Origin of the sequence: Streptomyces sp. NPDC007991, from assembly GCF_042958445.1 — a bacterium.
GTDB lineage: Bacteria > Actinomycetota > Actinomycetes > Streptomycetales > Streptomycetaceae > Streptomyces.
Genome location: NZ_JBIBJD010000004.1, coordinates 419648 through 648170 on the forward strand (window position 1 = coordinate 419648; position 228523 = coordinate 648170).

187 protein-coding genes, 1 tRNA gene and 12 pseudogenes (2 of these 200 cut by a window edge) are annotated in these 228523 nt (G+C 71.2%); 101 read left to right on the top strand and 99 right to left on the bottom strand.

Annotation, left to right across the window (positions count from 1 at the left end; translation table 11 throughout):
* Positions 1-225, bottom strand: partial view of a M14 family zinc carboxypeptidase gene (locus ACFZDA_RS13510; RefSeq protein WP_391079501.1) — the 5' portion only. Its footprint begins 1062 nt before the window's first position; only the first 225 of its 1287 coding nucleotides appear in the window; its start codon is at positions 223-225; its stop codon lies off the left edge, out of view.
* Complete coding sequence (locus tag ACFZDA_RS13515) at positions 222-2177, bottom strand: Xaa-Pro dipeptidyl-peptidase (RefSeq protein WP_391079504.1); 1956 nt, start codon at positions 2175-2177, stop codon at positions 222-224. The genes ACFZDA_RS13510 and ACFZDA_RS13515 overlap by 4 nt, the downstream gene beginning before the upstream one ends.
* 200 nt (positions 2178-2377) lie before the next feature.
* Between ACFZDA_RS13515 and ACFZDA_RS13520 the strand changes: the two genes are divergently transcribed.
* Positions 2378-3871 carry a M1 family aminopeptidase gene (locus ACFZDA_RS13520; protein WP_391079507.1) on the top strand — a complete coding sequence of 498 codons (1494 nt, stop codon included), beginning with the start codon at positions 2378-2380 and terminating at the stop codon, positions 3869-3871.
* A gap of 183 nt (positions 3872-4054) precedes the next feature.
* On the opposite strand, the gene ACFZDA_RS13525 is transcribed toward ACFZDA_RS13520, so the two are convergent.
* Together ACFZDA_RS13525 and ACFZDA_RS13530 are read right to left on the bottom strand one after the other, a co-directional pair.
* On the bottom strand, positions 4055-4534 hold the full coding sequence (locus ACFZDA_RS13525; protein ID WP_391079509.1) for an Appr-1-p processing protein: 480 nt from the start codon (positions 4532-4534) through the stop codon (positions 4055-4057).
* A gap of 42 nt (positions 4535-4576) precedes the next feature.
* Positions 4577-6043, bottom strand: a complete 1467-nt coding sequence (locus tag ACFZDA_RS13530; protein ID WP_391079512.1) for an amino acid permease — start codon at positions 6041-6043, stop codon at positions 4577-4579.
* 220 nt (positions 6044-6263) lie between these two features.
* On the opposite strand from ACFZDA_RS13530, the gene ACFZDA_RS13535 reads away from it, so the two are divergent.
* On the top strand, positions 6264-6974 hold the full coding sequence (locus ACFZDA_RS13535; protein ID WP_391079515.1) for a MerR family transcriptional regulator: 711 nt from the start codon (positions 6264-6266) through the stop codon (positions 6972-6974).
* Here the strand turns inward: ACFZDA_RS13535 and ACFZDA_RS13540 are convergent.
* The 3 genes from ACFZDA_RS13540 to ACFZDA_RS13550 are packed head-to-tail and all read right to left on the bottom strand — an operon-like array spanning position 6966 to position 11551.
* On the bottom strand, positions 6966-9146 hold the full coding sequence (locus tag ACFZDA_RS13540) for a 3-hydroxyacyl-CoA dehydrogenase NAD-binding domain-containing protein (protein ID WP_391079517.1): 2181 nt from the start codon (positions 9144-9146) through the stop codon (positions 6966-6968). The two genes, ACFZDA_RS13535 and ACFZDA_RS13540, sit on opposite strands and share 9 nt — an antisense overlap.
* 33 nt (positions 9147-9179) lie before the next feature.
* Positions 9180-10394, bottom strand: coding sequence for an acetyl-CoA C-acetyltransferase (locus ACFZDA_RS13545; RefSeq protein ID WP_391079519.1), 1215 nt, complete (start codon positions 10392-10394; stop codon positions 9180-9182).
* Entirely contained in the window at positions 10391-11551 is a 1161-nt protein-coding gene (locus ACFZDA_RS13550) for a CoA transferase (RefSeq protein ID WP_391079521.1), read from the bottom strand. The genes ACFZDA_RS13545 and ACFZDA_RS13550 overlap by 4 nt, the downstream gene beginning before the upstream one ends.
* 218 nt (positions 11552-11769) lie before the next feature.
* On the opposite strand from ACFZDA_RS13550, the gene ACFZDA_RS13555 reads away from it, so the two are divergent.
* Positions 11770-12948, top strand: coding sequence for a saccharopine dehydrogenase NADP-binding domain-containing protein (locus ACFZDA_RS13555; protein ID WP_391079524.1), 1179 nt, complete (start codon positions 11770-11772; stop codon positions 12946-12948).
* Between the two features lie 100 nt (positions 12949-13048).
* Here ACFZDA_RS13555 and ACFZDA_RS13560 read toward each other — a convergent pair whose 3' ends face one another.
* Complete coding sequence (locus ACFZDA_RS13560; RefSeq protein WP_391079526.1) at positions 13049-13306, bottom strand: hypothetical protein; 258 nt, start codon at positions 13304-13306, stop codon at positions 13049-13051.
* Positions 13307-13364: 58 nt separating this feature from the next.
* Positions 13365-13511: a morphogenic membrane protein MmpA gene (gene mmpA, locus ACFZDA_RS13565; protein ID WP_010042861.1), complete on the bottom strand. Its 147-nt coding sequence runs from the start codon at positions 13509-13511 to the stop codon at positions 13365-13367.
* A 181-nt stretch (positions 13512-13692) separates the two neighbouring features.
* Between mmpA and ACFZDA_RS13570 the strand changes: the two genes are divergently transcribed.
* Entirely contained in the window at positions 13693-13887 is a 195-nt protein-coding gene (locus ACFZDA_RS13570; RefSeq protein WP_391079529.1) for a hypothetical protein, read from the top strand.
* Here the strand turns inward: ACFZDA_RS13570 and ACFZDA_RS13575 are convergent.
* The 3 genes from ACFZDA_RS13575 to ACFZDA_RS13585 form a co-directional block, all read right to left on the bottom strand.
* The gene (locus tag ACFZDA_RS13575) at positions 13884-14570 is read right to left on the bottom strand and encodes an endonuclease V (protein ID WP_391079531.1); all 687 of its coding nucleotides are present in this window, start codon (positions 14568-14570) and stop codon (positions 13884-13886) included. The two genes, ACFZDA_RS13570 and ACFZDA_RS13575, sit on opposite strands and share 4 nt — an antisense overlap.
* A gap of 107 nt (positions 14571-14677) precedes the next feature.
* On the bottom strand, positions 14678-15001 hold the full coding sequence (locus ACFZDA_RS13580; protein WP_391079533.1) for a plasmid stabilization protein: 324 nt from the start codon (positions 14999-15001) through the stop codon (positions 14678-14680).
* Between the two features lie 70 nt (positions 15002-15071).
* Positions 15072-16184, bottom strand: a complete 1113-nt coding sequence (locus ACFZDA_RS13585; protein ID WP_391079536.1) for a WD40/YVTN/BNR-like repeat-containing protein — start codon at positions 16182-16184, stop codon at positions 15072-15074.
* Positions 16185-16432: 248 nt separating this feature from the next.
* Between ACFZDA_RS13585 and ACFZDA_RS13590 the strand changes: the two genes are divergently transcribed.
* Positions 16433-16849, top strand: a complete 417-nt coding sequence (locus ACFZDA_RS13590; protein WP_391079538.1) for an SsgA family sporulation/cell division regulator — start codon at positions 16433-16435, stop codon at positions 16847-16849.
* A gap of 64 nt (positions 16850-16913) precedes the next feature.
* Here the strand turns inward: ACFZDA_RS13590 and ACFZDA_RS13595 are convergent, their stop codons facing one another.
* Entirely contained in the window at positions 16914-17561 is a 648-nt protein-coding gene (locus ACFZDA_RS13595; RefSeq protein WP_391079542.1) for a GPP34 family phosphoprotein, read from the bottom strand.
* 296 nt (positions 17562-17857) lie between these two features.
* Between ACFZDA_RS13595 and ACFZDA_RS13600 the strand changes: the two genes are divergently transcribed.
* The 5 genes from ACFZDA_RS13600 to ACFZDA_RS13620 all read left to right on the top strand — a co-directional run bounded on the left by ACFZDA_RS13600 (position 17858) and on the right by ACFZDA_RS13620 (position 27407).
* The gene (locus ACFZDA_RS13600; protein ID WP_391079544.1) at positions 17858-19483 is read left to right on the top strand and encodes an ATP-binding cassette domain-containing protein; all 1626 of its coding nucleotides are present in this window, start codon (positions 17858-17860) and stop codon (positions 19481-19483) included.
* Between the two features lie 10 nt (positions 19484-19493).
* Entirely contained in the window at positions 19494-21785 is a 2292-nt protein-coding gene (locus ACFZDA_RS13605; protein ID WP_391079546.1) for an ATP-binding cassette domain-containing protein, read from the top strand.
* 156 nt (positions 21786-21941) lie between these two features.
* Positions 21942-24326: an Orn/Lys/Arg decarboxylase N-terminal domain-containing protein gene (locus ACFZDA_RS13610; protein WP_391079549.1), complete on the top strand. Its 2385-nt coding sequence runs from the start codon at positions 21942-21944 to the stop codon at positions 24324-24326.
* Positions 24327-25453: 1127 nt separating this feature from the next.
* On the top strand, positions 25454-26230 hold the full coding sequence (ddaH, locus tag ACFZDA_RS13615; RefSeq protein ID WP_391079551.1) for a dimethylargininase: 777 nt from the start codon (positions 25454-25456) through the stop codon (positions 26228-26230).
* 190 nt (positions 26231-26420) lie between these two features.
* A complete protein-coding gene (locus tag ACFZDA_RS13620) occupies positions 26421-27407 on the top strand; it encodes an acyl-ACP desaturase (RefSeq protein WP_391079554.1) in 987 nt (328 codons plus the stop codon).
* A 129-nt stretch (positions 27408-27536) separates the two neighbouring features.
* On the opposite strand, the gene ACFZDA_RS13625 is transcribed toward ACFZDA_RS13620, so the two are convergent.
* Entirely contained in the window at positions 27537-27782 is a 246-nt protein-coding gene (locus ACFZDA_RS13625) for a WhiB family transcriptional regulator (RefSeq protein ID WP_391079557.1), read from the bottom strand.
* A gap of 232 nt (positions 27783-28014) precedes the next feature.
* Here ACFZDA_RS13625 and ACFZDA_RS13630 point away from each other — a divergent pair, with 232 nt between their 5' ends.
* On the top strand, positions 28015-28797 hold the full coding sequence (locus ACFZDA_RS13630) for a VOC family protein (protein ID WP_391079560.1): 783 nt from the start codon (positions 28015-28017) through the stop codon (positions 28795-28797).
* A gap of 15 nt (positions 28798-28812) precedes the next feature.
* On the opposite strand, the gene ACFZDA_RS13635 is transcribed toward ACFZDA_RS13630, so the two are convergent.
* Positions 28813-29850, bottom strand: coding sequence for a substrate-binding domain-containing protein (locus ACFZDA_RS13635; protein WP_391079563.1), 1038 nt, complete (start codon positions 29848-29850; stop codon positions 28813-28815).
* Positions 29851-29933: 83 nt separating this feature from the next.
* The gene (locus ACFZDA_RS13640; protein WP_391079566.1) at positions 29934-30923 is read right to left on the bottom strand and encodes a multicopper oxidase domain-containing protein; all 990 of its coding nucleotides are present in this window, start codon (positions 30921-30923) and stop codon (positions 29934-29936) included.
* A gap of 190 nt (positions 30924-31113) precedes the next feature.
* On the opposite strand from ACFZDA_RS13640, the gene ACFZDA_RS13645 reads away from it, so the two are divergent.
* A complete protein-coding gene (locus ACFZDA_RS13645; protein WP_391079569.1) occupies positions 31114-33588 on the top strand; it encodes a ThuA domain-containing protein in 2475 nt (824 codons plus the stop codon).
* A 47-nt stretch (positions 33589-33635) separates the two neighbouring features.
* Positions 33636-35777, top strand: a complete 2142-nt coding sequence (locus tag ACFZDA_RS13650; RefSeq protein ID WP_391080143.1) for an OmpL47-type beta-barrel domain-containing protein — start codon at positions 33636-33638, stop codon at positions 35775-35777.
* Here the strand turns inward: ACFZDA_RS13650 and ligD are convergent.
* Positions 35764-36795 carry a non-homologous end-joining DNA ligase gene (gene ligD / locus ACFZDA_RS13655; protein ID WP_391079573.1) on the bottom strand — a complete coding sequence of 344 codons (1032 nt, stop codon included), beginning with the start codon at positions 36793-36795 and terminating at the stop codon, positions 35764-35766. The two genes, ACFZDA_RS13650 and ligD, sit on opposite strands and share 14 nt — an antisense overlap.
* Before the next feature lie 74 nt (positions 36796-36869).
* Here ligD and ACFZDA_RS13660 point away from each other — a divergent pair, with 74 nt between their 5' ends.
* Entirely contained in the window at positions 36870-37934 is a 1065-nt protein-coding gene (locus tag ACFZDA_RS13660) for an ATP-dependent DNA ligase (protein WP_391079576.1), read from the top strand.
* A gap of 16 nt (positions 37935-37950) precedes the next feature.
* Here ACFZDA_RS13660 and ACFZDA_RS13665 read toward each other — a convergent pair whose 3' ends face one another.
* Positions 37951-39141 (bottom strand): alcohol dehydrogenase catalytic domain-containing protein, encoded by a 1191-nt coding sequence (locus ACFZDA_RS13665; RefSeq protein WP_391079579.1) that lies wholly within the window; start codon positions 39139-39141, stop codon positions 37951-37953.
* Between the two features lie 187 nt (positions 39142-39328).
* Between ACFZDA_RS13665 and ACFZDA_RS13670 the strand changes: the two genes are divergently transcribed.
* Positions 39329-40333 carry a DUF3048 domain-containing protein gene (locus tag ACFZDA_RS13670; protein ID WP_391080146.1) on the top strand — a complete coding sequence of 335 codons (1005 nt, stop codon included), beginning with the start codon at positions 39329-39331 and terminating at the stop codon, positions 40331-40333.
* A 20-nt stretch (positions 40334-40353) separates the two neighbouring features.
* Here the strand turns inward: ACFZDA_RS13670 and ACFZDA_RS13675 are convergent, their stop codons facing one another.
* Positions 40354-40818: a MarR family transcriptional regulator gene (locus tag ACFZDA_RS13675; RefSeq protein WP_391079582.1), complete on the bottom strand. Its 465-nt coding sequence runs from the start codon at positions 40816-40818 to the stop codon at positions 40354-40356.
* A 222-nt stretch (positions 40819-41040) separates the two neighbouring features.
* On the opposite strand from ACFZDA_RS13675, the gene ACFZDA_RS13680 reads away from it, so the two are divergent.
* The 8 genes from ACFZDA_RS13680 to ACFZDA_RS13715 all read left to right on the top strand — a co-directional run bounded on the left by ACFZDA_RS13680 (position 41041) and on the right by ACFZDA_RS13715 (position 48315).
* On the top strand, positions 41041-41796 hold the full coding sequence (locus ACFZDA_RS13680) for a 3-oxoacid CoA-transferase subunit A (RefSeq protein ID WP_391079585.1): 756 nt from the start codon (positions 41041-41043) through the stop codon (positions 41794-41796).
* Positions 41796-42440: a 3-oxoacid CoA-transferase subunit B gene (locus ACFZDA_RS13685; RefSeq protein WP_391079587.1), complete on the top strand. Its 645-nt coding sequence runs from the start codon at positions 41796-41798 to the stop codon at positions 42438-42440. Before ACFZDA_RS13680 ends, ACFZDA_RS13685 begins: the two co-directional genes overlap by 1 nt.
* A complete protein-coding gene (locus tag ACFZDA_RS13690; RefSeq protein WP_391079590.1) occupies positions 42437-43639 on the top strand; it encodes an acetyl-CoA C-acyltransferase in 1203 nt (400 codons plus the stop codon). Before ACFZDA_RS13685 ends, ACFZDA_RS13690 begins: the two co-directional genes overlap by 4 nt.
* Positions 43640-43656: 17 nt before the next feature.
* Positions 43657-44430, top strand: coding sequence for a protocatechuate 3,4-dioxygenase subunit beta (gene pcaH, locus ACFZDA_RS13695; RefSeq protein WP_391079593.1), 774 nt, complete (start codon positions 43657-43659; stop codon positions 44428-44430).
* A gap of 6 nt (positions 44431-44436) precedes the next feature.
* The gene (gene pcaG / locus ACFZDA_RS13700; protein WP_391079596.1) at positions 44437-45042 is read left to right on the top strand and encodes a protocatechuate 3,4-dioxygenase subunit alpha; all 606 of its coding nucleotides are present in this window, start codon (positions 44437-44439) and stop codon (positions 45040-45042) included.
* Positions 45039-46331 carry a 3-carboxy-cis,cis-muconate cycloisomerase gene (pcaB, locus tag ACFZDA_RS13705; protein WP_391079598.1) on the top strand — a complete coding sequence of 431 codons (1293 nt, stop codon included), beginning with the start codon at positions 45039-45041 and terminating at the stop codon, positions 46329-46331. The genes pcaG and pcaB overlap by 4 nt, the downstream gene beginning before the upstream one ends.
* Positions 46328-47449, top strand: a complete 1122-nt coding sequence (pcaD, locus tag ACFZDA_RS13710; RefSeq protein ID WP_391079601.1) for a 3-oxoadipate enol-lactonase — start codon at positions 46328-46330, stop codon at positions 47447-47449. The genes pcaB and pcaD overlap by 4 nt, the downstream gene beginning before the upstream one ends.
* A 74-nt stretch (positions 47450-47523) precedes the next feature.
* A complete protein-coding gene (locus tag ACFZDA_RS13715) occupies positions 47524-48315 on the top strand; it encodes an SDR family NAD(P)-dependent oxidoreductase (RefSeq protein ID WP_391079604.1) in 792 nt (263 codons plus the stop codon).
* Between the two features lie 89 nt (positions 48316-48404).
* On the opposite strand, the gene ACFZDA_RS13720 is transcribed toward ACFZDA_RS13715, so the two are convergent.
* The gene (locus ACFZDA_RS13720) at positions 48405-51089 is read right to left on the bottom strand and encodes an AAA family ATPase (RefSeq protein WP_391079607.1); all 2685 of its coding nucleotides are present in this window, start codon (positions 51087-51089) and stop codon (positions 48405-48407) included.
* A gap of 180 nt (positions 51090-51269) precedes the next feature.
* Between ACFZDA_RS13720 and ACFZDA_RS13725 the strand changes: the two are divergent.
* The 4 genes and pseudogenes from ACFZDA_RS13725 to ACFZDA_RS13740 all read left to right on the top strand — a co-directional run bounded on the left by ACFZDA_RS13725 (position 51270) and on the right by ACFZDA_RS13740 (position 55211).
* Positions 51270-52571 (top strand): annotated as a pseudogene (locus tag ACFZDA_RS13725) (MFS transporter).
* Between the two features lie 18 nt (positions 52572-52589).
* Positions 52590-53744, top strand: a complete 1155-nt coding sequence (locus tag ACFZDA_RS13730) for an anhydro-N-acetylmuramic acid kinase (protein ID WP_391079610.1) — start codon at positions 52590-52592, stop codon at positions 53742-53744.
* 57 nt (positions 53745-53801) lie between these two features.
* Positions 53802-53921: pseudogene (locus ACFZDA_RS13735) on the top strand (DUF2510 domain-containing protein); the annotation flags it as partial.
* A gap of 78 nt (positions 53922-53999) precedes the next feature.
* A complete protein-coding gene (locus tag ACFZDA_RS13740) occupies positions 54000-55211 on the top strand; it encodes a hypothetical protein (RefSeq protein WP_391080149.1) in 1212 nt (403 codons plus the stop codon).
* A gap of 165 nt (positions 55212-55376) precedes the next feature.
* On the opposite strand, the gene ACFZDA_RS13745 is transcribed toward ACFZDA_RS13740, so the two are convergent.
* The gene (locus ACFZDA_RS13745; RefSeq protein ID WP_391079613.1) at positions 55377-55991 is read right to left on the bottom strand and encodes a TetR/AcrR family transcriptional regulator C-terminal ligand-binding domain-containing protein; all 615 of its coding nucleotides are present in this window, start codon (positions 55989-55991) and stop codon (positions 55377-55379) included.
* A 167-nt stretch (positions 55992-56158) separates the two neighbouring features.
* On the opposite strand from ACFZDA_RS13745, the gene ACFZDA_RS13750 reads away from it, so the two are divergent.
* Together ACFZDA_RS13750 and ACFZDA_RS13755 are read left to right on the top strand one after the other, a co-directional pair.
* Positions 56159-56986, top strand: a complete 828-nt coding sequence (locus ACFZDA_RS13750) for a phosphatase PAP2 family protein (RefSeq protein WP_391079616.1) — start codon at positions 56159-56161, stop codon at positions 56984-56986.
* Positions 56983-57930, top strand: coding sequence for a hypothetical protein (locus ACFZDA_RS13755; protein WP_391079619.1), 948 nt, complete (start codon positions 56983-56985; stop codon positions 57928-57930). Before ACFZDA_RS13750 ends, ACFZDA_RS13755 begins: the two co-directional genes overlap by 4 nt.
* On the opposite strand, the gene ACFZDA_RS13760 is transcribed toward ACFZDA_RS13755, so the two are convergent.
* Entirely contained in the window at positions 57920-59971 is a 2052-nt protein-coding gene (locus ACFZDA_RS13760) for a phosphocholine-specific phospholipase C (protein ID WP_391079622.1), read from the bottom strand. The genes ACFZDA_RS13755 and ACFZDA_RS13760 overlap by 11 nt on opposite strands.
* Positions 59972-60134: 163 nt before the next feature.
* Here ACFZDA_RS13760 and ACFZDA_RS13765 point away from each other — a divergent pair, with 163 nt between their 5' ends.
* Positions 60135-61424, top strand: coding sequence for an MFS transporter (locus ACFZDA_RS13765; protein ID WP_391079625.1), 1290 nt, complete (start codon positions 60135-60137; stop codon positions 61422-61424).
* A 24-nt stretch (positions 61425-61448) separates the two neighbouring features.
* Here ACFZDA_RS13765 and ACFZDA_RS13770 read toward each other — a convergent pair whose 3' ends face one another.
* The 7 genes and pseudogenes from ACFZDA_RS13770 to ACFZDA_RS13800 all read right to left on the bottom strand — a co-directional run bounded on the left by ACFZDA_RS13770 (position 61449) and on the right by ACFZDA_RS13800 (position 70003).
* Positions 61449-62501 (bottom strand): hypothetical protein, encoded by a 1053-nt coding sequence (locus tag ACFZDA_RS13770; protein ID WP_391079628.1) that lies wholly within the window; start codon positions 62499-62501, stop codon positions 61449-61451.
* 149 nt (positions 62502-62650) lie between these two features.
* On the bottom strand, positions 62651-63079 hold the full coding sequence (locus ACFZDA_RS13775) for a peptidoglycan-binding protein (RefSeq protein WP_391079630.1): 429 nt from the start codon (positions 63077-63079) through the stop codon (positions 62651-62653).
* A 95-nt stretch (positions 63080-63174) separates the two neighbouring features.
* Entirely contained in the window at positions 63175-64413 is a 1239-nt protein-coding gene (locus ACFZDA_RS13780; RefSeq protein WP_391079634.1) for a SpoIIE family protein phosphatase, read from the bottom strand.
* Positions 64414-64990: 577 nt separating this feature from the next.
* Positions 64991-66790 (bottom strand): annotated as a pseudogene (locus tag ACFZDA_RS13785) (RICIN domain-containing protein); the annotation flags it as partial.
* A 41-nt stretch (positions 66791-66831) separates the two neighbouring features.
* Positions 66832-67755 carry an ABC transporter permease subunit gene (locus ACFZDA_RS13790; protein ID WP_391079637.1) on the bottom strand — a complete coding sequence of 308 codons (924 nt, stop codon included), beginning with the start codon at positions 67753-67755 and terminating at the stop codon, positions 66832-66834.
* Complete coding sequence (locus tag ACFZDA_RS13795) at positions 67752-68615, bottom strand: ABC transporter permease subunit (RefSeq protein WP_391079640.1); 864 nt, start codon at positions 68613-68615, stop codon at positions 67752-67754. The genes ACFZDA_RS13790 and ACFZDA_RS13795 overlap by 4 nt, the downstream gene beginning before the upstream one ends.
* Positions 68616-68617: 2 nt before the next feature.
* Entirely contained in the window at positions 68618-70003 is a 1386-nt protein-coding gene (locus ACFZDA_RS13800) for an extracellular solute-binding protein (protein ID WP_391079643.1), read from the bottom strand.
* A 696-nt stretch (positions 70004-70699) separates the two neighbouring features.
* On the opposite strand from ACFZDA_RS13800, the gene ACFZDA_RS13805 reads away from it, so the two are divergent.
* From ACFZDA_RS13805 to ACFZDA_RS13815, 3 genes and pseudogenes are all read left to right on the top strand, one after another.
* Positions 70700-71743, top strand: a complete 1044-nt coding sequence (locus ACFZDA_RS13805; protein WP_391079646.1) for a substrate-binding domain-containing protein — start codon at positions 70700-70702, stop codon at positions 71741-71743.
* A 236-nt stretch (positions 71744-71979) separates the two neighbouring features.
* Complete coding sequence (locus ACFZDA_RS13810) at positions 71980-72981, top strand: family 43 glycosylhydrolase (protein WP_391080152.1); 1002 nt, start codon at positions 71980-71982, stop codon at positions 72979-72981.
* Between the two features lies 1 nt (position 72982).
* A pseudogene (locus tag ACFZDA_RS13815) lies at positions 72983-74461 on the top strand (sugar-binding domain-containing protein).
* Here the strand turns inward: ACFZDA_RS13815 and ACFZDA_RS13820 are convergent.
* The 4 genes from ACFZDA_RS13820 to ACFZDA_RS13835 all read right to left on the bottom strand — a co-directional run bounded on the left by ACFZDA_RS13820 (position 74445) and on the right by ACFZDA_RS13835 (position 80771).
* The gene (locus ACFZDA_RS13820) at positions 74445-77399 is read right to left on the bottom strand and encodes a glycoside hydrolase family 2 TIM barrel-domain containing protein (RefSeq protein ID WP_391080155.1); all 2955 of its coding nucleotides are present in this window, start codon (positions 77397-77399) and stop codon (positions 74445-74447) included. The pseudogene ACFZDA_RS13815 and the gene ACFZDA_RS13820 overlap by 17 nt on opposite strands.
* A 188-nt stretch (positions 77400-77587) precedes the next feature.
* A complete protein-coding gene (locus tag ACFZDA_RS13825) occupies positions 77588-78472 on the bottom strand; it encodes an ABC transporter permease subunit (RefSeq protein ID WP_391079649.1) in 885 nt (294 codons plus the stop codon).
* Positions 78469-79491 (bottom strand): ABC transporter permease subunit, encoded by a 1023-nt coding sequence (locus ACFZDA_RS13830; protein WP_391079651.1) that lies wholly within the window; start codon positions 79489-79491, stop codon positions 78469-78471. Before ACFZDA_RS13830 ends, ACFZDA_RS13825 begins: the two co-directional genes overlap by 4 nt.
* Positions 79488-80771: an extracellular solute-binding protein gene (locus tag ACFZDA_RS13835; protein WP_391079654.1), complete on the bottom strand. Its 1284-nt coding sequence runs from the start codon at positions 80769-80771 to the stop codon at positions 79488-79490. Before ACFZDA_RS13835 ends, ACFZDA_RS13830 begins: the two co-directional genes overlap by 4 nt.
* Positions 80772-81292: 521 nt before the next feature.
* On the opposite strand from ACFZDA_RS13835, the gene ACFZDA_RS13840 reads away from it, so the two are divergent.
* The 3 genes from ACFZDA_RS13840 (at position 81293) to ACFZDA_RS13850 (ending at position 85982) form a co-directional block, all read left to right on the top strand.
* Complete coding sequence (locus ACFZDA_RS13840) at positions 81293-82357, top strand: substrate-binding domain-containing protein (protein WP_391079657.1); 1065 nt, start codon at positions 81293-81295, stop codon at positions 82355-82357.
* 225 nt (positions 82358-82582) lie between these two features.
* Entirely contained in the window at positions 82583-84640 is a 2058-nt protein-coding gene (locus ACFZDA_RS13845) for an RICIN domain-containing protein (RefSeq protein WP_391079660.1), read from the top strand.
* 112 nt (positions 84641-84752) lie between these two features.
* Positions 84753-85982: a histidine kinase gene (locus ACFZDA_RS13850; RefSeq protein WP_391079663.1), complete on the top strand. Its 1230-nt coding sequence runs from the start codon at positions 84753-84755 to the stop codon at positions 85980-85982.
* A 77-nt stretch (positions 85983-86059) separates the two neighbouring features.
* Here ACFZDA_RS13850 and ACFZDA_RS13855 read toward each other — a convergent pair whose 3' ends face one another.
* Both ACFZDA_RS13855 and ACFZDA_RS13860 read right to left on the bottom strand, forming a co-directional pair.
* Positions 86060-88573: an FtsX-like permease family protein gene (locus ACFZDA_RS13855; protein WP_391079666.1), complete on the bottom strand. Its 2514-nt coding sequence runs from the start codon at positions 88571-88573 to the stop codon at positions 86060-86062.
* A gap of 92 nt (positions 88574-88665) precedes the next feature.
* Positions 88666-89470, bottom strand: a pseudogene (locus tag ACFZDA_RS13860) (ABC transporter ATP-binding protein).
* Positions 89471-89906: 436 nt separating this feature from the next.
* On the opposite strand from ACFZDA_RS13860, the pseudogene ACFZDA_RS13865 reads away from it, so the two are divergent.
* Positions 89907-90032: pseudogene (locus tag ACFZDA_RS13865) on the top strand (electron transfer flavoprotein subunit alpha/FixB family protein); the annotation flags it as partial.
* A 121-nt stretch (positions 90033-90153) separates the two neighbouring features.
* Here ACFZDA_RS13865 and ACFZDA_RS13870 read toward each other — a convergent pair.
* Positions 90154-90627 (bottom strand): winged helix-turn-helix transcriptional regulator, encoded by a 474-nt coding sequence (locus ACFZDA_RS13870; protein ID WP_391080158.1) that lies wholly within the window; start codon positions 90625-90627, stop codon positions 90154-90156.
* A gap of 148 nt (positions 90628-90775) precedes the next feature.
* Between ACFZDA_RS13870 and ACFZDA_RS13875 the strand changes: the two genes are divergently transcribed.
* Both ACFZDA_RS13875 and ACFZDA_RS13880 read left to right on the top strand, forming a co-directional pair.
* Positions 90776-91789, top strand: a complete 1014-nt coding sequence (locus tag ACFZDA_RS13875; RefSeq protein ID WP_391079669.1) for a zinc-binding dehydrogenase — start codon at positions 90776-90778, stop codon at positions 91787-91789.
* A gap of 134 nt (positions 91790-91923) precedes the next feature.
* Positions 91924-92835, top strand: coding sequence for an alpha/beta hydrolase fold domain-containing protein (locus ACFZDA_RS13880; protein WP_391079671.1), 912 nt, complete (start codon positions 91924-91926; stop codon positions 92833-92835).
* 193 nt (positions 92836-93028) lie between these two features.
* Here ACFZDA_RS13880 and ACFZDA_RS13885 read toward each other — a convergent pair whose 3' ends face one another.
* Complete coding sequence (locus ACFZDA_RS13885; RefSeq protein ID WP_391079674.1) at positions 93029-93496, bottom strand: winged helix-turn-helix transcriptional regulator; 468 nt, start codon at positions 93494-93496, stop codon at positions 93029-93031.
* A 93-nt stretch (positions 93497-93589) separates the two neighbouring features.
* On the opposite strand from ACFZDA_RS13885, the gene ACFZDA_RS13890 reads away from it, so the two are divergent.
* On the top strand, positions 93590-94090 hold the full coding sequence (locus ACFZDA_RS13890) for a hotdog fold thioesterase (RefSeq protein WP_391079677.1): 501 nt from the start codon (positions 93590-93592) through the stop codon (positions 94088-94090).
* Between the two features lie 592 nt (positions 94091-94682).
* Positions 94683-95453: a transposase family protein gene (locus ACFZDA_RS13895; protein ID WP_391079679.1), complete on the top strand. Its 771-nt coding sequence runs from the start codon at positions 94683-94685 to the stop codon at positions 95451-95453.
* Between the two features lie 339 nt (positions 95454-95792).
* Here ACFZDA_RS13895 and ACFZDA_RS13900 read toward each other — a convergent pair whose 3' ends face one another.
* The 3 genes from ACFZDA_RS13900 to ACFZDA_RS13910 form a co-directional block, all read right to left on the bottom strand.
* Positions 95793-96935: a pyridoxal-phosphate dependent enzyme gene (locus ACFZDA_RS13900; RefSeq protein WP_391079682.1), complete on the bottom strand. Its 1143-nt coding sequence runs from the start codon at positions 96933-96935 to the stop codon at positions 95793-95795.
* Positions 96936-97004: 69 nt separating this feature from the next.
* Positions 97005-98018, bottom strand: a complete 1014-nt coding sequence (locus ACFZDA_RS13905) for an asparaginase domain-containing protein (RefSeq protein ID WP_391079685.1) — start codon at positions 98016-98018, stop codon at positions 97005-97007.
* A gap of 50 nt (positions 98019-98068) precedes the next feature.
* On the bottom strand, positions 98069-99349 hold the full coding sequence (locus tag ACFZDA_RS13910) for an amino acid permease (RefSeq protein WP_391079687.1): 1281 nt from the start codon (positions 99347-99349) through the stop codon (positions 98069-98071).
* Positions 99350-99700: 351 nt separating this feature from the next.
* Here ACFZDA_RS13910 and ACFZDA_RS13915 point away from each other — a divergent pair, with 351 nt between their 5' ends.
* From ACFZDA_RS13915 to ACFZDA_RS13930, 4 genes are read left to right on the top strand one after another with little or no spacing between them, the layout of a single operon-like run.
* Positions 99701-100393: a PAS domain-containing protein gene (locus tag ACFZDA_RS13915; protein ID WP_391079689.1), complete on the top strand. Its 693-nt coding sequence runs from the start codon at positions 99701-99703 to the stop codon at positions 100391-100393.
* Positions 100394-100398: 5 nt separating this feature from the next.
* A complete protein-coding gene (locus tag ACFZDA_RS13920) occupies positions 100399-100836 on the top strand; it encodes a Rid family hydrolase (RefSeq protein WP_391079692.1) in 438 nt (145 codons plus the stop codon).
* The gene (locus tag ACFZDA_RS13925) at positions 100820-101797 is read left to right on the top strand and encodes an ornithine cyclodeaminase family protein (protein WP_391079695.1); all 978 of its coding nucleotides are present in this window, start codon (positions 100820-100822) and stop codon (positions 101795-101797) included. Before ACFZDA_RS13920 ends, ACFZDA_RS13925 begins: the two co-directional genes overlap by 17 nt.
* Complete coding sequence (locus ACFZDA_RS13930) at positions 101794-102987, top strand: alanine racemase (protein ID WP_391079697.1); 1194 nt, start codon at positions 101794-101796, stop codon at positions 102985-102987. The genes ACFZDA_RS13925 and ACFZDA_RS13930 overlap by 4 nt, the downstream gene beginning before the upstream one ends.
* A gap of 587 nt (positions 102988-103574) precedes the next feature.
* Here the strand turns inward: ACFZDA_RS13930 and ACFZDA_RS13935 are convergent.
* From ACFZDA_RS13935 to ACFZDA_RS13945, 3 genes and pseudogenes are all read right to left on the bottom strand, one after another.
* The gene (locus ACFZDA_RS13935) at positions 103575-104486 is read right to left on the bottom strand and encodes a MerR family transcriptional regulator (RefSeq protein WP_391079700.1); all 912 of its coding nucleotides are present in this window, start codon (positions 104484-104486) and stop codon (positions 103575-103577) included.
* Between the two features lie 125 nt (positions 104487-104611).
* Positions 104612-105390, bottom strand: a pseudogene (locus tag ACFZDA_RS13940) (IS5 family transposase); the annotation flags it as partial.
* Positions 105387-105902 carry a winged helix-turn-helix transcriptional regulator gene (locus tag ACFZDA_RS13945; protein ID WP_391079702.1) on the bottom strand — a complete coding sequence of 172 codons (516 nt, stop codon included), beginning with the start codon at positions 105900-105902 and terminating at the stop codon, positions 105387-105389. The pseudogene ACFZDA_RS13940 and the gene ACFZDA_RS13945, both read right to left, overlap by 4 nt.
* Before the next feature lie 85 nt (positions 105903-105987).
* Between ACFZDA_RS13945 and ACFZDA_RS13950 the strand changes: the two genes are divergently transcribed.
* The 3 genes from ACFZDA_RS13950 (at position 105988) to ACFZDA_RS13960 (ending at position 108947) form a co-directional block, all read left to right on the top strand.
* The gene (locus ACFZDA_RS13950; protein ID WP_391079704.1) at positions 105988-107583 is read left to right on the top strand and encodes an FAD-dependent oxidoreductase; all 1596 of its coding nucleotides are present in this window, start codon (positions 105988-105990) and stop codon (positions 107581-107583) included.
* Entirely contained in the window at positions 107580-108182 is a 603-nt protein-coding gene (locus ACFZDA_RS13955) for a MaoC/PaaZ C-terminal domain-containing protein (RefSeq protein WP_391079707.1), read from the top strand. Before ACFZDA_RS13950 ends, ACFZDA_RS13955 begins: the two co-directional genes overlap by 4 nt.
* 483 nt (positions 108183-108665) lie before the next feature.
* Positions 108666-108947, top strand: coding sequence for a metal-sensitive transcriptional regulator (locus ACFZDA_RS13960; RefSeq protein WP_319345906.1), 282 nt, complete (start codon positions 108666-108668; stop codon positions 108945-108947).
* Between the two features lie 99 nt (positions 108948-109046).
* Here the strand turns inward: ACFZDA_RS13960 and ACFZDA_RS13965 are convergent, their stop codons facing one another.
* The 4 genes from ACFZDA_RS13965 to ACFZDA_RS13980 form a co-directional block, all read right to left on the bottom strand.
* Positions 109047-109622 carry a rhodanese-like domain-containing protein gene (locus tag ACFZDA_RS13965; protein WP_391079711.1) on the bottom strand — a complete coding sequence of 192 codons (576 nt, stop codon included), beginning with the start codon at positions 109620-109622 and terminating at the stop codon, positions 109047-109049.
* Between the two features lie 136 nt (positions 109623-109758).
* On the bottom strand, positions 109759-110502 hold the full coding sequence (locus tag ACFZDA_RS13970; RefSeq protein ID WP_391079713.1) for a TSUP family transporter: 744 nt from the start codon (positions 110500-110502) through the stop codon (positions 109759-109761).
* A complete protein-coding gene (locus ACFZDA_RS13975) occupies positions 110499-110864 on the bottom strand; it encodes a rhodanese-like domain-containing protein (protein WP_391079716.1) in 366 nt (121 codons plus the stop codon). Before ACFZDA_RS13975 ends, ACFZDA_RS13970 begins: the two co-directional genes overlap by 4 nt.
* A 35-nt stretch (positions 110865-110899) precedes the next feature.
* Positions 110900-112264: a rhodanese-like domain-containing protein gene (locus ACFZDA_RS13980; RefSeq protein WP_391079719.1), complete on the bottom strand. Its 1365-nt coding sequence runs from the start codon at positions 112262-112264 to the stop codon at positions 110900-110902.
* A gap of 104 nt (positions 112265-112368) precedes the next feature.
* On the opposite strand from ACFZDA_RS13980, the pseudogene ACFZDA_RS13985 reads away from it, so the two are divergent.
* Both ACFZDA_RS13985 and ACFZDA_RS13990 read left to right on the top strand, forming a co-directional pair.
* Positions 112369-113110, top strand: a pseudogene (locus tag ACFZDA_RS13985) (IS5 family transposase); the annotation flags it as partial.
* Positions 113111-113460: 350 nt separating this feature from the next.
* The gene (locus ACFZDA_RS13990; RefSeq protein ID WP_391079722.1) at positions 113461-113715 is read left to right on the top strand and encodes a hypothetical protein; all 255 of its coding nucleotides are present in this window, start codon (positions 113461-113463) and stop codon (positions 113713-113715) included.
* Between the two features lie 124 nt (positions 113716-113839).
* Here ACFZDA_RS13990 and ACFZDA_RS13995 read toward each other — a convergent pair whose 3' ends face one another.
* Together ACFZDA_RS13995 and ACFZDA_RS14000 are read right to left on the bottom strand one after the other, a co-directional pair.
* A complete protein-coding gene (locus ACFZDA_RS13995) occupies positions 113840-114727 on the bottom strand; it encodes an oxidoreductase (protein ID WP_391079725.1) in 888 nt (295 codons plus the stop codon).
* Between the two features lie 151 nt (positions 114728-114878).
* Positions 114879-115487, bottom strand: coding sequence for a TetR family transcriptional regulator (locus tag ACFZDA_RS14000; protein ID WP_391079728.1), 609 nt, complete (start codon positions 115485-115487; stop codon positions 114879-114881).
* 154 nt (positions 115488-115641) lie between these two features.
* Here ACFZDA_RS14000 and ACFZDA_RS14005 point away from each other — a divergent pair, with 154 nt between their 5' ends.
* The 4 genes from ACFZDA_RS14005 (at position 115642) to ACFZDA_RS14020 (ending at position 119803) form a co-directional block, all read left to right on the top strand.
* The gene (locus tag ACFZDA_RS14005; protein ID WP_391079731.1) at positions 115642-116778 is read left to right on the top strand and encodes a serine hydrolase; all 1137 of its coding nucleotides are present in this window, start codon (positions 115642-115644) and stop codon (positions 116776-116778) included.
* Positions 116779-116845: 67 nt separating this feature from the next.
* Positions 116846-118276 (top strand): MFS transporter, encoded by a 1431-nt coding sequence (locus ACFZDA_RS14010; protein ID WP_391080161.1) that lies wholly within the window; start codon positions 116846-116848, stop codon positions 118274-118276.
* Positions 118277-118418: 142 nt separating this feature from the next.
* A complete protein-coding gene (locus tag ACFZDA_RS14015) occupies positions 118419-118793 on the top strand; it encodes a DoxX family protein (RefSeq protein ID WP_391079735.1) in 375 nt (124 codons plus the stop codon).
* Between the two features lie 365 nt (positions 118794-119158).
* Positions 119159-119803, top strand: coding sequence for an NAD(P)H-dependent oxidoreductase (locus tag ACFZDA_RS14020; RefSeq protein ID WP_391079738.1), 645 nt, complete (start codon positions 119159-119161; stop codon positions 119801-119803).
* On the opposite strand, the pseudogene ACFZDA_RS14025 reads toward ACFZDA_RS14020, so the two are convergent.
* Both ACFZDA_RS14025 and ACFZDA_RS14030 read right to left on the bottom strand, forming a co-directional pair.
* A pseudogene (locus ACFZDA_RS14025) lies at positions 119763-120424 on the bottom strand (TetR/AcrR family transcriptional regulator). The gene ACFZDA_RS14020 and the pseudogene ACFZDA_RS14025 overlap by 41 nt on opposite strands.
* 174 nt (positions 120425-120598) lie before the next feature.
* Positions 120599-121645: an AraC family transcriptional regulator ligand-binding domain-containing protein gene (locus ACFZDA_RS14030; protein ID WP_391079741.1), complete on the bottom strand. Its 1047-nt coding sequence runs from the start codon at positions 121643-121645 to the stop codon at positions 120599-120601.
* A gap of 187 nt (positions 121646-121832) precedes the next feature.
* Between ACFZDA_RS14030 and ACFZDA_RS14035 the strand changes: the two genes are divergently transcribed.
* A complete protein-coding gene (locus ACFZDA_RS14035; protein WP_391079744.1) occupies positions 121833-122273 on the top strand; it encodes a tautomerase family protein in 441 nt (146 codons plus the stop codon).
* Positions 122274-122574: 301 nt separating this feature from the next.
* A complete protein-coding gene (locus ACFZDA_RS14040; protein WP_391079746.1) occupies positions 122575-123456 on the top strand; it encodes an MBL fold metallo-hydrolase in 882 nt (293 codons plus the stop codon).
* 156 nt (positions 123457-123612) lie between these two features.
* Here the strand turns inward: ACFZDA_RS14040 and ACFZDA_RS14045 are convergent.
* Positions 123613-123774: pseudogene (locus tag ACFZDA_RS14045) on the bottom strand (transposase); the annotation flags it as partial.
* 95 nt (positions 123775-123869) lie between these two features.
* Positions 123870-124520, bottom strand: coding sequence for a helix-turn-helix domain-containing protein (locus ACFZDA_RS14050; RefSeq protein ID WP_391079749.1), 651 nt, complete (start codon positions 124518-124520; stop codon positions 123870-123872).
* Between the two features lie 777 nt (positions 124521-125297).
* On the opposite strand from ACFZDA_RS14050, the gene ACFZDA_RS14055 reads away from it, so the two are divergent.
* Genes ACFZDA_RS14055 through ACFZDA_RS14065 form a run of 3 tightly spaced genes read left to right on the top strand, consistent with a single transcriptional unit; the run spans position 125298 to position 127476 of the window.
* The gene (locus ACFZDA_RS14055; RefSeq protein ID WP_391079752.1) at positions 125298-126368 is read left to right on the top strand and encodes a Rieske 2Fe-2S domain-containing protein; all 1071 of its coding nucleotides are present in this window, start codon (positions 125298-125300) and stop codon (positions 126366-126368) included.
* Positions 126365-126544, top strand: coding sequence for a hypothetical protein (locus ACFZDA_RS14060; protein WP_306961337.1), 180 nt, complete (start codon positions 126365-126367; stop codon positions 126542-126544). Before ACFZDA_RS14055 ends, ACFZDA_RS14060 begins: the two co-directional genes overlap by 4 nt.
* Complete coding sequence (locus ACFZDA_RS14065; RefSeq protein ID WP_391079756.1) at positions 126541-127476, top strand: 2Fe-2S iron-sulfur cluster-binding protein; 936 nt, start codon at positions 126541-126543, stop codon at positions 127474-127476. The genes ACFZDA_RS14060 and ACFZDA_RS14065 overlap by 4 nt, the downstream gene beginning before the upstream one ends.
* A gap of 64 nt (positions 127477-127540) precedes the next feature.
* Here ACFZDA_RS14065 and ACFZDA_RS14070 read toward each other — a convergent pair whose 3' ends face one another.
* From ACFZDA_RS14070 to ACFZDA_RS14100, 7 genes are all read right to left on the bottom strand, one after another.
* Entirely contained in the window at positions 127541-128215 is a 675-nt protein-coding gene (locus ACFZDA_RS14070) for an FCD domain-containing protein (protein WP_391079759.1), read from the bottom strand.
* Positions 128212-129213 carry a proline racemase family protein gene (locus ACFZDA_RS14075; protein ID WP_391079761.1) on the bottom strand — a complete coding sequence of 334 codons (1002 nt, stop codon included), beginning with the start codon at positions 129211-129213 and terminating at the stop codon, positions 128212-128214. Before ACFZDA_RS14075 ends, ACFZDA_RS14070 begins: the two co-directional genes overlap by 4 nt.
* A gap of 13 nt (positions 129214-129226) precedes the next feature.
* Complete coding sequence (locus ACFZDA_RS14080; RefSeq protein ID WP_391079764.1) at positions 129227-130117, bottom strand: dihydrodipicolinate synthase family protein; 891 nt, start codon at positions 130115-130117, stop codon at positions 129227-129229.
* Entirely contained in the window at positions 130114-131478 is a 1365-nt protein-coding gene (locus ACFZDA_RS14085; RefSeq protein ID WP_391079767.1) for an FAD-dependent oxidoreductase, read from the bottom strand. The genes ACFZDA_RS14080 and ACFZDA_RS14085 overlap by 4 nt, the downstream gene beginning before the upstream one ends.
* Positions 131468-131812: a 2Fe-2S iron-sulfur cluster-binding protein gene (locus ACFZDA_RS14090; protein ID WP_391079770.1), complete on the bottom strand. Its 345-nt coding sequence runs from the start codon at positions 131810-131812 to the stop codon at positions 131468-131470. Before ACFZDA_RS14090 ends, ACFZDA_RS14085 begins: the two co-directional genes overlap by 11 nt.
* Positions 131809-132963 carry an FAD-dependent oxidoreductase gene (locus ACFZDA_RS14095; RefSeq protein WP_391079773.1) on the bottom strand — a complete coding sequence of 385 codons (1155 nt, stop codon included), beginning with the start codon at positions 132961-132963 and terminating at the stop codon, positions 131809-131811. Before ACFZDA_RS14095 ends, ACFZDA_RS14090 begins: the two co-directional genes overlap by 4 nt.
* Before the next feature lie 119 nt (positions 132964-133082).
* On the bottom strand, positions 133083-133742 hold the full coding sequence (locus tag ACFZDA_RS14100) for a hypothetical protein (protein ID WP_391079776.1): 660 nt from the start codon (positions 133740-133742) through the stop codon (positions 133083-133085).
* A gap of 238 nt (positions 133743-133980) precedes the next feature.
* On the opposite strand from ACFZDA_RS14100, the gene ACFZDA_RS14105 reads away from it, so the two are divergent.
* The 3 genes from ACFZDA_RS14105 (at position 133981) to ACFZDA_RS14115 (ending at position 135581) form a co-directional block, all read left to right on the top strand.
* Positions 133981-134640, top strand: a complete 660-nt coding sequence (locus ACFZDA_RS14105) for a helix-turn-helix domain-containing protein (RefSeq protein WP_391079779.1) — start codon at positions 133981-133983, stop codon at positions 134638-134640.
* 32 nt (positions 134641-134672) lie between these two features.
* The gene (locus ACFZDA_RS14110; RefSeq protein WP_306970486.1) at positions 134673-135203 is read left to right on the top strand and encodes a toxin-antitoxin system, toxin component; all 531 of its coding nucleotides are present in this window, start codon (positions 134673-134675) and stop codon (positions 135201-135203) included.
* 135 nt (positions 135204-135338) lie between these two features.
* Positions 135339-135581 (top strand): hypothetical protein, encoded by a 243-nt coding sequence (locus ACFZDA_RS14115; RefSeq protein ID WP_391079782.1) that lies wholly within the window; start codon positions 135339-135341, stop codon positions 135579-135581.
* 420 nt (positions 135582-136001) lie between these two features.
* On the opposite strand, the gene ACFZDA_RS14120 is transcribed toward ACFZDA_RS14115, so the two are convergent.
* Together ACFZDA_RS14120 and ACFZDA_RS14125 are read right to left on the bottom strand one after the other, a co-directional pair.
* Positions 136002-136679: a 4'-phosphopantetheinyl transferase superfamily protein gene (locus tag ACFZDA_RS14120; RefSeq protein WP_391079785.1), complete on the bottom strand. Its 678-nt coding sequence runs from the start codon at positions 136677-136679 to the stop codon at positions 136002-136004.
* Positions 136676-137536 carry a metallophosphoesterase gene (locus ACFZDA_RS14125; RefSeq protein WP_391079788.1) on the bottom strand — a complete coding sequence of 287 codons (861 nt, stop codon included), beginning with the start codon at positions 137534-137536 and terminating at the stop codon, positions 136676-136678. Before ACFZDA_RS14125 ends, ACFZDA_RS14120 begins: the two co-directional genes overlap by 4 nt.
* A gap of 261 nt (positions 137537-137797) precedes the next feature.
* On the opposite strand from ACFZDA_RS14125, the gene ACFZDA_RS14130 reads away from it, so the two are divergent.
* On the top strand, positions 137798-138967 hold the full coding sequence (locus ACFZDA_RS14130) for an ATP-grasp domain-containing protein (RefSeq protein ID WP_391079791.1): 1170 nt from the start codon (positions 137798-137800) through the stop codon (positions 138965-138967).
* Between the two features lie 34 nt (positions 138968-139001).
* Here ACFZDA_RS14130 and ACFZDA_RS14135 read toward each other — a convergent pair whose 3' ends face one another.
* The 4 genes from ACFZDA_RS14135 to ACFZDA_RS14150 all read right to left on the bottom strand — a co-directional run bounded on the left by ACFZDA_RS14135 (position 139002) and on the right by ACFZDA_RS14150 (position 145470).
* On the bottom strand, positions 139002-140252 hold the full coding sequence (locus ACFZDA_RS14135) for an alpha-L-fucosidase (protein ID WP_391079794.1): 1251 nt from the start codon (positions 140250-140252) through the stop codon (positions 139002-139004).
* Between the two features lie 3 nt (positions 140253-140255).
* Positions 140256-143300, bottom strand: a complete 3045-nt coding sequence (locus tag ACFZDA_RS14140; RefSeq protein ID WP_391079797.1) for a glycoside hydrolase family 38 C-terminal domain-containing protein — start codon at positions 143298-143300, stop codon at positions 140256-140258.
* Between the two features lie 71 nt (positions 143301-143371).
* Positions 143372-144709 (bottom strand): 6-phospho-beta-glucosidase, encoded by a 1338-nt coding sequence (locus ACFZDA_RS14145; RefSeq protein WP_391079800.1) that lies wholly within the window; start codon positions 144707-144709, stop codon positions 143372-143374.
* Positions 144706-145470 (bottom strand): DeoR family transcriptional regulator, encoded by a 765-nt coding sequence (locus ACFZDA_RS14150; protein ID WP_391080165.1) that lies wholly within the window; start codon positions 145468-145470, stop codon positions 144706-144708. The genes ACFZDA_RS14145 and ACFZDA_RS14150 overlap by 4 nt, the downstream gene beginning before the upstream one ends.
* A 164-nt stretch (positions 145471-145634) precedes the next feature.
* Between ACFZDA_RS14150 and ACFZDA_RS14155 the strand changes: the two genes are divergently transcribed.
* The 10 genes from ACFZDA_RS14155 to ACFZDA_RS14200 all read left to right on the top strand — a co-directional run bounded on the left by ACFZDA_RS14155 (position 145635) and on the right by ACFZDA_RS14200 (position 159136).
* On the top strand, positions 145635-146654 hold the full coding sequence (locus tag ACFZDA_RS14155; RefSeq protein ID WP_391079803.1) for a PfkB family carbohydrate kinase: 1020 nt from the start codon (positions 145635-145637) through the stop codon (positions 146652-146654).
* A gap of 48 nt (positions 146655-146702) precedes the next feature.
* On the top strand, positions 146703-147980 hold the full coding sequence (locus tag ACFZDA_RS14160; protein WP_391079806.1) for an extracellular solute-binding protein: 1278 nt from the start codon (positions 146703-146705) through the stop codon (positions 147978-147980).
* Positions 147981-148104: 124 nt separating this feature from the next.
* Complete coding sequence (locus ACFZDA_RS14165) at positions 148105-148989, top strand: ABC transporter permease subunit (protein ID WP_391080168.1); 885 nt, start codon at positions 148105-148107, stop codon at positions 148987-148989.
* Positions 148986-149855: an ABC transporter permease subunit gene (locus ACFZDA_RS14170; RefSeq protein ID WP_391079809.1), complete on the top strand. Its 870-nt coding sequence runs from the start codon at positions 148986-148988 to the stop codon at positions 149853-149855. Before ACFZDA_RS14165 ends, ACFZDA_RS14170 begins: the two co-directional genes overlap by 4 nt.
* A gap of 149 nt (positions 149856-150004) precedes the next feature.
* A complete protein-coding gene (locus ACFZDA_RS14175; RefSeq protein ID WP_391079812.1) occupies positions 150005-150928 on the top strand; it encodes an alkaline phosphatase family protein in 924 nt (307 codons plus the stop codon).
* Positions 150925-153858 (top strand): glycoside hydrolase family 2 TIM barrel-domain containing protein, encoded by a 2934-nt coding sequence (locus ACFZDA_RS14180; protein ID WP_391079815.1) that lies wholly within the window; start codon positions 150925-150927, stop codon positions 153856-153858. The genes ACFZDA_RS14175 and ACFZDA_RS14180 overlap by 4 nt, the downstream gene beginning before the upstream one ends.
* 35 nt (positions 153859-153893) lie before the next feature.
* Positions 153894-155729, top strand: coding sequence for a LamG-like jellyroll fold domain-containing protein (locus tag ACFZDA_RS14185; protein WP_391079818.1), 1836 nt, complete (start codon positions 153894-153896; stop codon positions 155727-155729).
* Positions 155730-155745: 16 nt separating this feature from the next.
* Complete coding sequence (locus ACFZDA_RS14190) at positions 155746-157431, top strand: PHP domain-containing protein (RefSeq protein WP_391079822.1); 1686 nt, start codon at positions 155746-155748, stop codon at positions 157429-157431.
* 4 nt (positions 157432-157435) lie between these two features.
* Entirely contained in the window at positions 157436-158284 is an 849-nt protein-coding gene (locus ACFZDA_RS14195; protein WP_391079825.1) for a hypothetical protein, read from the top strand.
* A 24-nt stretch (positions 158285-158308) separates the two neighbouring features.
* Positions 158309-159136 (top strand): PaaX family transcriptional regulator C-terminal domain-containing protein, encoded by an 828-nt coding sequence (locus ACFZDA_RS14200; RefSeq protein WP_391079828.1) that lies wholly within the window; start codon positions 158309-158311, stop codon positions 159134-159136.
* 12 nt (positions 159137-159148) lie between these two features.
* Here the strand turns inward: ACFZDA_RS14200 and ACFZDA_RS14205 are convergent, their stop codons facing one another.
* From ACFZDA_RS14205 to ACFZDA_RS14220, 4 genes are read right to left on the bottom strand one after another with little or no spacing between them, the layout of a single operon-like run.
* Entirely contained in the window at positions 159149-159604 is a 456-nt protein-coding gene (locus ACFZDA_RS14205; protein ID WP_391079831.1) for a MaoC/PaaZ C-terminal domain-containing protein, read from the bottom strand.
* Positions 159605-159615: 11 nt separating this feature from the next.
* On the bottom strand, positions 159616-161124 hold the full coding sequence (locus ACFZDA_RS14210; protein WP_391079834.1) for a long-chain-fatty-acid--CoA ligase: 1509 nt from the start codon (positions 161122-161124) through the stop codon (positions 159616-159618).
* A 10-nt stretch (positions 161125-161134) separates the two neighbouring features.
* Positions 161135-162010, bottom strand: a complete 876-nt coding sequence (locus tag ACFZDA_RS14215; RefSeq protein WP_391079837.1) for an amidohydrolase family protein — start codon at positions 162008-162010, stop codon at positions 161135-161137.
* Entirely contained in the window at positions 162010-162927 is a 918-nt protein-coding gene (locus ACFZDA_RS14220) for an SDR family oxidoreductase (protein WP_391079840.1), read from the bottom strand. Before ACFZDA_RS14220 ends, ACFZDA_RS14215 begins: the two co-directional genes overlap by 1 nt.
* A gap of 207 nt (positions 162928-163134) precedes the next feature.
* Between ACFZDA_RS14220 and ACFZDA_RS14225 the strand changes: the two genes are divergently transcribed.
* From ACFZDA_RS14225 to ACFZDA_RS14240, 4 genes are all read left to right on the top strand, one after another.
* Positions 163135-163560: a MarR family transcriptional regulator gene (locus ACFZDA_RS14225; protein ID WP_391080171.1), complete on the top strand. Its 426-nt coding sequence runs from the start codon at positions 163135-163137 to the stop codon at positions 163558-163560.
* Between the two features lie 79 nt (positions 163561-163639).
* Positions 163640-164989 (top strand): MFS transporter, encoded by a 1350-nt coding sequence (locus ACFZDA_RS14230; protein WP_391079844.1) that lies wholly within the window; start codon positions 163640-163642, stop codon positions 164987-164989.
* Positions 164986-166353 carry a DUF6351 family protein gene (locus ACFZDA_RS14235; protein ID WP_391079847.1) on the top strand — a complete coding sequence of 456 codons (1368 nt, stop codon included), beginning with the start codon at positions 164986-164988 and terminating at the stop codon, positions 166351-166353. Before ACFZDA_RS14230 ends, ACFZDA_RS14235 begins: the two co-directional genes overlap by 4 nt.
* Complete coding sequence (locus ACFZDA_RS14240) at positions 166350-167141, top strand: IclR family transcriptional regulator C-terminal domain-containing protein (protein ID WP_391079850.1); 792 nt, start codon at positions 166350-166352, stop codon at positions 167139-167141. Before ACFZDA_RS14235 ends, ACFZDA_RS14240 begins: the two co-directional genes overlap by 4 nt.
* A 167-nt stretch (positions 167142-167308) precedes the next feature.
* Here ACFZDA_RS14240 and ACFZDA_RS14245 read toward each other — a convergent pair whose 3' ends face one another.
* Positions 167309-167764, bottom strand: a complete 456-nt coding sequence (locus ACFZDA_RS14245) for a VOC family protein (RefSeq protein WP_391079853.1) — start codon at positions 167762-167764, stop codon at positions 167309-167311.
* A 234-nt stretch (positions 167765-167998) separates the two neighbouring features.
* Here ACFZDA_RS14245 and ACFZDA_RS14250 point away from each other — a divergent pair, with 234 nt between their 5' ends.
* The gene (locus tag ACFZDA_RS14250; protein WP_391079856.1) at positions 167999-169393 is read left to right on the top strand and encodes a carbohydrate-binding protein; all 1395 of its coding nucleotides are present in this window, start codon (positions 167999-168001) and stop codon (positions 169391-169393) included.
* A gap of 65 nt (positions 169394-169458) precedes the next feature.
* On the opposite strand, the gene ACFZDA_RS14255 is transcribed toward ACFZDA_RS14250, so the two are convergent.
* Entirely contained in the window at positions 169459-170346 is an 888-nt protein-coding gene (locus ACFZDA_RS14255) for a helix-turn-helix domain-containing protein (RefSeq protein ID WP_391079858.1), read from the bottom strand.
* Between the two features lie 175 nt (positions 170347-170521).
* Here ACFZDA_RS14255 and tkt point away from each other — a divergent pair, with 175 nt between their 5' ends.
* Genes tkt through ACFZDA_RS14290 form a run of 7 tightly spaced genes read left to right on the top strand, consistent with a single transcriptional unit; the run spans position 170522 to position 179494 of the window.
* Positions 170522-172597 carry a transketolase gene (gene tkt, locus ACFZDA_RS14260; protein ID WP_391079861.1) on the top strand — a complete coding sequence of 692 codons (2076 nt, stop codon included), beginning with the start codon at positions 170522-170524 and terminating at the stop codon, positions 172595-172597.
* A gap of 19 nt (positions 172598-172616) precedes the next feature.
* Positions 172617-173762 (top strand): transaldolase, encoded by a 1146-nt coding sequence (gene tal, locus ACFZDA_RS14265; RefSeq protein WP_391079864.1) that lies wholly within the window; start codon positions 172617-172619, stop codon positions 173760-173762.
* Positions 173759-175426 (top strand): glucose-6-phosphate dehydrogenase, encoded by a 1668-nt coding sequence (zwf, locus tag ACFZDA_RS14270; protein WP_391079868.1) that lies wholly within the window; start codon positions 173759-173761, stop codon positions 175424-175426. The genes tal and zwf overlap by 4 nt, the downstream gene beginning before the upstream one ends.
* Entirely contained in the window at positions 175423-176358 is a 936-nt protein-coding gene (gene opcA / locus ACFZDA_RS14275) for a glucose-6-phosphate dehydrogenase assembly protein OpcA (protein WP_391079871.1), read from the top strand. Before zwf ends, opcA begins: the two co-directional genes overlap by 4 nt.
* Positions 176351-178015, top strand: a complete 1665-nt coding sequence (gene pgi, locus ACFZDA_RS14280; protein WP_391079874.1) for a glucose-6-phosphate isomerase — start codon at positions 176351-176353, stop codon at positions 178013-178015. The genes opcA and pgi overlap by 8 nt, the downstream gene beginning before the upstream one ends.
* A gap of 1 nt (position 178016) precedes the next feature.
* On the top strand, positions 178017-178901 hold the full coding sequence (gene gnd, locus ACFZDA_RS14285; RefSeq protein ID WP_391079876.1) for a phosphogluconate dehydrogenase (NAD(+)-dependent, decarboxylating): 885 nt from the start codon (positions 178017-178019) through the stop codon (positions 178899-178901).
* A 5-nt stretch (positions 178902-178906) separates the two neighbouring features.
* Entirely contained in the window at positions 178907-179494 is a 588-nt protein-coding gene (locus ACFZDA_RS14290) for a histidine phosphatase family protein (protein WP_391079879.1), read from the top strand.
* A gap of 366 nt (positions 179495-179860) precedes the next feature.
* On the opposite strand, the gene ACFZDA_RS14295 is transcribed toward ACFZDA_RS14290, so the two are convergent.
* Both ACFZDA_RS14295 and ACFZDA_RS14300 read right to left on the bottom strand, forming a co-directional pair.
* Entirely contained in the window at positions 179861-181666 is a 1806-nt protein-coding gene (locus ACFZDA_RS14295; RefSeq protein WP_391079882.1) for a TIM barrel protein, read from the bottom strand.
* Positions 181667-181680: 14 nt separating this feature from the next.
* The gene (locus tag ACFZDA_RS14300; protein WP_391079885.1) at positions 181681-182556 is read right to left on the bottom strand and encodes a shikimate dehydrogenase; all 876 of its coding nucleotides are present in this window, start codon (positions 182554-182556) and stop codon (positions 181681-181683) included.
* A gap of 140 nt (positions 182557-182696) precedes the next feature.
* Between ACFZDA_RS14300 and ACFZDA_RS14305 the strand changes: the two genes are divergently transcribed.
* Together ACFZDA_RS14305 and ACFZDA_RS14310 are read left to right on the top strand one after the other, a co-directional pair.
* Positions 182697-183368 carry a TetR family transcriptional regulator gene (locus ACFZDA_RS14305; RefSeq protein WP_391079888.1) on the top strand — a complete coding sequence of 224 codons (672 nt, stop codon included), beginning with the start codon at positions 182697-182699 and terminating at the stop codon, positions 183366-183368.
* Positions 183369-183514: 146 nt separating this feature from the next.
* Positions 183515-184873 (top strand): MFS transporter, encoded by a 1359-nt coding sequence (locus ACFZDA_RS14310; protein ID WP_391079892.1) that lies wholly within the window; start codon positions 183515-183517, stop codon positions 184871-184873.
* A gap of 48 nt (positions 184874-184921) precedes the next feature.
* On the opposite strand, the gene ACFZDA_RS14315 is transcribed toward ACFZDA_RS14310, so the two are convergent.
* A complete protein-coding gene (locus ACFZDA_RS14315; protein WP_391079895.1) occupies positions 184922-185332 on the bottom strand; it encodes a VOC family protein in 411 nt (136 codons plus the stop codon).
* A gap of 244 nt (positions 185333-185576) precedes the next feature.
* On the opposite strand from ACFZDA_RS14315, the gene ACFZDA_RS14320 reads away from it, so the two are divergent.
* Positions 185577-186842, top strand: coding sequence for a serine hydrolase (locus tag ACFZDA_RS14320; RefSeq protein ID WP_391079898.1), 1266 nt, complete (start codon positions 185577-185579; stop codon positions 186840-186842).
* Here the strand turns inward: ACFZDA_RS14320 and ACFZDA_RS14325 are convergent.
* The 3 genes from ACFZDA_RS14325 to ribA all read right to left on the bottom strand — a co-directional run bounded on the left by ACFZDA_RS14325 (position 186820) and on the right by ribA (position 189836).
* A complete protein-coding gene (locus ACFZDA_RS14325) occupies positions 186820-187977 on the bottom strand; it encodes a saccharopine dehydrogenase C-terminal domain-containing protein (protein WP_391079901.1) in 1158 nt (385 codons plus the stop codon). The genes ACFZDA_RS14320 and ACFZDA_RS14325 overlap by 23 nt on opposite strands.
* The gene (locus tag ACFZDA_RS14330) at positions 187967-189028 is read right to left on the bottom strand and encodes a saccharopine dehydrogenase (RefSeq protein WP_391079904.1); all 1062 of its coding nucleotides are present in this window, start codon (positions 189026-189028) and stop codon (positions 187967-187969) included. Before ACFZDA_RS14330 ends, ACFZDA_RS14325 begins: the two co-directional genes overlap by 11 nt.
* 148 nt (positions 189029-189176) lie before the next feature.
* On the bottom strand, positions 189177-189836 hold the full coding sequence (gene ribA, locus ACFZDA_RS14335) for a GTP cyclohydrolase II (RefSeq protein WP_391079907.1): 660 nt from the start codon (positions 189834-189836) through the stop codon (positions 189177-189179).
* A 41-nt stretch (positions 189837-189877) separates the two neighbouring features.
* Here ribA and ACFZDA_RS14340 point away from each other — a divergent pair, with 41 nt between their 5' ends.
* Positions 189878-190606 carry a creatininase family protein gene (locus ACFZDA_RS14340; RefSeq protein ID WP_391079910.1) on the top strand — a complete coding sequence of 243 codons (729 nt, stop codon included), beginning with the start codon at positions 189878-189880 and terminating at the stop codon, positions 190604-190606.
* 164 nt (positions 190607-190770) lie between these two features.
* Here the strand turns inward: ACFZDA_RS14340 and ACFZDA_RS14345 are convergent.
* From ACFZDA_RS14345 to ACFZDA_RS14365, 5 genes and pseudogenes are all read right to left on the bottom strand, one after another.
* A pseudogene (locus ACFZDA_RS14345) lies at positions 190771-191802 on the bottom strand (lysylphosphatidylglycerol synthase transmembrane domain-containing protein); the annotation flags it as partial.
* Positions 191799-192746: a class I SAM-dependent methyltransferase gene (locus ACFZDA_RS14350; RefSeq protein ID WP_391080174.1), complete on the bottom strand. Its 948-nt coding sequence runs from the start codon at positions 192744-192746 to the stop codon at positions 191799-191801. The pseudogene ACFZDA_RS14345 and the gene ACFZDA_RS14350, both read right to left, overlap by 4 nt.
* A 452-nt stretch (positions 192747-193198) precedes the next feature.
* On the bottom strand, positions 193199-194404 hold the full coding sequence (locus tag ACFZDA_RS14355) for a glycosyltransferase (protein WP_391079913.1): 1206 nt from the start codon (positions 194402-194404) through the stop codon (positions 193199-193201).
* Complete coding sequence (locus tag ACFZDA_RS14360; RefSeq protein ID WP_030843501.1) at positions 194401-194799, bottom strand: 6-carboxytetrahydropterin synthase; 399 nt, start codon at positions 194797-194799, stop codon at positions 194401-194403. The genes ACFZDA_RS14355 and ACFZDA_RS14360 overlap by 4 nt, the downstream gene beginning before the upstream one ends.
* A gap of 113 nt (positions 194800-194912) precedes the next feature.
* Positions 194913-195893 (bottom strand): zinc-binding alcohol dehydrogenase, encoded by a 981-nt coding sequence (locus ACFZDA_RS14365; RefSeq protein ID WP_391079916.1) that lies wholly within the window; start codon positions 195891-195893, stop codon positions 194913-194915.
* Between the two features lie 108 nt (positions 195894-196001).
* On the opposite strand from ACFZDA_RS14365, the gene ACFZDA_RS14370 reads away from it, so the two are divergent.
* Positions 196002-196763, top strand: a complete 762-nt coding sequence (locus ACFZDA_RS14370) for a CDP-alcohol phosphatidyltransferase family protein (protein WP_391079919.1) — start codon at positions 196002-196004, stop codon at positions 196761-196763.
* Between the two features lie 12 nt (positions 196764-196775).
* Here ACFZDA_RS14370 and ACFZDA_RS14375 read toward each other — a convergent pair whose 3' ends face one another.
* The gene (locus ACFZDA_RS14375) at positions 196776-197159 is read right to left on the bottom strand and encodes a winged helix-turn-helix transcriptional regulator (RefSeq protein ID WP_391079922.1); all 384 of its coding nucleotides are present in this window, start codon (positions 197157-197159) and stop codon (positions 196776-196778) included.
* Between the two features lie 122 nt (positions 197160-197281).
* On the opposite strand from ACFZDA_RS14375, the gene ACFZDA_RS14380 reads away from it, so the two are divergent.
* Positions 197282-197683 (top strand): Rid family hydrolase, encoded by a 402-nt coding sequence (locus ACFZDA_RS14380; RefSeq protein ID WP_391079926.1) that lies wholly within the window; start codon positions 197282-197284, stop codon positions 197681-197683.
* 42 nt (positions 197684-197725) lie between these two features.
* Here the strand turns inward: ACFZDA_RS14380 and ACFZDA_RS14385 are convergent, their stop codons facing one another.
* Both ACFZDA_RS14385 and ACFZDA_RS14390 read right to left on the bottom strand, forming a co-directional pair.
* Positions 197726-198181 carry an SRPBCC domain-containing protein gene (locus ACFZDA_RS14385; protein ID WP_391079929.1) on the bottom strand — a complete coding sequence of 152 codons (456 nt, stop codon included), beginning with the start codon at positions 198179-198181 and terminating at the stop codon, positions 197726-197728.
* Between the two features lie 77 nt (positions 198182-198258).
* Positions 198259-199791, bottom strand: coding sequence for an ABC transporter substrate-binding protein (locus ACFZDA_RS14390; protein ID WP_391079932.1), 1533 nt, complete (start codon positions 199789-199791; stop codon positions 198259-198261).
* A gap of 163 nt (positions 199792-199954) precedes the next feature.
* Between ACFZDA_RS14390 and ACFZDA_RS14395 the strand changes: the two genes are divergently transcribed.
* Complete coding sequence (locus tag ACFZDA_RS14395) at positions 199955-200914, top strand: AAA family ATPase (RefSeq protein WP_391079935.1); 960 nt, start codon at positions 199955-199957, stop codon at positions 200912-200914.
* Positions 200915-200935: 21 nt separating this feature from the next.
* Positions 200936-201328 (top strand): SCO5389 family protein, encoded by a 393-nt coding sequence (locus ACFZDA_RS14400; RefSeq protein WP_391079938.1) that lies wholly within the window; start codon positions 200936-200938, stop codon positions 201326-201328.
* On the opposite strand, the gene ACFZDA_RS14405 is transcribed toward ACFZDA_RS14400, so the two are convergent.
* From ACFZDA_RS14405 to ACFZDA_RS14435, 7 genes are all read right to left on the bottom strand, one after another.
* Positions 201315-202178 (bottom strand): alpha/beta fold hydrolase, encoded by an 864-nt coding sequence (locus tag ACFZDA_RS14405; RefSeq protein ID WP_391079941.1) that lies wholly within the window; start codon positions 202176-202178, stop codon positions 201315-201317. The genes ACFZDA_RS14400 and ACFZDA_RS14405 overlap by 14 nt on opposite strands.
* A gap of 128 nt (positions 202179-202306) precedes the next feature.
* On the bottom strand, positions 202307-204349 hold the full coding sequence (gene fusA / locus ACFZDA_RS14410) for an elongation factor G (protein WP_391079944.1): 2043 nt from the start codon (positions 204347-204349) through the stop codon (positions 202307-202309).
* A gap of 342 nt (positions 204350-204691) precedes the next feature.
* Positions 204692-205606: a YceI family protein gene (locus ACFZDA_RS14415; RefSeq protein WP_391079947.1), complete on the bottom strand. Its 915-nt coding sequence runs from the start codon at positions 205604-205606 to the stop codon at positions 204692-204694.
* A 168-nt stretch (positions 205607-205774) separates the two neighbouring features.
* Positions 205775-206611, bottom strand: a complete 837-nt coding sequence (locus ACFZDA_RS14420; RefSeq protein ID WP_391079950.1) for an NAD(P)H-binding protein — start codon at positions 206609-206611, stop codon at positions 205775-205777.
* A gap of 25 nt (positions 206612-206636) precedes the next feature.
* On the bottom strand, positions 206637-207773 hold the full coding sequence (locus tag ACFZDA_RS14425; RefSeq protein WP_391079953.1) for an iron-containing alcohol dehydrogenase: 1137 nt from the start codon (positions 207771-207773) through the stop codon (positions 206637-206639).
* A complete protein-coding gene (locus tag ACFZDA_RS14430; protein ID WP_391079957.1) occupies positions 207770-208639 on the bottom strand; it encodes a dioxygenase in 870 nt (289 codons plus the stop codon). The genes ACFZDA_RS14425 and ACFZDA_RS14430 overlap by 4 nt, the downstream gene beginning before the upstream one ends.
* 54 nt (positions 208640-208693) lie before the next feature.
* A complete protein-coding gene (locus ACFZDA_RS14435) occupies positions 208694-210433 on the bottom strand; it encodes an FAD-dependent monooxygenase (protein ID WP_391079960.1) in 1740 nt (579 codons plus the stop codon).
* Positions 210434-210607: 174 nt separating this feature from the next.
* Between ACFZDA_RS14435 and ACFZDA_RS14440 the strand changes: the two genes are divergently transcribed.
* Together ACFZDA_RS14440 and ACFZDA_RS14445 are read left to right on the top strand one after the other, a co-directional pair.
* On the top strand, positions 210608-212353 hold the full coding sequence (locus tag ACFZDA_RS14440) for a helix-turn-helix domain-containing protein (protein WP_391079963.1): 1746 nt from the start codon (positions 210608-210610) through the stop codon (positions 212351-212353).
* Between the two features lie 27 nt (positions 212354-212380).
* A pseudogene (locus tag ACFZDA_RS14445) lies at positions 212381-212844 on the top strand (ATP-binding cassette domain-containing protein).
* Here the strand turns inward: ACFZDA_RS14445 and ACFZDA_RS14450 are convergent.
* Positions 212826-212910, bottom strand: a tRNA-Leu gene (locus tag ACFZDA_RS14450). The pseudogene ACFZDA_RS14445 and the gene ACFZDA_RS14450 sit on opposite strands and share 19 nt — an antisense overlap.
* A gap of 142 nt (positions 212911-213052) precedes the next feature.
* Between ACFZDA_RS14450 and ACFZDA_RS14455 the strand changes: the two genes are divergently transcribed.
* Positions 213053-214393: a DUF2254 family protein gene (locus ACFZDA_RS14455; protein ID WP_391079966.1), complete on the top strand. Its 1341-nt coding sequence runs from the start codon at positions 213053-213055 to the stop codon at positions 214391-214393.
* Between the two features lie 146 nt (positions 214394-214539).
* Here ACFZDA_RS14455 and ACFZDA_RS14460 read toward each other — a convergent pair whose 3' ends face one another.
* From ACFZDA_RS14460 to sucC, 3 genes are read right to left on the bottom strand one after another with little or no spacing between them, the layout of a single operon-like run.
* Positions 214540-216081, bottom strand: coding sequence for an aldehyde dehydrogenase family protein (locus ACFZDA_RS14460; protein ID WP_391079969.1), 1542 nt, complete (start codon positions 216079-216081; stop codon positions 214540-214542).
* Positions 216082-216125: 44 nt separating this feature from the next.
* A complete protein-coding gene (sucD, locus tag ACFZDA_RS14465; protein WP_391079972.1) occupies positions 216126-217025 on the bottom strand; it encodes a succinate--CoA ligase subunit alpha in 900 nt (299 codons plus the stop codon).
* 9 nt (positions 217026-217034) lie between these two features.
* Positions 217035-218165, bottom strand: a complete 1131-nt coding sequence (sucC, locus tag ACFZDA_RS14470) for an ADP-forming succinate--CoA ligase subunit beta (RefSeq protein WP_391079975.1) — start codon at positions 218163-218165, stop codon at positions 217035-217037.
* A 144-nt stretch (positions 218166-218309) separates the two neighbouring features.
* Between sucC and ACFZDA_RS14475 the strand changes: the two genes are divergently transcribed.
* From ACFZDA_RS14475 to ACFZDA_RS14495, 5 genes are all read left to right on the top strand, one after another.
* Positions 218310-219992, top strand: coding sequence for a thiamine pyrophosphate-binding protein (locus tag ACFZDA_RS14475; protein ID WP_391079978.1), 1683 nt, complete (start codon positions 218310-218312; stop codon positions 219990-219992).
* 10 nt (positions 219993-220002) lie between these two features.
* On the top strand, positions 220003-221244 hold the full coding sequence (gene frc, locus ACFZDA_RS14480) for a formyl-CoA transferase (protein ID WP_391079981.1): 1242 nt from the start codon (positions 220003-220005) through the stop codon (positions 221242-221244).
* 4 nt (positions 221245-221248) lie between these two features.
* Entirely contained in the window at positions 221249-223393 is a 2145-nt protein-coding gene (locus tag ACFZDA_RS14485) for an acetate--CoA ligase family protein (protein WP_391079983.1), read from the top strand.
* 122 nt (positions 223394-223515) lie between these two features.
* Positions 223516-224904, top strand: a complete 1389-nt coding sequence (locus ACFZDA_RS14490; RefSeq protein WP_391079986.1) for an MFS transporter — start codon at positions 223516-223518, stop codon at positions 224902-224904.
* Between the two features lies 1 nt (position 224905).
* Entirely contained in the window at positions 224906-226312 is a 1407-nt protein-coding gene (locus tag ACFZDA_RS14495) for an MFS transporter (RefSeq protein WP_391079989.1), read from the top strand.
* A gap of 64 nt (positions 226313-226376) precedes the next feature.
* Here ACFZDA_RS14495 and ACFZDA_RS14500 read toward each other — a convergent pair whose 3' ends face one another.
* Together ACFZDA_RS14500 and ACFZDA_RS14505 are read right to left on the bottom strand one after the other, a co-directional pair.
* Positions 226377-227435: a TIM barrel protein gene (locus ACFZDA_RS14500; protein WP_391079992.1), complete on the bottom strand. Its 1059-nt coding sequence runs from the start codon at positions 227433-227435 to the stop codon at positions 226377-226379.
* Positions 227436-227516: 81 nt separating this feature from the next.
* A protein-coding gene (locus ACFZDA_RS14505) for an alkaline phosphatase family protein (RefSeq protein ID WP_391079995.1) crosses the window boundary here: on the bottom strand, positions 227517-228523 show its 3' portion. 412 nt of this gene lie beyond the right edge of the window; the window shows 1007 of its 1419 coding nt (coding positions 413-1419); its start codon lies beyond the right edge, outside the window — the gene reads right to left on this strand; the stop codon is at positions 227517-227519.

Below are 228523 nucleotides of genomic sequence, written 5' to 3' on the forward strand. Positions count from 1 at the left end.
CGTCGTGCCGAAGCGGGTCAGGGAGACCCGGCCGCTCGACCGGTCGACGGCTGTGAGGAAGCCCTGTTCCTCGGGCTGGGTGGTCCAGCGGGCGCCGTTGGTCTGCTCGAAGCCGGTGCGGGGCGGGGAGTCGCCGGCGGCCCGGGCCGGGACGGCGACCAGGGACGCGGCGACGGCCGCGGCGGTCAGGATCAGGGCACGGATTCGGGTCGTGTCACGGGTCACTGGCTTGCCTCCGGGACGCGGTGGGCGGAGCGCGGATCCCGTACGCCGTCCAGGAGCGGGGCGTCGGGCGTGGCGGACGCGGCTCCCGTGGTGGCGCGGGCGAAGGCGGTGGCTCCGCCGGCGAACGGGACGCGGGCCGAGGTGCGGGACAGGTCGACAGTGAGCTTGGGCGTGTCCGCGGGAGGGTCGATGAGGTCCTTGTCGGTGCCCGCGACGATCAGCGCCAGGCGGTGGCCCTTCGGCACGACGTGGTCGGTGGCCGCCAGGTCGAGGGTGATGGTGTACCGCTTGCCCGGGGTGAGCGGGGCGCCCTTGAGGCCGGAGGCGTGGTTGCCGAGGTCGGCCCAGCCTCGGCTGACGATCGTGTAGTCCACGTCGGCGGTCTTGGCCTTCGTCTCCTTGAAGCAGGAGCTGTCGCCGGCGGTGCTCGCGCCCCAGCAGGTGCGGTCGGTGAGGGTGGTGATGCCCTCGCCCCCGTCGGCGTAGTCGCGGATGGTGGCGGGGCCGATGTCCACGAGGACGGCGGAGAGGTGGGCCGTCGGGGTCGAGGGCGTCGCGGTGACGGTGACCTCGGAGGAGCCGGCCAGGCGCAGGTCGCGGGTGAGCGGCCGGGTGACGAAACCGGCCTTCTCCGGTGTCGGCTTGTCGATCCGCCCGGCCCAGTCGGTCTCGCTCAGCTTCGGGTCGTCCGTGAAGGTCTCGGTGCCGTGGCCGCGGTGCAGACCGAGGGTGCCGACGCCGGCCTGGGTGCCCCCGCCGGGGCGCAGGGTGGCGGTGCGGGTACCGCTCGGCGGCCAGGTCCTGGAGGTGGTCCACTGGTCGGGCGCGCGTTCGATGTCGGCCATGGGCTCGCGGTCGATGCCGTTGTCGTAGCCCATGAGTTCGTGGTCGAACCAGCGGTGCAGGGTGTCGACCCAGGCTCCGCGCCGGAAGTCGAAGGGGTCGACGTGGCCGGTCTGGGAGAGCCAGATCTTGCGCTCCACGCCGTTCTTCGCGAGGGCGTCCCACCACTGGCCGACGTGCTTCATCCGCACGTTGAGGTCCTGCATGCCGTGCACGAGGAAGACGCTGGCCTTGACCTTCCGCGCGGCCCTGACGTAGTCGCGCTCGGTCCACAGCGGGGTCCAGTCGCCGGTGCGCGGCGCTCCGTCGACGAGCTTGCGCTGCACGGCGGCGCACTTGGCGCGGGCGTCGGGGCTGTCGACGTAGTCGGACAGCCACTCGGGGCCGGAGTCGTAGAGCGGGGCGCCCTGCTGGAAGTAGTAGTCGTACCAGGAGGAGATGGCGCTGATGGGGACGATGGTCTTCAGTCCCTCGACGCCGGTCGCGGCCACGCCGTTGGCGATGGTGCCGTCCCAGCTCTTGCCGATCATGCCGGTGCGGCCGTTGGCCCAGCCGGCCGTGGCGCGGGTCGTGCCCGTGCGGGTGGTGTAGGCCTTGGCGCGGCCGCCCAGCCAGTCGACGACGGCCTTGGCGGACTGGATGTCGGAGCGGCCGCCGACGTCGACGCAGCCGTCGGAGCGATTGGTTCCGGCCAGGTCGACGCCCACGACGGCGTAGCCGCGCGGCACGAAGTAGTTGTCGTAGAACAGCGGCATCTGGATGACGTCGCCGTTCGCGTCGTAGGTCTTCTTCTGGCTCTCGTTGCCGCGCCCGCAGCAGGAGTAGTACGGGCTGGCGTCCATGATGACGGGGACCTTGCGGCCCTGCCGGGCGGGTTCGCGGGGGCGGACGATGTCCACGGCGACCCGGTCGGCCTTTCCGTCTCGGTCGCCGTCCAGTCCGGTGTCCACCCAGACGGCCTCGCGGATGGCGTTCTCGTACGAGTGGACGGGACGGCTCTCGCGCGGGGCGGCGTCCGCCGCGGCCGGGGTGAGCAGGGTGGCCATCAGGGCGGCCGTGGCCGCCGTCGCGAGCGGTCTCCAGGTCGTGAAGCGCGTGCGTTTCGGCATGCGGCGGACGCTACATCGGTGAACTCCCGTTCAGAAGAGGGCAGCTGACGGACCGGCGTGTCCCGGACGGCCTCCTGGGACCGGTGTCCCATGTCGGCCGAATGGCGATCGTGTGACAGCAGGGGCCATGGACATGATCAGAGCACAGGGAGCCTCTGGGCTCCGGACAGACTTCGGGACCCTACGACTTGGAGTTTCGCGTGCACCGCAGAATCATCGCGCCGGGAGCCCTCGCCGCGGCCGTTCTCCTGCTGGCGACACCGGCTTCGGCCGCACCCCACTCCCCCGGCGCACCGGGTATCGGTGACCCCTACTACCCGGACTACGGCAACGGCGGATACGACGTCTCCCACTACGACCTCAGACTGAAGTACCAGCCGGCGACGGACGAACTGGAGGGCACGGCGACGCTCCTGGCCCGCACCACGCAGGACCTGTCGAGCTTCAACCTGGACTTCCTGCTGGACGTCGGCGAGGTGCGGGTCAACGGCGTGAAGGCGTCGTTCCGGACCTCGGGCGAGCAGGAGCTGGAGATCACGCCGAGGACACCGCTGGCCAAGGGCACACCCGTCACGGTCGTCGTGCGCTACCGCGGCGTGCCGTCGTCGAAGAAGGCGTACGGCTTCACCAGCTGGCACCGCACACCGGACGGGGGCGTCGCGGCGAACGAGCCCGAGGCGGCGGCGTGGTGGTTCCCCAGCAACGACCACCCGCTCGACAAGGCCACCTACGACGTGTCCGTGCAGGTCCCGGACGGCACGCAGGCCATCTCCAACGGCAGGCTCCAGTCGACGAGTTCACGCCTGGGCTGGACCCGCTGGAACTGGCGCTCCGACCGGCCGCAGACCACGTACCTCGCCACGCTCGCGGTCGGGAAGTTCGACATCACGACCGGCACGACAGAGGGCGGCATTCCGGTCCTCAACGCCTACAGCGAGGACCTGGGCGAACACGCCGGCGCTGCGCGGGCCAGCATCGAACGGTCCGGGGAGGTCGCCGACTGGCTGTCCGGCTACTTCGGGCCGTACCCCTACGACGCGCTCGGCGGATACGTGCCGAACACCACCACCGGGTACGCGCTGGAGACCCAGACCCGGCCGTACTACAGCCCGCGGCAGTTCGCGAACGGGTCGAACGTCTCCCTCGTCGTCCACGAGCTGGCGCACCAGTGGTACGGGGACGACGTGTCGCTCAAGGGCTGGAAGGACATCTGGATCAACGAGGGCTTCGCGCGGTACGCGCAGTGGCTGTGGTCCGAGCACGAGGGCGAGGGCACGACGCGGGAACTCGCCGACTACGTGTACGCCTCGCACCCCGCCGACGACCCGTTCTGGACGGTGAAGCCCGGGGATCCGGGGCCGGAGAACCAGTTCGACATCGCGGTGTACGACCGGGGCGCGCTGGCGGTCCAGGCGCTGCGCGACGAGATCGGCGACGAGGCGTTCTTCGCGATCCTCAAGGGCTGGCCGCGGACGTACGCCCACGGCAACGCGTCGGTCGCCGACTTCCAGCGGTATGCCGAGGAGGTGTCGGGCAAGCCGCTGTCCGCCCTGTTCGACACGTGGCTGTACCAGCCGTCGAAGCCGGGGGTGCCGGCGGGCCGGACCGCGGCGGTGGCGAAGGGGGCGGGGGCTGTGCCGCAGCCGAGGTCGTGGAAGAAGATCGCGGCGACCAACGGGGTGCACCGGGCATAGCTGCGGGCAGTCGAGCCGGCTGGGGGCCGTCCTGCGCAGGGCCCTGTCCGGCGGCGCTGTCCTCGGCCTCGCCGTCGCGATCTTCAACCCCCGGCTGGATCCCGGCGGGGCGATCGCGCGGCGCCTCGGGGACGGTCCGGTGCGGGCGTTCGACAGGGACGGCCCGGACTGAGACGGGGCCGGTCAGTCCCCGTGGTCGTACACCGTCACCGGTATCCCGCGCCGTATCAGCCGCTCCTCGATCAGCGGCTCGATCCGGGACCACTTGCCGCCGGCGAGGCCGCAGCCGATGCGGGGCATGTGGACGGTCGCGCCCAGTTCACCGGCCCTCGCGGCCAGGGCCGCCAGCGCCGTGTCGATCGCCTCGTAGCGGACGGGGACGCCCTTGCTGCCGGTCTTGGTGCCGCGCTGGCCGATCATGTTGGCCACCCACACATGCCGCTCGACCTGCATGAACTGCACCGCGCCCAGCCCGAAGTCGTTCCCCGCCCGGTCTCGGTGCCACGCCCGGTACGCCGCCTCCGGCTCGGGCCAGCGGCGCGACAGCGCCAGGACGAAGCCCTTGCCCCAGCCCCCGATGTCGTTGCAGACATGGGCGATGACCTTGACGCCCTTCACCGAAGGAACGGTGGCGTCACCCCGGACGTATGTGATCCCCGACATGACGCCACCGTAGGCGCTGCCACTGACAGTGGCCCTGGCCTGCTACTTCGTGAACCGCGACAGCTCCTGGTCGGCCGTTCGCGACACCCGGCGGCGGATGCCGAACCAGCCCGCGACCAGCATGGCCGCGATCACCGGGATGAGCAGCAGCGTCTTGCGGCCGACCTCCGGGTCGTTCCACATCATGCCGAGGCAGGCCAGCAGGAAGGCGATGGTGGTGATCTCCGTGACCGGGCTGCCGGGGAGCCGGAAGGAGGGCCGCTCCACCAGGCCCGCCCTGGCGCGGCGGACGAAGACCAGGTGGCAGATCATGATGATCACCCAGGTGCTGATGATGCCGAGCGAGGCGACGTTCAGCACGATCTCGAAGGCCTGGGCCGGGACCAGGAAGTTCAGGCCGACGCCGAGGACGCACACCGCGCAGGTCAGCAGGATGCCACCGTAGGGAACCTGACTGCGGTTCATACGGGCGGTGAACTTCGGCGCGGAGCCGGCCGTCGCCATCGAGCGCAGGATGCGGCCCGTGGAGTACAGGCCCGAGTTCAGCGAGGACATCGCCGCCGTCAGGACCACCAGGTTCATCACGTCGCCCGCCGCCGGGACGCCGATCTTCGACAGGACCGTGACGAAGGGGCTCTGGTCGGCCGAGTAGACCGAGCCGGGGAGCAGCAGAGCCAGCAGGACGACCGAGCCGACGTAGAAGAGGCCGACCCGCCACATGATCGAGTTCACCGCGCGCGGGACGACCTTCTCCGGCTCGGCGGTCTCGCCCGCGGCGACACCGACCAGTTCCAGCGCGGCGTACGCGAAGATCACGCCCTGCATGACCAGGACGACGGGCATCATGCCGTGCGGGAAGACGCCGCCGTTGTCGGTGATGACGCTCAGGCCCGGGCTCCGGCCGCCCACCTCGTGCCGGGTGGCGAGCAGGAAGATGCCGATGAGCATGAAGCCGACCAGCGTCGCGACCTTGATGATCGCGAACCAGAACTCCATCTCGCCGAAGATCTTCACCGAGATCAGGTTCACCGCCAGCACGACCGCGAGGGCGGCCAGCGCGAGCACCCACTGCGGGATGTCGGTGAACAGGCTCCAGTAGTGCGTGTAGAGGGCGATCGCGGTGATGTCGGCGATGCCGGTGGTCGACCAGTTCAGGAAGTACATCCAGCCGGCGACATAGGCGCCCTTCTCGCCGAGGAACTCGCGCGCGTACGACACGAAGGAGCCCGAGGAGGGGCGGTAGAGGACGAGCTCGCCGAGCGCCCTGACCACGAAGAAGGCGAAGATGCCGCAGACCAGGTAGGCGAACGCCAGCGCCGGGCCCGCGTCGTGGAGGCGGCCGCCGGCGCCGAGGAAGAGGCCGGTGCCGATGGCGCCGCCGATGGCGATCATGTTGACGTGGCGGGCCTTGAGGTCCTTGCTGTAGCCGGCGTCGCCCGCGTCCGCGGGCGCCTGCGCCGCGTCGCTGGGGGATGCGGCCGCTGCCGTGTTCACGGCGTCCTTGCTCACGGGTGGATCCACTCTCTGGTGCGCCCGAGCGGGTCGCGCTCGGCTGTCCGGACGTACATGAGGTCCGCGCCCTCGGTAAGGGCACAGACCAAGGGCCCGCCTTCCCCCGCCGTACGCGGGTCACGCGGTGGCGTACGTCACAGAGCGCAACTTCCCACACCACCGTCGGCCTTGGTCCCGGAGGTTTCACAGCACTGGTGAGACAGCGATACTGCTGCGCATGACGACCGACGCCGAGGAACCGGCCCTCACGATCGACGAACTGGCGGCCCGGGCCGGTGTCACGGTGCGCACGGTCCGTTTCTACGGCACGAAGGGGCTGCTGCCGCCGCCGGTGCTCGGCCCCCGGCGCGTGGGGCACTACGGGCGGGAGCATCTGGCCCGGCTGGCGCTGATCGAGGAGTTGCAGCAGCAGGGCATGACGCTGGCGGGCATCGAGCGCTATCTACGCCGGCTGCCGCCGGACCTGAGCGCGCACGACCTCGCCGTGCACCGGGCGGTGGTGGCCTCCTGGGCGCCGGACACCGTGGAGACGGTCACAAGGGAGGAGCTTCGGCGGCGGGCCGGGCGGCCGCTCGGCGCCGAGGACGTCGAGCGGCTGGTCGCGATGGGCGTGCTCCGGCCCGCCGACGGCGGGTACGAGGCCGATCTCGGTCTGCTGAGGCTGGGTGTCGGGCTGCTGGACGTGCCGCTGTCCCCGGAGGCGATCTTCGCGGCGCGCACGGTGCTCGTGGAGCACGCGCGCGGCGCGGCCCGTGAACTCTCCCGGCTCTTCCGCGGTGAGGTCGCCGAGCGTGACGCCCGGGACGTGCGGTCGCTGTCGGCGCACATGCACCCCTTGGTGGTGCAGGCGCTTCTCACCGCCTTTCAGCGGTCGCTGAGGGAAGAGCTGGGCGAGTGGCTCACCGAGCCCCCGGAAGAGTCACGCTGAGTCGCTGAACCGCTCCCCCTTCTGCGCCTTCTCCACCAGCAGCGCGGGCGGCGTGAACCGGTCGCCGTAGCGCTCGGCGAGTTCACGCGCGCGTGCCACGAATCCGGGCAGGCCGCCCTCGTAGCCGTTGATGTACTGGAGCACGCCACCCGTCCAGCCCGGGAAGCCGATGCCGAAGATGGAGCCGATGTTGGCGTCGGCGACGGAGGTCAGCACGCCTTCCTCCAGCAGCCGGACGGTGTCAAGCGCCTCGGAGAACAGCATGCGCTCCCGCATGTCCTCGAACGGGATCTGGTACCCGGGCTTGGTGAAGTGCTCGCGCAGGCCCGGCCAGAGCACGGTGCGCTTGCCGTCGTCCCCGTAGTCGTAGAAGCCGGCGCCGCCGCTGCGGCCCGTGCGGCCGAACTCGTCGACCATGCGGTCGATGACGGCCTCGGCGGGGTGGGCCGTCCAGGTGCCGCCCGCCTCCTCCACGGCCCGCCTGGTCTCGGCCCGGATCTTGCGCGGCAGCGTCAGCGTCAGTTCGTCCATCAGGGACAGCACCTTGGCCGGGTAGCCCGCCTGGGCGGCGGCCTGCTCGACGGAGGCGGGTTCGATGCCCTCGCCGACCATGGCGACGCCCTCGTTGATGAAGTGCCCGATGACGCGGGAGGTGAAGAAGCCGCGCGAGTCGTTGACGACGATCGGGGTCTTGTTGATCTGCCGGACCAGGTCGAAGGCGCGGGCCAGGGCCTCCTGCCCCGTGCGCTCGCCCTTGATGATCTCGACGAGCGGCATCTTGTCGACCGGCGAGAAGAAGTGCAGTCCGATGAAGTCGGCCTGGCGCTCGACGCCCTCGGCGAGCGCGGTGATGGGCAGGGTGGAGGTGTTGGAGCACAGCAGCGCGTCGGGCTCGACGACGTCCTGGATCTCCTGGAACACCTTGTGCTTGAGGGACGTGTCCTCGAAGACGGCCTCGATGACGGCGTCGCACCCGGCCAGGTCCCGCACCTCGGCGGTGGGGGTGATGCGGGCGAGCAGCGCGTCCGCCTTGTCCTGTGTCGTACGGCCCTTGGCGACGGCCTTGGCACACAGCTTCTCGGAGTAGCCCTTGCCCTTGAGGGCCGCCTCCGGGGAGACGTCCTTCAGGACGACGTCGATGCCGGCGCGGGCGCAGGAGTAGGCGATGCCGGCGCCCATCATCCCGGCGCCGAGGACGGCGACCTTGCGGACCTGGCGGGGCTCGATGCCCTTGGGCCGGTTGGCGCCGGAGTTGACGGCCTGGAGGTCGAAGAAGAAGGCCTGGATCATGTTCTTCGACGTCTGCCCGGCCGCGAGTTCCACGAAGTAGCGGGCCTCGATGACCTGGGCGGTCTCGAAGTCGACCTGGGAGCCCTCGACGGCGGCGGCGAGGATGTTGCGAGGGGCCGGGTAGGGGGCGCCGTTCGTCTGCTTGCGCAAGGTGGCCGGGAAGGCGGGCAGGTTCGCCGCGAACTTCGGGTTGGCCGGGGTGCCGCCCGGGATCCTGTACCCCGGCTTGTCCCAGGGCTGCTGTGACTCGGGGTGGGCGTCGATGAAGGCGCGGGCCTTGTCGAGGAGTTCCTCCCGCGTGGCGGCCACGTCGTCGACGAGGCCGTTCTCCAGGGCGCGGCGCGGGCTGTACTGGGTGCCTTGGAGGAGGACCTTCAGCAGGGCGTCGGCGATGCCGAGCAGGCGGACGGTGCGGACGACGCCGCCGCCTCCGGGCAGCAGGCCGAGGGTGACCTCGGGGCAGCCGATCTTGGAGCCGGGCGCGTCGAGGGCGATGCGGTGGTGACAGGCCAGGGCGATCTCGTAACCGCCGCCGAGGGCCGCGCCGTTGAGGGCGGCGACGACGGGCTTGCCGAGGGTCTCGATGCGGCGCAGGTTCCGCTTGATGGCCATGCCGCCGTCGAACAGCTCCTGGGCCGTCTCGGGTGTGACGCGGATGAGGTCGCGCAGGTCGCCGCCGGCGAAGAAGGTCTTCTTCGCGGAGGTGATGATGACGCCTCTGATGGTGTCCTTCTCGGCCTCCAGACGGTCGGTGACGGCGGCGAGCGAGTCGCGGAACGCCTGGTTCATGGTATTCGCGGACTGGGTCGGGTCGTCGATGACCAGGGTGACGAGGCCGGTGCGGTCCTGTTCCCAGCGGATGGTGGTGGATTCAGTGCTCATGTGGAGGTGCTCCGTGTGATCCGTGGGGAGGGGTCAGATGCGCTCGACGATCGTGGCGACGCCCATGCCGCCGCCGACGCACAGCGTGGCGAGGCCGTAGCGCTTGTCCTGGCGCTCCAGTTCGTCGACGAGGGTGCCGAGGATCATCGCGCCGGTGGCGCCGAGGGGGTGGCCGAGCGCGATCGCGCCGCCGTTGACGTTGACCTTGTCCAGGGACAGGCCCATGTCCCGCGCGAAGCGCAGCACGACCGCCGCGAACGCCTCGTTGATCTCGACGAGGTCGATGTCGTCGATGGTCAGCCCGGCCTTGGCGAGGGCCTTGCGGGTGGCGGGGGCGGGGCCGGTGAGCATGATGGTGGGCTCGGAGCCGGAGACGGCGGCGGAGACGATCCGCGCGCGGGGCGTGAGGCCGTAGCGCTCGCCGACCTCCTTCGAGCCGATCGCGACGAGCGCGGCGCCGTCGACGATGCCGGAGGAGTTGCCCGCGTGGTGGACGTGGTCGATCTTCTCCACCCAGTGGTACTGCTGGAGCGCGACCGCGTCGAAGCCGCCGAGCTCGCCGATGTCGGCGAAGGACGGCTTCAGCCCAGCGAGGGAGTCGGCGGTGGTGCCGGGGCGCGGGTGCTCGTCGTGGTCGAGGACGACGAGGCCGCTGCGGTCCTTGACCGGGACGACGGACTTGTCGAAGCGGCCCTCCTTCCAGGCGGTGGCCGCGCGCTCCTGGGAGAGGGCCGCGTACTCGTCGACGTCGCGCCGGGAGAAGCCCTCGATGGTGGCGATGAGGTCGGCGCCGATGCCCTGGGGCACGAAGTTGACCTGGAGATTGGTCATCGGGTCGTTGAACCAGGCGCCGCCGTCGGAGGCCATCGGCACCCGGGACATCGACTCGACGCCGCCCGCGAGGACCAGGTCCTCCCAGCCGGAACGGACCTTGGCGGCGGCCAGGTTGACGGCCTCGAGGCCCGAGGCACAGAAGCGGTTCTCCTGCACGCCGGCGACCGTGTCGGGCAGTCCCGCGGCGATGGCGGCGATCCGGGCGATGTCGGAGCCCTGGTCGCCGACCGGGCCGACGACGCCGAGCACGATGTCGTCGACGGCGGCCGGGTCGAGGTCCGGAAAGCGGGCGCGGATCTCGTGGATGAGTCCGACGACCAGGTCGATGGGCTTGGTGCCGTGCAGGGCGCCGCCTGCCTTGCCGCGCCCGCGCGGGGTGCGGATCGCGTCGTACACATACGCTTCGGTGCTCACGAGGGGGCCTTTCGCTCAAGGGTGCGGGACGACGGGAGGAGCCCGGGGACGTCCCAGTCCCGGGCGACGTCCGCCGTGTCGGCGCCCGGCCGGGCCGGGCCGGTGCGGACGGAGGTCGGGGTCGCGGAGAAGCGGGGGGCCGGGGCGGGCTGGGTGATGCCGCCGTGGTCGGTGAAGGTGCCGCGGGCGGCCAGGTGCGGGTGGTGCGGGGCCTCGCGCAGCGACAGCACGGGCGCCACGCACGCGTCGGTCCCGTCGAAGACGGCCGTCCACTCGTCCCTGGTCCGGGTCTTGAACCGGGCGGCCACCTGTTCGCGCAGTTCACTCCACCGGGTGACGTCCTTACGGGCGGCGGCCTGGTCCTCGATGCCGAGGAGGGCGAGGAACTCCGCGTAGAACCGCGGCTCCAGGGCGCCGACGGCCATGTACCGGCCGTCGGCCGTCTCGTACGTCCCGTAGTACGGGCAGCCGCCGTCCAGGAGGTTGGCGCCGCGACGGTCCTGCCAGCCGCCGGCGGCGAGCATGCCGTGGATCATCGTGGCGAGGTGGGAGGCGCCGTCGACGATGGCGGCGTCGACGACCTGGCCGGTGCCGGTCGCGCGCGCGTGGTGCAGGGCGGCGAGGACGCCCACGACGAGGTAGAGGGAGCCGCCCGCGTAGTCGCCGAGCAGGTTGGCCGGGGCCGGTGGCGGTTCGTCCGGGCGGCCGATCATGCCGAGCGTGCCGGTGGGGGCGAGGTAGGCGATGTCGTGCCCGGCGCGGTCGGCGAGCGGGCCGTCCTGGCCCCAGCCGGTCATCCGGCCGTAGACGAGGGCCGGGTTGCGGGCGTGGCAGGGCTCGGGGCCGACGCCGAGACGCTCGGCGACACCGGGGCGGTAGCCCTCGACCAGGACGTCGGCGCGAGCGGCCAGGCCGAGCACCTGCTCCGGCCCGTCCGGGGACTTCAGGTCGACGAGCACCGAGCGCTTGTTGCGGTTGGTGACGTCGTACGCCGGGTCGATCGCGAGGCCGGGGCCGCCGGGGCGGTCCACGCGCACGACGTCGGCGCCGAGGTCGGCCAGGAGCATGGCGGCGAACGGGCCGGGCCCGATGCCGGCCAGCTCGACCACGCGCACGCCGGTGAGCGGGCCCTGTCCTGGCGTCCTTGCCGTGGCCATGCAGCCCCCAGTGCTGTGACACAACTGATGTAACACCAGTGATGCTAAGAACGCGTTCCACTCTTCACAAGAGCTGAACGAGCAAGCGCTTAGCAATGTGCCCGACGGGTCGGCTCCCGTCCAGTTCCGCCGTCAGCCGGGCCCGTCGTCGCGCTCCGCACCCCTCACGCTAGCCTCGGCCACCGACAGCGGCACGGGCTGCACGACCGAGGGGTGTCATGAGCAGGCTGAAAAGGACGGACCGTCCGTACGACATCGTGCTCTTCGGAGCCACGAGTTTCGCCGGAGCGCTCACCGCCGAGTACCTCGCGGCCCACGCGCCCGAGGGACTGCGGTGGGCGATCGCGGGCCGCAGCGCGGACAGGCTGGAGCGGCTGCGTGAGCGGCTGCCCGGTGGCGCGGAGCCCGGGGTGCTGCGGGCGGACGTCTCCGACCCGGCCTCGGTGCGCGCCCTCGCCGAGCACGCGCGCGTGGTGGCCACCACGGTCGGCCCGTACGTGACGTACGGCGAGGAACTCGTCGCCGCCTGCGCGGACACCGGGACCGACTACCTCGACCTGTGCGGCGAGCCCGAGTTCGTGGATCTGATGTACGTGAAGCACGACGCACGCGCGCGGGAGACCGGGGCACGGCTGGTGCACGCCGCCGGCTTCGACTCGATCCCGCACGACCTGGGCGTGTACTTCACCGTGGGGCAGCTCCCGGAGGACGTTCCGCTGACCGTGGAGGGCTTCGTGACCGCCGACGCGGCGTTCTCGGGCGGGACCTTCGCCTCGGCCCTCAACCAGTTCGCGCGGCAGCGGGAGATGGCGGCGGCCGCGCGGGACCGGCGACGGCACGAGCCGCGACTGGTGGGGCGGCGGGCGTCGGCGCCGGCGGGTGCGCCGCGGTTCGCCAAGGAGGTGGGCGCGTGGGTGCTGCCGATGCCGACGATCGACCCGCAGATCGTGCGGCGGTCCGCGTCGGCCCTCGACCGGTACGGCCCCGACTTCCGCTACCGGCAGTACGCGGCCGTCCGGCGTCTGCCCGTCGCGGTGGGCGGTGTCGCGGCCGTCGGCGCGCTGGTGGCGGCGGCCCAGGTGCCGCCGGCGCGACGCTGGTTGTCGGGCCGGCTCAAGCCCGGGGACGGGCCGAGCCCCGAGAAGCGGGCGAAGAGCTGGTTCTCCCTGCGCTTCGTGGGCGAGGGCGGCGGCCGGCGGGTGTTCACGGAGGTCTCGGGCGGCGATCCCGGCTACGACGAGACGGCGAAGATGCTCGCCGAGTCGGCACTGTGCCTGGCCTTCGACGACCTTCCGGAGACCGCTGGGCAGGTCACCACGGCGGTGGCGATGGGCGACGCGCTGATCGGCCGGCTGCGCGCGGCGGGCATCCGCTTCCGCGTCGCGTCGGTCCGCTGAAGGTCCGCCGGCGGTTCTCGGCAGGACACCTTCGTGGGTGAGCCGCCCGGCGGCGCCACTGCCTCGGCAGCCCGGAGCACCGGGGACCGCACCCGGCGGCTCAGGCCGCGTTCCGGCCGGTGAAGAACGCGCGGAACGGGTCCATGCTCGGTTCGAGACCCGCGTCGATGGGGCCCTTGCGCAGGGCGTTCATCCGGGCGTCGTGGATGCGCTGGAGCCAGTCCTGGAACTTCCATGCCCGGCGGTTGATGAACGCGCCGCCGTGCAGGGCCGGGGCGAGGCCCCCCTTGATCTTGCGGGCCGGGTGGAGCTGCCAGTAGATGTCGGCGACGTCGTCGTACTTGCCCTCCGGCAGCATGGCCCACGCCGTCGGCCTCCTCCCCGGCTCGGGGCAGTGGCGTAGCGCGGGCCCGGTCCTACAGCGGCCACTCGGCGATGGTGTAGATCATCCCGGCGATCCAGCCGAGCCCCGCCAGCACGGCGAGGATCAGTCCTATCGTGACGGCCCGCTCGACGGTCTGGGTCGGGCCGGCAACAGGCTTCGGGGCGCGGTGCGTTGTCATGCGCCCCAGCCTGCCGACGGGGGTGAGGGCCGGGCATCCGTACAGGTACTCAGAGCCGGTACTCAGATCCGAGCCCCGCCCCGCACAGGCCCCTCCCCGCCGGTTTGAGACTCTCCGCCTTCCGCTCCTGGGGACAGCTCGAAAAAGTGCCAAGAAGGAGTTCAATGAAACCATTGAAGGCATGAAGTTCCTTCTCGAAGTCACCATGGACAACGCGGCGTTGGCCGAGGACCCGGCGGCCGAACTGGGCCGGATCCTCAGGTACTGGGGCGGCAATCTGCGCCACTACGCGCTCCGGCCCGGGGACGGGTCGGTCATCTACGACTCGGAGTACCGCGAGGTGGGCCGCTGGAGCGTGGCCGATCAGGCGGACTAGGTTTCCCGCAGCGCCCTCCGGCACAGCGCGTCCGCCCTGCGCGTGGTCTCCGGGAGGCGGTACCCGGGGGTGAGCGCGAGGGTGTGGGCGCAGGCGTTGGCCAGGGTCACGCGGTGGCCGACCGAGACGAAGACCGGCTTCACACCGTCGCGGGTGCGCAGGGCGCGGCCGACCTCCTCGGAGCCGGCGAGCAGCGCGGACGCGGCGCCGCGCCGGGTGTCCGGGGCGTCGTAGGTGAAGGTGAACGGGTTCTTGGCGACGCCGATCGTGGGCAGGCCGGTCAGGACGCCGAGATGGCTGGCGAGGCCGAAGCGACGGGGGTGGGCGAGGCCGTAGCCGTCGCAGACGACCAGGCCGGGCGGGCACGGCAGGGCGTCGAGGGCGGCGAGGACCGTGGGGATCTCGCGGAAGGCGAGCAGTCCGGGCACGTAGGGGAAGGAGACCCGGCCCACCGCCGTGGCCTCGGCGACGACGTCGAGACTGGAGGCGTCCAGGACGACCGCTGCGGCCGCGACGACATCGCGCTCGTCGTCGTAGGCGACGTCGACCCCCGTCACACGGCCCGTTCCGGGCGGCGGCCCGGCCTCGTCGAGGATCACTCGCTCGCGCAGGCCGTCCTGGACGGCGCGGGCCTGTTCCTCGGTGACGGGCCAGTCCTCGGGGATGCGTACGGTCGTCGTCATGATGCCCTGAGCCTATGGGCTGCTGATCCTTTCGGCTGCCGGGCCTGTGCGCAGCGCGAAGGCCGGCGGGACCCGGGAGTCCCGCCGGCCTCGCTGGGCGCTGCGGACTACTTGCCCAGCGCGCGCTGGAGCTGGCTTTTGTTCATGTTGGAACGGCCCTCGACGCCACGGCGCTTGGCCTCCTGGTACAGCTGGTCGTAGGTGGGGCCCTGGGAGCCCTGGCCCGACCGCTGGCCGCCGCGCCTGCCGGACGACATGTCCTTCGTCGAGGTGCGGCTGGCCGTCTTCGACTCGCCGGAGCGGGCGCGTTCCTTGTTGACCGTCCGCGAGGCGATCTCCTTGGCGCGGCCGGTGCTCTCGCCCCGGTCCTGCGCGCTCTTCTTGATGTGCTCGTACTGGCGCTCCCGCTTGGAGCTCGAACCGCGTGGCATGACCGCTCCCTTCCTGTCGCCTTCAGTGAACGAGTACCCACACTGCCAACAATCAGGGCATACCGCGCGTTCAATGCTCCAGGCGGGCAACCCGCCCCTTCTCGCCGGCGGCCCAGCACCCTTGGCCAGGGGTGCAGTCGACGGTGTCGTAGGAGCCGGTGTCGACCGTGCGCCAGGTGCGGCCGGCGTCCGTGGTGAGGTCGGTGCCGGTGGGGCCGACGGCCAGGGCGGCGGTGCGGCTGTGCGGGAGCCAGGCGACGCCGGAGCGGTAGGCCGGCGGGGGCGTGGCGGCAGGGCGCCAGGTGCGGCCGCCGTCGCCGGTGTGCGCGGCGGCGTCCGGTGAGGGCCGGCCGGGGGTGAAGTCGCCGCCGACGGCGAGGCCGTGGGTTCGGTCTCGGAAGGCCAGCGCGAAGACGCCGCGGGCCGGGTCGCCCGCCGGGAGGGGCGCGGTGGTGGCCGTCCAGGTGCGTCCCCGGTCGGCGGAGTGCAGCACGCGCGCGTGCGCGGCCCCGCCGGTGGCGAGCCAGACGTCCTTCGGGCCGGAGCGGACCAGACACTGGCCGCTCGCGGCGAATCCGGCCTCGCCCTCCTGCGCGGCCGGCATGCCCTCGCTCGGCAGCACCTTCCACGACCGGCCGCCGTCGTGGGTCGACAGGATGCGGAACTTCCCGTCCACCGGGTCGCTCATCGCGAGGCCGTGGCGGCGGTCGAAGAAGGTGAGGCAGTCGTAGAAGGCCTTCGGGTCGGTGTTGCGGAAGGACTCCGTCCAGGTCGCCCCGCCGTCATCGGTGCGGTACACACGGGACGCCTCGCCCTCGCCGATGGCCAGGACCACGGCCCGGCGCGCGTCGAACGCCTCGACGTCCCGGAACTGCAACTCCGCCGCGCCCGGGGGCGAGACGTTCCGCCAGGTGGTGCCGCCGTCGGTGGTGCTCAGGACGGTACCGCCGGTGCCCGCGAGCCAGGCGGTGTGCCGGCTGACGGCGGCCAGACCGCGAAACCGTACGTCCGGGGGGCCGGTGTCCTTGAGTTCCCAGCGCACCGCCCCGCGCTCCGGCTCGTGCGCCTGCGCCGGTACGGCGGTCAGGGCCGCGAGCGCGAGCAGCGACGCCGCGCCCGCCACCACCCCGGTCGCCCCGCTCCATGTGTGTCCCGTCCGTCGCGTGCTCCCCAAGCGCCTCATGGCCGGCGAAGCTAGCCCACCCCCAGGGCACCGTCCAGATGGCCTCGCCGCGCTCCGGATGCGCCGATGGGCGCCACAAGTGCCCTGCGCGGCACGCGAGGAGAGCCACGTCACTCCCGTGCATGAACGCGGTGACAGAGGTCACTCGCACTTCGTGTGCACGGATTGGCTGATTCCGTCGTCTCTTCCCATGCCCGGCCTCATCCGCCCGGAAGTGTCCCGTCCAGCCGTCACAAGGGAGCAAGGCGTTGTCCATCGTCATCGAGCAGCCCGTGGAGGCCCGCCTCGTCGCCGCCGCGCCGCGTATGCCGAGCATTCCCGCGACGCTCCACTACGACCGACGTGATCCGTTCGCCGTCCGCATGACCTTCCCGGCCCCGGCCACCCTGGAGGGCGTCGAGGTCTGCTGGACCTTCTCCCGCGAGCTGCTCGCCGCGGGCCTGAGGAACGCCGAGGGCTACGGCGACGTGCGGGTGCGGCCGTACGGGTACGACCGCACGGTGCTGGAGTTCCACGCCCCCGAGGGCACGGCCGTCGTGCACGTCCGTTCCGGGGAGGTGCGCCGCTTCCTGGAGGCCACGAGCGAGCTGGTGCCGGTCGGCCTGGAGCACCTCCAGCTGGATCTGGACCACGACCTGGCGGAGCTGATGCGGGACGCGTGCTGAGCTGACGCGCGCCGAGTGATCCCGGGGTCGACGGCCCCGGGGAGGAATCCGGCGTGGACGTGGCTCAGGGCAGAGCCGTCGCCGTCGTGGCCAGGGCCGTGCGGATCTCGTCGACGATCTCCCCGAGCCCGGGCGCCGACGCCACCGCACGCTCCGCCAGCTCCCGCACGCGCTCCTCGTGGGCGCCGGCGTCCTCTCCGGGGAGGAGTTCCGCCGAGGCGGCCAGCATCGCGACCGCCGCGTCCCGCTCGCAGACCCCGGCGACCGGCCGCGGCCCCCGCAGGATCTGACGCGTCTCCTCCCGCAGTGCCTCCACGGCGGCGACGCGCTCCAGCGCGTACTCCGCGGACGGGAACACCCCGAGGACCCGCTTCTTCTCCACGCGCAGATACCCCTCGGCCAGCAGCTGCTCCCGCACCGCGTCGAGGGTCACCCGCGAGTACAGCGTCACCCAGGTGCGCCAGCGGTGCGGGCACGACTCGCGGACGAGTTCCAGCAGCCCGTCGAGGACCGCGTCACCCGTGCGGGAGTCCAGGTCGACCGGCGTGGCGATGCCGTCCTGGTCGACGAGCAGGCCGTGCCGGGCCAGTTCGGTGAGGGCACCGGCCCGTACCGGGCCGGACAGGTGGGCGGTGGCGGTGCCCGCCGGCGGCGCGGGGGCCCAGGCCAGCAGGCAGAGCCGGGCCGGCAGCGAGAGCGGGCCGTCGGGCACGGGGCCTCCTCGGGGCGGGAGATCGGGTCTCACGTTAATTCGTTGACAGGTCCGACGCCCCCTCGTACGTTGTTCAGCGTCCTGTTGCCGCCGATTGGAGAAGGACGTTGCTCGTCTGAGGTCCTGAGACACCGCGTCACCCACCCCTGGTGTGTGCGCTGCGTGCGACCTCGGCGTTCGAGCCGTCCTCCGGTGCAGGGCTTTTTCTCTGCCCCCTGGAGCCCTCCTCCCTGGTCGCAGGTGTCTCGATACGCGTTTGCCCCTGACCGCATCAAGCAACCGCGAAAGAGGCCCGCATGCCTACTTCCATCACCGTCACGTCCCTCGCCTTCGCCTGGCCCGACGGCACCCCCGTCTTCGAGGGCCTCGACGTGGCCTTCGGGCCGGGCCGGACCGGCCTGGTCGGCGTCAACGGATCGGGGAAGTCCACCCTGTTGAAACTGATCGCCGGTGAACTCGCCCCGGCCGACGGCACCGTCCGCGTGGCCGGCGAGGTCGGGTACCTCCCGCAGAACGTCACGCTCGACACCACCCTGCGCGTCGACGAGGCGCTCGGCATCGCCGGCAAACGGGCCGCCCTGCACGCCATCGAGGCGGGCGACGTCTCCGAGGCGCACTTCGAGACCGTCGGCGACGACTGGGACGTGGAGGAACGCGCCCTGGCCACCCTCGGCGAACTCGGCCTCGGCCGCATCGAGCTGGACCGCACGATCGGCGAGGTGTCGGGCGGCGAGTCGGTGCTGCTGCGGCTGGCCTCGCTCCTGCTGCGCCGGCCCGACGTGCTGCTGCTGGACGAGCCGACCAACAACCTCGACCTGTACGCCCGCCGGCGGCTGTACGCGGCCGTCGAGTCCTGGCCGGGCGTGATGGTCGTCGTCAGCCACGACCGGGAACTGCTGGACCTCGTCGACCAGATCGCCGATCTGCGCTCCGGCGAGGTCACCTGGTACGGCGGCAACTACTCCGCCTACGAGGAGGCCCTCGCGATCGAACAGGAGGCCGCCGAGCGCATGGTGCGCGTCGCCGAGTCCGACTTCCGCAAGCAGAAACGCGAACTGGCCGACGCCCAGATGAAGCTGGCCCGCCGCAAGCGGTACGGGCAGAAGATGTGGGACCAGAAGCGCGAGCCGAAGATCGTCATGGGGGCGCGCAAGCGCGCGGCGCAGGAGTCCGCGGGCAAGCACCGGATCATGCACGAGGAGAAGCTCGCCGAGGCCAGGGAGCGGCTGGACGAGGCGGTGGACGCCGTACGGGACGACGACGAGATCCGTGTCGACCTGCCGTACACGGCCGTGCCGCCGGGCCGTAACGTCCTGACCCTGCTGGATCTGCGACTCCGGTACGGCGCCCGTGTGGACGGCGGTCTCGACCTGCGCGGACCCGAGCGGGTCGCGCTGATCGGGCGCAACGGCACGGGCAAGACGACGCTGCTGCGCACGATCAGCGGGGAGCTCGCCCCGGAGTCGGGCGAGGTGACGGCACATGTCCCGCTGCGGTTCCTGCCCCAGCGGCTCGACGTCCTCGACGGGGAGCTGACCGTCGCCGAGAACGTGGCCCGGTTCGCGCCGGGCGCCACCAACAACCGGGTCCGGGCGCGGCTGGCCCGCTTCCTGTTCCGGGGCGCGCGGGCCGACCAGAAGGCGGCGACGCTGTCCGGCGGCGAGCGCTTCCGGGCGGCGCTGGCCGCGCTGATGCTGGCCGAGCCCGCGCCGCAGCTGCTCATGCTGGACGAGCCGACCAACAACCTCGACATGGCGAGCGTGCGGCAGCTGACCACGGCCCTGGAGTCGTACGAGGGGGCGCTGATCGTGGCCAGTCACGACCTGCCGTTCCTGGAGTCGATCGGCATCACGCGCTGGCTGCTGCTGGAGGACGGGGAACTGAAGGAAATCACGCCAGAAGCTGTCGGGTTTCCCGCCTAGCGTCGGCGGCATGACCGACTTCACGCACGACGTCATCACCCTGACCGGAGCCCGCGAGAACAACCTCAAGGACGTCACCCTCCGCATCCCGAAAGGCCGGCTGACCGTGTTCACCGGCGTTTCGGGGTCGGGGAAGTCGTCCGTCGTCTTCGACACGATCGCGGTGGAGTCGCAGCGCCAGCTGAACGAGACGTACCCGTGGTTCGTCCGCAACCGGCTGCCCAAGTACGAGCGGCCGCACGCGGACGCGCTGGAGGACCTCTCCCCCGCGATCGTCGTCGACCAGCGGCCGGTCGGCGGCCACTCCCGGTCGACCGTCGGCACCATGACGGACATCTACTCGGTGATCCGGGTGATGTTCTCCCGGCACGGCACCCCGAGCGCCGGGCCGGCGACCGCGTACTCGTTCAACGACCCGTCGGGCATGTGCCCCGAGTGCGACGGCCTCGGCCGCACGGTACGGCCCGACTGGGACCGCATCCTGGACCCGGAGCGTTCCCTCGCGGACGGGGCGGTCCGCTTCCCGCCGTTCGCCGCGGGCACCTGGCAGGGCCAGGCGTACACGAACAGCCCCGATCTGGACCCGGACAAGCCGGTGGGGCGGTTCACCGCCGCCGAGCGCGCGTTCCTGATGCGCGGACGGCCGGGCAGCAAGGTCGCCGTCAACGGCAGCGGCGGCACCTGGACCACCGACTACGAGGGGCTGGCCGACCGTTTCGAGCGTCTGTACCTGAAGCGGGACCTGTCGGCCATGAGCCAGAAGACCCGCGACCTGGTCCGGGAGTTCCTGGTGGAGGGCACCTGCCCGGTGTGTCACGGAGCGCGGCTCAACGCGGCGGCGCTCGCCACCCGGATCGGCGGCCGGACCATCGCCGACTGCGCACGGATGCAGATCACGGATCTGATCGCCGCGCTGAAGGAGATCGACGATCCGGTGGCCGGGCCGATCGCGGGGGCGGCGGTGGCCGCGCTGGAGCGCGTCGAGGCGATCGGCCTCGGCTATCTCAGCCTCGACCGGGAGACGTCGACCCTCAGCGGCGGGGAGGGGCAGCGGCTGAAGACGGTGCGGCACCTCGGCTCCAGCCTGACCGGGATGACGTACATCTTCGACGAGCCGAGTGTCGGGCTGCACCCGCGCGACGTGGGCCGCCTGGGCGAGCTGCTGCTGCGGCTGCGCGACAAGGGCAACACCGTGCTGGTCGTCGAACACGACCCGGACGTCATCGCGCTGGCCGACCACGTCGTCGACATGGGGCCGGGCGCCGGCGCCGAGGGGGGCCGCGTGGTCTTCGAGGGCACACCGGCCGAACTGGCCGTCTCCGACACCCTCACCGGGCGCTGTCTGCGCCGCCGTACGACGGTCAGGGAACAGGTGCGGCAGGCCGACGGGGAGCTGTGGGTCAAGGGCGCCGGCCGTCACAACCTGCGCGACGTGACCGTACGGTTCCCGGCCGGTGTGCTCACGGCCGTGACCGGGGTGGCGGGGTCGGGGAAGAGCACCCTGGCCGGGGAGTTCACCGCCGCGCACCCTGACGCCGTGGTCGTGGACCAGTCGTCGATCGGGATCTCGGGCCGGTCCACTCCGGCGACCTACCTGGGGATCATGGACACCGTACGGAAGATCTTCGCCCGCGAGACGGGGGCCGAGGCGGGCCTGTTCAGCTTCAACTCCGGCGGCGCCTGCGGCACCTGCGAGGGCCGGGGCATCATCTACACGGACCTCGCCTTCATGGACCCGGTGACGACGACCTGCCACGACTGCGAGGGGCGGCGCTTCAAGGAGGAGGTGCTGGGGCTGACCGTGCGGGGCAGGTCCATCGCCGACGTCCTGGAGATGACGGCCGAACAGGCCCTCGCCTTCTTCGACGACGCGGGCGCAGGGCGCAGGCTGCGCGCCCTGCGGGACGTCGGACTGACGTATCTGACGCTCGGCCAGCCCCTGTCCACGCTCTCCGGCGGTGAGCGGCAGCGCATCAAGCTGGCCACGCGGCTGCACCGGACGGGGGCGGTCTACGTCCTCGACGAGCCGACGACCGGGCTGCACATGGCGGACGTGGAGGGACTCGTCGCCCTGCTGGACCGGCTGGTCGACACGGGCAACACGGTCGTCGTCGTGGAGCACAACCTGGACGTGGTCGCCCGGGCCGACTGGGTGATCGACCTCGGCCCGGACGGCGGCCGGGACGGCGGCGAGGTCGTCTTCGAGGGGACGCCGCGACAGCTCCTTCGGGCGCGAGGTTCGTTCACCGGGGAGCACCTGCGGCGGGCCGTCGCGGCAGCGGCCGTCACCGGGCCGATGTGAGCGACGGGATGCCGGGGGTGCGGGCGTCGACACGTCAAGGTGCGGCCCGCGGACGTGGACCGATGGGGTGGTTTGGCGCTCTGTCGGCCGATCACGCGTGCGGGCCCGCGAACACTGGGACGCGGGGGTGGCGCGGGGCCGCCCGGAGGGGGCGGCATGACCGACAGCACGGTTCTGGTGGCGGTGGCGGAGCGTCCCAAGGACGGGGGCGCGGCCGCCGGGCAGCTGGCGAGGATCGCCGAGGCGATCCGGGGGCGCGGCTTACAGGTCCGGTGGGTGGTGACCGTCGCGGACGCCGAGGCGGTGCTCAGAACCGAGGCCTCGCTCGCCGCCGCCGTGGTCGCCTGGGATCTGCCGCCCGGGCCGGGGGCCGACGGTGAACCGGGCGGGGCGGCGGTGCTGCGCCGGATCGGGCGCCGCTTCCAGGACCTGCCGGTGTTCCTCGTTATGGCGGACGAGGGGCTGCGCGATCTGCCGCTGTGGGTGTCGCAGTCGGTGGTGGGCTACGTGTGGCCGCTGGAGGACACGCCGGCGTTCATCGCGGGGCGGATCAGCACCGCCGCGCGCGGCTACCAGGAGGCCCTGCTGCCGCCGTTCTTCAAGGCGCTGCGCCGCTTCGACGACGCGCACGAGTACTCGTGGCACACCCCCGCGCACTCGGGCGGCGTCGCCTTCCTGAAGTCGCCCGTGGGCCGGGCGTTCCACGACTACTTCGGTGAGCGGCTGCTGCGCAGCGACCTGTCGATCTCCGTCGGGGAGCTCGGCTCGCTGTTCGAGCACACCGGGCCGATCGGGGAGTCCGAGCGCAACGCCGCGCGGGTCTTCGGCTCGGAGCACACATACTTCGTGCTGCACGGCGACTCCACCTGCAACCGGGTGGTCGGCCACTTCGGCGTGACCCGCGACGAGATCGCCCTGGTGGACCGCAACTGCCACAAGTCGGTCCTGCACGGCCTGGTCGTCTCCGGCGCCCGGCCGGTGTACCTGGTCCCCACCCGCAACGGCTACGGCCTTGCGGGACCGCTGCCGCCGGCCGAGATCGCGGCGGACTCGGTGGCGGCGCGGATCGCCGCGAGCCCGCTGACGGGGGACGCCGTGTCATCGCGGGCACAGTACGCCGTGTTCACCAACTCCACGTACGACGGGCTGTGTTACGACGCGGTGGCGGCGGCCCGGGCCTTGGCCGCCGGCACGCCCCGGCTGCACTTCGACGAGGCGTGGTTCGCCTACGCCCGCTTCCACCCGCTGTACGCCGGGCGTTACGGCATGTCGGTGGACGAGGAGAGCTTCCCCGGGCCCGACCGGCCGACGGTCTTCGCGACGCAGTCCACGCACAAGCTGCTGGCGGCGCTGTCGCAGAGCGCCATGGTCCACGTCAGGCCCGCGCCCCGGGCGCCGGTGGAGCACGAGCGGTTCAACGAGGCGCTGATGATGCACGGCACCACGTCGCCGCTGTACCCGATGATCGCCTCGCTGGACGTGGCCACGGCGATGATGGACGGTCCGCAGGGGCGGTGGCTGGTCGACGAGGCGGTGACCGAGGCGGTGCGGTTCCGCCAGGAGATGGTGCGCATCGGGCGGCGGATCGAGGCCGCAGGGGACCGGCCGCCCTGGTTCTTCGGCGTGTGGCAGCCGGCCGAGGTGGCCGACCCGGCCGGCGGGAAGCCCCTGCCCTTCGACGAGGCTCCGGCGGAACTGCTGCGGACGGAGCCCTCCTGCTGGCACCTCGAACCCGGAGCGGACTGGCACGGCTTCCCGGGGCTGACGGACGGTTACTGCATGCTCGACCCGATCAAGGTCACCCTGACCTGCCCGGGGATCAGCGCCACGGGTGAGGTGTCCGACTGGGGCGTTCCCGCGCGGGTGCTCACCGCGTATCTGGGGACGCGGGGCATCGTCGTGGAGAAGACCGACAGCTACACCGCGCTCGTGCTGTTCTCCATGGGCATCACCAAGGGCAAGTGGGGCACGCTGCTGGACGCCCTGATGGACTTCAAGGACCTCTACGACGGTGACGCGCCGCTCGACCGCGTCCTGCCGGCGCTGGTCGCCGAGCACCCGCGGCGCTACTGCGGGCTGACGCTGCGCGGCCTGTGCCAGGAGATGCACGACCAGCTGCGCGAGCTGCGCCTGGTCGAACTCCTCGACACCGCCTTCCGGGAGCTGCCGGAGCCGGTCGTCCCGCCCCAGCTGTGCTACCAGCGCCTGATCCGCGGCGGCACGCAGCGGATCCGCCTGGCCGACGCGCCCGGCAGGATCGCCGCGGCCATGGTCACGGTCACGCCGCCCGGCATCCCCGTCCTCATGCCGGGCGAAAGCGTCGGCACCGCGGACGCCCCGCTCCTGCGGTATCTGACCGCCCTGGAGTCCTTCGACCGCCGCTTCCCCGGCTTCGGCAGCGAGACCCACGGAGTGGTCCGCGACCCCGACACCGGCGACTACCGGATCGAATGCCTCCGCCCCGACACACCCGACCACGCAGACACCACAACGACACCGGCCCAGCGAAGCGCCCCGGAGGGGGCCGAGCCGGTGGGGTGAGCTCGAGGCAGGGGTGAGTTGACGCGTTTATGCCCGGGCTTCCGGGCCGGGGGTCCGGGCCCGGGGGCCGGGGGTCCGGGCCCGGGGGCCGAGGGCTGGGAATCCGGCCGTGGGCCTGGGTCCGAAACTGTCGGCGTGCGGAGACTCCCACCGAGCGGCATCAGCGGAGCGGTCGGGCGCAGGCCCGAACCGGGCGCGGATCCGAGCCGGATGCGGAGGGCAGCGGCGGCTCGGAGGCCGGGCCGATGGCCGGGCCCCCGGGCTCCCGGCCCGGGGGGAGGGCTCCCGGCCCGGAGACTCCCACCGGGCCAAACCTGGAGCAGGAGCGGAGCGGCCGGGCGCAGGCCCGGGTCGGGCACAGGCCTCAACGGGGCGCGGGTCCGAGCCAGATGCGGAGGGCAGCGGCGGCTCGGAGGCCAGGGCCGAGGGCCCGGCCGTGGGCCGAGGGCCGAGAGCCCGGCCTGTCGACGTGCGGAGACTCCCACCGGGCCGCACGCGGCACCGGGCCCGGGTCAGGCGCAGACCCCAGCCGGGCGCAGACCCGGGTCGGGCACAGGCCCGGGTCAAGCGCAGACCCCAGCCGGGCGCAGACCCCAGCCGGGCGCAGGCCCGGGTCGGGCGCAGGCCCGGGTCAGGCACAGGCCCCAGCCGGGCACAGGCCCCAGCCGGGCGCAGGCCCGAGCCCGAGGCGGAGGGCGGGGGCAAGCCGGGACTGAGATCGGCGGTCGTCCGGTTGCCTCGCTGAGGCGTCGAGCGGTGGTCGACCCCCCTCCACGGCCTCAGATCGACGCTCGCCCGGACGCCCCGCTCAGGCTCAGGAGGAAAGCCGGCCCGGCCCACGGCCACCCGGCCAGACGGCCGATGCCCCACTCAGGCTCGAGAGGGGAGGCCCGGCCCGCTGCCGCCGGGGCCCCTGATCCGCTGCGGCGCCACGGCAGGAGCCGGCCGCCGGGTCCGGAGGCGGGCACCCACCCCTGCTGCCTGCCAAGGTGCCGGGCCTCCCCCGGGGGTGTCCTCTTCCGGGCTCGCCCTGCATGATGGTCGGCCGACGCCCGATGGTTCCGGCCGGTCCCGGAGGCTCCGTCGGCGCCGGCCAGACACGTCCCATCCGATACGGAGTCACGCTCGTGCCCAGCAAGAAGGCCCTCGTCCGCCGCCCCAGCCCGCGTCTTGCCGAGGGGCTGGTGACGCACATCGAGCGGGAGAGGGTCGACGCCGACCTGGCGGTCGAGCAGTGGGAGGCGTACGTGACGGCCCTGCGCGCGCACGGCTGGGAGACCGTCGAGGTGGATCCGGCCGACGACTGCCCGGACTCGGTGTTCGTCGAGGACACGGTCGTGATGTACAAGAACGTGGCACTGATCGCCCGCCCGGGCGCCGAGTCCCGGCGTGACGAGACCGCCGGGGTCGAGGAGGCCGTGGCCGGTCTGGGCTGCTCGGTGAACTGGATCTGGGAGCCGGGCACGCTGGAGGGCGGTGACGTACTGAAGATCGGCGACACCGTGTACGTGGGCCGGGGCGGGCGCACCAACGCCGCCGGCGTCCAGCAGCTGCGGGCCGCGTTCGAACCGCTGGGCGCGCGGGTCGTCGCCGTACCGGTCACCAAGGTGCTGCACCTGAAGTCGGCGGTCACGGCGCTGCCGGACGGGACGGTCATCGGGCACATCCCGAAGATGGACGCGCCGTCGCTGTTCGCGCGCTTCCTGCCGGTGCCGGAGGAGGCCGGTTCGCACGTCGTGCTGCTTGGCGGTGACAAACTACTGATGGCGGCCAGCGCGCCGAAGACCGCGGAGCTGTTCGCGGACCTGGGGTACGAACCGGTCATCGTGGACATCAGCGAGTTCGAGAAGCTCGAGGGATGTGTGACGTGTCTCTCGGTGCGACTGCGGGGGCTGTACGCCTGAGGAGGCGACACACCCCCGGCCCAGCCTCTCGACCTGCGACTCCGGGGCGATGGGCGCGAGGTCGGGCGACACCGCTGATCAGCGGCCTTTACAGCGCCCTTAACCTACGGCATCGTAACCTACGGGAACGTAGCCTACGATGCCGTAGGTTACCGATTACCGCTCGTACGCATGTCCCCCTGGAGAGTCCATGACGATCACCACTCCCCACCTCGGCAGCCCCGCCGGCGCCTGGACCGACGCTCAGCTGCTGTACGCACTGGAGGAAGTGGTCGAGAAGGAACTCAACCGGCATCTGCAGGTCGCCAAGGACTGGATGCCGCACGAGTACGTGCCCTGGAGCGACGCGCGCAACTTCCCCGGCCTCTTCGAGGACGGCGAGGCCTGGGACAAGGAGCAGTCGAAGGTCACCGAGATCGGCCGCATCGCGCTCATCGTGAACCTGCTGACCGAGGACAACCTGCCCAGCTACCACCACGAGATCGCCTCGCTCTTCGGCCGCGACGGCGCCTGGGGCACCTGGGTGCACCGCTGGACGGCCGAGGAGGGCCGGCACGGCATCGTGATGCGGGACTACCTGCTCGCCTCGCGCGCGGTGGACCCGGACAAGCTGGAGCAGTTCCGCATGTCCCACATGAGTGAGGGCTTCGAGTCGGACAACAGGCACTCGATGCTGCACTCGATCGCCTACGTCGCCTTCCAGGAACTGGCCACCCGCATCTCGCACCGCAACACCGGCCACCAGTCCGGCGACCCGGTCTGCGACCGCATGCTGGCCCGCATCGCGACCGACGAGAACCTGCACATGGTCTTCTACCGCAACCTCCTCAAGTCGGCGTTCGAGCTCGCCCCCGACCTGACCATGCAGGCCGTGCGGGACGTGGTCGTGAACTTCCGGATGCCCGGCCACGGCATCCCCGGCTTCGAGCGCGCCGCCGCGCAGATGGCGATCGGCGAGGTCTACAACCTGCGCATCCACCACGACGACGTGCTCCAGCCCGTGCTGCGCTTCCTGAAGATCATGGAGATCGACGGGCTGGGCCCCGAGGGCCGCAAGGCGCAGGAGGAACTCGGCCTGTACATGGGCGGCCTGGACAGCGAGGCGGCGAAGTTCGACGAGAAGCTGGCCGCGCGCAAGGCCCGCATGGCGGCCCGGGCCGGCGCCACCGGCGCCTGACGGCCGGCCCGGCCCACCCGGACCCACGACTGCGAGGCCCCGACCGCCACGAGCGGCCGGGGTCTCGGCGTTGCGTACCCCCGAAAGCAGGCGTCCTGGCCCGTCTCCCCGGCGGGGACGCGCACGCGGCTAGCGCGACGAACGCCGCAGCTCCAGCCGCTCCTTCTCCGACAGACCGCCCCAGACACCGAACCGTTCGTCGTTGTCCATCGCGTACTCCAGGCAGGCGTCACGGATCGGGCACAGGCCGCAGATCCGCTTCGCCTCCCGTACCGAACTGCCGGGCTCGGGGAAGAAGAAGTCCGCCCCGGTCTGCGCGCACAACGCTTCCCGCTGCCAGGCGAGTTCGGGCGAGATCATGGTGTCGATGTGCATGCCCAGCAGCGTTCCCGAGGGCGAAAAACGTTCGATCAACGCGGGATCAACACCGCCTGGGCGGGCCTGAGGACACCTCGATGGTGGCCCGCCGGACCCGCCGACGCACGGCGGCGCGCGGCAGCGCGCGGAAACCCGGCGTCACGCCCCGGCGGCGCTCCGGCGGCGCGTGTCGGTGGCCGGTGCGAGACTCGGCAGAGCGGACGACGGAACCTGTGCGAGGAGACCGACGATGCTCACCACCCGTTATGTGACCGGCGCTCCGAACTGGATCGATCTCGGCACCCCCGACATCGACGGCGCCGCCGCCTTCTACGGCGGCCTGTTCGGCTGGCGGTTCCAGCCGGGCGGGCCCGAGGTCGGCGGGTACGGCCTCTTCCAGCTCGACGGCAGGACGACGGCCGGTGGCATGCGGACCACCCCGGAACAGGGCCCGTCCTCCTGGACCGTGTACTTCCAGGCCGCGGACGCGGACGCCACGGCGCGGGCGGCCGGCGAGGCGCGCGGTTCGGTGGTCATGCAGCCCATGGACGTGCAGGACCTGGGCCGCATGGCGATCCTCGCCGACCAGGCCGGGGTGTCCTTCGGCCTGTGGCAGCCGGGCCGCAACAGGGGCCTGGACGTCGTCCGGGAGCCCGGCTCGCTGTGCTGGCTGGAGCTGTACACGGCGGACGTCCCGGCCGCTGCCGCCTTCTACCACTCCGTGCTCGGCCTGGAGACCGTCGGCGTGGACTTCGCCGGCGGCACCTACACCACCCTCACCCCGCCCGGGCAGAGCGAGGACGCCATGTTCGGCGGCCTCGTCCCGCTGGCCGACGCGGGCGAGGAGGAGGCCCACTGGCTGCCGTACTTCGAGGTCACCGACCCGGACGGCACGGTCGCCCGGGCCCGGGACCTGGGCGGCACGGTCCGCATGCCCGCCACGGACCTGCCGGACGTGGGCCGACTCGCCAAGCTCACGGACCCGTACGGGGCGCGTTTCGCGGTGGTCCGCAGCGAGCCGCAGGCGGCCTGAGGCACCCGACCGGGACTACGCGGACGCCCGCCGTACCAGCGTCGTCGGCAGGACGACACCGGAGGGCGTGTCGCCGACGCCGTCCCGGGGGGTGCCGCGGTCGAGTCCCCGCAGCAGCAGGCGGGCCATCAGGCGGCCCATCTCCTCGATGTCCTGTCGGACCGTCGTCAGGGGCGGATCGGTCTGTTCCGCGACGGGCAGCATGTCGTCGAAGCCGATCACGGCGACGTCGTCGGGGACGCGGCGGCCCGCCTCGCGCAGGACGCGCAGCGCCCCGGATGCGGTGAGGTCGTTGGCGGCGAAGACGGCGTCCAGGTCCGGGCAGCGGGCGAGGAGCTCGCGCATCGCCCGCTCGCCCCCGGCGGGGGTGAAGTCGGCCTCGGCGATCAGCCGCGGGTCGGCGTCCGCCATGACGTCCCGGTAGCCGTCGAGCCGGTCCACGGCGGACGTCTGGTCGAGGGCCCCGGTGATGTGCGCGATCCGGCTGCGGCCGAGGCCGGCCAGGTGGCGGACGGCGTCGCGGGCGCCGCCGCGGTTGTCGCTGTCGACGTACACCACACCGCGCCGGTCTCCGCTCCAGCCGGGCCGCCCGCCGAAGACGGTCGGGACGCCGGCCCGCTGGATCAGTTCCGGCAGCGGGTCGTCGAGGTGCAGGGAGAAGACGAGCGCCCCGTCGACATGCCCGCCGGCGAGGTACCGGCCGACCCGGGCGTGGTCGTCCCGGCCCTCCGTGAGCAGCAGGACGAGCTGGTTGTCGTGGGCCGTGAGTTCCTTGCTGATGCCGCGCAGTTGGAGTGCGAAGAACGGGTCGGCGAACACGCGGGTCTCCGGTTCGGCGACGACGACCGCAATCGCGTCGTGCCGCCGGGTCACCAGGGAGCGGGCCGCCTGGTTGGGCACGTACCCGAGCTCCTCGACCGCCTTGCGGACCCGCTCGACGAGGATGTCCCTGACCCCGTCCCCGCCGTTGACCACGCGGGAGACGGTGGCCCGCGAGACACCGGCCCGGGCGGCCACGGCCTCCAGGGTGGGACGCGGCGCTGTGTCGGTCACTTCGGGGCTCCTCACCTGCGGCTGCGGATCAGGATAGCCCCGGTCGCACAGGTGGTGAGAGCGCTCTCGCACCCGTGCGAGCGTCAGTGTTCGTGCTCCCCCTGCGGGTCGTGCCCGGAGTGATCACCCCCGTGCTCGTGCGGGTCGTAGCCGGGAATCGTCCCGTCCGGCTTCTTCACCAGGAACAGTCCCACCATCCCCATGTCGGAGTGGCTCTGCACATGGCAGTGGTACATCCAGGCGCCGGCTCCGACCCCCTCCCCCGCGATCACCTGGAAACCGAACGAGTCGGCCGGGCCCGTGATCTTGTTGTCGATGACCTGGCTGGGGTCGTCGGGGCCGGTCAGCATGCCGGTGCGGTTGTCCGCCCAGCGATGACCGTGCATGTGGAACGTGTGGTAGAACTCGCCGTGCGTGATCACGATGAACTCGACGCGATCACCCACCGTGGCCTCGAAGTCGGGCCCGGAGTGCGGCGGCCTGTTGTTGATGAGCATGTCGTTGAAGACGACCGTGTGCGTGCGGTCCGGCAGGACATCGCCCTTGCGGCGGACGATGACCGGGCCGAACAGGCCCTTCTGGAGCCCCTGTGTGCCGTGGTCGGTGCCGACGACGTGGTCGTGGTAGTGCCAGTACCCCGCGCTGCCCGCCCGCCAGGTGCCGTCCTTGCGGCGGCCGGGGGCGTGGGTGCGCCAGGTGTAGGTGCGGGTGCCGCCGGGCTCGACGTGACTCCGGTTCAGTTTCGTGCCGTCGCTGGTGATCTCGTAGTCCAGGCCGTGGACGTGCAGGCTCACCGCCACGTCCAGGGTGTTCTCGAACTCGATGTGCAGCGTGTCGCCCTCGTTGAGCTCGATGAGCGGGCCGGGGACGGTCGCCTTGCCCTTCTCCAGGCCGTAGCCCAGCTGTCCGTCGGCGAGTTTCTCGGCGTACAGCTTGATGCGCTTCACCTCGCCCCCGGCCGGTGCCGTCCTGGCCGGTCCGTCCGCGCTGACGGCCTCCGGCGCCACGGACAACGAGGTCGCGACGGCCGCGCTCCCCAGCAGGACCCGCCGGTTGAAGCTGCGTCTGTCCATGCGGAACTCCCCACCCTGGTAAGGCTTTTACGACAGACGTACCTGGGATGAACCCGTGAGACGGTACCGGTCGCTCTCCCGTTTATCCACACTCAAGACAAAGTTGGTGCCATCGCGGTCATAGGTATTGGCGGGACGTGCAAAGGGGTTTAGCTTCCTTGGCGGTGTCGCTGTGACCGTGGAGGTGCCCATGCACTTACGAGGGTTGAGCAAGGGAAGACATGTCTGGGCGGCCTCCGTGGCCGCCGGAGTCGTGACCGCCGGACTGCTGTCGGGACCCGCCCACGCGGGCCCGTACCCGGAACCCCCGCTGACAACGATGTCGATCAAGTCGCCGCCGGGCGGCGCGAACGTACGGGTGCTGATCTTCCACGGTTCCGCGGCGGCCGGTGAGGAGTCGCCGGTGGTGAACGCCGGGATCGAAGCCATCGAGGACATCGGGCTGTCGGGACCGGCGAACCGCCGTTTCAAGGTGCAGGCCACCGACGACGCCTCGGTGTTCACTGACGAGACGAAACTCGGCCGCTTCAACGCGATCGTGTTCCTGACCGGCGGGGGCGATGTCCTCGACGCCGAGCAGGAGGCGGGCCTGGAGGCCTACATGGAGGCCGGCGGCGGGTTCGTCGGCATTCACGACGCCGCGCGCGCGGAGCCGTACTCGGACTGGTTCACCGGACTGGTCGGGGCCCGCCCGGCCGCGTCGAGCCCGGCGGCCGTCCAGCGGGCGACCGTCGAGGTCGGCGACCGCCGGCACCCGGCCACCAAGGACCTGCCGGTGCAGTGGAAGCGCCCCGACCAGTGGCTGAACTGGGTGAAGAACCCGTCGGGCGACGTCCACACGGTGGCGCGGGTCCGGGAGTCGACCTATCAGCCGGGGGCCGGCGCCAACGGCTGGGATCATCCGGTGAGTTGGTGCCGTGACTACGACGGCGGACGCTCCTTCTACACCGGCATGGGCGGCACGGTGTCGTCGTACGACGAGACCGACTTCCGGGCCCATCTGCGCGGCGCGCTGATGTGGACCACCCGGCTGGAGCAGGCCGACTGCAAGGCGACCATCAACGCCAACTACGCGGCCGAGCGGCTGACCAAGCCCAACCAGCCGGGGCAGAACGACCAGATCGGCGAGCCGCACGGGCTGGTCACCGCGCCCGACGGCCGGGTGTTCTACATCGGCCGGGGCGGCGCCGACTCCTCGCAGCCCGTGGTCACCGACTGGAACGACCCCGACATCGGCAAGGGCAAGGGCGAGATCCACGTCTACGACCCGAAGACCAAGCAGGTCACGCTCGCCGGTGCGCTCACCGTCTTCGGCAACAAGGGCGGCGGCGACGAGCTGGTCAAGGTCGAGGAGGGGCTGCTCGGGATCGAGCTGGACCCGAAGTTCGAGCAGAACGGGTGGGTGTACCTGCACTACACGCCCCACAGCCGGATCAACCGGGACACGCGGATGGCCGAGCGGCGGGTCTCCCGCTTCACGCTGGACCAGGCCACGAACAAGCTCGACCTGGGCAGCGAGAAGGTGCTGCTGAAGTGGCCGGTGCAGATCCACAGTTGCTGCCACGCGGGCGGCGGGATGGCCTGGGACTCCCAGGGCAACCTGTACATCGCCACCGGTGACAACAACTCCAGCGGGTTCAGCGGCGGTTACTCGGGCAACAACCCGCAGCCCAACTACAAGGGCGTCTCCTTCGCGGACGCGCGCCGCACGGCCGGCAACACCAACAACCTCAACGGCAAGATCCTGCGTATCCACCCGGAGCCGGACGGGACGTACACGCTTCCCCCGGGCAACCTCTTCACCGGGAAGGAGACCGACGAGGGCGGCGGCAAGACACGCGGCGAGATCTATGTGATGGGCGTCAGGAACCCCGCCCGTATCTTCGTCGACAAGTCGACCGACGTGCTCTACGCGGGCTGGGTCGGCCCGGACGCGAGCGCGCCCTCGACGACCTGGGGGCCGGCCAAGTACGACACGTTCGCCGCCATCACCAAGGCGAGCAACCGGGGCTGGCCGTACTGCATGGGCAACAAGCAGCCCTACCGGGACCGCAATCTGCCCGACCCGTCCCAGCCGCTCGGCTGGTACGACTGCGACCACCCGAAGAACGAGTCGCCGAACAACGACGGTCTGGTCAATCTGCCGCCGGTGACCGGCAACAACATCTGGTACTCGCCGCAGGGCGGCGCGCCGGACTACCCGCGGGACGCGAACGGTGTCCCGTCGTACAAGGCGGAGGAGGCCACGTACCGGCTGCCCTGGCTGAAGGGCGGCGGACAGGCCGCGATGAACGGGCCGGTCTACCGCTACGACGGTGACAGCACGAGCACGGCCAAGTGGCCCGCCTACTGGGACGGCAAATGGTTCGTCGGTGACTTCTACGACGCCGACCAGCCGCGCAACGCGGTGCTCATGGACCCGAAGACGCAGGGCGACGGCGGTCTGCCGGTGCACTCGGAGTCGCTGAAGAAGATCGTGCCGGTCGGCAACGACGGCATCAGGAACCTCATGGACTGGAAGTTCGGTCCGGACGGCGCGCTGTACGTCCTCGACTACGGGCGCGGCTTCTTCACCTCGGACTCCAAGTCGGCCCTGTGGCGGGTCACCTACAAGGGCGGCGGGCCGACCCCGGCCGCCGGTCGGCTGGCGAGGGGGACCGAGTGATCCGGCAGCGAAGAATCTGGGCCGCCCTGCTGGCCGCCCTGCTCGTGATGCTCGGCGTGCAGGCGATGCCCGCCGCCGGGCAGACGCAGGCGCCGGCCGCCGAACAGGTCCTCACCTGGACGGCCGGCAACGACATCGACAAGTACCTCTCGGCGCCGCAGACGGCGGTCGCCGGCACCGCCACGATCGTGTTCGAGAACAGCGTGGCCACCGGCAACACCACGGGTATGCCGCACACGCTGACGTTCGTGACCAGCGATCCCGAGTTCAACAACGACGTGCAGCTCAACATCCTGGCCAATCCGAACGACGCCCAGGGCGGCAAGCACACCGCCCAGGTCACGCTCACCCCCGGCCGGTACTTCTACCACTGCACGATCCCCGGCCACGGCCAGATGCAGGGCATCCTGGTGGTCACCGAGGGCACCGGCGAGGACACGACCGCGCCCGAGGCGTCGGCGCAGGTGAGCGGGACGCAGAACACGCAGGGCGAGTACGTCGGTTCGGCGAGCGTGGCGCTGCGCGCCACCGACGAGGGCGGCTCCGGCGTCGACAGGATCGAGTACGCGATCGGCGACGCGGGCGCCTGGCAGCCGTACACCGCGCCGGTCGTCATCGACCAGGTCGGCACCCACAAGGTCCGCTACCGCGCCTTCGACAAGGCGGGCAACGTCTCCGCCGAGAAGAGCACCGCGTTCACGGTGGTGGCGCCGCAGTCGGACGACACGACCGCGCCGGAGACCTCGGCGACGGTGAGCGGCGAGCGCGACCCGGACGGGGCGTACATCGACATGGCGACGGTCACCGTCTCCGCGTCCGACACGGGCTCCGGGGTGAACACGATCGAGTACGCGGTCGGCTCCGGTGCCTGGCAGCCGTACACCGCGCCGGTGATGGTGCACGAGGTGGGCGCGCACACCGTCCGCTACCGCGCCACGGACAAGGCGGGCAACGTGGCGGCCGAGAAGAGCGTGCGGTTCACGGTCGTCGCGGCGCCGCCGCAGGACACCACCCCGCCGGTGACGGGCGTGACCGTGGAGGGCACGAAGAACTCCGACGGGGCGTACGTCAACAGCGCCCGGGTGACCGTCACGGCGACCGACGAGCACGGTTCGGGCGTCGAGAAGATTGAGTACTCGCTGGACGGCGGGCCGTACCTGGCCTACACGGCGCCGGTGGTGGTCGACCGGGCGGGCGCGCACACCGTGGCGTACCGCGCGACCGACAAGGCGGGCAACACCTCGGCGGCGCGTACGGTGACCTTCACGGTCGTCTCGGGACAGGTACCGGCGCCGAACTGCCCGGAGTACGACGAGCGGCTCACGGTGATCGTCGGCGAGGTCGACTCCGGGGTGCGCAACCGGGTCACCGACAACCGCTGCCGGATCGGCGAGCTGATCGAGGACGAAAAGGAGTGGACGTCCCACGCGCTGTTCCTCAAGCATGTGACGTCCGTCCTCGACGCGCTGCTGAAGGAGGGCGTGATCGACCAGCGCGAGTACACAGCCATCCGCAAGGCCGCCCGTCAGTCCGGCATCGGCAAGCCGGGGCAGACCGAGGGCTACCGGGCGCTCTTCGACGGCAGCGCCGAGTTGCTGGCCAAGTGGCAGCAGGTGGGCGGTGGTTCGTTCGCGCTGAACCCCGACGGGACGATCACCTCCAGCACGACGACGCCGGGCATGGGCATGCTGTGGTTCCCGCAGCGCAAGTACGGCGACTTCTCGCTGAAGCTCCAGTGGCGTGACGACGCTCCCGGCGCGGGCAACGCCAACTCGGGTGTCTTCGTGCGCTTCCCGTGGGTCCTCGACCACCCGGAGGAGTCCCGGCCGGAGTGGGTCGCCATCAAGTACGGGCACGAGGTGCAGGTGCTCGACCGGCCCGACGGCGACATGTACAAGACCGGCTCGGTCTACGGGTTCGACCGGGTGGGCCTCGCCGGCGCCGGTGTGACGCAGAAGGGCACCTGGAACGACTACGAGATCCGTGTGGTCGGCCAGCACTACTCGGTGTTCCGTAACGGTGTCCTGATCAACGAGTTCGACAACACCGGAGGCCAGGAGTTCACCCCGCCCCGCTCGGACGACCCGGGCACGGACGGGCGGCGGTTCGCCTCCGGCTACATCGGGCTCCAGGTGCACAGCACGACGGACGTGGTCTCGTACCGCGACATCCGGATCAAGGAGTTGTAGGCCCGCCGCGCGTCTTCCTGGCCCTGCTCGGCTGTACCCGCCTCGGTTCCCCCGGCATCTTCGGATACTCGGGCGGGTACGGCAAGTCTCCCAGACCGTGGTCGTGCTCGTCGCGGCGGGCGAGGTCGAGCAGGGCCTCCAGGGAGTAGCGGTGGTCGTCCATGTCCGCGTGCACGTCGCCGAGTTCGGCGAAGCGCGCGGGCATCGTCGCGAGGTCGAAGTCCTGGGGGTGCGCGACCCCCACCTCGTCCCAGCGCAGGGGCGCGGAGACGGGGGCGTGCGGGCGGGGGCGTACCGAGTAGGCGGAGGCGATGGTGCGGTCGCGGGCCGTCTGGTTGTAGTCGATGAAGATGCGCTTGCCCCGCTCCTCCTTCCACCACTTGATGGTGACCTGCTCGGGCATCCGCCGCTCCATCTCCCGGCCGATGGCGATGGCGGCGCGCCGGACCTGGGTGAAGGTCCAGCGGGGTTCGATGGGCACGAAGACGTGCAGGCCCCGGCCGCCGGAGGTCTTGGGGAAGCCGCGCAGTCCGCCGAACTCGTCGAGGACGGCCCGCAGTTCGTGGGCGGCGCGGACGGCGTCCTCGTAGTCGGTGCCGGGCTGCGGGTCGAGGTCGATGCGGAGTTCGTCCGGGCGGTCGACGTCGTCGCGGCGGACCGGCCAGGGGTGGAAGGTGAGGGTGCCGAACTGGGCGGCCCACACCACGGCGCCGACCTCGGTGGGGCACATCTCGTCGGCGCTGCGGCCGCTGGGGAAGGTGATGTGCGCGGTCGGGATCCAGTCGGGCATGTTCTTGGGCGCCCGCTTCTGGAAGAAGTTCTCGCCGTTCACGCCCTCGGGGTAGCGCTCCAGGGTCGTGGGGCGGTCGCGCAGAGCGCGCAGGATGCCGGGGCCGACGGCCAGGTAGTAGCGGGCGAGATCCAGCTTGGTGAAGCCCCGCTCCGGGAAGAAGACCTTGTCCGGGCTGGACAGCCGTACGGTCCGGCCGCCCGCCTCCAGCTCCACCGCGTCACCCATGCGAGCCACGGTAGGCGTACCCCGCATACCTCGCACATCGGGCGCAGTTCGGCACAGGGGCGCAGAATCGGACCATGGATCTGCCGGTGATGCCCCCTGTCCTGCCGATGCTCGCCAAGTCCGTGGCGACGATCCCGCCGGGCATGCAGTACGAGGCGAAGTGGGACGGGTTCCGGGCGATCGTCTTTCGCGACGGGGACGAGGTCGAGCTCGGCAGCCGTACCGGCAAGCCTCTGACCAGGTATTTTCCGGAGCTGGTGACGGCCGTGCGGGAGTGGTTGCCTGGGCGCTCGGTGGTGGACGGGGAGATCGTGATCGCCCGGGAGGGGCATCTGGACTTCGACGCGCTGACGGAGCGGATCCACCCGGCGGACTCGCGGGTGCGGATGCTGGCCGAGCGGACGCCGGCCTCGTTCGTCGCCTTCGATCTGCTGGCACTGGGGGACGAGTCGCTGATGGACGCCCCGCTGACCGGCCGGCGGGAGCTGCTGGACCGGGAGCTCTCGGGGGTGAGCGCGCCGGTGCACCTGGCTCCGGCGACCACCGACATCGAGGTGGCGCGCAGCTGGTTCGAGCAGTACGAGGGGGCGGGGCTGGACGGGGTGATCGCCAAGCCGCTGACCGTGCGCTACCGGCCGGACGAGCGCGCCATGTTCAAGATCAAGCACGAGCGGACGGCGGACGTGGTCGTCGCCGGGTACCGCCTGCACAAGAGCGGCCCCGTGGTGGGCTCGCTGCTGCTCGGGCTGTACGACGACCGGGGCACCCTCCAGCACGTGGGTGTGTCCGCCGCGTTCCCGATGAAGCGGCGCGCCGAGCTGATGGAGGAGCTGGAGCCGCTGCGCATGGACGATGTCCGGGGGCATCCGTGGGCGGCCTGGTCCGAGGAGGCCGCGCACGAGAAGGCCCGGCTGCCCGGGGCGCCGAGCCGCTGGTCGGGCCGCAAGGACCTGTCGTGGGTGCCGCTCAGGCCCGAGCGGGTGGCCGAGGTGGCGTACGACCACATGGAGAACGGGCAGCGCTTCCGGCACACCGCCCGGTTCCGCCGCTGGCGCCCGGACCGCACTCCGGAGAGCTGCACGTACGCGCAGCTCCAGGAGCCGGTCCGCTACGACCTGGCTCAGATCCTGGGCGCGTAGGGCGCGCACGGACCCGTCAGGGCTGCATCAGCACCTTGACCGCGCCGTCCTGCTTGCGCTGGAACATCTCGTACGCGTGCGGGGCCTCGGACAGCGGCACCCGGTGGGTGGCGAACTCCTCGACGCCGAGCGGGTCCTCGTCGGTCAGGTACGGGATGATGTCGTCGCTCCAGCGGCGGACGTTGGCCTGGCCCATCCGTATCTGGATCTGCTTGTCGAACAGGGTGAGCATCGGCATCGGGTCGGCCATGCCGCCGTACACGCCGGACAGCGAGATGGTGCCGCCGCGGCGGACCAGGTCGATGGCGGTGTAGAGGGCGGCGAGGCGGTCGATGCTGAAGCGTTCGGCGAGCGGGCCGCCCAGCTTGCGCGGCAGCATCGCGGAGGTCTGCTGGACCAGCTTGGCCGCCGCGCTGCCGTGGGCCTCGGTGCCGACCGCGTCGATCACGGCGTCCGGGCCGCGGCCGTCGGTCTCGTCGCGGATCGCCTCGATGAGGTCCTTATCGTCGTCGAAGGACCTGAGGTCGTACGTCTCCACACCGCGCGAGCGCGCCCGGCGCAGCCGCTCCGGGACCAGGTCCACGCCGAACACCCGCCCCGCGCCCCTGGCCTGGGCGACCCGGCAGGCCATGTCGCCGATGGGGCCGAGGCCGAGCACGGCGATGCTGCCGCCCTGCGGGACATCGGCGTAGGCGACCGCCTGCCAGGCGGTGGGCAGGACGTCGGAGAGGTAGACGAAACGGTCGTCGGGCGGGCCTTCCGGCACCTTGATCGGACCGTACTGCGCCTGCGGGACGCGCAGGTACTCGGCCTGGGCGCCCGGTACCGAGCCGTACAGGCGGGTGTAGCCGAACAGGGCGGCGCCCATGCCCTCGCCGTGTACCTGGGTGGTCTCGCACTGGGTGGGCAGGCCGGTCAGGCACATCCAGCAGTTGCCGCAGGCGATCTGGAACGGCACCACGACCCGGTCCCCGGCCTGGAGGTCCGGGACGCCGGCGCCGACCTCCTCGACGATGCCGATGGGTTCGTGGCCGAGGATGTCGCCGGGGGTCATGAACGGCGTGAGCACCTCGTACAGGTGCAGGTCGGAACCGCACAGCCCGGTGGAGGTGACGCGGATGACCGCGTCCGTCGGCTCCTGGATCTCCGGATCGGGCACGTTCTCCACCCGGACGTCCCGCTTGCCCTGCCAGGTCACAGCCCTCATCGCCTCGCGCTCCCTCCGTCAGCTGCGCGTCGGCCGGCCGGTCGGTCAGTCGGCCAGGCCCGAGTACCCGGGCGTTGCGCGCTGAATCTTGAGCCGGTGGGCGGACGAAGCGGGAACCCTTTGTCAAAATCGATCAGGTATGGCCATTGGTGGGCATATAAGTACACAATCTAGACACGTCGAGGACATGGGGCCGGTGGCGACGGTGGGCAGAGAACGAGGGGCGCGCGGACGGCGCGCCGCGACGACAGCGGCGCTGCTGGCCGCCACGGTGACGGCCGCCCTGGCGGCGGGCTGCACCAGCGGGGGCGGTCCCGGCGACGACGGACGGGGCACCTCCAGACAGCCGGAGCAGAGCACATCGCCGTCGGCGACCGGCTCCTCCGTGCTCGCCGTCAAGCTCGACAACGCCGCCGCGGCCCGGCCGCACACCGGTGTCGACGCGGCGGACGTGGTCTACGCGGAGCAGGTCGAGGGCGGGCTGAGCCGGCTGATGGCGGTGTACGCGACGCGGTTGCCGAAGGCGGTCGGCCCGGTGCGCAGCGCCCGCGAGTCCGATCTGGAGCTGCTGCGCCAGTTCGACCGGCCCATCCTCGCGTTCTCCGGGGCGCAGAAGAAGCTGCTGCCGCTGATCGACAAGGCACCGCTGCAGGCAAAGACCCCGGGCGACGCCCCCGACGCCTACTTCCGCGGCTCCGGCAAGCCCGCCCCGCACAACCTCTATCTGCGGCCCGAGCGGCTCCTGCCCAAGGCTCCCGGTCCGGCCGCCCTGACCACCGGTTTCCGCTACGGCGCCGCCCCGGCCGGCGGCACGGCGACGACCTCGCAGACGGTGCGCTACCCGGCGGCCCGCTTCACCTTCACCTGGTCGGACTCCCGGGACCGCTGGCTGGTCGGCATGGACGGCGCGCCCGCCACGACGGCCGACGGGAAGCGGATGGCGGCCGCGACGGTCGTCGTGCAGTACGTGAAGGTGCGCGCGTCCGACTTCCGCGACTTCCTCGGCAACAACACGCCGTACACCGAGACCGTGGGCTCCGGAAAGGCCAGGGTGCTGCGCGACGGACGGGCCTACGACGTGCACTGGAAGCGCGAGCACGCCACGGACGGCACGGCGTTCACCACCGGCGACGGCACACCGGTGAACTTCGCGAAGGGCCAGGTGTGGGTGGTGTACGCCAAGGCGTCCTGACCCGCGGGAACCCGCGCCCGTCAGCCGGGCGCGACCAGGGACTCCCCCGGGTTGCGCAGCCCCTCGGCCGCGTCCGCGACACGCCGGATGAGGTCGAAGAACACCGTCCGCTCCTCGGCGGACAGCGGGGCGAGGAACACCTGGTTCATCCGGGCGGTGCGCAGGGTCAGCTTCCGATGGGTGCGCTCGCCCTCGTCCGTGAGACGCAGCAGGGAACGGCGGCCGTCCTCGGGGTCGCGGACCTTGTCCAGGAGTCCGCGCCTGCTGAGCCGGCTGATCACCTCGGCGACGGTCGACCGGTCCAGGCCCACCCGCTCCCCCACCGTGCGCTGGTCCAGCCCGGGCTCGTCGACGAGGGTGTTGAGGACCGCGTACTGGGGCGAGGTGATCTCCTCGGAGACCATCGTGTTCCACAGCAGGTAGTGCGCCTGCTGGAGCCGCCGGGCCAGGTGCCCGGGGTGGGTGGTGAGGTCCGCCGCCGCCATGTGCACCCCTCGCTCGGATTCATCCCGCTCGTATTCGTCGGTGCACTGAACAATACCCGGCAGCTCCGGCACTGTCTGCCGTCCGCTCAAGGGACCAGCGCCGGATACTCCGAGGTCTTGACGCCCTTCCGTCCCGATGGCAGCGTGAGAGAAGCTTCGCGGAAATACTCAGTGCCCTGACTAAATGGGGTCGGGTCGCTCGGAAGAGATGGGGCTTCTCGGATGGACAAGGTGGTCGCCACAGCCCTGGAGGCGGTGGCCGACGTCCCGGACGGCGCGTCGCTCGCGGTGGGCGGTTTCGGGCTGAGCGGTGTGCCGAACGTGCTGATCGGCGCGCTGTACGAGCGCGGGGTGACCGGGCTGTCGGTGGTCTCCAACAACTGCGGGGCGATGGAGACGGGCCTGGCGGTCCTGCTGGCGGCCGGCCGGATCGCGCGGGTGACGGGGTCCTACATCGGCGCCAACAAGGAGTTCGCCCGGCAGTACCTGGCCGGTGAGCTGGAGGTCGAGCTGATCCCGCAGGGCACGCTCGCCGAGCGGCTGCGGGCCGGCGGCGCCGGGATCCCCGCCTTCTACACCCCGGCCGGGGTGGGCACACAGGTCGCCGAGGGCGGGCTGCCGTGGCGCTACGACGGGCAGGGCGGGGTCGCGATCGCCTCCCCGGCGAAGGAGGTCCGGGAGTTCGACGGCACGCAGTACGTGCTGGAGCGGGGCATCCGCACGGACTTCGCCCTGGTCCGGGCCGCGAAGGGCGACCGGCACGGCAACCTGGTCTTCAGCAAGTCCGCCCGGAACTTCAACCCGCTGGCCGCGATGGCCGGCCGGGTCACGATCGCCGAGGTGGAGGAACTGGTGGAGCCCGGCGAGATCGACCCGGACGCGGTGCATCTGCCCGGCATCTTCGTGCGGCGGGTGCTCGCGCTCACCCCTGAGCAGGCGGCGGACAAGAAGATCGAGCAGCGGACGGTGAGGTCCTGATGGCCTGGAGTCGCGAGCAGATGGCCGCGCGGGCGGCACGGGAGCTGAGGGACGGCCAGTACGTCAACCTCGGAATCGGCCTGCCCACCCTCATCCCCAACTACCTCCCCGAGGGCGTCGAGGTCGTCCTCGAATCCGAGAACGGCATCCTGGGCACGGGCCCCTACCCCACGGAGGAACAGGTCGACCCGGACCTGATCAACGCGGGGAAGGAGACGGTGACGGTCCTGCCGGGCGCGTCGTTCTTCGACTCGGCGCTGTCGTTCTCGATGATCCGGGGCGGGCACATCGACGTGGCGGTGCTCGGTGCCATGCAGGTGTCCGAGCGGGGCGACCTGGCCAACTGGGCGATCCCCGGCAAGCTGATCACCGGGATCGGCGGGGCGATGGACCTGGTGCACGGCGCCCGTACGGTCGTCGTCGTCATGACGCACACCGCCAAGGACGGCTCGCCGAAGATCCTCACCGAGTGCACCCTGCCGCTGACCGGCAAGGGATGCGTGAACCGGATCATCACCGACCTCGGCGTCCTCGACGTCACCGACGACGGACTCGCCCTGGTCGAGACGGCGCCGGGTGTGACCGCCGCCGAGATCGCCGACCGGACCGACGCCGACCTGACCGTGCCGGAGGGCGTGAAATGAAGGACGTCTACATCGTCGACGCGGTCCGCACACCGATCGGCCGCTACAACGGCGCACTGGCCGGTGTGCGCCCGGACGACCTGGCCGCGCACGCCATCCGCGAACTCCTCGTCCGCGTGCCCCGGTTGGACCCGGCGCGGATCGAGGACGTGTACGTCGGCAACGCCAACGGCGCCGGTGAGGAGAACCGCAACGTCGGCCGGATGGCCGCCCTGCTCGCGGGCCTGCCCACCTCCGTGCCGGGCGTGACCGTCAACCGGCTGTGCGCGTCCGGCCTGGAGGCCGTGATCCAGGCGGCCCGGGCGATCGCCGTCGGGGACGCCTCGATCGCGCTGGCCGGCGGGGTCGAGTCGATGACCCGGGCCCCCTACGTCCTGCCGAAGAGCGACAGGCCCTTCCCGGCCGGGCACACCGAGCTGTACTCGACGACCCTCGGCTGGCGCATGGTCAACCCGCGCATGGAGCCGAAGTGGACGATTCCGCTGGGCGAGTCGGCCGAACTCATCGCCGACAAGCACGAGATCGGCCGGGAGCAGCAGGACGAGTTCGCGCTGCGCAGTCACGCGAAGGCCGCACAGGCTCAGCGGGCCGGGTTGTTCGACGCCGAGTTGGCGCCGGTGGAGATTCCGCAGCGCAAGGGCGACCCGGTTGTCTTCGCCGCCGACGAGTGTGTCCGTCCGGATGCCTCCCTGGCGGCGATGGGCAAGCTGAAGCCGTCGTTCAGGGCGGAGGGCGGCACGGTGACGGCGGGTAATGCGTCGCCGCTCAACGACGGTGCGGCGGCTCTGCTGCTGGTCGACGAGGAGGGGTTGAGGGCGACGGGGCGTGAGCCGCTGGCCCGCGTGTCCGCCACCGGTGTCTCCGCGATCGACCCGCACTACTTCGGGCTGGCGCCCGTGGAGGCGGTCGACCGGGCGTTGGCCAAGGCGGGCAGGGGGTTTGGCGACCTGTCCGTGCTGGAGCTGAACGAGGCGTTCGCCGCGCAGGTGCTGGGATGTGTGGCCGAGTGGCCCGAGTTCGATCCCGCGATCCTCAATCCGCAGGGTGGTGCGATCGCGCTCGGGCATCCACTGGGGGCGTCCGGGGCGCGGCTCGCCGGCACGGTCGCGCATCAGCTGGCGCGGCGGGGCAGCGGTGTGGGTGTCGCCACGCTTTGTATCGGGGTGGGCCAAGGCCTCGCCCTCGTCCTCGAACGTTGACGAAACGCGGGATCACGATGACTCTCACTCAACACGACATCGACCAGGAGATCGCGGCCGAACGTGCCGCGTACGAGAAGCGGCTCGCCGACGGTGGTCCCGTCGAGCATCAGCCGCGGCGTGACTACGCGCCGTACCGGTCCTCGGTGCTCCGGCATCCCAAGCAGCCGCCGGTCACGATCGACGTCAGCAAGGATCCGGAGCTGGTGGAGCTGGCCTCCCCGGCCTTCGGGGAGCGGGACATCACCGAGATCGACAACGACCTCACCCGGCAGCACGACGGCGCGCCGATCGGTGAGCGCATCACCGTCTCCGGGCGGCTGCTGGACCGCGACGGCCGTCCGGTGCGCGGCCAGCTCGTGGAGATCTGGCAGGCCAACTCGGCCGGCCGGTACGCCCATCAGCGCGAGCAGCACGACGCCCCGCTGGACCCCAACTTCACCGGTGTGGGCCGCACCCTCACCGACGACGAGGGCCGCTACCACTTCACCACCATCCAGCCGGGCCCGTACCCGTGGCGCCAGCACCTCAACGCCTGGCGGCCCGCGCACATCCACTTCTCGCTCTTCGGCACGGCGTTCACCCAGCGGCTCGTGACACAGATGTACTTCCCGAGCGACCCGCTGTTCCCCTACGACCCGATCATCCAGTCCGTGACGGACGACGCGGCCCGGCAGCGGCTGGTCGCGACGTACGACCACGGCCTGTCGGTGCCGGAGTTCTCGATGGGCTACCACTGGGACATCGTGCTCGACGGACCGCACGCCACCTGGATCGAAGAAGGGCGCTGACCTGCCATGACGAAGATCGACACCAGCCGGCCGGAGAGCGTGCTGCCCACCCCGTCGCACACCGTCGGCCCGTTCTACGGCCACGCCCTGCCCTTCCGCGGCGGCGAGGACATCGCGCCCCTGGGGCATCCGGACACCGTCACCCTGCACGGGTACGTCACCGACGGCGCGGGCAGTCCGCTGCCGGACGCCCTGGTGGAGCTGTGGGGCGCGGACCCGGACGGCAACGTGCCGACGGCGGACGGGTCGATGCGCCGCGATCCGGCGTCGGGCGGCTTCCTGGGCCGTAACGGCGTGGAGTTCACGGGCTGGGGACGTGTCCAGACCGATGCGAACGGCCACTGGTACGCGCGCACCCTACGGCCCGGCGCGCGCGGGCGGAGCGCCCCGTACATCAGTGTGTGCCTCTTCGCGCGGGGGCTGCTCGTGCACCTTTACACCCGTATCTACCTGCCGGGCGACGATGCCGCGCTCGCCGCCGATCCGCTGCTGTCCGGGCTGGAGGACGGACGCCGCGACACGCTGATCGCCGTGGCGGAGACGGCCGGCACGTACCGTTTCGACATCCGCCTTCAGGGCGAAGGCGAGACGGTCTTCCTGGAGTTCCAGTGACAGCTGCCCACGGTGACACCGGCCTGCTCGCCCCCGGGTGGGCCGACTCGGCGGCCGCGTCCGCCACGAGCGACCAGGCGTATCTGCGGGCGCTGCTCGACGCGGAGGCCGCGCTGACCCGGGCGCAGACGGCGCTGGGGCTGGCCCCCGCGGGGGCGGCGACGGCGGTGACCGAGGCGGCCGGCGGCGCCTTCGACGTACGGGCCCTCGCCGAGCGGGCCCGCGCGGGCGGCAACCCCGTCATTCCCCTGGTCGCGGAGCTGACGAAGGCCGTCGGCGAGGAGTACGGCCCCTATGTCCACCGGGGCGCGACCAGCCAGGACATCATGGACACCGCGACGATGCTGGTCGCCGTGCGCACGCTGGACCTCATCCTCGCCGACCTCGGCCGCACGCAGCGGGCGCTGGCGCGGCTGGCCGCCGAGCACCGTGACACCGCGATGCCGGGGCGGACGCTCACCCAGCACGCCGTACCGACGACCTTCGGGCTGAAGGCGGCCGGATGGCGGGCGCTCGTCCTCGACGCACGGGACCGGCTCACGGCCGTACGAGACTCGCTGCCCGCCCAACTCGGCGGCGCCGCAGGAACGTTGGCGGCATTCGGAGCGTACGGCGCGGACGATCCGGCCGCGCTGCCGGCGGCCTACGCCCGTGAACTCGGCCTGCGCGCCCCCGATCTGCCCTGGCACACCCTGCGGACACCCGTCGCCGATCTGGCCGGCTGTCTCGCCTTCACGGCGGGCGCGCTCGGGAAGCTCGCCGTGGACGTGCTGACCCTCTCGCGCACCGAGATCGCCGAGGTCGCGGAGAGCAGCGGCGGCGGCTCGTCGGCCATGCCGCACAAGTCCAATCCCGTACGGTCCACCCTCATCGCCTCCGCCGCGCGGCGGGCACCGCAGCTCGCGGCCACGCTGTACGGGTCGCTGGCGGCGGAGGACGAGCGTCCGGCCGGGGCCTGGCACGCGGAGTGGGAGCCGCTGCGGGACCTGCTGCGGCTGGCCGGCGGGGCCGCCCGGGACGCCGCCGAGCTGGCGGAGGGGCTGCGGGTCAGGCCCGAGGCCATGCGCGAACACCTGGATCTCACCGGCGGGTTGATCGTCTCCGAGCGGCTGTCCGCCGAACTGGCCCCGGTGCTGGGCCGCGCCGACGCCAAGGAACTCCTCACCCGGCTGGCCGCCGAGGGACGCCCGCCGGCCCAGGCGCCGGAGCTCGCGGACGCCGACCTCGATCCCACCCACTACACCGGCTCCGCCGGAGCCCTCACCGACCGTGCTCTGGAGCGACGTTGACACTCCTCGCCCACCGTGCCGAAGGGTCCCCTTCCGCACCCCCACTGCTGCTCGGCCCCTCCCTCGGCACGTCGAACGCCCTGTGGGACAAGGTGGCGCCCGAGCTGTCGATCACCCACCGGGTGGTCCGCTGGGATCTGCCGGGACACGGCGGCTCGGCGGCCGGTCTCATCGAGGCGGGCGCGACGGTCGGTGACCTCGCCGACCTGGTGCTGGCGCTCGCCGACTCGCTCGGCATCGAACGGTTCGCGTACGCGGGCGTGTCCCTGGGCGGCGCCGTGGGGCTGCACCTGGCCGTACACCGTCCGCAGCGGCTGTCGTCCCTCGCCGTGATCTGTTCCTCCGCGCACTTCAACGGGGCGAAGCCCTGGCAGGAGCGGGCCGCGCTGGTGCGGCGGGAAGGACTGGCCGGGCTGGCGGAGAGCGCGGACGCGCGCTGGTTCACGTCCGGGTTCACCGTGCCGGAGCTGGTGGAGGATCACCGTCGCGCCGACCCGGACGCGTACGCCGCCTGCTGTGACGCGCTCGCCTCGTTCGACCTGCGGGACCGGCTGCCGGAGATCGCCGTGCCGACGCTGCTCGTCGCCGGACGACACGATCCGGCGACGCCGCCCGCACATCTGCGGGAGATCGCGGACGCTGTGCAGGGCGCGACACTCGTGGAACTCCCGGGCGCCTCGCACCTGGCGCCCGCGCAGTGCCCGGAGGCGGTGCTGACCGCGCTGCGGGCACACCTCGGCGGGCCCGCCGGACGCGGGATGGAGGTGCGGCGCGAGGTGCTCGGCGACGCGCACGTCGACCGGGCGCAGGCCCGGCAGACCCCCTTCACGGCGCGCTTCCAGGACTTCATCTCCCGCTACGCCTGGGGCGAGATCTGGACCGATCCGACGCTGTCGCGCCGCGAGCGCAGCATGATCACCCTCACCGCGCTGGTCGCGCACGGCCACTACGACGAACTGGCCATGCACGTCCGGGCGGCCCGCCGGGGCGGGCTCACGCCGGAGGAGATCGGCGCGATACTGCTGCAGAGCGCGGTGTACTGCGGGGTGCCGGCGGCGAACTCCGCGTTCGCGACGGCCCAGCGGGTGCTGGCGGAGGAGGACGGCACGGCAGGGTGATCCTGCTGGTCGTAGGCTCGGCCGTGCCGGCGGCTGCCGTGCGGATGCCCCAGCCTCGTGCCTACGGTGGGGGCATGTCCACCATCCTGATCACCGGCGCCACCTCGGGGCTCGGCCGGTACGTCGCCTTCGAGCTGGTCCGTGCCGGGCACGTCGTCCTCGTCCACGGCCGCGACGAGGACCGTATAGGGCGACTCGTCGAGGAACTGCGGGCCGAAGGTGACGCCGAGGCGTTCGTCGCCGACCTGGCCTCACTGGCGCAGGTGCGCGAGCTGGCCGGGCACGTCGCCGACGCGCATCCCGAGCTCGACGTGCTGATCAACAACGCGGGCGTGGGGTCCGGGACGCCCGGCGCGGGCCGTGAGCTGAGCACCGACGGGCACGAGCTGCGGCTGGCGGTGAACTATCTCGCGCCGGTGGTCCTGACCCGGGCCCTGCTGCCGGTGCTGCGGGCGAACGCGCCGGCGCGGATCGTCAACGTCGGTTCGGCCGGTCAGGAACCCCTCGTCGTCGAGGACCCCGAGTTCACCCGCGGCTACGACGGCGTGTCGGCGTACTGCCGCAGCAAGTTCGCGCTCGTCGCGCACACCTTCGCGCTCGCCGGGGAACTGGACGGCACCGGCGTCTCGGTGAACGTGCTGCACCCGGCGACCTACATGGACACCGCGATGGTCCGCGAGGCGGGCATCACGCCCTGGAACACGGTCGCCGACGGGGCGGCCGGTGTGCTGGCCCTGGCCACGCGCGACCTGGGCAGCGGCCGGTACTACGACGGGACGAGCCCGGCACGGGCCCATGAGGCGGCGTACGACCCGGCAGCGCGGGCGCGGCTGGCGGCGATGACGGACCAGCTGGTGCGAGCCTGACGGCATCAGGCTCGCCGGCCTGGGCGTGCGTGTCCGGCCGACCGCGGTGACCGATCAGCCGGTGCCGGCGAGTCACCGGGGCTCCGCGCTCACCGCTGCCCGGCCCCTGTCTCCAACTCCGCACGCGCCCGCGCCGCCAGCCCGTCCGCACCGCACGAAACAGCCAGGTCCAGACCGCGGTTGAGGTCGCTCACCGAGCGGGCGAGGACGCCGTACTCGATGCGGGCCGCCGCGTGTTCGTACTGGCAGGGCGAGGACTCCAGGTAGGCGACGGCCTGTGCGGCGAGGCGTACCGCGCGCTGGCCTGTCTCCAGGGCGGCGGCGCACCGCAGGGCCTCGCCGATGGCGGTGTCCGTGCCGAAGCGCTCGGCCTGCCGTCGGACGTCTACGGCGAGCCGGGCTGCGCGGGCCGGGTCCTCGGCGGCGAGGGCACGGGCGAGGTCCACCGCCCAGGGGACGAGTACCGGGTTGTGGTGGCCGCGCACGGCCGCCGCCTTCTCGGCGGCCTCCAGTTCGTTGATGCCGTCCTTGGTGCGGCCGACGGCGAGCAGCAGCCGACCGCGCACCGCCCGCGGATCCGGAAGCACTATGGTCGACGGGTAGGGCGGGGCGAAGCCGTACCGTTCGGCGGCGTCCCAGGCCTCGTCGACTTGGCCGCGGGCGAGCAGCGTGTCGACGAGATTGCAGATGACGGTCCAGTACAGGGGCAGTCCGCGGCCGACGCGCTCGGCGAGGGGCAGCGCCTCGCGCAGGGATTTTTCCGCGTCCCCGAGGCGGCCTCGCCTGCGGTGTGCGACGCCGACATAGGCGTGTGCGAGGGCGAGGTGCCCGCCGGTCCAGCCGGCGATCTCGTAGGCGCGCACGGCGTCGTTGAAGAGGTTTTCGGCGCGGTCGAGGCGGTCGGTGTAGGCATACGCGTTGGCCAGCATCAGCAGCAGTTCGATGCCCCACTCGGTGCCGGTCCACCCGAGCCCGGCAGCGAGGCGGCCGTTGACGAGGGTACGGTCGCACAGCTCCACGACCTCCTCGGCGTTCTCACCCTGCATCAAGGCGTCGAAGCCGCGCAGGATGAGCAGCGCGCGTTCGGAGTTGTCGCGGCCGGTGCAGGTCCGCGCGAGCGCGGCCAGGCGCTCGGAGCGGCCCGGTGAGGCGACCTCGCCGGCGTGGATCCCCTCCCACATGAGGCGCACGGCCTCCAGCCGTATCCGGGCGGGCCCGGGTGCGAGCCGGGCCGCCTCCGCCTCGACGGTGCGGACGGCCTCCTCGAGTTCGTCGTGGTGAACCAGCGCCTGCGAGAGACGGACGACGGCGTCCACCCGGTCGTCGCCATCGAGGCCGGGCATGCCGAGCGCCGTCCGCAGGTGGCCGATCGTCCTGCCGGGCGCCGTCAGGAGGGTGGCGAAGCCCAGTTCGCACAGGACGTGCGCCTGGATGTCGGGCCGGGGCGGTTCTTCCAGGGCGCGCTCCAGGCAGCGGCGGGCGGCGTCGGGCGCGCCCACGGCGAGGTGCTCGCGGGCGGCCTCGCGCAGTTGCCCGACGAGTTCCTCGTCGTCGTCCGGGTGGACTTCGAGGAGGTGGCGGGCGGCGGCAGCGGCGCCGTGTCCTTCGTCGGTGACGATACGGGCGGCGATGCCGTGCATGGCGGTGCGCAGGGCGTCCGGGATCGAGTTGTAGACGGCGGTGGCGATCAGCGGGTGGACGAACTCCAGGTCCCCTTCGGCGGTGCGGCCGGTGGCGGGGTCGGGCGGGGTGAGGATGCGGGCGGTGCGCAGCAGTTCGGCGCAGCGGCGGGCTTCCTCGGGCTTGAGGGTGGCGAGCTTGGCGACCAGGTCGACGGAGATGCCGGTGCCGAGGATGGCGGCGGCCCAGGCGAACCTGGTGGCGTCGATGCCGAGTTCCTCCAGGCGGGCGACGATGCCGCCGCCGCGGGCCGAGCGGTTCAGTGCGCGCAGTTCCCCGGCCCGGGCCTCGACCGGTTCGAGTTCGCTGTCCTGGACCTTGGCGAGGAGTTCGACGGTGTCGTAGGGGTTGCCCGCGGTGACGGCCCAGACCTCGCGGCAGAACGCGGCGTCGGCGTGCGCGCCCAGGGTGGCGCGGGTGAGTCCGGCCGTGGCGTCCGGGGTGAGGGCGCTCAGGGTCGTGCCGGGGCCGTCCGCGGCGGCGGCGACGGTGTCGAGGAGCCGGGCGCTCGTGCCGGAGACCTCGCCCGGGCGGCGGGTGACGACGACCAGGACGGACATCTCGTCGCGGCGTTCGGCCAGCGCGGCGAGCCAGTGCAGGGTTTCCTGGTCGGCCCAGTGGGCGTCGTCGACGAGCAGCACCAGCGGCCAGTCCCTGCGGGAGAGCCGGCGCGCGGCGGCGACCAGGCCGTCGCACACGCCCTGCGGGTCGGCCTGCCGGTCGCCGGGGTCCGCGATGCCGAGGGCGGGCCCGGCGATGTCGTACCAGTCGCCGAGGTACACGCGGGCTTCCTCCGGCAGCATCGACATCAGCGCGGGTTGCAGTAGCTGCCGTACGACGTTGAAGGGGACCGACCTGAGGGTCTCGCCGCCACGGGCCGACCACACCTGGCAGCCGCGTGCCTCCGCGATGCGGCGGGTTTCGGCCAGCAGCGTGGTCTTGCCGAGTCCGGCCTCGCCGCAGAAGAGCAGCAGCCCGCCGGACGAGGAGCGGTCCGCGCACAGGCTGTCGACCGCCCGCGCGACGGCGGCGACCTCCTCGTCGCGCTCCCACAGGGGAGCCGAGGCGGCGGCCGTAGGCCGTACCTCCGTCATCCCGCTACCTCCCCAAGTCGCCCGAATGACGTACAGACGTCGAGCGTAGCCGTCCGATTGCCTGAGTGGAGGATGGTCGGGGCACCTGTTGCCGTGACGGGTGACACCGGGTGGGGTCGGGCGCCGCATCCGGGCCGTCACCAGCCGTCTTCGCGTCAACGGCGTGCAATTGCGAGGGAGGTGACGTTCATTCACCACACTGGGCGGACACGGCGGGGCCGACGGGCGCTGGTCGCCGGGTCGGTGGGCAATCTCATCGAGTGGTACGAGTTCGGCGTCTACGGCTACTTCGCGACGATCATCGCGGCGCGGTTCTTCACGCCGGAGGGCGGCAGCGAGATCGAGGGGCTGGTGAAGACGTACGCCTCGTTCGCGCTGGCGTTCTTCTTCCGTCCCGTCGGCGCGGCACTTTTCGGCCGTCTGGGCGACCGTATCGGCCGTCGTCCGGTGCTGGTCCTGGTGATCACGCTGATGACGGTCGCGACGACGCTCATCGGCGCGCTGCCGACGTACGCGCAGGCGGGCGCCCTGGCGCCCTGGCTGCTGACGTTCCTGCGGGTGCTCCAAGGGTTGTCGGCCGGTGGAGAGTTCGGCGGGGCCGTGTCGATGATGACGTAGTTCGCGCCGCCGGGCCGGCGGGGACTGTACGGGTCGTGGCAGTCGTTCACGGTGGCGCTGGGGCTGCTGGCCGGTGCGGGCGCGGCGGCGGCGTTGGCCACGGTGCTGACGGAGGAGCAGCTGGGATCGTGGGGGTGGCGACTGCCGTTCCTGCTGACGCTGCCGCTGGGCCTGGGGGTGTTGTGGCTGCGGCTTCGGCTGGACGAGACGCCGGCGTTCGTGGCGGAGGCGGCGCAGGAGACGCCTCCTGCGCGCGAGGTCGCCAAGGCCGTCGTACTGGGCGCGGGGCGGATCATGGGATGGGCCGCGGCCGGTTACACGTTCCTCGTCGTGCTGCCGTCGTATCTCCAGAGTTCGCTGGGCGCGACGTTCCAGCAGGCGCTGGTCGCCACCGTGCTGGCCAACCTGGGCTTCGCGGTGACGATCGTGCCGGCGGGGCTCCTCAGCGACCTGCTCGGGCGGCGGGCGGTGATGCTGACCGGGGCCGTGCTGGTGGTGGTCCTCGCGGTGCCGCTGCTCAACCTTCTTCAGGAGCCGGGCGTTTCGAACACCGTGAAGGGTGCGGCGGTGTTCGGCGCGGGCGCGGTGGTGGGGCTGCTGGCGGGTCCGGGGCCGGCGATGCTGTCCGAGATGTTCCCGACCCGGGTGCGCTGCACCGGCCTCGGACTCGCCTACGCGCTGTCCAACGCGGTGTTCTCGGGGTGCGCCGGGCTCATCATCACGGAGACGATCGAACGGACGGGGAGCGTCGACATCCCCGCGTACTACGCGGCGGCGGCGTGCGCGGTGAGCGTGCCGGCGCTGGTCACGCTGTCCCGACCGCGGGCGGGTGTGGTCGAGGTGGCGGAAGAGAAGGCGGGTTGAGCGGATGCGGGTGAACGGATGCGGGTGATCGGGCTCATGTCCGGGACGTCGTACGACGCCATCGACGCGGCGGCGGCCGAGCTGGACCTCGTCGGCGCCGGCCTGGTGCTGAAGCCGCTCGGCATGGTCAGCGAGCCGTACGACGGTGAACTGCGCGAGTCCCTGGCCGCCGCCCTGCCGCCGGGCACCACCACGCTCGGCGAGGTGTGCCGGCTGGACACCCTCATCGGGCAGGCCTTCGCGGCCGCCGCGCTCCGGGCCGACCGGGAACTGTGCGAGGGACGGGCCGAGTTGGTGGCCTCGCACGGGCAGACCGTCTACCACTGGGTCGCCGGGAAGGAGGTGCACGGCACACTCCAGCTCGGGCAGCCGGCGTGGATCGCCGAGGCGACCGGGCTGCCCGTGGTCGCCGATTTCCGGCCGCGGGACATCGCCGCCGGCGGGCAGGGCGCCCCACTGGTCAGCCTGTTCGACGTGCTGTGGCTGCGGGGCCGGCCGGGCAGGCCCGTCGCGCTGAACATCGGCGGTATCGCCAACCTCACCGCGCCCGACGGGACCGCCTTCGACACGGGGCCGGGCTGTGCGCTGATCGACGCGGCGGCCCGGGGGTTCAGCGGCGGCGCTCTGGCCTACGACACGGACGGGGCCCTGGCCGGGCGCGGGCGGGTGCACGGGCCACTGCTGGACCGGCTGCTGGAGGAGCCGTACTACGCGCTGCCCGCGCCCAAGACGACGGGCAAGGAGCTGTTCCACCTCGGTCATCTGCGGGACGCGCTGACCGGGTTCGGGACGCTGCCGGCCGAGGACGTCGTCGCCACCCTGACGATGCTCACGGCCCGGACGGTGGCGGACGCCGTGCGGTCGGTGGGCGCGACGGAGGTCGTCGCCTCGGGCGGCGGGACCCGCAACCCGGTGCTGACAGGGATGCTCGGGGAGCTGCTGCCGGGGGTGGCGGTGCGCACCTCGGACGAACTGGGGCTGCCGTCCGGCGCGAAGGAGGCGTACGCCTTCGCGGTCCTGGGGTTCCTGACCCTGCACGGCCTGCCCGGCACCGAGCCGGCGAGCACGGGTGCGCGGCATCCGAGCGTGCTCGGTTCAGTGACCCCGGGCCGGGACGGGCTGCGGCTGCCCCCGCCGGCCGGCCGTCGGCCGACGCGCCTGGTGCTGGACTGACGCGATCCGTTCGCCTCCTCTCATCCCACTTTCACCGACGCCTCATACGGTGGGGGCATGACGCAGGAGACTCCTCCCGGGTGGTACCCCGACCCCGGACAGAAAAGTGACGGGCCCGCCACCGTGCGCTGGTGGGACGGCAAGACCTGGTCGGACCGCATCCGCCCGGCACAGCCGACCGCGGCCTGGGGTCCCCCTCCGCAGGATCCGGCCCCTGACGAGGCTTCGTCGGGAGAACCGGCCCCGTCGGGTGATATGCCGGCCGCAGGGCAGCAGAGCGCCACCGGGCAGCCGGAGGAGGGGACTTCGGCTGGTGCCGGGGCACGAGGAGCCCCCGGGGTTCCCGGCGGTGCCGCGCACCCGGCCGGCGCCGGACAGTCGGACACGGGGCAGCCCTCCGATGCCGGGACGCCAGGAGCCTCCGGAATACCGGGAGACTCCGGGTATCCGGGTGGTGCCGCAGCCCCGGGGACCGCCGGGAATCCGGCCGGTGCGGGAACCCCGGGAGCCCCCGCTCATCCGGCTGGTGCCGGACATCCGACCGTCGCGGCCTATCCGGGCGGACCTGGATATCCGGCCGGCGCCGGGTATCCCGCAGCCCCCGGGTATCCCGCCTACCCCGCCGCGCCTCCGGCCGCCGGCCGAGGGCGAGGGCTGCGGATCGGGATAGCCGTGGCGGCAGCCGTCGCCGTCCTCGCCAGCATCGGTGTCGGCGTGTACGCGCTGACCGACGACGGCGGCTCGGGCGGCGGTACCGCCACCTCGCAGGGACCGGGCGGCCCGGGCGGTCCCGGGCTCCAGGGCGGGCCGTTCGGCGGACCGGGCGGATCCGGAGGTTCCGGCGGGGACGGCGGGAGCGGCGGGAGCGGCGGGGACGGCGGGGACGGCAGCTCCGGGGGGCAGAGTCCCTCGCCCGAGCAGTCCGAGCCGCCGAAGATCAGGAGCGGGTCGGTGACCGACGCGGTCAGCGGGATCAGCCTGCCGATCCCCAAGGGCTGGTACGGCCAGGAGGTCAGGGCCGGCGCGCAGGTGACCTCGGACGACTCCTACAAGTGCCCGGGCGACACCTCCGCGACCTGCACGAAGGGCGGTGCCTACTCGGCCCCGGCCCTGGCCCTCGGCACCAAGGGCAGCACACCCGAGGAGATCGCCAAGGCGGACATCACGGCGAACGCCGAGGAGTCCTACGGCGGCAAGTCCTACGGCGGGATCACCTCCCACGAGGTGCTGGACTCCAGGGCCGTGACCGTGGCCGGGCAGAAGGGCTATCTGGTCCGCTGGAAGGCCGTCACCAGCAAGGGCGCCGACGGCATCGTGGAGTCGCTCGCGTTCCCCTCGCCCGCGAACGCCAAGCAGATGGTCGTCGTGCGCTTCGGCGTCGACGCCGACCAGAAGGAAGCCGTCCTGGACGAGATCACCAAGGGCATCGAGGTGTCGACGGGCGGCGGCAACGGCCAGACCGTCTGACGGGCCCCGGAGAACCGGCCGGGCCGGGACACCATCGGCCGGGTGGGGCGCCCCCGCCGCTCACAGGGGCACCCCACCCGGCCGGGGGGTGCGCGCCGCCCCCGTCCCCACGGGTCGGCGCGGTCGGGTCACCGTCCGGTCATCCCGTGGACGGCGGCCCGGGTCTCAGGTGAGGCCCAGTGCCGGCAGCACGGCCGCCTCCACGAACCGGACCAGATAGTCCGGGTCCGGCTCCGCGTCCTCGCCCTCCAGCAGGGGACGGATGCGCATCACGCCGAACATCTGGGCCGGGATGTACTCCAGCGCCGGGTGATCGGCGGGCACCTCGCCCCGTTCGACCCCGCGGCGGATGATCTCCTTGAGCGCGGCGATCTCCGGTTCCACCAGCGCCTCGCGCAACGCGCCCTTCAGCTCGGGGTCCTGGGGCGCGGCGTGGGCGAGCGCCTGGAGGAGCTTGGTGTCCCGGCCCGACAGCTCGCCCGCCGCCCGGGCGGCCTCGCGCAGATCGTCCGCGAGCGAGCCGGTGTCGATACAGCGCGTCCGCCGGTGCGAGCGCAGCGCCGCCGCCACGAACTGGGGCTTGGTCTTCCACTGCCGGTAGAGCGTGGACTTGCTGCACCGGGTGCTGGCCGCGATCCCCTCCATGGTGACGGAGTCGTACCCGCACTCGCGGAGCTGCTCCAGCACGGCGTCGTAGAACTCCTGCTCACGCTCCGGCGTGATCTTGGAGCGGCGCGAGGCACCGACCGCCTCGGGTCGGTCCGCAGCCTGCGACGTCATGGGCTGTGCTCCTGGCGTCCTCGGGCGGCCGGAAAATTCCCGGCCGGCGATGTGTCGTTCGTCTATCGATACACCAGTGTACCGGTACGCGGCCGTATCGGTACACTGGCGTATCGGTACGCACTCGTACCGATAACAGCACCACCGTCACCGAAGGGGCCGGGGGAATGAATGCCCGCACCGAGCCTGCGCCGACGGGGGCCGACGCGATAGCGCGACCGCCGCTCGTCCGGGAGCTCCTGCTCGTCGCAGGGCTCTTCCTCGTCTACAAGTTCGGCCGGCAGCTGGCCACGGGCCACACCGGCGAGGCCTTCCGCAACGCGCACCGCGTGTGGGACCTCGAACGAGCGGTCCGGCTGCCCGGCGAGGGGGCGATGCAGTCCCTGCTGCTGCACGGCGACGGCCTGGTGCACCTCGCGAACACCTACTACGCGGCCGTCCACTTCCCGGCCACCGCCGCGTTCCTGATCTGGCTCTACCTGCGCCGCCCGGCCCACTACGTGTGGACCCGCCGGGTGCTGGCCGCCGTCACCGCCGCCGCCCTGGTGCTGCACCTGCTGTTCCCGCTCGCCCCGCCGCGCATGCTGGCGGCGACCGGCCTGGTGGACACGGCGCGGGTGTACGGCCCTTCGGTGTACGGCAGTCCCGCGACGGACTCCCTGTCGAACCAGTTCGCGGCGATGCCGTCGCTGCACTTCGGCTGGGCGCTGATGGTGGCGGTCGGCCTGATCGTGGCGACCCGCTCGCGGTGGCGCTGGCTGTGGCTGCTGCATCCCCTGCTGACCCTGCTGGTGATCGTCGGCACCGCGAACCACTACTGGCTCGACGCGATCGTGGCGAGCGCCCTGCTGGGTCTGGCCCTCGCGGCCATCCACCTGCCGCACCGCACGGCGACGACGGCGGGCCGCGCGCAGGGCGGGCTCGTACCGGCCCAGGCGTCGGCACAGCCCCAGGCCCGGGCCGAGGAGCAGGTCCTGGCGGGGGCGGGCCGATGAGCGCCGTCCTCGTCGCCGTGGTCCTGTCCCTCGTCTCCGCCGTCGCCTACGCGGCCGCGGCGGTCGCCCAGGAGCGGCTCGCCTCCCGCTCACCCGGCTCGGGCACGCTGCGGATGCTCGGCAGCGCTGCCTGGTGGTGGTCGGTCGGGCTGAACGCGGCTGCCGCGCTGCTGCACGTCGTGGCGCTGAAGTACGGTCCGCTGACCGTGGTCCAGCCGCTCGGCGCGCTCACCCTGGTCGCGGCGGTGCCGATGGGGGCGCGGCTTTCGGGGCGGCGGGTGAGCGCCGTCGAGTGGCGGGGCACCGCGCTGACGCTGCTCGGCCTGGCCGCGATCCTGGTCACGGCGTCCGGGCCGGCGCCCGACGGCGTGCTGAGCGTGCCCGAGGCGCTGACGGTCGCGGGCGCGACCGCGGCCCTCATCGGGGTGCTGTCCCGGCCGGGCGCCCGCCCCGGGCTGCGGCACGCCGGCGCGTCCGGCGTGGCCTCCGGGGTCGCCTCGGCCCTCACGCAGACCGTGACGGTGGCCGCGACGGACCGGTCCGGTCCCCTGCTGAGCGTCCAGGTGGTCGGGGTGGCGCTGCTCGTGGCGGCGTTCGCGGCCGGCGGGCTGCTGCTGTCGCAGACGGCCTACCGGGGCGGTCTCGGCGGCCCGCTCGCCATGGTGACCCTGGCCAACCCGCTGGCCGCCGCGGTGATCGGCCTGGCGCTGCTGGGCGAGCGCCTCCAGGGCGGCCCGGCGGGCATACTGCTCGCGCTCGCCGGGGCCGGCCTGGCGTCGTGGGGCGTGGTGCTGCTGAGCCGGACGACGCCGGCGGCCCTCCCGGCGGACGGCGACCATCCGGTGGCCGCCGTCCTGGCTCTGGAGCCCGGTTCGGCCGCGGCGGAACCGGCGCTGGTGCCCCGGCCGCACGATCCGGGGCAGCTCACCGCGGCTACGCGGTGACGATCGCCGGGTCGCTCACGCCCGGCTGCCCGTTATCCACGTGTCCCGCGAACCGCCGCAGGAACGCCGGGTCGCCCTCGGCGGTGACGGTCAGGTCGTACCAGCGGCGGCCGGCGGCGAGGTCCACGGTCCGGCACACCCTCGCGCCCGGGCGGACGGTGACCGTCGAGCGCCGGCCGGCGTAGCCGTCGGAGAGCTTCAACCGTGCCGTGCCGGAGCCCTTGTTGGTGAAGGTCAGCTCGATGTCGTCACCGGTGTGGCGTGCGGTGACCTCGCAGCCGGGCGTGGTGTCCGATCCCTTGAAGACGCGCACGAAGCCGTTCGGGCCGTGCACGGTCAGGTCGTACGACCCCGCCGAAAGGGCCGAGTTCCAGGTGTCGGAGAGCGTCTTGCCGGCCTCGGTGGTGTACATCCAGGGGCCGTCGGTGCGGTTGCCCGAGGTGACGTGGAAGGCGGCGCCGGCCTTGGGCCCGGAGGCGAAGGCGAGGGTGAGCTTCCCGGCCGCCGCGTCGACCGAGGCGTCCACGTGCGGGGCGTACGTCAGCGGCCGGGTGCGGCGCAGGCCGCGTTCCTGCCGGGGCATGCGCGGGTCGGCGGGCGGGGTGGGCTTGTAGTCGGGGTGGCGTTCGCGGTCCTGCGGCTCGTACGCGTCCGTGCCGGGCAGCGGGACGGGGCGCGCGTCCTTGCGGGAGAAGTCGAACGCGGAGGTCAGGTCACCGCAGATCGCCCGGCGCCACGGCGAGATGTTGGTCTCGCGCACGCCGAAGCGGCGTTCCATGAACCGCAGGATCGAGGTGTGGTCGAACGTCTCGGAGCAGACGTATCCGCCCTTGCTCCACGGCGAGACGACCAGCATGGGCACTCGCGGGCCGAGGCCGTAGGGGCCGGCCGTGTTCTTGCCGTCGCCCGGGAAGAGGTCGAGGGCGACGTCGACGGTGGACTTGCCGCGGGAGGCGTCCTTCGGCGGCAGGGGCGGTACGACGTGGTCGAAGAAGCCGTCGTTCTCGTCGTAGGTGATGAACAGGGCCGTCTTCGACCAGACCTCCGGGTCGGCGGTGAGGGCGTCCAGGACCTGGGCGATGTACCAAGCGCCGTAGTTCGACGGCCAGTTGGAGTGCTCGGAGAAGGCCTCGGGGGCGGCGATCCAGGAGATCTGCGGCAGCCTGCCGGCCTTCACGTCGGCCTTCAGCTGGTCGAAGTAGCCGTCGCCGGCCTTGGCGTTCGTGCCGGTGCGGGCCTTGTCGTACCAGGGTTCGCCCGGCTTGGCGTCCCGGTACTTGTCGAAGTACAGCAGGGAGTTGTCGCCGTAGTTGCCCCGGTAGGCGTCCTCGATCCAGCCCCAGGAGCCCTTCGCGTCGAGGCCGTCGCCGATGTCCTGGTAGATCTTCCAGGAGACTCCGGCCTGCTCCAGGCGCTCGGGGTAGGTCGTCCAGCCGTAGCCGAGTTCGTCGTTGCCGAGGACCGGGCCGCCGCCGGTGCCGTCGTTGCCCGTGTACCCGGACCACATGTAGTAGCGGTTGGGGTCGGTGGAGCCGATGAACGAGCAGTGGTAGGCGTCGCAGACGGTGAAGGCGTCGGCGAGGGCGTAGTGGAAGGGGATGTCCTCGCGGGTCAGGTACGCCATGGTCGTGGTGCCCTTGGCGGGCACCCACCGGTCGTACCTGCCGCCGTCGTAGGCCTGGTGGCCGTCGGGCCAGGAGTGCGGCAGGCCCTCCAGGAACTGCATGCCGAGGTCGTCGGCGTCCGGGCGGAACGGCAAGATCTCCTTGCCGTCCTTCTCCTGGTGCCAGACCGGTTTGCCGTTGCCGAGGGCGACCGGACGCGGGTCGCCGAAGCCGCGGACGCCTCTCAGGGTGCCGAAGTAATGGTCGAAGGAACGGTTCTCCTGCATCAGGACGACGATGTGCTCGACGTCCTCGATCGAACCGGTGCGGTGGTTGGCCGGGAGCGCGGCGGCGCGCTGGATGCTGGCGGACAGCGCGCTGAAGGCCGTGGTGGCACCCGCGAGTTGGAGAAAGCGGCGCCGGTTGACTTCGGACATGAAGGACAGACCTCTCATCCTGAGGTGCGGGATGGCCGGAACGTGACGGAATCTGCGCGGAAGGAGTGTTTCAGCGTCACCGAACGTCAAGGAAGGGGCCGGTGACACTCGTGTGAAAGTCGCCGGTACGCGAGGTGTGCCGGGGCATCGCCAGGGGAGGGTCATGAACGTGACAGAGACGCAGACGGCCTCCCCGCCGACGAAACGGCCCGTTCGCCAGCTCCTCGCCGCCTCCGTGGGCAACGCGGTGGAGTGGTACGACTGGTACGCCTACACGTTTCTGGCCACCTACATCGCCGCCCAGGTCTTCCCCAAGAGCGCGGACAACTCGCTGGTGCCGCTGCTGTCCACGTTCGCGGTGTTCGCGGTGGGCTTCTTCATGCGGCCGGTCGGCGGGCTGCTGATGGGCGCGGTCGCGGACCGGCACGGGCGCCGGGCCGCGCTGACGGTCACCATCCTGCTGATGGGCGGCAGCAGCCTGCTGGTCGGGCTGACCCCGACGTACGCGGCGGTGGGTGTGCTGGCGCCGGTGGTCCTCGTCCTCGCGCGGCTGCTGCAAGGACTGTCCGTGGGCGGCGAGTTCGCGGCCTCGACGACCTTCCTGGTCGAGTCGGCGGCCCCGGGCCGGCGCGGGCTGTTCTCCAGCTTCCAGTACGTGTCGACGACCGTGGGCCAGCTCGTCGCCTCCGGCATCGCCACGCTGCTCGTGGACACGCTGAACGACGGGCAGATGAACGGCTGGGGCTGGCGGGTGCCGTTCGTCCTCGGGGCCGTCCTCAGCCTGGTCGGCTTCTGGATCCGGCAGGGTGCGCAGGAGACCCGCAGCGCCGAGCAGCAACAGGCCCCGCGCCCCGGCCTGTTCGAGGCGCTGCGCCGGCACCCGCGCGAGTCGCTCCTCATCGGCGGCATCACGGCGGGCGGCACCATCGCCTACTACACGTGGACGTCGTACCTGCCGACGTACGCCGAACTCAACGCGGGGCTGGACAAGTCGGACGCACTGCTCGCGGGCACGATCTCACTGGCCTTCTTCGCCCTGCTGCAGCCGCTCGGCGGCCTGCTGTCGGACCGCTTCGGGCGCCGCCCGCTGCTCCTCTTCTTCGGCCTGGGCTTCGCCCTGCTCACGGTGCCCCTGCTGCACGCCCTGCGCGACTCGTTCGCGGTACTGCTGCTCGTGCAGTGCGCCGGGATGGTGCTGCTGACGGGGTTCACCTCGATCAGCGCGGCCGTGAACGCGGAGATCTTCCCGCCCCGGGTCCGCGCGGCCGGTATCGGCTTCCCCTACTCGCTGACGGTGGCCCTCTTCGGCGGCACGGCTCCGTACGTGGGCACGCTGTTCAAGGAGGTGGGCCACGCCGGGCTGTTCCCCTGGTACGTCGCGGTGCTGTGCCTGCTGTCGTCTCTGGTGTACCTGCGGCTGCCCGAGACGGCTCACACACCTCTGCGCCGGTGAGCGGGCGCCCGGGATACGGGCCGGTCAGGGCCCGGCTCCTGGACGGGCCCCCTCCGCTCCCTCCTCCGCGGGCGCTCTCGCGCGCGACTCCTCCGATGTGCCCTCATGCGGTCCCGCGCCGTCCTGGAAGGCGGCCGGCGGTGCCGCCCCGGTCTCTGCCTGCACGTCGCTCTCCTTGACGGCGGCTCTCTCGGGGTCGACCACGGCTTCGGTCGTCCTGCCCACCTCCGACAGCGTCATCTGGGCGCGGTCGTCGACCAGCCGGGTCACCAGGTGCTGGGCGGCTCCGAAGGCCGCGGCCCAGCCGAGGACCTGTGCCCTGCTGTCGAGATCGCTGAGCCCGGGGACGAAGGCGCCCCGGATCAGCAGCAGCCCGAGGAAGGCGGACAGGGCGCCGGTGGGGAACTTCAGCACCGCCGACGCCAGGGGCAGCATGTAGGGGGAGTCGGTGCCGCGGATGCGGCGCAGTGAGGCGATGACGGTGAGTGCCGCGCCGGCGAGCCCGGCGATCTCGACGGTGAGGATGTCCCTCGACTCGGCCAGGCTGCCGGCGGGGGTGCCCACCGCCTCGTCGGGATGCTCCGCCGTGGGGCACACGACATCCACCCCGCCCGCGTTCCCGGGGTCGACCTTGGGGGTGAAGCACATGCTCAGCGACTCGGGATACAAGCCGCCGTAGACGGCGAGGCCCGCGACACCGAGCAGGACGAGGAGCGTCGCGGTCCACAGGATGTTGCGCAGGCTGCGCACCCGGGCCAGTTCGTCGTCCAGCGCGTTGTACGCGGCGTCGAGCGCCCGGACCATGAGGTCACGGTCGCTCGGTGAGATCTCGCCGGAGATGATGGAACGGAGCCGCCGGGTCAGGCGGACACGTCGCGGGTCGTCCGCTTCCAGATGATCCTTGACCAGGGCCATGACCTCGCTGGCACGGCCGGCGGCTTCCTCGTCGGAGACCAGTTGCAGGAGCATCACCTCCGCGCTGCGTATGTTCGACCAGACGCCCTCACGCGCGGCCGACCCGGACCAGGCACGCCGCCATCCGAAATCCTCGTCGGCAGCCGCGCCGGCCTTTTCCAAATGGGCCCGCATTCCCTCGACGAGCGTCTTGCGGTCTTCGGAGCAGGGCTTGACGCGCTCGTGCTGCAGCTGTGCTTCAAGATAGGCGATCCGGGTTTTCGCCCGTGCGCGCCAAGCGGTCCGCGGTGGCCGGCCCGGAGCATTTCCGGTCACTCGTAGACTGCGGGTACGTGCAGCCTCTCCCACGACTTCCGGCCCGGTGTGCCGTCAGCGTCCTGGCCTCTGAATCCGAGTTTCTGCTGCCAATTCGAGTACGACTTCCGGTCCGCTTCGCTCCACTGCGAGTCGGGCCCGTCGGCGTATGCCGAGCAGCCCTCCTCGATGAGGCGGTAGCCCATGGCCTCGATGACCGGGCTGGTCACGGACGACTGGAAGAAATCGGCGCCCGGGAACGGCTCGTACTCACCCTGTGTTTCCGGTGCCGCCACGCGGATTCGCTGGCCAGGCCGGATGACATCCGGATTCGCGATCTGAGGATTCCATTCCAGAATCTGGTCCAGCGTCACGTGGTACATAACCGCGATCTTGCTGAGCGTGTCGCCACGCTTCACTACGTAGAACTCCGCTGTTTTTTCCATGCGTCCATGCTAAGGGAATCATCCGCGGTGAAAAAGTCGAGAATTCCGTTTCGCTTTCACTTTTTGATACGGAAACGACTTCCGCTGAAATCGGTTCACAGGCGGACGACGACCAGAGCGATGTCGTCGTCCTGGCCACCGCCGGGGACGCCCATGCGGGCCAGCAGCCCTTCGGCGATGTCCTCCACGGGGAGCGTGCCGTACCGGGCCAGAGCGTCGATCAGCCGGTCCAGGCCGACGTCGATGTCCTCGTCCCGGCGCTCGATGAGGCCGTCGGTGTAGAGCACGAGGGTGTCGCCCCGGGAGTAGGACAGACCCGCCTGGGGGCGGGGCACATGGTCCGGCCGGGCGCCCAGCGGCGGGTCGGTGGCCTGGTCCAGCAGTTGGCAGCTGCCGTCGGGGCTGAGCAGTATCGGCGGTGGGTGGCCGGCGTTGCTGTAGATGATCAGCAGGCTGCGCGGGTCGACGAGCACCTTGGCCACGGTGGTGGCCAGCGCGCCGTCGACCGCTCTGGCGTACAGGCCCAGCACCTCCAGGGCCTGTGCGGGGCTGGGGACGGCCCGGATGGCGGCGCTCAGGGCGCTGCGCAGCATGCCCATGATCGCGGCGGCCTCCAGACCGTGGCCGACGACGTCGCCGATGGCGACGGAGAAGCGGTCGGGCGGCAGATCGACCACGTCGTACCAGTCGCCGCACACGTTGAGCGATCCGCTGGCCGGCAGGTAGCGCACGGCGATGTCCCGGTGCCGGTCCAGGTCGGGCGAGCGAAGCATGACTTCCTGGAGCGTGACGGCGATCTCCCGCTCGCGGGCATGCGCCTGGCGCAGCCGCTCGTTGAGCCGTTCAAGATCGTGGGAACGGGCGTACACCTGGGCCGCGATCCCCGTCATCTGGTTGCTCAGCGGTGGGGTGAGCTCCCGGATGAAGGGGGAATGCATCAACTCGGTGACGTCGTCCGCCCGCGCGATGATCCATTTCACGGCGCCGTCCGTCCCGAGGACGGGGCTGGACATCCCGCACCACCAGCGCTCCTCCACATCGCCCGACGTGCCGTCGACGGGAATGTCGAAGCGCCGCGGTGCCACCACGTCGGGTGCGTGGGAGTCCAGCACGCGCTGGAGCGAGGCGCCGAAGTCACGCGCCGCCTCCGGCGCGCCGGGGGTGTCCGGAAACGCCTCCAGGATGTGCCGTCCGGCCAGTTCTTCGCGGCTCCTGCCGGTGACCTGGAAATAGGCCCGGTTGGCATGGCAGACCACCAGGTCGGCGTCGAGCACCAGGTACGGATTCGGTGCGGCGTCGAACAGCTCCTCGAAATCGATCTCCGCTGACGTCACGCGTGACCTGCCGATCTCTACAGGCGCGACCGCTTCAACTCCAACCTACGAGCAGCTCGCCGGGCACGCCCGCCGGACGACGCGTCGCGCTCTGTTGTCCGGCCGGCCCTCGTCGTGGCGCTCGCTCCTCGCACTCGTAGGACAGGAGAATACGCGCGCGCCCGCACGGGTGCCCCCGGCCGGCCGCTCGGGCAGGCCGGGGTGAGCCGACGATCCGGCTCACCCCGGGCACGGATCAGCGATCGGCGGCAGCCGCCCGCACGGTGACCGTGTCCCAGATCAGCGGTGTGTCGTCGAAGACCACGGCGACCTTGATCTTCCTCCCGCCGGCGATCGTCGCGGGAAGCGTCACACTGCCCTTCTGGTGCTCGTCGAAGGAGACCGGACCGAGGCCGGTGACCGTCCCGTCGGCCGCGACCACGTAGACGCGGCCCGTCGTGTCGGCGTGCAGGGCACGGCCCGAGGGGTCCGACGCCGCCGCGTCCAGCGGCACGGTCGCCTTCACGCCGACCTCGTTCGCCGCGATCAGCCCCTTCGACCGCTTGTCCCTGGTCAGGTCCGAGGGGGCGGGCGCCTGCTGGACGAGCTGCCACTCCTGCGAGCCGTCCGTGGCCGCGTTCTGCAGGGTCAGCGCGGCACCCTGGGACGCGCCGGTCAGATAGACGTTCGTGTTCTTGGCGGCCTGGAACTTGTAGTACCCGTCGGCGGTCTTGATGAGGTTCCAGACGCCCGTCGGGCTGTTGTCGACCCACTGGCCGATCCTCTGGCCGGCCGTCGCGTTCCCGGTCCAGATGCCTGCCATACGGCCGCCCGACTTGTTCAGCAGCGTCGTGCCGCCCTTCGGCGCGGCGACCACGTGCCAGTACTGGGTGTCCTGGTCCGCCGCCGACCCGGCGTCCTCCAGGCGGACGTCGGGAACGTCGCCGTTGCCGATGTTCGCGTCGTTGGTGCTGTTCCCGGTGCCGATCACCTGGCCGGTCTTGCGGTTCACCAACTGGTAGTAGGCGCCGTCCGAGTGGCCGAGGTCGACCTCGGCGTAGGCGAGCGTCGACGTGCCCTGGTTGTTGAGGATGGAGACGCGGCCGGTGCCCTCGACGTACTGCAGGTTGCGGCTGTAACCGGCCCGCGAGGTCGTCTGGTACTCCGTCCACGCGCCGTCGCTGCGTCCGCTGTCGTTGACCCAGACGTTGCCGCTGCCGGCGGCGTTGTAGACCAGCCGCCCGTCGGGGAGCCGGATGACGACCGGGCTGCCGCCGGTGGCGAGCGGACGGGAACCGGCGTCGACCGGCAGCGAGGTGACCGGGTTGCCCGCAGAGCCGCGGTAGAACTTCAACGGGTCGTCGGCTATGACGTACCGGATGTTGGTACCGCCGCCCCAGTACTCGTACGGGAGCAGCCACTTGCCGTCCGCCGTCGGGACGACGGTCGTCATGCCGGGACGGCCGCCGCCGATCTCCGTCTTGCCGCCGCCCATGTCCTGGGTGAGTCCCGCGACGTCCACGACGGGCTCGCTCCACTGCTTGCCGCGTCCGTCCCAGGTCTTGTGCACGAGGATCTGGCCGTGCGAGTCCGGGGCGGTGTCGTTCGCGGGGTCCGGTATCGGCACACCGGTGACCGGGTCAAAGCCGAGGTAGTCGTTCTCGTCGGAGTAGTAGCAGACGAGCCGGCCCTTGTAGACCATCAGGTACGGCTCCCAGAGGGGGTCCACCTGCTTGTACGTGTTGGCGTTCGCGACGTTCCTGCCGATCGCGCCCGCGCTGCCGCCCTGCCAGCCGCCGGTCGCGATGACGTTGACGACCTTCCACGTCACGCCGTCGTCGGTGCTGGAGTACAGGGCGATCGCCATGTCACTGCGGTCTCCGTCGTTGGACGGCGTCCAGTCGGGGTCGGCCGCCTTGTGCTCCAGGTAGTACTGGTCGTCGCCCGTCACGACGCTGGCGAGGAGCAGCGTGCCCTTCTTCAGGTTCCCGACGTCCTGCGGAAGGGCGTAGAGGAAGGGGGCTCCCCAGTTGCTCGTGTACTTGGCGTACGCGGGGTCGCCGGAGAGGTACGCCGGAGCCTTGACCTCCGACAGCGGCTGCCACGACGTGCCGTAGTCGTCGCTCTTGTAGACCGGCAGCGTCTCCCCGTCGGCGCTGCCCGTCGTCGGTACGACGGTGGCCTTCTCGAACGAGGCGACCAGCCGTCCGCTCGGCAACTGCGCCGACTTCACGTAGATCGCGCAGTTGCCCCGTCCTTTGAGGCACGGTTCGTTGCCGAGCTGGTACAGGATCCCGCCCGTGGGGTTGTAGGCCTGCGCGCCTGTCATGGGGACCGCCACCATCGCTGATGCCGCGAGGAAGGTTCCCAGCGCCTTTCCCAGCCGTCTTGTCTGCATGTGCCTCTCCTTCGGGGGATGACCAGGGGGATGTTCGTGCGTCACTGCTTGACGCTTCCGGTCGCCAGACCGCTCTGCCAGTAGCGCTGGAGCAGGAGGAAGGCGACGACGAGCGGGACGATGGAGATCAGGGAGCCGGTGACGACGAGCGGGAGCATGTCGCCGCCGGCGCCGGCCCCGCCGTTCTGCGCCTGGGCGGCCCAGGAGGAGAGGCCGACCGTGATGGGGTACAGCTTCGGGTCGTTGAGCATGATCAGTGGCAGGAAGTAGTTGTTCCAGGTCGCCACGAGCGTGAAGAGCAGGACGGTCACCAGACCGGGGGCCAGCAGTCTGAGGGCGATCCGCAGGAAGATCCGCGCCTCCCCCGCCCCGTCGATGCGGGCGGCCTCCAGGAGGCTGTCCGGGACGGCGTCGGCCGCGTAGACGCGCATGAGGTACAGGCCGAAGGGGTTGACGAGGGAGGGCAGGATGATCGCCCATGGCGTGTTGACCAGGCCGGCCTTGGCGAACAGCAGATAGGTCGGGATCGCCAGCGCGGTGGCCGGGACCATGACGGCGCCGAGGACGAGGTTGAAGGCGGCCCGGTCGCCGCGGAAGCGGAACTTGGCGAAGCCGTACCCGGCGGCGGCTGCGAGCAGGGCGGCGCCGACCGCGCTGGCGACGGCGTACACGGCCGTGTTGAGCAGCCAGTGCACAAAGACACCGTCGTCCTGTGTGAAGGTCGCCCGGATGTTCGCGAGCAGCCGCGGAGTCCGGGAGAACCACAGGCCGAAGCTGGTGAACAGGTCCTGCGTGTTCTTGGTGGAGGCGACCAGCAGCCAGAACAGGGGCAGCAGGAAGTAGGCCAGGGCGGCCAGCATGGCGATGGTCAGCGGGGTGCTGCGGCGGCGGGCGGCGGTCCGGCGCCGCGTGGCCGTGGTGCGGGCCGCCGGTGCGGTCGTGGGCTTCTCCAGGGTGGTCGTCACGCGGGCCTCCTGCGGTTCGCGGTGAGCAGTACGGCGTAGGAGGCGATGACGATGACGAGGCCGAGGAGGAAGGACACCGTGGCCGCGTAGTTGACCTGCTGGCCGGTGAAGGCGAGGGAGTAGGCGTAGAGGTTGGCCGTGTAGGAGCTGCTGATGACGTCGGGGGCGATCTTCATCAGGAGGCTGGGTTCGTTGAACAGCTGGAAGCTGCCGATGACCGAGAACAGCAGCGTCAGCAGGAGCGCGGGGCGCAGCGCGGGGAGCTTGATCGACCAGGCGACCCGCCAGGCGCCCGCCCCGTCCATCGCCGCGGCCTCATAGAGGTCCTGCGGGACGGTGCGCAGGGCCGCGTACAGGATGATCATGTTGTAGCCGACGAACTCCCAGGTCACGATGTTCGTCAGGCTGCCGAGCATCCAGCCGTCGCTGAGGAACCGCGGGGCCGGCAGGTCCAGTTGCCGGGTCAGCTGGGCGAACGGGCCGAAGTCCGGGCCGTACAGATAGCCCCACATGAGAGCGGCGACCACGCTCGGGACCGCGTACGGCACGAAGATGCCCAGCCGGATCACGCGCGCCAGCCGCAGCAGGCCGCTGTCCAGGGCGAGGGCGAACAGCAGCGCCAGCAGCAGCATCAGCGGCACCTGGATCACGAAGAACAGCGCCACGCGTCCCACGCCGTGCAGGAGGAGCGGGTCCTTCAGGGCGGTGACGTAGTTGTCCAGGCCGACGAAGACCGTGCCGCCGACGAGCCGTTGCTGGAAGAGGCTGAGGTAGCCGGCGTAGCCGAGGGGGGCCAGGAACAGCAGGACGAAGAGGATCAGGAACGGGGCGACGAACCATGGCCCCGATCGGGAAGCCATGTTCACGCCCCCTTGACGGAGAAGCCCTGGTTCTTGGCGTACGCCGTGAGCCGCGACTGCCACGCGCCGAGCGCGTCGACGGTCCCGGACCCGCCGGCGAGGGACTTGCCGACGGTCTCGGTCCAGTCGGTCGCCGCCTGGTCCAGGAACGGCGGCCACTGGAAGGACGTGGAGACCGTGTCGCTGATGTCGGCGAAGACCTGGTTGACCTTCTGGCCGCCGTAGAAGGCGGGCGCGTCGTCGGTGAAAGCCGAGTCCGTGAGCAGGGCCTTGGTCGCGGGGAAGGAGAACTGCTTGGTGACGAACATCCGGGCGCTCGCCGGGTCGTTGTTGAGGAACTGGGCGAACAGGGCTGCCGCGATCGGGTTCTTGGTGGAGCGGATGGCCGCGGTGGTGGAGCCGCCCCAGTTGCCGGAGGCCGGCTTGGACGCGTCCCACTGCGGCAGCGGCGCCGCCCGCCACTTGCCGGCGGTGGGCTTGGCCGACCCGGACAGGAAGCCCGGGCCCCAGGCTGCGGTGAGCCAGGTGGCGTACTTGCCCTTGTTGAACCCGGCGTACCAGGCGTCGGTGAAGTCCGGGTCGGTGCTGATGACGCCTTCCTTCGCCAGCCCGCCCCAGTACCGGGCGAGTTTCTTCGAGACGGCGTCGTCGACGCCGATGGACAGGGTGCTCTTGCCCGAGACCGCGTACGGCTGGGCGCCCGCCTGCCACATCAGGCCGTGCCAGGCGGCGGGTTCGTTCGCCGCGAGGTTGGTCAGGTAGACGCCGGGGTCGGCCTTGTGGAGCTTGCGTGCGGCGGCCGCGAACTCGTCCCAGGTCCTGGGCACCTGGATGCCGTGCCGGTCGAAGATGTCCTTGCGGTACAGCATCCCCATGGGTCCGGTGTCCTGGGGGATCGCCCAGACCTCGCCGCCGGGGCCGCTGACCTGTCCCCACGTCCAGTCGACGAACCGGTCCTTCAGCGCCGAGGCGCCGTACGGGCTCAGGTTCAGCAGGCTGTTCGTGATCGTGAAGGTGGGGATCGCCTGGTACTCGATCTGCGCCAGGTCCGGGGCGCCGGTGCCGGCCTTGAGCGCGGTGCGCAGCTTGGTGTAGTGGGCGACGCCCTGGCCGGCGTTGACGACCTTGACCTTGATCGCGGGGTACTTCTTCTCGAAGAGCGCGACCTCCTGCTGGATGTTCGGGACCCAGGTCCAGAACGTCAACTCGGTCGGCGTCTTCATCGCCTTGTCGATGTCGGCCTGGCTCACCGGCTCGGCGGACGCGGAGGAACCGGTGTCGCCGTCGCCGCCGCACGCGGCGAGCGCGGCGCCGAGGGACACCGCCCCGGTCGCGGCGAGGAACCGCCGACGGCTCAGGGAGGACGGGGGGAAGAAGGATCTGGGCATGGTGAACTCCCGCCGGTGGGCGAAGGGGCGCAGCGCCTGGCGAGGGCGCGTCGCGAGAGTGGGAAGGAAGGGAGTGACGAGCGTGCGGGGCGCGTACGTCGCTACCGGGGCATCGGGGTCGCCATGGTCGGTCTGCGTCGCGAGGGCCGCACGCCGGCAGGCGCGTAGCGTGCCGTACAGCGGAAGTCCACGGTGGTGGAGGGGTGCTGAGGGGTGGTGAGCGCGGACGGCTCACCGCCCGGCCCTGAGCGAGCGCCGCTCGGGCCGATGAGTCTGTACGAGGAGTGCGGCCGGCGGCTCAGGGGCCGGCGGCCGCGCACGGTGGTCAGGGGCCGGCAGTGCCGCCCGGAGGCCACCGCCCGTGCCGCGCCGGGGCCACGTCCTCGGTGCGCCGCGCGGGCGGACCCGCGCTGCGCCTCACTGCTCGTGCCATGAAGTCTCCCGACGGCGTATGCCCGCATCAGGCGAGGTCGGCTGTATGACCGCGCGGTCAGTGACCGCGCGGTCATATCTACGCAGCCGGAAGGGCACGCGTCAAGAGACCGCACAGCGCCACTCCCGTCCCGCGGGACTTTTCCCCGGGGGAAGGAATCCGCGCCCGCACCCTTGACGCGCGATCGCGCACTGCGTAGACAATGACCGCGCGGTCATACAGGTGACCTCGAAAGGTTCCCGGGTCCGGCCAGAGGAGAGACCATGACACGAGTGGCAGGGCGGGGCGGAAGCCCCTCCGCGCCCCGCAGTGCCGATGTCGCCCAGCTGGCCGGCGTCTCGCGCAAGACCGTGTCGAGGGTCCTCAACAACGAGCCCTATGTCTCCGACGACGTACGGCGACGCGTTCTCGAAGCGGCCGGGGAACTCGGCTACCGGCTGAACAACGCGGCCCGGGCGCTGGCCTCCGGGCGGAACCGTTCCATCGGTGTGGTCGCCCTGGGGACGGCCGGATACGGAACCGCCTCACTGCTCGTGGCCATCGAGAAGGCCGTGCGGGACTCCGGTTACGGACTCCGCGTGGTCAACACACTGGGCGGCGAACCGGACGACATCGCCCATGCCGTGGACGCCCTCCTGGAACAGGGCGTGGACGGCATCATCGTCTCCGAGCCCGTCATCGAGGGAGAGGTGTCCGTCCGCGTCGACGTGCCGGTCCTCTTCCTCGGCGCACCGCCGGCCTTCGGCGGCCCTCGCGTGGTGACCGCGGGGGTCGGCGCGGATCTGCTGGCCCGGGCCGCCACGGACCACCTGCTCGATCTGGGACACCGGACCGTCCACCACCTCGCCGGACCGCTGCGCTGGTACGCCGCCAGGGACCGGGTCGAGGGATGGCGAGCGGCACTCGCGGCACGCGACAGGCACCAGCCGCCCCTCGTCGAAGGCGACTGGTCGGCCGACTCCGGTTACCGGGCGGGCCGCGAACTGGCCGCCGATCCCGAGGTGACGGCGGTCTTCGTCTCGGGCGACGACATGGCGGTCGGCCTGATCCACGCCCTGCGGGAAGCCGGGCGCCGGGTGCCGGAGGACGTCAGCGTCGTGGGATTCGACGGCAACCCCGTCTTCGCCCACGTCACCCCGCCCCTGACCACCGTGCGCCAGCCGTTCGACGCCGCGGCCGGAGACGGACTCAGGCTGCTCGTCCACGCCATCGAAAAGCCCGACACCGAGATTCCGCCGCCGAACGACCTACCGGTCGAACTGGTCGTCCGAGCCTCGACCGCACCCCCACCGCCGGCCCGCGACTAGGGCCTGTCATTGCCGCGGACACCGGGTCCGGCACCCCGTCCGCACCGAACCCCGCCGACGCTCCCCCGCGACCTGAGGGGCGCTCGACTCCACACCTCCCGAGAGGTTGACCTGCCATGCCTGGATCCCGACGTACCTTCATCGCCGCCTCCGGCGCGGCCGCCACCGCAGCCGTGCTCGGCGCGGCGTCTCCGTCATCGGCATCGCCGTCATCGGCGCCGGCTGCCGCCGATCTCATGCGGCTTCCCGACATGCCCCTGCACGACCCGTTCATCGTCGCCGACGACAAGACGCGGACCTACTACCTCTACACGTCCAACGTCGCCTCGGTATCGGGCGTGGACGGCACCGGCACGATGGTCTACCGCAGCCGCGACCTGCGCGAGTGGACGCGCCCCGTCGTGGTCTTCCGCGCCGCCGACCAGAAGGGGCTCTGGACGACCGACGGCGGCTGGGCGCCGGAGGTGCACGCGTGGGGCGGCAAGTACTACCTGTTCACCACGCTGCACAACCAGAACAAGCCGCTTCCGATACCCCCGCCCAACCAATGGGGCACGCCGTTCCCGATCGGTAACTACATGCGCGGCACGGTCATCGCCGTTTCCGACTCGCTGCTGGGGCCCTTCACCGTCATCGACCCCTCACGCCCCACCACTCCCGAGAAGCTCATGGCCCTCGACGGGACGCTCTACGTCGACCCGTCCGGGCAGCCCCACATGGTGTACGCACACGAGTGGCTGCAGACCATCGACGGAACCATGGAAGCGATCAAGCTGGCTCCCGACCTGTCGAAAACCGTCGGCGATCCGGCCTATCTGTTCAAGGCATCGGACGCGTTCTGGCTCAGCGAGCAGATCCCCAGCGGCGTACCGAACCAGCTCCCGCCCTATGTCACCGACGGCCCGCAGCTGTACCGCAGCCCTGACGGATCCCTGATCATGCTGTGGTCGACGTACGAGAAGAACTCGGCCAACCCGGACGGCACCGTCGGCGGCACCTATGTGCAGACCTATGCCGTCTCGAAGTCCGGTGACATCAAGGGGCCCTGGAGTCAGCGCCGGCCGCTGGTCCGCGACGACAGCGGTCACGGCATGCTGTTCCACACCTTCGACGGCAAGCTGATGATGGTCCTCCACCGCCCCTTCAACAACGCGCGGGGAAAGCTGTACGAGATGCAGCTTCTCGGCCACGAGCTTCGGGTGCTCCGCCAGCGCACCGACCTCGACGGCGGCGGGTGACCTGAGCACGATCGACTTCGACGGACTCCCCTACTACGAGGACGTCTCGCCGGGCAGCGGGGCCCTGCCGCCCCGTGGACGAGTCCTTCGCCCGCCCGGAGTTCGACGACCGCGGCTGGGACGAGCTGCCGGTCCCCGGCCACTGGGTGCTGCACGGGCACGGAGGGCCCGCGTACACCAACACCGGCATGGGCGCAGACGCGCTGCTGCGCTTCGAGGGCGTGGAGTCCCGCGCCCGGGTCTGGCTCAACGGCCGGGAACCGGGCGCCTTCCAGGGCAGCCGGCTGCCGCACGAGTTCTCCGTCGGCGCGCCGCTGCGGCCTCAGGGCAATGTGCTGGCGGTTCGGGCGCACCAGTGGTCCGCGGGCTCGTGCACGCCTCCTAGGACCACCGCGACGGCTCCGGCACCCTGCGGGTGGACAGCGAACCGGGCGGCCGCGTCACCCTGCCCGAGCCGGGTCTCGACATCGCGACGGGCGGGACCGTGACGCTGCCCGTCGAGCCGTGGTCGGCGGAGCTGCCGTGGCTGTACGAGGGCGAGCTGGTCACGGCGGGTGAGCGGATCCCGCTGCGGATCGGCGGAGGCCGGGCACGAGATCGCCTGGGCGCAGCTGCCGGCCGGCACCCCGGCAGGGGCGAGCCGCTCGCGGACCGCCCCAGCGGCGCGGTGCCGGCGGGGCCCGGCCGGCAGCGGCACCTTCGACGCCCTGAGCGGAGCGCTCACGCACCTCGGCGGCATTCCGGTCACCGGCCCGCGCCTCGATGTGTGGCGGGCGCCGACCGGCAACGACAACGGCGCGCCCTGGCAGCCGGATTCCCGCCACGGCCTGGTCTGGCGCGAGCTGGGCCTGCACCGGATGCGCCACCGCCTCGACGCGTGGAACAGGCCGACGAGGCGCCGACCGTACGGACCCGCGTCGCCCCCGCCGCCACCGACCTCGGCGGAGGGCGAGTGGAGCTGCCCGCTGCCCCGGCTGGGTGTACGGCTCGGGCTGCCGGCGGCGTACGGCCGGGCCCAGTCGTAGGGCGGCGGGCCGGGCGAGGCGTACCCCGACACCCGGGCCGCCTCCCGCACCGGGCCCTCGTCGTCCACGGTGTACGCCCTGCAGACCCCGTACGTACGGCCGCAGGAGAACGGCGCGCGGGCCGACGTCCGTTGGGCCCGGCTGGTCGACGAGCACGGCTGCGGCCTGCGGATCGACGGCGAGCCCGTCCTCTGGTTCACCGCGCGCCGCTGGACCACCGAGCTGCTCGACGCCGCCGGGCACCTGACGGACCTGCGGCCCGGGACACGGTGTGGGTCAACCTCGACCACGCCCAGCACGGCATCGACAGCCAGTCCTGCGGGCCGGATGTCCTGCCGCAGCACCTTCGCTCGAGTTCCGGCAGCCGGCGGGCCGTGCGGCGCCCGGTCGGCCCGTCGGCCCTCGGCGGGCAGCACCGTCGCCGGTGGGCTCTGTCGGTCAGGCGCCCGGTGTGATGCGCAGCCTGATGGTGCGGGCTTCGGGGCGCAGCGCGAACTCCGGCCACACGTCCGGCCCGCAGGACCGGGAGCCGAGTCCGTGCTGGACCGCGTCGATGATCAGGTGGCTCGTGGTCGACTCCGGGAGCTCGAAGGGATGTGCGGCCCGGGCGATCTGCTGGGGGGTGTGGCGGCCGAGGGTGAAGCCGGGGCGCCGCCCGCGGGTATCGGGGAGGGCCGCGAGCCGCAGTACCTCGGTGCCGCCGCTGGTCAGCGTGAGGCGGCGCAGTCGGGAGCGGTGGCCGGTCTCCTGGGGGCGGGCGTAGGCGACCGCGAGGTCCTGGACTGTGGAGGAGAAGCGGCCGGTGCGGGCCGCGCGAAGACTGTCGGGGTAGGACTCCAGCGGGCCCAGGCCGAACCAGTCCGCACCGTCGACGGGTGCCGCCCCGTCGGGCAGTTCGAAGCGCACCCCGATCCGCGGCCACACCGACCGCCAGCCGCGCGAGGGCTCGATCTCCACACGGAGTTCGAGTTCGCCGTCCTCGATCGACCAGACGGACTCCACGGTCACCGAGAGGGCGGAGTCCGCGGCGGAGACCCGCTCCACGGTGCGCAGGGCGTCCGCGGCCTGCTCGACCCCGAGGCGCCGCGTGGTCAGCCGGTCAAGGCCGTCGCGGCGCCAGGTGTCGGCGCTGGACACCCCGAGGACGCTGTTGTCGCTGCCCTCCAGCCGGTCGGCCCGGCTCTCGTCGTTGTCGGTGGGCGCGCGGAACAGCTCCAGGCGTGGGCCGGTCACGGGGCGCCCGGCGAGGCGGGTGAGCAAGCCGCCGGTGAACTCGGCGATGCCGAGCGTGAGCGTTCCCTCGCCGGGCCGCCAGTCGTGCCGGGGCCGGGCGGCGGGCACCGGACGCCGTACCGAGCGGTCGAGTTGGGCGGTGGCGATCTCATGCCCCTGCGGTGCCCAGGCGGTCGCCGCCGCCAGCACCGCCTCGACCGTCAGCCAGGTCTCGCCCTCCGGGGCCACCACGACCGGCGGCAACGGCACCCGCCCCGACTCGCCCGCCGCGAGGACCGGGCCATCCCACTCCCCCGAGTCCACGAGATGTCCGTCGTGCTCGACGCGCCAGCAAAAGCGCAGGTCGGACGTGTCGGCCGAGTGCCGCAGATTGGTGATCACGAGCTTGTCGCCGTCGAACGCGAAGCGGATCGGCTGCACGACCGCCTTGAACTCGTACAGGCTCGGCGTCGGCACGTCGTCGCTGAGCACCATCCCGTCCATCACGAAGTTGCCGTCGTGCACGACCTCCCCGAAGTCACCGCCGTAGGCGTAATACGGCGTCCCGTCCGGGGCCGTGGCCAGAATGCCGTGGTCGCGCCACTCCCAGACGAAGCCGCCGTGCAGCCGCGGGAACCGGTGGACCAGTTCCTCGTACTGGTCGAGGGCACCCGGCCCGTTGCCCATCGCGTGGGCGTACTCGCAGAGCAGGAACGGCTTGGTGCGCTGCCGGGCACCCTGTGCGGGGGTGCAGCCGAGCAGCGGCTCGCTGGAACCGTCCGTGCCGATCTGCTCGATCTCCGGGACCGTCGCGTACATGCGCGAATAGACGTCGGTGTACTCGCCGGTGTAATCACCTTCGTAGTGCACGGGACGCTCGGGGTCGCGGGCGTGGACCCAGGCCGACATGGCGGCGAGGTTGGCGCCGGTTCCGGCCTCGTTGCCGAGCGACCAGATCACGACGCTGGGATGGTTCTTGTCCCGCTCGACGGTGCGCTGGACACGGTCCAGGTAGGCCGCGCGCCAGGCCGGGTCATCGCTCGGGTTGCCGGCCCAGTCGACGTTCTCGAAGCCGTGGGTCTCCAGATCGCACTCGAGGACGACCCAGAAGCCGAGTTCGTCGGCGAGGTCGAGCAGCCGGGGATGCGGGGGGTAGTGGCTGGTGCGGATGGCGTTCACGTTGAACCGCTTCATGCGGGCCAGGTCCGCGCGGGCGTGCTCCTCGTCGAAGACCCGGCCGCGCTCGGGGTGGGCCTCGTGCCGGTTCATCCCGTGGAAGACGACACGGCGGCCGTTGACCAGGAACCGGTCGCCGCGTATCTCGACCGTGCGGAAGCCGACCCGCAGGGCGATGCTCTCCGCGGCCGAGGACACGGTGACGTCGTACAGGCGGGGCCGCTCGGCCGACCACGGCTCCACGCCCGCGATGTCGAGGGGTGCCACGTCGGCCGGGGTGGCCCAGACCCGCTCGACGCCGAGTTCGGGGATGCGCAGGGTGACGGGGAACGCGGCGGCGTCGGCGGTGACCTCCGGGTCGATACGGCCGTTTCCGTGGTCGTAGCCGGTGCGCAGCCAGACGTCCTCGACACCCCCGGCCGGGCGGGCGAGCAGGGTGACGTCCCGGAAGATGCCCGGCAGCCACCACTGGTCCTGGTCCTCCAGGTAGCTGGCGGCCGACCACTGGTGCACCCGTACGGCGACGACGTTGTCGCCCGGTCGCACCGCGGACGTCACGTCGAACTCGTGGGCCAGCCTGCTGCCACTGGCGCTGCCGATCTCGACGCCGTTCACCCAGACCCTGAACAGCGACTCCACTCCGTCGAACCGCAGCAGGACCCGCTCGGCGTCCGACCAGTCCTCGGTGAGGTCGAAGTGGCGGCGGTAGTCGCCGGTGGGGTTCTCGTCGGGGACGTGCGGCGGGTCGATCGGGAACGGGTACTGGACGTTCGTGTAGATCGGCCGGCCGTAGGCGCCGTCGCCTTCCAGCACCCAGTGCGCGGGCACCGGGATGCTGTCCCAGCCCCCGTCGTCGAAGTCCTCGGAGGCGAAGTCCTCGGCGACGGCCGCCGTGGGCGACAGACGGAACTGCCAGGGGCCGTTCAGCGACTGGGAGGAGGCGTCGGAGTGCAGCCAGGAGCGGGCCGGACGCAGGGCGCCCCGCCACGGTGCGGTGTCCGACACGTACGTGGAGAGCTGGGAGGGCAAGGGGCTCACAACCTTGTTGGGCAACGGGTCCTCGGCCCGCACCTCCTCGGGCCACTGTTCGGGGTCGTAGTCGCCGCCGTAGGCGATGCCGGGCAGGCGGAGACGGCGTTCGGTGGTCACTGGTGGGACTCCGGGAGGTGTGGGGAACGAGTGGGAGGCGTGCTTCAGCCCTTGTTGGCGCCCAGCGTGAGGCCGCTGACGAACTGACGCTGGAGCACGAAGTACACGATCAGGGTGGGGATCGCGGTGAGCAGGGCGCCGGCGGCGACCAGGTTGGGGTCGGTGAAGTACTGGCCGGAGAGGTTGTTCAGCGCCGAGGTGATCGGCATGTTCTCGCCGGTGGAGATCAGGACGATGGCCCAGAAGAAGTCGTTGTAGATCCAGATGGAAAGCAACGTCGCCAGGGCGGCCATCGCCGGCTTGCACAGGGGCAGCACGATCTGCCAGTACAGGCGCCAGACCGAGGCACCGTCGACCAGGGCGGCCTCGGTCAGCTCGTGGGGCAGGGAGCGCATGTAGTTGGCCAGCACGAAGGCGCAGAAGCCGGACTGGAACGCCACGTGGATCAGCACCAGGCCCAGCGCCGAGTCGTACAGCTTTCCGCTCATGGTGATGCCGGGCAGGTCGACGAGCAGGTACAGCCGGTACAGCGGGGTGATGATGACCTGCTGCGGCAGTAGGTTGCCCGCCGTGAACACCAGCAGCAGGAAGAGGTTGACCCGGAAGTCGAAGCGGCTGACGTAGAAGGCCACACACGACGACAGGAACAGCGTCAGCAGCACCGCCGGGATCGCCACCAGCAGTGTGTTCCCGAAGTAGTGCAGCATGTCGGACTGCTGATACGCGTTGGTGAAGTTGTCGAGGCTCAGCTTGTCCGGCCAGGAGACGTAGCCCTTGGCGCTGGTCTCGGCGTACGGGCGCATCGCCGCGTACATCGCCCACAGCAGGGGCGCGAGCCAGGCCAGCGCGGTGCCGACGAGGAAGACGTGCAGCAGGATCCGGGCGGGGCGGACGGGGGTGCGCTGCTTGCTCACCAGGGCGTGGCTCATGCGCGCCGCTCCTTGCGGAAGGTGCCGATCAGGTACGGGATGATCACCGCGAGCGAGATCACCAGCAGGACGACGGCGATCGCCGACCCGTAACCGATGCGGCTGGACTCGCCGATGATGTTGTTGGTCACCAGGATCGACAGCAGTTCGGTGCCCTGGGCGCCCTTGTTGAACACGAAGACCAGGTCGAAGGCGCGCAGCGCCTCGATGATGGTGACGACCAGGACGACGGTGTTGGTGGGGCGCAGGGTGGGGAAGACGACGTTCTTGAACGTCTGCCACTCGCCCGCGCCGTCCAGCGCGGATGCCTCGCGCAGGGCGGGGTCGACGCCCTTCAGGCCGGCCAGGTAGAGGATCATCATGTAGCCGGTGTGCCGCCAGGACGCGGCGATGAGGACGGACCACAGGTTCAGGTCCGGGTCGCCGATCCAGTCGATGTAGTGGCCGGGCTCGTTCGCGCCGATCAGGTTGTTGATCAGGCCGGTGTCGGGGTTGTAGACGAGCTGCCAGACGAACCCGATGACAGCCATCGACAGCACGACCGGCAGGAAGAACGCGGTCTGGTAGACCTTGCTGAACCGGATCTTCTTGTCCAACTGCACGGCCAGGAACAGGCCCAGCGGCGTCGGGATCAGGATGAGCACGACGAACCAGACGACGTTGTGCTCGACGGCCGGCCAGAACTGCGGGTTGTTGGTGAACAACTCCTTGAAGTTGTCCAGGCCGACCCAGTGGATGGAGTCGAAGCCGATGCCGTCCCAGCTGGTGAAGGCCAGCGCGATCGAGGCGAGAGCCGTGAGCCAGACGAGCATGACGTGCAGGATCGTCGGCACCCCGGCCATCAGGCCGAGCGTGATGCGGTCCCGTCGAGTGAGCAGCCGCCGGTGGCCCAACGGGGCCCGCGGCCCCTTGGTCTGATCCTTGGTCAATTTCTTCGGGTGGCCCGAGGGCGGCATTGCGGCCGTCCCCGGGGTGCTGGTGGTGCCGGTCCCGGTACCGGTGTTCGTCGTGACGGTCATGCGGACGCGAAGATCGTCTTCTTCTGGCGCTCGATCGACGCCAGCAGGCTGTCGACACCCTTGGGGTCGCGGATGAACTTCTGCAAGGCGGGCTGCATCACCGTGGCGGTGAAGTCCGGCCGGCTGTCACGGTCCATGAACTGGGTGAGGTGCTTGGCGCCGGAGATCGTCGCGTACGCCTTCTTCTGCAGCGCGGTGTACGAGGAGGTGTCGGCCTTGTTGGACGCCGCGACCAGGCTCGGGTCGGACTTCAGGTAGATCTGCTCGGCCTCCGGCGTACCCAGGAATTCCAGGAGCTTGAGCGCGCCGGCCTTGTTCTTCGGGGCCTTGGAGAGCATGAAGCCGTCGGTGGGGGCCTCGACGGTGTCCTGACCGTACGCGGAGTTGATCTCCGGGAAGGGGAAGAAGTCGAGGTCGTCCAGGTCGGCCTTGTTCGTGAACTGCTGAGCCACGAAGCTGCCGAACAGGTACATGCCCGCCTTCTTCGAAATCAGCGTCTGGGCCGCGTCCTGCCAGGTGCGGCCGACGGCGCCTTCCTGGTGGTAGGGGAGGATCTCGGCCCAGTGGTCGAAGGCGGTGCGGACCTTGGCGTCCGTCCAGGACGCCTTGCCGGCCATCAGCTCGACGTGGAAGTCGTAGCCGTTGGTGCGGAAGTTGATCTGGTCGAAGGTGCCGAGCGCGGGCCAGGCGTCCTTGTCGCCGAAGGCGAACGGGACCAGGCCGTCCTTCTTCATCTGCTTGCACAGCGCGACGAGTTGGTCCCAGGTGGTGGGGACCTCGTAGCCGTACTTCTTGAAGACGCTCTTGCGGTAGAAGACGCCCCAGAGGGAGGTGGAGATCGGCACGAAATAGTACTTGCCGTCCTCGCCCTTGCTGAGCGCCTTCATCGCCTCGGGGAAGTTGCCGCCGATCTTCTGCCACACGTCGTCGATCGGGGAGGCCAGGCCCTTGGCCGCGAAGAACTGCATGCGGTAGCCGGCGAACCAGTTGAACACGTCGTCCGGGGTGCCCTGGAGGTAGGAGTTGATCTGCTCCTGGAACGTGTTGTGGTCCTTGGTGTTCACGTCGACCGTGATCCCGGACTGCTTCGTGAACGCCGCGTAGATCTCGGCGAACGCCTTCTTCGGCACCGCGTCCGACGCGTTCGACCCGAGGCTGACGGTCTTCGGGTCGGCAGCCGTACCGCTGCCGCCGCAGGCGCTGAGCAGCGGTATGCCCGCGCCGAGAACGGCCGCGCCACCAATACCGCGCAGGACGGTGCGCCGACTGGCAGCAGGCATGGGCCGACCGAGGGAGGAAGAGTGCATTTCGGCTCCTGACAGGGCGGCCGTGCCCAGACGGCACGTCGGCCCGGCGGGGTGTGACGGGGAAGCGGTCGTCCACGCGACCAAGACTCAACACGATCGAACAAATCCGACCGGCGGTTGCGAGGAAGATTGAACGTTCCAGGGAGTCGCTGTCAAGTCCCTTCGACCTGAGTGCTGGGCCGACCGTACATGTCGAGAAGTCAGACGGCTTGCAGTCGGACGGGAGCGACGGCTTCGTTTCGTGAGCGCGCTCGTGAGTGCGTTCCTGCCGTTTGAGCAGCACATATGCCCGGCAGCGATGCCCCCTCACGGCGGCTGCGCAACCCGTCGCCGACCAGCCACCCTCCATCGAATCCGCTGCCGCCCACCGGAATCGATACTGCGGGAACCCTTGACGTACGGCTGTCGCCTACGTAGACATGACCACGCGGTCAGACCACGTGGTCATATAGTTGACCTCCTTCGATGCAGACGCACGGCCGTCGGGAGACTTCATGGCAGCAGTGGTGGGACGGAGCGAGGGCTCCTCTGCGCCGCGCAGCGCGGACGTGGCCCGTCTGGCCGGGGTGTCGCGCAAGACGGTGTCGCGGGTCCTCAACAACGAGCCCTATGTCTCCGAGGAGGCCCGGACCAAAGTCCTGGCAGCCGCTGAGGAACTCGGCTACCGGCTGAACCAGGCGGCCAGGACACTGGTCTCCGGGCGTACCGGCTCCATCGGCGTGGTCGCCCTGGGCACCGCCGGGTACGGAACCGCTTCACTGCTCGTGCACATCGAGCGGGCGGTGCGCGACGCGGGTTACGCGCTCCGCGTGGTCAACACGCCGGACGGCGACCCCGCGAGTATCGCGGGTGCCGTGGAGTCCCTGCTCGAGCAAGGCGTGGACGGCGTCATCGTCTCCGAACCCATCGTGGAAGGGGACGTCAGCGTCCGTGTCGACGTCCCCGTCCTCTTCCTGGGGGCACCGCCCGCCTTCAACGCCACCCGCACCGTGACCATAGGTGTGGGCGCCCACGAACTGGCCCGGGCTGCCACCGAGCATCTGCTGGACCTGGGGCACGCGACCGTTCATCATCTCGCCGGCCCGCGGCGCTGGTACGCCACCAAGGACCGCATCGAAGGATGGCGGGCGGCGCTCGCGGCGCGGGGCGCGCACGAGCCGCCGCTGCTCAACGGCGACTGGTCGGCCGCCTCCGGCCATGCCGTGGGCCGGGCGCTGGCCTCGGACCGTTCCGTGACCGCTGTCTTCGCGGCGGGCGACGAAATGGCCATCGGCCTGATCCACGCCCTGCGGGAAGCCGGGCGCCGCGTACCTGAGGACATCAGTGTCGTCGGCTTCGACGGCAATCCGGTCTTCGCCTACGTCTCCCCTCCTCTGACCACCGTGCGCCAGCCCTTCGAGGCCGCGGCCCGGGAAGGCATCCGCCTTCTCGTGCACGCGATCGACAAGCCCGACACCGACCTGCCGCAGGCGAGCGACCCACCGGTCGAACTCGTCGTCCGCGGCTCGACCGCGCCTCCGCCATCGCACCCCGACACGACGGGCCGGCGCACCACCTGAGAGCACCCCGGCAGCAGAGAACGCACCGCGCCCCGGGCACAGCTCTGCCACTCGCACCGGTCGTCTCACCCGAGAGGCGGATCGGTCCGATTCCCGTGCCGCACGACGCCGCAGTTCCTCGCACGCGGTGGACGCGCACTCCGGGCTCGCCGCTTCCTACCCGGTTTCGTACCGGGGCGGCAGGCCCCGGCCCCTCCTACTCCTCCCCTGTCCTGAGAGCCGCACATGTCCCCTGCACTGTTGGGCGCCAGACCCGGCGCCGCTCAGCTTTCCCGCCCCACCACCCTGCTGTTGCTGTTCCTGGCGCTGATCGTCGCCTCGGCGACGGTTCTGCTGCCTGCCGCGGGGCGGGCGCAGGCCCTGTCCCGTCCCTCGCAGACGATGTACACCCCGCCCGCGGGAGCGCCTTCGCCCGGTTCGCTGTATCCCCGGGCGCTGCGCCTGCGGCACAACGGATCGGCCAACGGCACCCTGCTCGCCACGTTCGAGCAGTACACCTCCGGCACGCCCGTCTTCCCCATCTACCGCAGCACCGACAACGGCAACTCCTGGAGCAAGCTCTCCGACATCGCCGACACACAGAACGGCTGGGGCATGCGCTGGCAGCCCGAGCTCTTCGAACTGCCCACGGCCATAGGTGACTTCCCGGCCGGGACCATCCTGGCCGCGGGTGACTCGGTGCCCTCGGACCGGTCGGCCACCAAGATCGATCTGTACGCCAGCACGGACCGCGGTCAGACCTGGAGCTTCGTCAGCAACATCGCCACCGGCGGCGCCGCCTTCGACACGAACGGCAACACCCCGGTCTGGGAGCCGTTCTTCCTGGTCTTTGGGGGCAAGCTCATCGTCTACTACTCCGACCAGCGCGACCCCGACCACGGCCAGAAGATCGTGCACCAGGTCTCCACGGACGCCCGTACCTGGGGCCCCGTCGTGGACGACGTGGCCATGCCCACCTTCAGCAACCGTCCGGGTATGCCGACCGTCGCGAAGCTGCCGAACGGCAAGTACGTCCTGTCCTACGAGTACGGCGGCGCTCCCGAGGGCAACTTCTCCGTCTACTACAAGATCTCTTCCGACCCGGAGGCGTTCGGCTCGGTCACCGGCATCCCGTTGCGGACGACGGACGGCGTGGTGCCCCAGAGCGCCCCCTACCTGACCTGGCTGCCCGCAGGAGGCCCCAACGGAACCCTCGCCCTCAGCGCCAACAGCGCCGAGGACCTGTTCATCAACACGCAGAACGGCGCCGCGAACACCTGGACGCGCATCAGCGCCAACCTGGCCGGCGGCTACAGCCGCGGCATGACGTCCCTGCCCGACGGGCACAGCCTGCTGATCCTCAGCGCCGGACGCGGCGGCAGCAACCTCTCCAACCCGGTCACCTACAGCACGATCGACCTGGGCGGCGGCGTCTCCGACGGTGCGACCTACACCATGACCAACGCGAACAGTGCCCTGAACCTCACCATCGCCGGCGGCTCCACCACCAACGGGACCACCGCCACCCAGCAGAACCCCACCACCTCCACCAACCAGCAGTGGCGCTTCGAGCAGCAGTCCTCGGGCCACTTCAAGATCTTCAACGTCGCCAGTGGCAAGGTTCTCGGTGTCCAGAACCAGTCCACCGCCGACGGCGCAACCGTCCTGCAGTGGGATGACAACGGCACGCTCGACCACGAATGGTCCGTCGCGCCCCACCCGGCCGGCGGGTACAGCATCACGAACCGCGTCAGTGGCAAGGTGCTCGAAATACCCAGCGCCTCCACCACCGTCGGCACCACCGCCGTGCAGTGGAGCAGCACCACCTGCGACTGCCAGCGCTGGAACCTCACTCAGACTGCCCTGCCGCCCCTGGGCACCGGCCAGTACGTCCTGGTGAACAAGAACAGCGGCAAGTACCTCGACATCCCGAACGGCTCCACCACCGCCGGCACCGCCGTCGGCCAGTGGCAGAACACGGCCTGCGCCTGCCAGCTCTTCACCTTCCAATCCGCGGGCAGCGGCGCCTGGAACATCAAGAACGTCAAGAGCAACCTCAACCTCGACATCCAAGGCTCCTCCACCACAGCGGGAGCGGCCATCGTCCAGAACACCGCCTCCAGCGCCGACTCCCAGAAGTGGACCCTCACCGACGCGGGCGGCGGCTACTACAGACTCCGGAACGTGAACAGCACCCTCGTCGCCGGCGTCGCCCAGTCCTCCACCGCCAACGGGGCAGCCGTCGTCCAGTGGGGCAGCGCCAACCTCGACGACCAGCTCTGGAAGATCGTCCGGATCAACTGACAGCTCCCACTTGTGTCATGACCAGGCGCGGGAACCGCAGGCGAAGCGGTTCCCGCGCCTGCCGTCCGCGCCGGCCGACCGGCCGAGGCGCAGCTGACCGCTCCTCTCTACAGTGACCGATGTGAACCTCCTGCCCGCGACGGACGACATCCCCACGACGCGGACCCGTCGGCAGGGCCACCTGCGTGCGATGGGCGTCACCACGCTGGTCCTGCTGGCCGCCGCGGACGTGCTCATCGCCGTCGCCAACGGCACGACCCTCTGGCCGGTGCTCCTGCTGCTGTCGCTCGGCCTCACGGCCGTCCTCTGGCCCTCCGCGCGGCAACCCGCGTGGCTCACCCCCCAACTGCGGACCGCCGTACCAGCAGGCGTTTCGCTGGCCTTGACCGCCTTGGCCGCGACGACCGAGCGCGTGCGGACACTCGGCCCCGGTGAAATGGCGGTCCTGCTCTGCCTGTTGTTGATCGCGGTCCGTACCTGCTCACCATGGTGGGCGTGGCTGTGTGCCGTCCTCACAGGCGGAGCGAGCGTTGTGGTGCCGCTGCGCTTCTACGACGTCATCGCCAAGGAAGACGCGTTGCTGTTCGCGCTGCCGTTGGCGCTGCTGACCGGCGTTTTCGCCGGCCTCGGCGGCTATCTGCGCTCCCTGGACCACAGCCGTGGCGTCGCGGTCACCGAGACCCGCCGCGCCGAACGCCTCGCGATGGCGGCCGACCTGCACGACTTCGTCGCCCACCATGTCACCGGCATTCTGGTCCAGACACAGATGGCCCGCATGATGGCCACCACCGAACCCGGCCGCCTGGACCCGGTCCTGGCGGGCATCGAACGGGCCGCGACCCAGGCGCTCGACTCCATGCGCCTGACCGTCGGCATCCTGCGCGGCGGTCCGGAGAAAGCGGCCCAGCCCAAGCCTGGCGAGAACCGCCCGGTAGGCAATCTGACATCCCTCGCGGAACTGGTCGAGGGATTCGGCGGGCCGCCGGGGCCGAAGGCCGAACTGCAGCGTGAAGCCTCACTGCCCCGGAACCTGCCCCACGAAGTGCAAGCTGCCACCTACCGCGTCGTCCAGGAAGCCCTCACGAACGTACGCCGCCACGCCGCCGACGCCACCGACGTCACCGTGGCCCTCGCCCACGCCGACGACGCCCTGCGCGTGACGGTGCGCGACAACGGCCGCGGAGGCGCCCCGATGCCGTACGCCGCCCGCGGCGGAGGCTTCGGCATCGTCGGCCTCACCGAACGCGTCACCGCCCTCGGCGGCACACTGCACACCGGCCCACGCGAGGACCACGGCTGGGAGGTCGTGGCCCTCCTCCCCACCGTGAGGCGAGCGGACTGACCGTGCTCCACAAGCATGACGGTTGCGCCCGCGTATGGCCTCAGGCATGCCGGAGGCCATAGCGCGACGCGCTCCGTCTACTCGGTCTTGATGGCTGTGAGCATGTTCAGCCGGGCCGCGCTGCGGGCGGGCCACATGGCGGCCAGCAGGCCGACCAGCGATGCCAGCAGCAGGAAGAGGCCGAAGCGGCTCCACGGCAGCACAAACACGTATCCCGGGATGTCCGCCTTGGTGACCTCGCAGACGGCCCAGCCCAGCAAGGTTCCGACCGCGATGCCGATCGCCGCGCCGAAGAGGGAGATGACCACGGACTCCAGCTGGATCATGCGTGTCACGCCCCGCCGGTCGAGTCCGACGGCCCTCAGCATGCCGACCTCCCGCTGCCGTTCGAAGACCGACATCGCGAGGGTGTTCACCACCCCGAGCACCGCGATGACCAGGGAGATCGCCAGCAGTGCGTACAGCACGTTCAGCACGGTGCCGAAGGCTCCGCTGAGCTCGTGGCGGATGGCCTGCCGGTCATCGATCTTGATCCCCGGGCGCCCGGCGAGGGCGTCGGCGAGTGCCTTCTCGTTCGTGCTGCCATCCGTCTTGAGGTAGACCTTCGAGAGAGTGGTGGAGGTGGCGTTCGGATCGATCACGTCCGCGGAGACGACGACGGGCATGACGACTTCGTTGGACTCGAAGACGGCCCCGACGGTCAGCTTGCGGCTCTTGTCGGAGTCCCCGTAGACCGCCGGCAGGGTGTCCCCCACTTTCCAGCCGTGGGCCCGCGCTTCGTCATCGGCGACGGCGACCTGCCCCTTCGCGAGCGTGCCCTGCGAGCCGGAGACCACCGGGAGACGGATGGTCTTGCCGAATTCCGCCGGGGCGACGGCGGAAACATCCTCCTGGATGCCGTCGAGTCGCATCCAGGCCTGCTGCTCCGGCGACACCGTCGTGACGCCGGGGACCTTGCGCAGTGCGGCGGCCGCCGAGGTGTCCAGGTCCGCGCCGCTGTCCCTGGCCATGTAGTCGGCCTTGACGATGTCCGTGGTCATCTTGTCCGTGGACTGGCCGAGGGTGGTGGCGAGCACGGTCATGGCGCTGACCACCGTGAGGCCGATGGCCAGCGCGGAGGCGGTGGCGCCGGTACGGCGTGGGCTGCGTACGGCGTTCTGGCCGGCGAGCTTGCCGGAGACCCCGAAGCCGGCCCGCAGCAGCGGCTGTAGGACCGCGATCACGGGCCGGGACAGCAACGGGATCAGCACGAGGACACCGGTCACCGCGAGGATGGCCCCGAGCCCGACGAGCCCTTTGCCGATGGAGCCGCCGGCCCCGGCGCCCGCGACGACGGCGGCCGCGCCGAGCAGCGTGATGATGCCGCCGAGCAGGTTCCGGATCAGCAGGGACCTTGTGGTGGCGGGCAGGTGTGCGCTGCCGATGGCCGCGACTGGCGGGATCTTCGCGGCGCGACGGGCCGGCAGCCAGGCGGCCAGCATGGTGACCAGGACCCCGACGACAGCTGCGACCAGGACGGTCGTCGACGTGACGACCAGCGGCCCGTCCGGGTTCTTCGTGCCGAAGACACCGACCGTGGAACGCGCCACGGCGGCCATGGCGGCGCCGACTCCGAGCCCGCCGGCGGCGCCCACGGTGCCGACCACCATCGCTTCGATCAGTACGGACCGGGTGACCTGCCTGCGGGAGGCGCCGACCGCGCGCAGCAGAGCGAGTTCGCGGGTGCGCTGGGCGGCGAGCATGGTGAAGGTGTTGGCGATCAGGAAGACGCTGACGAAGAGCGCGACGGCGGCGAAGGCGAGCAGGAGCGTACTGAGCGTCGACGCGTCTCCCGCGCCTCCCTTGGCCCGCTCGTCGGCGAGTTGACGGCCCGTCTTGACCTCCATTTCGTCCGGAAGCACCTTCCTCAGGGTGGCGGCGAGTTCGGTGCTCGACGTGCCCGGGGCGGTGGTGACGATGGCGTACTCGTAGGAGCCGGGCTGGAGGAAGAGCCGCTGAGCGGTCGGCGTGTCGAACAGCGCCAGGCTGTCGCCCAGGGCCACCCCGGTGTCGTCGGTGGTGAAGATGCCTGAGAGCTCGTACGTCTTCGCCGGCCCCCTGAAGGCGACGCGCACAGTGTCGCCGACCTCGTAGCCGCCCTTCTCGGCGGTGTCCTTGTCGAGCGCGACCTGGCCGGGGTCGGTGGGCCCGCTGCCCTGGGTGAACACGTAGAGCGGGTCCTTGCCGCCCTTCCCGGGCGCGAAGTTGGCACCCATGCCGGACGAGCCACTGCCGATGAGCCCGCCGTCCTTGTCTGCGACGCCGGCGAGCCCGCCGACCCGTCCGGCGGCTCCGGCGACCCCGTCGAGCCGGGCGATCTCGTCCAGCGCCTTCCCACTGATGCCGGGGACCTTGTCGGACTGGCCGTAGGAGCGGACCTCGACGTCCACGTGGGCGTAGCTCTTGGCCGCCTGGTCGCGGTAGCCGCCGCTGAGGGTGTCGGTGAAGATCAGGGTGCCGGAGACGAACGCGACGCCGAGCATGACGGCGAGCACGGTCATCAGCAGTCTGGCCTTGTGCGCGAGGACGTTGCGCAGGGCTGTGCGGAACATCGTGATGTCTGTCCTAGGTGAGGTGAGGGGAGGACGGGGGTCGATCAGGGGGTGCGTGTCGGTTCGTGCGACTCGGTGCGCTCCAACTCGGCTCAGCTGGTACGGAACCTGGGGGCGTCGAAGGACTTCATGAGTTCGAGGACCCCGTCCGCAGTGGGCTCGTACATCTCGTCGACGATCCGCCCGTCCGCGAGGAAGACGACCCGGTCCGCGTAGGAGGCGGCGACCGGATCATGGGTGACCATGACAACGGTCTGACCCGATGTCCGTACGGAGTCACGCAGGACCCCAGGACCTCCGCGCCCGCACGCGAGTCCAGGTTCCCGGTCGGCTCGTCCCCGAAGACGATGTCCGGCTTGGACGCGAGCGCCCGGGCGACGGCGACACTCCCCCAGTGCCTTAAGGGCCTGGGGGGACCCCCAGCTGCTGGCCGCCCGAGAGCTGGGCGGGGCGGTGGCTGAGTCGGCCCGACAGGCCGACCATCTGGATGACGCTGTCCAGCCACTCCTTGTCCGGGGCCCGGCCGGCGATGTCCATCGGGAGCGTGATGTTCTCGAGCGCGGTGAGGGTCGGCAGCAGGTTGAACGCCTGGAAGATGAAGCCGACCTTGTCCCGGCGGAGTCTGGTGAGCTGCCTGTCCGTCAGGGCTCCCAGCTCGATGTCGCCGACGCGGACGGAGCCGGAGGAGAAGCTGTCCAGCCCGGCCACGCAGTGCATCAGCGTGGACTTGCCTGACCCGGAGGGTCCCATGATCGCGGTGAACCGGGACTGCTCGAAGCCGACACTGACCCGGTCGAGGGCGACCACCTGGGTGTCGCCCTGCCCGTAGACCTTGGACAGCTCGGTGGCGCGGGCAGCGAGGGTAGGAGTGCGGGGAGCGGGCGGCGAGGTGGTCACGAGGGTCTTGCTCCGATCAGGGGCACGGACAGCCCGGTGCGCGCGTACGGCCCACACCGAGCTGAGGACTCCTTCATCGTCCGGTCCGCACCGCACCCTCCGGATCAGCCGAAGTACCGACCACCTGAAGCTGACGTCCGAGCGGGCCTCGTCATCCTCTGGTATGGCATTGCGTCAGTTCCGAGGATGACGCGCAGGAAAAGCCGCCTCGGAAGGGGGCAGGAGTTGGCGATCCTCTCGCCGGCTCTACACGCCTCAAACCGACAACCCGTCCCGTCGCCGTCTCAGCCATTCGGCCGATGCAGAGCCGTGCAGTGCGAACGTCGCCTGAGCAAGCCCACCCTGGAGCTGCTGCCCCTGGAGATCGCCGCCCGTCTCGCGCTGCGACTGGGCTCCTGCAGCATCACCGATCACCACCAGTCCCGTGTCTCCAAGTACGATCGTGCCGATCAACAAGGACGCCGAGGCCTCGATCTGCGACCTCGTCGGCTACGGCGTCGTCGGCGGCCTCTTCGACGTCGTCTCGGCCCTGACCTGGGAGATCAAGACCCGCAAGGGCTGATCGCCTCCCGGCGTCCCGGTCGGTGCCGCTCCACTTCCGCCCGCACTCCTCGTCTCGTCACAGCCGCGGAACGCGATCAGGACGTGTGCCCCGCGGAACGCCATGCGCAGTGGTGCTCAGCTCACCCGGCGGGCTTCATGCGAAAGGCGGGGCCGGGAACGCTCTCGATGTCTTCCGCCGGCACGGCATGGCCTTGTTCGCAGCGGATCTGGACGCCGACGTACGCGCCGCATGCGCGGTGCCTCGCCAGCACGGCGGGCCCCTCAGGGTCGGCACGGTATCGGTCACCCCACTGCAGGAGCCCCAGCACGGCCGGTACCAGATCCATGCCCTTGGGAGTGATCACGTACTTGGGCCGGCTCCGCGAGCCGGGCTCCTTGTAGGTCTCGGTGGCCAGGATCCCTTCTTCCACGAGCATCCGAAGCCGCGCCGCGAGGAGGTTGCGAGGACACCCGAGGACACGTTCGAAGTCGCTGAAGCGGGACGAGCCGTACCAGACCTCGCGCAGGATCAGGATCGTCCACTTCTCCCCCACGATCTCAAGGGTCCGCGCGATGGAGCAGTTCGACACGTCCCGGTCGAGACGGGGGTCCATGCCGGCATCCTGAACAGCTTCGGTCCACGCATCCATGGGGTGATTCTAGCCTCACCTGAGTTTACTTTTATATACTCAGCCGGTAGCGTCATGGCCGGTGCGGGACGCGCATCGACCACCGAGAAGATCACCCAGTAAGGCGCCCGGCATGAAGGCATTCGTCGTCGCGAAGTACGGCAAGGACGGCGCACGCGCCGCACAGGTACCCGAGCCCACCGTCCGGGACCGCGATGTCCTGGTGCGAGTGAGGGCCGCCGGCATCAACCCGCTGGACAAGATGGTCCGCAACGGCGAGTTCAAGCACCTCCTGAAGTACAGGCGCCCGTTCGTGCTGGGCCACGACGTGGCCGGTGTCGTGGTGCGGGTCGGCTCCGCCGTACGCGGTTTCAAGGTCGGAGACGAGGTGTACGCCCGTCCACGGGACCTTCGGATCGGGGGTTTCGCGGAGTTCATCGCCATCGACGAGGACGACGTCGCGCCCAAGCCGGCCTCGCTCACCTCCCAGGAGGCAGCCGCGGTGCCTCTGGTGGCCCTGGCCGCCTGGCAGATCCTCGTCGACCGCGCCCGTCTTGGGCCGGGCCAGAAGGTGCTCGTCCACGCCGGTGCCGGGGGCCTCGGATCGACGGCCATCCAGCTCGCCAAGCACCTCGGCGCCACGGTGGCGACGACGGCGGGCACCGACTCCGAGAAGCTGGTCAGGAGCCTTGGTGCCGAGATCGTCGTCGACTACGCCAAGGAGGACTTCTCGAAGACGCTGTCCGGCTACGACCTGGTACTGGACTCCCTGGGCGGGGCGAACCTGGAGAAGTCACTGACCGTGCTGAAGCCCGGCGGCCTGGCCGTCGGCGTCGCCGGCCCGCCGGACGCCGCGTTCGCCAAGCAGCTGGGAGCCCCTTTCCCCCTGGGGGTACTCATGCACACTCTCAGCCGCAAGGTCCGCAAGCAGGCCAAGGCACTTGGTGTGCGCTACGAGTTCTTCTTCATGCGGGCCGACGGCTCCCAGCTGCGCGAGCTCAGCGCCCTGTACGACAGCGGGAAGCTCCGCCCGGTCATCGACACGGTCTTCCCGTTCGACCAGACGCTCGAGGCGATGGCGCACGTCGAGCAGGGCCGGACCAGGGCCGGCAAGGTCGTGGTCTCCATGGCGCCCGACAACGACTGACCCGGCCGCCTGCGGACTTCTGCCCGCCATCCACTCTGAGTTCTTCCGCACTCAGCTCATGGCGTCATGACCGGCACATCAACCAGTCCCCCGCGAGCAGCGGGCGTGGCACCGAACCGCGAAGGAGCACCACCATGGGAGCAAGCCCAGAGGCACAGCAGTTCGCACAGTTCCTCGAGAGCGTGAGCGCGAAGGCCTCGACACCGGGCCTCGACCTCGCCGTCATCCGCGACATCGTCGAGACGAACCACATGGCGTCGGCCGAACCGGAAGGCGTCACCTACGCCGAAGTCGACGCGGGCGGTGTCCCCGCCCTGTGGTGCATTCCCGAGGACGCCCACCCCGACCGCGCGCTGCTCCACTTCCACTTCGGCGGGTCGGTCACCGCCTCGATGCACTCGGACCGCAAGGCCGCCGGCCACATAGCCAAGGCCGCCGGCGCCCGCTCGCTCGTCGTGGACTTCCGCCTGGCACCCGAACACCCCTACCCGGCACAGCTCGACGACGCCGAGACCGCCTACCGATGGCTGCTCTCCCAGGGCTACGAGCCGCGGAACATCGGCAGCACGGGCCACTCGATCGGCGGCACCCTCGCCGTGATGCTGCCGCTGCGACTGCTCGCGAAGGGCGAGGCAGCCCCGGGCGCGATCGTCAGCGTCTCCCCGTGGACCGACCTCACCCTCCAGAACGCGTCCGTGGACGAGAACGAGGACAACGACAAGATGCTCAGCAGGAGCACCCTCGAGCTGTTCCGGGCATCCTGGCTGCGGGAGCCCGGAGTGGACTTCGCCGCCCCCGAGATCAGCCTCGTGAACGCCGACCTGACCGGTCTGCCGCCCACCACCGTCCACTACGGCGAACACGAGACCCTCGCCGACGACGGCGCCCAGCTCGCCCGCCGCCTCGCGGACTTCAAGGTCACCTCCGAGGTCCACCCGCTGCCCGAAGGACAGCACTCGTTCATCCTGGGCGCGGGACGCGTGCCCGAGATCGACCGGGCCATCCAGCAGATGGGCCAGTGGCTTCGCCGGCACCTGGGCACCTGAGCAAGGACCCGACATGCAGGGCCCGAACGTGACGACGATCGCGATGCCGGCCTGCGCACGTATCGGCGATCCACTCGGCCGCCTTCGGCGGGTTCGCCCCGTGAGAACTCGCCGTCCGTATCGATGACGCGGCCCTCAAGGCGGTCGTCTCCGCCTTCTGCGGCATCGAGGGCAAGCGTGTCATCAAGAGTGCTCACGACCGAAGCCGGGCACCGGGTCCCAGCCGGGCGGTGACGTGCTCGGCGGTGAGAGAGGAGTGCCCCTCGGAGCACTCGACGACGACGCGGACCGGAGCATCGCAGTCGGTGTGGCGAACGTCCAGCACAGGACTCTCGGAGTCGAGGGCGTACGCCTCGCCCCACTGCCTCAGCGCCATCAGGACGGGCCACAGGCCCCAGCCCTTGCGGGTCAGGTGGTACTCGTTGCGGGAGCGGCTGCCCGGCTCCCGGTAGGGGACGGTCTTCAGGATGTCGGCCGCGATCAGCTTCCTCAGGCGGTCGCTGAGGACGGCCTCCGACAGGCCGATGTGGCGGTGGAAGTCGTCGAAGCGGCGGACTCCGTTGACGGCGTCCCGCAGGATCAGCAGCGTCCATTTCTCTCCGACCACGTCGAGCGTGCGCTGGACGGGGCAGTTCTCCGTGCTCGTCTCAAGCCACTCCATTCGGCCATCGTAAGAGCCTGGCTTCGTCATTGACAGTCAGGCGAGGCGGAAGCTAGCTTCACTTGCAAAAGCCAGATGGGAAGGCGCTCGATCGTGGGACGGACACGTACGTACCAATGGGAAGATCCCGCGGTCTCGGCGGAAGCCGCCGGACGCATGGCCGGCATCGACTTCCTGCGCGAGTTGCAGGCGGGGCGACTGCCGGGGGCGCCCATCGGCTACGCCATCGACCTCCGCCTGGACGAGGTCGAGCCCGGCAGGGTGGTCTTCTCCCTGACGCCGGGCGAGGAGCACTACAACCCGATCGGCAGCGTGCACGGCGGCATCTTCGCCACCCTGCTCGACTCCGCCGCGGGATGCGCCGTCCAGACCACCCTCCCGCAAGGCATGGCGTACACCTCACTCGACCTGACGGTGAAGTTCCTACGGCGGATCACCGCGGAGACAGGCACGGTGCGCGCCGTCGGCACGGTTGTCAACAAGGGCCGCCAAACCGCCCTCTGTCAAGCGCAGTTGGTGGACACGAAAGACCGTCTGCTCGCCCACGCCACCAGTAGCTGCCTGCTCTTCCCGGTTCCGCCCCCTCAAGGGTGAACTCCGCACCACGGCATGAGCACTTGCCGCCCCCGGCCTGAGGCCCGACGAGCTCTGGCCCGCCTGGACGACCTCGTCGCCCAAGCTCATATCGGCATTATCTCGAACTGCGGTCGGCACGGGTGCGGGTGGCTGCCACAGCCGACGGGTCACGCGGCACCTGTTGACTGACCATGCCGTCGGCGTCGTGAGCCCTGTCCTGCACCAGGCCGTCCGCGGAGAAGGCGATTCGGCCGTCAGGTGAGGTCAGCAGGACATGACCTCCACGCCGAGTTGGTCGTCAGCGAGCTCGTGACGAACACGATTCGCTACGGGGAGGAGCCCATCAGTCTGCTCCAGGACCGGGACCGCACCCTGATCTGCGAGATCTCCGACGCCGGCCACATCTCGCCTACCTGCGCCGCGCCCGAGGACGAGGGACACCGCGTATGCAGCCAAGAACTATTGCGCCCCACTGAGCCCCGTCCGGACGAGGCAGCCACGACAGAGAGACGGGAGCCGGCCCCCATGCGTCACATGACCGCCTTCGCCAGGAACCAGTGGTACAGCTGAAGCGCGTTGCGCAACGCCATGATCTGAGCATTTCCCTTGTATGCGTGGGGGGTTGAGGGCCGAGCCGGTGTGGGTGGAGACGTTCACGGGGCTGCGGGTGAAGCAGTTCGAGGGATTGTTGCAGGTGGTGCGGGAACGGGGTGGCGACGGTCCTCGGATCGGGCGGCCGTGGTGTCTGCCGCTGCAGGATCGGGTGCTGATGGTGGCGGTCTATTACCGGACGAACCTGACCATGCGGCAACTCGCGCCGCTGTTCGGGGTCTCGCCGGCCACGGTGTGCAGGGTCATCCAGCGGCTGCGGCCACTCCTCGCGCTCGGGCCGGTCTCCCGTCCCGTTGACGCTGCGGAGCGGCTGTGGATCGTGGACGGCACGCTGATCCCGGTCCGGGACCGCAAGGTGGGCGCATCGAGCCGCAACTACCGGTTTTCAGCGAACGTGCAGGTCATCACCGACGCGGACACCCGCCTGGTCGTGGCCACCGCCCGTCCGGCCCCGGGCAACAAGGCCGACGCCCATGTCCGGCGCAACTCCGGCCTGCCGGAGCAGTGCCAGGGCGTCACGTTGCTCGGCGACGGCGCCTACATCAACACCGGCCTGGTCGTCCCGCACCGCAAACGACCCGGCCGGCCTCTGCTGGGCGGCGAGGAAGCCGACAACGCGGAGCATCGCCGGGTCCGTGCGCGGGTCGAGCATGCGATCGGCCGGCTGAAGCACTACAAGATCCTTCGTGACTGCCGACAGCGCGGCGACGGCCTGCACCACGCAGTCCAAGCCGTCGCTCACATGCACAACCTCGCCCTGACCGCATGATCAGAACAGCCGCGGCAAGGCCCTGACCTGCAAAATCACGGCATTGTGCAACGCGCTTCAGCTAGTCGACTAGTGGGCCGCACTGGAGTACCCCATGCCCGATCTCTCGCGCCACGCCCGTCAGTTGCGTGAACTCGCAGACGCTCTCGACGTCCCCGACGCTCTCCAACTCCAGCGACGCATCCGCCGCTACCACGCCGACCACGGTGTCCAACACGGCGACATCGTCGCACTCGCCCTTGACTGCCGCCGAAAACATAACGGGGCAGCGGATGAACCCGCTGGTGTCCGGGGCCGCGGCGGTCTGATCTGCCGCTGCCTGATGAGAGGCGGTTAGTGTCAGGCGGGGATGTCGGTGATCAGCTGGCTGAGGGCCTGGCCGGCCTTGAGGCCGGAGCCGGTCAGGACGAGGACGACGGTGTCGTCACGGCTGATGTGGCCGTCGGAGTGGAACTGGCGCAGCGCGGGCAGGACCTGAGCGCTGGTCGGCTCGACGAATACGCCGGTGCGTGCGAGTTCGCCGACTGCGGGCAGGAGTTCTTCTTCGGCCACGGCCGTGGCGGCGCCGCCGCTGTCGTGGATGGCCTGGAGGACTTCCCGGTCGCGCACGGGCCGAGCGATGGCGGTTCCTTCGGCGAGTGTCCGGGGCCAGGTGCGGGCGTCGACGGTGGAGGCGCCACTGTCGAGGGCCTGGACAAGGGGGCAACACTGTTCGGGTTGGCTGACCAGGATGCGGGGCACCTGGTCGATCTCGCCCGCGCGCTGGAGTTCGGCGAAGCCCATGGCGCAGCCCAGGACGAGACTGCCGGCGCCGGCCGGGACGAGGACGGCCGAGGGGGCGCTGAATCCCAGGTCCTCCCAGATCTCGTAGGCGATCAGCTTGATGCCCTGGAGGAACTGGGGGTGCCAGTTGTGGCTGGCGTAGAAGCGGGTGTCGGCGCGGCGGACGGCTTCGTCGGCGACGTCCTGGCGGCTGCCGGGGACGAGGTCCACGCTTGCTCCGTGCAGACGGCTCTGCACGATCTTGGAGGGAGAGGTGGATGCGGGGGCGATGATCTGCGCGTCGATGCCTGCTGCGGCGCTGTAGGCGGCGATGGACGCACCTCCGTTGCCGCTGGAGTCCTCCAGGAGGCGGCCGACGCCCTGGTGGCGCAGCACGGTGACCATCACGGAGCTGCCGCGGTCCTTGAAGCTGCCGGTGGGGTTCATGGATTCGACCTTGACAGCGACGTCGAGTCCGGCCAGGGTCCGCGGCAGCAGGGGGGTGCGTCCTTCGCCCAGGGTGACGGGTTCGGCTTGGGCCAGCGGGAGCGCGGCACGGTAGCGCCACTGGGTGTTGACGCTGGTGTCTATCTGCCGACGGGTGATACCGGGCAGCGGTTCCATCATGAGCGGGGAGCCGTCGTCGCCGCGCCAGCGCGGCTGGTCCGCCGCGTACCGGTGTCCGCTGCGGTCGGTGAGCTGCGGGAAGTCTTTGGACATCTGTCGTGCCGTCCGTTCGTTGGGTAGGTGTTGGTGAGGCCGGCGTCAGCGCCGCGCGGGCGCGGTGGTTCACGAGACCGGTTCGGGGATGCTGCCGTGGAGATCGGCGGCAAGTTCGCCGGCGATGTTGGTGCGCACCCAGGTGCTGAGCTGGCCGGGAGGTATCTCCTGGCTGAGCAGGAACTGCAGCTTCGCGTACAGGGCTTCCAGGGACATGTCGTCCGCGCCGATTGCCCCGGCTCGGGTGAAGAACTGGGCGGCTGCGTACTTGTTCAGGTTGATGCGGGTGTGCAGGCACTGGCTCATGACGACGACAGGGGTACCGCCCGTGACCAGATTGCGGATGGCCTGCTCCAGGCCGGGCTCGTCGCAGGGGCCTTCCCCGGCGCCGTATGCGCGCAGGATGACGGCGGCCGGGGCGGCGGTCGTCATCGCCCGGAAGCGGGCGGCTGTCATGCCGGGGGCCATGGTGATGACTGTTACGTCGTGGCGCCGGTAGGGGGCGGGATGGGCCCATCCGTGGCGTGGCGCGTCGGGCGTGCCGTCGTACGGGTTGACGAAGCCGTGCAGGTCCAGCGCCGAGACCTTGGTGGCACGCATGGCGGGCAGCAGGGTGCCGTCGAAGTACAGGCTGACGCCGCTGCCGCCCGATGCCGCGGCCAGGAGGGCGCCGATCACGTTGCCGGGGGCATCGCTGCCGGGCATGCCGAAGGGGACCTGGGAACCGGTGAACACCACGGGCTTGCCGAAGTCCGACAGGGCGAGAGCGGCCGCAGCCGCCGAGTAGGCCAAAGTGTTGGTGCCGTGCAGGACCACGAAGCCGTCATGGGCGTCGTGGTGCGCGCGGAGGTGGTCGATGATCTCCTGCCAGTGCTCGGGGGTGATGTTGGAGGAGTCGATGACCTCTTTGAGCTGGGCGAAGCCGAGGTCGAGGCCGGCGAGGGAGGCGTCAGTGCCCTGGGCGTGGACAGCCCCTTGGACCTGTGCGTGGATGTCGCCGCCGGGTTCGAATCCGCGGGGCGAGGGGACCATGCCAATGGTGCCTCCGGTGTAGAGGAACTGGACGCGGCGTGTGGTGCGCATGCGGAGTTTTCCTTCGTGTGGTGGGCCGGCCGAGGGCTCGTGGCCGGTGATCAGGCGGGCTCGGTCCCGTCGGGGGCGGCGTCCGTGCCGGGCGCGGAATGCGGTCCCTGTGCAGGGGGCAGAGTGGTGGTGGCGATGCGGTTCCTGATGCGGTACCAGCCGATGACCATGAGCACGCAGATGCCGAGGAACAGCAGGATGGTGGGCTCGCCGATGTCGTCGGCGAACCACATGCCGACGATGACCATGGTCAGGAAGAGCACGGTGAGCAGGTTCACCCAGGGAGCGCCGGGCAACCGGAACGCAGGCCGGGTCAGCAGTCCCTGCCGGGCGCGCCGGACGAACAGCCAGTGGCTGACCATGATGGAGATCCAGGTACCGGCGATCCCGATGCCCGCGAGGTTCATGACGATGTCGAACGCCTGTGAGGGACGGACATAGTTGATGACGACGCCGATCACGCCAAGTCCGGCGGTGATCAGCACACCGGCGAAGGGCACCTGGTTGTGGTTGAGGCGGGCGGCGATCCTGGGGCCGCTGCCCGCGATGGCCATGGAACGCAGGGTGCGGCCGGTGGCGTAGAGGCCGGAGTTCATCGAGGACATCGCCGCGGTGATGACCACGAGGTTCATGGCACTGCCGATGCCCGGCAACCCGAGCGCGAAGAAGAACGTGACGAAGGGTGACTCGGACTTGCTGTAGGCGGTCCAGGGCAGCACCAGGGTCATCTCGGTGCCGCCGAAAGCGAAGACCACGCCCAGGGCGAGGGTGATGGCGGTCAGCCAACCACGAGGGAACAAACCGCCGTTGTCGGTGATCAGGGCCGGCCCGGGACTGTGTCCGTCGACCTGGAACTGCAGGAGCACGACGGCGGAGGCCACGACCATGAAGCCGACGATCGCGACGATCTTGATCATGGCGAACCAGAACTCGGTCTCGCCGAAGATCTTGACGCTGAGCATGTTCACCGCCACGACCAGCGCCAGGGAGATCAGGGCGAGGATCCACCGGGGCACTGGCTTGAAGGCGTCCCAGTAGTGCAGGTACAGAGCGATGGCCGTGGTCTCGGCCATGACGCTGGCGCACCAGTCGATGAAGAACAGCCAGCCGGTGACGTAGGCGCCCTTCTCGCCCATGAACTCCCGTGCGTAGGAGACGAATGCGCCCGAGGACGGCCGGTGGACGGCCATCTCGCCCAGGGCTCGCATCATGAACCACGTGAACACGCCGCACACGGCGTAGACGAGGGCCAGGGCCGGCCCGCCCTGCGCGAGGCGCCCGCCGGCCCCGAGGAACAGACCCGTGCCGATGGAGCCGCCGATGGCGATCATCCGGATGCGCCGGGGGCGCAGCGCCTTGGCGTACCCGGCGTCGGCCCGGTCGACACAGCCGACGCGGGCTCGTCAGCTGGCTGTCTCGGTGACCGCCTGCCATCGCTCTGCCTCCATCGTAGGTGAACGGTGTCGATCGACATCTGAAACTGGACGGGAACTCTAGAACTGGATAGAGTATCTGTCCATAGCTGGACGAAAGATCTAGATTGGTTTTCGGTGGCCTGCTTCTCGTGGCCCGTGGCATGTGCATCGCATGCCTTCAGGGCGGACTGCCCGCAGAACACAAGGCGGGTAATGGTGGGGAGCAGGATGAGCGGCAGCAACGACAGCGAGGGAAGGGACCGACCGATGTCCGTGAAGGGCGAAAGCCGCGGCGGCCAGGACGATGCGCAGCTGCAGGGCGGGCCGGCGGCGGTGGCAGCAGAGGACGAGCATCTCCTCGCGGAGACCGAGAAGATCGCCGTCGCGCTGGGGCGCATGTTCCCCGGCCTGTGCGAGGTGGTCCTGCACGACCTGCGCGACCCGGCCCACGCCATCCGCGTCATCGAGAACAACCTGTCCGGTAGGCAGGTCGGCGACTCGGCCACCGAGCTGGGCCTCGCCCGCATCAAGGACCCCGACTACCCCAGCGTCATTCAGAACTACGCCAACCAGTTCCCCGACGGACGGCCCACCAAGAGCACGTCGATCGGGATCAAGAACACGGCCGGGGAGTACATCGCCGCCCTGTGCCTGAACCTGGACGTATCGACGCTGTCGCCGGTCACCCTGTCTCTGTCCAACCTGGTGGCGACCGACCCCGAGAACCGCGACGTCGAGCTGGAGACCCTGCGCGACCGCTCCCGCCGGGAACTGCGTGAGGTCATCGAGGCGGCCGCCGCCGAACGCTCCACCACCCCGCGGGCCCTTCACAAGGACGTCAAGAAGGAGCTCGTACGCCGCCTGCACCAGGACGGCTACTTCGACACCCGCAACGCGGCCCAGACCATCGCCGACCTCCTCGGTATCTCACGGGCCAGCGTCTACGCGTACACGAAATGAGGACGATGGCCACCGGTGGGAACACCCTCCACAACGCCGGATCAGGCACGGGCGGGGGTACCTCGATAGCGACGTTCGACAGCGCGCAGCTGGTGCCGCGGGCGGGCCATTACTCGCACATCGCCACCCACCGTGGCGTGGCCTATATCTCCGGCCAGCTTCCCCTGGCGCCCGACGGAACCCGGCTGGCCGACGAGCCGTTCGAGGTCCAGGCCCGGCAGGTGCTGGACAACCTCGACGCCTGTCTGGTCACCGCCGGCTCCAGCCGGGAACGGCTGATCTCGGTCACCGTCCACGTGACCGGCATCTCCAACTGGCCTCTCTTCGACCAGCTGTACCGTGCCTGGCTCGGCCCGGTCCGGCCCACGCGGGCCGTCGTGGGTGCCAAGGAACTGCACTACGGCTCCGCAGTGGAGGTGCACGCAATTGCCGCCCTCGACTGAGCCCCAGGACGCCACGGGCGAGCTGAGAAGCGGACTGCGCTACGTTCCCGAGGCGCAGACCGCAGCAGTGATCAGCCACGAACTGGCGCTCCAGGCCGCCAAAGAAGCCTTCGAGGCCACCGTCGGCTGCGCGGTGCTGGACACGCTGAACGTACACGGATCGGACCCCACGAACCGATACACCGTCAAACCGGCCGCCTCCTCCGCCCACGCAGGGCTGAAGATCGGCACCTACTGGCCCGCAAACGGCCGCCACGGACTGCCCAGGCACCACTCCACGTTGCTGATCCTCGACCAGAGCATCGGCCGCATTGCCGCCGTGCTCGAGGCCGGCACCGCCAACGCCTACCGCACCGCGGCCGCCGACGCCCTGGCCGTCGACCTGCTCGCCCGCCCGGACGCACGCACACTCGCCGTCCTCGGCACCGGCCACCAGGCCGGCTACGACGTACGCGCCGTCGCCCGGGTCCGCCCTGTCGACCTGGTCCTGGCCGTCGGACGCGACCCGGACCGGACCCGGGCGTTCACGGACGCGCTCGCCAGTGACGGGATCCCCGCACGGCCCGCAGCGGCCGAGGAAGCCGCCACCAGCGCCGACATCATCATCACCGCGACCACCTCCACCACCGCAGACCCGGCCCTGTTCCAAGCAGAGTGGGTCCGGCCCGGCACTCATGTGTCAGCTATGGGCGCTGACGCCCCCGGCAAACGCGAGCTGCCCGCCGAACTGCTGTCCCGCGCACAGCTTTTCTGCGACATAACCAGCCAGTCCCGCAGGATCGGCGAGTTGCAGCACGCCCCGGCTGACGCGCCCGTCACCCAACTCGGAGACGTGCTCACCGGGCGAGCGCCGGGCCGACGCACACCCCAGGACATCACCCTTTTCGACAGCTCGGGCATCGGCCTTCAGGACCTCTACCTGGGCCTGGCCCTCCTCGACCGACTGGACACCGCACCATGACCACGCCGCCCCCGCACCCCGCCCCGACTACCTCCGACACCGTGGGCGCACTCAGCCTGGTCGACCCGGACACCCCGTTCGCGGTGCTGGACACGGCCAAGGCCACACACAACATCGCCAGGCTGGCCGACCACGTCAGTACACTCGGCGTCAGCCTGCGACCGCACCTCAAGACCGCCAAGTCCCTCGCCGTCGCCGCCCTGATCCACGGCGACACCCCCGGACCGATCACCGTCTCCACCCTGGCCGAGGCGGAAGCCTTCGCCGACGGCGGGTATACCGACATCCTCTACGCCGTCGGCATCGACCCGCACAAACTCCCGCGCGTCATCGCCCTGCTGCAACGCGGGATCACCCTCAGCGTTCTGCTGGACAGCACCGAACAGGCCCGCGCCGTGCGGGACGCCTCCGCCGCTGCCCGCACGCCCATCCCGGCCCTGATCGAGGTCGACTGCGACGGCCACCGCGGAGGCGTGACCCTCCAGGACCCCACGCTCGTCGAGATCGGCCGCATCCTCGCCGAATCCGACAGCCTCGCCGGCGTCCTCGTCCACGCGGGCGAGTCCTACTTCGCCACCACCCGCGCCGAACAGCACAAGGCCGCCGACCACGAACGCGACGTCGCCGTCGCCGCCGCACAGCAGCTGCGCGAGGCTGGCCTGCGCGTGGACACGGTCAGCGTCGGATCTACTCCGACCGCCCACGCCGCAACCGACCTCACCGGCGTCACCGAAGTCCGCGCCGGTAACTACGTCTTCTTCGACCTCGTCATGGCCGGCCTCGGCGTGTGCGAGGTGGACGACCTCGCGCTGTCCGTTGTGGTCACCGTCATCGGTCACCGCCCCGAACACGGCTGGATCCTCACCGACGGCGGCTGGATGGCCATGTCCCGCGACCGAGGCACCGCCAACCAGCGTGTCGACCAGGGCTACGGGCTCGTAACCGACCTGAACGGAAACCCCGTCCCCCAGCTGCTCATGAGCGGCGCCAGCCAGGAACACGGCATCCTTTCCACCCGAGATGGATCCCCCCTTCCGGACCTGCCCGTCGGCACCCGGCTGCGCGTCCTGCCCAACCACGCCTGCGCCACCGCCGCCCAGCATCACGGCTACCACGTCATCGACAGCAGCCGGGACACCCCGGGCACGCCGGTGATCCAGGGCTACTGGGGGCGTGTCACGGGCTGGTGAGAACATTGGCGGCCAGCGCCGATGCTCTCACCCCGAACTCTGTGCCGTACGCATCCGGCGTACGCGTGCTCGGGCTCGGCGCGGCCTGGATGCCCAGGACGTGGGAACGGGGCGTCAGGCTTTGGTGGGCAACTCGGCCGGCCGTGGGACTCGCTGAGACCGCGCTCCTGCACACTGAACAGCGCCGACCAATCCGCGGTCGCTCCTTCGGCTGTCGAGGCACAGGGAACCCACAACGCCGGACACCGTCGTCATGACGCGAGCGCCGAACGCGTGGCACAGCCGGCCGGCGTGCGCTCCCGGGCTGAGCGTCGTGCGCCGGCCATCAGGCGGTGTGAACCCGCACTACCGCGTGCCCACAGTAGGGCAAGTCGGCCTCGCACCGGCGGGTCATGTGGCGGCCGTCCTCGACGAGCCGGTGCCTGTGGCATCAACGGGCGAAAGGTAACGCAGGCGGGGGCCCGTCCTGTCTTCGAGCGGACGATCACGCCCGCCATCATGCTCGTACGTGTCTGGTACTTCCTCGCTGCCGTCGCCGGCACTTGCGTCTACGGCGATCGCAGCAGCCGGCGTGGCCAGGCCGTGTTTTAGGTAGCGGGTGGCTCTTGGGCGGATAGTTCTTCGGCCAGTTCCATACAGCGCAGGCGGGCTGGGGAGAAGTCGTAGGGCATCTTGCCGGTGGCTTCGAGCACGCTCATGGAGTCAGCCTCCCGCCTGCCAGAGCTGAGGTCGGCCTCGTCCTCGCCGTCATCGGCGGTGGCAGGGTGCAAAGTGTCCCAGGCGTCGCAGAGGGCATCGTCGTCTTTCCCTAGGCCGGACTCCTCGATGACGGCCTGCAGGGCGCTTTCGAAGGCGTGCCGCTCGACGGCCACTTGAGCCACCCGTGGATCATCGACGGCGACGCTGTCATCGAGTGTCTCCTCGGCGTCATCGATGCGGTCGGAATCCTCCCGCAGAGTGGGATGCGTGGCCAGGATGACGAAGCGGGTGGCCTGGATGGCCGCGCCGAGCGGGCCGAAGATCCGCTCAGTGACCAGCAGACTGTCCAGGTCCGCCTGACGCAGGGAGCCCTCAGGCAGGCTCTTGAGGCGTTCGGTGACGAAGTCGGAGAGCAGGCCCATCCGGCTGCCTTCGGTGCGCATCCGCTGCACGGCGGTCCGCTGCCGCCGCAATTCCGCCTCCTGCTCGGCGAGGGTTTCCTCCAGCCGCTCCAGGATGCCCGCGATACCGTCTCCGCTGTCCGCACCGGCGGTAGCCGTGCCGGTGGTAAAGGCGTCACGGATGTCGTCCAGGGCGATCCCGGCGTCGGCCATCTTGCGAATCCACAGCAGGCGGATCATGTCCTCGTACCCGTAGCGGCGGCGGTCATCGCCGCCCCGCTCAGGCTCGGGGAGCAGGCCGATCTCGTGGTAGTGGCGAATCGCCCGCGGCGTGGTGCCGGCGAAGGCAGCCGCGTCACCGATCTTGACCTGGCGAGGTGGCATGAACGGCGAATGCATGAGCAAGGACCTTTCCTCAAGGGACCGGGACGTAAGTCCACCGGACCACATGCCGCTACGGAAGGTGCAACCCCATACACACCGCCCCGCGCCAATGCCAGGAAACGCGCTGTTCCTCCGTAATAAATCGCCGCGACCTGAACCATCGCCTCGAACCGAACTGCAAGTTTGTCGAACCGGGTCGCCACGGCCCGGTGCTGCTTGAGACGGCTGATCCCGCATTCGACCGCATGCCGGGCCGTGTAGTCCTCGCGGTCGAAGACGGGCGGACGGCCACCGCCACGGCCGCGGCGCCTGCGGTTGCGGACCTGACCGACCGGCTCAGGAATCGTGCACCTGATGCCACGTCTGCGCTGGCGGCTTCTCGGCCGGCCGACACCAAGCCGGGGCACACCGATCGCGTTCAGGACCGGCTCGAACTGCGGACTGTCACCGCGCTGCCCGGCGGTGATCAGCAGCGACAACGGCTTCTGTCCCTGCTCACACGCCAGATGAATCTTCGTGGTGAACCCGCCTCGCGACCTGCCCAGTCCATGGTCTTCAGGTTCGGCGCTCACTCCGCCCGGCGGTTCCTTCTGCACAGCACCGCGTCGGCGGGCACCGGCAGCATGCTGGTGTGCCCGGCAGATGGTGGAGTCGACGTTGACCTCCCAGAAGATCAGCCCGGCCGCATCAGCCCTCGCCTGCAACAACGTCAACAGTCGGGCCCACACACACCGACGCTGCCATCTCCGGAACAGTCCATACACCGTCTGCCACGGTCCGTACTCGAACGGCAGGTCCCACCAAGGAACTCCGGTCCGAACCCGCCACCGCACACCGTTTACCAGCCGCCGAAGCCAGGCCACCTGCGACTTATGCCCACCGCAGGCAGCAACGACTCCAGCACCCGCGCGCCGCTCAGTCGGACACAGGCCGGGCCCCGGGGCCCGGCCTCGCGATGACCTGTCCGGGCGCGGTGATCTCGTGTCCTGAGGCGCAGGTCACCACCGTGCGGACGGGGCTGCCGCAGTCGTGGTGGAGCAGGGAGATCGTGGCGGCATCGGCCGGGACGATCCAGCGCTCGGCCCAGTCGTTGAGGGCGATCAGGATGGGCAGCAGGGCGCGGCCTTTGTCGGTGAGTCGGTACTCGTCGCGTCCGCGCGTGCCGGGAGCCCGATAGCGGGTCTTCTCCAGGATGCCGTCGGCGACGAGGTCCCTCAGGCGGGCGGACAGCACGCTCGGGCTGATGCCGCAATGGCGCTCGAAGTCGTCGAAGCGGCGTGTGCCGTAGAAGGCCTCCCTGATGATCACACCCGTGGTCCGCGGGCTGAGGGACCGCAGGGCGAGATTGATCGAGTCGGGTTCGATGTCCCACGCGTCCCGCTGCCACCGTTCCGGATGGCCCTCAGTCTCTGCTTCGGCTGCGTCGCTCACGTCTCCCTCTCCTGTGTGTTGCTCGATTCTATCCACCCCCGTAGGCTGACTACTGTTTTGCGAAGCCAGATGAAGGAGTCACCGCGTGAGCATCGGCGAGAGCTACCACCGCAGTACAGCCGGCCGGACATGGGACGCGATCGTCATCGGATCGGGGATCGGCGGCCTGACCACGGCCGCCTTCCTGGCCCGGACCGGGCAACGGGTCCTCGTGCTGGAGAAGCACTCGACGGCGGGCGGCGCCACCCAGACGTTCCGGCGCGCCGGATACGAATGGGACGCCGGGCTCCACTACATGGGCGACGTCCACCGGCCCACCAGCGGCCTGCGCCGGATCTTCGACCACATCAGCGGCGGCAAGCTGGAGTGGGCTCCCATGCCGGACGTGTACAACCGGGTCTTCATCGGGGACCGGGAGTACGAGTACCGGTCCGGTGTACAGCGGTTCAAGGACCGCATGAAGGAGTACTTCCCCCACGAGTCCGGGGCCATCGACCGGTACGTCGACATGGTTCACACGGCGAACCGTGCGGCTCGCCCCTACCTCGCCCACCGCAGCCTCCCGCACGCAGTGGGAGACACCCTCTACGACGACCTGGCCGCACCCTTCCGCTCGCATGCGGACCGGACGGTCACCGAGGTCCTCACCGACCTCACCGACGACGCGGAGCTGCGCGCGGTGCTCAGCGGCCACTACGGCGACTACTCCCTCGCCCCCGGCCGCGCCTCGTTCGGCATGCACGCCATGCTCATCCGCCACTACATCGACGGCGCGAACTTCCCCGTCGGAGGCTCCGCACGACTCGCGGAGACGGCGACCGATGTCATCACCGGAGCCGGAGGAACCGTCCTGATCTCCGCGGAGGTCGAGAGGGTCATGCTGGACGACAGCGGCTCGGCCCGCGGCGTTCTCATGGCGGACGGGAAGAGTTTCCTCGCGCCGTTGGTGATCAGTGACGCTGGCGCGCTCAACACCATGACCCGGCTGCTGCCGGACCGGACTCCCGAAGCCACCCGGCTCGTCGACTCCCTGCGGTCCATCGGCCCTTCGCAGACGTACGTCATGCTCAACATCGGCATCCGGGAATCCGGCGACCGGCTCGACCTGGATCCGGCCAACATCTGGGCCCACGCCGGACCCGACATCGACGGCGACATCGCCAAGTTCGAGGCCGACCCCGAGAACCGCGCCATGCCGACGTACTTCATCACCTTCCCGTCCGTGAAGGACCCGTCGTGGGAAAGCCGCTACCCGGGACGCACCACCATCGACATCGCGGGGCTGACCAGCTGGTCGTTGTTCGAGCCGTACGCGGACAGCGCCTGGATGCGCCGGGGCGCCGACTACGAGCGCCTCAAGGACAGGCTGACCGAGGAACTGCTGGGCCAGGTGTTCCGCTTCTGCCCCCAGCTGGAGGGACGCATCGACCACACCGAACTGGCGACGCCGCTCAGCTTCAACCACTTCCTCGGCCGGGAGAGGGGCGACTTCATGTCCCTCGCCCACACCCCGCAGCGGTTCGCCCTGCGTGACCTCGGTGCCCACACCCATGTCCCCGGCTTGCTCCTCACGGGCCAGGACGTGGCGTCGGCCGGCGTCAGCGGCGCCATCATGGGCGGCGTCGTCGCGGCCTCGGCCGCCCTGGGGCGCGACGCCCTGGAAGACATCGTGACCGGATGAACGGCGACGGTGAGGCAGCGAACGCAGCGTACGCACGTGCCCGGACCGGGTCTCGGCACCCGGGGACCGCTCCCGCGCCGCGCGGGACGGCAGGCACCACCACGACCCTGAGCGACACCGACTTCGCCGCCTCGGTCGAGGACCGGTACTTCGAGGACTACGTGCCGGGTGCCGTGTACGTCTACGGCAGCATCACCATGCCGAGGGAGGACATCCTTCGGTTCGCCGACGAGTTCGACCCGCAAAGCATCCACAACGATCCCCAGGCGGCCCGGCAGGGCCCGTTCAGCGGTCTCATCGCCAGCGGGTGGCACACCTGTTCCGTCACGATGCGCATGTATGCCGACCACTACGTCAGCAAGGTGGCCTGCCTGGCCTCCCCTGGGATCGACGAACTGCGCTGGGTCCAGCCGGTCAGACCCGGCGACAGTCTGTCCCTGCGGGCGACGGTCCAGGATGCCCGAGTGTCGCGCTCCAAGCCGGATCGCGGTCTCGTCACCACCGGCATCGAGGTCATCGACCAGCACGGACAGACGGTGCTGACCATGAGCGCCATGAACCTCTTCCTGCGCCGCCAGGCCGTCAGCGGGCGAGGATGACGGTTCGCTGCCGCCACCATCCACGTACACCGGTGTAGTGCACCGCACTGCCCGGACGCTGTCGCCGGTGCGCGCAGGTCCCGCCAGGTGGAGCGATCGCGGCGGAGCTCCACCCGGCGGTTTCACAACGCCATCCATGAACGGAGTCGGCAGCCGTGTGGCCGGCTCGGCCCGTCCGTCCATTGGGCGCACAGCAGGACCGGAGACGCGGGGCGAGTACGGAATCCGTGGGCGCGCGGGTCTGCCGGGTGGAGGAGATGCCACACCGTGTGCGAGTTCCTGTCCCCAGCCAGACGACAACGCACGGGTTCAGTGGTTCGCCCCTCTGAGAATCCTCGAACTCACGCGCTTCCTCGTACGGGCGGGCGTTGGCCTGATCACGCTGAGCGCGGTGGCGGTGGAGCGACAGGGATTTTCCTTTGCCCGGTCAGGGTTACCCCTTCGGTAGGATACCCAAGGGGGTATCTCGAAGGAGCGTGGGTTGTGGAACTGGCGATGGCTGCTGAAGAACTGAAGACGGTGGTCAACCGGCTGCGCCGGGCGCAGGGTCAGATCGCCGGTGTGATCAAGATGATTGAGGAGGGGCGGGACTGCGAGGACGTCGTCACCCAGCTCGCCGCGGCGTCCCGGGCTCTGGACAAGGCCGGTTTCGCGATCATCGCCACCGGTCTGCAGCACTGCCTGACCGATACGGACATGGCCGCCTCCGGCGACCGGGAGCAGATGCGCACCCGGCTGGAGAAGCTGTTCCTGTCTCTGGCCTGAGCCTTGGTGCCGCGACGCCGGATCACCCGCCCGGTCCGGACGGTTGGGCTACGAAAGGGGAGGGATCCGGAGCCGGTTCCCTCCCCTTTGTGGTGTGGTTCAGCGGTTGCGCAGTGCGGCCAGCGTGTGGTCGAGGTCGGCGGCGCGGGGGCGGTTGTGGGGGAGCTTGGCGAGCATGGCGGCCATGCCGCAGGTGTTGGTCAGGGCGGAGAAGACCAGACCGCCCGCGATGCCGGCGGAGAGGAACTGGAAGGCAGGGTGGACGACGAGCCCGAGCAGCAGGCCGAGCAGCACGATCGCTCCTGCGGTGAGCCTCACCTGCCGCTCCATTCCCCAGGTGGCGCGGGAGGCGCCCTGGGGGCGGTGGAGCTCGTGGCCGTCGGCCGCCCAGGCGCCGGTTCCTCCTGACAGGGTGGCGGTGGTGACGCCGTTCTCTGCGAGGATCTTGCAGGCGTTCTCGGAGCGGGCGCCGGAGGCGCAGACGACCAGGACGTCGCCGCGGTCGGTGGCGTGACGGATGTCGGGCAGCGCGCGCCGGATCTGGTCGAGGGGGATGTTGAGCGCGCCGGGGAGATGGCCGCCGGCGTATTCGCCCGGGGTGCGCACGTCGATGATGGTCAGTTCGTGCAGGCGGGTGCGCGCCTCGTCGGTGGCAAGGGCCGTGGGTGTGGTCATGGCAGATGTCATCCTTGTGTGTCGGAGTGTGCTGAGCTTGATCTGACGGGAGCCGGACCGAGGGCGGTCCTGAGATGCGCGGTGGGGCTGGAGAAGCTCTCCTGGTCCTGGTCTGAGCCGGTCGCGGCCCTCGTGTTCAGACGATCACGTCAACGAGCATGAAGGCCGCCACTGCCAGCAGTACGCCGGCGAAAACTTTCTGAAGGGTGGTGCCGGAGATCTTGGTCGCGAGGCGTTTGCCGTCCCAGGCGCCGAGGATCGCGGCTCCGGTGAAGGGGCCGATGACCTCCCAGTGGAGCCCGCCGCTGGTGCCGGTGCGAGCGGCGAGCGCGGCGAGTGAGTTCACCGTGATGACGAGCAGGCTGGTGCCTACCGCCCGCCGCATGGCCAGTCCCAGGACGCCCACCAGGGCGGGCACGGCGAGGAATCCCCCACCGACCCCCAGAAAGCCCGTCACGGCGCCGAGTCCGGCACCGGCGCCGGCCGCCTTGCCGGGACGGATCCGGTCCGGCGGCCCGGACTCGGACGGACGCAGCATACGCAGGGCCGCCAGCGCGGCGATGACCGCGAACGCCGCCGTCAGCACCGTTTCGGGCAGGCGCCCGGCGACAGCTCCGGCGAGAAAGGCGGGGACGATGCCCGCCGCGGCGAACAACGCCCCTGTCTTCCATGCCACGTTCCCGTCGCGGGCGTGGGCGTACAGGGCGGTGGCGGAAGTGGCGGTGACGATGATCAGGCTGGCGGTGGTGGCGGCGGCCGGAGTGAAGCCGAGCAGATAGATCAGTGCCGGTACGGCAAGGACGCTGCCGCCGCCGCCGAGGGCCCCGAGCGCGAGACCGATGACGGCCCCGGCGATGAGGGCGAGAACGAGTACGGTCACGCTATCCGGCCGCTGTTCCCGCGTTCGTCGACGACGGGGTGTCCGGCGGCGGCCCACGCGTTCATGCCGCCCTCGACGTCCACCGCGTGCGCTCCGCGTTCGGTGAGGAGCTTCACGGCCTGCTGGGAGCGGTGTCCACTGCGGCAGATCACCACCAGCGGACGGCCCTGCGCCTCGGCGGGCAGGGTGGCGCCTGCGACCAGGTTCGTCAGCGGTACATGGACGGCGCCCGGGGCGTGGCCCGAGTTCCATTCGGGCTTCTCGCGGACGTCCAGCAGGACGGCGTCAGGCCGGTCGCCGCTGGTACGGCTGTGTGCCTCGTCGACCGTGACACGGTGCCCGTTTCGGCGAAAGAGGAACATCACACGCTTCCTTCCTTGCTGGGGAACGGCCGAACTCAGGCGGAGGCCAGGGGCAGCCCGGCATCCGTCGCGGCGTCGAAGCCGTCGTCGACGGCGACCACCTTGCGGCCGGCGGCATCGAGCAGGGAGGCGGCGATCGCCGCGCGCATCCCGCCCGCGCAGTGCACCCACACCGTCCCGTCCGGCACTTCTCCGATACGGCCGTGCAGCTCGTGGATCGGGATGTGGACCGAGCCGTCGATGTAGCCGCCTACGCGCTCCGAGTCCCGGCGCACATCCAGGACGACCACCTCGTCGCCGCGCTCGCGCAACCGGGCAAGGTCGGCGAAGCGGGCACGGGGGAAAGAAGCGAGCCGCTCGCCCTCATGGACCCAGCCGGCCGGGTCGCCGGTGGCGGCGGCGGCCGGGCGGTCGATGCCTACCCGCGCGAGTTCCCGCTGCGCGGCGCTGATCTGCTCCGGGGTGTCGGCGAGCAGGGTGACGGGCTTGCCCCAGGGGATCAGCCAGGCCAGGTAGGTGGCGAGCTTGCCCTCGCCCTCGAAGTTGAACGAGCCGGCCACATGCCCCTCGGCGAAGGCCATGCGGCTGCGCAGGTCCACCACCCACTCCCCCGCGGCCAGCCGGGAGGCGATCTCCTCGGCGTCCGCATGCCTCGGCGGGGTGAGGTCGACGGGGGCGGGGCCGGCGGCGTTGGCCGGGCCCATGTGCGCGTAGTAGGCGGGCACGTCCTCCAGCCCGGCGAGCATCCGCTGAACGAAGGTGTCCACATCCAGGGTGAGCGCCTCGTTGCTGGTGCGTTCCTTGCCGATCGTGGTCGCGTCCCCCTCGGCCTGGGCGGAGGAGCAGAAGCTGCCGAACCCGTGGGTGGGCAGCACCGGAACCTCGTCGTCCAGCTCAGCGGCCAGGCGGTGGGCGGAGGCGTGCTGGGCCCGGGCCAGCTGCTCGGTCAGCCGAGGCTCGACCAGATCGGGGCGGCCCACGGTGCCGATCAGTAGGGATCCACCGGTGAACACCGCCACATCCCGCCCACCTTCGGTGAGGGCGTAGGAGGTGTGGTGCGGGGTGTGCCCGGGCGTGGCGATCGCACGCAGGACCAGACCCGCGTCCACGTCCACGGTGTCGCCGTCGGCGACCGGGGTGCGGGCGAAAGACACGTGCGCCGCGGCCGGCACCAGATAGGAGGCGCCCGTGACGCGGGCCAGCTCCAGGCCACCGGTGACGTAGTCGTTGTGCACATGGGTCTCCGCCACGTACGCGATGCGCACCCCGCGCCGGGCGGCGGCGGCGATCACCTGGTCGATGTCGCGCGGCGGATCGATGACCACCGCGGCAGCGGCCCCGCCGGCCAGGTAGCTGCGGTTGCCCAGACCCTCGAACTCAAGGATGTCGACGAAGAACACGACTGCGGCTCCTCCACAAGAACGGTGTACCCCGGGGGGTATTCGGCACCTACCTTAACAGAGATACCCCGGGGGGTATTCCTGTGATCCTGGGCGTCCCCCATATCCCCGGGTGCGGCGCCGCCGCCGTTGAGCGATTGGTGCCGGATGAGTTATGGACGCTGTTCCGGCGGGTTGTTCCGCCGACGGGGGTCATACGTCCGCAGGGCGGCAGCCGACAGCGGGCGGCTGATCGCGAGTGCCTGGCGGCGATCATCTTCGTAGCCACTCCGGGTGCACCTGGCGGCAGTTGCCCCCGATGTCCGGCCCGGCCTGGCCGACGGACTACCGGCGTTTCGCCCGGTGGAGCCAGGACCGGGTCCGGGCCAGGCTCCACCGGGTCATCCTGGACGAGCTCGGCGCCCGTGGTGAGCTCGACTGGTCGCGGCGCGCCATCGACTCCGCCAGCCTCAGGGCCGCAAAACAGGCCCCTGACCGGACCGAATCCGACCGACCACGGTAAGAACGGATCGAAAATCCACCTGATCACGGACCGGAGCGGTCTGCCCATGTCGCTGGGCATCTGGCGCCAACATGCACGACAGCCTCGGCCTGAAGCCGCTGGTGCGGGGGATCCCACCGATCCGCTCCCGGCGCGGCCCGCGCCGTCGGCGGCCGGCCAAGCTCCACGCCGACAAGGGCGATGACTACGACCACCTGCGCCGATGGCTCCGCAAGCGGGGCATTCGTCATCGCATCGCCCGCAAAGGCATCGAGTCCTCGCAGCGGCTGGGCCGCCACCGCCGGGTCGTGGAGAGGACGGTGTCCTGGCCGGCCGGATGCCGACGTCTGCACCGCCGCCATGAGGGCGGCGTCAAGCCCAAGTTCGTGACGTTCGACATGAACGGAACGCTGATCAAGTTCAGCATCAACGACACGATGCGCGAGGTCCTGGGCGACCGACTGCCGGCCGAGGTCGCCGACGACTTCCTGCGGATCTGCAAGGCGTACCGCATCGACGAGTGCACGGGTGCCTACCAGCCGTTCCACCAGGTCGTCGCCCGTTCCATGGAGCGCGCCCTGCACAAGGTCGGTCTCGAGTACCGCGAGGACGAAGCACAGGCGGTGTACGAGCGCATCCCCACTTGGGGCCCCTACCTCGGTGTCACCGACGCACTGAACCGCCTCGCTGAGGCGGCCCCGCTGGTCATCAGGAGATGGGCGTCTACAAGCCCCGGCTCCGCGCCTTCGAGTACGCGTTCGACAAGCTCGGCGTGACACCCGACGAGATCGTCCACGTCTCCGCAAGCCCGATGTACGGCCTGCGCTCCGCGGCCAACCTGGGCGTCAGGAACAAGGTGTACATGGACCGAGGCTGGGAGCACGACGAGCACTGGCTCGGCTACGAGCGGATCACCGACATCGCCGACCTCCCCGTCCTCCGCGCCCTGCTGCCTAAAGCCGCGCCCTAACTGGTGAGGCGAACGAGACGCATGTAGCAGCAGAGTTGTCGACGGTCATGGAAATACGTGAACGTCCACAGCTTCCGACGACGATGAGATCCGGAGGGACCTGACTGCGTGCGCCGGTCACTTCTCAGGGGGCGAAGGAGAAGCCAGTCAGTCTCTCTGAGACCTCCCACAAGCGGCGGGCGGCATCGGTGTCGGTCGCCGACGGGACAGGCTTGACGAGCTTGGGGTGGCCACGGTTCTCGCCCCGGCCGTCGGGGCCGTAGAACTCGCCGCCCTGGACGGCGGGGGCGGTTGCGGCGTGGAGCTGGTTGAGGGCTCCCATGGTGACGTGCTGGGCCCTCAGGAGGTTGCCGATCCGGCCGCCCAGGTTAAGCAGGCCGGTCGGGCCGGAGGTCTGCAGGTTGGTGGCGGTGTAGCCGGGGTGAGCGAGCACGCTGATCGCGGGGCTGCCGGCCGCGCGCAGCCGCCGGTCCAGCTCCAGGCCGAACAGGACGTTGGCGAACTTGGACTGGGAGTAGGCGGCGGACGGGGAGTAGGAGCGCGCGGATTGCAGGTCGTCGAAGTCGATCCGCCCCCGCCGGTGGAGGGTGGAGCTGATGGTGACGATCCGGGGCGCCGACCCGGCGCGCAGCACGGGGTACAGCAAAGCGGTCAGCGCGAAGTGCCCCAGGTGGTTGGTGCCGAGCTGGAGCTCGAACCCCTGCGCGGTGGTCCGCTTCGGCGTCATCATGACGCCCGCGTTGTTGACGAGTACGTCGGCGTGCTCGACTCCAGCGGCGAACCGGGAGACCGACTCCAGGTCCGCCAGGTCCAGGGTGCGGACCTCCACCGAGCCGGGCAGGTCTGCGGCGGCCGCCCGGCCCTTCTCCGGGTCACGCACCGTCATGATCACATGCGCGCCGTGCTCGGCCAGCCGACGCGCGGTCTCCAGGCCAAGGCCGCTGTTCGCGCCGGTGACCACGAAAGTGCGGCCGGTCTGATCGGGGATGTCGGCTGCTGTCCATTTACTCATGCTGTTCCGTTCAGAGGGCCGGTGCGGCGTCGGCCGGGGCCAGGTGCGGGAGGGTACTCGTGCGCTGGTCAGTGCCAGGTGGGCGTCATGATGTCGAGGTAGCGGGAGCCGGCTGCGCCGTGCGGCAGGACATCCAGTGGTCCAGCCGCTGTCAGGACCCGCTGGGCCCCGTCCGAGGCTCGAGGAGGGCGAGGGAGAACTCGAACGCCCGGTCGGCCCGCGCGCGGTCTCCCGAGACGAGAAGGTCGAGCTGGAGCCCCCTGATCTGAGCCAGGAGGAGGGTGGCCAGGGCTGAGGCGTCCTCGGGCGCCCACCCGTCCTGCCGGAGCCATCCGGAGACGAAATCGACGTCGTCCAGCATCGGCTGTGTCAGCTGCCCGCCGTCGTCGGACTGCCACGCCTTGCCGGCGACGATTTCGAACATGAGCAGGAACTGCCGCTGCGCCTTCGGCTCGCACAGCCGTCGCCAGGTGATCCTCAGCAGCTCTGCCGTCGACCCGGCTTCTTGGAGTTCGCTGTCGGCGGTCACCTGAGCGAAGAGATCGGTGCGGATCTTCTCCACTACGCACTTGATCAGCTCGTCCTTCGACGAGAAGTGGCGCAGCAGAGTCGCATGGGTCACCCCCAGCGCCTGGGCCACGGGGCGCAGCGACAGGCCGGCGATGCCGTGGTCGAGGACGTACTCGGTGGCCGCGGCCAGCAGCTCAGGCCGCCGGTGCTGAAACCGGAGGGTCCGCCCGTCGACGCGCTCGGAACTCATCAGCTGTCGTCCTCACTTCGGATGCCTGGTTTCGATTAAGCGTACCACTCGGTTGCCCTAACCGAGTGGTACTGCTACTTTCGCTCACGCCGAAGCCGGAAGCCTCCGCATCGGCCGAGATCACCGGAGGGCAACGATGACTGATCAAAAGTTCGTGAGCATCGCTGATCTGAACCTGTTCACAGGTGTCCCGCAGCACGAGAACTTCTCCCGCATCAAGGATCTGCTGCCGACCCGCGCGATGGCCCCCTCGTCGAAGCCCACCGTCTGGCCGCAGGGCGAGGCCGTCACGCTTCCCGAGACCTACTCGTTCGACGGCGCATCGCGCTCGACCGAGCAGTTCCTGGAGGACACCGACACCGGGGCGCTGCTCGTCCTGGTCGACGGCGTCGTGCGGTACGAGCGCTACCGGCTGAGCGGCGGGCCCGACGTCCCCTGGCTGGCGATGTCGGTGACCAAGAGCTTCACCTCCGCGCTCGTCGGCATCGCGCTCGCGGAAGGCCACATAGCGAGCGTCGACGACGCGATCAGCGACTACGTGCCCGTGCGGGCCGGTTCGGCGTACGACGGCGTGTCCATCCGGAACGTGCTGCAGATGTCGTCCGGTGCCCGGTGGGACGAGAGCTACAGTGACCCGCAGTCCGACAGCTCCCGGCTCGCGGCCGTCATGGCCGGCCTCGGCACGTTCGACGAATTCGTCGCCACCGCGGTCCGTGAGAGCGAGCCGGGCACCGTCTGCCGCTACAACTCCACCGACACCCAGGCACTGGGAGCACTGGTGATCCGGGCGACCGGGCGTCCCCTCAGCGAGTACATGCAGGAAAAGCTGTGTGAGCCCCTCGGCATGGAATCCCCCGCCTACTGGATCGTGGACTCCACCGGCTCGGAGATGGCCTTCGGCGGTCTGAACATGACCGCACGGGATTTCGCCAGGTTCGGTGAGCTCTTCCGCAACGGCGGGCTCTGGCAGGGCCGTCAGATCATCCCGGCGCAGTGGGTGCGCGACTCCGTGGCCATGACGGCTCCGCATCTGGAGGTGGGCCGGCCCTGGGTCGGCCCGGACACCGTCGACCTGGGCTACGGCTACCAGTGGTGGCGTCCCGCGGGAGACCGCGGCGACTTCGCCGCGATCGGCGCCTACAACCAGTTCGTCCTCGTCGATCCGCTCAGCCGCACCACCGTCGTGAAACTGTCCGCCAACCACAGGTTCGGGATGTCCGAGCTGGAGTCCGACAACCGCATCCTCGAGAACGTGGCCCTGCTCCGCGCGATCGCCGCCCACACCCACTGACAGTCGCCGTGCCCACCGGCACATTCAGGTGAGGAACATATCCGTGTCCACCATCCCTGCGGCCCGCATGAGCGGACGGTCCTGGGCCCTGCTGCTCGTCCTTTGCGGCGTGATGTTCCTGGAGGGCATCGATGTCTCCATGCTGGCCGTCGCCGTCCCCGCCATCCGCGACGACCTCGGCCTGACCACCGGCACCACGGCATGGGTCATGAGCGGCTACGTCCTCGGCTACGCCGGTTTCACCCTGCTCGGCGGCCGGGCCGCCGACCTGCTGGGCAGGCGGCGGATGTTCCTCACCTGGCTGGGCGTCTTCGTCGCCTTCTCCACCCTGGGCGGCTTCGCGACCGACAGCTGGATGCTGGTCGTGGCCCGGTTCGCCACCGGCGTGGCGGCGGCCTTCATGACCCCCGCCGCCATGTCGATCATCACGACCTCCTATCCGGAAGGGCCGCAACGCGACAGGGCCCTGTTCATCTTCGCCGGTGTCGCCGGCGCCGGCTTCTCCCTGGGCCTCGTCATCGGCGGGCTGCTGACCGAACTCGGCTGGCGCTGGGTCTTCTTCGCCCCCGTGTTCATGGCCACCGCCATCCTGATCGCAGCGATCCGGCTCCTGCCGCCCGAGACCCGCCCCGCGCCCGCACCCCGCGGCTACGACCTGCCCGGCGCCACCGCCGCCGCCGGCGCGATGCTGCTGCTGGCCTACGGCATCGTCCGCCTCGAACACGGCGGCGACGGCCTCGGGCTGACCCTCGGCGCGTTCGCCGCCGGGCTGACGCTGGTGGCGGCGTTCATCCTGATCGAACGACGCGCCCCAGCACCCCTCGTCCGCCTCGGCATCTTCCGCAGGGCCACGATGGTGCGCGCCGACCTCGCCGCGCTGCTCTTCCTCGGGGCGTTCTCCGGCTTCCAGTTCATCCTCACGCTCTACCTCCAGGAACTGCGCGGCTGGTCCTCCCTCCAGACCTCCATGACACTGCTCGCCATCGGCATCGACGGCATACTGGCACCCACCCTCACCCCACGGCTGATGAACCGCTACGGCAACAGCCGGGTGATCTTCGGCGGCTTCCTGCTCGCCATCGTGGGCTACGCCCTCTTCCTCCCCCTCGGGATGGACTGGACCTACGCGGCGATGTTCCCGGGCCTGCTCCTGACGGGTGTCGCCTTCGCCCTCGTCTTCGGTCCGCTCGCCATCGCGGCGACCGACACCGTGGCCAAGGAGGAACAGGGCCTGGCCAGCGGACTGCTGTACACGTCCACCCAGTTCGGCTCCGCGGTCGGTATCTCCGCGGTGACCGCGGTGTACGGGATCGCCTCGGCCGGCTCCGACGGCTCACCGGGCGCGGAACTCGACGCCTACCGCACCGCACTCATCGTCCCCGTGGCCCTGGTGCTGCTGGGGGCGGCGGTCTCCGCCTTCGGGCTGCGCGGCGCCAGGTCCGCCGGCCGGCGCAACGACACGGAGCCCACGGCTCGCTACGACGGGGTTCCCGGGTAGAGCTGATCACCGGGCAAGGTGCGGGCCAGGGTGGAATTCACCGTGTCCCGCACCTTGCCTCCCCGACGACCCGGCGCAGGGTCCCGACCGGCCCTGCGGCGCGGCCTGGTTTTTTCCACCATCAACGCAGATCGGAACAGTAATGAACGTCGTGCTCTGGGTCATGCAGGCGGTACTCGCCGCGGTCCTCCTCAGCGCGGGCCTGCCGAAGATCACCAAAACGAAAGAGGAACTCGTCGCCCCCATGGGCCAATGGGTCAACTCCTTCCCCGCCCCGGGAATCAAACTCCTCGGCCTGGTCGAAGTCCTCGGCGCCATCGGCCTGGTCCTCCCGCCCCTCGTCGGAATCGCGCCGGTACTGGCCCCGGTCGCCGCCGTCGGGATCGTCCTGATCATGATCGGCGCCATCGTGGCCCACGCACGCGCATCGGAGAATTCCAAGATCTTCATGAACGTCGCCCTGAGCGTGCTCGCGGTCGTCGTGGCATGGGGACGCTTCGGGCCGTACGCGTTCTGAACGGAAGCGAGGTCGCCGTCCACCAGCGGGCGACCCCGCTTTCCGAACGCCCGCTCAACGTCGGCCAGGGGCACTGTCAATTTTGACCGGGTATCAGATGATCAAGAAGAAAACCCCCAGCCAGATCCCCCCTCCGGCAGGCCGATTCGGCGCTTCATTCGCGGAATCAGAGGTGAAGATCGCCAATCACCTTTGTGATCATCTGACAGGGCGTCAAAATTGACAGTGCCCGGCCCGGGACGGACCGGCAACTGAAGAGCTGAAAAGGAACAGGAACAGAACGAACAGACCGACCACCAATTGAACAGAGCGACTCAGTCCGAACGGCGCAGCGCAGCACGGACGATCTGAGGAGACCCCCCACGGTGAACGTACTGATCGTTTTCGCCCACCCCGAACTCTGCTCATTCAACGGCGCGTTGAAGGTCAGGGCCGTGGACGCACTGAAGGGCGCCGGGCACGAGGTCGTGGTCAGCGACCTGTACCGGCTCGGCTGGAAGTCGGCGGTCGACGCCGAGGACTTCCCCGGGGTCTGGACCGACCCCGACTTCCTGGACGTCGTCGCCGAGCAGGAACGCGTGTCGGCGGCGCGGGAGACCCCGCCCGACGTCCTCGCGGAACAGGAGAAGGTCGCCCGGTGCGATCTGATGATCCTCCAGTTCCCGCTGTGGTGGTCCGGAATGCCGGCCATCCTCAAGGGCTGGATCGACCGCACGATGGCTCGCGGCTTCGCCTACGGAGAGGGACGTGCCTACGACACCGGCCTCCTGAAGGGCAGACGCGCCCTGGTGTGCACGACCACAGGCGCCCCGTCGGGCCTGTACGACCCCGACAGCACCGACGGCGACCTCGACCGCGCCCTCTGGTCCATCCAGCACGGCATCCTGCGCTGCCTCGGCTTCGACGTCCTCCCGCCGTTCGTCGCACGGGCCCCGGGGGAGGCGAGCGCGAAGCAGCGGGAGGAGTACCTCACCGAGCACGCCGAACGGCTGCTGACAGTAGCCCCGTAGAGGGCGCGGGGGACTCCCGCACGCTCTGCTCCCGTACGAGGGCGGCCACATGGCCGGTGACAGTGTCGATGATGTCCACACAGGTCTTCTCGTCGCCCAGGGCCAGGAAGTTGAGCGTCAGCCCGTCCGTCATCGCGGCCAGATATCCGGCCAACACCGGTACAGGCACGCCCAGTTCGAAGCCCATGGTCCCGCGCAACTGCTCCAGCAGTTCGGCGTACGTGTCGGTGTACAGCTCGTACTGCCGGCGGGCCAGATGTGTGAACTCCGGCTCGCGCAGGGCGTACTGGGTGAGTTCGTACGTCAGCATGTGCTCGCCCGGATGGGCCGCCGCATGATCCCAGTACGCCCTGAAGCCCGCCCTGATCGTCTCCTGGAGGGTGGACTGCGGCTGGATCGCCTCGCGCACCACGTCGACGAAGTGGTCCGTGACCGTCGTGATGACCGACTCGATCAGGGCCTGCTTGGAGTCGAAGCAGTAGTGGAAGACGCTCAGAGAGACGCCTGCCTCGGCCGCGATGGACCGGGTCGTCGTCGTGGGGGGACGACGACCCGGGTCATCGCGCGGAGGGCCGCCTCGGTCAGCTGCCGGCGTCGCTCGGCCGACGGCTTGCGTGCCATGAACTCCCCCCAGGTGCGGAACTCAGGTGCCGTAGAGGCACTGTCAAGTTTGACGCCCCGTCAGATGATTACAAAGGTGATTGGCAATCTTCACCTCTGATTCCGCGAATGAAGCGCCGAATCGGCTTGCCGGAGGGGGGTCTGGCTGGGGGTTTTCCTTCTCGCGGAGCACGCTCAGTCAATCAGGGCGGACCGGCCTTCCAGCTGCTGGCCTTCGCGTCGCAGTCGGGAAGGTGACGAGCCGAACCACCGGCGTACCGCACGAGTGAGGCTTGACTGTTCGTGCATCCCCAGTCTGGTCGCAATCTGCGAGAAGGACAGATCGGTCGTAGTGATCAAGTCCAGGGCCTTACTCTTGCGTACGCGATCGACGACGCCGGAGAAGGTCGTCCCTTCCCTGGACAGGCACCGCTGCAGTGAACGCGGGTGGAGACTGAGCAGCCGCGCCACTGCCGACAGGTCCGGATCGCGGGATCCGAGGTGTTCGTCGAGAATCGCTGCGACCAGGCCCGCCATCGGCACGTGCTGGTGGCCGAAGTGCGTCTCAAGATGGTCCACCGCAATGTCGCGGAGGAGGTCGCTGCCTCCGCTGACCGGGGTCGAGAAAAGGTGGCCCGGGACGCGCAGAACCGCGCTCGGTGCATCGAATCTGACCGCCGCTCCGAAGTACTCCCGATAGGAGCTTTCCGGTGCCAGGGGGGCGTGTGGCAGCAGAACCGAGCGAAGTCCATAGGGTGTGTCACCGCTGATCAGCTTCAGAACGCGGTGAACGATACCAATGCCGTAGTCGATCGCCTGTGGGGATGCGTTGACGGTCGTGCCCGCGTAGCGAAGCCCGGCCACACCGGGAATTCCCAGCGGATCATCGGTCTCCTCGAGCGAGAGGGCCGGGCTGTATACGAACAGGTACCGGCTCGCGTATTCGACGGCCTCGCCGATAGTGCGTGAGTTTTCCATCGCGATGGCCAGCGGTCCCAGCACATGCAGATCCTCCTGCGCCGCCAGCCGCAACCCGAGGTCCGGAAGCGCGAACCGGTCGGCCGCTTCCTCGAGAACGCGCACGGCCAGTCGGAGGCTGACGAACGACTCCCCCTCGGCGATCGACGCCTCGTCGAAGCCGTATGCCGCGAGGAGTTCCGGCCCCGAGCCACCGGACTCAGTGAAGAGTGCGGACAGCCCCCGCAGGGTAGAGCACCGGATGGGAAGATCGGTGTCACGCAAGGACAAATCCTTGTCGCTTCAGGGCAAGTGCTGGCTTGTTTCAGCGAAGCAGACTACACGGACCCGGCTTCGAGGAACTCTCGGCGGCCGCACGGGACCACTTCGTCAAGCACCTCCAGGCCTGAAGCCCCCTCGTCGGCCGCGTCGACGAAGCGCGTCTCCCCCATCCATCCCGCAAGGAGCCGCCATGCCGTACTGGGAGATCTTCACCCCCGAGAACGCCTTCACCCCGGCGGACAAGGAACAACTGTCCGAGAGGATCACCTCGCTCTACGTGGACTACGTCAACCTGCCCAAGTTCTACGTCGTCGTCCTGTTCAAGGACATGCCGGCGAACACGATGTACGTCGGCGGCAAGGCGAACGACAACTTCGTACGGATCCGCGTGGACCACATCGCCCGGCAGATGGACGACCCCGCGATCCGGGCCATGTGCATGGAGGCCATCGAGGAGAAGCTGGCGCCCTTCGTCAAGGACCGCGGCTACGACTGGGAGGTCCACCTCAACGAGACCCCCATGGACCTGTGGCGCACCCAGGGCCTTGTTCCGCCCCCTGCCGAGTCCGCCGTCGAGAAGCTCTGGGCCAAGGAAAACCGACCGGTGCCCTACGAGCAGCCGGCCGGCTGACCGAGGTCCCGTGGGGCCTGTCCACCGTGCGGGCCCCGGAACCCCATCCATCTTCGCGGTTCGGCACCGGCGGGAGAACGCCGCTCCGATCTCCGCGATCGCCCTTGGCGCGTGAGTGATCCGGAGCACCGTGGCGCTCGCGTTCCAACGCTCGGCGCACCCGTTCCATGAGTCACCGACAGCGCCCCCACGCGCGCGCACCCGCGTACGCATGCGATTCAGGTCAAGTTCTTGACGTGACTTCGCCTGCCGGCGTGCGCGATGCCGCGTCGGCCGATGCCCCCGCAACCGGAGATATCCCGTGACCACTGACGCCCACTCCACGCCGGCCGCACCCATCCGCGCGACGGTCTTCGTCGGTCGCTGGCCGAATATTCCCGTCGAGAAGCTTCCGGGCCTGCCGGACGGCACCTTCTCACCCACCACGGCCACCCTCGTGAGCGGCGCCACCGAGGTGGTCCTGATCGACGCGCTCTACCTCAAGGAGGACGTCCGCGACCTCGGCGACCTGATCGAGCGGACCGGCAAGAAGCTCACGACGATCTACATCACCCACGATCACGCTGATCACTACCTGGGCCTCGGACCGCTCCTGGAGCGGTTCCCGGAGGCGAAGGCTGTGGCGCTGCCCCATGTGGTCGAGTCCATGAAGCAGACCATGCAGTTCCAGATCGATCAGTGGCGCATGCTGTTCGGCGATACCTGCGTCATGGCGGGACCGCTTCCGGAGCCGATCGAAGGCGACACGCTGTACGTCGACGGATCGCCCCTGCACATCATCGAGGCGAAGCAGGCAGACATCCACCCCACGGGCATTGTGCACATTCCCGAGATCGGCGTCGTCGTAGCCGGTGACTCCATCTACAACGAGATCCACCCGATGCTCGGCCTGTCGACACCCGAGGAGTGGCAGGACTGGCTCGACACCGTCGACACCGTGGAAAGCCTGCGGCCGCGCATGATCGTGTCTGGACACCGCAGGCCCGACGGGGACGACTACGCGGTGGACACCATGATCGCCCAGACCCGCTCATACATCCAGGACTTCGCGGCTGCCTCCAAGGACGCCAAGGACGCCAAGGAAATGGTGGCCACCATGGTCGCGAAGTACCCGCACCACGGCAACATCTGGACGCTCCAGTTCTCCGCCGGCGAGGCGATCACCAAGCGCGATGGCGCGTGACCGAGCCTGGCATCCGAAGTCCGCACAGTTGCCTTGGCGTTGAAACGCGTCACACCCCGATAGGGTGCGCTTGACGATCTCCAAGGTCAGAGCGATTTTGTCCCGGCACCAGCCGACGAGGCCGCCGGTGTAGCCGCCGTCGGCCCAGACGAGGGTGATGTCGCGGTGCAGACGGCGCAGCCGCCTCAGCAGGCCCGCCGCGGCGTCCCGGTCGCCCATGTTCGCGGCGGTGACCGCGACGACCAGGAGCAGACCGAGCGTGTCGGTCACGATGTGTCGTTTGCGGCCCGGTACCTTCTTCCCCGATGTTCTCGTCATCGGCAGCGGACCCGCCGGCGGAACCGCCGCCCTGCTGTTGGCCACCTGGTGACCGTCCGGCGACCAGCCCGGCGCCGGCGGAAACGCGCGAGGGATCACCGGTCCGAGCTCCTCGGCGGAGACGACCGTGGCGCCCTCGGGCGGGCAGGTGTAAAGCCCGATGATCCTGGTCCTTTTCCCTCGAACTCCGGGTCCTTCGAGCGGGTCCAGGACCGGGTGCGGCGCCAGCGCACCCCCTCGGTCAGCAGGATCCGACGGACCTGACTGCGGCTGACTTCGATGCCCAGCCGCTGTGCCTCAGCAGCCAGTGCGTCCAGGGTCCACTCCGGCGGCCCGGACTCATCCGCCGCGGCCAACTCACCGTCCGCCCGCACCGTCAGCCGGCCCGGTGGTGGCTGTTTGACCAGGCCGATGACCCTGGAGCGCTCCGCTTCGGTGATCCGACGCTTGCGGCCCTGACCGCCCAGGTCCTCCAAGCCGTCCAGGCCCAAGCGGTCGAACCGGTGCAGCCAGCGGCGGACCGTCTTGGGACTGCACCTCAACTCATCCGCGACGGCAGGCACTCGCTGTCCGGACCAGCTCAGCTCGATCATCCGCGCCCGCATGACCAGATCACGAGGAGCCTTACGTGCTCGCGCCAGTCGATGCACGAGCTCTTCCTCGCTTTCGTCACGGCTCGGCCGTGCCCGTAACACCACCAGCCAGCACCCGCCCCCGAGCAGCCGAACACCCCGCCACCAGGACATATACCCAGCAAAAGAGGAATCCAGCACTAGACGCTCACCACACGATCTTGTGCCGACGCCGGGTTACAGATCGGGGCCGCTCCGGAGAACATCAAGTGGGACGCGGGCCGCATCTGAGCCAACGCCGTTCTTGATCAGCCATCGCTCGACCGCATCGCCGATCCGAAACGGGAGGCCGTCGAGTACCTGCTGACGCCGACGCTGGAATTCCGTAGCCCAACCGGACCCGCGCCAATGAAGCGGCATCCAAGTCGGCGACGAACGAGCTTGTCGCCTGCGCAACAACCCGCCTGACACCCATCACGAGGGTCCTCAGCGTGAGAGCGAGCTGGACTGCCCCTAGCCGGTGCGTTCGAACAGTCGCGTTGCCGCGGTCTACCAATCCCCTGACCTGCACTTATGCGCTGCAGCGGCAAAAGCACGGCGAATTCGACCCGGATTCGACCCCACGGCTCCGATACACGGCTAGAACCATGTCTGATCAGCAGTGATGCAACTTCTGCCGCTGTACCAACGAATTACAGAAATTGAATCACCGCAAATGCCCCGATAGGGATCAGCTTCGTAAGTCGACAGCACTGAAGTGGACACACAGCCCACCGCTGTAGGCACGGCGCGACGGGATGGCCCGAGCCCATCCCAACTCGGCCCCGCGAAGGAATGCGCGCTCTGAACAGGCCTTTCACCGATCCCCTTCCGCGAGGCGGAAGAGGTATTGCGGCACAGCAGCGCGCTTCCGGACGATGCCATCACAGCAGAGAGACGGGAGCCGCAACGATGCCTCACACGACCGCCTTCGCAAGGAACCAGTGGTACGTCGCCGCCTACAGTCACGAGGTCGGGCGGGAGTTGCTCGGACGGACGATCCTCGGTGAGACGCTCGTGCTCTACCGGACCGAGGAGGAGGGCACTCCGGTCGTGCTGCACGACCGGTGTGTGCACCGCCGGTACCCGCTGTCCGAGGCCCCGACGCGCCTCGACGGCGACCGGATCGTATGCGGGTACCACGGGTTCACGTACGACACGACCGGTACGTGCGTGTACGTGCCGGGGCAGAAGCGGGTGCCGCGCACGGCCCGGGTCGCCTCCTACCCGGTCGTCGAGCAGGACTCGCTGATCTGGGTGTGGATCGGCGACCCGGCGCTCGCCGATCCGCAGAACATCCCGCGGGCCAGGCACCTCGACTCCCCCGGCTGGGTCACCGTGCGCGGCATGGAGCCCATCGACTGCGACTACGGACTCCTCGTCGACAACCTCCTGGACCTGTCGCACGAGACGTATCTGCACGGCGGGTACATCGGCACCCCCGAGGTCGCCGAGACGCCGATCACGACGGAGGTCGACGAGGGCGCCGGGATCGTCCGGGTGAGCCGGCACATGGACGACGCCGCGTGCCCGCCGTTCTACGCCAAGTCCACCGGCATCACGGGCCGGATCACCCGCTGGCAGGACATCGAGTACCACGCGCCCTGCCTGTATCTGCTGCACAGCCGCATCGCCCCGGTCGGTGTGCTGCCCAAGCCGGACGGCAGCGACCCGAACGGCTTCCACACCGAGATCACGTACGCGATCACCCCCTCGGGCGACGGCAAGGTATACGACTTCTGGGCCGTCTCGCGCGACTGGGCGACGGACGACGCCGAGGTCACGGAGTTCCTGCGCGGCAACAACCACACGGTCGTGATGCAGGACGTCACCGCCCTCAACCTGCTGCAGAAGACCCTCGGCACCGAGCGCACCGGCTACCAGGAGCTGAGCATCAACATCGACACCGGTGGTCTGGCCGCCCGCCGTATCCTCGCCCGGCTGGTGGAGCAGGGCGAGAAGCCCGTGGAGAAGGTCCAGTGAGCAGCCCGACCGGCGAGATCTACCGCATCGACTGGCTGCCCGGCACCGACGTCCTGCACGGCACCTGCCACTGCGGCCGTGAGCACACCGCGCAGGACCCGGTGGAGATGTGGGAGTGGATGCTCGCCCACCCGCAGGGGCATGACGTCGACGAGCCGCGAGGGAACAGTTCATGAGCGTGTACGAAGCCGGACTCGTCGTCGAGCGGCGCGAGTTCGCCGCCGACGGCGTGCTCGCCCTCACCCTGCGCCACCCGCTCGGCGAGCCGCTCCCGGCGTGGGAGCCGGGCGCGCACATCGACGTCGTGCTCGGCCCCGGGCTGGAGCGGCAGTACTCGCTGTGCGGCGATCCGGCGGACCGGTCGGCGTGGCGGATCGCGGTGCTGCGCGAGCCGGACGGCCGGGGCGGTTCGGCCCATGTGCACGAGCGGGTGGGGCAGGGCGACCAGGTCCGGGTGCGCGGGCCCCGGAACAACTTCGGCCTGGAGCCCGCCTCCCGCTACCGCTTCGTCGCGGGCGGCATCGGCATCACCCCGATCCTGCCGATGCTGGCGGCGGCCGAGGCGGCGGGCGCCGAGTGGACGCTGCTGTACGGCGGGCGCACCCGCCGGTCGATGGCGTTCGGCGAGGAACTGGCCCGGTACGGCGACCGGGTGACGATCGCGCCCGAGGACGAGACGGGGCTGCTGGACCTGGCCCCGGTGCTGGACGACGTACCCGAGGGCACGCTCGTCTACTGCTGCGGCCCCGGCCCGCTGCTGGACGCGGTCGAGAAGCGCTGCCCGTCCGGAGTGCTGCGCGTCGAGCGGTTCCGGCCGAAGGAGCAGGAGACGGGCGGCACCACCGAGTTCGAGGTGGAGCTGGCGCGCAGCGGCAGGACGCTCACCGTGGCGCCGGACGTGTCCGTCCTGGACGCCGTGCGCGAGGCCGGTGTCGAGGTGCTCTACTCCTGCACCGAGGGCACCTGCGGCACCTGCGAGACCGACGTGCTGGAGGGCGAGCCGGACCACCGTGACTCGGTGCTCACCGACGATGAACGCGCGGCCGGCGAGACCATGCTCATCTGCGTGTCCCGCTGCCGTGGCAAGCGGCTCGTGCTGGACCTGTGACCGGCCGCCGGCGCCTCGCGGGCCCCTCGCCGTCCCGGTCCGGCGCCGGGGCGGCGAGCAGGCGTCAGGGTCCGGCGGGGCCCGCCCACATGCCCCGGACGTGCCCGAGATGCCGGGGCATTACGGCCCGTACGGCCTCCTCGTCCCGGGCGAGCAGCGCGTCCAGGATCTCCAGGTGCTCCTTGGCCGACGCCTCCAGCCGCCCCTGCTCGACGAGCGCGGTCAGTCCGTACAGCCGGGAGCGGCGCCTGAGGTCCCGTACGACGTCGACGAGATGGCCGTTGCCCGCGAGGGCCAGCAGGCCGAGGTGGAAGCGCAGGTCGGCCTCGACGTAGGCGATGAGGTCGCCGGCCGCGGCGGAGGTGACGATCTCCTGGGCGACCGGCCGGAGCGCCTCCAGCGCCGCCGGGTCGGCCGTGGCCGCCAGGCCCGCCGTGGTGGGGATCTCGATCAGCGCCCGGATGTGGGTGTACTCGTCGAGTTGCTTCTCGGAGACCGCCGTGACCCGGAAGCCCTTGTTGGGCACGGTGGCGACGAGGCCTTCCCTGACGAGGTCGAGCATGGCCTCGCGCACGGGGGTGGCGGAGACGCCGAAGCGGGCGGCGAGGACCGGGGCCGAGTAGACCTCGCCGGGGAGCAGCTCGCCGGCGATCAGGGCGGCCCGCAGCGCGTCCGCGACCCGCTCCCGGTGGCTGGGCTTCCTGCTGCCCAGCACGGGCAGCGCGGGGGTGCGGCTCACAGGACGAACCCCGCCGGGAACGGGTCCTCGGGGTCCAGCAGGTACTGGGCGGTGCCGGTGATCCAGGCGCGTCCGGAGAAGCTGGGCAGCACGGCCGGGCGGCCGGCCACCTCGGTGGTGCCGAGCAGTCGGCCGGTGAACCGGGTGCCGATGAAGGACTCGTTCACGAACTCGGTGTGCAGCGGGAGTTCGCCGCGGGCGTGCAACTGTGCCATGCGGGCGCTGGTGCCCGTGCCGCAGGGCGAGCGGTCGAACCAGCCGGGGTGGATGGCCATGGCGTGCCGGGAGTGGCGGGCGGTCGAGCCGGGGGCGGCCAGGTACACGTGGTGGAGGCCGTGGATGGACGGGTCCTCGGGGTGGACGGGCGGGTCCTCGGCGTTGACGGCGGCCATGAGGGACAGGCCGGCCCGGAGGATGTCGTCCTTGCGGGACCGGTCGAAGGGCAGGCCGAAGCGCTCCAGCGGCAGGACGGCGTAGAAGTTGCCGCCGAAGGCGAGGTCGTACGTCACCCTCCGGCCGTCGGCGAGGGTGGCCTCGCGGTCGAGGCCGACGGCGAAGGAGGGCACGTTGCGCAGGGTGACCGACGTGGCGGCGCCGTCCGTCACGGCCACCTCGGCGACGACCGGGCCCGCCGGGGTGTCGAGCCGGATGGTGGTGACGGGCTCGGTGACCTCGACCATGCCGGTCTCGACGAGCACGGTCGCCACGCCGATCGTGCCGTGCCCGCACATCGGCAGATAGCCGGAGACCTCGATGTAGACGACGCCCCAGTCGCAGTCGGGCCGGGTCGGCGGCTGAAGGATCGCGCCGCTCATGGCGGAGTGGCCGCGCGGCTCGTTCATCAGCAACTGCTTGATGTCGTCGCGGTGTTCACGGAAGTACAGCCGCCGCTCGTTCATGGTGGCGCCGGGGATGGTGCCGATGCCGCCGGTGATGACGCGGGTCGGCATGCCCTCGGTGTGCGAGTCGACGGCGTGCAGGACGAGTCTGCTGCGCATGATCGGTCCTTCGTCAGGCGAGTCCGGCCGCGACGGCCTTCTCGGTGGCGGCCCGGACGGCGGCCTCCTGCTCGGGCAGCAGCGGCATGCGCGGCGGCCGGCAGGGTCCGCCGTGGCGGCCGACCAGGTCCATGGAGCGTTTGATGGCCTGGACGAACTCCACGCGCGAGTCCCACCTCAGCAGCGGATGCAGCTGCCGGTACAGGGGCCGCGCGGTGTCGAGGTCGCCGTCGACGGCCGCGTGGTACAGCTCGACGGACGCCTGCGGCAGCGCGTTCGGGTAGCCGGCCACCCAGCCCTTGGCTCCCGCGACGGCCAGCTCCAGCAGGACGTCGTCCGCGCCGATCAGCAGGTCGAGTTCGGGGACGAGTTCGGCGATGCGGTAGGCCCGGCGGACGTCTCCGGAGAACTCCTTCACCGCCCGGATGTACCCCTCGCCGTGCAGCCGGGCGAGCAGCTCCGGCACGAGGTCGACCTTGGTGTCGATCGGGTTGTTGTAGGCGACGACCGGCAGGCCCGCCTGCGCGACCTCGGCGTAGTGGGCGAGGACGGAACGCTCGTCGGCGCGGTAGGCGTTGGGCGGCAGCAGCATCACCGCCCGGCAGCCCGCCTCGCCCGCCTGCTCGGCCCAGCGCCGGGACTCGGCGGACCCGTACGCGGCGACGCCGGGCATGACGCGCTGCCCGCCGATCGCGGCGACGGCCGTCTCGACCACCCGGGCACGCTCCTCGGGGGTGAGCACCTGGTACTCGCCGAGGGAGCCGTTCGGCACGACGCCGTCGCAGCCGTTCTCGACCAGCCAGGCGCAGTGCTCGGCGTACTTGTCGTAGTTCACGGAGAGGTCGTCGTTCAGTGGGAGCGCGGTGGCGACGAGGACGCCGCGCCAGGGGCGGTGGTCGGTCATGACGGTTCCTCCTGGGTGTGTTGCCGTGCGAGGACTCCGAGCGGCACGGGACGGGCGAACGGCCTTCGGGACGGGGTGGGCGGGCGGCCGGCGAGACCCGCGACGGCGACGGCGCACATCCGGCCCTGGCACCAGCCCATGCCGGCCCGGGTCAGCAGCTTCACGGTCCGCTCGTCGCCCGCGCCGAGGGCCAGTGCGTCGCGCACGGCACCGGCGGTGACCTCCTCGCAGCGGCAGACCAGGGTGTCGTCGGTGACCTGCTCGGGCCAGTGCGCGGGCGGCGCGTAGGCGGCGTCGAGTGCGGCTGCCGAACTCCTGTGCCTGGTACGGGATGTGAGGGCGGCGGGTGCCGGGGTGGGGGCGGTGCCGCGCAGGGATGCGGCGGCGGAGCACCCGGCGATGTGCCCCTCGGCGAGGGCGAGGGCCGCGCCGCCGATTCCGGTGGACTCGCCGGCCGCCCACACGCCGGGTACGTCCGTGCGCTGCTCGGTGTCGACGGCCACCGCGAGCCCGTCCAGGCGACAGCCGAGGCCCTCCGCCAGATCGGTGTGCGGGAGCATGCCGTGGCCGACGGCCAGGGTGTCGCAGGCCAGCCGCCGCTCGGTGCCGGGCCGGACGCGTCCGGCGGTGTCGAGGGCGGCGACCGTGACGCCGGTCAGCCGGTCGTCGCCGTGGGCGCGGACGACGGTGTGGCGGGCCAGGACCGGCACGCGGTGGCGCAGCAGCCGGGCAGCGTAGGCGGCGCCCTCCGGGAGCTTGCCGGCCAGGGCCGGGCCGTGGCGGGCCAGGCGCGCGGCGCCCGTGGACTCGACGAGCGCGGCGACCTCGACGCCGGCCGCCGCGAGCCCGGCCGCCACGGGCAGCAGCAGCGGCCCGGTCCCTGCCACGACGGCCCGGCGCCCCGGCACCACCAGGCCGCCCTTGAGCATGGCCTGGGCGCCCCCGGCGGTGACGACGCCCGGCAGGTTCCAGCCGGGGAAGGGCAGCACGTGTTCGTATCCGCCGGTGGCCAGGAGCACGGCACGGGCGTGCACCTCGGCCGGTTCCTCCTGCTCCGGGCCGAGCAGCGCGTGCACGGTGAAGCCGCCGGACGTCCGTTCCACGCACCACACGTGATGATCCGTCAGCACGCGTACGGAACGGGCGGCGAGGCCGTCCCGCAGCCGCTCCCAGGTCCGCCACCGGTGGTGCAGCGCCTCGGGCCGTCCGGCTGCGAGTCCGGCGGCGGGTTGGCGGTAGAACTGCCCGCCGGTCTGCGTCGCCGCGTCGACGAGCGCGACCCGGATGCCGCGCGCGGCGGCCGCCAGCGACGCGGCCAGCCCGGCCGGTCCGGCGCCGATCACGGCGAGTTCAGTCCGCATGGCCGTCTCCCCCGTCGTTCGCCCCCATGTGGTCCGCCTCCGCATGGCCCGTCCCCTCCTGCGTGCCGATCACGTCTCCCGGCCGCACCGGGAGCAGGCAAGCGCGTTGGTTGGGGCGGCCGTTGACGGTCACCAGGCAGTCGAAGCAGACGCCGATCCCGCAGAACACCCCGCGCGGACGGCCCTCGCCCCGGGTGGTGCGCCAGGAGGTGACGCCCGCCGTCCAGAGCACGGCGGCGACCGTCTGGCCGGGCAGCGCCTCGACCGGCCGCCCGTCGAACGTGACCGTGAAGGCGGGGCCGGGCCTGGCCCCCGCCAGTTCCAGGGGATTCACTTGGCCTCCTCGGGAAAGCGGTCGGGCCGGAACGGACCGAGATCCAGGTCGGGCGTCCGCCCCGTCAGCACCTGGGCGATCAGCTGCCCGGTGCCGGTGGCCAGACCGATGCCCGCGCCCTCGTGCCCGCAGGCGTGCAGCAGTCCGGGCGCCCGGGGGTCGGGGCCGATCGCGGGCAGATGATCCGGCAGATACGGCCGGAAGCCGGCATACGTCCGTATGGCCCGGACGCCGGCGAGGAACGGGAAGAGCCGCGTGGCGCCCTCCGCCAGCGCCCGCAGCGCCGGGAGCGACAACGACCGGTCGAAGCCGACCCGTTCGCGGCTGGCGCCGATGAGGACCGGCCCGGCGGGGGTGCCCTCGACCACCGGGGAGGTCTGGAGGGCCGCCGAGTCGCTGGCGACGTCGGCCACGTAGTCGGCGGCGTACACCTTGTGCCGGATCCGGGGCGGCAGCGGCTCGGTGACCAGGACGAAACCTCGCCGGGGCAGCACCGGCAGCGACACCCCGGCGCGGGCCGCCACCTCGCCGCCCCAGGTGCCGGACGCGTTGACGACGGCCGGGGCGTGGACGTCGCCCCGGTCTGTCCGCACCCCGCGCACCGCACCGTCGGAGCCGCGCAGCACCCCGGTCATCTCACGGCCGGTGAGCAGCCGGGCGTTCGAGGCGCGCAGGAGGTGCGCCGCCGCCAGGGCGGGCATCACCTGGGCGTCCTGCGGGTAGTGCACGCCGCCCGCGAGGCCGGGGGCCAGGTGGGGCTCCAGGTCGGGGAGCCGGTCGGGCGGCACCGGGACCGCCTCCACCCCGGCCGCGCGCTGCCCGGCGGCGAGTCCCTCCAGCCCGGCCAGCACTTCGCCGGTGCCGGCGACGACGACCCCGCCCTTTGCCTCGTACTCGACCGCCTTCCCCAGCCCCTCCTCGGCCAGTTCGGCCCACAGCCGGGCCGACAGCAGGGCCAGGTCGAGCTCGGGCCCGGGCTCCTTGTCGGAGACGAGGAGGTTGCCCTCTCCGGCGCCGGTCGTGCCGCCGGCCACGGGGCCGCGGTCCAGCACGACGGTGTCCAGGCCCGCGCGGGTCGCGTACAGGGCGCAGGCGGCGCCCACCACTCCGGCACCGACCACCACGACATCGCAGGTCAGCGGCTCGCTCACGCCAGTACTATGTCACACACCACACTGCCGGGGAATGGGGCGAACGCCGACGGTGCGGTGCTGTGTGACGCGGTGAGGTGGAGACGCGGTGCTGTGACGACGGGCAACCGGCGCGGGGCTCAGTGGGACGCCGGGACGACTCTCAGATGGGAGGCGGTACGGCGGGTCCGGCGGTCCCGGGACGGGGTGCGGCGGGCCTCGCGCAGCACGAACGTGAGCCGGGCGCAGCCCAGTTCCTCGAGCGCCCTGGACGTCTCGACGACGATCCGGCAGTCGGTGGCGCCCCAGCGCGGATCCGGGTGCAGCAGCGGCCGTACGGCACCGTCCTGCTCGACGGCGCTCTCGCCGACCGAGCGGATCCAGTGCGGCAGGCCGTGCCGGTAGGCGGCATCCATGATCGGGTCCTGGGCGATGTCGCGGCGGATGGCCTGGAGGCCGTGGTCGGGGCCGTGGCCCTCCACGGTCCGCGCGAAGTGCGCGAGCATCGGCAGGCACCAGCTCGCCTCGTGGTCGCCGAGCACCGTGGGGGCGTCGGGGTGGAACAGCACGAATCTGAGGAAGTTGTCGCCCGGCATGGCCGTCGGGTGCGGGCCGACACCACCGAAAAGTGACCGGAAGGCGCTGTTGGCCAGCACCACGTCCCAGCCGTGGTCGACGACGAGCGAGGGGAAGGAAACGGCCTCCAGAAGCCCGGCGTAGTCCTCCAGGTAGGCCTGGACGTCGGAAGTCTCGGGGACGGGCCGCGGTGCCGGCCGCTGCCCTCCTGCCTGATATGCCATCGGGAGGTCACCCCTCTTGCCTGTGCGGCCCTGACGCGGCGCCCCGATCCTGGTGCCCGGAGTTGAGGCGTGTCAACTATCGTGGCATTTCATGCTGGTTGACGGCTGAAATTGGCCACAGTTGTGGCGAGACCTGGATGTGAGTTCGAACCACCGGCTACGCTCCGGGAAGTTCACGCCGGGGTAGGTCACGGCATCCACTTGTGAGAAGCCTGTGAGAGACGTAGGAGATCTGTCGGTGACGGGTGGCTTCGTCGAAGGTCCGGGCGCCACGCCGATGGCCGTGCTGGCGGCCGTCGTCTCCCGTGTCACCGCGCTCGCCGACCGGCTCGGCGTGCCGCAGGCCGAGGTCTTCGACATCGGCCGGCTGTCCGTCGCCTCCGGCGTCCCGGAGCCCGTGGTCAAGGCCCTGCTCGGCGGCCGGCCGGCGGGCGAACCCGATGTGCAGGCCCGGTTCCTGCAGCGCCTGGACCTGCTGCGCCGGACCCGGCTCAAGCCCAACGGCCGCAAGTACACCCAGCAGGAGATCGCCGACGGCGCGGGTATGTCCCGGCAGCAGGCCGGCGCCCTCATCAACGGCGACCGGCGGCCGACCATGGAGCACTGCGACGCCCTCCAGCGGTTCTTCCGGGTGCATGCCGGGTTCCTGACGGCCGAGGACCCCGAGGCGCTGGTGAGCGCCCTCCAGCACACCGAGCAGGAACTGCTCCACAAGCTCGCCGACCGCGAGCGGGAGGCGGCCGCGGCGGCCGACGACCCGCTGGAGCGGCTGCTGCAGGACCACGGCGTGCGCGGCATCGCCTGGCGGGCCGCGCAGCTGCCCACCGACCAGCACCGCGACAAGGTGGCGGAGTGGCTGGACATGCTCCTGGAGAGCGTCAAGCGGCCCGAGTCGTGACCGTGGGGAGAACTGTGGGCATCGGTAAGGAAATGCGCCGCCTGTGCGGCGAACTGGTCGCGGAGCTGACCCTCCCCGCGCCGGCGCGGCCCGAGGAGCTGTACGCCGCGCTGTGCGACGCGATGAGCAGACGCCGGGGTCGCCCCGTCCACTTCCGTACGGCCGCCTTCCCGCCCGGGACCGCGAGCGGGCTGTGGCTCGACATGGCCGAGCAGGACCTCGTCGTGATCGAGGAACGCACGGCTCCCGACCACCAGTTGGTGATCCTGGGCCACGAGCTGTGGCACATGAAGGCGGGGCACTGCTCCCACCACGTCGAGGGCGCCGCCGTCGCGGCCCGGCTGCTCCACGACGGCGCCGACCTCCAGGAGACGGTGCTGAAGGTCGCCGCGCGCACCCGCTTCGACCTCGACGACGAGAAGGAGGCGGAGAGCTTCGGGCTGCTGCTGGCCAGCAAGTGCCGGGCGTGGCTTGCGGGTTCGTCGTCGCGGGGGCCGGTGCAGCGGGACCACCTGGCGGGGCGGATCGAAGCGTCGCTGGGGTATCCGGGGTCGCAGGGCTGAGCTGGGGTTCTGCTCCGCCGAGCGGGCGAACCGGCGGGCATCGGGGCCGGATTGTCAGTGGTGGGCGGCAAGCTGGAGGTGCGCCCCTTGTGTGCGGGGCGTGACCGATGACTCCGACACGGGGAGAGCCGACCGATGCCCACCGCCGTACTGACCGACCGCGAACGCACCGCCGTCCAGGCCTATCTGCGGCTGCTGCACACCGTCCGGGCCGCCTTCGACCTGGAGCCGGGCCCGCCCGGCGCCCCCCGTCCCGCGGTCGTCCCGCCCGCCGTCCTCGCCGAGGCGGAAGAGGCCCTCGAACAAGCGGGCCTCACCGGCAACGAGGAGGCGTTCTTCCGCCTGCTCCAGAACTGGTGCCCCCAGCCGGGCCCCTGACCCGACACCGGGCAACGGTGCCGAGCCGACCACCGACGGCCCGGCCCCGACCGAAGGACGCGCCCCCGGGCCGAGGCTGCGGCCGACCGCACGGCCCGGAGCCGGTGCCCCGGCCGGAACCGGTGGCACGGCCACGGCCTGGGCAGGTGGCACGGCCCGGAACCGACGCCCGGCCCGGGCCGGAGCCGGAGCCGACGGCACGACCCAGAACCCCGAGCCGGGGCAGCTGGCACCGCCGAAAGCCGGAGCCGGCGGCACGACCCGGCACCCCGGGCGGCTGGCATGGCCCCGGAACCGGTGGGGCGACCCGGAGCCGGGGCCGGTGGCAGGCCCCGAACCGACGACGAGTGACAGGCCTCCAACCGACCACCGACAGCCGGGCCCTGTGTCGAGCGAGGACCCGCGGGGTGATCGCCCGGCTCAGTCGTGCGGTACCGCGATCGCCGTCGTGACCAGGCCCCGGGCGGCGGTCCACTGGCCGTCGAAATGGGCCAGGCGGCGGTCGCCGACCCGGGGGCCGGGGACGAGGAGCGTGGCGCGGAAGGTGCCGCGCGGCCGGTCGCCCGGGTCGGCGGAGAGTTCGATGTCGGCCTCCGCGAAGTCCAGCCACTTGCCCGTGAGGGGGAACCACGCCTTGTAGACGGACTCCTTCGCGCTGAACAGCAGCCGGTCCCAGTGGACGTCGGGGCGCTGCGCTGCCAGCCGTCGCAGGCGCTCGGCCTCGGCCGGCAGGGACACGGCGGGCAGGACCCCCTCGGGCAGCGGCCCGTGGACCTCCGCGTCGATGCCGAGGGAGGCCAGGTCGGTGGCGCGGACCAGGGCGGCGGCGCAGTAGCCGTCGCAGTGGGTCATGCTGCCGGCCAGCCCGGCCGGCCAGCGCGGGGCGCCTCGTTCACCGGGCAGGACCGGCTGCGGCGGCACGCCGAGCTTCTCCATGGCCCGGCGGGCACAGGAGCGGACGGCGGCGAACTCCCGGCGCCGCTTGGCGACCGCCCGCGTCAGGAGCGCCGCCTCCTCGGGGAACAGCGGTGTGTCCGCGCCCTCGTCGCCGTACGCCTCCACCGTGACGACGGTCTGCGGCAGCAGTTCCTCGATCACCGTTCCTCGCCCTCCGCGGGCAGGATGCGCCGCAGCCGCCCCGGCTCCCCGGCCCGCTTGCGCCACTCCCGGGGGTAGCCCACCGACACCTCCTCGAAGCGCACGCCCTCGTGCCAGGTGGTGCGGGGGATGTGCAGATGGCCGTAGACCATCGTGTGGACGCGGAACCTGCGGTGCCAGTCGGCGGTCAGGCCGGTGCCGCACCACATGGCGAACTCGGGGTACCAGAGAACGTCCATCGGGTGCCGGTGCAGCGGATAGTGGTTGACGGGGATCACGGGCAGGTCGCCGGGCAGTTCGGCGAGTCTGTGTTCGGTCTCGGCGACCCGGGCCCGGCACCAGGCCTCCCGGCTCGGGTACGGGTCGGGGTGCAGCAGATGCTCGTCGGTGCACACGATGCCCGTGCCGCGGGCGTACGCCAGGCCCTGCTCCTTGGTCGCACAGCCGGCCGGCAGGAACGAGTAGTCGTACAACAGGAACAGCGGCGCGACGGCGACGGGGCCGCCGGGCCCGTCCCAGACCGGGTAGGGGTCCTCCGGCGTCGTCACGCCGAGGTCCCGGCACAGCTCGACCAGGTGGTCGTACCGGGCGACACCGCGCAGGGTGACGGGATCGCTCGGATGGGTCCACAGCTCGTGGTTCCCGGGCACCCAGACGACCTTGCGGAAGCGGCCTGCGAGGGTCTTGAGGGCCCAGCGGACATCGGCCACGGTCTCGGCGACGTCCCCGGCCACGAGCAGCCAGTCGTCGTCCGACCCGGGCCGCATCCCTTCGACCAGGGCGCGGTTCTCCGGGTAGCCGATGTGCAGATCGCTGATGGCCAGCAGTTGTCCGGCACCACCGGCCGTCGACGTCACCCCTCGTCCCCCTCCGCCCACCGACGCGAACGCCACCACGAGATCACATCACCGCGCCCGGGGACAAGGGCGGCCGGACGGCCGGGAAATCCGGATCCGTAACTCGCGTGTTGCACGACACCGGCCGCCGAGGCCGTATGATCTGCCCCAACACCACCGCTGAAAACTTCCCTTTCGCAGGGGCGGTTTGGTGTACCTCCATTCATCCTGCCCGGGCACGGGCCGCCGAGCCCTGCCCGCGAACCGTGAAAGGCGGCCTGCATGGTCTCTCGCGTACGCGTCTGGCTCAACCGCACGTACGCGGAGAACGTGTTCTTCATGGATCAGCTGCGGAGAAATCCCAGCGACCGGGCCGTCGAGATCCATGCCACGCACGGCGACCCCGACTCCCCCGTGCTGGCCGCCGCCGACACCGCCGAGCTGGAACCCGAGAACCTCTCCCCCGCCGGGTACGTCGAGTACGCGCTGGACCAGTGCGCGCGGCGCGGTATCGACGTGTTCGTGCCCCGGCTGCACCAGTCGGCGATCGTGGCGCACCGCGCCGAGTTCGAGGCGGCCGGTACGGCGGTGCTGGCCCCGCCGCCCGAGGCGGTGGCCGTCTTCCACGACAAGGTGATCGCCTACGAGGCGGTCCAGGCGATCGGTGCTCCGGTGCCGCCGTGGTGGCGGGTCCGTTCGGGTGACGAACTCGTCGTCGCCGTCGAGGAGTTGGAGGCCGCCGGGCACAAGGCGTGCTTCAAGCCGGCGTCCGGGGCGGGCGGAGTGGGCTTCCGGGTGATCACGCGCACGCCCTTCTCGCTGATGCACCTGAACGGTTTCCCCAGCCCGTACGTCCCGCTCGATGTGGTGCTGGAGGCGCTGGAGCATGCCGAGGAGCCGGTCGACTGGCTGGTGATGCCGCGCCTGGAGCAGCCCGAGGTGTCGGTGGACTGTCTGACCGGTCCGGACAATCGGATCCGGCTGGCCGTCGGCCGCACCAAGAACGGCCGCCGCCGGGGCTTCACGCTGCACGAGCAGTGGCTGGACCCGGCCCGGCGGATCGCGGAGGGCTTCGGTCTGCACTACCTGTCCAACATCCAGTTCCGGATGTTCGGCGACCGGCCGGTCCTGATGGACGTCAACACCCGCCCGGCCGGCGGCCTGCACCAGCTGTCGCTGTGCGGTGTCAACGCCCCCTGGGCCGCCGTCCAGCTGGCGCTCGGCGAGGACCCGGGCGAGGTGGTCCCGCCGTTCCTGGGCCAGGACTACTCGGTGGTGTCGGGACCGCGTCCGCTGCGGCCGGTGCAACTGCCGCAGCAGCGACCGGAGGTCACGGAGCCGCTGTCGGCGGTGCCCACGCCCTCAGCGGCCGGACCGGTCGACTCCCTCGGGGCGCCGGCGGCTCAGGCGGTGCCGCTCACCGGCCTGGCCGCACACCACCCGACTCGGTAGCCGGACAGAGGACGTCACCGGCCCCCAGCACGAGTCAGGAGCGGCCCCCACCCCGGTACAGCTCCAGTTCGCCGTCCAGTTCGACGGCGAGAACGGTGGCGTGCGGGTCGAGGTCCCGCGCGGCGGGAGGTTCGATCCACAGCATGCCGGGGGTTTCGTGGAGCCCGCCCGTGACGCTGTGGGTCAGTTCCGTGCCGCTGCCCAGGACCGAGACGCGGCGGACCTTGCTGAGCAGGCCGCGCACGTTGATCTCGGCGCGCGGGGCGTCGAAGAGGGTCAGATAGAGGGTGCGGCGGTCCTTGGAGAGGGTGCTCGGGCCGTAGTGGTGGCCCGGCGGGAGTCCCCGTTCGGTGCCGTACACCGCTTCCGCGTGCCGGGCGATCCAGGCGCCGAGCGCTTCCAGGCGCTCGGCCTGTTCGGCGGGGATCGTGCCGTCCTCGCGGGGGCCGACGCTGAGCAGCAGGTTGCCTCCGCCGCCGATGGTCTCGGTGAAGTAGCGGATCAGCTGGTCGACCGACTTGTGGTGGTGGTCGTGGTGCTGGTGACCCCAGGAGTCGTTGATCGTCAGGCACAGCTCCCAGGGGCCCTCGGGCGGGAGGACCGGGGCGCCCTGTTCCGGCGTCGCGTAGTCGCCCTCGCTGAGCATGCGGGCGTTGAAGACGGCGTCCGGTACCTCGGAGCGGATGAGCGCGGCGAGGTCGGGGATGCGCCACTGCTCCTCGCTGCGCTCCCACTCGCCGTCGAACCACAGCAGGTCCGGCTTGTAGCGGGAGGTCAGTTCGCGGATCTGGCCGTCGCGGTAGGCGAGGAACCTCTCCCAGGCCTCAAGGTCCTCGTCCTCGGCGGCGGCCTCGGAGTAGCGGTTGTCCTCCAGCTCCGGCGGGCGGCCCGGCTTGCGGGTGGAGGCGTAGTCGGGGTGGCTCCAGTCGGAGTGCGAGTAGTAGAGCCCGACCTTGAGGCCCTGCTCGCGCAGGGCGTCGGCGTAGCCGGCGATCAGGTCGCGGCCCGCGTTCAGGTCGCCGTAGGCCGTGTCCCACAGGGCGACGCCGTCGTGATGGCGGCTGGTCAGCACGGCGTACTTGGCTCCGGCCCGCGCGAAGAGCTTCGCCCAGTCGCGCGGGTCGTAGCGGGAGGCCGTGAAGCGGTCGAACTGGGACATGTACCGGTCGTAGGGGACGATGTCGTCGTAGAACGACCAGGACTCCTGGACGCCGTCGACGGCGTAGATGCCCCAGTGGATGAAGATCCCCAGCTTGGCGTCGGTGAACCAGGGCTGCATGGCCATGGGTCAGCTCCTGCGCAGACGCAGGGTCAGGATCTGGAAGGGCCGCAGAGTGACGGGGACACCGCCGTCGCCGTCCACGCTCGCCTCCTGAAGCGGTCGCTCCAGCAGGTCGGTGATCTGCGCGCCGGCGAGCGGGAAGCCGGTGCGCAGGACGCCCTGGGCCCGGCCGCCGCGGGACTCGTAGAGCCGCACGACGACGTCGCCGGAGGCGTCGTCGGCGAGCTTGACCGCCTCCACGGTCACGCCCTCGCCCTCGACGGAGACGACCGGTGCGGGGGCACCCGCCGCGTCGGCCACCCTGAGCGGGAGGTTCAGGGCGTAGCCCTCGGCGACGGCGTCCTCGATGGTCGCGCCGGGCAGCAGCGCGTAGGTGAAGCGGTGGCGGCCCTGGTCGGCCTCGGGGTCCGGGATGCGCGGGGCGCGGACCAGGCTGAGTCGGACGGTGGTCGTGGTGCCGCCGTCCTCGCGGACCGTGCGGGAGACGTCGTGGCCGTAGGTGGAGTCGTTGATGACGGCGACGCCGTAGCCGGGTTCGCCGATGTGCACCCAGCGGTGGCCGGAGACCTCGAAGCGGGCCGCCTCCCAGCTGGTGTTGGTGTGGGTGGGCCGCTGGATGTGGCCGAACTGGATCTCGGCGGAGGAGTGCGGAGCCCGGATGTCGACCGGGAAGGCCGCCTTGAGGATCTTCTCGGTCTCGTGCCAGTCGATGTCGGTCTCGATGTCGATCCGCGGGCTGCCGGCGCGGACCGTGATCGTCTGGGTGATCTTCGAGCCCTTGCCGAAGTCCCGCTCGACGCGGATCGCTCCGATGAGCGGGTCCTGCTCGACGACCGAGACGGAGGACGCGTCGAGGAGGTCCGTGTAGCGGTTCTTGTAGTGCTTGTCGATGTCCCAGGCGTCCCAGTAGTTGGGCAGGTCGGTGTGCAGGCGGAGCAGGTTGCCCGGGTCGGCCAGGACCTCGCGGTCCGCGCGCAGGTCGCGGACGGACGCCAGGGTGCCGTCGTCGGCCACCTCCACGCGGACCAGTCCGTTGTCGAGCACCCGGCCGCTCACGGTCACCGGCTGCGGGGGCTCGGCGTCGGCGAGGGGCGCGGAGCCGCTCGCGGGCACCTCCACGTACACCGGTGCGCCGTCGGCGGTGCGGACGACCTCGGCCCGGTCGTAGGGGCTGGTGTTGAAGACGCGGGTGGTGCCGGAGCCGAGCGCGGCCACCGCCTCGGCGGTCAGGGCCTGGAGCTCGCGGGCCACGCGGGCGTACTCGGCCTCGGCCTCGCGGTGCACCCAGGCGATGGAGGAGCCGGGCAGGATGTCGTGGAACTGGTGCAGCAGCACCGTCTTCCAGAGCCGGTCCAGCTTCTCGTGCGGGTACGCGTAGCCCGGCGCGTGCAGCGCGGCCGTGGTCGCCCACAGCTCCGCCTCGCGCAGCAGGTGCTCGGAGCGGCGGTTGCCCTGCTTGGTGCGGGCCTGGGAGGTGTAGGTGGCGCGGTGCAGCTCCAGGTAGAGCTCGCCGACCCAGACGGGCGCGTCCGGGTACTCCTCGCGGGCCTTGGCGAAGAACTCGTCGGGGTGTTCGACGACGACCTTCGCGGAGCCCTCCAGGTCCGCCAGCCGGCGGGCGCGTTCCATGATCTCGCGGGTGGGGCCGCCGCCGCCGTCGCCCCAGCCGAAGGGGGCCAGGGAGCGGCTGGCGCCGCCCTTCTCCTGGTAGTTGCGGACCGCGCGGGACATCTCCTCGCCGCTGAAGCGGGCGTTGTAGGTGTCGACCGGCGGGAAGTGGGTGAAGATCCGGGTGCCGTCGATGCCCTCCCACCAGAAGGTGTGGTGGGGGAACCTGTTGGTCTGGTTCCAGGAGATCTTCTGGGTGAGGAACCACTCGTTGCCGGCGAGCTTGGCGAGCTGCGGGTAGGCCGCGTTGTAGCCGAAGGAGTCCGGCAGCCACACGCCCTTGGTCTCGATGCCGAAGTGCTCGATGAAGAACCGCTTGCCGTGGATGAACTGGCGGGCGACGGCCTCGCCGCCGGGCAGGTTGCCGTCGGCCTCGACCCACATGCCGCCGACCGGCGCCCACTGGCCCTTCTTGACCGACTCCTGGATGCGGGACCAGACCTTGGGGTAGTGGTCGCGGACCCACTCGTACTGCTGGGCCTGGGAGCAGGCGAAGATGAAGTCGTCGTACTCGTCGGCCAGGGACGTGACGTTGGAGAACGTGCGGGACGTCTTGCGCTTGGTCTCGCGGATCGGCCAGAGCCAGGCGGAGTCGATGTGGGCGTGGCCGACACCGGAGACCGTGTGCGCGCTGGCGTGCGCGGGCTTGGACAGCACCGGCTTCAGCGCTTCGCGGACGACGGCTGCGGAGCCGGAGACGTCGTCCAGGTCCAGCAGGTCCATCGCCCGGTCGAGGGCGTGCGCGATCTCGTGCCGGCGCGGGTCGTGCTCGCCGAGCTCCAGCATCAGCTCGCGCAGCACCTGGACGTCGAGGTCGAGGTGCCAGACCTCCTCGTCGAGGATGGCGATGTCGGCGCTGCGGAAGGTGTAGAGCGGCTTGTCCCCGGCGGTGCGGATGTCGCCGAGCGGGGTGGTCCTGGAGAAGTTGTCGGCGAGGATGTCCGGGTTGGAGGCGGCCTCGACCAGGTACTCGACCGTCTCGCCGCCCGTCGCCGGGTTGGCGATCGCCACGTACTGGTTGAGCGGGTTGACGGCCTTCAGCGGGGTGCCGTCCGTGAGGTGGACGAGGGCCTCGGCCTGGTTGCCGGGCCAGTCGCCCACGAATCCGAGGTCGATGACGGCCTCGACACGGCGGCCCGCCCACGCCTTCGGCACCTGGCCGCGCATGCGGAACCAGGTGGTGCCCCAGGGCGGGCCCCAGGGGGTGCCCATCGCGAACGGCGCGTACGAGGCGTCGGCGGCCTCCTCGAACGGGACCGGCTCCCCCGGGGCCTGCCAGGCCTCGACCTCGAAGGGGACGGTGGCCGCGTAGATCGCGGTCTTGATGCGCTGGTCGTGAAGGCGCTGCACGCGCTCCTCGATCCGGCGGCTTTCGTCATGCATGGGATGTCTCCAGGAAGCGGGAAGAGCGAGCAGGCGGGAAGCGGTGGGGGAAAGCGCTTACCGAGGGGCGTTCACCCAAGGTACGCCAGCCCGGGGTGGACCTCGGTGTAGCCCTCGACCAGCCTGCGGGCCACGTTGACCGAGTCGACGAGCGGGTGCAGCGCGAAGGCCTTCACGGCGGTGGCGCGGGAGCCGGAGTCGGCGGCGGCCAGCACCTCGCGCTCGACCGCCTTGACCGCGCAGACCAGACCGGTGGCGTGGCCGGGCAGCGGGTCGACGGTGACGGGGTGGGCGCCGTTGGCGTCGACGAGGCAGGGGACCTCGATGACGGCGTCCGTGTCCAGGACCGACAGGGTGCCCTGGTTGCGGACGTTGAGGATCAGGGTCGTGCGCTCGTCCCGGGCGATCGCCCGCATCAGGGCGAGGGCCACCTTCTCGTAGCCGCCGGACAGGTCGTCCTCGTCGCGTTCACCGGCACCGGCGGTCTCCCGGTTCTCGGCCATGTAGGTGGCCTCGCGCTCGGCGCGGGTCTGCTCCCAGACCTTCCACGCGGGGGCGTCCGGGTTGCTCATCTCGGCGTAGAAGCGGGCCTGCTGGTCGTGCAGGAAGGCGCCGCGGGTCTTCTCGGCCTGCTGGTAGGCCCGGACGGCTTCGCGGTTGAAGTAGTAGTAGTGCAGGTATTCGTTGGGGATCGCGCCCAGGGAGCGGAGCCAGTCGACGCCGAAGAGCTTGCCCTCCTCGAAGGAGCCGAGCAGGTCCGGGTCGGCGAGCAGGCGCGGGAGCTCGTCGCGGCCGGCGACGCGCAGGCCGCGCACCCAGCCGAGGTGGTTGAGGCCGACGTAGTCGATCCAGGCCTCCTTGGGGTTCGCGCCGAGCACCCGGGCGATGCGGCGGCCGAGGCCGACCGGGGAGTCGCAGATGCCGATGACGCGGTCGCCGAGGTGGCGGGACATGGCCTCGGTGACCAGGCCGGCCGGGTTGGTGAAGTTGATGACCCAGGCGTCCGGCGCCAGCCGGGCCACCCGCCGGGCGATGTCGACGGCGACCGGGACGGTGCGCAGGCCGTAGGCGATGCCGCCCGCGCCGACCGTCTCCTGGCCGAGGACGCCCTCGGCCAGGGCCACGCGCTCGTCGTTCGCCCTGCCCTCCAGACCGCCGACGCGGATCGCGGAGAACACGAAGTCGGCGCCGCGCAGGGCCTCGTCCAGATCGGTGGTGGCACTCACCTCGGGCGCGTCGGGGACTTCGGCCGCCTGCTCGGCGAGGACGCGCGTCACCGCGGACAGTCTCGCGGGATCCAGATCGTGCAGGACGACATGTGTCACCCGGCCCTCGGCGTGGTCCTGGAGGAGCGCCCCGTACACCAGCGGCACGCGGAATCCTCCGCCGCCCAGAATCGTCAGCTTCACGTGTGCACCCTTCCCGTCACGACGACCTCGACTCCTGCCTCCTGAAAGGAGGACCGCGTCGCCGTGTCGACCGGCTCGTTCGTCACCACCACGTCCAGTTCCTCGGGACCGCAGACCTTCGCCATCCCGTGCCCGGGGAACTTCGCCGCGTCGGCGAGCAGCACGACCTTCTCGCCCGCCTTGATCATGGCGCGCTTGACCGGCACCTCCACGACCGTCGTGTCCATGACCTGCCCGCCGGGCCGCACACCGCTGGTGCCGAGGAAGAGCCAGTCGGCGTGCAGCTGGCGCAGGTTGTCCTCGGTGAGGAAGCCCACCAGGGAGCGGTACTCGCGGCGGACCATGCCGCCGAGCAGGACCAGCTCGATGCCCTCGTCGTCGGCGAGTTCCTCGTAGACCACCAGGTTGCTGGTGATCACGGTGAGCCGGCGACCGTGCAGCTGCCGGGCCAGGCGGTAGGCCGTCGTCCCGATGTCCAGCAGCACCGACTGGCCGTCCCCGACCATCGCCGCCGCGCGCTCGGCTATGGCGTCCTTCTCGGCCACGCGCACCTCGGCGACCTCGGCGAAGGGCTGGTCGCCCTCCTCGACCACGGCGCCGCCGTGGACGCGCGTGAGCAGCCCGTCTTCTTCCAGTTTGACCAGGTCACGCCTGATTGTGGCGGGGCTCACGCCGAGTTGCTCCGAGAGGTCGGTCACGGAGGCGGGCCCGCCGGAGCGCAGGGCCCGCAGGATGAGTTGGTGTCGTCGTTCTGCCAGCACGGCGTGAACAGTACTCGTCATCCTCAATCATTTCCATGCTCACTTCTGCTCGGGTATTGACCAATCTCTTCGATCGGCGCACGATTCCGGTCACCGAAATGAAGAGTTTTGACGAGCTCGCGGGGTGGGCTCCTCGAACGCTTCCGAACGAGAGGACCCCTTCCGTGGACGACGACCGGCCCGATGTGCTGCTGACCGGGCTGCTCTTCTACGACCTCGTCCTCACGGGGCTCGGCAGGCCCCCGACCCCGGGCGAGGAGATCTGGACGACGGGCATGGGCTGCGGCCCGGGCGGCATCGCCAACCTGGCGGTGGCGGCCAGCCGCTTCGGCCTGCGCACCTCGCTGGCCACGGTGTTCGGCGACGACCTCTACGGCGAGTTCTGCCGGGACATCCTGTGCGACCAGGAGGACGTCGACCTCTCGCTCTCCCGTACGGCCGACGGTTGGCCCACCCCGGTCACCGTCGCCCTGGCGCACGGCACGGACCGTGCCCTGGTCACCCACGGCCAGGAGCCCCCGTACTCGCAGGACGTGCTGGTGGGCGACCCGCCCGCGGCGCGTACCGCCCTGGTGCACATCGAGGCGCAGCCGCGCGAGTGGCTCGCCAAGGCCGCCGCGGGCGGCACGCAGATCTACGCCGACGTCGGCTGGGACCCCAGCCAGGAGTGGTCGACGGCCCTCCTGGACCAGCTCACGCTGTGCCACGCCTTCCTCCCGAACCAGACGGAGGCCATGGCCTACACCCGCACGGACAGCGCGGTGGCCGCGCTCGGCACGCTGTCCGAGCTGGTGCCGGTCGCGGTCGTCACCCGGGGCGGGGACGGCGCGGTGGCCGTCGACCAGACGACCGGCGAGTACGCCGACGTGCCCGCCCTCGACGTGGAGGTGCTGGACGCGACGGGCGCCGGGGACGTCTTCGGCGCCGCGTTCGTCACCGCCTCGCTCGGCGGCTGGCCGCTCGAGCAGCGGCTGCGGTTCGCGGTGCTCGCCGCCGGGCTGTCCGTCCGGCACCACGGCGGGGCGCTGGCCGCCCCCGGCTGGTACGGCGTGGACCGCTGGTGGCGCTCCCTGACCGACCCCGAACTGAAGCGGACCTACGGCTTCCTGGCGGAGCGGCTCCCGGAGAACCCCGGGCCGCCCGTCGCGTACGCCCCCGTCACCCCTCCCGCACGGCAGCAGTGACCCTCACCCACCCCTCGGCACCACGAACAGGAAAAACAGGAGTGACCCGTGGACCTTTCTCGTAGAGGCTTCCTCCAGGCCGCCGCGCTCACCGCGGCCGCCTCCGGCCTGACCGTCGCATGCGGCGGCGGCTCGGGATCGGGCGGTACCAAGAACGGCAAGAGCCTCACCATGTGGTACTGGGGTGGCGCACTGAGCGACAAGGTGGTCGCGGAGGCCAAGGCGCACTTCGGCGGCCAGACCAAGCTGACCGCCGCCTCCATCGGCGGCGACTTCAAGCAGAAGCTCACCACCACGCTCGCGGCGGGCAGCTCCGTGCCCGACATCACCGGCATCAAGGGCGAGGACATCGCGTCCTTCCTGCCCAACGCCGGCCGCTTCCTCGACCTGAACGACCTGGGCTTCAAGAAGATCTCGTCCCAGTACCTGGACTGGAAGACCAAGCTCGCCCAGACCGAGGACGGCAAGCAGATCGGGTTCCCGATCGACATCGGTCCCACCGCGCTCTTCTACCGCGCGGATCTGTTCCGCAAGGCCGGGCTGCCCACCGACCCCGACAAGGTCGCCGCCGAGGCCGGGACCTGGGACGACTACTTCGCGCTCGGCTCCGAGCTGAAGAAGGCGGTGCCCGGCACCTACCTGATCAACAACATGGGCTCGGTGTTCAACATCGCGGTCGGCCAGGGCACCAAGCGGTTCATCGACGAGAACAACCACTTCATCGGCGACCAGGACCACATCCGCGCCGCGTGGACTACGGCGATCCGCCCCTACACGCTCGGCATCGACGCGAAGATCAACGACCAGACCTGGAACGCCGCCATCGGCAAGAACCTCGGCACCGAACTCGGCGCGGCCTGGCACGCGCTGGACATCGAGCAGGCCGCCCCGGGCACCAAGGGCAAGTGGCGGGTCTGTGCCACGCCCGGCGGACCGGCCAACCAGGGCGGCTCCTACCTGGCGCTGCCCAAGCAGTGCCGTAACCCCGAAGAGGCATTCAAGATCATCAGCTGGATCCTCAGCCCGGCCAACAACGCCCGCGGCTTCACCGACGCCGCCATCTTCCCCGCCTCCCCGGCCTCGTACGCCATGCCCGCCATGACGGGTCCCGACGCCTTCTTCGGCGGGCAGAAGATCATCGAGGTCTTCGGCCCGGCCGCCAAGGCCATCCCGGTCAGCTACGAGGCGCCGGCCGACGCCGCGGTCATGGCCCCCTACTTCACCGAGCTGACCAACATCGAGGCCAAGGGCAAGAAGCCCGACGCCGCCTGGAAGGACGCCGTCAGCCAGGCCAAGCAGATCGCGCGGCGACAGGGGGTGAACTGAGGTGTCCTCACCTCCGGTCACCGGTCCCGCCACGGTGCCCGAGCACCGCGGCGGGCCGGGCCCGGCCCGGTTCCGCCCGCGGCGCACCCCGCCCGCGGGCGCCGTCCGGCCGAGCCGGCGCGGGGTGCTGTCGCACTGGCGGCAGTACCTGGCGATCTCGCCGTTCTACCTGATCTTCATCGGCTTCTCCTTCTTCCCCGTCCTCTACTCGCTGTATCTGGCCTTCCAGCGCTACGACGGCCTCGGCACCAAGCAGTTCGTGGGCCTCCAGCAGTTCGAGTTCCTCTGGAACGACCCGGTCTTCTGGCTGTCGATCCGCAACACCCTGGCGATCTGGGTGCTGTCCACCGTGCCCACGCTCTTCGGGGCCCTGGTCCTGGCGACGCTGCTGCATTCGGTGCGCCGCTTCAAGGGCTTCTACCGCATCGCCCTCTACGTGCCGAACGTCACCTCGATCGTCGCCGTGGCGATCTTCTTCGGCGCGGTGTTCAGCAACAACTTCGGCCTGGTCAACGCCATCCTGGGCACGGTCGGCATCTCGCCCGTGCCGTGGCTGAGCAACCCGTGGCTGATCAAGCTGGTCATCGCGCTGCTGATGACCTGGATGTGGACCGGCTACAACATGATCATCTATCTGGCCGGTCTGCAGGCGATCCCCACCTCGATCTACGAGGCGGCCAAGATGGACGGTGCCGGCCCCGTCCGCACTTTCTTCCAGATCACCATTCCGATCATGCGGCCGATCATCCTGTTCACCGTCGTCATCTCGACCATCAACGGCCTGCAGAGCTTCAGCGAACCCCAGGTCCTCTTCGCCAGCAACGCCGCCAACCAGAACCTCGGCGGCCCTGGCCAGGCGGGCCTGACCACGCTGCTGTACTTCTACCAGTCGGCCTTCCTCAACAACGACTACGGCTACGGCGCGGCCATCGTGTGGGCCTTCTTCGTCCTGATCATGGTGCTCGTCGTCATCAACTGGCGCCTTGTGCAGCGCGGGAGGAAGGCATGACGACAGCCGACACGACGCGGCCGGCCACGGGCACGCGGCGACTGCGCCGCCCCAGGGGCCTGACCGCGCACATCCTCCTCGTTGTGGCCGTCCTGGTCTCGGTCTTCCCGTTCGTGTGGACGATCGTCATGGCGACCAACACCACCGAGGACATCTACAAGAGCCCGCCGAAGCTGACCTTCGGCTCCCATCTGCTGGAGAACATCCGGCACGTGCTGAACACCATCGACTTCTTCGGTTCGATGCTCAACACGATCGTCGTCGCCTGCGTCACCACCGTCCTGGTGCTGTTCATCGACTCGCTGGCGGCCTTCGCCTTCGCCAAGTTCGACTTCCCCGGGCGCAAGGTGCTCTTCGGCACGCTGCTGGTGTTCATGATGCTGCCGCTCCAGCTGGCCGTCCTGCCGCAGTTCATCCTCATGTCGGAGATCGGCTGGGTCGGCATGCTCAAGGCGCTGGCCCTGCCCGCCCTCGCCAACGCCTTCGGCATCTTCTGGCTGCACCAGTACATACAGAACGGCGTGCCCGACGAACTGCTCGACGCCGCGCGCATCGACGGCGCCGGGTTCTTCCGCCAGTACTGGAACATCGCGCTGCCGATGATCAAGCCCGCGCTGTCCTTCCTCGCCATCTACGCCTTCGTCAACGCCTGGAACGACTACGTCTGGCCGCTCATCGTGCTCACCGACCCCAGCCACGTCACGCTCCAGGTGGAGCTCGCCCAGCTCCACGTCGGCCACACCACCGACTACAGCATGGTCATGGCCGGAGTCCTCATGGCGGCCCTGCCGCTGGTCGTGGTCTTCGCGATCTTCGCGCGCGGCTTCATCGCGGGCGCGACCGAGGGAGCGGTGCAGGGCAGCTGACGCGCCCCTTAGGGGCGCGGGGCGGTGTCGATATGCGGCTCCGCCGCGTGGGCGCGACAAGCCACGACGGACGCGCGGTCGACAACCGTCCGCAGGCCCCGAGCTCGTGGGCGCCGGGCCGCAAGCGCGAGCGACGAGGGAGGCAAGCAGTGACGGAATGCAGCGCACGCGCCAAGGTGCTCGTCGTCGGCATGGACGGGCTCCGCCACGACCGGCTGATCCGGTCACACGCCGCCGCACCCGTGCTGCACGGTCTGATGGCCGCCGGCGCCCACGGCAGCAGCCTGCTGCCCTACGGCGAGGCGGACGGCCAGGCCGAACACGGGCCGTCGACCAGCATGGCCTACACCGACTCCGGCCCCGGCTGGTCGAGCGTGCTGACCGGGGTGTGGCCCGACCGCCACGGGGTGACCGGCAACGACTTCGCAGGCGCCGACTACACCCGCTACCCCGACTTCCTCAGCCGCGCCGTCACCGCGCGGCCCGCGCTGCGCACCGTGGCCGCGGTGTCCTGGCCGGAACTGGTCCACCGCGGCACCCTCGGCCCGGCCATCGGCCGGCGCGCGGTCCACGACGGCGAGTCCGACGGCTACGAGAGAGCGGACCGTCTCGTCGCCCGCACCGCCGCACGGTGGCTCACCGAGGACGACCCGGACATCGTGTTCGTGTACTTCGGCGCCACCGACGAGGCCGGCCACGCCACGGGCCCCCTCAGCCCCGCCTACGACCGGGCCCTGCTCGCCCAGGACACCCACCTCGGGCGGCTGCTGGACGCGATCGGCTCCCGGCGCTCCGATCCCGCCCGTGCGGACGAGCGGTGGACGGTGCTGGTCACCACGGACCACGGGCATCTCGACGCCGGCGGCCACGGCGGCGACACCCGGGCCGAGCGAGAGGTGTTCGTCGTCCTCGCCGGGCCGGGCGTGCCCGGCGGCACCCGGCTGGACACGCCCCGCCTCGTCGACATCGCCCCCACCGTCCTGGACCGTCTCGGCATTCCCGTCGACCCCGACTGGGGCCTGCGGGGCCGTGCCCTGCCCCGGCCCACCCCACCGACTTCGGAATGGTCATGAGCGACGCACTCCCCGATCCCCTGATCGCCCTGCGCCCCTGGGAGGCGCCCGAGGTGACCTCCTGGCGGCGGCTTCCGATGAACGCCGTCGACCGGAGGGCCGGGGCCGTCTGTCTGGACGGCGACTGGCGTTTCCAGCTGCTGCCCGCGCCGGACACCCCGCTCGGGGAGGTCTGGTCGTCGGCGTACGTCCCCGGTGTCTGGACCATGCAGGGCACGGACGACCTTCCGCAGTACCTGAACGTCCGCATGCCGTTCCCGGAGTTCCCGCCGGGGGTGCCCGCCGCCAATCCGACGGGCGTGTACGAGCGGGCGGTGGACGTGCCGGCCGAGTGGGCCGGGCGGCGGATCGTGCTCCAGGTCGGGGCCGGGGAGAGCGTGCTGCTGGTGCACGTGGACGGGCGGCCCGCCGGGATCTCCAAGGACTCCCACCTGGCCGCCGAGTTCGATCTGACCGAGGTCGTGCGCCCCGGGGAGCGGGCCACCCTGCGCCTGACCGTCGTGAAGTGGTCGGACGCCTCGCACGTCGAGGACCAGGACCAGTGGTGGCACGGCGGTCTCACGCGCTCGGTGCTGCTGTACGCCACCGACCTGCTGTATCTCGCGGACGTGACCGTGCGGGCCCGGCGGGACGGCGACCTGACGGTGGACTGCCGGGTGCGGGACGCGGGCGGCGCCCTGCCCGAGGGCTGGTACGTCAGCGGGGAACTGGACGGGGTGCTGCTCATGCAGGACGCCGCGTTCGACCGGGCCAACGCCGAGGACGAGCGCGTCTCCGCCTTCCTCGGCGAGGCCCGGCTGCGGGCCGCCGTGCCGGACGTGCGCACCTGGAACGCCGAGACGCCCGAGCTGTACGGCCTGACCGTCCGCCTGCACCGCGCCGACGGCACCGTCGCCGACACCTCCCGGCACCGCGTCGGCTTCCGCGACGTCGAGATCACCGGCCGGGACCTGCTGGTCAACGGCGAGCGCGTGTTCATCCGGGGCGTCAACCGGCACGACTTCCATCCGCTGACCGGCCGGACGGTGTCGTACGACGACATGCGCGCGGACCTCGTCCTGCTGAAGCGGTTCGGCTTCAACGCGATCCGCACCGCCCACTACCCGAACGACCCGGCACTGTACGACCTGGCCGACGAGCTCGGCTTCTACGTCGTGGACGAGGCCGACATCGAGTCCCATGACCACGCCCACGAGATCGCCGACGACCCGCGCTATCTGGGCGCCTTCGTGGACCGGGTCGCACGGATGGTGCTGCGGGACAAGAACCACCCGTCCGTCATCATCTGGTCGCTGGGCAACGAGTCCGACTACGGCGCGAACCACGACGCGGCCGCGGGCTGGGTCCGCCGGCACGACCCGACCCGGCCGGTGCAGTACGAGGGCGCGGCCAAGCTCGGCTGGGCCGATCCCGGCCTGGCCTCCGACATCGCCTGCCCGATGTACGCCCCGCTGGAGGAGTGCCTGGCGCACGCCATGTCCGGGACTCAGACCAAGCCGCTCATCCAGTGCGAGTACTCGCACGCCATGGGCAACAGCAACGGCACGCTCGCGGACCATTGGGCGGCCATCGAGGCCACCCCGGGTCTTCAGGGCGGGTTCATCTGGGAGTTCTGGGACCACGGCATCCTCCAGCGTGTGAACGACGGCAGACCGGCCGGGCGTGGGGGCGCCGGGCTCCATGACAACGGTGTCGCCGCGCCCGGGCACCGCTGGGCGTACGGCGGCGACTTCGGGGAGAGCGACCACGACGGCGCCTTCGTCGCCGACGGGGTCGTCTTCCCCGACCGGACCCCCAAGCCCGTGCTGTTCGAACACCGGGAGATCGCGGCGCCGCTGCGCGTCGAGTGCTTCCGGCACGAGGGCGTGGTGCTGGGCAACCACCAGCACTTCCGGGGCCTGGACTGGCTGTCCGGCGAGTGGGAGCTGTCCCTCGCCGACGGCGGCACCCGGACCGCCCCCGCCGTGCTGCCCGCTCTGCGGCCGGGCGAGACTGCCGCCGTACCGCTGCCGTTCGAGCTGCCGGAGGACGGCGGCGAGGCATGGCTGACGCTGCGGGTCACGACGGCCCGGGACGAGCCGTGGGCGCCGCGCGGCACGGTCGTGTGCCTGCCGCAGGTGCGGCTGCGGGCGGCGGAACCGGTGCGGCACACCCCCGTCACGAACCACCCGGTCGAGGTCGGCGAGGACGGGCTGCTGGTCCATCCGCTGCTGACGGCCGGACCCATGCTGTCGCTGTGGCGGGCGCCCACCGACAACGACGAACGGGGCGGCATGGCGGCCCGCTGGCGGGACTGGGGGCTCGACGCGCTCACCCGCGAGGTCGTCGCCGTCCGGCGTGACCCCGGGCGGGTGGAGGTGGTCTGCGACTACCTCGGCCCGGGCGGGACCGTCCGGCACGAGCAGGTGTTCACGGCGGTCGAGGGCGGGCTGCTCGTGGAGGAGTGCGCCGAGCTGCCCGAGGCGCTGGACGACGTGGCCCGGGTCGGGTCGGTCTTCGAGACGGCCGCCGGGCTGAATCTGCTGGAGTGGTTCGGGCAGGGCCCCTGGGAGTCGTATCCGGACCGGGGAGCGGGGGCGCCGGTCGGCCACCACTCGCTGCCGGTGGACGAGTTGTTCACGCCGTATCTGCGGCCGCAGGAGAGCGGCGGGCGGCACGGCGTGCGGCGGTTCACGCTGTCCGCGCCGGACGCGACCGGGCTCGCGGTGCGGCTGGACCGGCCCCGCCAGGTCTGCGTGACCCGGCATCGCGCGGCCGACCTCGCCTCGGCCGCGCATCACGACGAACTGGTGCCGCGGGCGGGGTGCGTGGTGCACATCGACGCGGCGCACCGCGGTCTCGGCACGGCCTCCTGCGGGCCCGACACCTTCGCCGCCTATCTCGTCCCGGCCGGCGTCCATCGCTGGAGCTGGGCACTGCGCGTTCTCTGAGTTCTCCCCCTCTCAACTCCACCTCTGGAGCACCCGTGTGCACTTCGCATGATCACGACCCGGGCGAGGCCCCCCAGGCCGGCGCCGGAAGACGCGGTTTCCTGCGCGCCACCGCCCTGCTCGGCGCGACCGCCGCGACGGTGGCCGCGCTGCCGGCGGTCACCGCCCAGGCGGCACCGGCGCGTTGGCGCCCCGACCCGGGCAGCCGCCGCTTCACGCTCGCCGTGATGCCGGACACGCAGTACCTCTTCGACGGCCCCAGCATCGACAGGGCTCCGGTCGAGGCGTCGCTGCGCTATCTGCTGGAGCACGGCGGGGAGGAGAACCTCGTCTTCCTGTCCCATCTGGGGGACCTCACGCAGAACGGCGCGAAGGAGGAGTTCGCCGCGATCGGCGAGGCGTTCTCGCTGCTGGACCGGCGGGGCGTCGGCTACAGCGTCCTGGCCGGCAACCACGACGTGAAGTCGTCGACCACCGACCAGCGGGGTGCGACGCCGTATCTGGACGCCTTCGGGCCCGAGCGGTTCAAGGGGCAGCGGACCTTCGGCGGTGCCTCCCCGGACGGCTACAACACCTTCCACCTGTTCACCGCGGGCGGCCGGGAGTGGCTGGTGCTCGCGCTGGACTGGCGGCTGTCGCCGCAGGGCTACGCGTGGGCGAAGGAGGTCCTGGCGCGGCACCCGAAGACGCCCGTGATCCTCACGACGCACGAACTGGTCGCCGAGGACGACTCGTTGTCGGCCTACGGGCAGCAGCTGTGGGACCAGTTGATCGATGACCACGACCAGATCTTCCTCACCCTCAACGGGCACTACTGGCCGGCCGCCCGCGCGACCCGCGAGAACGCGGCCGGGCACGACGTCCATCTGCATCTGACGAACTACCAGAACCGCTACTTCGGCGGTGCGGCGATGATCCGCCTCTACCGGTTCGACCTGGACCGGAACGTCATCGACGTGGAGACCGTCTCCCCGTGGATCCTGGGCCGGGCCGGGAAGGGGCTCAACGAGCTGGAGCGGCAGGAGATGGAGCTGAGCGGCGACGCCGACCGGTTCTCCGTCGAGATCGACTTCGAGGAGCGCTTCTCCGGCTTCGCGCCCGTGCCCCCGCGTCCGGCGCGGCCGGCCTCCACGATGCTGGTCCCGGGCACGGTGGCGTACTGGCGCTTCGAGAAACCCGTCGACGGCACGGCCGGCACGGTCCGGGACCTGTCCGGGCGCGGCAACGACCTCTCGCTCGTCACGGTGGGCGGCGGCGCGCTGGGCTGGTCGGCGGACCACCACCCCGACCAGCCCGGCCACGGCAGCCTGGAGTTCGAGGGCTTCAAGTCACCGCTGAAGGGCGCCTACCTGCGCACGGTCGACGGGGCCCCGCTCAACTCGGCCACGTTCGGGGACGGTTACACCATCGAGGCGTTCTACCGGCTGCCCGCCGACTGGGACCCGGACCACAACGCCTGGTCGGGCCTGGTGAGCCGCACGGGCACCGGCGGTGCCGCCGGGAAGACCGCCGACGACCCCGACGAGCCGCTGGCCACGCTGTCCCTGTCCAACGACCGCGAACCCCAGTGGGCGATGCGCCCGCTCAACCAGCAGGGCATCGCCACCAACTGGGGCCAGGAGACACCGCTTCAGACCTGGTGGCACCTCGCGGTCGTCAACGAGGGCCGGCACACCACGCTGTACGTCGAGGGCTGCCCGGTCGTGCGCAACCCCAAGGCGCCCTCCGTCGGCATCACCTCCGTCGGCCTGCCGTGGCTGCTGGGCGGCTACGAGTACGCCGGCACGATCGACCAGATCTTCCACGGCCGGCTCGGCGACGTCCGGATCGTCGCGCGGGCGCTGCCCGTCACCTCCTTCATGAACCACTGACCTCCAGGGAACCGTCATGACAGAGCAGCAGCTGCCCGCCTGGGCCGACCCGTCCGTCTCCCCCGCCGCCCTCGACGCGCAGGGCGTCTCCCGACGCGGGCTCCTGCGCCGCGCGGGCCTGTTCGGCGCCGCGTTCGCCCTGGGCTCGGCGACGACGACCCCGGCCCTGGCCGCCGACAGCGCCGACGGCGGCGGACGGCTCGGCGGCGAGGACCCCCGCCTCGCCTACCTCGTCGGCGACCACCACATCCACTCCGTCTACAGCCACGACGCCAAGTACACCTTCTCCCAACTGGCCGCCGCGGGCGCGAAGTACGGCCTGGACTGGATGGTGTTCACCGAGCACTCCAACTTCGGGCACGCCGACTTCGGAGCCGCCCTGGAGCACCAGGAGATCCTCAGAGCCCGAGCGGAGAACCCGCGTCAGCTGGTCTTCCAGGGCCTGGAGTGGTACATCCCGGCGGCCGAGCACTGCACGGTGTTCACCCCGCCCGGCCGGAACGAGGTCGACCTCCTCACCCGGTTCGAACGCGCCTACGACGGCAAGCTCCTCGGCTACGACAAGGGCGGCCCCGCCGACGCGGACACCACCCGCAACGAGGCGCACGCCGTCAAGGCCCTCAAGTGGCTGGCGGAGCAGCGCCGTTCGGGCTATGTCGACGACGTGCTGGTCATCGCCAACCATCCCCTGCGGCTCGGCATCGACTCCCCGCACGAGATGCGCGCCTGGCGGGACGCGGCACCCGGGATCATGATCGGTATGGAGGGCGCGCCGGGCGCCCAGGGTGCCGCCATCCCCGGCTGGCGCGGCGCCGCCGCCATCCGCGGCGAGTACGAGAACAAGCCGTCCGCGCAGTCCTGGCCCGGCTACCCGGCGGACGCCTATGTGACGTACGGCGGCTTCGACTGGGCGACCGCCACCGTCGGCGGCCTGTGGGACTCGATGCTCGCCGAGGGGCGGCTGTTCTCGGTCACCACCAACTCCGACGCCCACCGGATCGTCTTCGACACCTGGCGGAACGGCGACTGGCAGCCCGGCCAGACCTTCGACAGCACCGGGAAGCTGCCCGACCCGGTGAACACGGACACCCCGCAGCCCGGCAGCGACTTCTGGCCCGGCGAGTTCAGCCGGACGCACGTGGGCGTGACCCGCTACGGCTACCGCGCGGTCATGGCGGGCCTGCGGGCGGGCCGGGTCTGGCTCGACCACGGGCATCTGCTCGACGGGCTCGACGTCCGGCTGAAGCGCGAGGGCGACCGGGGCCGGGGGGTGACGCTGGGCGGCCGGCTGCGGGTCCGCAAGGGCGAGAAACTCAGCCTGAACGTGACCGTGACGACCGCCTCGCGGCCCAACCCGCAGGGCATCCTGCCCGAGTTGGCGCACGTGGACGTCATCCGCGGCGCGGTGCGCGGCCCGGTCGCCGACCGCGACACCTGGAAGGCCCCCGACACGCGCGTCGTCCGCTCGCAGGACGTCACCGGCCGCACGGGCACCTACACCCTGCGCATCCCGCTGACCGCGGGCGAGGAGTCCTTCTACGTCAGGCTGCGCGGCAGCGACGGCAACCGGAACGGCACGGGCTACCTCGGCGCCTCGGTCGACCCGCACGGGCCCGTTCCGCACACGCCCGGGGACGGTGACCCGTGGGCGGATACGTGGTTCTATGCGAACCCGGTATTCGTCGACGTGGAAGGTGCCTGACCTGATGAGACGTCAACTGCTCGCCACCACCGCGTTATTGGGTGCCTTCGCGCGGGGCACCGGCACGGCCTCGGCCGCCGGTGCCCCGCGGTGGGCCGAGACCGGAACGGCGTACACCGACAGCCTCGGCGGCGGGCAGGGCCTGGCCGCCCGCGCGGACGGCTCCCTGCTGTACCGCGGACTGGCCTCCATCCCCCTGGACCTGCGGGTCAAGGGCTGGAACCACATAGGCGACCCGGACATCGCGCGCGGCCATGTCTTCGACGCCTACCAGGGACCCGACACGGCCACGTCCAAGATGTTCGCGGTCACCACCCCGGCCGGGAAGCGCTACGAGTACGTCCACCCGCTGAACCCGGGCGAGAAGCTGAACAACTCCTTCGCCGCCGTCTCACCCGACGGTCAGTGGCTGGTCTCGGGCGAGTGGGGCACACAGAACCGGCTCCAGGTCTTCCCGGCGCCCCTGCTCAACCCCTCCACACCGCCCACCGGCGGCGAGCTGAAGGAGGCCGGGCAGATCACCCTGGACAAGCCGGTGCGCGACATCCAGGGCTGTGACTTCGTCACCGACACCCGCCTGCTGTGCACCTCCAACGACGCCTCGGGCACCCTCTTCCCGGAGATCCGGCCGCTGCTCCAGGTCGACCTGCCCCACAAGCCGGACGGGCAGCCGGTCACCGCCGCGGTGACGAGCCTGTTCGCACTGCCGCAGCGCAGCGTGTGCACGGGCGCCTTCGAGACGGAGGGCGTCGACTACGACGCGAACAGCGGCACCCTGCGGGCACAGGTGATCCCGCCCGGCGTGTGCGCGGTGACGACGGCCGTCCACGCGTACCAGCAGGTCACGGACTGATCGGGCGGAGGTACGGTGGGCCGCGTGACCGGTGAAGAGTCGCTGCGGCCCCAGTCCCTCATGCTGACGTTCCTGGGCGACCAGGTGCTCGGGCGCGATGTGTGCGTGTACTCGGGCAGCGTCATCGACGTGTTCGCCCGCGCCGGGATCGGCGAGCAGGCGACCCGCTCGACGCTGACCCGGATGGTCAACCGCGACCTGCTGCGCCGCCAGCGGGAGGGCCGCCGGATGTACTTCGGGCTGACCGAGCGCTCTCAGGCCGTGCTGCGCGACGGCGAGCGGCGCATCTGGCAGACCGGCGCGGTCAACCGGCACTGGGACGGCACCTGGACCCTGCTCGGTTTCTCCCTGCCCGAGTCCTGGCAGCGCCAGCGCCACGACCTGCGCTCCCAGCTGACCTGGAGCGGCTTCGGCCCGCTGTTCAACGGCCTGTGGATCGCGCCGGGCGAGGTCGACGTGTCGGCGCTGGTCGCCGAGCTCGGCCTGTCCGCCCATGTGAAGGTCTTCCGGGCGCACGCCGACGCCGGCATGGACATCGGGCAGATGATCGAGGAGACGTGGGAGCTGACCGACCTGGCCGGCCGCTACGAGGCGTTCGTACGGCGCTGGCAGCCCTGGGAGGACGAGCTGCCGGACGCCGACGACGCTCTCGTGCTGCGGCTGCGGCTGCAGACCGAGTGGCTGCGGATCGTCCGGCGCGATCCGCGCCTGCCCGTCAAGCACCTGCCGGACGACTGGCCGGCGGAAGGGGCCGAGAAGACGTTCCGGGCCGTGCACGACCGGCTCTCACCGCTCGCGCGCGACACCTCGCGGCGCCTTCTCGACCTGGTGCCCGCACGACCTCAGGCCTAGGGGGTGGTGGCCTCAGGCGTAGAACCGCGACAGGCTCTGGAGCACCGCGGCCGGCTTGCCGCCGCCCTCGATCTCGATGGCGCCGTCGACCGTGATCTGCACGCCGCCCGGCACCTCCGCGACCTCGGCGAGCTTCGCCGTCAGCCGGATGCGGGAGCCGACCTTCACCGGAGAGGGGAAACGCACCTTGTTGAGGCCGTAGTTGACCTTCGTCGTCACGCCCTGGACGTCCAGCAGCTCGGTGAAGAGCGGGATGAAGAGGGAGAGGGTCAGGTAGCCGTGCGCGATGGGAGCGCCGAAGGGGCCCTCCTTGGCCTTCTCGGGGTCCACATGGATCCACTGGTGGTCCCCGGTCGCGTCGGCGAAGGTGTCGATCCGCTCCTGCGTGACCTCGATCCACTCGCTGGTGCCGAGGTCGCTGCCCGCGAGCTTCTTCAGTTCGTCGAGGCCGTTGACGGTGATGCTCATGGAGCCGTCCTTCACTGGGAGTCGGAGCCGTAGCGCTTGCGCACACGGGATTTCAGGAGCTTCCCGGAGGCGGTGCGGGGCAGTTCGTCCGCCACCACGACCGACTTCGGGATCTTGTACTTGGCGAGGCGGCCGGCGAGCGAGGCGAGCACCTCGTCGGGGTCGAGTGCGGCGCCCTCACGGGGCACGACGACCGCGCGGGGCACCTCGCCCCACTTGTCGTCCGGCACCCCGATCACCGCGCATTCCACGATGTCCGGGTGCGCGAGGAGCTGGTCCTCGATCTCGGCGGGGTAGATGTTCTCGCCACCGGAGATGATCATGTCCTTGATGCGGTCGACGATGTAGACGTAGCCGTCCTCGTCGACCTGGGCGGCGTCGCCGCTGCGGAACCAGCCGTCGGCGAAGGACGCGGCCGTCTCCTCGGGCAGCCCCCAGTAGCCGGGCATGACGTGCGGCCCGCGCACGACGACCTCTCCGACCTCGCCGACGTCGACCGGCGCGAGGTCGGGCCGTACGACGCGTACGTCGCTGAAGAAGTGCGGCACACCCGCCGACCCCGCCTTGGCGACGGCGTGCTCGGCGTCCAGGAACAGCGTGCCGGGGGCGGCCTCGGTCATGCCGTAGCCCTGGAGGAAGGTCAGGCCGCGCCGCTGGTACGCCGCGATCAGCGGGGTCGGGACCGGGGAGCCGCCGCAGGTCAGGATGCGCAGCGACGACAGGTCGGCGTCCGGCCAGCGCGGATGCCGGGCCACCTGGTCGAACATCGTGGGCACGCCGAACATGAAGGTGATCCGGTGCCGTTCGATCAGGTCGAAGGTGGCGTCCGGGTCGAAGGCCTCGACCAGGACGCAGGTGCCGCCCTTCAGCAGGACCGGGAGGGTCAGCATGTTCAGCCCCGCGGTGTGGAACAGCGGGGCGGAGACCAGGGCGCGTTCGTCGGCGACCAGGTCGTGGTCGATGAGGACGTTGACCGCGTTCCAGGTCAGGTTGCCGTGGGTGAGCATCGCGCCCTTGGGACGGCCGGTCGTGCCCGAGGTGTACATGATGATGCAGGTGTCGTCCGGGGTGACCGGCGTGTCGATGGGCTCGCGGGAGGCCGAGGCCAGTGCCTCCTCGTACTCGGCGCCCACTTCGACGTACGTACGGACGTCCGTGCTGCCCGGCAGTCCCGCGACCAGACCGGCGTGCGAGGGGCCGTAGACGAGGGCCTTGGCGCCGGAGTCGGCGAGCTGGTAGGCGATCTCGGGGCCGGCCAGGCGGGTGTTGAGGGGGACGAAGACCGCGCCGAGCGTGCCGGCCGCGAACAGGGTCTCCAGGTAGGAGGGGTGGTTCGGGCCGAGGTAGGCGATGCGGTCGCCGCGGCGCACGCCCCTCTCGCGCAGGGCGTGGGCGAGGCGGGTGGTGCGGTCGCACAGGCCGGCGTAGGTGCGGGCGGTGTCGCCGTGGATCAGGGCCGTGCGATGCGGGGTCTTGCGGGCCCGGCGTGCGGGCCATGACCCCAGTCCCTCGTTGCGCATGTCACGCCCCTTACGGTTTCGTCAGCCCGAGCAGACGGGCGGCGTTCTCCTTGAGGATCTTCGGCCGGACCTCTTCCTTGATCGTCAGCTTGTCGAAGTCGGCGAGCCAGCGGTCGGGGGTGAGGACGGGGAAGTCGGAGCCGAAGAGCACCTTGTCCTTCAGCAGCGTGTTCGCGTACTGCACGAGCTGCGGCGGGAAGTACTTCGGCGACCAGCCGGACAGGTCGATGTGCACGCCCGGCTTGTGCGTGGCGACGGCCAGGGCCTCGTCCTGCCAGGGAAACGACGGGTGCGCCAGGATGATCTTCAGGTGGGGGAAGTCGGCGGCGACGTCGTCGACGTGCAGCGGGTTGGAGTACTTGAGCCTGATGCCGCCCCCGCCGGGCACGCCGGCGCCGATGCCGGTCTGGCCGGTGTGGAACAGGGCGATCGTGCCGGTCTCCTCGATCACCTCGTAGAGGTCGTACGCCACCGACCGGTCGTTGGGGAAGAAGCCCTGGATGCTCGGGTGGAACTTGAAGCCCCGCACCCCGTACTCCTCGACCAGGCGCCGGGCCTGCTTGACCCCCGCCTTTCCCCGGAAGGGGTCGATGGAGGCGAAGGGGATGAGGACGTCGGCGTTGGCGGCGGCGGCCTCGGCGACCTCCTCGTTGGGCACGGGCGGGGTGCCGGTGGCGGACTCGGCGTCGACCGTGAAGATCACGGCGGCCATCTTCCGCTCGCGGTAGTACGCGGCGGTCTCCTCCAGAGTCGGTTTCCGCTTGCCCTCGACCTTGAAGTAGGCCGAGGAGGCGTCGTGCAGGTCGTCGTCCAGCGAGGAGTGGCCCTTGGAGGACACCTCCGCGTGGGTGTGGACGTCGATCGCGACGAGGTCGTTCAGGTCCATCACGCCTCCGGGAACTTCGGTGCCGGGATACCGACCGACTGCGGTTCGGCACCGACCGAGGTGGGCCAGGCGTCCGCCAGGGCGCCGGGGGTCCAGCCGCCGTCGGCGTAGGCCGCCCTGATCTCCTGCGGATGCGACCAGAGTGCCACCTTGTCGCCACCGATGCCGATGCACTGGCCGGTCACGCCGCGCGCGGCCTCGGACGCCAGGAACGGGACCAGGGCCGCGCAGTCCTCGGGGGTGCCGAAGCCCTCGCCCTTGCGCAGGAAGTCCGGCAGCGGCTCGCCGTTCCTCATCGCCTCGATGTAGGGGGCGAAGGCCGGGATCGTCTCGGTCATCGCGGTCGCGGCGACCGGCACGATCGCGTTGACGGTGATGTTCGCGCGGCCCAGCTCCATCGACCAGGTGCGGGCCATCGCCGCGATGCCCGCCTTGGCGGCGGCGTAGTTCGTCTGGCCGAAGTTGCCGCGCTGGCCGGCCGGTGAGCCGACCAGGATCAGCGAGCCGCCCTCACCCTGCTCGCGCATCCTGACGGCGGCGGCGCGGGCGCAGGTGAAGGTGCCCTTGAGGTGGGTGGTGATCACCGCGTCGAAGTCGTCGTCGGTCATCTTCCACAGCACCTTGTCGCGGAGGATGCCGGCGTTGGTCACCAGGATGTCCAGCCGGCCGAACTCCTCGACCGCGCGGGCGACCAGCCGGTCCGCCGCCTCGGCCGTGCCGACCGGGACCACCTCCGCAACGGCCTTGCCGCCCGCCTCGGTGAGGGACTTCACGGCCGCCTCGGCCACGGCCTCGTCGACGTCGTTGACGACCACGGAGGCGCCGTGGGCGGCCAGGGCGTGGGCGTAGGCGAGGCCGAGGCCCCGGCCGCTGCCGGTGACGACGGCGACCTTGCCGGAGAGATCGATGGTGGGCACGGGTGAGTCCCTTCGCATGGGGTGCGGCTATGAGTCGCATGGGTGCGGCTACGAGATCGAAGCTAAGAGCAATAATTGTTGACGTCAATAGTTGTTGGTGACCCAAAGGTGCGAGATGCTGGAGCTCCAGAAAGCGCCGAGCACAGGGAGCCCGTCATCACACGCCAGAACGTCACCCCGAAGCCCATCGACGCGCACGAGCCGTGGATGCGCGGGCTGCACGCCGACACGGGCTACCTGCTGTACCGCCTGGGCCTGCGCTCGGGACAGCTGTTCAACGCCTGCCTCCAGGAGTCGGGCCTGCGCCTGCGCCACTACGCGGTGCTGCGCTTCCTCGCCACCTCCGAGGGCGCCCTCCAGCGCGAGCTGAGCACCCGGCTCGGCTACGACCCGAGCGCGATCGTCGGCCTGGTCGACGACCTGGAGAAGCAGGGCTTCGCCGAGCGCCGCCCCTCCCCCGACGACCGCCGCAGCCGGATCGTCGCGCTGACCGAGAGGGGGCGCGCGTTCCTCCGTGACACCGACGAGGCCGGCCAGCGGGTGACGAACGAGCTCCTGGGCCCGCTGGACCCGGCCGAGCGGGACGCGCTGCACGCGCTGCTGCTGCGGATCGCCGAGGACGGACTGAACTGATGTTGTGCAAATGATTGACGGCTGCACGAGAGATGCATAACTTCATCGGCCAACCGAGACCCGTCCCCAGGGAGCTCCCGTGCAGCCATCCCCGCCTCCCGCTCAACCCGCCCCCGATCCACGGCAGTTGCGCCGCGTGGCCGTCTCCGGCCTGCTCGGTACGGCCGTCGAGTTCTACGACTTCCTCGTCTACGGCACCGTCGCCGCGCTCGTCTTCGGCGAGCTGTTCTTCCCCCGGGCCGACCCGGCGGTCGGCACCATCGCCGCGTTCGGCACCTTCGCCGCGGGCTATCTCGCCCGCCCGCTCGGCGGCATCGTCTTCGGCCACTTCGGCGACCGGATCGGCCGCAAGTCGATGATGCTGCTGACCATGGTCCTGATGGGCTCGGGCAGCTTCCTCATCGGCCTGCTGCCCACCTACGACGCGATCGGCGTCTGGGCCCCGGTCCTGCTGGTCGCCCTGCGTGTGGTGCAGGGCATCGCGATCGGCGGCGAGTGGGGCGGCGCGATGCTGATGGTCGTCGAGCACGCCGAGCAGACGCAGGGCTCCCGGCGCGGCCTGTGGTCCAGCTTCACCCAGCTCGGCGCCCCGCTGGGTTCCGTGCTGTCGGCCGGTGTGGTCACGCTCGTCGCCGGCCTGCCCGACGACGAGTTCCGCTCCTGGGGCTGGCGGGTGCCGTTCCTGCTGAGCATCCTGCTGCTGGCCGTCGGGCTGTTCGTGCGCCTCAAGGTCGCCGAGAGCCCGCTGTTCGCCCAGGTCAAGCGGGAGCCGGTGGACAAGCCGCCGATCGTGGAGGTGCTGCGCCGCCCGAAGCCGGTGCTGCTGGCCGCCTGCGTCGGCATCGGCGCGTTCACCACCCAGTCGCTGCTGACCAGCTTCATGATCTCCTACGCCGTCGACGAGGGGTACACCCGCCCGCAGGTGCTGACCGCGGTGACCGTCGCCTCCTGTGTGGCCCTCGTCGTCCTGCCCGTCGCGTCCGCGCTGTCGGACCGGGTCGGCCGCCGGCCCGTCGTGCTCGCCGGAGCAGTCGCCTCCGCCGCACTCGCCTTCCCCGTCCTCGCGCTGGTCGACTCCGGCTCGCCCGGACTGCTCATCCTCGCCCTCGCCCTCGGTCACGGCGTCGCCCAGTCCACGATGTACGGGCCGCTCGGCGCCCTGCTCACCGAGATGTTCGGCACCCGTGTCCGCTACACCGGCGCCTCCCTCGGCTACCAGGCGGCCACCCTGGTCGGCGCCGGGTTCTCCCCGCTCATCGCCGGCAGCCTCCTCGCCTCGTACGGAGGCGGCAGCACACCCGTCTCGCTGCTGCTGTGCGCGGGCGCGGCGATCACCGCCGTCACCGTGTGGCGGCTGCGCGAGACGCACACCGACGCCCTCGACTCCCCCGCCGCCACCACTCCCGCCCTGGAAGGGACCCCGCGTTGAGGATCCGCCTCGCTTTACTGACCGCCTGCCTGTCCCTCGCGACCGCGCTGCCGGCGCAGGCCGCCGCCACGGACAGCCACCTGGAGGGCCGGCTCCCCTCCGGTGCCGCGTACGTGATGGACGTCCCCGCGTCCTGGAACGGCACGGTGCTGCTGTACAGCCACGGCTACTCCCCTGCCGGAGCCCCCAACCCGGCCCAGAACACGCCGAGTACGGCCGCCCGGGACAAGCTGCTGGCCGAGGGCTACGCCCTGATCGGCTCCTCGTACGCGACGAACGGCTGGGCGATCACCGAGGCGGTGCCCGACCAGCTCGCCACGCTGGACCTGTTCACCGAGAAGTTCGGGGCGGCCCGGCGGACCGTGGCCTGGGGCACCTCGTACGGCGGCTTCGTCACCAGCATGCTCGCCGAGCGGCACGCCGGCCGGTTCGACGGCTCGCTGTCGATGTGCGGGCTGGTGCAGGGCGGTGTCGCCAACTGGAACAGCACCCTGGACCCGGTGTTCGCCCTGCGCACCCTCCTCGCCCCGGACTCCGGGATCCGGCTCACGGGCTTCGGCGGCCAGACGGAGGCGGTCGCCGCCGGGAAGGCCCTCACCTCGAAGGTCGACGCCGCTCAGCAGACCCCCGGGGGCCGGGCCCGGATCGCCCTCGCCGCCGCCCTGCACAACATCCCCGGCTACAACGACGCCTCGCAGACCGAGCCGGGCCCCACGGACTGGCAGGCGCGGCAGGCCAACCAGTACAGCGCCGTCCGGGGCCTGCTCCAGATGCCCGCCTTCAGCTGGCGGCAGGAGGCCGAGAGCCGGGCGGGCGGCAACCCGTCGTGGAACACCGGTGTCGACTACACCGCCATGCTCGCCCGCTCCCCGCTGTACAAAGAGGTGACGGAGCTCTACAAGGAGGCGGGACTGTCCTTGCGCACCGACCTCTCGGCCCTGGGCCGGGCACCCCGGGTCACCGCCGACCCGCCGGCCGTGCGGTGGATGCGGAACACCAGCGTGCTCTCCGGCCGGCTCGCCGACCCCCAGCTGAACATCCACACGACCGGTGACGCGCTGATACCGGTGCAGTCCGAGAGCGCCTACGGGCGGGCGGCCGACGCGGCCGGCTCCGGTCCGCTGCTCCGCCAGGCCTACGTCGACGCCCCCGGCCACTGCACGTTCACCCCCGGCGAGACCCTGGCCGCCCTGCACACCCTGGAACACCGCCTGGACACGGGCCGCTGGGACACCTCCCCCGCCGCCCTCAACTCCCGTGCGACGAAGGAGGACCCCACGGCGGAACCCCGCTACGTCCCGTACCGCCCGGCCGCCTACCCCCGCCCCTACGACCTCGCCCACCCGGGAGACACCCGGCCATGACCGCACTGCCCCGAGTCGCCGGCTCCGCTCGCACGGGGAGCGCCCCCACCGCGACCGACCGGCTGCTGTCCGTCCTCGCGGCCTTCGACCACGAGCACCCGGCCCTGTGCCTGACGGACATCAGCCGGCGGGCCGGGCTGAGCCTGACCACCGCGCACCGACTGGTGGGCGCGCTCACCGAATGGGGTGCCCTGGAACGGGACGAGTCCGGCGTCTACCACGTCGGGCTCCGGCTCTGGGAGATCGCCGCACTGGCGCCGCGCGGTCTCGCCCTGCGCCAGATCGCGCTGCCGTACCTGGAGGACCTGTACGAGGCGACGCACGAGAACGTGCAGTTGGCGGTGCGGGACGGCTCGGACGTCGTCTACATCGAGTGGCTGTCGGGGCGTTCGGCGGTCGGCGTGCACATCCGCGTCGGCGCGCGCTGGCCGCTGCACGCCACCGGGGTCGGGCTCGCCCTGCTGGCCCACGGGGACCCGGAGTTCCAGGAGGAGTACTGCGCGGGCACGCTCGCGTCCTTCACGCCGTACACGATCACCGACCCGGCGCGGCTGCGGCGGGAGCTCGCCGGGGTGCGCCGGACCGGCGTGGCCGTGAGCGACCGTCAGGTCACGGAGGACGCCCTGTCGGTGGCCGCGCCGGTGCGCACGGCGGACGGCTCGGTGTCCGCCGCCGTGTCCATCGTGGTGCCGCACGCGGACGCCCAGGTGCCGGTACTGGTCCCCGCGGTACGGGTGGCGGCGCGCGGCATCTCCCGAGCCCTGGGGTGGCGGCCGGAGCGGGCCTGAACCGGCGCGGCCGACGTGCCGCCGTCGCCGGTACGGCGTTCCTGGGAGAGATCGTCGTCGTGGCCGCCGCGACCGACGTGGCCTGCGGGCCGGTGCTGCTCACGCTTCTTGCCACACCGGTGGCCGGCGTCGCGGCGGCCACGCACAGCGGCGACGTCCGACACCTCTCAGGCCACGCAGAACTCATTGCCCTCCGGGTCCCGCAGCACGACCCCGTAGTAGTCCATGTCGGGTTCGTCCATGACCCGCAGCACGGTCGCTCCGGCCGCGGTCAGCCGGTCCACCTTCGCCGTGACCCTGCGGGTGCGCTCCGGCAGGGGAACGCCTCTGCCGCCGCCGACCTTCAGGTCGAGATGCACCCGGTTCTTGACGGTCTTGCCCTCCGGCACCTGCTGGAACCAGACGCGGGGCCCCTGCCCCTCCGGGTCGACGATCGACTCGGGGGTCTCCCCCGCCCCCTCGGGCATTTCCTCCGCGGGCACTCCCATGTCCTCCCAGTAGGCCCGCCAGGTGGGGTGCCCGCCGGGGGGTGGTTCGGGCACGTACCCGAGGGCCTCGGTCCAGAAGGTCACGAGCTTCGCCGGGTCGGCGCAGTCGATGGTCAGCTGCAGGGTGACATCCATGCCGTGAGCATCGCAGCAGGGTCTGACAACGGCCTCGGAGGCAAGGCCGTACCCCGTTGGAGCGCTGAACCTCCACACCACCCCGCAGCCGGCCCGTTCAGGACCTGCACTCATGAGCCGCCCCGCACTTTTCGCGGCTTGACCTCTTGACGACCCGGGTGGCGTGGAGCACATTGACGGCACTTTGAGAGCGCTCTCAGACTCCCCGTACCCGCATCCGAGAGGCATCCCCACATGCGTGACACCTCCGGCAGACCCCGCGCACGGCGCCCGTTGCGGCGGGCGCTCGTCGCCGTCGTCAGTACGCTCGGCCTCGCGGCGGCCGCCGCCACCGCCGCGACTCCCTCCGCGAGCGCCTCCGCGCCGCCGCCCCCGTCGGGCTGGACCCAGGTGTTCGTCGACGACTTCAACGGACCGGCCGGCAGCGGCGTCAACACCGCCAACTGGCAGTACGCCACCGGCAAGGGCTATCCGGGCGGCCCCGCCAACTGGGGCACCGGCGAGATCGAGACGATGACGAGCAGCACCGACAACGTCTCCCTCGACGGCAGCGGCAACCTCCGCATCACCCCCCGCCGGGACAGCGCCGGCAACTGGACCTCCGGCCGCATCGAGACCAACCGCACCGACTTCCGGCCCCCGGCCGGCGGCAAGCTCCGCGTGGAGTCGCGCATCCAGGTGCCGAACGTCACCGGGGCCGCGGCCAAGGGCTACTGGCCCGCGTTCTGGATGCTGGGCGCCCCCTACCGCGGCGACTACTGGAACTGGCCGGCCGTCGGCGAGCTGGACATCATGGAGAACACCCAGGGCCAGAACACGGTGTTCGCGACGATGCACTGCGGCACCTCGCCGGGCGGCCCCTGCAACGAGACCAGCGGCATCGGCAGTTCGACGACCTGCCAGGGCACCACCTGCCAGGCCGGCTTCCACACCTACCGGATGGAGTGGGACCGCTCGACGAGCGTCGAGGAGATCCGCTTCTACCTCGACGGCGTCAACTACCACACCGTGCGGGCCAACCAGGTCGACGCGACGACCTGGCGCAACGCCACGGACCACGGCTTCTTCGTCATCCTCAACGTCGCGATGGGCGGCGGCTTCCCGGACGCGTTCGGCGGCGGCCCGGACGCCGGGACACAGCCCGGTCACGCGATGGTCGTCGACTACGTCCAGGTCCTGTCGTCCGGCGGCGGCACCACGCCGCCCCCGACCGGCAGCCGCGACGCCTACTCCACCATCCAGGCCGAGTCCTACGACGGCCAGTCCGGTGTGATGACCGAGACGACGTCCGACTCCGGCGGCGGCCAGAACGTCGGCGCGCTGGCCAACGGCGACTGGCTGCACTTCAAGGGAGTGAACTTCGGCTCAACCCCGGCCCGGCAGTTCGGCGCCCGGGTCGCGAGCGGCGCGGCGGGCGGCGTCAGCGGTCTGGTCGAGGTGCGGCTGGACAGCCGGAGCAACGCGCCCGTCGGGAGTTTCGCCGTGGGCAACACCGGCGGCTGGCAGGCGTGGCGGACGATCCCGGCGAACATCGCCGCCGTGACGGGCACGCACGATGTGTATCTGACCTTCACCAGCGGGCAGCCGGCGGACTTCGTGAACGTCAACTGGTTCACCTTCGGGCACTGACGATCCCCGGCAAGGGGCTCCACGCGCGCGTGGGGCCCCTTTTCGCTGCCCGGCCTGACGTAACCTCAGCGCAGCTCCGCCCGGAACGCCGCCGGCGTCTGGTCCGTGTGCTGGTGGAAGAACTTGGAGAAGTTCGCGGCGTCGGGGAAGCCGACCGCCGCGCCGACCCGGCCGATCGGCAGGTCGGTGTGGGCGAGGAGCCGTTTGGCCTCCAGGACCACGCGCTTGTCGATGAAGGCCTTGGGGGTGTCGCCGGTCGCGCCGCGGACCGCGCGGACCAGGGTGCGGCGGGAGTAGCCGAGCGCGTCGGCGTAGGCGCTGACGCTGTGGTTGGTGGCGAAGTCCCTCTCCACGGCGTCCCGGAAGAGGGTGAAGGTGGAGTCGGACGTCTGCCGTACCGACTCCGCCGTACTGGCGGCGAGATGGGCGAGCCGCAGCAGGAACGCCGTCAGCGAGTGGCGCAGGACGGCGGTGTGCAGGCTCGGCGGCAGCGTGTCGGTGTCCTCGTACTCGCGGCGCAGCTGGCCGAGCGCGTCGCGCAGACCGGCGAGTTGGGCCGCGTCGGGGCGCAGCAGCGGCGGCAGGTCGTAGCGGTACAGGCCGGTGGCCTCGACGGTCGCGCGGGGCAGGAAGCCCGGCTGCATGGTCAGCACGGTTCCGCGGTACTCGCTCGTGCGGGAGAAGCGGTGGACCTGCCCCGGGCGGATCCACAGCAGGTCCCCGGCCGTGGCCTCGTACTCGGTGAAGTCGACCATGTGCCGGACCGGGCCCGCGCCGAACAGCAGCACGACGTGGAAGTCGATGCGGTGCACGCGTTCCAGGGGCGCGTCGGCGTGCCAGGTGCGGCCGGTGCCCATCGGGCCGACCTGCATGCCGACGCCGCCGACACTCAGCTCGACCGGGAAGGGGAACGTTCTGATCCCGTCGCCGCCTTGGATGCCTCTGTCTGCCATATCTGTCATATCCGCCATGTCCGCCTCGTGCCGCCCCGTTCGCGCGCCGCGCTGCCTCCGGGTGTCCCACTTTCACCACAGGCTGGCACACGGCCACCTTCCGTCGAAAAAGTCAGACTTTTAGTTTTGAAGACGTCAGACCAGCCACTTCGCTCCTATCGAGGACTTCTTGAAGATGAGCACGCAGACAGCGGACAGCTTCGAATGGACCGAACTCGACCGGCGTGCCGTCGACACCGCCCGTCTGCTGGCGGCCGATGCCGTCCAGCGGGTCGGAAACGGCCATCCCGGCACCGCGATGAGCCTGGCGCCGGCCGCCTACACGATCTTTCAGAAGGTGATGCGGCACGACCCGGCCGATCCGGAGTGGACCGGCCGTGACCGCTTCGTCCTCTCCCCCGGCCACACGTCGCTGACCCTGTACACGCAGCTGTACCTGGCGGGCTACGAGCTGGAGCTGGACGATCTGAAGGCGTTCCGCACGCACGGCTCGAAGACGCCCGGCCACCCCGAGTACGGGCACACGGCGGGCGTGGAGACCACGACCGGCCCGCTCGGCCAGGGCGTCGCGAACGCGGTCGGCATGGCGATGGCCGCCCGCTATGAGCGCGGCCTGTTCGACCCCGAGGCGCCGGAGGGCGAGTCGCCCTTCGACCACACCGTCTGGGCCATCGTCTCCGACGGCGACCTCCAGGAGGGCGTCTCCGCCGAGGCCTCCTCGCTGGCGGGTCATCAGAAGCTCGGCAACCTGGTCTTCCTCTACGACGACAACCACATCTCCATCGAGGGCGACACCGCCACCGCGTTCTCCGAGGACGTGCTGAAGCGGTACGAGGCGTACGGCTGGCACGTGCGGCGGATCGAGCCGCGGGAGGACGGCGACGTCGACGTGCGCGCGCTGTACGCGGCGCTGAAGGAGGCGCAGGCCGAGACCGGGCGTCCCTCGATCATCGCGATGCGCACGATCATCGCCTGGCCCGCGCCGAACGCCCGCAACACCGAGGCCGCGCACGGCTCGGCGCTCGGCGAGGACGAGGTCGCCGCCACCAAGCGCCTCCTCGGCTTCGACCCGGACAAGACCTTCGAGGTCGCCGACGAGGTGCTGGAGCACACCCGCAAGGCCCTGGACCGGGGTGCCGAGGCGCACGCCGCCTGGGACAAGCGGATCGCCGCCTGGCGCGGTGAGAACCCGGAGCGGGCCGCCGCCTTCGACCGGGTCAGCAAGGGCGAGCTGCCCGCGGGCTGGGAGGACGCCCTGCCGGTGTTCGAGCCGGGCAAGGCGGTCGCCACCCGTGCCGCGTCCGGCAAGGTGCTCCAGTTGCTGGGTGCCGTCGTCCCCGAGCTGTGGGGCGGCTCGGCCGACCTGGCCGGTTCGAACAACACCACGATCGACAAGACGTCGTCCTTCCTGCCCGAGGGCAACCCGCTGCCGGAGGCCGACCCGTACGGCCGGACGGTCCACTTCGGCATCCGCGAGTTCTCCATGGCCGCGGAGATGAACGGCATCGCGCTGCACGGCAACACGCGCATCTACGGCGGCACCTTCCTGGTCTTCTCCGACTACATGCGCAACGCCGTCCGTATGTCGGCCCTGATGCAGCTGCCGGTGACCTACGTGTGGACGCACGACTCGATCGGCCTGGGCGAGGACGGCCCGACCCACCAGCCGGTCGAGCACCTGGCCTCGCTGCGGGCCATCCCCGGTCTGAACGTCGTACGCCCGGCCGACGCCAACGAGACCGCGCTCGCCTGGGCCGAGATCCTGAAGCGGCACACCAGCGACCCGGCCCCGCACGGCCTCGCGCTCACCCGCCAGGGCGTGCCCACGTACGAGCCCGATCCGGACGTGGCACGCGGCGGTTACGTGCGGGCCGAGGCGGAGGGCGGCGAGCCGCAGGTGATCCTGATCGCCACCGGTTCCGAGCTGCACGTGGCCGTCGAGGCCCGTGAGCGGCTCCAGGCGGCGGGCGTGCCCACGCGGGTCGTGTCCATGCCGTCCGTGGAGTGGTTCGAGGAACAGCCCCGCGCGTACCGGGAGAGCGTCCTGCCGCCGTCCGTGAAGGCCCGGGTCGCGGTCGAGGCCGGTATCGGCCTGACCTGGCACCGCTTCGTGGGGGACGCGGGACGCATCGTCTCCCTGGAGCACTTCGGCGCCTCCGCCGACGCGAAGACCCTGTTCGCCGAGTACGGCTTCACCCCCGAGAACGTCGTCGCCGCAGCCCGGGAATCCCTCGCCGCTGTGCGCGGTTGATCCGACCGCCCGAAAGAAGATGATCACTGTGACCGAAGCGACCGCGAGCGCGGGAGCACTCCAGCGCCTGTCCGACGAGGGCGTGTCGATCTGGCTGGACGACCTGTCCCGCCGGCGGATCGAGTCCGGCGACCTGGCCGGGCTCGTGGCGACGGGGAACGTCGTCGGCGTCACCACCAACCCGTCCATCTTCCAGGCCGCCATCGGCTCCGGCGAGGGCTACGAGGAGCAGCTCGCCGACCTGGCGGTGCGGGGCGTCACCGTCGACGAGGCCGTCCGGATGATGACGACGGCCGACGTCCGGGCCGCCGCCGACGTCCTGCGGCCGGTGTACGAGGCGACCGGCGGGCGGGACGGCCGGGTCTCCATCGAGGTCGACCCGCGGCTCGCCCACGACACGGCGGCGACGATCGCCGAGGCCCGGCAGCTCGCCTGGCTGGTGGACCGCCCCAACGTGATGATCAAGATCCCGGCGACGCGGGCCGGCCTGCCCGCGATCACCGACGTGATCGGCGCGGGCATCAGCGTGAACGTGACGCTGATCTTCTCCCTGGAGCGCTACCGCGAGGTGATGGACGCCTACCTCGCCGGCCTGGAGAAGGCACAGGCGGCCGGTCTCGACCTGTCGGCCATCCACTCGGTGGCGTCCTTCTTCGTCTCCCGGGTCGACTCCGAGATCGACAAGCGGCTGACGTTGCTGGGCACGGACGAGGCCCTCGCCCTCAAGGGCAGGGCGGCCCTGGCCAACGCGCGGCTCGCCTACGAGGCGTACGAACAGGTCTTCGCCGGGCGGCGCTGGCAGGCCCTGGGCGGTGCCCGGGCGAACCGGCAGCGCCCCCTTTGGGCCTCCACCGGTGTGAAGGACCCCGCTTACAAGGACACCCTGTACGTGGACGAGCTGGTCGCCCCCGGCACGGTCAACACCATGCCGGAGGCCACGCTGAACGCCGTCGCCGACCACGGTGACGTCCAGGGCGACACCGTCACCGGCGGTTACGCCCAGGCGCGTGCCGACCTGGCGGCCGTCGAGCGGCTCGGCATTTCCTACGACGAGGTGGTGCGGCAACTGGAGGACGAAGGCGTCGCCAAGTTCGAGGTGGCCTGGCAGGACCTGCTGGACGCGGTCACCAAGTCCTTGAACAGCAAGGGAGTTGACGCGGAATGACCGAGGGCATCCCCCAGACGGCCGAGCAGGAGACCATCGGAACCAAGGAGGACAAGGAGGCCCGGGCGGCGCAGGAGGCCGCCGGGGTCGAGCGGACCGGGGTGAGCGGCTGGGTCGTGCCGCGCCCGGAGTACGCCGGCATCGACTTCGCCAATCCGCTGCGCGACCCGCGCGACCGCCGTCTGCCCAGGATCGCGGGCCCGTCCGGACTCGTCATCTTCGGTGTGACCGGCGACCTGTCCCGCAAGAAGCTGATGCCGGCCGTGTACGACCTGGCCAACCGCGGCCTGCTGCCGCCGGGCTTCTCGCTGGTGGGGTTCGCCCGCCGGGACTGGGAGGACCAGGACTTCGCACAGGTGGTGCACGACGCGGTCCGGGAACACGCGCGGACCCCCTTCCGCGAGGAGGTCTGGCAGCAGCTCGCGGAGGGCATGCGGTTCATCCCGGGCGACTTCGACGACGACACGGCGTTCGAGCAGCTGCGCTCGGCCGTCGAGGAGCTGGACGCCTCCCGGGGCACCAGCGGCAACTACGCCTTCTACCTCTCGGTGCCGCCGAAGTTCTTCCCGAAGGTCGTCCAGCAGCTGAAGAAGCACAAGCTGGCCGATGCCCAGGAAGGCTCCTGGCGCCGCGCGGTCATCGAAAAGCCGTTCGGGCACGACCTCGACAGCGCCTGCGAGCTGAACGCGATCGTGCACGACGTGTTCGACCCGGAGCAGGTCTTCCGGATCGACCACTACCTGGGCAAGGAGACCGTCCAGAACATCCTGGCGCTGCGCTTCGCCAACCAGATGTTCGAACCGATCTGGAACCGGTCGTACGTCGACCATGTGCAGATCACCATGGCCGAGGACATCGGCATCGGCGGCCGGGCCGGGTACTACGACGGCATCGGCGCCGCCCGTGACGTCATCCAGAACCACCTCCTGCAGCTGATGGCGCTCACCGCGATGGAGGAGCCGGCCGCCTTCGACGCGGCGTCGCTGCTCACCGAGAAGCTGAAGGTGCTGCGGGCCGTGCGGCTGCCGGAGGACCTGGGCCGGCACACCGTGCGCGGGCAGTACGCGGCGGCCTGGCAGGGCGGGGCGAAGGTGCGCGGGTATCTGGAGGAGGACGGCATCGACCAGGCCTCCACGACCGACACCTTCGCCGCGATCAAGCTCCAGGTGGACAACCGCCGCTGGGCGGGCGTGCCGTTCTACCTGCGCACCGGCAAGCGGCTGGGCCGCCGCGTCACGGAGATCGCGGTCGTCTTCCAGCGGGCCCCGCACTCCCCCTTCGACACGACGGCCACCGAGGAGCTGGGCTCCAACGCGATCGTCATCCGCGTCCAGCCGGACGAGGGCATGACGGTGCGGTTCGGCTCCAAGGTGCCGGGTACGTCCATGGAGATCCGCGACGTGACGATGGACTTCGCCTACGGCGAGTCGTTCACCGAATCGAGCCCCGAGGCGTACGAACGGCTGATCCTGGACGTCCTCCTGGGCGACGCCAACCTGTTCCCGCGTCACCAGGAAGTGGAAGAGTCCTGGAAGATCCTCGACCCGATCGAGCGGTACTGGGCCACGCACGGCCGGCCCGCGCAGTACGCCTCGGGCAGTTGGGGACCCGCGGAAGCCGACGAGATGCTCGCACGAGACGGACGGAGCTGGCGCAGGCCATGAAGATCGACCTGACCGACACCACGGCAAGCAAGATCAACAAGGCGCTGGTGCAGGGCCGCCGCGCCATCGGCACGCCCGCCGTGGGCATGGTCCTGACGATGGTGATCGTCACGGACGAGGAGAACGCCTACGACGCGATCAAGGCGGCCGAGGAGGCCTCGCACGAGCACCCCTCGCGCACCCTGGTCGTCATCAAGCGGCACGCCCGCACCCCGCGCGACCGCACCCAGTCCCGGCTCGACGCCGAGGTCCGGGTCGGCGCCGACGCGGGCACCGGCGAGACGGTCGTACTGCGGACCTACGGCGAGGTGTCCGACCACGCCGACTCGGTGGTGCTGCCGCTGCTGCTGCCGGACGCGCCGGTGGTGGTGTGGTGGCCGATGGAGGCGCCGGAGGTGCCCTCGAAGGACCCGCTCGGGGCTCTGGCCCAGCGGCGCATCACCGACCTGTACGCGGTGGAGAACCCCCAGGAGATGCTGGGGACCCGGGTCCGCTCCTACGCGCCCGGCGACACCGACCTCGCCTGGACGCGGCTGACGCCCTGGCGTTCGATGCTGGCGGCGGCGCTGGACCAGGCCCGCGCGAAGGTGATCTCGGCGGCCGTCGAGGCCGAGGCCGAGAACCCGGCCGCCGAGCTGCTGGCCCGCTGGCTGGAGGCGCGGCTGCACGTCCGGGTCGACCGGGTGGTCACCGCCGGGCCGGTCGTGACGGCGGTCCGGCTGGGCACGGAGAACGGCGAGATCGTCATCGACCGCCCCGAGGGACCGCTGGCCACGCTGACCCTGCCGGGCCAGCCGTCACGCACCCTCGCGCTGAAGGTCCGTGCCACCTCCGAACTCATCGCCGAGGAGCTGCGGCGCCTCGACGCGGACGAGATGTACGCCATCGCCCTGAACGGCGAGGCAACCGAGGAGACCCCTGCTCATGTCTGACTCTCCCTCCGGCTCCCCCACGCTCACGCGGCGGCCCGAGTGGACCGCCCTGGAGGACCACCGCAACGACGCCCTGCCGCAGCCGGACCTGCGTGAGCTGTTCGCGGCGGACCCGGGGCGCGCCGAGCGCTACGTCGTGCACGTGGGCGACCTGCGCATCGACTACTCCAAGCACCTGATCACCGACGAGACGCTGGCCCTGCTCCAGGAGCTGGCCGCCGCCACCGACGTGTTCGGACTGCGGGACGCCATGTTCCGCGGCGAGAAGATCAACGTCACCGAGAACCGGGCCGTACTGCACACCGCGCTGCGCGCCCCGCGCGACGCGGTGATCGAGGTCGACGGCGAGAACGTCGTCCCGGGTGTGCACGCCGTGCTCGACAAGATGGCCGCCTTCGCGGACCGGGTGCGCTCGGGCGAGTGGACCGGGCACACCGGCAGGCGGATCCGCAACGTCGTCAACATCGGCATCGGCGGCTCCGACCTGGGCCCGGCGATGGCCTACGAGGCGCTGCGGCCGTTCACCGCCCGGGAACTGACGTTCCGCTTCGTGTCGAACGTGGACGGTTCCGACCTGCACGAGGCGGTCCGCGACCTGGACCCGGCCGAGACGCTGTTCATCGTCGCGTCCAAGACCTTCACCACGATCGAGACCATCACGAACGCGACCTCGGCGCGCTCCTGGCTGCTGGACGGGCTGGGCGGTGACGAGAAGGCGGTCGCCAAGCACTTCGTGGCGCTGTCCACGAACGCCGGGAAGGTCGCCGACTTCGGTATCGACGTCGACAACATGTTCGAGTTCTGGGACTGGGTCGGCGGCCGCTACTCCTACGACTCCGCGATCGGCCTGTCCCTGATGATCGCCATCGGGCCGGACCGCTTCCGGGAGATGCTCGACGGCTTCCGCATCGTCGACGAGCACTTCCGCAACGCCCCCGCGCAGGCCAACGCACCGCTCCTCATGGGCCTGCTCGGCATCTGGTACGGCAACTTCCACGGCGCCCAGTCGCACGCCGTCCTGCCGTACAGCCACTACCTGTCGAAGTTCACCGCCTACCTCCAGCAGCTCGACATGGAGTCCAACGGCAAGTCGGTGGACCGCGACGGCCGTCCCGTGCGGTGGCAGACCGGTCCGGTCGTGTGGGGCACGCCCGGCACCAACGGGCAGCACGCCTACTACCAGTTGATCCACCAGGGCACCAAGCTGATCCCGGCCGACCTGATCGGCTTCGCGCGGCCCGTCGCCGAGCTGGGCGACGCGCTGAAGGCGCAGCACGACCTGCTGATGGCCAACCTGTTCGCGCAGGGGCAGGCGCTCGCCTTCGGCAAGACCGCCGAGGAGGTGCGGGCCGAGGGCGTGCCCGAGGAGCAGGTGCCGCACCGCACGTTCCAGGGCAACCACCCCACCACGACGATCCTGGCCACCGAACTGACCCCGTCCGTCCTCGGCCAGCTGGTCGCCCTCTACGAGCACAAGGTGTTCGTGCAGGGCGCGGTCTGGGACATCGACTCCTTCGACCAGTGGGGCGTCGAGCTCGGCAAGGTCCTCGCCAAGCGCGTCGAGCCCGCCCTGACCGAGGGCGCTGACGTCCCCGGTCTCGACCCGTCCACGGCCGCGCTGGTGGCCGCCTACCGCAATCTTCGGGAAGTGAACTGATATGCAGATCGGTCTTGTGGGTCTCGGCAAGATGGGCGGCAACATGCGCGAGCGTCTGCGCAACGCCGGCCACACCGTCGTCGGCTACGACACCAACCCGGACAAGTCCGACGTGGCGAGCCTGGCCGACCTCGTCAACGAGCTGGACGCGCCGCGCACGGTCTGGGTCATGGTCCCGGCCGGCGACCCCACCCAGCACGTCATCGACCGTCTGGCGGACCTCCTCAAGCCGTACGACACGGTGGTCGACGGCGGCAACTCCCGCTGGACGGACGACGAGAAGCACGCCGAGGAGCTGGCCAAGCGCGGCATCGGCTTCGTCGACGCGGGCGTCTCCGGCGGTGTGTGGGGCCTGAAGAACGGCTACGCCCTGATGGTCGGCGGCGAGAAGGAGTACGTCGACCGGCTGCGGCCGATCTTCGAGGCGCTCAAGCCGGAGGGCCCCTACGGCTTCGTCCACGCGGGCAGCGTGGGCGCCGGGCACTTCGCGAAGATGGTCCACAACGGCATCGAGTACGCGATGATGCAGGCCTACGCCGAGGGCTGGGAGCTGCTGGAGGCCGTGGACTCCGTGGACAACGTCCGCGAGGTGTTCCGCTCCTGGCAGGACGGGACGGTCATCCGCTCCTGGCTGCTGGACCTCGCGGTCAACGCGCTCGACGAGGACGAGCACCTTCAGGGCCTGCGGGGCTACGCCCAGGACTCCGGCGAGGGGCGCTGGACCGTGGAGGCCGCGATCGACAACTCCGTGCCGCTGCCCGCGATCACCGCCTCCCTCTTCTCCCGGTTCGCGTCCCGGCAGGACGACTCCCCGCAGATGAAGATGATCGCGGCGCTGCGCAACCAGTTCGGCGGGCACGCCGTCGAGTCCGCGAAGAAGGCCTAGGCGCCATGGGCGATCTGCTGCTGGTCCGCCACGGCGAGACGGAGTGGAGCCGGAGCGGACAGCACACCAGCTTCACGGACCTGCCCCTCACCCCGAACGGTGAGGAGCAGGCCAAGTCGCTGGCTCCGCTCCTGGCGGGCCGTTCCTTCGCACTGGTCCTCACCAGCCCGCTCGGCCGCGCGGTGCGCACCGCCGAACTCGCGGCCCTGACGGGGACCGTGCGGGACGCGGACCTGCACGAGTGGTACTACGGCGCCTACGAGGGCGTCACCACCGAGGAGATACACCGCACCCGGCCCGACTGGGACCTGTGGACCGACGGCGGCCCGCCCGGGCCCGACGGCAAGCCGGGCGAGTCCCCCGAGGAGGTCGGCGAGCGCGCCGACCGTGTGCTGTCCCGGGTGGCCGACGCGTTGCCCGAGGGCGATGTGCTGCTGGTGGCGCACGGCCACTTCCTCCGCGTCCTGACGGCCCGCCGGCTGGGCCTGCCGCCCTCGGAGGGCCGGCTGTTCCGGCTGGAGACGGGCACGGTCTGCCGGCTCTCGACCGAGCACGGGCGGCCCGTGATCGCGGAGTGGAACATCAGGGCGTGACCGCTTCGGCCGCGGGCCCGGCGGTGGGCCCCCGGCTGCCGGGCCAAAGTCTTCGCGGGGTACGGCTTCCCCGCGCGGAGCCGGCGCCGGGCGGTGTCCATGAGCGGCGTCATCAACCCGCGCCGCGCACGACCACGCAAAGCCGGGCGCCGGGCGGTGCCCGTGAGCGGCGTCATCAACCCGCGCCGCGCACGGAACCCGCCAGGTCCCACCCGCCGGGCAGCGCCGTCATCGCGCCACACCCGGCAGCCCGGGGCCGGAGAGACGCCGCGCCCCGATCTTCCGCGCTCCCGCCTGCTGCCGCCGGTCCTGACGGCTGGTCACGGACGCCGGCGCACGTCCTCGTCTCACGGGACAGATCCGCGCTCACCCGCCGGTGAGTGCCCGTGCCGTGTGCTGTGCCGCCAGCCGGACGGGGGCGTTCGGGGCGCCGTAGCCCCGGTAGCCGTCGTCGCGCTGGACCAGTTCGAAGAAGACCCGGCCGACGGTGCGGGTGTAGCAGTGGCGGAAGACCCCGTGGGCGTCACGGTCGTAGAGGATGCCGAGGTCGCGGTAGGTCTCCAGCTCGCCGTGGGCGAACTCGAAGCGGGCGGCGAGATCGTCGTGGTAGTTCGCCGGGACGGGCAGCAGAGCACCGCCGGCCTCCCGGAAGCGGCGGGCCGAGGCGACCACGTCGTCGGTGGCCAGGGCGATGTGCTGGGCGTGGACGGTGTCGTCCGTGGGCGCCGCGCCGACGGTGAGGGCGATCCGGACACTGCCGTCGGCGTTGGTCACGGCACGGCTGCGCAGCAGACCGTAGGGGTCGGCGACGTCCACGCTCTCCTGGGCGTGCAGGCCGAGCACACCCTGGTAAAAGAGGGCCGCCTCGTCGAAGTGGTGCCAGGGCTGGGTCAGGGCGAGATGGTCGATGCCGCGGACACCCACGGGCCCGGGGGCCGGGGCGGTGTCCTCGAAGTCGGTCCGCCAGTCGGGCAGGCCCGCACGGCCCGTGGCGCAGAAGAAGAGCTCCGTGCCGTCGGGCGCGGCGACCGCGTCGAGCGGGGCGTCCCCGGTGGCCCGGCGGCGCGGCAGGACGGGCGCCAGCAGCGCTTCGGCACGCCGGGCCGCCGCTGCCGGGTCCGGTGACTCCCATCCGATCGCGGCGAGCTGGGTACCGTCCCGGCGGACCATCGGCCCCGTGTTGACGAGGATCCGGGCGTCCCCCTGCTCCCACAGGGCGACGGGCTTGCCGCGGTGACGGCCGGTACGGGCGAAGCCGAGGGCGCCGAGCAGGGCGGTGAGGGGCTCGGCGTCGGGCGTGACCAGCTCGGCGAAGGCGACGCCGGTGGGGACGACGGGCTCGGGCAGGGCGGCCCGGCCCACCGTCTCCTGGAGGACCAGCAGGGAACGCCGGGCGTCGACGGCGGTCGGACCGGCCTCGGCCTGCCGGAACACGTCGTTGAACACCTCAAGGGAGAGCGGGCCGTCGTAGCCGGTGCGCAGCACGTGCCGCAGCAGCCCGGCGACGTCGAAGCCGCCCTGGCCGGGGAAGCAGCGGTAGTGGCGGCTCCACTGGAGGACGTCCATGGCGAGCAGCGGGGCGTCGGCGAGCTGGAGGAAGAAGACCTTCTCGCCGGGGATGGCCGCAATGCCTTCGAGGTCCTTGGGTTCAGAGCCGCGCGAGAGGATGTGGAAGCTGTCCAGGCAGGTGCCGAGCGCGGGGTGATCGGCCGACTCGACGATGCGCCAGGCGTGGTCGTAGGTGCTGACGTGCCGCCCCCAGGCGAGCGCCTCGTAGGCCACCCGGATCCCGTGGTCCCGGGCGAGGTCGGCGAGCCGGCTCAGCTGCTCGGCGGCCAGGGCGTCGTCGTCGAGGGCCTGCGGGGAGACGCTGGAGCAGACGAGGACCATGTCGGCGCCGAGCCTGCGCATCAGCTCGAACTTGTGCCGGGCCCGCCGCAGGTTCCGGGCGAACTCGTCCTCGGGGACGGCCTCGATGTCCCGCATCGGCTGGTACAGGTCGATGGAGAGGCCGAGGTCGCCGCAGCGGGCGCGGATCTCCTCGGGGGTGAGGGGGCTGGCCAGCAGGTCGTTCTCGAAGATCTCCACCCCGTCGAACCCGGCCCGGGCCGCGGCCGTGAGCTTTCCGGTGAGGGACCCGCTGAGGGAGACGGTGGCGATGGACGTACGCACGTCGGTGTCCCTTTCTAGTTGCGTGCCCCTATGGCCCCGGCCAGTTCGGTCAGGTCCGCCAGCATCCGCGCGGCGTCGGGTTCCCGGCCGGTGAACAGGCGGAACGCGTCGGCGGCCTGGAAGGCGGCCATGCCGCCGCCGTCGAGCGTGGCGCAGCCCAGCGCGCGGGCGGTGCGCAGCAGTTCGGTCTCCAGCGGGCGGTAGACCACCTCGGCGACCCACAGCCGGGGGTGGAGCAGTTCGGCGGGCAGGGGCATGCCGGGGTGGGCCGCCATGCCGGTGGGCGTGGCGTGGACGACGCCGTCGGCGTGCGCGAGCAGCCGCGCCTGCCGGTCCGGGGTCGCGGCGGCGGCACGGCCCTGGCCGAAGGCGCGGTTCAGGGAGCCGGCCAGGGCGGCGGCCCGTTCGGGCAGGGGGTCGACGACGGTGACCCGCTCGGCGCCGAGGGTGAGGGTGGCGTGCGCGACGGCCGCGCCCGCGCCGCCGGCGCCCAGCTGTACCACCCGCTCCAGCCGCGCGTCGGGCAGCCCGCGCGCGAAGGACGCCGCGAAACCGGTGACGTCGGTGTTGTGGCCGACCGCGCGGCCGTCCTCGAAGACGACGGTGTTGACCGCGCCCAGCGCCTCGGCCTGCGGGGCGAGCGCGTCCAGGTGCTCGAGGACGAGCTGCTTGCAGGGGTGCGTGATGTTGAGCCCGTCGAACCCGAGGTCGCGGGCGGCCCGCACCAGATCACCCACCGCCTCGGGCGGCACCCCGAGCGGGTCGATGTCGATCAGCCGGTACACAAGGCGCAGGCCCTGCCGGTCGCCCTCCCGCTCGTGCAGCGCCGGGCTGAGCGACGGGCCGATGCCGGAACCGATCAGTCCGGCCAGATACGAGTCCTTGGGCACACGGGCCTCCCGAGCGGCTCAGTAATGTACGAACCAGTACGTTAGCTATATCAGCCGAGCTCGACCACGGGAAGCCCCGGTGGGACGAGGGCCCTGCTCCTAGAATCACCGGCACCGGCCCCTCCGCCCGAAGGAACCTGATGACCAGCGTCGAAGAACCGGCACGTCCTGGCGAGCGCGAGCGCGTCCGTGACGCCGCCCGCACCCAGGCCGAGATCCTCGACGTCGCCACGCAGGAGTTCGCCCGGGCCGGCTACGACGGGGCCCGGGTGGACGAGATCGCCGCCCGCACCCGCACCACCAAGCGGATGATCTACTACTACTTCGGCGGCAAGGAACAGCTGTTCACGGCCGTGCTGGAGCGGGCCTACGGCGTGATCCGGGAGGCCGAGCAGCAGCTCGACGTCGAGCACCTGGACCCGGTGGCGGCCATCCGGCGCCTCGCCGAGGTGACCTTCGACCACCACGAGCAACACCCGGACTTCATCCGCCTGGTCAGCATCGAGAACATCCACGGGGCGCAGCACATCGCCGCCTCCGAGAAGCTGGGGCGGATCGGCTCCCCCGCCCTGGACGTGATTCGCCGCATCCTGGAGGAGGGCCGCAGGTCGGGGCTGTTCACGGCGGACGTCGACGCCGTCGACCTGCACGCGATGATCTCCTCCTTCTGCTTCTTCCGGGTCTCCAACCGGCACACCTTCGGCGCGCTGTTCGGCCGTGATCTGGTCGCCCCGGAGCAGCGCGCGCACTACCGCACGATGCTGGGCGACATGGTGATCGCCTACCTGACGGCGGAGCGCGCGGCGGACTGAACGCCCGGCAACGGAGGTCCGGCGCACGACCCCTTGACACCGACGGCACACGGGCGCAGCATCCCTAGCCACCGTCTACTAACTATCCAGTGGGTTAATTAGAGCCTGCTCACTCCGCCCAGGGTGGAGCCCCCGAAGGAGCCGCCGTGTCCGTCCCCGCCACGCCCCGAGGGGCCGCAGCCCCGCCCGGTCAGCCCAGGAAAGCCGCGACCGCCGCCTGGATCGGCAGTGCGCTGGAGTACTACGACTTCTTCCTCTACGGCAGCGCCGCCGCGCTGATCTTCCCCGAGGTGTTCTTCGACGAGTCCGACCCGGCCACCGCGACCCTGCTGTCGCTGGCCACGTTCGGCGTCGCGTACGCCGCCCGCCCGGTCGGCGCCCTGGTGCTCGGGCACTTCGGCGACAAGCTCGGCCGCAAGAAGATCATGGTCTTCACGCTGATGCTGATGGGCCTGTCGACGTTCCTCATCGGTTGTCTGCCGACCCGGGACCAGGTCGGCACGCTCGCCCCGGTCCTGCTGGTGCTGTGCCGGGTGCTCCAGGGCATCTCGGCGGCGGGCGAACAGGCAAGCGCCAACTCCATGACGCTGGAACACGCGCCGCCCAACCGGCGCGGCTTCTTCACCAGCTTCACCCTCAGCGGCACGCAGGGCGGCCAGTTGCTGGCCACGCTGGTCTTCATCCCCGTCGCCGCCCTGCCCGAGGACCAGTTGCTGTCCTGGGGCTGGCGCGTGCCGTTCTGGCTGAGCGTCGTGGTCGCCGTCGTCGGCTGGGTCATCCGGCGCAGGCTGGACGAGACCCCGGCCTTCTCCCGGCAGGCCGCCGGGGAGGGCGTCGTCAGGATGCCGCTGGTCGTGCTGCTGCGCGAGCACTGGGCGGACGTACTGCGGGTGATCGGGGGCGCGCTCATCGCCTCGGTCAGCACCGTCTTCACGGTGTGGGCACTGGCGTACGCCACGAGCGACGCGGTCGGCATGTCGCGTACCGCGATGCTGTGGGTGGGGGCCCTTGCCAACGTCGTGGCGCTCGCCGCCATCCCGCTGTGGGCCGCGCTGTCCGACCGGATCGGCCGCCGCCCGGTGTACCTGATCGGCGCGGCCGGCAGCGCAGTGACGATGTTCCTGTACCTGTGGGCCGTGTCCACGGGCTCGTACCCGCTGACGTTCCTGCTGGGCATCCTCTGCTTCGGGGTGGTCTACAGCGCCGCGAACGGTGTGTGGCCCGCCTTCTACGGCGAGATGTTCACGACCCGGGTCCGGCTGTCCGGCGTGGCCATCGGCACGCAGATCGGCTTCGCCGCCGCGGGCTTCGCGGTGACGTTCGCCGCGCGGATCGCGGGCCCGGGCGGCGACGACTGGTCGGCGGTGGCGCTGTTCACGGCGGCCCTGTGCGTCCCGCCGGTCATCGCGGCGCTGTCGGCACGCGAGACGCACCGGATTCCTACGGAGGCACTGGGGGAACGCCCCGCGCGGGCGACCTCGGAGCCGGAGAAGGTGACGGCCTGAGCCCGGAACCCCTTCCCGCCGGGTCCTCGCGGGCCCGGCGGGGTCTCGTCAGCTGTTGGACCAGCCCCGGCGGCACAGCACCAGGCGATAGCCGTCCGGGTCCTCGACGGTGACGCCCCATTCGTTCCAGTAGGGGTTGGGGGAGGCGACCCGCTTGCCGCCGTGCCGCTCCAGGCGGGCGATCAGGTCGTCCGGGACCGGGTCGTCGGCGTAGACGACCAGCAGGTCCTCCTCGGTGGGGCGCGGCTCCACCGGCCGGGCGGGCTCGTGCACGAGTTCCAGATGCCAGTCGGCGTCGGGCCAGCCGAGCATCAGCAGGTCGTGACGGCCCGGTTCGGATCCGCTCTCGGACCGCCACACGACATCGAGCCCGAGCCCCTCGCGCCAGAACCGCTCGGCCGCCGCGAGGTCACGGGAGGGACGGGCGATCCGGATGTGGCTGCGACCGTTCACGGGCATGGCGACCTCTTCTCGTGGCGTCCTGGTCTGCGGCGGCGATCCGCCTCGCAGCCTAGGGAGCCGACCGCCGCCCCGGCATCGGCCATCGGTCCTGCGCCCCGGAACCTAGGACTCGACGTGCACGAGTCGGCTCACGTCACCGTTCCACGTGATCAGGAATGGTTCCTGCACGAGGATGAGGTCTGAGGCGGTCCGGTCGGGGTATGCCGGATCTCACCTCGACGAGCGCGACGGAGGACGAGCGATGGCACAGCTGCGACAAGAGGTCGACCCGGATGAGGCCGGACTGGATCCGGAGGCGCTGGGCCGCCTCGACCGGCACTTCGCCGGTCTCGTCGAGGAGGGCCGGCTGCCGGGCTTCCTCGTGTCCGTCGCGCGCGGCGGACGCGTCGCCCACCTCACGGCACACGGCCTGCGCGACATCGCGGCCGGGCGGCCCGTCGAACCGGACACGCTGTGGCGCGTCTACTCCATGACGAAACCGGTCACCGCGGCCGCCGCGCTGCTCCTGGTCGAGGAGGGCCGGCTGTCGCTGGACGACCCGGTCGCCGACCACCTGCCGGCCTTCGCCGGCCCCCGGGTCTACGTCGAGGGCTCGGGGGCCGACGTCAGAACCCGCCCGGCCACCGGCCCGATACTCGTCCGGCACCTGATGACCCACACCTCGGGCCTGACCTTCGGCTTCTACCACACCCACCCGGTGGACGCCCTGTACCGCGAGGCCGGTCTGGAGTCGTCGGTGCGGCCGGGCGCGGACCTGGCCGAGACGATCGAGCTGTACGCGAGTCTTCCGTTGCAGTTCGAGCCGGGCACGCAGTGGAACTACTCGGTGGCGAGCAACGTGCTGGGCCGGGTCGTCGAGGTCGTGTCGGGGCAGCCGCTCGACGTGTTCTGCGCCGAGCGGATCTTCCGCCCGCTCGGCATGACGGACGCGGGTTTCCACGTCACGGACGAGCAGGCGCCCCGGCTGTCCGAGATGTACGGGGAGAAGGAGGGCGGCGGGCGCATCGAGCGGATCCCCGGGCTGCCGCTGCGCGGCGGCCGGCCGCGGTTCCTGTCCGGCAGTGGCGGCATGGTGGCCTCCGCCCACGACTACCACCGCTTCATGGAGATGCTGCGCCGCCGGGGCGAGCTCGACGGAGTCCGGCTGCTCGCCCCTGAGACGGTGGACCTGATGACCCGCAACCACCTGCCCGACGGCGCCGATCTGCGTGCCTTCGGCAGCCGCCCGGCCCATGACGAGCCCGGCAACGAGGGCGTCGGCTTCGGGCTCAACGTCTCCGTGGTGATCGACCCGTCCCGCACCCGGGCGCCCTCCGGGCTCGGCGCCTACGGCTGGAGCGGCGTGGCCACGACGACGTTCTGGGTCGACCCGGGCCGGGACCTGACGGTGCAGTTCATGACGCAGGTGCGGCCCAGGACGTCCCACACGGTGTTCCGCGACCTCAAGAGGTTCGTGCACGAGGCCGTGTCGGGCAGATCCGCCGTTACCGGTCGGCGTGGAACGTGAACTCCACGCCGTCCCGCGCGAGTTCACTCAGCCACTGTGCGGACCGGGCCGCCGTCCCGGCGGCCCGGTTCAGGCCCGGCGGCAGCGAGCCGTCCAGGACGTGGCGGACACCCAGGGCGAGGGTGCGCGAGACGCAGCGGGCCATCGCGCTCTCCCGCGCGTCGCCCACCAGGTCCAGGAGGTACCCGCCCGCCCAGGTCCGCCCGGTCTCGGCCCGGACGTCCAGCGACACGGCGAGGACGACCCGGTCGCGGTCGTCGTCCGTGGTGGGGTAGGCGGCGGCCAACTCCTGGGCCAGGGCGCCGATCCGGGCGTCGTCGCCCCGCTTCAGCTCCTCGAAGACGCCGTCCCAGGCGCGCAGCCAGCCCTCCAGACGCAGGGTGCCGCGTACGAACGTGCGCGGTGTCCAGGCGTGAGGCAGTCCGTACTGCGTGACGAAGGGGACGCTGTCGCGGTTGGGGTAGACCTCGAAGGTCTCCCCGTCGACGATGTGCCGCCGGGTCGCCTCCCAGGGGCGGTCGGCGACCGTCTCGGCGCCGCCCTCGATGTAACGGGCCGGGGAGCGCAGCGCGCCCAGGACCCCCGCCGGTGCCCAGCTGAAGCGGTACGTGAAGTCGTTCGGGACGGCCGGGACGCCGCCGCAGTACGACGTGAAGGTGTACGCGGCGGGTGTCTCTTCGCCGATGGCCTCCCGGGCCCGGGCGACGAGGGCGTGGGCGAAGAGGTGGTCGATGCCCGGGTCGAGCCCGGCCTCGGCGAGGACGACGACCCCGGCCTTCCCGGCGGCGGGCACCTGGTCGAGGACCGCCTGCGAGACATAGCTGGAGCAGGCGAAGTGCGCGCCGAGCCGGACGCACTCGGCGAGCAGCGGCGCGTGCTCCGGCGCGGGCAGCATGGAGACGACGACGTCGCCGGGCGCCAGTTCGGCGGCGAGGGCGGGCAGCGTGTACGCGCGGGGCTCGGCCCGTCCGGCGAGGCCCAGCCGGTCGAGTGCGGCGGCCGCGCGGCTCTCGGTGCGGTGCCAGAGCCGTACGCGCTCGGCGGTGTCGCACAGCGCCGCCAGACCGCTGCCCGTGGACAGTCCGGCGCCGATCCAGTGGACGGTGCCGCTCGCGGCTATCAGGTCAGTGGTCAAGGATCTCCCCCTGGTCCAGGCCGTGTTCACGGCAGGCCTGACGGAACCGTTCCAGACAGCGTCCCCAGGGCCCGGTGACGCCGAAGTCGAGCAGGTGGGGCAGGAGCGCGGCGGAGAAGTCGGCGCTGGACTCCAGCGGCAGCAGTGAGGGCAGGTTGTCGATGGCGATCAGGTCGAGCGGGGGCTGGGCGCGCAGCCGGCGGACGGGCTCGTCCCAGTCGGTGGTCTCGTCGTACACCGGAAGGACGTTGAGCGGGGAGCCGACGTCGCACGTCACGTCGCACAGGGTGCGCAGGCGGCGCTGAGGGGTGTCGAGGTCCTGCTCGCGCAGGAAGGGCGGGACCGGGCTGGTGGCGAGCACCGCGTTCACCATCACATCGTGCTCCAGCAGGGCGCGGCGGTCCAGGTCGCGGGTCTCGGCGAGGTCCCAGCACGTCGGATCCGTACCGGCGGTGGCGAAGGCCGTGCGGGCACCGCGGCCGCTGCGTCCCAGGGCGCCGATGACCAGGCCGGTGAACTCGGCGTCGTCCGCGGCGGGCTTCAGCGTCTCGTCCAGGGCCTCCTTCGTGGTGGGCGTGAGCGGTGCCCGCAGCCGGCCGCGGTGCTGGAGTACCGCGAGGGCCGCGCCCAGGTAGCCGGCCCAGAACCCGAACGCGGCCAGGCGCCGCCCGGTGTCGTCGACCAGGTACTCCAGGTCGAACAGCGCCCCGCCCCCGGCGGCGAACCGGCGCAGCAGTCCGGCCGCCCCGGGCTGGCCCTTGTAGGCGTGCCCGAAGAAGATGTGCCGGTGGGTCAGTTCGGCCGGTTCCCCGGGCAGTTCCTTCAGGCCGAGCACGACGGCGTCCGGCGGGGCCGACACCCAGGACCCCGCGGGCGCGACACGGCAGCCGGCCGCCTCGTACTCCTCGATCGGGAAGACCCGCTGCGGGGAGTCCTCGACGGTCAGTGCCACTCCGTTCCCGACGAGCCGCCGGGCGTCGTCGGGCACGACCGGTGTGCGTCGCTCGGTTGTTCGGGCCTCGTGGCGCAGCCACAGATGGAGCTCGGTCATACCAGGTGGGCCTCCGTGACGTGAGGCGCCGGCCGCTGAGGGCCGGCGCTCAAGGGGCGGACGTCCCCGCAGCGTACGCGGCCCGCCCGGGGGTCGCGCACGAATGCGCCCAGGTCACGTCGAGGGGCTCCGGATCCGCCCCGGCCTCTCAGGAGGAGCTGACCACCGCGTCGAGGTGGGGCAGGTGGTGGTCGAGGCGCTCCCGCTTGGTCCGCAGATAGGTGATGTTGTTCTCGCACGGCGGTATCAGCAGTGGCACCTGCTCGGCGACCTCGATGCCATGGTCCACCAGCGCCTCGCGCTTGCGCGGGTTGTTGGACATCAGGCGGACGGACTTGACGCCCAGGTCCTCCAGGATCCGGGCGGCCACACCGTAGTCGCGGGCGTCCACCGGCAGGCCGAGGGCGAGGTTGGCCTCGACGGTGTCCAGACCCTCCGCCTGGAGGGCCATCGCGCGCAGCTTGGCGAGCAGGCCGATGCCGCGGCCTTCATGCCCTCTGAGGTAGACCACGACACCGGCGCCCTCGGCGACGACCGCGCGCAGGGCGGCGTCGAGCTGGTCGCCGCACTCGCAGTGCTGGGAGCCGAAGGCGTCGCCGGTCAGGCACTCCGAGTGCAGCCGGATGAGCACGTCGTCGGTGCCGAGGTCGCCGTAGACCAGCGCCACTTGTTCGTCGCCGCGGTCGTGGTCCAGGTAGCCGACCGCCTGGAATTTCCCGTACACGGTGGGCAAGGGCGCATTCACGACGCGTTCCACGCCGGTCCGCTGCGGTGCCTTCTTGCCGAGTACGCCAATTTTTTCTGTCATGATTCTCGAGTTCCTAAGCAGAGACGAAAGGCCGTGACGTTATGAGTGACTTGGTGCCGGCGGACACCACGGAAGACGTACGGACGCGGGGCGCCGGTGTCTCACGGCAGGTCGCGGTGCTTCCCGTGGGGAGCTTCGAGCAGCACGGTCCGTATCTCCCGCTGGCGACCGACACGCTCGTCGCCTGTGCCGTCGCGCGGGAGATAGCCGGCGCGTACCCGGTGCACCTCCTTCCTCCGGTGACGATCTCGTGCTCGCACGAGCACGCGGCCTGGCCGGGGACCGTGAGCATCTCCTCGGTGACCCTTCATGCGGTGGTACGGGACATAGCGGCTTCGCTGAGCCGGTCCGGCGTCGACGCCCTGGTGGTGGTCAACGGGCACGGCGGAAACTACGTACTGGGCAACGTCGTTCAGGAATCCTCCGCCCGCGGCGAGCGGATGGCGCTGTTCCCGGCCCCGGAGGACTGGGAGGCGGCACGGGAGCGGGCGGGTGTGGTCGCCTCGCTGCTCACCGACATGCACGCGGGGGAAATAGAGACCTCCATCCTTCTGCACGCTCATCCCGAAATGCTCCGACCCGGTTATGAGACTTCCGATTTCGTCGCTGACGACCGGCGTCATCTGCTCACCCTCGGCATGTCCGGCTATACCGATTCCGGTGTCATCGGCCGTCCTTCGCTGGGTTCGGCGGAAAAGGGGAAGGAACTCCTGGCGAGCCTGGCGGATTCCTTCGGGGCGTATTTCTCGCTGCTGGCCTCCGACGGGTAGTCGGGCACGGCCGCGGGACCGGGACCGGGTCCGGGGGCCGGTGAGGCCGCCCGCCGGGACCTGCCCCGCAGGCCCGCGTACCAGCGGGCGACCAGCACGATCAGGCCGGGCAGGCTGGCCACGAGGCTGAGCACCCCGTAGACGACCGCGACGGCCAGTCCCCGGCCGGCGCCCAGGCCCGCGGCGCCGAACGCCCAGGCGGTGACGCCCTCCCTCGGTCCCCAGCCGCCGACGTTCAGCGGCAGGCCCATGGCCAGCAGCGCGAGGACCGCGAGCGGCACCAGTACGGCCACGGAGGCGGCGGCTCCGGCGACGCGGGCGGCGAGGACGAACATGGCGACGTAGCCCGCCAGGACGGCCACGGAGGAGACGACGACTCCGGGCCCGTTGCGGCGGGACAGCAGCCCCTCGCGGGCCTCGGCGAGCACGGCGCGCAGCGCCCGGCCCCGGCGGGAGGGCGCCGCGCGGTTCATCCGCAGGGCGAGGACGACGGCGACCGCGCCGAGTGCGGCCAGGACCGCGAGCGGGGCGATGTGCCGCGCCCGGTCCAGCACCGGGGACGGCATGGTCAGCAGGACCACGGCGCCGACGGCGAACAACGCGATCTGTCCGGCGGCCCGTTCGAGGACGACGGCCTTCACACCGCGCCGTACGTCCCCCTCGCTCCGGCCGTGCCGTACCGCCCGGTGCACGTCGCCGAGCACACCGCCGGGCAGTGCGGCGTTCAGGAACAGCGCCCGGTAGTAGTCGGCGACGGCCGGCCCGAACGGCAGCCTGATCCTGAGGCTCCGGGCCACGAGCGCCCAGCGCCACGCGCTGAACACGGTGGTGACGAGCCCGATCCCGAGCGCGAGCAGCACCGACACGGCGTCGATCCGGGCCAGCCCGTCCAGGAAGACGCCGGTGCCCAGCCGCCAGAGCAGTACGCCGAGGATGACGACGCCGGCGACGGTGCCGAGATGCGTACGGACCTTCGGGGAGCCCAGGCGGGCGAGGGCGGTACGGATCGGGCGACGGGGAGCCGAAGCGGCGTCGGCGTCGGCCGCGTCGCCGCAGGGGACGGCCGACTCGGTGGACGGACCCGCGTCACCGCCGGTGTCCGGCAGCCACTGCGCCTCGACGGGCGCCGGCCGCTCGCACACGGCCGTCGGCGCACCCCGTGGCACCGCCGTCGTTCCCGTCGCCTGCGGGCTCATGACGCTCCGCCCGCCGGGCGGTTCAGGGCCAGGAGGTCGGTGTGGTGGACGGTGACGCGCAACTGGCCGGCGGTGCAGGCGGCCAGGCGTTCGGCCAGGTAGGCGTCGGCGCGGGCGCGCAGGTCGGGGCGCTGCTCGACGGCGGCGCCGACCCAGCCGCGCAGCCACTGCTCGGTGAGCGCGGCCTGCTCGGGGCCGAGCCGCCAGGGGCTGGGATGCAGCCGTACCGTCGCGCCGTGCTCGGAGAACGCCTCGGCCGCCGCCGTCACCGCGTCGGGACCGAGCAGACCGTCACGGCGCTGGTGGTCGTTGAACGCCTGGGCGATCTCGGAGTCCAGCGGGTGGGACGGCGTCAGTTCCACGCGGCCGGCGACGGACAGGGTGAGCAGGGCGGGACAGCCGGCTCCGGCGCAGGCGACGGCGAGGGTGTCGATCTCCTCACGGGTGAGGACGTCCAGCAGTGCGGACGCCGTCACCAGGGACGCGCCGTGCAGGGCGTCCGCGGTGAGGCGGGCGACGTCACCGCGCCGCGTCTCCACGGTGACGCGGCTGCCGTCGGCGGCGGAGCGCGGAGAGGCGACGGCGGCGAAGTGCAGCAGATAGGGGTCGCGGTCGTGCAGGATCCAGTGCTGCGCGCCGTCCAGGCAGGGGGCGAGCCAGCGGCCCATCGAGCCGGTACCGCACCCGAGGTCGTGGATGACGACCCCGCCGGACCTGCCCGGCAGGTTGGCGAGCCGGATCCGCAGGGGATCGAGCAGATCGTGGGCCCGCGCGGCGGCATCGGCCGGCTCCCGCAACTGAAGCCACTCGGGCGCGTAACGGGGCGGATCGTCCGGGTCGGCCTCACGCAGCTTCACGGTGGGCCGCGCGCCGGGATCCCCACTGGGCCCGGCCCCCGGGATGACCACGCCTGCGGCCTGCCCTGGCCCGGACCGACCACCGATCCCCGAGCCGACGACCTCGGCATCCGCCGCTCCGACAGCCCCACCGGAACCCACGCCCGGAGCCACGGCGTCCGCCGGCCCACCGGAGCTCACGGCCGGGACCGCAGCGTCCGCCGACCAGGCGGCCGGCCCGCCGGCGCCCACGCCCGGGACCTCGGCGTCCGCCGACCGGCCGGCCCGCCCGCCAGAGCCCACGCCCGGCACCACCACATCCGCCGGCCGGGCCGACTGCCCACCACCCACGCCCGGAGCAGCGGCGCCCGCCGACCAGGCGGCCGGCCCGCCGGGCCCCACGCCCGGCAACACCGCTTCCGCCGAACGGGCCGACGGGGCAGGCCCGGGCTTGCTGTTCGGGGTCCTGTCCGCCATCGCGTCGTTCATCGACTCGGCAGCCTCCCTCGGGCCGGGCTGGGCCGGGATCGTCCCGGTCTGGTGGGTCGTCACCGGGTTCGTCATGCGGCCCTCCGGGGGTCGGTCGGGAGCCGGCGCAGTACCGCCGCCAGGCTCTGTGCGGTCGCCGCCCAGCCACCAAGGGCAGCGCGGCGGCTGCGGGCGGCGCCCTTGAGGCGACGGCGTACGTCGGCCTCGCCGAACCAGCAGCGCAGCTCCGCGGCGATGGCGGCCGGGTTCTCCGGCGGGACGAGGATGCCGGGCACGCCGCCGTCGGGGGCGCGTCCGACCGCCTCGGGCAGTCCGCCGACGTCCGTGGCCATGACCGGGATGCCGCGCGCCAGGGCCTCGGTCACGGCCATGCCGTACGTCTCGGCGTAGGAGGTGAGGACCATCAGGTCGGCGGTGGCGTAACTGGCGTCCAGCGCGGCGCCCGTCTGCGCTCCCGCCAACTCCAGCCGGTCCTGAAGGCCGTGCTCGGCGATGAGGGACCGCAGATGGGCGACGTACTCCGGGTCCTGGGTGAGACTGCCGACGCACACGCAGCTCCACGGCAGGTCGGTCACGGTGGCCAGCGCCTCCACGAGCCGGTGCTGCCCCTTGCGCGGGGTCACGGCGGCCACGCACAGCAGCCGTGAGACACCGTCGGTGCCGGGCGCGAGCGGCGCGATGTCGGCGCCGGGGGCGGCGACGTGCACCCGCTCCGGGGGAAGCCCGTGGTGGGCGACCAGACGGCGGACCGCCCAGTCGCTGGTGGCGACCACCGCCGGCACCGCCCGCAGCACCGCCCGCTCCTTGGCGTCGAGTTCCGCGGCCACGGCCGGGTCGAGCCCGGTCTCGTCGCCGAGCGGGAGGTGGACGAGGACGACCATGCGCAACCGTTCCGCCTCCGGCACGACGATCTCCGGGACGCCGCAGGCGACCAGCCCGTCGAGCAGGACGACGGCACCGTCGGGCAAGCCGCCCAGGACGCGGGCGAGTTCCGTACGGGCCGCCGCGCCGGGCCGGGGCCAGTCACCGGCCATGGCGTGCTTGGTCACTTGCCAGCCGAAGCCCGGCAGGTCCAGGCAGACGCGCCGGTCGTAGGCGTTGCCGCCGCTCGGCGTCGCCGGGTCGTCGACGCCGCCGGGCAGCACGAAGTGCACGGTGCGCAGGGACATGGGGATGATCTCGGCGTTCTTCAGGGTGGCGTGCTGCACGGGAACGTAGTTCAGCCGCGCGGGCGCCGGTCCGCTCTGCCCGGGCCGTTCGATCGTCGTGTCGGTCACAGCGCACGCTCGTAACTCGCCCAGGCGATGTGCGACTCGTGCAGGGTGACGGTCAGGCCCGCGATGCCCTTGGCGCCCTCGCCCAGCGCGCCCTTGTGGATGCGTTCGGCGAGCCGGTCGGCGATGACCTTGGCGAGGAACTCCGTGGAGGTGTTGACACCGGCGAAGTCGGGCTCGTTGTCGAGGTTGCGGTAGTTCAGCTCGCTGACCACCGCCCCGAGTTCCTGGGTCGCCAGGCCGATGTCGACGACGATGTTGTCCTCGTCCAGCTGTTCGCGCCGGAACGTGGCGTCCACGAGGAACGTGGCGCCGTGGAGGCGCTGCGCCGGTCCGAAGACGTCGCCACGGAAGCTGTGGGCGATCATGATGTGATCGCGGACGGTGATGCTGAACAACGGACGACCCTCCAGGTGCGGCGCGTCTGCTCCCCCGCTCCATGTGCCGGGGATGCCGTGTATTACGGCTCCCTCCCTTCCCCTGTTCAGCCTCGGGTACGTCTTTTCTCAGGTCAGGCGCTCTCGCCGTAGCGGACGCGGTGGCACAGCGCGGGGAGCTCGCCGGAGGCGAGCTTCGGCAGCACGTCCGGCAGGTCCTCGAAGGCGGACTCGCCGGTGACGAGGGCGTCGAGGGCCGGGTCGGCGAGCAGGTCGAGGGCGAGGGCGAGCCGGTCGGCGTAGGTGCGGTGCGGCCGGGCCGGGGAGACGGTGCCGACCTGGCTGGAGCGGATGACGAGGCGCCGGGAGTGGAAGGCCTCGCCGAGCGGCACACTCACCGGCCGGTCGCCGTACCAGCTCAGTTCGAGCACGGTCCCCTCGGCGGAGAGGAGTTCCAGGGACCTGGCGAGGCCCTGCTCGGTGGCGCTGGCGTGGACGACCAGGTCGCAGTCGCCGAGGGCGTCCTCGGGAGAGGCGAAGCCGACGCCCAGGGCCTTGGCGATGCCGGCCCGGCCCGGGTCGGCGTCGACCAGCTGGACGCGGACGCCGGGGAACCGGGGGAGCAGCGCGGCCACCGAGGAGCCGACCATGCCCCCGCCGACCACGGCGATCCGGTCGCCGACCAGGGGCGCGGCGTCCCACAGGGCGTTGACGGCGGTCTCCACGGTCCCCGCGAGCACGGCCCGTTCGGCCGGCACGCTGTCCGGTACGGGCGTGACGGCGCTCGCCGGGACGACGTAGCGGGTCTGGTGCGGGTAGAGGCAGAACACCGTACGGCCGACGAGGGTCCCGGGACCCTCCTCCACCACACCGACGTTGAGGTAGCCGTACTTCACCGGGCCCGGGAAGTCGCCCTCCTGGTACGGCGCCCGCATGGCGGTGTGCTGACTCGCGGGCACACCGCCGCGGAAGACCAGCGTCTCCGTGCCCCGGCTCACGCCGGAGAACAGCGTGCGGACCAGCACCTCGCCCTCGCCGGGGTCCGGCAGACTGACGTCCCGGATGCCGCCCCGCCCGGGCGAATCGATCCAGAACGCACGTCCGGTGTGCTTCATCGAAGTCCTCCTGAACGATCGGGAAGCGGCTTGCGTACCGAGGGGTGCACAGGCCGCGCACAAGGTAGCGGCGTTGATCGACTCTGTCACACGGCCGGAGGGTGTTCGGTGGCCCTGAACAACACTTACGACGCGAGGCTCGTACAGCAGGAGACCGCCGTGGGGGCGGGAGCGCAGATCCTTCTGCTGGCCCTGATCGGTACGGCGATCGGGATGGGCCCGGCGGGCTGGCTGACCGGCCTCGCGTTCGCGATCGCCACCTGGGCGGTGCTCTCCCGGGCCCTGCACCGCTCCCGGCTGCGCTCGTTCGGCGCGGCGAACCGGGTCACCCTCGGCCGGGCCACCCTCGTCGGCGGGGTCACCGCGCTGGTCGCGGACTCCTTCCAGAGCTCCCCGCCCGTCTCGCTGTTCGTGGGCCTGACGGCGGTGGCCCTGATCCTCGACGGTGTCGACGGCAAGGTCGCCCGCCGCACCGGCACCTCGACCCCGCTCGGCGCGCGCTTCGACATGGAGGTCGACGCGTTTCTGATCCTGGTGCTGAGTGTGTACGTGTCGATGCGACTGGGCCCGTGGGTGCTGCTGATCGGCGGCATGCGGTACGTCTTCGTCGCCGCCGCGCGGGTCTGGCCCTGGCTGACCGCAGCCCTCCCGCCGAGCACCGCGCGCAAGACCGTCGCCGCGCTCCAGGGCGTGCTTCTGCTGCTGGCGGGCGCCGACCTGCTGCCGTACGCGGCCAACTTCGCGGTCGCGGCCCTGGCCCTGGGCCTGCTGCTGTGGTCGTTCGGACGGGATGTGCTGTGGCTGTACCGGACCTCGCGGGTCGAGAAGGCTCCGGCCCGGCGGCAGGTGCGGGAACTCGTCGCCGGCTGACGCCCCGGCCGGTCAGGCGTCGAACCGGCCGCGCGCCGACTCGATGTGCCCGAGGTACTGGTTGGTCCAGCCGCAGATCAGGTCGACCGTGGCGCGCAGGGCCCGGCCCGGTTCGGTGAGCGTGTACTCGACCTTCGGCGGCACGGTGGGGTACACCTTCCGGTCGACCAGGCCGTTGCGCTCCAGCATCCGCAGGTTCTGGGTGAGCATCTTGTGGCTGACGCCCTCCACCTCGTCGCGCAACTCGCTGAAGCGCAGCGTGCGTTCACCGAGGGCCTCGATGATCAGCAGCGCCCACTTGTTGGCCACGTCCGAGAAGATCTCCCGTGCCAGGGAGTCGGCCCGCCGCAGGTCCGCGTTCTCCGGCAGGCCGTCCCTCACCTGCTTGGTCACCATCGGGTTCCCCAGTCACTGAAAAGTGCGTTCTTCCAGGTCGGCACAGACTCTCCTACGGTTTCCGAGTAACCGCAAGAGAGCGTGACCGCGCGCTCGGCGGAAGGAACGGAAGGGCGACGACCATGACCACGATCGATGTCTACGACCACGGCATCCCGGCCGAGGGTCACTTCGGCTACGCGCAGGCGATCAGGTCCGGCGATCTGATCCATGTCTCCGGACAGCTCTCGTTCGACGAGACGGGCGGCTTTGACCCCGCGGACGACATCGCCACTCAGCTGGCGGGGACCTACGCCAACATCGACAAGGTGCTGGCCCACTACGGCGTCACGCGCAACCAGATCGTCTCCCAGACGCTGTACATGGTGGACCTGGTGAAGAACGCCGACGTGGTGGCGGAGGGCAACCGGGCCTACTTCGGCGCCCATCGCCCGGTCAGCACGGCTCTGGGCGTCACCGAACTCACCTTCCCGGGACAGGCGGTCGAGATCAGCTGCGTGATCGACACGAAGCTGCCCGCCTGAACGGTCCCGGTGGGCAGTGCTGGTCAGCCATGTGGAGGGTGATCAGTCCCATGGTGCCGCGAGCAGTTCCCCGAGCTTGCCGAGGCTCTGACTCCAGCCTTCCTCATGGAGTGCCCTCCGCCGCTCCGTGGCGAAGTCACCCTGGTCGAGGACCAGCTCGGACCGCGCGGTGTCGATGTCGTGAAGCGTCAGCGTCACCACCGTCTCCCGGTCCTCGGGGTCGGGTTCCTCCCAGCGGAAGGTGTATGACAGGCCCACCGGGGGCTCGACCTCGATGTACTCGCCCACCAGGTGGAACAGCTCACCCTCTGGGGGCCGCATCGCGATCCGGTAGGCACCACCCGGGCGGAGGTCACTGTCCACACTCGGGATGGTGAACCCGTCCGGGCCCCACCAGCGGGCCAGTTCCCGGGGGTCGGTCAGCTCGCGGAACACGACCGGGCACAATCCGTCCAGGGTGCGCCGCAGATGCAGTCTCCACCGGCCGTCCTGTGTCATCGCGCATCACCTGCCACCGAAGGTGCCGGGCACGACCACCAGGTCCAGTCTACGTTTCCCGACCGCGGACCACGATCTCAGCGACGCGTCCCGGCCCCCACCAGCGTCCGCTCGTAGGGGTCGAGGACGACACCCCGGACGCCGGCGGAGACACCGGCGATGATCCGCTGGTGGGCCAGTGGCACGACCGCGTCCGTGCCGAGGACCGCGGCCTCGGCGGCCATGGCGGCCTCCTGCCGCTCCCCGGTGCCGTCGACCCGGTCGGCCTTCGCGACGGCCCGGTCGACCTTCCGGTCGCACAGCAGGGCCAGGTTGTAGCCGCCGTCGCAGGTGTAGTCACTGGCGAGGATGCCGACGGGGTCGCCGGTGTCGAGCAGGCTGTTGCGGGCGCCGATGAACGCGTCGAACTTCCCGGCCAGCGCGTCGCTCTCCAGCCGCGCGTACTCACGCACCCGCAGCTTCACCTCGAATCCGGCCTTTTCGAGCTGCTGTTGCACGACCTGGGCGACCTCGGGGAGTTCGGGCCGGTTGTCGTAGGTGGCGAGGGTGATCCGCCTGCCGTCGGGCCGGGCGGCGTCCGCACGCCCCGTCGGCTTCACCCGCCTGCTCTCGGCCCAGGTGACGGCGGGTCCGTAGATGCCCGCGCCCGGGTCGGCGTACCCCTCGAAGACGCCCTTGACGATGACGGAGGAGTCGACCGCCGTGCGCGCGGCGGCGCGCAGCTTCCTGTCCTTGAAGGGGCCGGCCTCGGTGTTGAGGTGGAGGCTGGTCGTCCGGGTGGTGCCGGCTTCCTTCAGGGTCTTCCCGTCGAGGGTGGCGGCCTGGGCGACCGGGATCGCCTCGGCGATGTCGACGTCGCCGGTGCGCACGGCGTTGGCGCGCGCGGTGCCGTCCTTGACGAACCGCGCGTCGATGCCGGAGGCGTGGGCGAGGCCGCCCCAGTAGTCGTCGAAGCGGTCGAGGGTGGCGGAGCCGCCACTGTCGACCTTGGTGATCTCGAAGGGCCCGGTGGCGGTCCCGACGGGCGTGGGGGCGCCCTTCTTCCCATATGCCTTCGGGGAGAGGACCGCCAGGCTCGGGCTGGACAGTCGCATGGGCAGGACGGGGTCGGCGGCGCCGGTGGTGATCCGTACGCCGCGGCTGCCGTCGGCCTCGGCGTCGAGGGTGACACCGGCGAGGGCGGCGGGCACGGGCTTCGCGTTCGTGGCGCGGGTGAGCGCGTCGGCCACGGCGGACGGGGTGACGTCCGTGCCGTCCTGGAACGTGGCCTCGCGCAGGGTGAACCGCCAGGTGCGGTCGTTCTCGCGGCGCCAGGACTCGGCGAGCGCGGGGGTCGCGGCACCGTTGGCGTCCAGGGCGGTCAGGCCCTCGGTGACGCCGAGCCGGCTGAGGAGCGTGGCGTCGGCTCCGTACGGCGAGAAGTTCTCGGCGGGCGGGAAGGCGAGGGCCACGCGCAGCCGCGAGCCCGACGGCCCGCCGTCCGACGACGACTCCCCCGGCGGGGAGACGAAGCAGCCGGCCAGGCCCGGGAGGAGGACGAGGGCGGCGAGGAACCGGACGGGACGCTTGATGCTCTGTTCACGCACTTGCACATCATATGCATCAAGCATCACTCACCCGCCGACCACCCCTCTCGGAACCAGAACCCCACCCGCACACTCCACCTGCGCACACACCACCCAATCCCCATACGGAGCAAGCGATTTGACAGCAACGACGATCACTGCCTAAACCTAACCACATGACATCCATTTTCAAAAAGGACGAGCGGTCGTGAGGGTCGCGTTCGTCGGCAAGGGCGGCAGCGGGAAGACCACGCTGTCGGCGCTCTTCTCCCGCCACCTGGCGCGCTCCGGCGCCCCGGTCCTCGCCATCGACGGCGACATCAACCAGCACCTGGCCGAGGCGCTCGGCGAGGAGGAGCAGTCCGCCCCGCCCCTGGGCGAGCACCTGGCCGAGATCAAGGACTTGCTGCGCGGCACCAACCCACGCATCACCTCCCGCGAGGCGATGATCAAGACGACTCCCCCGGGACGCGGCTCGCGCCTCCTGCGCCCACTCGGCGACGACGCACTGCACGCGCGGCACGTCGGCCGGGCGGGCGGCGTCCCGCTGATGGTCACGGGCGAGTTCGACGAGTCCGACCTGGGCGTGGCCTGCTACCACTCCAAACTGGGCGCGGTCGAGCTGTACCTCGGCCACCTGGCCGACGGCCCCGGCGAATACGTCGTCGTCGACATGACGGCGGGCGCGGACGCCTTCGCCTCGGGCCTGTTCACCCGCTTCGACATCACCTTCCTGGTGGCGGAACCCACCCGCAAGGGCGTCTCCGTCTACCGCCAGTACCGCGACCACGCGGAACAGTTCGGCATCCGCATCGCGGTCATCGGCAACAAGGTGACCGGCGAGGACGACCTCCTCTTCCTCAAGGACCAGGTGGGGGACGACCTCCTGACGTACCTGGTCCACTCCCCCTGGGTCCGCGCGGCCGAGCAGGGCCGCACCGACGGCGGCCCGGATGCGCTGGACTCCCTGGAACCGCACAACCGCCACGCCCTCACGATCCTCCGCGAGGCCGTCGACTCCCACCCCCGCGACTGGGACCGGCTCCACCGCCACGCCGTCGAGTTCCACCTGCGCAACGCCCGAGCGTGGGCGGACGCCCGCACGGGCGAGGACCTGGCGGCACAGATCGACCCGGACTACGTCCCGGGCAACGGGCCCACCCCCTAACGCGATAGGACGGCACTTCCCATGTCTCTCGACGTCTCCCCGAAACTCCTCGCCGAAGCCGAGCAGGGCGACATCAGGGAGGAGGACTTCGTGGACACGGTCCGCGCGTCCCTCCCCTACGCCTACGACCTGATCGCCTCCCTGGCCACCGAACTCCACGACGGCCGGTCCGAGTTCACCGACAACCAGACCCCTCCCCCGTCGGAACAGGAGCGCGGCCAACTCCTGCGCGCCCTCGCCAGCGACGCGATCCGCACCAGCCTGGAACGCCACTTCGGCATCACCCTGGCCTTCCAGAACTGCCACCGCGTGGCGGCGTTCCGCCCAGGGGCCCGGGACGGCGAGACGTACGCGCGCTTCACGTCCGTGCGGTCGCAGATCCTGAACCAGTCACCGGAGTTCAGGGACTGCTGACGGCACCGCCATCGCCCAAATGGGTCACGACGGCCTTCACGAACCGCCCCGGGTCGTCCCACCACGGAAAGTGCCCCGCCCCGCTCTGCACGACCATCTCGGCGCTCGGGAACAGCCCCGCGTACTCCTTCATCACGCGCGCGGGCCCGGCCACGTCGTACTCCCCGGCGAGGACGAGCACCGGTGAGGGACACGAGGCAAGGGCGCTCCGGGTGCCGTCGGGATCGAAGGCACCGTCGGAGGCGTACAAGGCGGCGGCTTCGTCGTTGCGCTGTCGCTGCTCCGCCGCGCGGAAGGCGCGGGCCTCGTCGTCCCACCGGCCGTACCAGAACGGGGCGACGGCGTCCCAGTCGCCGGCCGTCGCGCGGCCGGCGGTGATGGCCTCCAGGGACGCGTACGCCGGGGCGAACCACGGTTCGTCCCGGCGCAGGCGTGCCGTCTCCAGGCGGTCCTCGGCGGTGATGCCGAGGCCGACGGCGAACACGCTGGGCGTGATCAGGGCGAGCCGCCCCACCCGGTCCGGATGGCGCGCCATGTACAGCGCGGCGAGATTCGCACCGGCGGAGTGCGCGAGCAGGTCCAGCCGCTCCAGCCCCAGCTCCGCACGCAGCGCCTCGACATCGGCGACCTGACGGTCGCAGCGGTACGACGCCGTGTCCGACGGCTCAGCCGAACTGCCGGTACCCCGGAGGTCCAGCCGGATCAAGGTGCGGTGAGCGGTCAGGCCGCCCAGGTCCCCCAGGTAGACCGAGTCCTGCATCGGGCCACCGGGGAGACAGACCAGAGGCGGTCCGTCCCCTGTCATGTGGTAGGCGAGGGTGGTGCCGTCGGGGGCGGTGAAGGCGGGCATGGGGGCGAGGTTGGCAGGAGGGGGAGGCCGGAGCAACCGGTTATCCGCCGCGGCGCCGGCCGCCCACAGTGCCGTCGTACGCGAGGGGCAGGCCCCTCCCCGGTGAAGGGGAGGGGCCGCTCTCGCTGCTATCGCGCCGGTGTCGCGACCGGCGCCGGCGCGTAGCCCGTGGGCCGGGACGTGAACGTGCCGCGGCCCTGGGTGCGGCTGCGCAAGCGGGTCGCGTAGCCGAAGAGTTCGGCCAGGGGCACGGTGGCCGTGACCACCGCCGCGCCCGCGCGGGTGGCCGAGCCGGTCACCCGGCCGCGCCGGGCGGCGAGGTCGCCGAGCACGCCGCCCACCGCCTCCTCGGGCACGGTGACCGTGACCTCGACGACCGGTTCCAGCAGGACCATCGCGCAGGCGCGCAGGGCCTCGCGCAGGCCCAGGCGGCCGGCCGTGCGGAACGCCGTGTCCGAGGAGTCCTTCACATGGGTCGCCCCGTCGGTGAGCGTGACGCGCAGCCCGGTCACCGGGTGCCCGCCGAGCGGCCCCTCGGCGAGGGCGTCCCGGCAGCCGGCCTCGACCGCCCGGACGTACTCCTGCGGCACGCGCCCGCCGACGACGGCCGAGCGGAACGCGAACCCGCCCTCCTCGTACGGCTCCACGTCGAGGACGACATGGGCGAACTGCCCCGCCCCGCCGTCCTGCTTGACGTGCCGGTAGACCAGACCGGACACGCCCCGGCCGACGGTCTCGCGGTAACTGACCCGGGGGCGGCCGGCGTTGACCTCCAGACCCAGCTCCCGCCGGAGCTTCTCCACCGCCACCTCCAGGTGCAGTTCACCCAGGCCCGACAGCACGGTCTGCCCGGTCTCCGGGTCGGTCCGCACGACCAGCGAGGGATCTTCCTCGGTCAGCCGGGCCAGCCCGGACGCCAGCCGGTCGGTGTCGCCGGCCCTGCGGGACTCCACCGCGACCGACACCACCGGCTCGGGCACGCCCGGCGGTTCCAGGACGAGCGGGGCGTCCGGCGCGCACAGGGTCGAGCCGGCGCGGGCCGACTTGAGCCCGACGACGGCGACGATGTCCCCGGCGACCGCCCGGTCCAGCGGTGCGTGCCGGTCGGCCTGGACGCGCAGGATCCGGCCGACGCGCTCGGTGCGCCGCGCGCTCGCGTCCCACAGGGTGTCTCCCTTCTCGATCGTCCCGGAGTAGATGCGCAGGTAGGTCAGCCGTCCTGTCGGGGTGGCGTGCACCTTGAAGGCGAGGGCGGCCGGTGATGCGGACGGGTCGGCGGGCCGCTCCCGCTCTTCGCCCTCATGGGTGCCGCGGACCGGCGGCACGTCCAGGGGCGACGGCAGGTAGGCCACGACGGCGTCGAGCAGCGGCTCCACACCCCGGTTGCGATACGCGGATCCGCAGAGCACGACCACGCCGTCGCCGTCCCGGGTCAGGTCCCGCAGCGCCGAGGACAGGGTCCGCTCGCCGAGCGTGCCCGTGTCGCAGAACTCCTCCAGGGCGCCCGGGTGGAGTTCCGCCACGGACTCCTCCAGCGCCCGGCGGCGCGCGCGGGCCTCATGGAGGAGGTCGTCCGGCACCGGCGCTTCCTCGACGGCGTCGCCGTCGGCCCACACCAGGGCGCGCAGGCGTACGAGGTCGACGACGCCGGTGAAGGCGTCCTCCGAGCCGATGGGCAACTGCACGACCAGCGGGGCCGGGTGCAGCCGGTCCCGGATCGACGCGACGGCCGCGTCGAGGTCGGCACCGGCGCGGTCCATCTTGTTGACGAACGCGATCCTCGGTACGCCGTGCCGGTCGGCCTGCCGCCACACCGACTCGCTCTGCGGCTCCACCCCGGCCACCGCGTCGAACACGGCCACCGCGCCGTCGAGGACCCGCAGCGCACGCTCCACCTCGTCGGCGAAGTCGACATGCCCCGGGGTGTCGATCAGGTTGATCCGGTGACCGTCCCAGGCGCAGCTCACCGCCGCGGCGAAGATGGTGATGCCCCGGTCGCGCTCCTGCGGATCGAAGTCGGTGACGGTCGTGCCGTCGTGGACCTCGCCGCGCTTGTGCGTGGTTCCGGTGGCGAACAGGATCCGTTCGGTGACGGTGGTCTTGCCGGCGTCGACGTGGGCGAGGATGCCGAGGTTGCGGACGACGGCGAGCGGGTTGTGGTTGATGCGCACGGCCCGGGGCCTTTCGAAGCGTTCAGGAAAGGGGCAGCGCGATTACCGGGCGAGGCGGGCGTGACGGCAGGCGCGCACAGCTTGCCGACTTCACGTCAGCAAGCTGTGCGCATGCCTTTGCCTCTCAGACGTTCGTCCCGGTCATCCAGCACCGGCCGCGCGGCGGGCACCGGAGCGACGAGGACACGAGGATCACCTCGTAGCGCGGCAGGGAGACGGTGGCAGCGGTGCGGTCACGCATGGCCGTCTCCCTTCGTTCGTCACGTCGGTGCGCCGCTCGGGTCGTGGGCGGCGCGGATACGTACGTGAGTGTAGGGAGTGCGGAGGGAACCGTGCCAGGGATTATTCCGGCGGGGTCGGGGTGTCGTGGGTCCGGTACATCGCCTGGACGTCCAGCTCCAGTTGGACCGTCGGGCCGACCACCGCGATGCCCCGGGCCAGCATGGAACGCCAGTTGAGCGTGAAGTCCTCCCGGTGCAGCTCCGCCGTCGCCAGTGCGGCGCAGCGCAGTTCCTGCCCGTAGCCGCCGTTGACCGTGCCGAGGTAGGTGGTGTCCAGGGCCACCGAGCGGCTGACGCCGTGCATCGTGAGGGAGCCCTGCAGCGTCCACTTGCTGCCGCCCCGGTAGGCGAAGCGGGCGCTCGTGAAGTCGATGTACGGGAAGCGTTCGACGTCCAGGAAGTCGGCGGACCGCAGGTGGTTGTCGCGGGTGGTGTTGCCGGTGGTGATGCTGGAGGCGTCGATGCGGACGTGCACCCGGGAGTCGGTCATGTCCTGGGCGATCCGGATTCCGCCCTCGAAGCGTTCGAAACGGCCGTGGACATGAGCCATGCCGACGTGCTTGGCGATGAACCGGATCGCGGTGTGCGGCGGGTCGAAGAGCCAGGTCCCGGGCGTCGGCAGCTGGAGGGCCTCGGCCGGACGCAGCCAGGCCCGCTCGGTGGGCGTCGGCGTGTCCGCCGAGATCTCGATGGTCTCGCGGTGCGGCTGAAGGCCCTGGGCCGCGATCAGCAGGCTGTAGCGGCCGGGCGGCAGAGCGGCGAGGAAGTAGCCGTACGGGTCGGTGGTCCCGCGGGCCGCCACCCGGTGGGTGTCCAGGGCGGTGACGGTGACGTCCGCGGCCGCCAGGGGCGTGCCCATCGGGTCGACGACCTCACGGGCCACGGCGCCCGCGCCGGAGGGAAGGGGGAGGGCGAGGCCCGCGGCTGCGGCGGAGGCGCCCTTGCGTCGCCGGCGCCGGAGCAGTGCGAGGGCCATGTGGTTCACCTTTCTTCGGGGTGGCACGGCCGTTCGGGCGGCGGTTGTCCGCGCACGCCGACGGCCGCACCATGCTGCGGTCACACCCCCTTGTCGATCTTGGGGCACGGGTCTTCCGGATGGGTGTCTCATTACGAGACACCCGTCCGGAAGGCGGCCCCCAGGCCTCTACGCCCTGAACGCGTCCGCGTGTTCCGCCGCCCACTGGGCGAAGGTGCGGGCCGGGCGGCCGGTGACCTTTTCGACGGTGCCGGAAACCGTGCGGCCCACCTCGGGGGTGTTGCCGTACGCCTCGAGCAGGAAACCGATCACGTCCTCCGGGAGGTACGCCGCCCGCCATCGCGCGACGGCCTGCTCCTCGGTCAGCTCGACCAGGGTGATCTCCCGGCCGACGGCGGCGCCCAACGTCGCCACCTTGTCGCCGACGGTGAGCACTTCGGGGCCCGTGATCACGTATTCCCGGCCCGCGTGACCCTCCTCCGTGAGCGCGACCGCGGCGACGGCGCCGATGTCGCCCTCGTGGACCATGGCACTCAGCCGTGCGACGAACGGCTCCCGCACCTCACCCGAGGCCACGATCCCGTCCGCCCACTCCAGGGCGTTGGCCATGAACTCGACCGGCATGAGCACGGTCCAGTGCACACCGTCGTCGGCCCGTACCGCGTCCTCCAGCGGGGTGGGCCCGCCGCCGTGCAGCACGGTGATCCGGCGGACGCCCGCCGAGCGGGCCAGCTCCAGGATGCGCGGACCGGTCTCCAGCGGAGTGAAGGCGGCACCGCCGAAGGTGATCAGATGGAGGCCGGTGATCCCCTTCAACGCCGGGGCCAGGCCGTCGGGTTGTGTCAGATCGCCCTCGACGACCTCCACACCGGCCGGGAAACCGGCCTTCGCGGCGTCCCGGGTGAGGGCGCGGACCTCGTGCCCACGGGCGAGCAGTTCGGCGACGACCTGACGGCCTACGGTTCCGGTGGCGCCGGTGACAAGGATCTTCTGGGTCTGCGTCATGGCACGACCGTAGGAAGCATCGCGGTCAGCTTCCGTCCGCAAGTCCGCGAGTCCGCATCGGCTCATGGACGGTGGTCTCCACCGCTTCCGGCGGGCCGCCCTCGTACGCCGCTCGCAGCACGGCCCGGGCCCCGGCCGCCGTCACCGGGCGCGGGTTGGCGTACGGCTCGCCCGCGACCCGGTCCGCCGCCGGTGCGACGTCGACTTCCGTGAGGCCGAGTTCGGCGAGGGAGCGCGGTGCTCCGAGGCTCCCGGCCAGTTCCCACAGGGCGCGGGGCACGTCGTCGGCGCCGAGGGCCCGGCGCAGCACGGCCAGCGCCCGCGGGGCGGCGGGGGCGTTGTGCGCGAGGACGTACGGCAGGACGACGGTGTGCGTCTCGGCGTGCGGCAGTCCGAACGTGCCGCCCAGCACGTGGCACACCTTGTGGTGCAGCCCCATCGTGGTCGAGCCGAGGCACGAGCCGCACAGCCAGGCCGCGTACAGCGCCCGGCTGCGCGCGTCCAGGTCCTTCGGGTCGTCGGCCAGCCGTGGCAGCGCCTCGGCCATGGCCCGCACGCCCTCCTCGGCCATGACCGAGACCAGCGGCGAGCCGTCCGGGGCGTACAGCGCCTCGACGGCGTGCGCGAGCGCGTTGACGCCGCTGGTCACGGTCAGGGATACGGGCAGGGAGAGGGTGAGCCGGGGGTCGTAGACGACGCTGCGGGGCTGGACGACCTGGTCGCGGCCGGTGCGCTTGGCGCCGTGCTCGGTCAGGCCCCACACGGGCGTCATCTCGGAACCCGAGTAGGTCGAGGGCACGGCGATCAGCGGCAGTCCGGTGCGCAGGGCGATCGCCTTGCCGAGCCCGATCGCGGAGCCGCCGCCGACCGCGACGCAGCCGTCCGCCCCGGCCGCCCGTACGGCGGCGACGGCCCGGCCGGCGTCCTCGGCGGGGACGTGCATCCGGGCGCCGGCGTGCACTCCCACGCAGGTGTCGCCGAGCGCGTCCGCGACCGCCCGGGCGACGGCTTCGCCCCGGCTGCCGCAGACCACGAGCAGCCGCCGCAGGCCCAGGCGTGCGGCCTCGCCCGGGGTCGCGGCGACGGCCGCGCCGGGCCGGAAGACGACCCGCACGGGCCGGGTCTCGTACGAGAAATCGCTCTGGAAGCTCAGCAACGTCATGACGCACGCTCCAGGACGAGGTCGAAGCGGGCGAGCCGGAAGGGGTTCGGCACGCCGAACTCCCGGGCCAGGGACGGGTCGTCGGTCTCCGCGAAGTCCTGGACCAGGCTCTCCTTCACGGCGAACACCGCGTCGGAGTCGAGGTAGTCGCCGCCGGCCACGAAGAGGTGCGTGGTGACGGGCGTGTGTCCCTCGGCCGTGGCGATGAAGTGGATGTGCGCGGGGCGGTAGGGGTGCCGCCCGGTCGCGCGCAGCAGCGCGCCCACGGGGCCGTCGGTGGGGATCGGGTACGGCGCCGGGACGCAGGTGCGGAACCAGAAGCGGCCCTCGGTGCCGGCGGTGAACAGCCCGCGTCCGTTGCCGGCGGGCTGGACGCCGGGCTGCTGGACGTCGTAGAAGCCCTTGTCGTCAGCCTGCCAGACGTCGACGAGGGCTCCGGGCAGCGGGGTGCCGTCCTCGGCCAGCACCCGGCCGCTGACCACGCACGCATCGCCGCCGCCCACGAGGTCGATGTCGTCGCCGAGTGCGCGGACCGGCGACTCGGTCATGTGGAAGGGGCCGAGCACGGTCGGCTCGGTGGCGCCGGGCGCGCGGTGGCCGTTGACGGTCTCCACGAGCATGGACAGCCCGAGCACGTCCGACAGCAGGATGAACTCCTGCCGGGTGTCGGTGCAGGCCTGCCCGGTCGCCGTCAGGAAGGTGATCGCCCGCTCCCATTCCTCCTGGGTCAGCCGGGTCTCGCGCGCGAAGTCGTGCAGATGGCGGACGAGGCCGGTGAGCAGCTCGCGCAGCCGCGGGTCGGCGGCCCCCAGGAGGCTGGCGAGGGCCTGCTCGGTGACGTCGGCCCCGGTCGCTTCGGTGGTCATCCCCGCTCCTCGTCGTCGACGTCCGCCGCTGTCCTTGCTTCCATGATTGCGCGCTCAGGCGTGTCCGAGGATGGTCCGCAACGCCTCCGCGAGCAGTTCGCCGGCGTCCGGTGCGGCGGAGGCGTGCCGGAAGGCGACGAAACCGTCGGGGCGCACGAGCAGGGCACCCGCGTCGGAGATCTCGCTCAGACGCGCCCAGTCCCCGTAGGGGTCCTCGTACTCCTGCCCGGGACCGATCACCACGGTGGAGATCTCCACCTCCTGGGCTCCGGCCGCCTGTACCCACTCCTCGCCCCCGATGCCGGTCAGCAGGGTGAAGCGGCCCCGGCCGACGGTGTCGAGGGTGGAGAGCGTGCGGCGGCCGGAGGTGATCCAGGCGTGCGGGAGCCGGGCGCCGGGGCGGGAGGACGGCTGGTGGTGCAGCTCGGGGTCGCGGGCGAAGCCGGGGTCGGGCGTGCCGTCCGGGACGATCGCGCCGGAGCTGTAGCGCTGGTTGAGGTCGACGCCGTGCGCGTTGAACTCGTACGCCTTGAAGGCGATGGCCTCCCGCAGCTCGGCGCGCTGCTTCTCGGCGGCCGCGGTGGCGTCCTTGCGGGCGGCGATGTTGGCCCACAGCTGCTCGGGGGTCTGCGGGGAGAGCCCGCCGAGGGCCTCGAAGACCGGGGCGGTCTCGCGGATGGACCGGTTGGCGCGGGTGACGATCTGCCGGCCGACGGGGGCCCGTTCGGCGGTGTAGCTGTCGAGCAGCCTGGGGTGGGCGGTGCCGTCGAGGACGAGCTTCAGCTTCCAGGCCAGGTTGTAGGCGTCCTGGATGGAGGTGTTGGAGCCGAGGCCGTTGGACGGGGGGTGCCGGTGCACGGCGTCGCCGGCGCAGAAGACGCGGCCGTTCGCGTAGCTCTCCGCGTACATCTCGTTGACGGTCCAGGCGGAGGACGACTTGACGGTGACGGGGATGTCGTCGTCGCCGACGAGCTTGCGTATGACGGATTCGGCGTACTCGGTGGTCAGGTCCGGGGCGCCCGCGGTGACGTCGTAGCCCCACACGATCAGCCACTCGGTCCAGGGGCGGACGCAGCGCACCAGGCCCGCGCCGATGCCGCCGACCGTCGCGCCGGGCGCGAGGACCCAGTACAGCGTGGAGGGGCGGTGGGCGGTGTACCGCGTCAGGTCCGCCTCGAAGACGATGTTGATGCTGCCGGCCACGCCCATCCGGCCGCCCATCGGCAGCCCGGCGTCCGCGGCGACCTGGGACCGTCCGCCGTCGGCGCCGATCAGGTACTTGGCGCGGATCTCGTACGTGTCCCCGCGCAGCCGGTCGCGGACGGTGGCCGTGACGCCGTCGGCGTCCTGGGTGTGGGAGAGGTACTCGTTCTGGAAGCGGAGCCGGGTGCCGCGGGCGACGGCCGCGTTCACGAGGACCGGCTCCATGAGGTGCTGCGGCATGTCGCACATGCGGGTGGGGCTGGCCAGTTCGTGTTCCGCCTGTACCAGCGGGTCGTTGCCCCAGGAGCGCACCCGGCCCAGTTCCTCGCCCGCCAGGCTGGTGCAGAACGTCGTGTTGCCCATCAGGTGCTGCGGGGTGGCCTGCGCGACGACCTCCTGTTCCACGCCGAGGTCGCGCAGCACCTCCATGGTGCGCTGGTTGGTGATGTGCGCGCGGGGCGTGTCGGCGAGGCTCGCGTAGCGGGTCACCACGATGTTGGGCACGCCGTAGGTGCTCAGGGCGAGCGCGGCCGAGGCACCGGCGGGGCCGCTGCCCACGATCAGGACGTCGGTCTCGACGACGGTGGACACGGGGCGCTCCTGCGGGGGACGGGGGCGGACATCGAGCGTTCATGATCATGGAGCGGTTGGGGCGGTCGCGGGTGTCTCATTACGAGACACCCGTTGCCGCCCGTCGTCTCCCGCTGTCGCCCGTCGTCTCCCGTTGTTGCCCGTTCAATCGAACCCGCTACGGTGGTGCCTGCCGTGACCACGACCGAGCCTTCTCCCGCAGCCACCGCCGGGCCCTCGCTGCGTCTCGCCCGCGAGCGGTTCCTGTCGGGGGGCGCGCTGCCCGGCGGCGTTCCGGAGGAGGTCGTCGCGGCGTGGCGGCGGGCGCGGTTCTTCGGTGTGCCGCACGACTTGAAGGAGCCGGACGTCGCTCCCTCCCGGCCGGTGGACTCCGCGCTGCTCGATGCCGCCCGGCCGGTGCTCGACCGGATCGTCCCGGCCCTGGACACGGCCCGGTCCCTCCTCGTCCTGACCGACGAACGGCTGCGCGTGCTGTGGAGCGAGGGGGGCGTTCCCGGGCTCGGTCCATGCCCCGTCCTGTCGGAGCGGGAGGTGGGCAACAACAGTGCGGCTCTCGCCCTGCGCACCCGGCGGCGGGCCGAGGTGCACGGGCCGGAGCACTTCCTCGACCGGTGGCAGGACGTCTCCGCGGTGAGCGTCCCGGTGCTCGACGCGGAGGACGGCCGGCCGCTCGGCACGGTGACCGTCGCGTCGCGGTTGTGCGCCATGCGTTCGCCGCATCCGCAGGCGGCCCTGGCCGAGGCGGCGGCCACCGCCGTCGAGACGGAGCTGCGGGCGCGGGCGGGGCGGGTCGAACGGGTGTTGCTGGACGCGTATCTGGGGGCCGGGCCGGATCGGGCCGTGGCCGCCCTGGACGGCCACAACCGGCTGATCAGCGCTGCGGCGCAGCGGTTGCTGACGCCGGAGGTGCTGGCGGCGCTGGAGCGTACGGCGGTCGGCGCGCGGCAGACGGACGGTACGGATCCGGCGGCTTCGCCCGAGGCGATGGTGTCCGGGTTCGTGGAGTTGCCGGAGGGGGCCGGGTGCACCGCACGGATCGCCCCGGTGCGCCTGGACGGCACGGTCGTGGGGGTCGTCGCCGTCCTGGAACCGCTCGACGCCGCGCCGCTCTCGGTGCCGGGCTCGCCCGCGCCGTCGCTCGCTCTGACCGGCTCCTCGGCCCCGTGGCGGCGCGTCGTCGCGCGTGCGGCCGAGCTGGCGCGCTCCCGCCGGCCGCTGCTGCTGACCGGCGAGCGGGGCACGGGAAAGTCCGCCCTGGCCCGGGAACTGCTGGGGCCGGGCCCCGTCCAGGAGGCGGACGCCGCTCAGGACGCCGCTCTGGCACAGGCCCTGCCCGCCTGGCCGGCCGATCGCCCGCTGCTGCTCCGGCACGCCGAGCGCCTCGCGCAGCCCGGCGTGGCCGCGCTCAACTCCTTCCTCGAACAGCACCCGGACACCCGGCTCCTGGTCACCTACACGCCGGGCACGCCGGTCGGCCCCTGTCTCCAGCGTCTGCTGGACACCCTGTCCGCCCGCTCGGTGACCCTGCCCCCGCTGCGGGAACGCACCGAGGACATCCGGGAGCTGCTGCCGGCCCTGGCGCCACGCCCGGCCCCCGGGCAGCCGCCGCTGACCTGGACACTGGACGCCCTGCGCGCGCTGGAGCGGTACCCGTGGCCCGGGAACGTCACCGAGCTGGCCCATGTCGTCCGGGCCCTCGCCGAGCACCGCCGGATGTCGGGGCCGGTCCGCCGGCCGGAGCTGCCGGACGCCGTGCGGGAAGGCCCGGCCGCGCGGCCCCTCAGCCCGATGGAGCACGCCGAGCGCGCCGCGATCCTGGAGGCACTGCGCCGGCACGGCGGCAACAAGGCGCGCGCGGCGGCCGCGCTGGGGATCGGCCGGGCGACGCTGTACCGCAAACTGCGGGGCTACCGCAGCTGATCAGGGGCGGTCTCGGCCAGTCGCACCATGAGGCCGGCGGCCAGTTCGAGCACGCGGCGCGTCGGCCCCACGGGCGCCGGCAAGAGCACGGTCGTCAACCTGCTCCTGGGGTTCTACGCGCCCTGGTCCGGACGCGTCATGCTCGACGGCACGGACATCGCCGAGCTGCCCCGGGACGTCCTGCGCCGACGGGTGCGTGCCGTGCTCCAGGACCCCTGGCTGTTCACCGGGACCATCGCCGAGAACATCGCTTACGGAGCCGACCGGGCGAGCGACGACGACGTCCGGCAGGCGGCCCGGGCGGCCTCAGCACCGGTCAGACGCAGCTCATCGCGCTCGCCAGGGTCTTCCTGGCCGACCCCGAGGTGCTGGTGCTGGACGAGGCGACGAGCGCGGTGGGCGCCCCTACCGAACCAGACACAGAAAAGGCGCCGACCAGAACCGGCCGGCACCTCTCATACGCCGAAGCAAGTGTCCGAGGGGGGACTTGAACCCCCACGCCCGATAAAGGGCACTAGCACCTCAAGCTAGCGCGTCTGCCATTCCGCCACCCGGACCAGGTGTCTGCCGCCTTGCCAGGGCTCTGCCCCGCGGCGACATGGACAACCATACCAAGGTTTCGCAGTGGCTTTCACCTGCGTTTCCTTCCTCAGGGCGGGGGTCCGGGACGTCGCGGCCCGATGCCCCTAGGGTCACACCATGAGTGACTGGATGGTTACGCGGAGCTCCGCGGCGGCACGTCGCCCCCGTGCGCTGTCGACGCTCAGGGAGCATCTGCGGGACACGTTCTGGTTCGCCCCCACCGCGGCGATGGTGGGCGTCTTCGTGGTCTGGGCGGGGGCCCAGGCGCTGGACACGGCCATCGTCGACGCGCTCCAGGACGACCGCGACTACGACACGCTCGACGAGCTGCTGCGGTTCGCTCAGGACGCGAAGGTCGTGGTGAGCGCGGTCGGCTCGGCGATGATGACCTTCATCGGCGTGGTCTTCAGCATCTCGCTGGTGGCCGTGCAGATGGCGAGCGGGCAGTTCACCCCGCGGGTGGTGCGGCTCTTCGTCCGGAGCCGGATCACCAAGGCGACCTTCGCCGTCTTCCTGGCGACCTTCGTGCTGACCCTGCTGGTCCTGACCTCCTTCGACACCGCCGACGACCCGCGTGCCGTCACCACGGTGCCTCTGGTGCAGTCGGTCCTCACCCTCTGCATGGTCGCCCTCAGCCTGCTGCTCTTCGTGCTGTACGTGAACACCACCCTGCGGCTCATGCGGATCAGCCACGTGATCGCGCGGATCGCCACGGAGTCGTTCCGGGTGGCCGCCTCCTTGCCCGTGCCGACGGGCGGACAGCCCGGACCGGACGCCGTCCGCCTGGATTCCGCGACCGCGTGGGTGCCCCACGAGGGCCGGGCGGGGGTGCTGCGGGACGTGCACATCACGCGTTTGGTGCGGGTGGCGCGCAAACACGGGGTCGTGCTGCGGCTGATCCCGCGGATCGGCGACTTCGTGGTGCCCGGCACGCCCGTACTGGCGGTCCACGGTGGGCCCGCCCCGTCGCGCAGGGCGCTGCGCTACACGATCTCGGTGGGTGTGGAGCGGACGTACCACCAGGATCTCGGCTTCGGACTGCGCCAGTTGTCCGACATCGCGCTGCGCGCCCTGTCGCCCGCGATCAACGATCCGACGACCGCCGTCCAGGCCCTGGACCGGATCGTCCAGTTGCTGGCCGCTCTCGGCCGGCGACCGCTCGACGCCGCCCTGCACCGGGACCGGGGCGGGGCGGTACGGCTGGTGCAGCCCGTGCCGGGGTGGACCGAGCTGGTGGATCTGGGGTTCAGCGAGGTACGGGGGTGCGCCGTGGGGAACCCGCAGGTTTCGCGGCGCATGCTGGCCGGGCTGGACGACCTGCTTCTGCTCGTGCCGCCGGAGCGGCGGGAGCCGCTGCTCCGCCATCGCGAGCTGCTCCGGCAGGCGGTGGACCGGTCCGGGCCGGCCCCCTCGGACCGCGCGTTCGCCCTGCGCCCGGACCGGCAGGGCATCGGCTGACGGGCGACGGGCGACGGGCGACGGGCGACGGGCGACGGTACGGATTCCCAAGGCACGCCGGTTCACAACGCGTCGGCGACCGACGCCGCGGGCCCGCGCGGGAACCGCGTGGCGGGGGACCGGCGTCGGTCGCCGACGGCCCGCCCTCAGGGCAGCAACTGGTACTCCGGGAAGTTGCCCGGCAGCCGCTCCCCCGCCGGTCCCCGTGTCACCGCGCGCACCAGCAGTTCGCCGCCGACGAACGCGCCGTGCCAGGACGCGCCGAGCCCGCCGAACAGCTCGTCGCGGTCACCGCGGGAACGGGGCCGGCCGCGGCCGGTCTTGAACGCGCGGATCTGCGGGGCGAGTCGCTCGTAGGTCGCCCGGTCGTCCGTGGACAGTGTGGCCACCAGCGCGCCGTTCGAGGCGTTCATCGCGGCCAGCAGCTCCGCCTCCGTGTCGACCAGGACGATGGTGTCGACCGGGCCGAACGGCTCCGCGTGGTGCAGCGGAGAGGACGGGGGCGGGTTGAGGAGCGTGACCGGATGGACGTAGGCCGAGGTGTCCTGGCCGGGCAGGAAACGGGCGTCGGACGGACTGCCGCGGTGCAGCGGTACGGCGCCGCGCTCGATGGCCTCGGCGACCTGGTCCTGGAGTTCCTTGGCCTTGGCCGCGTTGATGACCGGCCCGATGTCCAGCTCGGGGCAGGGGTCGTCCGGCTGCTCCACGGCGAGCGGGTGTCCGACCCTGAGCGTGCGGACCGCCGGGAGGTACGCCGCCAGGAACGCGTCGAACAGCTGCCGCTGGACGACGAAGCGCGGGTACGCCGTGCAGCGCTGCTTGCCGTAGTCGAAGAGCTTGGGGACGACCGCCGTGAGCGCGTCCCAGTCCGAGTAGTTCCAGATACCCCAGGTGTTGAGTCCCTCCTGTTCGAGTACGTGTCGTTTGCCGAGGTCCGCGACGGCCGTGGCCACCGCGGCGCCGGTGTCGCGGCCGCCGACGAAGGAGACACAGCCGATCTCGGGCGCCCGCACCAGCGCCTGGGACAGCTCGCCTCCGCTGCCGCTGACGAGGGTCACGGGGATCCCCTCACGGGCGGCGAGGGCGCAGGCCAGGGTGAGGCAGGCGACACCGCCGTCGGTCGGGGTCTTGGCGATGACCGCGTTGCCTGCCAGTGCCTGGACCAGCACTGCGTGAACGAGCACGCTCATCGGGTAGTTCCAGCTGGCGATGTTGGACACCGGGCCGTCCAGCGGGGTCCGGCCGGCGAGCATCTCCTCGATGCCGTCGACGTACCAGCGGACCCCGTCGATGGCGCGGTCGACGTCCGCCAGGGCGAGCCGCCAGGGCTTGCCGATCTCCCAGACGAGCAGGAGGGCGAGCAGCCGGCGGTGTGCGGCGAGGGCGTCGAGGGTGGCCGCGACGCGGGCCCGGCGCTCCGGCAGGGGGACGTGACGCCAGGCGCGGTGGTGGTCGAGGGCGGCGCGCACGGCCCGGCGGGCGGTGGCCCCGTCCAGGCGCGGCGGGCCGGCGATCGGGCTGCCGTCGACGGGGCTGACCGCGGGCAGGACCCGGCCGTCCGCCTGCCAGGCGGCGTTCCAGAGGTTGAGGATCCGCTCGTCGCGGAAGGCCTCGGGCGCGGCGGCGAGGCAGCGCTGCCACGCGTCGGGCCAGGTGGTGCCGGATTTGAGGGTGAGGGTGGGTGCCATCGGGTTGCTCCGCTCTCGCTGCACGGTCGGGGGCGGGACCTGGCTCACTGCCGTTGTTCTCCGGGACGTGCTTCGAGCCGCGCCAGCACGAGGTTCGCGGTCTCGGTCGGGGTGCTGCCCACGCTCACCCCGGCCGCCTCCAGCGCCTCCTTCTTCGCCTGTGCCGTGCCGGAGGATCCGGAGACGATGGCGCCCGCGTGCCCCATGGTCTTGCCCTCGGGTGCGGTGAACCCGGCGATGTAGCCGACGACCGGCTTGGTGACGTGCTCGCGGAGGTACGCCGCCGCCCGTTCCTCCGCGTCACCGCCGATCTCGCCGATGAGGACGATGAGTTCGGTGTCGGGGTCGTCCTGGAAGGCGGCGAGGCAGTCGATGTGGGTGGTGCCGACGACCGGGTCACCGCCGATGCCGACGCAGGTCGAGAAGCCGATGTCGCGGAGCTCGTACATGAGCTGGTACGTCAGCGTGCCCGACTTGGAGACCAGTCCGACGCGGCCCGGTTTGGTGATGTCGGCCGGGATGATGCCCGCGTTGGACTGGCCGGGGGTGATCAGGCCCGGGCAGTTGGGGCCGACGACCCGGGTGCCCTTCTCCCTCGCGTACGCGGTGAAGGCGACGGAGTCGTGGACGGGGATGCCCTCGGTGATGACGACCGCGAGGCCGATGCCTGCGTCGGCGGCTTCGAGGACGGCGGCCTTGGCGAAGGCGGGCGGCACGAAGACGACGGTGACGTCCGCCCCGGTCGCGCGCATCCCGTCGGCGACCGTGCCGAAGACGGGCACGGCTCGGTCGTCGAAGTCGACCGTGCGGCCCGCCTTGCGCGGGTTGACGCCGCCGACGACGTTCGTGCCGGCCGCCAGCATGCGCCGGGTGTGCTTCATGCCCTCGCTGCCGGTCATGCCCTGGACGAGGACCTTGCTCTCTTTGGTGAGGTAGATGGCCATGACGTCCCCTCAGGCTGTGGCGGCGAGTTCGGCGGCCCGGCGGGCGGCGCCGTCCATGGTGGTGACCTGCTGGACCAGCGGATGCGCGTGCTCGTCGAGGATGGCGCGGCCCCGGGGCGCGTTGTTGCCGTCGAGGCGCACGACGAGCGGCTTGGTGAGGCGGACGGTGTCCAGGGCCTGGACGATGCCGTCGGCGACCGCGTCGCAGGCGGTGATCCCGCCGAAGACGTTGACGAAGACGGACGTGACGGCCGGGTCGGAGAGGATGACCGACAGTCCGTCCGCCATGATCCGGGCGCTCGCGCCGCCGCCGATGTCGAGGAAGTTGGCGGGCCGGGCGCCGCAGCCCGCGACCACGTCCAGGGTGGACATGACGAGTCCGGCGCCGTTGCCGATGATGCCGACCTCGCCGTCGAGCTTGACGTAGTTGAGGCCCTTGGCGGCGGCCGCCGCCTCCAGCGGGTCGTCGTGTCCGGTGTCGTCCGCGCCCCAGCGTGCCTGCCGGAAGCGGGCGTTGTCGTCGAGGGTGACCTTGCCGTCGAGGGCGAGGATCTGCCCCTGCCGGGTGCGGACGAGTGGGTTCACCTCGACGAGGAGGGCGTCCTCGCGGACGAGGACCTGCCAGAGCCGTACGAGGACGTCGACGGTCTGCGGCGGCAGTCCGGCCGCCTCGGCGATCTCGCCCGCCTTCGCGGAGGTGACGCCCTCGGCGGGGTCGACGGGGACGCGGGCCACGGCGTCGGGACGGGTGGCGGCGACCTCCTCGATCTCCATGCCGCCTTCGGCCGAGGCGATCGCGAGGAAGCGGCCCGCCGCACGGTCGAGTACATAGGACACGTAGAACTCGGTGTCGATGTCCACGGGCTGGGCCAGCATCACTGTGCCGACCCGGTGCCCCTTGATGTCCATGCCGAGGATCTGACGGGCGGTGAGTTCGGCTGCGGCCGGGTCCGCTGCGAGCTTGACACCGCCTGCCTTGCCCCGGCCACCGGTCTTCACCTGGGCCTTCACCACGACCCGGCCGCCGAGCCGGCGCGCGATCTCGCGGGCCTCCTTGGGTGAGTCCGTCACCTCGGCCCGCGGCACCAAGATGCCGTGTTCTTCGAAGAGTTCCCTTGCCTGGTGTTCGTACAGGTCCATCTTCGGCTCCTGTCTGAAAGTGCCGCACGCCCCCTGGACACCACCCCATCGGATGCGGGATAACAAGGTTCATACAGTATTCGTCGACTGTATGCAATGTACCGCGAGACGTTCCAACCCCCTACGAAGGGACAGGACTTCGCCATGCCCGACGACACCCAGGACGTCATTTCCGGTGGTCATCTCGTAGCCAAGGCGCTGAAGGCCGAGGGGGTCGACCGCATCTACACGCTGTGCGGCGGCCACATCATCGACATCTACGACGGCTGCGTCGACGAGGGCATCGAGGTCGTCGACGTCCGTCACGAGCAGGTCGCCGCCCACGCCGCCGACGGTTACGCGCGCATCACCGGCAAGCCAGGCTGTGCGGTGGTCACCGCGGGACCGGGGACGACCGACGCCGTCACCGGTGTCGCCAACGCCTTCCGCGCGGAGTCCCCGATGCTGCTGATCGGCGGTCAGGGGGCCCTCACCCAGCACAAGATGGGGTCGCTGCAGGACCTGCCGCACGTCGACATGATGAACCCCATCACCAAGTTCGCGGCGGCCGTGCCCGACACGGCGCGCGCGGCGGACATGGTGTCCATGGCGTTCCGCGAGTGCTACCACGGCGCACCCGGGCCCTCCTTCCTGGAGATCCCGCGTGACGTGCTGGACGCCAAGGTGCCCGCGTCCAAGGCCCGCGTGCCGCAGGCCGGCGCCTACCGCGCCTCGACCCGCTCGGCCGGCGACCCGGAGGCGATCGAGAAGCTCGCCGACCTGCTGGTGCACGCCGAGAAGCCGGCCATCCTGCTCGGCAGCCAGGTGTGGACGACCCGGGGGACGGAATCGGCCATCGAGCTGGTGCGCACGCTGAACATCCCGGCGTACATGAACGGCGCCGGCCGTGGCACCCTCCCGCCCGGCGACCCGCACCACTTCCAGCTCTCGCGGCGGTACGCCTTCTCCCATGCCGACGTCATCGTCATCGTCGGCACGCCCTTCGACTTCCGCATGGGCTACGGCAAGCGGCTGTCACCGGACGCGACCGTCGTGCAGATCGATCTCGACTACCGCACGGTCGGCAAGAACCGCGACATCGACCTCGGCATCGTGGGCGATGCGGGGCTGGTGCTGAAGTCGGTGGTCGAGGCGGCCTCCGGCCGTATCAACGGCGGGGCGTCGAAGCGCAAGGAGTGGCTGGACGAGCTGCGGGCTGCCGAGCAGACCGCTCTGGAGAAGCGGCTGCCGAGCCTGAGGTCGGACGCCTCGCCCATCCACCCGTACCGGCTGGTCAGCGAGATCAACGACTTCCTCACCGAGGACTCGATCTACATCGGCGACGGCGGCGACATCGTCACCTTCTCCGGGCAGGTCGTGCAGCCCAAGTCGCCCGGGCACTGGATGGACCCCGGTCCCCTCGGCACGCTCGGCGTCGGCGTCCCCTTCGTGCTCGCGGCCAAGCAGGCACGGCCCGACAAGGAGGTCGTCGCGCTCTTCGGCGACGGCGCGTTCTCCCTCACCGGCTGGGACTTCGAGACGCTCGTGCGCTACGACCTCCCCTTCGTCGGCATCGTCGGCAACAACTCCTCCATGAACCAGATCCGCTACGGCCAGGCCGCCAAGTACGGCAAGGAACGCGAGCGGGTCGGCAACACCCTCGGCGACGTCCACTACGACAAGTTCGCCCAGATGCTGGGCGGTTACGGCGAGGAGGTCCGCGACCCCGCCGACATCGGCCCGGCCCTCAGGCGCGCCCGCGAGTCCGGCAAGCCGTCCCTGATCAACGTCTGGGTCGACCCCGACGCGTACGCCCCCGGAACCATGAACCAGACCATGTACAAGTGAGGTGCCCCCGATGACCGCTACCTCCACCAAGGCCCTCGAAGGCATCCGCGTCCTGGACATGACCCACGTCCAGTCCGGGCCGTCGGCGACCCAGCTGCTCGCCTGGCTCGGCGCGGACGTCGTCAAGCTGGAGGCGCCGACCGGCGACATCACGCGGGGGCAGCTGCGTGACCTGCCGGACGTCGACTCCCTCTACTTCACGATGCTCAACTGCAACAAGCGGAGCATCACCCTCAACACCAAGACCGAGCGCGGCAAGGAGATCCTCACCGAGCTGATCCGGCGCTCCGACGTCATGGTCGAGAACTTCGGACCGGGCGCGGTCGACCGCATGGGCTTCACCTGGGACCGCATCCGGGAGATCAATCCACGGATCGTCTATGCCTCCATCAAGGGGTTCGGCGAGGGCCCGTACACCAACTTCAAGGCGTACGAGGTCGTCGCGCAGGCCATGGGCGGGTCGATGTCGACCACCGGTTTCGAAGACGGGCCGCCGCTGGCGACGGGAGCCCAGATCGGGGACTCGGGGACGGGCGTGCACGCCGTGGCGGGCATCCTCGCCGCGCTCTACCAACGGGAGCGCACCGGGCGCGGGCAGCGGGTCAACGTGGCCATGCAGCACGCTGTACTGAACCTGTGCCGGGTGAAGCTGCGGGACCAGCAGCGTCTGGCACACGGGCCGCTCGCTGAATATCCCAACGAGGACTTCGGCGACGAGGTTCCCAGGTCCGGGAACGCGTCCGGCGGCGGCCAGCCCGGCTGGGCGGTCAAGTGCGCGCCGGGCGGCCCGAACGACTACGTGTACGTCATCGTGCAGCCCGTGGGCTGGCGGCCGATCAGCGAGCTCATCGGCCGGCCGGAGCTGGCGGACGACCCCGAGTGGGCGACGCCCGAGGCGCGGCTGCCCAAGCTCAACAAGATGTTCCAGCTGATCGAGGAGTGGTCCTCGACGCTGCCCAAGTGGGAGGTGCTGGAACGGCTCAACGCGCACAACATCCCGTGCGGGCCGATCCTGTCCACCAAGGAGATCATCGAGGACCGGTCGCTGGTCGCCAACGAGATGGTCGTCACCGTCCCGCACCCCGAGCGCGGCGACTTCGTCACCGTCGGCAGCCCGCTGAAGCTGTCCGACTCCCCCGTCGAGGTGACCAGTTCGCCGCTCCTCGGCGAGCACAACGAAGAGGTCTACGTCGGCGAACTCGGCCTCGGTGACGAGGAAGTGCGCCTGCTCAAGTCGAACGGAGTGATCTGACGTGATGGCCGAAGACCGGGTCCTGCGGGTGCGGGGCGTCCTGGACTCCGTGCGCGCCGAGGGGCGGACCGCGCTGACCGCGCCCGAGGGCAAGGTGATCGCCGACGCGTACGGGATCGCCGTACCGGGCGAGGAGCTGGCGAGTGACGTCGACGAGGCGGTGGCGTTCGCGGCGCGTTTCGGCGGGCCCGTCGTGATGAAGATCGTCTCGCCGGACATCCTGCACAAGACCGACGCCGGCGGGGTGATCGTCGGGGTCGAGGGCGCGGCGGACGTACGGGCGGCGTTCCACACCATCATCGACAACGCCCGTGCGTACGACCCGAAGGCTCGTATTTCGGGTGTGCAGGTGCAGGAGTTGCTGCCCAAGGGGCAGGAGGTCATCGTCGGCGCCGTCACGGATCCGACGTTCGGGAAGGTGGTGGCGTTCGGGCTCGGCGGCGTGCTGGTCGAGGTCCTGAAGGACGTGACGTTTCGGCTCGCTCCGGTGGACGCCGACGAGGCGCTGTCGATGCTGGACTCGATCCGCTCGGCGGAGATCCTGCGCGGGGTGCGCGGCCAGGCGGGCGTGGACCGGTGGGCCGTCGCCGAGCAGATCCGCCGCGTGTCTCAACTCGTCGCGGACTTCCCGGAGATCGCGGAGGTCGACCTCAACCCGGTGATCGCCACCGCGGAGGGGGCGGTTGCGGCCGACATCCGGGTGATCCTCGCCGAGTCGCAGCCCGAGCCGCGCCGGACGTACTCGAGGGAGGAGATCCTCACGTCGATGCGCCGGCTGATGCAGCCGGGTTCGGTCGCCGTGATCGGTGCCTCCAACGAACAGGGCAAGATCGGCAACTCGGTGATGCGCAACCTCGTCGACGGAGGTTTCGCGGGCGACATCCACCCGGTGAATCCCAAGGCCGATGACATTCTGGGCCGCAAGGCGTACAAGAGTGTCACGGACGTTCCCGGTGAGGTGGATGTGGCGGTGTTCGCCATTCCCGCCAAGTTCGTGGCCGCCGCCCTGGAAGAGGTGGGACGCAAGGGCATCCCGAACGCCGTACTGATCCCCTCCGGGTTCGCCGAGACCGGTGAACACGAACTCCAGGCCGAGATCGTGGCGATCGCCGAGCGGCACGGAGTGCGGCTGCTGGGGCCGAACATCTACGGCTACTACTCGACCTGGCAGGACCTGTGCGCCACGTTCTGCACGCCGTACGACGTCAAGGGCGGGGTGGCGCTGACCTCGCAGTCGGGCGGCATCGGGATGGCCATCCTGGGCTTCGCCCGCACCACCAAGACGGGCGTGTCGGCGATCGTCGGACTCGGCAACAAGTCGGACCTGGACGAGGACGACCTGCTGACCTGGTTCGGGGAGGACCCCCGCACCGAGTGCATCGCGATGCACCTGGAGGACCTCAAGGACGGGCGCGCCTTCGTGGAGGCCGCGCGGGCGACCGTGCCGAAGAAACCCGTGGTCGTGCTGAAGGCGGGGCGTACGGCGGCGGGTGCGAAGGCGGCCGGCTCGCACACCGGCGCCCTGGCGGGCGACGACGCCGTGTACGACGACATCCTGCGCCAGGCCGGGGTGATCAGGGCGCCGGGGCTGAACGACATGCTGGAGTACGCGCGCGCGTTGCCCGTGCTGCCCACCCCCCAGGGCGACAACGTCGTGATCATCACGGGAGCCGGGGGCAGCGGTGTGCTGCTCTCGGACGCGGTGACGGACAACGGCCTGTCGCTGATGGAGATCCCGCCGGACCTGGACGAGGCCTTCCGGACGTTCATCCCGCCCTTCGGGGCCGCGGGCAACCCGGTGGACATCACCGGGGGCGAGCCGCCGTCGACGTACGAGGCGACGATCCGGCTGGGTCTGGAGGATCCGCGCATCCACGCGCTCGTCCTCGGCTACTGGCACACCATCGTCACTCCTCCCATGGTCTTCGCGGAGCTCACCGCGCGCGTGGTGGCCGAGTTCCGGGAGCGGGGGATCGAGAAGCCGGTCGTGGCGTCGCTCGCCGGGGACGTGGAGGTCGAGGAGGCCTGCCAGTACCTCTTCGAGCGCGGGGTCGTCGCCTACCCGTACACGACCGAGAAGCCGGTGGCCGTGCTCGGCGCGAAGTACCGCTGGGCGCGGGCGGCACAGTCGCTGGGGGGCGGTACATGAGGTGAGGGAGCGGGGGGGCGGCCGACGGTGCGCGTCGGCCGGCCCCGGGACCCGCACGCGCACGAAAGGCATGGGACAGGGGGCGCTGGCCAGATCTTTCGACGCAAGGGGTGCGACACGACATGACAACGACCGATCTGCCCACCACGGTTCCCTACCGAGAGGTCACGGACGCGAACGGACGCGTCTACCGCATCGGTGAGACCGACATCGACATCATGGGCCGCAAACGCAAGTGGATGGTCATCCTGCCGTGGGTCGGCATGATGGGCATCTCCTCCGCCGAGTACGCGTTCGCGTCCGCCGAGGACACCCTGCACACCGCGCACCACTGGGACAGCATGCACATCTTCTGGATGATGACCGTGTGGGTCTTCTTCCAGGCCGCGGTGGCCTTCCCCGCGGGCAAACTGCGGGAGAGCGGAAAACTTCCGGCCCGCTGGGCGATGATGCTCGGCGCGACGGGCACGCTGCTGGGCTACCTGTCGCTGGCCTTCGCGCCGCAGGTCGTCTTCGCCTACATCGGCTTCAGCATGTTCAGCGGCATGGGCGCGGGCATGGTGTACGCCACCTGCGTCAACATGGTCGGCAAGTGGTATCCGGAGCGCAAGGGCGGCAAGACGGGATTCGTCAACGGCGGCTTCGCCTACGGCTCGGTGCCCTTCGTCTTCCTCTTCAACGGCTACATGGACCTGACCAACTTCCGCTGGGTGCTGGTGTCGGTGGGTGTGTTCCTGGCCGGGGTGGTCGCGTGCTCCGGCTACTTCTTCAAGGACCCGCCGAAGAACTGGTGGCCCGCCACGATCGACCCGCTGAACCCGCCCGACGACCCGCGCGCGGCCCGCTCGCTGCGGATGAACCCGCCGGCGGTGCGCCAGTACTCCCCCATGGAGGCGTGGAAGACCGGCCGGGTGGCGCTGATGTGGTTCTGCCTGGCGTGCACGTCCGGCGTGAACATCTTCGGGATCGCCTTCCAGGTGGACATCGGTGAGGAGGCCGGGTTCGCGGGCGGCATCGTGGCCACGGCCATGTCCCTGAAGGCGGTCGTCAACGGCACCGGCCGGGGCGTCATCGGCTGGCTCTCCGACCTCTACGGCCGCAAGCGGTGCCTGCTGGTGGTCTGCCTCATCCTGGGTCTCGCCCAGTACGGCATCCTCTGGTCGGCCGAGAGCAAGAACCTTCCGCTGTTCCTGGTCTTCTCCGCGATCTCCGGCTTCGGCGGCGGCGCCATCTTCCCGATGTTCGCGGCCCTCACCGCCGACTACTTCGGCGAGAACAACAACGCGTCCAACTACGGCATGGTCTACAGCGCCAAACTCGTCTCCGGTCTCGGAGCGGGCATGGGCGCCGTGGTCGTCAGCGCCTGGGGACACTCCGGTGCCTTCATCCTGGCCGGCTCCATCTCCCTCTTCGCCGGCTGTGTGGCACTGTTCCTGACCCCGCCGGGACGCGACAAGGAAAGGCGCCGCATCGCTCCCAACCCGCGACCGCTCGGCGAGGACACGGCCTGACATGACGGCAGATCCGTACACAGCAAGCAACTCCTGCACACCCTCCGACGCCGCACACCGTCCCTACCGCGAGGTCACCGACGCACACGGCCGCGTCTACCGCGTCGGCGAGACCGACCGGGACATCCTCGGCCACTCGCGCAAGCTCATGGTGTATCTGCCGTGGATCGCCATGATGGCCATCAGCGTCTTCGAGTACGCGTACGGCTCCGCGGAGGACACCCTGTCCCACGCGCACGGCTGGACGCAGAGCAACACCTTCTGGATCCTCAGCGTCTGGGTGTTCTTCCAGGCGGGCATCGCCTTCCCCGCGGGCTGGCTGCGGGAGAAGGGCCGTCTGACGGCACGCACGGCCATGTACCTCGGGTCGGGCATGTGCCTGCTGGGGTTCCTCGCCCTGTCGCACCTGAGCAACGTGCTGCTGGCGATCCTCGGTTTCGGCGTGGTCGGCGGGATCGGCGCCGGGCTCGTCTACGCCACCTGCATCAACATGGTCGGCAAGTGGTTCCCGGAACGGCGTGGCGCCCGCACGGGCTTCGTCAACGGCGGGTTCGCGTACGGGTCGCTGCCGTTCATCTTCATCTTCAACTACGGCTTCGACACGGCGAACTACCACCGCGTCCTGGACCTCATCGGCTGCTACGTCATGATCGTGGTGCTGGCCTGCGCGTTCTTCTTCAAGGACCCGCCGAAGAACTGGTGGCCGGCCGACATCGATCCGCTGGCCCGCTCCGGCGACCGGAGGAACGCCACGAGCCTCGCCAAGAACCCTCCGGCGGTACGCCAGTACACCCCGAAGGAGGCCATCAGGACGGGCATGCTGCCCCTGATGTGGCTCTCCGTGGTGATGACCGCCGGCGTGTCCATCTTCGGGATCTCCTTCCAGGTCGACTTCGCCAAGGAGGTGGGCTTCGGACCGCTGGTGGCGGCGTCGTCCATGGGCGTGATGGCCGTCGTCAACGGCGTCGGTCGCGGCATCGTGGGCTGGCTGTCCGACCGGTGGGGCCGCAAGTCCACCCTGGTGTTCGTCATCGTCGTGCTGGGCCTCGCCCAGTTCGGCGTCATCTGGGCGGGCGACCTGAAGAGCGAGTGGCTGTTCCTGTTCTTCGCGTTCCTGTCCGGCTTCGGCGGCGGCGCGTTCTATCCGCTGTTCGCTGCGCTCACACCGGACTACTTCGGGGAGAACTACAACGCCACCAACTACGGGCTGGTCTACAGCGGCAAGCTGATCAGCGGTCTGTTCGGCGGCGGGCTGGGCTCCATGGTGGTGGCGGCCTGGGGTTACAACGGCGCGTACGCGCTCGCCGGCGGCGTGTCGATGCTCGCGGCGGCCGTCGCGCTGCTGCTGCGCCAGCCGGGACGCGCCCAGGCCGAGCCAGGACGCGCGCAGCCACAGCCGGTGAGCTGACCGTCCCCCACATGAGGAGGCCCCTCCCTGTTCGGGGAGGGGCCTCCTCATGCCGGTGCGGCCCTCAGCACTTCTCCCGCAGCGAGTGCAGGTGCGCGCTGGAGCGGCGTGCGAACGTGAAGGACTCGGCCGGGTTGTCGTGCTCGGCCTGCCAGTGGTGGGCCATGCGGTGCCCGCGCAGCCGGGTCACGGCGGAGATGAACCGCTGGTAGTCGATGTCTCCGTCGCCGACGTCGGTCATGCGGTAGCCGTACGGGTTCGACGGGTCGCTCTCCCCGTCCTTCACGTGGAACAGCGGGTAGCGGTCGGGCTGCCTGAGGACGTAGTCCAGCGGCTCGAACGGGGCGGGCGTGCCGTCGGGCCGCTTGGAGAAGCGGAACTGGCCCACATACGCCCAGTAGATGTCCATCTCCAGGTGGACGAGGTCCGGGTCGGTCTCCTTGAGCAGGACGTCGTAGAGGCGGACCTTCGGGTTGTCCGTGGCGAAGCCGAACTCCTCGGAGTGGTTGTGCTGGTAGAACTTCATGCCCCGGGCCTTCGCCGCCGCGCCGTAGGTGTTGAACTCCTCGGCGGCGCGCTTCCAGGCGTCGACGGTCGAGCCGTAGCGGAACGGGCCGGAGGCGGTGCCGATGTGCTTGAGGCCGAGGGCCTGGGCGTCGTCGAGGACCTTGGTGAGGTTCTGGGCGAAGGTGTAGGCGTTCGGGTCGTCGGAGTAGTAGCCGACGTGGCTGCCGATCGGGTTCAGGCCGTGGCTGCGGGCCAGCCGCTTGAGCTGGGCGAGGGTGATGGGACCGGCCGAGCCCTGGGTGTAGCCGGCGAACTCGACCTCGTCGTAGCCGTACTTCTCCAGTTCGGCGAAGACGGGGCCGAAGCCGAGGGTGGAGACCTTGTCGCGGAGGCTGTAGAGCTGGATGCCGAGGCGGCCGGGTGGCAGGACGGGGCGGCCGCGGCCCTTGGCGCCCAAGGCCGTGCCGGTGGCTGCGGACGTGGTGCCGGTGGCGGCTGTCGCGGGGGCGGCGGCACCGAGCAGGGCGGCGGCGGTGGCGCCTGCGGCCACGCCGAGCATGCCTCGTCTGGTGAGGCGGTGGGTGAGTTCGGGGTCGGGCTGGGAGAAGCGGCTCATGCGTGGAACTCCTGGTGATCGCGGGGCGTTGTCAGTGGTGAGTGCTTCACTTGTGACCAGTCGGGACTGGGCGTTACGGCCTCAGTCGAGACCGGCGAGTCGGAGCAGCAGTGACTTCACATCGGTGGCCGCGACGCGGTCGCCGACAGCGCGGGGGGTGGAGCAGATGAGGAGCGGACCGTCGTCGTCGCTCGCCGGAAGGCGGCCGTGGCTGCCGCGAATAGGTGAAGGGTCCAGGGGCACGACCGCCATGCGGTAGCGCATGCCGAGTTTCTTGCGCGCCAGCGCGGTGGCCGCCTTGACCTTGACGTAGGGGTCGAGGGGATCCATGAAGAGCTCGACCGGGTCGTAGCCGGGTTTGCGGTGGATCTCGACGAGCTGCGCGAAGTCGGGCGCGCGGGCGTCGTCGAGCCAGTAGTAGTACGTGAACCAGGCGTCGGGTTCCGCCACGGCGACGAGTTCGCCGGCGCGCGGATGGTCGAGGTGGTGGGCCTTCTTGCCCTCGTCGTCGAGGAGTTGACCGATGCCGGGCAGGCCGTCGAGGGCGGCCCGGGTGGCGTCGAGGTCCTCCGGGCGGCGCACATAGACGTGGGCGATCTGGTGGTCGGCGACGGCGAAGGCGCGGGAGGCCATCGGGTCGAGGTACTCCATGCCGTCCTGGGTGTGCACCTCCAGCAGCCCGGCGCGGCGCAGGGCGCGGTTGATGTCGACGGGCCGGTTCACGGGGGTGATGCCGTACTCGGACAGTGCGACGACCGTGCGGCCCTCGCCGCGGGCGTCGTCCAGGAGCGGTGCCAGGGCGGCGTCCAGGTCGGCGGCCGCCTTCAGGGAGCGCGGGTCGTCGGGGCCGAAGCGCTGGAGGTCGTAGTCCAGGTGAGGGAGGTAGCAGAGCGTCAGGTCGGGGTGCCGGGTGCGGATGATGTGGCGGGTCGCGTCGATGATCCACCGGCTGGAGACGAGGTCCGCGCCGGGGCCCCAGAAGTGGAAGAGGGGGAACGTGCCGAGTTTGTCGGTCAGTTCGTCGTGCAGCGCGGCCGGCCTGGTGTAGCAGTCGGGCTCCTTGCGGCCGTCGGCGTAGTAGACCGGAC

Excerpts from the sequence above, each read along its gene's own strand:
- ACFZDA_RS13515 (WP_391079504.1), bottom strand. The coding sequence starts at position 2,177 with ATGCCGAAACGCACGCGCTTCACGACCTGGAGACCGCTCGCGACGGCG.
- ACFZDA_RS13525 (WP_391079509.1), bottom strand. The coding sequence starts at position 4,534 with ATGTCGGGGATCACATACGTCCGGGGTGACGCCACCGTTCCTTCGGTG.
- ACFZDA_RS13535 (WP_391079515.1), top strand. The coding sequence starts at position 6,264 with ATGACGACCGACGCCGAGGAACCGGCCCTCACGATCGACGAACTGGCG.
- ACFZDA_RS13540 (WP_391079517.1), bottom strand. The coding sequence starts at position 9,146 with ATGAGCACTGAATCCACCACCATCCGCTGGGAACAGGACCGCACCGGC.
- ACFZDA_RS13550 (WP_391079521.1), bottom strand. The coding sequence starts at position 11,551 with ATGGCCACGGCAAGGACGCCAGGACAGGGCCCGCTCACCGGCGTGCGC.
- ACFZDA_RS13555 (WP_391079524.1), top strand. The coding sequence starts at position 11,770 with ATGAGCAGGCTGAAAAGGACGGACCGTCCGTACGACATCGTGCTCTTC.
- ACFZDA_RS13560 (WP_391079526.1), bottom strand. The coding sequence starts at position 13,306 with ATGCTGCCGGAGGGCAAGTACGACGACGTCGCCGACATCTACTGGCAG.
- mmpA (WP_010042861.1), bottom strand. The coding sequence starts at position 13,511 with ATGACAACGCACCGCGCCCCGAAGCCTGTTGCCGGCCCGACCCAGACC.
- ACFZDA_RS13570 (WP_391079529.1), top strand. The coding sequence starts at position 13,693 with ATGAAGTTCCTTCTCGAAGTCACCATGGACAACGCGGCGTTGGCCGAG.
- ACFZDA_RS13575 (WP_391079531.1), bottom strand. The coding sequence starts at position 14,570 with ATGACGACGACCGTACGCATCCCCGAGGACTGGCCCGTCACCGAGGAA.
- ACFZDA_RS13580 (WP_391079533.1), bottom strand. The coding sequence starts at position 15,001 with ATGCCACGCGGTTCGAGCTCCAAGCGGGAGCGCCAGTACGAGCACATC.
- ACFZDA_RS13585 (WP_391079536.1), bottom strand. The coding sequence starts at position 16,184 with ATGAGGCGCTTGGGGAGCACGCGACGGACGGGACACACATGGAGCGGG.
- ACFZDA_RS13600 (WP_391079544.1), top strand. The coding sequence starts at position 17,858 with ATGCCTACTTCCATCACCGTCACGTCCCTCGCCTTCGCCTGGCCCGAC.
- ACFZDA_RS13605 (WP_391079546.1), top strand. The coding sequence starts at position 19,494 with ATGACCGACTTCACGCACGACGTCATCACCCTGACCGGAGCCCGCGAG.
- ACFZDA_RS13610 (WP_391079549.1), top strand. The coding sequence starts at position 21,942 with ATGACCGACAGCACGGTTCTGGTGGCGGTGGCGGAGCGTCCCAAGGAC.
- ACFZDA_RS13620 (WP_391079554.1), top strand. The coding sequence starts at position 26,421 with ATGACGATCACCACTCCCCACCTCGGCAGCCCCGCCGGCGCCTGGACC.
- ACFZDA_RS13625 (WP_391079557.1), bottom strand. The coding sequence starts at position 27,782 with ATGCACATCGACACCATGATCTCGCCCGAACTCGCCTGGCAGCGGGAA.
- ACFZDA_RS13630 (WP_391079560.1), top strand. The coding sequence starts at position 28,015 with ATGCTCACCACCCGTTATGTGACCGGCGCTCCGAACTGGATCGATCTC.
- ACFZDA_RS13640 (WP_391079566.1), bottom strand. The coding sequence starts at position 30,923 with ATGGACAGACGCAGCTTCAACCGGCGGGTCCTGCTGGGGAGCGCGGCC.
- ACFZDA_RS13645 (WP_391079569.1), top strand. The coding sequence starts at position 31,114 with ATGCACTTACGAGGGTTGAGCAAGGGAAGACATGTCTGGGCGGCCTCC.
- ACFZDA_RS13650 (WP_391080143.1), top strand. The coding sequence starts at position 33,636 with ATGCTCGGCGTGCAGGCGATGCCCGCCGCCGGGCAGACGCAGGCGCCG.
- ligD (WP_391079573.1), bottom strand. The coding sequence starts at position 36,795 with ATGGGTGACGCGGTGGAGCTGGAGGCGGGCGGCCGGACCGTACGGCTG.
- ACFZDA_RS13660 (WP_391079576.1), top strand. The coding sequence starts at position 36,870 with ATGGATCTGCCGGTGATGCCCCCTGTCCTGCCGATGCTCGCCAAGTCC.
- ACFZDA_RS13665 (WP_391079579.1), bottom strand. The coding sequence starts at position 39,141 with ATGAGGGCTGTGACCTGGCAGGGCAAGCGGGACGTCCGGGTGGAGAAC.
- ACFZDA_RS13670 (WP_391080146.1), top strand. The coding sequence starts at position 39,329 with ATGGGGCCGGTGGCGACGGTGGGCAGAGAACGAGGGGCGCGCGGACGG.
- ACFZDA_RS13675 (WP_391079582.1), bottom strand. The coding sequence starts at position 40,818 with ATGGCGGCGGCGGACCTCACCACCCACCCCGGGCACCTGGCCCGGCGG.
- ACFZDA_RS13680 (WP_391079585.1), top strand. The coding sequence starts at position 41,041 with ATGGACAAGGTGGTCGCCACAGCCCTGGAGGCGGTGGCCGACGTCCCG.
- ACFZDA_RS13685 (WP_391079587.1), top strand. The coding sequence starts at position 41,796 with ATGGCCTGGAGTCGCGAGCAGATGGCCGCGCGGGCGGCACGGGAGCTG.
- ACFZDA_RS13690 (WP_391079590.1), top strand. The coding sequence starts at position 42,437 with ATGAAGGACGTCTACATCGTCGACGCGGTCCGCACACCGATCGGCCGC.
- pcaH (WP_391079593.1), top strand. The coding sequence starts at position 43,657 with ATGACTCTCACTCAACACGACATCGACCAGGAGATCGCGGCCGAACGT.
- pcaG (WP_391079596.1), top strand. The coding sequence starts at position 44,437 with ATGACGAAGATCGACACCAGCCGGCCGGAGAGCGTGCTGCCCACCCCG.
- ACFZDA_RS13715 (WP_391079604.1), top strand. The coding sequence starts at position 47,524 with ATGTCCACCATCCTGATCACCGGCGCCACCTCGGGGCTCGGCCGGTAC.
- ACFZDA_RS13720 (WP_391079607.1), bottom strand. The coding sequence starts at position 51,089 with ATGACGGAGGTACGGCCTACGGCCGCCGCCTCGGCTCCCCTGTGGGAG.
- ACFZDA_RS13730 (WP_391079610.1), top strand. The coding sequence starts at position 52,590 with ATGCGGGTGATCGGGCTCATGTCCGGGACGTCGTACGACGCCATCGAC.
- ACFZDA_RS13740 (WP_391080149.1), top strand. The coding sequence starts at position 54,000 with ATGCCGGCCGCAGGGCAGCAGAGCGCCACCGGGCAGCCGGAGGAGGGG.
- ACFZDA_RS13745 (WP_391079613.1), bottom strand. The coding sequence starts at position 55,991 with ATGACGTCGCAGGCTGCGGACCGACCCGAGGCGGTCGGTGCCTCGCGC.
- ACFZDA_RS13750 (WP_391079616.1), top strand. The coding sequence starts at position 56,159 with ATGAATGCCCGCACCGAGCCTGCGCCGACGGGGGCCGACGCGATAGCG.
- ACFZDA_RS13755 (WP_391079619.1), top strand. The coding sequence starts at position 56,983 with ATGAGCGCCGTCCTCGTCGCCGTGGTCCTGTCCCTCGTCTCCGCCGTC.
- ACFZDA_RS13760 (WP_391079622.1), bottom strand. The coding sequence starts at position 59,971 with ATGTCCGAAGTCAACCGGCGCCGCTTTCTCCAACTCGCGGGTGCCACC.
- ACFZDA_RS13765 (WP_391079625.1), top strand. The coding sequence starts at position 60,135 with ATGAACGTGACAGAGACGCAGACGGCCTCCCCGCCGACGAAACGGCCC.
- ACFZDA_RS13775 (WP_391079630.1), bottom strand. The coding sequence starts at position 63,079 with ATGGAAAAAACAGCGGAGTTCTACGTAGTGAAGCGTGGCGACACGCTC.
- ACFZDA_RS13795 (WP_391079640.1), bottom strand. The coding sequence starts at position 68,615 with ATGGCTTCCCGATCGGGGCCATGGTTCGTCGCCCCGTTCCTGATCCTC.
- ACFZDA_RS13800 (WP_391079643.1), bottom strand. The coding sequence starts at position 70,003 with ATGCCCAGATCCTTCTTCCCCCCGTCCTCCCTGAGCCGTCGGCGGTTC.
- ACFZDA_RS13805 (WP_391079646.1), top strand. The coding sequence starts at position 70,700 with ATGACACGAGTGGCAGGGCGGGGCGGAAGCCCCTCCGCGCCCCGCAGT.
- ACFZDA_RS13810 (WP_391080152.1), top strand. The coding sequence starts at position 71,980 with ATGCGGCTTCCCGACATGCCCCTGCACGACCCGTTCATCGTCGCCGAC.
- ACFZDA_RS13825 (WP_391079649.1), bottom strand. The coding sequence starts at position 78,472 with ATGAGCCACGCCCTGGTGAGCAAGCAGCGCACCCCCGTCCGCCCCGCC.
- ACFZDA_RS13830 (WP_391079651.1), bottom strand. The coding sequence starts at position 79,491 with ATGACCGTCACGACGAACACCGGTACCGGGACCGGCACCACCAGCACC.
- ACFZDA_RS13835 (WP_391079654.1), bottom strand. The coding sequence starts at position 80,771 with ATGCCTGCTGCCAGTCGGCGCACCGTCCTGCGCGGTATTGGTGGCGCG.
- ACFZDA_RS13840 (WP_391079657.1), top strand. The coding sequence starts at position 81,293 with ATGGCAGCAGTGGTGGGACGGAGCGAGGGCTCCTCTGCGCCGCGCAGC.
- ACFZDA_RS13845 (WP_391079660.1), top strand. The coding sequence starts at position 82,583 with ATGTCCCCTGCACTGTTGGGCGCCAGACCCGGCGCCGCTCAGCTTTCC.
- ACFZDA_RS13855 (WP_391079666.1), bottom strand. The coding sequence starts at position 88,573 with ATGTTCCGCACAGCCCTGCGCAACGTCCTCGCGCACAAGGCCAGACTG.
- ACFZDA_RS13870 (WP_391080158.1), bottom strand. The coding sequence starts at position 90,627 with ATGGACCCCCGTCTCGACCGGGACGTGTCGAACTGCTCCATCGCGCGG.
- ACFZDA_RS13875 (WP_391079669.1), top strand. The coding sequence starts at position 90,776 with ATGAAGGCATTCGTCGTCGCGAAGTACGGCAAGGACGGCGCACGCGCC.
- ACFZDA_RS13880 (WP_391079671.1), top strand. The coding sequence starts at position 91,924 with ATGGGAGCAAGCCCAGAGGCACAGCAGTTCGCACAGTTCCTCGAGAGC.
- ACFZDA_RS13885 (WP_391079674.1), bottom strand. The coding sequence starts at position 93,496 with ATGGAGTGGCTTGAGACGAGCACGGAGAACTGCCCCGTCCAGCGCACG.
- ACFZDA_RS13895 (WP_391079679.1), top strand. The coding sequence starts at position 94,683 with ATGCGTGGGGGGTTGAGGGCCGAGCCGGTGTGGGTGGAGACGTTCACG.
- ACFZDA_RS13900 (WP_391079682.1), bottom strand. The coding sequence starts at position 96,935 with ATGTCCAAAGACTTCCCGCAGCTCACCGACCGCAGCGGACACCGGTAC.
- ACFZDA_RS13905 (WP_391079685.1), bottom strand. The coding sequence starts at position 98,018 with ATGCGCACCACACGCCGCGTCCAGTTCCTCTACACCGGAGGCACCATT.
- ACFZDA_RS13910 (WP_391079687.1), bottom strand. The coding sequence starts at position 99,349 with ATGATCGCCATCGGCGGCTCCATCGGCACGGGTCTGTTCCTCGGGGCC.
- ACFZDA_RS13915 (WP_391079689.1), top strand. The coding sequence starts at position 99,701 with ATGTCCGTGAAGGGCGAAAGCCGCGGCGGCCAGGACGATGCGCAGCTG.
- ACFZDA_RS13920 (WP_391079692.1), top strand. The coding sequence starts at position 100,399 with ATGGCCACCGGTGGGAACACCCTCCACAACGCCGGATCAGGCACGGGC.
- ACFZDA_RS13930 (WP_391079697.1), top strand. The coding sequence starts at position 101,794 with ATGACCACGCCGCCCCCGCACCCCGCCCCGACTACCTCCGACACCGTG.
- ACFZDA_RS13935 (WP_391079700.1), bottom strand. The coding sequence starts at position 104,486 with ATGCATTCGCCGTTCATGCCACCTCGCCAGGTCAAGATCGGTGACGCG.
- ACFZDA_RS13955 (WP_391079707.1), top strand. The coding sequence starts at position 107,580 with ATGAACGGCGACGGTGAGGCAGCGAACGCAGCGTACGCACGTGCCCGG.
- ACFZDA_RS13965 (WP_391079711.1), bottom strand. The coding sequence starts at position 109,622 with ATGACCACACCCACGGCCCTTGCCACCGACGAGGCGCGCACCCGCCTG.
- ACFZDA_RS13975 (WP_391079716.1), bottom strand. The coding sequence starts at position 110,864 with ATGTTCCTCTTTCGCCGAAACGGGCACCGTGTCACGGTCGACGAGGCA.
- ACFZDA_RS13990 (WP_391079722.1), top strand. The coding sequence starts at position 113,461 with ATGGGCGTCTACAAGCCCCGGCTCCGCGCCTTCGAGTACGCGTTCGAC.
- ACFZDA_RS13995 (WP_391079725.1), bottom strand. The coding sequence starts at position 114,727 with ATGAGTAAATGGACAGCAGCCGACATCCCCGATCAGACCGGCCGCACT.
- ACFZDA_RS14000 (WP_391079728.1), bottom strand. The coding sequence starts at position 115,487 with ATGAGTTCCGAGCGCGTCGACGGGCGGACCCTCCGGTTTCAGCACCGG.
- ACFZDA_RS14010 (WP_391080161.1), top strand. The coding sequence starts at position 116,846 with ATGAGCGGACGGTCCTGGGCCCTGCTGCTCGTCCTTTGCGGCGTGATG.
- ACFZDA_RS14015 (WP_391079735.1), top strand. The coding sequence starts at position 118,419 with ATGAACGTCGTGCTCTGGGTCATGCAGGCGGTACTCGCCGCGGTCCTC.
- ACFZDA_RS14035 (WP_391079744.1), top strand. The coding sequence starts at position 121,833 with ATGCCGTACTGGGAGATCTTCACCCCCGAGAACGCCTTCACCCCGGCG.
- ACFZDA_RS14050 (WP_391079749.1), bottom strand. The coding sequence starts at position 124,520 with ATGTCCTGGTGGCGGGGTGTTCGGCTGCTCGGGGGCGGGTGCTGGCTG.
- ACFZDA_RS14055 (WP_391079752.1), top strand. The coding sequence starts at position 125,298 with ATGCCTCACACGACCGCCTTCGCAAGGAACCAGTGGTACGTCGCCGCC.
- ACFZDA_RS14065 (WP_391079756.1), top strand. The coding sequence starts at position 126,541 with ATGAGCGTGTACGAAGCCGGACTCGTCGTCGAGCGGCGCGAGTTCGCC.
- ACFZDA_RS14075 (WP_391079761.1), bottom strand. The coding sequence starts at position 129,213 with ATGCGCAGCAGACTCGTCCTGCACGCCGTCGACTCGCACACCGAGGGC.
- ACFZDA_RS14080 (WP_391079764.1), bottom strand. The coding sequence starts at position 130,117 with ATGACCGACCACCGCCCCTGGCGCGGCGTCCTCGTCGCCACCGCGCTC.
- ACFZDA_RS14085 (WP_391079767.1), bottom strand. The coding sequence starts at position 131,478 with ATGCGGACTGAACTCGCCGTGATCGGCGCCGGACCGGCCGGGCTGGCC.
- ACFZDA_RS14100 (WP_391079776.1), bottom strand. The coding sequence starts at position 133,742 with ATGGCATATCAGGCAGGAGGGCAGCGGCCGGCACCGCGGCCCGTCCCC.
- ACFZDA_RS14110 (WP_306970486.1), top strand. The coding sequence starts at position 134,673 with ATGCGCCGCCTGTGCGGCGAACTGGTCGCGGAGCTGACCCTCCCCGCG.
- ACFZDA_RS14115 (WP_391079782.1), top strand. The coding sequence starts at position 135,339 with ATGCCCACCGCCGTACTGACCGACCGCGAACGCACCGCCGTCCAGGCC.
- ACFZDA_RS14130 (WP_391079791.1), top strand. The coding sequence starts at position 137,798 with ATGGTCTCTCGCGTACGCGTCTGGCTCAACCGCACGTACGCGGAGAAC.
- ACFZDA_RS14135 (WP_391079794.1), bottom strand. The coding sequence starts at position 140,252 with ATGGCCATGCAGCCCTGGTTCACCGACGCCAAGCTGGGGATCTTCATC.
- ACFZDA_RS14140 (WP_391079797.1), bottom strand. The coding sequence starts at position 143,300 with ATGCATGACGAAAGCCGCCGGATCGAGGAGCGCGTGCAGCGCCTTCAC.
- ACFZDA_RS14170 (WP_391079809.1), top strand. The coding sequence starts at position 148,986 with ATGACGACAGCCGACACGACGCGGCCGGCCACGGGCACGCGGCGACTG.
- ACFZDA_RS14180 (WP_391079815.1), top strand. The coding sequence starts at position 150,925 with ATGAGCGACGCACTCCCCGATCCCCTGATCGCCCTGCGCCCCTGGGAG.
- ACFZDA_RS14190 (WP_391079822.1), top strand. The coding sequence starts at position 155,746 with ATGACAGAGCAGCAGCTGCCCGCCTGGGCCGACCCGTCCGTCTCCCCC.
- ACFZDA_RS14195 (WP_391079825.1), top strand. The coding sequence starts at position 157,436 with ATGAGACGTCAACTGCTCGCCACCACCGCGTTATTGGGTGCCTTCGCG.
- ACFZDA_RS14205 (WP_391079831.1), bottom strand. The coding sequence starts at position 159,604 with ATGAGCATCACCGTCAACGGCCTCGACGAACTGAAGAAGCTCGCGGGC.
- ACFZDA_RS14210 (WP_391079834.1), bottom strand. The coding sequence starts at position 161,124 with ATGCGCAACGAGGGACTGGGGTCATGGCCCGCACGCCGGGCCCGCAAG.
- ACFZDA_RS14215 (WP_391079837.1), bottom strand. The coding sequence starts at position 162,010 with ATGGACCTGAACGACCTCGTCGCGATCGACGTCCACACCCACGCGGAG.
- ACFZDA_RS14225 (WP_391080171.1), top strand. The coding sequence starts at position 163,135 with ATGCGCGGGCTGCACGCCGACACGGGCTACCTGCTGTACCGCCTGGGC.
- ACFZDA_RS14240 (WP_391079850.1), top strand. The coding sequence starts at position 166,350 with ATGACCGCACTGCCCCGAGTCGCCGGCTCCGCTCGCACGGGGAGCGCC.
- ACFZDA_RS14245 (WP_391079853.1), bottom strand. The coding sequence starts at position 167,764 with ATGGATGTCACCCTGCAGCTGACCATCGACTGCGCCGACCCGGCGAAG.
- ACFZDA_RS14250 (WP_391079856.1), top strand. The coding sequence starts at position 167,999 with ATGCGTGACACCTCCGGCAGACCCCGCGCACGGCGCCCGTTGCGGCGG.
- ACFZDA_RS14255 (WP_391079858.1), bottom strand. The coding sequence starts at position 170,346 with ATGGCAGACAGAGGCATCCAAGGCGGCGACGGGATCAGAACGTTCCCC.
- tkt (WP_391079861.1), top strand. The coding sequence starts at position 170,522 with ATGAGCACGCAGACAGCGGACAGCTTCGAATGGACCGAACTCGACCGG.
- tal (WP_391079864.1), top strand. The coding sequence starts at position 172,617 with ATGATCACTGTGACCGAAGCGACCGCGAGCGCGGGAGCACTCCAGCGC.
- zwf (WP_391079868.1), top strand. The coding sequence starts at position 173,759 with ATGACCGAGGGCATCCCCCAGACGGCCGAGCAGGAGACCATCGGAACC.
- opcA (WP_391079871.1), top strand. The coding sequence starts at position 175,423 with ATGAAGATCGACCTGACCGACACCACGGCAAGCAAGATCAACAAGGCG.
- pgi (WP_391079874.1), top strand. The coding sequence starts at position 176,351 with ATGTCTGACTCTCCCTCCGGCTCCCCCACGCTCACGCGGCGGCCCGAG.
- gnd (WP_391079876.1), top strand. The coding sequence starts at position 178,017 with ATGCAGATCGGTCTTGTGGGTCTCGGCAAGATGGGCGGCAACATGCGC.
- ACFZDA_RS14290 (WP_391079879.1), top strand. The coding sequence starts at position 178,907 with ATGGGCGATCTGCTGCTGGTCCGCCACGGCGAGACGGAGTGGAGCCGG.
- ACFZDA_RS14305 (WP_391079888.1), top strand. The coding sequence starts at position 182,697 with ATGACCAGCGTCGAAGAACCGGCACGTCCTGGCGAGCGCGAGCGCGTC.
- ACFZDA_RS14315 (WP_391079895.1), bottom strand. The coding sequence starts at position 185,332 with ATGCCCGTGAACGGTCGCAGCCACATCCGGATCGCCCGTCCCTCCCGT.
- ACFZDA_RS14320 (WP_391079898.1), top strand. The coding sequence starts at position 185,577 with ATGGCACAGCTGCGACAAGAGGTCGACCCGGATGAGGCCGGACTGGAT.
- ACFZDA_RS14330 (WP_391079904.1), bottom strand. The coding sequence starts at position 189,028 with ATGACCGAGCTCCATCTGTGGCTGCGCCACGAGGCCCGAACAACCGAG.
- ribA (WP_391079907.1), bottom strand. The coding sequence starts at position 189,836 with ATGACAGAAAAAATTGGCGTACTCGGCAAGAAGGCACCGCAGCGGACC.
- ACFZDA_RS14340 (WP_391079910.1), top strand. The coding sequence starts at position 189,878 with ATGAGTGACTTGGTGCCGGCGGACACCACGGAAGACGTACGGACGCGG.
- ACFZDA_RS14365 (WP_391079916.1), bottom strand. The coding sequence starts at position 195,893 with ATGAAGCACACCGGACGTGCGTTCTGGATCGATTCGCCCGGGCGGGGC.
- ACFZDA_RS14375 (WP_391079922.1), bottom strand. The coding sequence starts at position 197,159 with ATGGTGACCAAGCAGGTGAGGGACGGCCTGCCGGAGAACGCGGACCTG.
- ACFZDA_RS14380 (WP_391079926.1), top strand. The coding sequence starts at position 197,282 with ATGACCACGATCGATGTCTACGACCACGGCATCCCGGCCGAGGGTCAC.
- ACFZDA_RS14385 (WP_391079929.1), bottom strand. The coding sequence starts at position 198,181 with ATGACACAGGACGGCCGGTGGAGACTGCATCTGCGGCGCACCCTGGAC.
- ACFZDA_RS14390 (WP_391079932.1), bottom strand. The coding sequence starts at position 199,791 with ATGCTTGATGCATATGATGTGCAAGTGCGTGAACAGAGCATCAAGCGT.
- ACFZDA_RS14400 (WP_391079938.1), top strand. The coding sequence starts at position 200,936 with ATGTCTCTCGACGTCTCCCCGAAACTCCTCGCCGAAGCCGAGCAGGGC.
- ACFZDA_RS14405 (WP_391079941.1), bottom strand. The coding sequence starts at position 202,178 with ATGCCCGCCTTCACCGCCCCCGACGGCACCACCCTCGCCTACCACATG.
- ACFZDA_RS14415 (WP_391079947.1), bottom strand. The coding sequence starts at position 205,606 with ATGGCCCTCGCACTGCTCCGGCGCCGGCGACGCAAGGGCGCCTCCGCC.
- ACFZDA_RS14420 (WP_391079950.1), bottom strand. The coding sequence starts at position 206,611 with ATGACGCAGACCCAGAAGATCCTTGTCACCGGCGCCACCGGAACCGTA.
- ACFZDA_RS14425 (WP_391079953.1), bottom strand. The coding sequence starts at position 207,773 with ATGACGTTGCTGAGCTTCCAGAGCGATTTCTCGTACGAGACCCGGCCC.
- ACFZDA_RS14430 (WP_391079957.1), bottom strand. The coding sequence starts at position 208,639 with ATGACCACCGAAGCGACCGGGGCCGACGTCACCGAGCAGGCCCTCGCC.
- ACFZDA_RS14455 (WP_391079966.1), top strand. The coding sequence starts at position 213,053 with ATGAGTGACTGGATGGTTACGCGGAGCTCCGCGGCGGCACGTCGCCCC.
- ACFZDA_RS14460 (WP_391079969.1), bottom strand. The coding sequence starts at position 216,081 with ATGGCACCCACCCTCACCCTCAAATCCGGCACCACCTGGCCCGACGCG.
- sucD (WP_391079972.1), bottom strand. The coding sequence starts at position 217,025 with ATGGCCATCTACCTCACCAAAGAGAGCAAGGTCCTCGTCCAGGGCATG.
- sucC (WP_391079975.1), bottom strand. The coding sequence starts at position 218,165 with ATGGACCTGTACGAACACCAGGCAAGGGAACTCTTCGAAGAACACGGC.
- ACFZDA_RS14475 (WP_391079978.1), top strand. The coding sequence starts at position 218,310 with ATGCCCGACGACACCCAGGACGTCATTTCCGGTGGTCATCTCGTAGCC.
- frc (WP_391079981.1), top strand. The coding sequence starts at position 220,003 with ATGACCGCTACCTCCACCAAGGCCCTCGAAGGCATCCGCGTCCTGGAC.
- ACFZDA_RS14485 (WP_391079983.1), top strand. The coding sequence starts at position 221,249 with ATGGCCGAAGACCGGGTCCTGCGGGTGCGGGGCGTCCTGGACTCCGTG.
- ACFZDA_RS14490 (WP_391079986.1), top strand. The coding sequence starts at position 223,516 with ATGACAACGACCGATCTGCCCACCACGGTTCCCTACCGAGAGGTCACG.
- ACFZDA_RS14495 (WP_391079989.1), top strand. The coding sequence starts at position 224,906 with ATGACGGCAGATCCGTACACAGCAAGCAACTCCTGCACACCCTCCGAC.
- ACFZDA_RS14500 (WP_391079992.1), bottom strand. The coding sequence starts at position 227,435 with ATGAGCCGCTTCTCCCAGCCCGACCCCGAACTCACCCACCGCCTCACC.